The sequence below is a fragment of the Streptomyces sp. NPDC017993 genome (assembly GCF_044328065.1).
Lineage (GTDB): Bacteria > Actinomycetota > Actinomycetes > Streptomycetales > Streptomycetaceae > Streptomyces.
In genome coordinates this window covers 338992-516978 of the sequence record NZ_JBIRGO010000005.1, presented here as the reverse complement: position 1 = coordinate 516978, position 177987 = coordinate 338992, and the positions used below count along the sequence as shown (strand labels likewise).

General features: G+C 71.4%; 155 protein-coding genes and 1 pseudogene. 70 read left to right on the top strand and 86 right to left on the bottom strand.

Annotated features, from left to right (window positions below):
- Positions 1-334 precede the first annotated feature (334 nt).
- A complete protein-coding gene (locus tag ACH4FH_RS11895; RefSeq protein WP_398555625.1) occupies positions 335-613 on the top strand; it encodes a hypothetical protein in 279 nt (92 codons plus the stop codon).
- A 96-nt stretch (positions 614-709) separates the two neighbouring features.
- On the opposite strand, the gene ACH4FH_RS11890 is transcribed toward ACH4FH_RS11895, so the two are convergent.
- Positions 710-1447, bottom strand: coding sequence for a ferritin-like fold-containing protein (locus tag ACH4FH_RS11890; protein WP_398555624.1), 738 nt, complete (start codon positions 1445-1447; stop codon positions 710-712).
- 529 nt (positions 1448-1976) lie between these two features.
- Between ACH4FH_RS11890 and ACH4FH_RS11885 the strand changes: the two genes are divergently transcribed.
- The 3 genes from ACH4FH_RS11885 (at position 1977) to ACH4FH_RS11875 (ending at position 5800) form a co-directional block, all read left to right on the top strand.
- Complete coding sequence (locus ACH4FH_RS11885) at positions 1977-4130, top strand: DEAD/DEAH box helicase (protein ID WP_398555623.1); 2154 nt, start codon at positions 1977-1979, stop codon at positions 4128-4130.
- Positions 4131-4344: 214 nt separating this feature from the next.
- Positions 4345-5211: an alpha/beta fold hydrolase gene (locus ACH4FH_RS11880; protein ID WP_398555622.1), complete on the top strand. Its 867-nt coding sequence runs from the start codon at positions 4345-4347 to the stop codon at positions 5209-5211.
- 127 nt (positions 5212-5338) lie between these two features.
- Positions 5339-5800, top strand: a complete 462-nt coding sequence (locus ACH4FH_RS11875; protein WP_398555621.1) for an SRPBCC domain-containing protein — start codon at positions 5339-5341, stop codon at positions 5798-5800.
- A 34-nt stretch (positions 5801-5834) separates the two neighbouring features.
- On the opposite strand, the gene ACH4FH_RS11870 is transcribed toward ACH4FH_RS11875, so the two are convergent.
- On the bottom strand, positions 5835-6761 hold the full coding sequence (locus ACH4FH_RS11870; RefSeq protein WP_398555620.1) for an NYN domain-containing protein: 927 nt from the start codon (positions 6759-6761) through the stop codon (positions 5835-5837).
- A gap of 207 nt (positions 6762-6968) precedes the next feature.
- Between ACH4FH_RS11870 and ACH4FH_RS11865 the strand changes: the two genes are divergently transcribed.
- A complete protein-coding gene (locus ACH4FH_RS11865; protein ID WP_393896392.1) occupies positions 6969-7121 on the top strand; it encodes a hypothetical protein in 153 nt (50 codons plus the stop codon).
- Between the two features lie 105 nt (positions 7122-7226).
- On the opposite strand, the gene ACH4FH_RS11860 is transcribed toward ACH4FH_RS11865, so the two are convergent.
- From ACH4FH_RS11860 to ACH4FH_RS11850, 3 genes are all read right to left on the bottom strand, one after another.
- Complete coding sequence (locus ACH4FH_RS11860; RefSeq protein ID WP_398555619.1) at positions 7227-7832, bottom strand: MarC family protein; 606 nt, start codon at positions 7830-7832, stop codon at positions 7227-7229.
- Positions 7833-7987: 155 nt separating this feature from the next.
- Positions 7988-8842 (bottom strand): PHP domain-containing protein, encoded by an 855-nt coding sequence (locus tag ACH4FH_RS11855; RefSeq protein ID WP_398555618.1) that lies wholly within the window; start codon positions 8840-8842, stop codon positions 7988-7990.
- A 160-nt stretch (positions 8843-9002) separates the two neighbouring features.
- Positions 9003-9641 carry a DUF6758 family protein gene (locus ACH4FH_RS11850; RefSeq protein WP_398555617.1) on the bottom strand — a complete coding sequence of 213 codons (639 nt, stop codon included), beginning with the start codon at positions 9639-9641 and terminating at the stop codon, positions 9003-9005.
- A gap of 221 nt (positions 9642-9862) precedes the next feature.
- Here ACH4FH_RS11850 and ACH4FH_RS11845 point away from each other — a divergent pair, with 221 nt between their 5' ends.
- Entirely contained in the window at positions 9863-11116 is a 1254-nt protein-coding gene (locus ACH4FH_RS11845; RefSeq protein WP_398555616.1) for an MFS transporter, read from the top strand.
- A gap of 122 nt (positions 11117-11238) precedes the next feature.
- On the opposite strand, the gene ACH4FH_RS11840 is transcribed toward ACH4FH_RS11845, so the two are convergent.
- Positions 11239-11826 (bottom strand): suppressor of fused domain protein, encoded by a 588-nt coding sequence (locus tag ACH4FH_RS11840; RefSeq protein ID WP_398555615.1) that lies wholly within the window; start codon positions 11824-11826, stop codon positions 11239-11241.
- A gap of 446 nt (positions 11827-12272) precedes the next feature.
- On the opposite strand from ACH4FH_RS11840, the gene ACH4FH_RS11835 reads away from it, so the two are divergent.
- The 3 genes from ACH4FH_RS11835 (at position 12273) to ACH4FH_RS11825 (ending at position 14644) form a co-directional block, all read left to right on the top strand.
- A complete protein-coding gene (locus ACH4FH_RS11835; RefSeq protein WP_398555614.1) occupies positions 12273-13385 on the top strand; it encodes a magnesium and cobalt transport protein CorA in 1113 nt (370 codons plus the stop codon).
- A gap of 78 nt (positions 13386-13463) precedes the next feature.
- The gene (locus ACH4FH_RS11830; protein WP_398555613.1) at positions 13464-14042 is read left to right on the top strand and encodes a hypothetical protein; all 579 of its coding nucleotides are present in this window, start codon (positions 13464-13466) and stop codon (positions 14040-14042) included.
- 62 nt (positions 14043-14104) lie between these two features.
- Complete coding sequence (locus ACH4FH_RS11825; RefSeq protein ID WP_398555612.1) at positions 14105-14644, top strand: hypothetical protein; 540 nt, start codon at positions 14105-14107, stop codon at positions 14642-14644.
- 73 nt (positions 14645-14717) lie between these two features.
- Here ACH4FH_RS11825 and ACH4FH_RS11820 read toward each other — a convergent pair whose 3' ends face one another.
- Complete coding sequence (locus ACH4FH_RS11820) at positions 14718-15503, bottom strand: hypothetical protein (protein WP_398555611.1); 786 nt, start codon at positions 15501-15503, stop codon at positions 14718-14720.
- Between the two features lie 194 nt (positions 15504-15697).
- Here ACH4FH_RS11820 and ACH4FH_RS11815 point away from each other — a divergent pair, with 194 nt between their 5' ends.
- The 3 genes from ACH4FH_RS11815 to ACH4FH_RS11805 are packed head-to-tail and all read left to right on the top strand — an operon-like array spanning position 15698 to position 18782.
- A complete protein-coding gene (locus tag ACH4FH_RS11815) occupies positions 15698-16993 on the top strand; it encodes a magnesium transporter MgtE N-terminal domain-containing protein (protein ID WP_398555610.1) in 1296 nt (431 codons plus the stop codon).
- On the top strand, positions 16983-17564 hold the full coding sequence (locus ACH4FH_RS11810; RefSeq protein ID WP_393896382.1) for a DUF1003 domain-containing protein: 582 nt from the start codon (positions 16983-16985) through the stop codon (positions 17562-17564). The genes ACH4FH_RS11815 and ACH4FH_RS11810 overlap by 11 nt, the downstream gene beginning before the upstream one ends.
- A 42-nt stretch (positions 17565-17606) precedes the next feature.
- Complete coding sequence (locus ACH4FH_RS11805) at positions 17607-18782, top strand: Mrp/NBP35 family ATP-binding protein (RefSeq protein ID WP_398555609.1); 1176 nt, start codon at positions 17607-17609, stop codon at positions 18780-18782.
- Between the two features lie 113 nt (positions 18783-18895).
- Here the strand turns inward: ACH4FH_RS11805 and ACH4FH_RS11800 are convergent, their stop codons facing one another.
- The 5 genes from ACH4FH_RS11800 to sigE form a co-directional block, all read right to left on the bottom strand.
- Positions 18896-19543, bottom strand: coding sequence for a hypothetical protein (locus tag ACH4FH_RS11800; RefSeq protein WP_398555608.1), 648 nt, complete (start codon positions 19541-19543; stop codon positions 18896-18898).
- Positions 19544-19660: 117 nt separating this feature from the next.
- Complete coding sequence (locus ACH4FH_RS11795) at positions 19661-20146, bottom strand: sec-independent translocase (protein WP_398555607.1); 486 nt, start codon at positions 20144-20146, stop codon at positions 19661-19663.
- A 114-nt stretch (positions 20147-20260) separates the two neighbouring features.
- A complete protein-coding gene (locus tag ACH4FH_RS11790; RefSeq protein ID WP_398555606.1) occupies positions 20261-23110 on the bottom strand; it encodes a trypsin-like peptidase domain-containing protein in 2850 nt (949 codons plus the stop codon).
- Positions 23111-23236: 126 nt separating this feature from the next.
- Entirely contained in the window at positions 23237-24172 is a 936-nt protein-coding gene (locus ACH4FH_RS11785; RefSeq protein ID WP_398555605.1) for a zf-HC2 domain-containing protein, read from the bottom strand.
- Entirely contained in the window at positions 24169-24861 is a 693-nt protein-coding gene (gene sigE / locus ACH4FH_RS11780; RefSeq protein WP_398555604.1) for an RNA polymerase sigma factor SigE, read from the bottom strand. The genes ACH4FH_RS11785 and sigE overlap by 4 nt, the downstream gene beginning before the upstream one ends.
- Positions 24862-25137: 276 nt before the next feature.
- Here sigE and ACH4FH_RS11775 point away from each other — a divergent pair, with 276 nt between their 5' ends.
- Positions 25138-25821, top strand: coding sequence for an O-methyltransferase (locus tag ACH4FH_RS11775; protein ID WP_398555603.1), 684 nt, complete (start codon positions 25138-25140; stop codon positions 25819-25821).
- A 245-nt stretch (positions 25822-26066) separates the two neighbouring features.
- Here the strand turns inward: ACH4FH_RS11775 and ACH4FH_RS11770 are convergent, their stop codons facing one another.
- Complete coding sequence (locus tag ACH4FH_RS11770) at positions 26067-26234, bottom strand: DUF3117 domain-containing protein (RefSeq protein WP_003985072.1); 168 nt, start codon at positions 26232-26234, stop codon at positions 26067-26069.
- Positions 26235-26549: 315 nt separating this feature from the next.
- Here ACH4FH_RS11770 and ACH4FH_RS11765 point away from each other — a divergent pair, with 315 nt between their 5' ends.
- The gene (locus ACH4FH_RS11765) at positions 26550-27350 is read left to right on the top strand and encodes an enoyl-CoA hydratase-related protein (protein ID WP_398555602.1); all 801 of its coding nucleotides are present in this window, start codon (positions 26550-26552) and stop codon (positions 27348-27350) included.
- An 85-nt stretch (positions 27351-27435) separates the two neighbouring features.
- On the opposite strand, the gene ACH4FH_RS11760 is transcribed toward ACH4FH_RS11765, so the two are convergent.
- Complete coding sequence (locus ACH4FH_RS11760) at positions 27436-28050, bottom strand: DNA-3-methyladenine glycosylase I (RefSeq protein WP_398555601.1); 615 nt, start codon at positions 28048-28050, stop codon at positions 27436-27438.
- A complete protein-coding gene (locus tag ACH4FH_RS11755; RefSeq protein WP_398555600.1) occupies positions 28047-28544 on the bottom strand; it encodes a DivIVA domain-containing protein in 498 nt (165 codons plus the stop codon). The genes ACH4FH_RS11760 and ACH4FH_RS11755 overlap by 4 nt, the downstream gene beginning before the upstream one ends.
- Positions 28545-28636: 92 nt before the next feature.
- Between ACH4FH_RS11755 and folP the strand changes: the two genes are divergently transcribed.
- A complete protein-coding gene (gene folP / locus ACH4FH_RS11750; RefSeq protein WP_398555599.1) occupies positions 28637-29497 on the top strand; it encodes a dihydropteroate synthase in 861 nt (286 codons plus the stop codon).
- A gap of 53 nt (positions 29498-29550) precedes the next feature.
- Here folP and ACH4FH_RS11745 read toward each other — a convergent pair whose 3' ends face one another.
- Both ACH4FH_RS11745 and dapE read right to left on the bottom strand, forming a co-directional pair.
- Positions 29551-30300 (bottom strand): TIGR00730 family Rossman fold protein, encoded by a 750-nt coding sequence (locus ACH4FH_RS11745; RefSeq protein ID WP_398555598.1) that lies wholly within the window; start codon positions 30298-30300, stop codon positions 29551-29553.
- A gap of 122 nt (positions 30301-30422) precedes the next feature.
- Positions 30423-31514, bottom strand: coding sequence for a succinyl-diaminopimelate desuccinylase (dapE, locus tag ACH4FH_RS11740; protein ID WP_398555597.1), 1092 nt, complete (start codon positions 31512-31514; stop codon positions 30423-30425).
- 42 nt (positions 31515-31556) lie between these two features.
- Between dapE and ACH4FH_RS11735 the strand changes: the two genes are divergently transcribed.
- Together ACH4FH_RS11735 and ACH4FH_RS11730 are read left to right on the top strand one after the other, a co-directional pair.
- Positions 31557-32498 carry a heavy metal transporter gene (locus tag ACH4FH_RS11735; protein WP_398555596.1) on the top strand — a complete coding sequence of 314 codons (942 nt, stop codon included), beginning with the start codon at positions 31557-31559 and terminating at the stop codon, positions 32496-32498.
- A 302-nt stretch (positions 32499-32800) separates the two neighbouring features.
- Positions 32801-33232 (top strand): ATP-binding protein, encoded by a 432-nt coding sequence (locus ACH4FH_RS11730; RefSeq protein ID WP_398555595.1) that lies wholly within the window; start codon positions 32801-32803, stop codon positions 33230-33232.
- 92 nt (positions 33233-33324) lie between these two features.
- Here ACH4FH_RS11730 and dapC read toward each other — a convergent pair whose 3' ends face one another.
- Together dapC and fdxA are read right to left on the bottom strand one after the other, a co-directional pair.
- A complete protein-coding gene (dapC, locus tag ACH4FH_RS11725; protein ID WP_398555594.1) occupies positions 33325-34422 on the bottom strand; it encodes a succinyldiaminopimelate transaminase in 1098 nt (365 codons plus the stop codon).
- Between the two features lie 179 nt (positions 34423-34601).
- Positions 34602-34922: a ferredoxin gene (fdxA, locus tag ACH4FH_RS11720; RefSeq protein ID WP_030573070.1), complete on the bottom strand. Its 321-nt coding sequence runs from the start codon at positions 34920-34922 to the stop codon at positions 34602-34604.
- A gap of 140 nt (positions 34923-35062) precedes the next feature.
- On the opposite strand from fdxA, the gene ACH4FH_RS11715 reads away from it, so the two are divergent.
- Both ACH4FH_RS11715 and ACH4FH_RS11710 read left to right on the top strand, forming a co-directional pair.
- Entirely contained in the window at positions 35063-36073 is a 1011-nt protein-coding gene (locus ACH4FH_RS11715) for a GNAT family N-acetyltransferase (RefSeq protein ID WP_398555593.1), read from the top strand.
- Positions 36074-36090: 17 nt separating this feature from the next.
- A complete protein-coding gene (locus tag ACH4FH_RS11710) occupies positions 36091-36960 on the top strand; it encodes a tetratricopeptide repeat protein (protein ID WP_398555592.1) in 870 nt (289 codons plus the stop codon).
- On the opposite strand, the gene ACH4FH_RS11705 is transcribed toward ACH4FH_RS11710, so the two are convergent.
- The 5 genes from ACH4FH_RS11705 to ACH4FH_RS11685 form a co-directional block, all read right to left on the bottom strand.
- Positions 36953-38143 (bottom strand): PP2C family protein-serine/threonine phosphatase, encoded by a 1191-nt coding sequence (locus ACH4FH_RS11705; RefSeq protein ID WP_398555591.1) that lies wholly within the window; start codon positions 38141-38143, stop codon positions 36953-36955. The two genes, ACH4FH_RS11710 and ACH4FH_RS11705, sit on opposite strands and share 8 nt — an antisense overlap.
- A 241-nt stretch (positions 38144-38384) precedes the next feature.
- A complete protein-coding gene (locus ACH4FH_RS11700; protein ID WP_398555590.1) occupies positions 38385-40565 on the bottom strand; it encodes a hypothetical protein in 2181 nt (726 codons plus the stop codon).
- 215 nt (positions 40566-40780) lie between these two features.
- Positions 40781-41284, bottom strand: a complete 504-nt coding sequence (locus ACH4FH_RS11695; protein ID WP_398555589.1) for a DUF6113 family protein — start codon at positions 41282-41284, stop codon at positions 40781-40783.
- Positions 41281-42234 (bottom strand): N-acetyl-1-D-myo-inositol-2-amino-2-deoxy-alpha-D-glucopyranoside deacetylase, encoded by a 954-nt coding sequence (mshB, locus tag ACH4FH_RS11690; protein WP_398555588.1) that lies wholly within the window; start codon positions 42232-42234, stop codon positions 41281-41283. Before mshB ends, ACH4FH_RS11695 begins: the two co-directional genes overlap by 4 nt.
- A gap of 97 nt (positions 42235-42331) precedes the next feature.
- Positions 42332-42526 carry a hypothetical protein gene (locus ACH4FH_RS11685; RefSeq protein WP_393896359.1) on the bottom strand — a complete coding sequence of 65 codons (195 nt, stop codon included), beginning with the start codon at positions 42524-42526 and terminating at the stop codon, positions 42332-42334.
- Between the two features lie 229 nt (positions 42527-42755).
- On the opposite strand from ACH4FH_RS11685, the gene ACH4FH_RS11680 reads away from it, so the two are divergent.
- The gene (locus ACH4FH_RS11680) at positions 42756-44975 is read left to right on the top strand and encodes a prolyl oligopeptidase family serine peptidase (RefSeq protein WP_398555587.1); all 2220 of its coding nucleotides are present in this window, start codon (positions 42756-42758) and stop codon (positions 44973-44975) included.
- Positions 44976-45009: 34 nt separating this feature from the next.
- Here the strand turns inward: ACH4FH_RS11680 and ACH4FH_RS11675 are convergent, their stop codons facing one another.
- A complete protein-coding gene (locus tag ACH4FH_RS11675; RefSeq protein ID WP_398555586.1) occupies positions 45010-46125 on the bottom strand; it encodes a hypothetical protein in 1116 nt (371 codons plus the stop codon).
- A gap of 555 nt (positions 46126-46680) precedes the next feature.
- On the opposite strand from ACH4FH_RS11675, the gene ACH4FH_RS11670 reads away from it, so the two are divergent.
- The 5 genes from ACH4FH_RS11670 to ACH4FH_RS11650 all read left to right on the top strand — a co-directional run bounded on the left by ACH4FH_RS11670 (position 46681) and on the right by ACH4FH_RS11650 (position 52939).
- Positions 46681-47715, top strand: coding sequence for an ABC transporter permease (locus ACH4FH_RS11670; RefSeq protein ID WP_398555585.1), 1035 nt, complete (start codon positions 46681-46683; stop codon positions 47713-47715).
- A 104-nt stretch (positions 47716-47819) separates the two neighbouring features.
- Positions 47820-49619 (top strand): ABC transporter substrate-binding protein, encoded by a 1800-nt coding sequence (locus tag ACH4FH_RS11665; protein WP_398555584.1) that lies wholly within the window; start codon positions 47820-47822, stop codon positions 49617-49619.
- A gap of 114 nt (positions 49620-49733) precedes the next feature.
- Complete coding sequence (locus tag ACH4FH_RS11660) at positions 49734-50705, top strand: ABC transporter permease (RefSeq protein ID WP_398555583.1); 972 nt, start codon at positions 49734-49736, stop codon at positions 50703-50705.
- Between the two features lie 11 nt (positions 50706-50716).
- Entirely contained in the window at positions 50717-51778 is a 1062-nt protein-coding gene (locus ACH4FH_RS11655; RefSeq protein ID WP_398555582.1) for an ABC transporter ATP-binding protein, read from the top strand.
- 12 nt (positions 51779-51790) lie between these two features.
- On the top strand, positions 51791-52939 hold the full coding sequence (locus ACH4FH_RS11650) for an ABC transporter ATP-binding protein (RefSeq protein ID WP_398555581.1): 1149 nt from the start codon (positions 51791-51793) through the stop codon (positions 52937-52939).
- 102 nt (positions 52940-53041) lie between these two features.
- Here the strand turns inward: ACH4FH_RS11650 and ACH4FH_RS11645 are convergent, their stop codons facing one another.
- The 8 genes from ACH4FH_RS11645 to ACH4FH_RS11610 all read right to left on the bottom strand — a co-directional run bounded on the left by ACH4FH_RS11645 (position 53042) and on the right by ACH4FH_RS11610 (position 64072).
- Complete coding sequence (locus ACH4FH_RS11645; protein WP_398555580.1) at positions 53042-54235, bottom strand: ABC transporter ATP-binding protein; 1194 nt, start codon at positions 54233-54235, stop codon at positions 53042-53044.
- Positions 54222-55241 (bottom strand): ABC transporter ATP-binding protein, encoded by a 1020-nt coding sequence (locus ACH4FH_RS11640; RefSeq protein WP_398555579.1) that lies wholly within the window; start codon positions 55239-55241, stop codon positions 54222-54224. Before ACH4FH_RS11640 ends, ACH4FH_RS11645 begins: the two co-directional genes overlap by 14 nt.
- A gap of 11 nt (positions 55242-55252) precedes the next feature.
- Entirely contained in the window at positions 55253-56230 is a 978-nt protein-coding gene (locus ACH4FH_RS11635) for an ABC transporter permease (protein ID WP_398555578.1), read from the bottom strand.
- Positions 56223-57146: an ABC transporter permease gene (locus ACH4FH_RS11630; protein WP_398555577.1), complete on the bottom strand. Its 924-nt coding sequence runs from the start codon at positions 57144-57146 to the stop codon at positions 56223-56225. The genes ACH4FH_RS11635 and ACH4FH_RS11630 overlap by 8 nt, the downstream gene beginning before the upstream one ends.
- Before the next feature lie 96 nt (positions 57147-57242).
- Positions 57243-58862, bottom strand: a complete 1620-nt coding sequence (locus ACH4FH_RS11625; protein WP_398555576.1) for an ABC transporter substrate-binding protein — start codon at positions 58860-58862, stop codon at positions 57243-57245.
- Between the two features lie 161 nt (positions 58863-59023).
- Positions 59024-59356, bottom strand: a complete 333-nt coding sequence (locus tag ACH4FH_RS11620; RefSeq protein WP_398555575.1) for an antibiotic biosynthesis monooxygenase family protein — start codon at positions 59354-59356, stop codon at positions 59024-59026.
- 163 nt (positions 59357-59519) lie between these two features.
- Positions 59520-61391, bottom strand: coding sequence for a translational GTPase TypA (typA, locus tag ACH4FH_RS11615; protein WP_393896345.1), 1872 nt, complete (start codon positions 61389-61391; stop codon positions 59520-59522).
- A gap of 170 nt (positions 61392-61561) precedes the next feature.
- Positions 61562-64072, bottom strand: coding sequence for an ABC transporter substrate-binding protein (locus tag ACH4FH_RS11610; protein ID WP_398555574.1), 2511 nt, complete (start codon positions 64070-64072; stop codon positions 61562-61564).
- A gap of 378 nt (positions 64073-64450) precedes the next feature.
- Between ACH4FH_RS11610 and ACH4FH_RS11605 the strand changes: the two genes are divergently transcribed.
- The 5 genes from ACH4FH_RS11605 (at position 64451) to ACH4FH_RS11585 (ending at position 69950) form a co-directional block, all read left to right on the top strand.
- The gene (locus ACH4FH_RS11605; protein WP_398555573.1) at positions 64451-64759 is read left to right on the top strand and encodes a hypothetical protein; all 309 of its coding nucleotides are present in this window, start codon (positions 64451-64453) and stop codon (positions 64757-64759) included.
- A gap of 71 nt (positions 64760-64830) precedes the next feature.
- Positions 64831-65658, top strand: coding sequence for a hypothetical protein (locus ACH4FH_RS11600; RefSeq protein WP_398555572.1), 828 nt, complete (start codon positions 64831-64833; stop codon positions 65656-65658).
- Between the two features lie 34 nt (positions 65659-65692).
- The gene (locus ACH4FH_RS11595) at positions 65693-67645 is read left to right on the top strand and encodes a fumarate reductase/succinate dehydrogenase flavoprotein subunit (protein WP_398555571.1); all 1953 of its coding nucleotides are present in this window, start codon (positions 65693-65695) and stop codon (positions 67643-67645) included.
- The gene (locus ACH4FH_RS11590) at positions 67642-68439 is read left to right on the top strand and encodes a succinate dehydrogenase/fumarate reductase iron-sulfur subunit (protein WP_398555570.1); all 798 of its coding nucleotides are present in this window, start codon (positions 67642-67644) and stop codon (positions 68437-68439) included. Before ACH4FH_RS11595 ends, ACH4FH_RS11590 begins: the two co-directional genes overlap by 4 nt.
- Before the next feature lie 104 nt (positions 68440-68543).
- Positions 68544-69950: an amidohydrolase family protein gene (locus tag ACH4FH_RS11585; protein WP_398555569.1), complete on the top strand. Its 1407-nt coding sequence runs from the start codon at positions 68544-68546 to the stop codon at positions 69948-69950.
- A 49-nt stretch (positions 69951-69999) separates the two neighbouring features.
- Here ACH4FH_RS11585 and ACH4FH_RS11580 read toward each other — a convergent pair whose 3' ends face one another.
- The 6 genes from ACH4FH_RS11580 to ACH4FH_RS11555 form a co-directional block, all read right to left on the bottom strand.
- Positions 70000-72666 carry a SpoIIE family protein phosphatase gene (locus ACH4FH_RS11580; protein WP_398555655.1) on the bottom strand — a complete coding sequence of 889 codons (2667 nt, stop codon included), beginning with the start codon at positions 72664-72666 and terminating at the stop codon, positions 70000-70002.
- Between the two features lie 170 nt (positions 72667-72836).
- Positions 72837-73226, bottom strand: a complete 390-nt coding sequence (locus ACH4FH_RS11575) for an ATP-binding protein (protein WP_398555654.1) — start codon at positions 73224-73226, stop codon at positions 72837-72839.
- A gap of 296 nt (positions 73227-73522) precedes the next feature.
- Positions 73523-73945 (bottom strand): (deoxy)nucleoside triphosphate pyrophosphohydrolase, encoded by a 423-nt coding sequence (locus ACH4FH_RS11570; protein WP_398555568.1) that lies wholly within the window; start codon positions 73943-73945, stop codon positions 73523-73525.
- 51 nt (positions 73946-73996) lie between these two features.
- Entirely contained in the window at positions 73997-74176 is a 180-nt protein-coding gene (locus ACH4FH_RS11565; protein WP_398555567.1) for an SPOR domain-containing protein, read from the bottom strand.
- A gap of 250 nt (positions 74177-74426) precedes the next feature.
- The gene (locus ACH4FH_RS11560; protein WP_398555566.1) at positions 74427-76190 is read right to left on the bottom strand and encodes an APC family permease; all 1764 of its coding nucleotides are present in this window, start codon (positions 76188-76190) and stop codon (positions 74427-74429) included.
- Between the two features lie 1305 nt (positions 76191-77495).
- The gene (locus ACH4FH_RS11555) at positions 77496-78248 is read right to left on the bottom strand and encodes a GntR family transcriptional regulator (protein WP_398555565.1); all 753 of its coding nucleotides are present in this window, start codon (positions 78246-78248) and stop codon (positions 77496-77498) included.
- A gap of 385 nt (positions 78249-78633) precedes the next feature.
- Between ACH4FH_RS11555 and ACH4FH_RS11550 the strand changes: the two genes are divergently transcribed.
- Entirely contained in the window at positions 78634-79416 is a 783-nt protein-coding gene (locus tag ACH4FH_RS11550; protein ID WP_398555564.1) for a PIG-L deacetylase family protein, read from the top strand.
- Between the two features lie 216 nt (positions 79417-79632).
- Here ACH4FH_RS11550 and ychF read toward each other — a convergent pair whose 3' ends face one another.
- The gene (gene ychF, locus ACH4FH_RS11545; protein WP_398555563.1) at positions 79633-80721 is read right to left on the bottom strand and encodes a redox-regulated ATPase YchF; all 1089 of its coding nucleotides are present in this window, start codon (positions 80719-80721) and stop codon (positions 79633-79635) included.
- A gap of 549 nt (positions 80722-81270) precedes the next feature.
- Here ychF and ACH4FH_RS11540 point away from each other — a divergent pair.
- Positions 81271-81561: pseudogene (locus ACH4FH_RS11540) on the top strand (DUF6542 domain-containing protein); the annotation flags it as partial.
- A 61-nt stretch (positions 81562-81622) separates the two neighbouring features.
- Here the strand turns inward: ACH4FH_RS11540 and ppgK are convergent.
- Together ppgK and ACH4FH_RS11530 are read right to left on the bottom strand one after the other, a co-directional pair.
- Positions 81623-82471: a polyphosphate--glucose phosphotransferase gene (gene ppgK, locus ACH4FH_RS11535; protein ID WP_398555562.1), complete on the bottom strand. Its 849-nt coding sequence runs from the start codon at positions 82469-82471 to the stop codon at positions 81623-81625.
- A 115-nt stretch (positions 82472-82586) separates the two neighbouring features.
- On the bottom strand, positions 82587-83618 hold the full coding sequence (locus ACH4FH_RS11530; protein ID WP_398555561.1) for a 4-hydroxy-3-methylbut-2-enyl diphosphate reductase: 1032 nt from the start codon (positions 83616-83618) through the stop codon (positions 82587-82589).
- 121 nt (positions 83619-83739) lie between these two features.
- On the opposite strand from ACH4FH_RS11530, the gene ACH4FH_RS11525 reads away from it, so the two are divergent.
- From ACH4FH_RS11525 to ACH4FH_RS11510, 4 genes are all read left to right on the top strand, one after another.
- Positions 83740-85176: an APC family permease gene (locus tag ACH4FH_RS11525; RefSeq protein ID WP_398555560.1), complete on the top strand. Its 1437-nt coding sequence runs from the start codon at positions 83740-83742 to the stop codon at positions 85174-85176.
- Between the two features lie 115 nt (positions 85177-85291).
- Entirely contained in the window at positions 85292-86527 is a 1236-nt protein-coding gene (gene xseA / locus ACH4FH_RS11520) for an exodeoxyribonuclease VII large subunit (RefSeq protein ID WP_398555559.1), read from the top strand.
- Between the two features lie 10 nt (positions 86528-86537).
- Positions 86538-86834, top strand: coding sequence for an exodeoxyribonuclease VII small subunit (locus ACH4FH_RS11515; RefSeq protein WP_398555558.1), 297 nt, complete (start codon positions 86538-86540; stop codon positions 86832-86834).
- A 332-nt stretch (positions 86835-87166) separates the two neighbouring features.
- The gene (locus tag ACH4FH_RS11510) at positions 87167-87760 is read left to right on the top strand and encodes a malonic semialdehyde reductase (RefSeq protein WP_398555557.1); all 594 of its coding nucleotides are present in this window, start codon (positions 87167-87169) and stop codon (positions 87758-87760) included.
- A gap of 145 nt (positions 87761-87905) precedes the next feature.
- Here the strand turns inward: ACH4FH_RS11510 and ACH4FH_RS11505 are convergent, their stop codons facing one another.
- Positions 87906-88442, bottom strand: a complete 537-nt coding sequence (locus tag ACH4FH_RS11505) for a DUF4245 domain-containing protein (RefSeq protein WP_398555653.1) — start codon at positions 88440-88442, stop codon at positions 87906-87908.
- 250 nt (positions 88443-88692) lie between these two features.
- Between ACH4FH_RS11505 and glpX the strand changes: the two genes are divergently transcribed.
- On the top strand, positions 88693-89724 hold the full coding sequence (glpX, locus tag ACH4FH_RS11500) for a class II fructose-bisphosphatase (RefSeq protein WP_393896323.1): 1032 nt from the start codon (positions 88693-88695) through the stop codon (positions 89722-89724).
- Between the two features lie 99 nt (positions 89725-89823).
- Here glpX and ACH4FH_RS11495 read toward each other — a convergent pair whose 3' ends face one another.
- Both ACH4FH_RS11495 and ACH4FH_RS11490 read right to left on the bottom strand, forming a co-directional pair.
- Entirely contained in the window at positions 89824-90183 is a 360-nt protein-coding gene (locus ACH4FH_RS11495) for a WhiB family transcriptional regulator (RefSeq protein ID WP_398555556.1), read from the bottom strand.
- Between the two features lie 155 nt (positions 90184-90338).
- A complete protein-coding gene (locus ACH4FH_RS11490; protein ID WP_398555555.1) occupies positions 90339-91121 on the bottom strand; it encodes a DUF1707 domain-containing protein in 783 nt (260 codons plus the stop codon).
- A gap of 200 nt (positions 91122-91321) precedes the next feature.
- On the opposite strand from ACH4FH_RS11490, the gene ACH4FH_RS11485 reads away from it, so the two are divergent.
- A complete protein-coding gene (locus ACH4FH_RS11485) occupies positions 91322-92995 on the top strand; it encodes a fumarate hydratase (protein WP_398555554.1) in 1674 nt (557 codons plus the stop codon).
- Positions 92996-93099: 104 nt separating this feature from the next.
- Here ACH4FH_RS11485 and ACH4FH_RS11480 read toward each other — a convergent pair whose 3' ends face one another.
- Entirely contained in the window at positions 93100-93468 is a 369-nt protein-coding gene (locus ACH4FH_RS11480) for a hypothetical protein (protein ID WP_398555553.1), read from the bottom strand.
- Positions 93469-93803: 335 nt separating this feature from the next.
- On the opposite strand from ACH4FH_RS11480, the gene ACH4FH_RS11475 reads away from it, so the two are divergent.
- From ACH4FH_RS11475 to ACH4FH_RS11450, 6 genes are all read left to right on the top strand, one after another.
- Positions 93804-94298, top strand: coding sequence for a hypothetical protein (locus ACH4FH_RS11475; RefSeq protein WP_398555552.1), 495 nt, complete (start codon positions 93804-93806; stop codon positions 94296-94298).
- A gap of 446 nt (positions 94299-94744) precedes the next feature.
- Positions 94745-96148, top strand: coding sequence for a class II fumarate hydratase (locus ACH4FH_RS11470; protein WP_398555551.1), 1404 nt, complete (start codon positions 94745-94747; stop codon positions 96146-96148).
- A 56-nt stretch (positions 96149-96204) separates the two neighbouring features.
- Positions 96205-96927: a DUF402 domain-containing protein gene (locus tag ACH4FH_RS11465; protein WP_398555550.1), complete on the top strand. Its 723-nt coding sequence runs from the start codon at positions 96205-96207 to the stop codon at positions 96925-96927.
- A gap of 197 nt (positions 96928-97124) precedes the next feature.
- Positions 97125-97808, top strand: a complete 684-nt coding sequence (locus ACH4FH_RS11460; protein WP_398555549.1) for a class I SAM-dependent DNA methyltransferase — start codon at positions 97125-97127, stop codon at positions 97806-97808.
- Positions 97809-98548: 740 nt separating this feature from the next.
- Positions 98549-100543 (top strand): SpoIIE family protein phosphatase, encoded by a 1995-nt coding sequence (locus ACH4FH_RS11455; protein WP_398555652.1) that lies wholly within the window; start codon positions 98549-98551, stop codon positions 100541-100543.
- A gap of 156 nt (positions 100544-100699) precedes the next feature.
- Positions 100700-102163 carry a catalase gene (locus tag ACH4FH_RS11450; RefSeq protein ID WP_398555548.1) on the top strand — a complete coding sequence of 488 codons (1464 nt, stop codon included), beginning with the start codon at positions 100700-100702 and terminating at the stop codon, positions 102161-102163.
- Between the two features lie 90 nt (positions 102164-102253).
- Here ACH4FH_RS11450 and ACH4FH_RS11445 read toward each other — a convergent pair whose 3' ends face one another.
- Positions 102254-104524 (bottom strand): transglycosylase domain-containing protein, encoded by a 2271-nt coding sequence (locus ACH4FH_RS11445; RefSeq protein WP_398555547.1) that lies wholly within the window; start codon positions 104522-104524, stop codon positions 102254-102256.
- Between the two features lie 246 nt (positions 104525-104770).
- On the opposite strand from ACH4FH_RS11445, the gene ACH4FH_RS11440 reads away from it, so the two are divergent.
- The 5 genes from ACH4FH_RS11440 (at position 104771) to ACH4FH_RS11420 (ending at position 109798) form a co-directional block, all read left to right on the top strand.
- Positions 104771-105742, top strand: coding sequence for an SPFH domain-containing protein (locus ACH4FH_RS11440; protein ID WP_398555546.1), 972 nt, complete (start codon positions 104771-104773; stop codon positions 105740-105742).
- On the top strand, positions 105739-106023 hold the full coding sequence (locus ACH4FH_RS11435; RefSeq protein WP_398555545.1) for a hypothetical protein: 285 nt from the start codon (positions 105739-105741) through the stop codon (positions 106021-106023). Before ACH4FH_RS11440 ends, ACH4FH_RS11435 begins: the two co-directional genes overlap by 4 nt.
- Before the next feature lie 123 nt (positions 106024-106146).
- A complete protein-coding gene (locus tag ACH4FH_RS11430; protein ID WP_398555544.1) occupies positions 106147-106671 on the top strand; it encodes a PadR family transcriptional regulator in 525 nt (174 codons plus the stop codon).
- Positions 106668-107357: an ABC transporter ATP-binding protein gene (locus ACH4FH_RS11425; protein ID WP_398555543.1), complete on the top strand. Its 690-nt coding sequence runs from the start codon at positions 106668-106670 to the stop codon at positions 107355-107357. The genes ACH4FH_RS11430 and ACH4FH_RS11425 overlap by 4 nt, the downstream gene beginning before the upstream one ends.
- The gene (locus tag ACH4FH_RS11420; protein WP_398555542.1) at positions 107354-109798 is read left to right on the top strand and encodes an FtsX-like permease family protein; all 2445 of its coding nucleotides are present in this window, start codon (positions 107354-107356) and stop codon (positions 109796-109798) included. Before ACH4FH_RS11425 ends, ACH4FH_RS11420 begins: the two co-directional genes overlap by 4 nt.
- A gap of 29 nt (positions 109799-109827) precedes the next feature.
- On the opposite strand, the gene ACH4FH_RS11415 is transcribed toward ACH4FH_RS11420, so the two are convergent.
- A complete protein-coding gene (locus ACH4FH_RS11415; RefSeq protein WP_398555541.1) occupies positions 109828-110787 on the bottom strand; it encodes a LysR substrate-binding domain-containing protein in 960 nt (319 codons plus the stop codon).
- A gap of 261 nt (positions 110788-111048) precedes the next feature.
- On the opposite strand from ACH4FH_RS11415, the gene ACH4FH_RS11410 reads away from it, so the two are divergent.
- Positions 111049-111603 carry a peroxiredoxin gene (locus tag ACH4FH_RS11410; protein WP_398555540.1) on the top strand — a complete coding sequence of 185 codons (555 nt, stop codon included), beginning with the start codon at positions 111049-111051 and terminating at the stop codon, positions 111601-111603.
- Between the two features lie 33 nt (positions 111604-111636).
- Entirely contained in the window at positions 111637-112170 is a 534-nt protein-coding gene (locus tag ACH4FH_RS11405) for an alkyl hydroperoxide reductase (protein WP_398555539.1), read from the top strand.
- 170 nt (positions 112171-112340) lie between these two features.
- Here the strand turns inward: ACH4FH_RS11405 and ACH4FH_RS11400 are convergent, their stop codons facing one another.
- The 4 genes from ACH4FH_RS11400 to ACH4FH_RS11385 all read right to left on the bottom strand — a co-directional run bounded on the left by ACH4FH_RS11400 (position 112341) and on the right by ACH4FH_RS11385 (position 117658).
- Entirely contained in the window at positions 112341-113873 is a 1533-nt protein-coding gene (locus tag ACH4FH_RS11400; protein WP_398555538.1) for an AI-2E family transporter, read from the bottom strand.
- A 137-nt stretch (positions 113874-114010) separates the two neighbouring features.
- Complete coding sequence (locus ACH4FH_RS11395; RefSeq protein ID WP_398555537.1) at positions 114011-114709, bottom strand: transglycosylase SLT domain-containing protein; 699 nt, start codon at positions 114707-114709, stop codon at positions 114011-114013.
- A gap of 412 nt (positions 114710-115121) precedes the next feature.
- On the bottom strand, positions 115122-116444 hold the full coding sequence (locus ACH4FH_RS11390; protein ID WP_398555536.1) for a PhoH family protein: 1323 nt from the start codon (positions 116442-116444) through the stop codon (positions 115122-115124).
- A gap of 416 nt (positions 116445-116860) precedes the next feature.
- Positions 116861-117658 (bottom strand): isoprenyl transferase, encoded by a 798-nt coding sequence (locus ACH4FH_RS11385; protein WP_398555535.1) that lies wholly within the window; start codon positions 117656-117658, stop codon positions 116861-116863.
- A gap of 122 nt (positions 117659-117780) precedes the next feature.
- On the opposite strand from ACH4FH_RS11385, the gene mgrA reads away from it, so the two are divergent.
- The gene (gene mgrA / locus ACH4FH_RS11380; protein WP_398555534.1) at positions 117781-118818 is read left to right on the top strand and encodes an L-glyceraldehyde 3-phosphate reductase; all 1038 of its coding nucleotides are present in this window, start codon (positions 117781-117783) and stop codon (positions 118816-118818) included.
- Positions 118819-119121: 303 nt separating this feature from the next.
- On the opposite strand, the gene ACH4FH_RS11375 is transcribed toward mgrA, so the two are convergent.
- Positions 119122-119856, bottom strand: a complete 735-nt coding sequence (locus ACH4FH_RS11375; protein WP_398555533.1) for a prepilin peptidase — start codon at positions 119854-119856, stop codon at positions 119122-119124.
- Between the two features lie 39 nt (positions 119857-119895).
- Between ACH4FH_RS11375 and ACH4FH_RS11370 the strand changes: the two genes are divergently transcribed.
- Positions 119896-120255, top strand: a complete 360-nt coding sequence (locus tag ACH4FH_RS11370) for a DUF192 domain-containing protein (RefSeq protein ID WP_398555532.1) — start codon at positions 119896-119898, stop codon at positions 120253-120255.
- Positions 120256-120586: 331 nt separating this feature from the next.
- On the opposite strand, the gene ACH4FH_RS11365 is transcribed toward ACH4FH_RS11370, so the two are convergent.
- The 12 genes from ACH4FH_RS11365 to ACH4FH_RS11310 form a co-directional block, all read right to left on the bottom strand.
- A complete protein-coding gene (locus ACH4FH_RS11365; RefSeq protein ID WP_398555531.1) occupies positions 120587-121216 on the bottom strand; it encodes an OmpA family protein in 630 nt (209 codons plus the stop codon).
- Between the two features lie 8 nt (positions 121217-121224).
- A complete protein-coding gene (locus tag ACH4FH_RS11360; protein ID WP_398555530.1) occupies positions 121225-121809 on the bottom strand; it encodes a hypothetical protein in 585 nt (194 codons plus the stop codon).
- Between the two features lie 97 nt (positions 121810-121906).
- Positions 121907-122638, bottom strand: a complete 732-nt coding sequence (locus ACH4FH_RS11355) for a pilus assembly protein TadG-related protein (RefSeq protein WP_398555529.1) — start codon at positions 122636-122638, stop codon at positions 121907-121909.
- Between the two features lie 14 nt (positions 122639-122652).
- The gene (locus tag ACH4FH_RS11350; protein WP_033266190.1) at positions 122653-122817 is read right to left on the bottom strand and encodes a membrane protein; all 165 of its coding nucleotides are present in this window, start codon (positions 122815-122817) and stop codon (positions 122653-122655) included.
- A 606-nt stretch (positions 122818-123423) separates the two neighbouring features.
- Entirely contained in the window at positions 123424-124317 is an 894-nt protein-coding gene (locus ACH4FH_RS11345) for a DUF5936 domain-containing protein (RefSeq protein ID WP_398555528.1), read from the bottom strand.
- A 15-nt stretch (positions 124318-124332) separates the two neighbouring features.
- Positions 124333-125280 (bottom strand): type II secretion system F family protein, encoded by a 948-nt coding sequence (locus ACH4FH_RS11340; protein WP_398555527.1) that lies wholly within the window; start codon positions 125278-125280, stop codon positions 124333-124335.
- On the bottom strand, positions 125277-126617 hold the full coding sequence (locus ACH4FH_RS11335; protein WP_398555526.1) for a CpaF family protein: 1341 nt from the start codon (positions 126615-126617) through the stop codon (positions 125277-125279). Before ACH4FH_RS11335 ends, ACH4FH_RS11340 begins: the two co-directional genes overlap by 4 nt.
- The gene (locus ACH4FH_RS11330) at positions 126614-127024 is read right to left on the bottom strand and encodes a TadE/TadG family type IV pilus assembly protein (protein ID WP_398555525.1); all 411 of its coding nucleotides are present in this window, start codon (positions 127022-127024) and stop codon (positions 126614-126616) included. The genes ACH4FH_RS11335 and ACH4FH_RS11330 overlap by 4 nt, the downstream gene beginning before the upstream one ends.
- Positions 127025-127125: 101 nt before the next feature.
- A complete protein-coding gene (locus tag ACH4FH_RS11325) occupies positions 127126-127509 on the bottom strand; it encodes a TadE family protein (RefSeq protein WP_398555524.1) in 384 nt (127 codons plus the stop codon).
- A 3-nt stretch (positions 127510-127512) separates the two neighbouring features.
- Positions 127513-128940, bottom strand: coding sequence for a CpaE family protein (locus ACH4FH_RS11320; protein WP_398555523.1), 1428 nt, complete (start codon positions 128938-128940; stop codon positions 127513-127515).
- A gap of 13 nt (positions 128941-128953) precedes the next feature.
- Positions 128954-129670: a Flp pilus assembly protein CpaB gene (cpaB, locus tag ACH4FH_RS11315; protein ID WP_398555522.1), complete on the bottom strand. Its 717-nt coding sequence runs from the start codon at positions 129668-129670 to the stop codon at positions 128954-128956.
- Between the two features lie 107 nt (positions 129671-129777).
- A complete protein-coding gene (locus ACH4FH_RS11310) occupies positions 129778-131049 on the bottom strand; it encodes a hypothetical protein (protein WP_398555521.1) in 1272 nt (423 codons plus the stop codon).
- Positions 131050-131384: 335 nt separating this feature from the next.
- On the opposite strand from ACH4FH_RS11310, the gene ACH4FH_RS11305 reads away from it, so the two are divergent.
- A complete protein-coding gene (locus ACH4FH_RS11305) occupies positions 131385-132434 on the top strand; it encodes a chitinase (protein WP_398555520.1) in 1050 nt (349 codons plus the stop codon).
- A gap of 97 nt (positions 132435-132531) precedes the next feature.
- On the opposite strand, the gene ACH4FH_RS11300 is transcribed toward ACH4FH_RS11305, so the two are convergent.
- A complete protein-coding gene (locus tag ACH4FH_RS11300; protein ID WP_398555519.1) occupies positions 132532-133464 on the bottom strand; it encodes a trypsin-like peptidase domain-containing protein in 933 nt (310 codons plus the stop codon).
- Positions 133465-133734: 270 nt separating this feature from the next.
- Here ACH4FH_RS11300 and ACH4FH_RS11295 point away from each other — a divergent pair, with 270 nt between their 5' ends.
- Positions 133735-135126, top strand: a complete 1392-nt coding sequence (locus ACH4FH_RS11295; protein ID WP_398555518.1) for a M14 family metallopeptidase — start codon at positions 133735-133737, stop codon at positions 135124-135126.
- A gap of 71 nt (positions 135127-135197) precedes the next feature.
- Here the strand turns inward: ACH4FH_RS11295 and ACH4FH_RS11290 are convergent, their stop codons facing one another.
- From ACH4FH_RS11290 to ACH4FH_RS11275, 4 genes are all read right to left on the bottom strand, one after another.
- The gene (locus ACH4FH_RS11290; protein ID WP_398555517.1) at positions 135198-136673 is read right to left on the bottom strand and encodes a GntP family permease; all 1476 of its coding nucleotides are present in this window, start codon (positions 136671-136673) and stop codon (positions 135198-135200) included.
- Positions 136674-136816: 143 nt separating this feature from the next.
- Positions 136817-137227, bottom strand: coding sequence for a RidA family protein (locus ACH4FH_RS11285; RefSeq protein WP_398555516.1), 411 nt, complete (start codon positions 137225-137227; stop codon positions 136817-136819).
- A 5-nt stretch (positions 137228-137232) separates the two neighbouring features.
- On the bottom strand, positions 137233-138012 hold the full coding sequence (locus ACH4FH_RS11280) for an IclR family transcriptional regulator (protein WP_398555515.1): 780 nt from the start codon (positions 138010-138012) through the stop codon (positions 137233-137235).
- A 73-nt stretch (positions 138013-138085) separates the two neighbouring features.
- Positions 138086-139108 carry a sugar kinase gene (locus ACH4FH_RS11275; protein WP_398555651.1) on the bottom strand — a complete coding sequence of 341 codons (1023 nt, stop codon included), beginning with the start codon at positions 139106-139108 and terminating at the stop codon, positions 138086-138088.
- A gap of 302 nt (positions 139109-139410) precedes the next feature.
- Here ACH4FH_RS11275 and ACH4FH_RS11270 point away from each other — a divergent pair, with 302 nt between their 5' ends.
- Both ACH4FH_RS11270 and ACH4FH_RS11265 read left to right on the top strand, forming a co-directional pair.
- Complete coding sequence (locus ACH4FH_RS11270; protein ID WP_398555514.1) at positions 139411-140700, top strand: amino acid deaminase; 1290 nt, start codon at positions 139411-139413, stop codon at positions 140698-140700.
- A gap of 96 nt (positions 140701-140796) precedes the next feature.
- On the top strand, positions 140797-142419 hold the full coding sequence (locus ACH4FH_RS11265; protein WP_398555513.1) for an amidohydrolase family protein: 1623 nt from the start codon (positions 140797-140799) through the stop codon (positions 142417-142419).
- On the opposite strand, the gene ACH4FH_RS11260 is transcribed toward ACH4FH_RS11265, so the two are convergent.
- On the bottom strand, positions 142416-144677 hold the full coding sequence (locus ACH4FH_RS11260) for a P-loop NTPase fold protein (RefSeq protein ID WP_398555512.1): 2262 nt from the start codon (positions 144675-144677) through the stop codon (positions 142416-142418). The genes ACH4FH_RS11265 and ACH4FH_RS11260 overlap by 4 nt on opposite strands.
- 373 nt (positions 144678-145050) lie before the next feature.
- Here ACH4FH_RS11260 and ACH4FH_RS11255 point away from each other — a divergent pair, with 373 nt between their 5' ends.
- Both ACH4FH_RS11255 and ACH4FH_RS11250 read left to right on the top strand, forming a co-directional pair.
- A complete protein-coding gene (locus ACH4FH_RS11255; protein ID WP_398555511.1) occupies positions 145051-146262 on the top strand; it encodes a pyridoxal phosphate-dependent aminotransferase in 1212 nt (403 codons plus the stop codon).
- A gap of 86 nt (positions 146263-146348) precedes the next feature.
- Positions 146349-146777: a hypothetical protein gene (locus ACH4FH_RS11250; protein WP_398555510.1), complete on the top strand. Its 429-nt coding sequence runs from the start codon at positions 146349-146351 to the stop codon at positions 146775-146777.
- Positions 146778-146893: 116 nt separating this feature from the next.
- Here the strand turns inward: ACH4FH_RS11250 and ACH4FH_RS11245 are convergent, their stop codons facing one another.
- On the bottom strand, positions 146894-148759 hold the full coding sequence (locus ACH4FH_RS11245) for a phosphoenolpyruvate carboxykinase (GTP) (RefSeq protein WP_398555509.1): 1866 nt from the start codon (positions 148757-148759) through the stop codon (positions 146894-146896).
- A gap of 245 nt (positions 148760-149004) precedes the next feature.
- Here ACH4FH_RS11245 and ACH4FH_RS11240 point away from each other — a divergent pair, with 245 nt between their 5' ends.
- Positions 149005-149730, top strand: a complete 726-nt coding sequence (locus ACH4FH_RS11240) for a hemolysin III family protein (protein WP_398555508.1) — start codon at positions 149005-149007, stop codon at positions 149728-149730.
- A gap of 623 nt (positions 149731-150353) precedes the next feature.
- On the opposite strand, the gene ACH4FH_RS11235 is transcribed toward ACH4FH_RS11240, so the two are convergent.
- Entirely contained in the window at positions 150354-152402 is a 2049-nt protein-coding gene (locus ACH4FH_RS11235; protein ID WP_398555507.1) for a thioredoxin domain-containing protein, read from the bottom strand.
- Between the two features lie 254 nt (positions 152403-152656).
- On the opposite strand from ACH4FH_RS11235, the gene ACH4FH_RS11230 reads away from it, so the two are divergent.
- On the top strand, positions 152657-155977 hold the full coding sequence (locus tag ACH4FH_RS11230) for a tetratricopeptide repeat protein (protein ID WP_398555506.1): 3321 nt from the start codon (positions 152657-152659) through the stop codon (positions 155975-155977).
- Positions 155978-156049: 72 nt separating this feature from the next.
- Here the strand turns inward: ACH4FH_RS11230 and ACH4FH_RS11225 are convergent, their stop codons facing one another.
- Complete coding sequence (locus tag ACH4FH_RS11225) at positions 156050-156301, bottom strand: hypothetical protein (protein ID WP_398555505.1); 252 nt, start codon at positions 156299-156301, stop codon at positions 156050-156052.
- Between the two features lie 4 nt (positions 156302-156305).
- Positions 156306-157178, bottom strand: a complete 873-nt coding sequence (gene mca / locus ACH4FH_RS11220) for a mycothiol conjugate amidase Mca (RefSeq protein ID WP_398555504.1) — start codon at positions 157176-157178, stop codon at positions 156306-156308.
- A 131-nt stretch (positions 157179-157309) separates the two neighbouring features.
- Here mca and ACH4FH_RS11215 point away from each other — a divergent pair, with 131 nt between their 5' ends.
- Positions 157310-157720 carry a DUF4307 domain-containing protein gene (locus ACH4FH_RS11215; RefSeq protein ID WP_398555503.1) on the top strand — a complete coding sequence of 137 codons (411 nt, stop codon included), beginning with the start codon at positions 157310-157312 and terminating at the stop codon, positions 157718-157720.
- A gap of 287 nt (positions 157721-158007) precedes the next feature.
- A complete protein-coding gene (gene greA / locus ACH4FH_RS11210) occupies positions 158008-158505 on the top strand; it encodes a transcription elongation factor GreA (RefSeq protein WP_393896268.1) in 498 nt (165 codons plus the stop codon).
- Positions 158506-158676: 171 nt separating this feature from the next.
- On the opposite strand, the gene ACH4FH_RS11205 is transcribed toward greA, so the two are convergent.
- The 3 genes from ACH4FH_RS11205 to ilvA form a co-directional block, all read right to left on the bottom strand.
- Entirely contained in the window at positions 158677-159537 is an 861-nt protein-coding gene (locus tag ACH4FH_RS11205; protein ID WP_398555650.1) for an ABC transporter permease, read from the bottom strand.
- Positions 159538-159542: 5 nt separating this feature from the next.
- A complete protein-coding gene (locus tag ACH4FH_RS11200) occupies positions 159543-160652 on the bottom strand; it encodes an ATP-binding cassette domain-containing protein (RefSeq protein ID WP_398555502.1) in 1110 nt (369 codons plus the stop codon).
- 315 nt (positions 160653-160967) lie between these two features.
- Positions 160968-162206 (bottom strand): threonine ammonia-lyase, encoded by a 1239-nt coding sequence (gene ilvA, locus ACH4FH_RS11195; protein ID WP_398555649.1) that lies wholly within the window; start codon positions 162204-162206, stop codon positions 160968-160970.
- A gap of 386 nt (positions 162207-162592) precedes the next feature.
- Here ilvA and ACH4FH_RS11190 point away from each other — a divergent pair, with 386 nt between their 5' ends.
- The 3 genes from ACH4FH_RS11190 (at position 162593) to ACH4FH_RS11180 (ending at position 164141) form a co-directional block, all read left to right on the top strand.
- A complete protein-coding gene (locus ACH4FH_RS11190) occupies positions 162593-163093 on the top strand; it encodes a MarR family winged helix-turn-helix transcriptional regulator (protein WP_398555501.1) in 501 nt (166 codons plus the stop codon).
- A 251-nt stretch (positions 163094-163344) separates the two neighbouring features.
- Positions 163345-163896, top strand: coding sequence for a sigma factor-like helix-turn-helix DNA-binding protein (locus ACH4FH_RS11185; RefSeq protein ID WP_398555500.1), 552 nt, complete (start codon positions 163345-163347; stop codon positions 163894-163896).
- Positions 163893-164141: a hypothetical protein gene (locus ACH4FH_RS11180; RefSeq protein WP_398555499.1), complete on the top strand. Its 249-nt coding sequence runs from the start codon at positions 163893-163895 to the stop codon at positions 164139-164141. The genes ACH4FH_RS11185 and ACH4FH_RS11180 overlap by 4 nt, the downstream gene beginning before the upstream one ends.
- Before the next feature lie 141 nt (positions 164142-164282).
- Here ACH4FH_RS11180 and ACH4FH_RS11175 read toward each other — a convergent pair whose 3' ends face one another.
- Positions 164283-165443 carry a cystathionine gamma-synthase gene (locus tag ACH4FH_RS11175; protein WP_398555498.1) on the bottom strand — a complete coding sequence of 387 codons (1161 nt, stop codon included), beginning with the start codon at positions 165441-165443 and terminating at the stop codon, positions 164283-164285.
- A gap of 172 nt (positions 165444-165615) precedes the next feature.
- On the opposite strand from ACH4FH_RS11175, the gene ACH4FH_RS11170 reads away from it, so the two are divergent.
- The 3 genes from ACH4FH_RS11170 (at position 165616) to ACH4FH_RS11160 (ending at position 168130) form a co-directional block, all read left to right on the top strand.
- Positions 165616-166779, top strand: a complete 1164-nt coding sequence (locus ACH4FH_RS11170; protein ID WP_398555497.1) for a hypothetical protein — start codon at positions 165616-165618, stop codon at positions 166777-166779.
- Between the two features lie 95 nt (positions 166780-166874).
- Positions 166875-167540: a peptide-methionine (S)-S-oxide reductase MsrA gene (gene msrA, locus ACH4FH_RS11165; RefSeq protein WP_398555496.1), complete on the top strand. Its 666-nt coding sequence runs from the start codon at positions 166875-166877 to the stop codon at positions 167538-167540.
- Complete coding sequence (locus ACH4FH_RS11160) at positions 167537-168130, top strand: hypothetical protein (protein ID WP_398555495.1); 594 nt, start codon at positions 167537-167539, stop codon at positions 168128-168130. The genes msrA and ACH4FH_RS11160 overlap by 4 nt, the downstream gene beginning before the upstream one ends.
- A 48-nt stretch (positions 168131-168178) precedes the next feature.
- Here the strand turns inward: ACH4FH_RS11160 and ACH4FH_RS11155 are convergent, their stop codons facing one another.
- The 5 genes from ACH4FH_RS11155 to ACH4FH_RS11135 form a co-directional block, all read right to left on the bottom strand.
- Positions 168179-169426 (bottom strand): hypothetical protein, encoded by a 1248-nt coding sequence (locus ACH4FH_RS11155; protein ID WP_398555494.1) that lies wholly within the window; start codon positions 169424-169426, stop codon positions 168179-168181.
- Between the two features lie 181 nt (positions 169427-169607).
- A complete protein-coding gene (locus tag ACH4FH_RS11150) occupies positions 169608-170813 on the bottom strand; it encodes a DUF2786 domain-containing protein (RefSeq protein WP_398555648.1) in 1206 nt (401 codons plus the stop codon).
- A gap of 376 nt (positions 170814-171189) precedes the next feature.
- Positions 171190-172380, bottom strand: a complete 1191-nt coding sequence (locus ACH4FH_RS11145) for a GNAT family N-acetyltransferase (RefSeq protein ID WP_398555493.1) — start codon at positions 172378-172380, stop codon at positions 171190-171192.
- A gap of 119 nt (positions 172381-172499) precedes the next feature.
- Positions 172500-173774 (bottom strand): Ig-like domain-containing protein, encoded by a 1275-nt coding sequence (locus ACH4FH_RS11140; protein WP_398555492.1) that lies wholly within the window; start codon positions 173772-173774, stop codon positions 172500-172502.
- 307 nt (positions 173775-174081) lie between these two features.
- The gene (locus ACH4FH_RS11135; protein WP_398555491.1) at positions 174082-174420 is read right to left on the bottom strand and encodes a hypothetical protein; all 339 of its coding nucleotides are present in this window, start codon (positions 174418-174420) and stop codon (positions 174082-174084) included.
- Between the two features lie 108 nt (positions 174421-174528).
- On the opposite strand from ACH4FH_RS11135, the gene ACH4FH_RS11130 reads away from it, so the two are divergent.
- Complete coding sequence (locus ACH4FH_RS11130) at positions 174529-174894, top strand: hypothetical protein (protein WP_398555490.1); 366 nt, start codon at positions 174529-174531, stop codon at positions 174892-174894.
- A gap of 223 nt (positions 174895-175117) precedes the next feature.
- Here the strand turns inward: ACH4FH_RS11130 and hutH are convergent, their stop codons facing one another.
- Both hutH and ACH4FH_RS11120 read right to left on the bottom strand, forming a co-directional pair.
- Entirely contained in the window at positions 175118-176662 is a 1545-nt protein-coding gene (gene hutH / locus ACH4FH_RS11125) for a histidine ammonia-lyase (protein ID WP_398555489.1), read from the bottom strand.
- A 157-nt stretch (positions 176663-176819) separates the two neighbouring features.
- Entirely contained in the window at positions 176820-177908 is a 1089-nt protein-coding gene (locus ACH4FH_RS11120) for a diguanylate cyclase domain-containing protein (protein ID WP_398555647.1), read from the bottom strand.
- Positions 177909-177987 lie beyond the last annotated feature (79 nt).

Sequence of the window (177987 nt, the reverse complement as noted above, 5' to 3'; positions counted from 1 at the left end):
CCGCCGTGGGGGTGGTGGGCCGGGCTTTCAGCGGGGGCCGCCCCGGGGGGCCCCCCCGGGGGCGGGGGGGGGGGGTGCGGGCTTCGGCCCCCGTCCCCCGCCGCTCGCGTCGTTGCCCCTTCTTCCCCTCCCCTTCCCCCGGCCCTCCTCTCCCCGGCCGCATTCCGCTTTCGCCCGGCGCCGGACGACCCAGCTGCCGCCGTTCGTGCCACTCCGGCTGCTCTGATCAGGCAGGGCTTCCCGGTCGGGAGGGTTGCTTGCGACGCCCTCGGGGTACGACCGCCTACGACCGATTTGTTCAACCGATCGGCCTTGTCACGCGGGAGGGAACAGCATGATCTGGGAAGCGCTCGGCGCCGTGATCGTCGGATTCGTCATCGCCCTGTCCGCCACGCGATGGCTGTCCGACCGATTCCCCGCGCGCACCCTGACCCTGGCCACGGGCCCGGTCGCCGCGCTGTTCGGCGCGCTGCTGACCCGCTCGATCCTCGGGCCCGGATACCCCGCCCAGGTGCTGGTCGCCGCGCTCGCCATGAGCGCGGCCCTGCTCTCGGTGCTGCTCCGCCCGGGGCGGAGCGGTTCGACGGCGCTGAAGAGCCACCGCACCGCCTGAGGGCCGCCCTGCGGCCCGCGCCCCACCGGGGCTCCGCAGCGACGAAGGACCGGCGGCCCGCAGGCCGCCGGTCCCTGACGGACGTCGCGCTTGGCGTTACGCCGCGAGCCCGAGCGCCGCCATCCGCTTGGTGTGCGCCTCGGTGATCCGCGAGAACATCCGGCCGACCTCGGCCAGGTCGAAGCCGTCGGCCACCCCGCCGACCAGCATCGTGGAGAGCGAGTCGCGGTCCGCGACGACCCGCTGCGCCTGGGACAGCGCCTCGCCCATCAGCCGCCGCGCCCAGAGCGCGAGCCGCCCGCCGACCCGCGGCTCGGCCTCGATCGCTGCGCGGACCTTCTCGACGGCGAACGACGCGTGGCCGGTGTCGTCCAGGACGGCCAGCACCAGGCCGCGGGTGTCGGAGTCCAGCCGGGCCGCGACCTCGCGGTAGAAGTCACTGGCGATCGAGTCACCGACGTACGCCTTGACCAGGCCCTCCAGCCAGTCCGACGGCGCGGTCTGGCGGTGGAACTCGTCCAGCGCCGCGGCGAACGGCTCCATCGCCTCGTTGGGCTCCGCCTCGATCTGCGCGAGCCGCTCCCGCAGCCGCTCGAAGTGGTGGAACTCGGCCGATGCCATCTTGGCCAGTTCGGCCTTGTCGTCCATCGTCGGTGCGAGCTTGGCGTCCTCGGCCAGCCGCTCGAAGGCGGACAGCTCGCCGTACGCGAGCGCGCCGAGCAGGTCGATCACGGCCGCGCGGTAGTGCGGGTCGGCGGATGCCTGCGCCCAGTCCTGGGCGGCGATCCCGGTGTGTTCTTGCGCGTCAGCAGCGGCGTTGTCAGGCGTCTCCATGACGGGCACAATAGCCCGCTCGGCCGCCGGGGGAAGGCCCTGGTCAGCCACCCAGGCACACCGTACGGACGTCCGGCGTGCCGGGCGCCGCGGCGCCCGGCAGGACGTGAGGAATTCCTCACTCATACAAGCCTTCGGGTGCCGCGCTCCATCCGGGGTACAGTGGTATTGGACCCGCCGAGTATCGGTGGGTCGTTCCACGAATGCGGATGCCCGGTCGGTGGCCCGATCGGCTCCAAACCGACCGCCCTCCCCCGCGGCGCGTACGCCAGACGTACGGACCGCAAGAGGGACACCGCTCGCGGCTGGAGTGCCTGAGCGTTGGCAGTGGTCCCGCGCCATCCGGCTGTATCAAGCCGGCCCCCGTACGAACCCGTACGAAGGTGCGGTACGACCCCCTTCGCCGCCTCACGCCGCGTCTCACAGAAGAGGCAAGATTCTGTCTACGTTCCGAGACCTCGGGATTTTCCCCGAGACCGCCGAAGCCCTTGAGGCCGTCGGCATCGTTTCCCCCTTTCCCATCCAGGAGATGACGCTCCCCGTTGCCCTCTCCGGCAGCGACGTCATCGGCCAGGCCAAGACCGGCACCGGCAAGACCCTGGGCTTCGGCCTGCCGCTGCTGGAGCGCGTCACCGTCCCGGCGGATGTCGAGGTGGGCCGCGCCCGGCCCGAGCAGCTGACCGAGGCGCCCCAGGCCCTCGTCGTCGTACCGACCCGCGAGCTGTGCCAGCAGGTCACCAACGACCTCCTCACGGCGGGCAAGGTGCGTAACGTCCGGGTGCTCGCCATCTACGGCGGCCGTGCCTACGAGCCGCAGGTCGAGGCCCTGAAGAAGGGCGTCGATGTCGTCGTCGGCACCCCCGGCCGGCTGCTCGACCTCGCGGGCCAGAAGAAGCTCAACCTCTCCGAGGTCAAGAGCCTGGTCCTGGACGAGGCCGACGAGATGCTGGACCTGGGCTTCCTGCCCGACGTCGAGCGGATCATCCAGCTGCTGCCGGCCAAGCGGCAGACGATGCTGTTCTCCGCGACGATGCCCGGCCAGGTCATCTCGCTGGCCCGCCGCTACATGTCGCAGCCCACGCACATCCGCGCCGCCGCGCCGGACGACGAGGGCCAGACCGTCGCCAACACCACCCAGCACATCTTCCGCGCCCACTCCATGGACAAGCCGGAGATGGTCTCCCGCATCCTCCAGGCCGACGGCCGCGGACTGGCGATGGTGTTCTGCCGTACGAAGCGCACCGCCGCCGACATCGCCGACCAGCTCGCCAAGCGCGGCTTCGCGTCCGGCGCGGTGCACGGTGACCTCGGCCAGGGCGCCCGCGAGCAGGCGCTGCGCGCCTTCCGCAACGGCAAGGTCGACGTCCTGGTCTGCACCGACGTCGCCGCTCGCGGCATCGACGTCGAGGGTGTGACGCACGTCATCAACTACCAGTCCCCCGAGGACGAGAAGACCTACCTGCACCGCATCGGCCGTACGGGCCGCGCGGGCGCCAAGGGCACCGCCGTCACGCTCGTCGACTGGGACGACATCCCGCGCTGGAAGCTGATCAACAAGGCGCTGGACCTGCCGTTCGACGAGCCGGAGGAGACCTACTCGACCTCCCCGCACCTCTACGAGCTGCTGAAGATCCCGCAGGGCACCAAGGGCGTGCTGCCGCGTGCCGAGCGCACCCGCGCCGGCCTGGCCGCCGAAGAGGTCGAGGATCTGGGCGAGACGGGCGGCCGTGGCCGTGGCGGCCCGCGCAAGGCCGCCGCCGTCGCCGAGGTGGAGGAGCGCCCGGAGCGCACCCGCACCCCGCGCCAGCGCCGCCGCACCCGTGGCGGAACGGCGCTGGACGGCGCGTCCGCCGCCGAGGCCAAGGCCACCGGCTCGCTGGACGCCGCCGAGGGCTCCGAGGGTGCCACCGAGGCACGCCAGCCGCGGCGCCGCCGCCGGACCCGTGGTGCCGCGCAGGGTGGTGCCGGCGCGCCGGCCGCCGTGCAGGCGTCCGAGGTGGCAGGCCCCGTCGCCGACGCCGCCGACGCGGCGGAGGCCCCCGCCAAGCCGCGCCGTCGCCGGACCCGCGCCGCGCGCCCCGAGACGGGCGAGGCGGCCGCGGTCGCCACGGCCGAGGGCACTGCCGTGGCCCCCGAGGCGGTCGCCGCGACGGACGCCGTCGAGGCGCCCGCCAAGCCGCGCCGCCGCACCCGGGGCGCCGCCAACGCCGCCGCGGAGACCGTGGTGGAGAGCGTGCAGGCCGTGGTGGACACCGCTCCGGCCGAGGACGCCGCGCCGGTCAAGCCCAAGCGGACCCGCAAGAGCGCCGCCGCCAAGGCCGCCGAGGCCGCGGTGGACACCGCCGAGGGTGCCGCGCCGGTGAGTGACGAGGCCGCTCCGGCCAAGCCGAAGCGGACGCGTAAGGCCGCCGCGGCCAAGCCGGCCGCCGAGGCCACGGTCGACCCGGCCGAGGACGCCGCGCCGGTCAAGCCCAAGCGCACCCGCAAGAGCACGGCCGCCGCGAAGTCGACGGAGGCCGAGCCCGCCGCGGACGCCCCGGCCAAGCCCAAGCGGACCCGCAAGGCCGCCGCCAAGCCGGCGGCGGACGCGACGGACGCAGCCGCGGTCGAGGGCGAGGCCAAGCCGGTGCGCCGGCGCACCCGCGCCAAGGCGCCGGCCGCCGAGGCCACGCCCGAGAGCTGATCCGGATGCCCCGAACGGCCCGGCCCCGCCTGTTGCGGGGGCCGGGCCGTCGGCGTTTTCGGCTGCGGCGGCCCGTGGTATGAGGTGCGTGCAAGAGCCGCTCCCCCCGGACGGCAGCTCCGCGGACCGCCGGGCCACGGAGCCGCCCGGGGCCGTCTGCCGTAACTGCTGCGCCTGTGCCGCGGCCGCGGGTCCGTCCCGCTAACCTCACCTCATGAGCAGGCCGCCCACTCTCACGTTGCCCCCGTGCGCCCGCGCATACCGACTCGACACCGAGCGCGGTGAGTTCGCGGTCCACGACGCCCGGCCCGCCGGCGCCCCGGTCGGCACCGCCCTGCTGGTGCCCGGATTCACCGGCAGCAAGGAGGACTTCATCGTCCTCCTCGCTCCGCTCGCCGCCGCCGGATTCCGGGTGGTCGCGGTCGACGGGCGGGGACAGCACGAATCCCCCGGGCCGCGCACCGAATCGGCGTACGCCCAGAAGGAGTTGGCGCTGGACGTCCTCGCCCAGTCACGGGCGCTGGGTGCCGGCGAGGAGACGCCCCTGCATCTGCTGGGGCATTCACTGGGCGGGCTGATCACCCGGGCCGCGGTGCTGCTCGACCCGGCGCCGTTCCGCTCGCTGACCGCGCTCAGTTCGGGTCCGGGCGCCATCGACGGCCCGCAGCAGGGCCGGGTGCAGACGCTGATCGACGCACTCGGCCGGTGGGACATGGAGTCGGTCTGGCAGGCGATGCGGGCACTGGATCCGCCGGAGGCGGCGGATGCCGCGACGCCGCCGGAGATCGGCGAGTTCCTGCACCGCCGTTGGCTCAACACCGTGCCCGAGCAGCTGGTCGTGACCGGCCGGCAGATGATCGAGGAGCCCGACCGGGTGGCCGAGCTGGCGGAGCTGCCGACTGCCACGCACGTCGTCTCCGGCGCCGTGGACTACGCCTGGCCGGTGCCCTCGATGGACGCGATGGCCGAGCGGCTGTCCGCCCGCCGCACGGTGATCGAGGGGGCCGAGCACTCCCCGAACGTCGAGAACCCGCAGGCCACGGCCGAGGCGCTGGTCGGGTTCTGGCGGGAGAACGGGTAGCGGCGGCGGGTGGGCCGAGTGGCCGAGGGCGGCGGTGTCGGGAGGACAGCGGCGCCCGGCTCGGTGAGCATCGAGGGGAGCGGTCCTTCGGGCGGCCGCCCCCCGTTCCCGCATGGAGGGCATGAGCATGACCGAGAATCCGCAGCATGCGGCGCAGGGCATCGCGCTCACCTGCGTCTTCGACGCACGCCGCGACCTGGTGTTCCGGGCCTGGACCACTCCCGAGCACTTCGCCTACTGGTTCGGCGGGGGTCTGGAGGTGCCGGTGGACCGGATGACCATGGACGTCCGGCCGGGTGGCGCCTGGAGCCTGGTCATGCGGGCACCGGACGGCCGCGATCTGCCGTTCTCGGGGGTCTACCAGGAGATCGCGGCACCCGAGCGGCTGGAGTTCACGATCACGGACAGCGCGACGCCGACCGACCTCGAGGACGAGATCGTCCGCGTCACCCTCACCGACCTTCAGGGCCGCACCGAGATGGTGTTCCGCCAGGACGGCGGCAATCTCACCGCCGAGCAGTACAAGCAGGCGGAGGCGGGCTGGGCGGGCTTCTTCGACCGGCTCACCGAGCTGCTCGCCCGGGCCTGAGCCCGGTACGGGCCGCACGGCGGGCATCGCCCGGCTAGTACTGCCCCTGGACGTGCTCCCAGAAGCCGTCCCGCAGGACCCGCCGCAGGTCGGCGTGGCCGCGCAGCGAGTGCCGCAGCAGCGCCTCCGCGGCGGTCAGCAGTTCCTGGTCGACGATGCCGGGCAGATACGGGTGACCTGGCAGCAGCTCGGCGACCCACTCACGGCCGCGTTCGGCCAGCCACTGGGCGGCGATCCGGGCGCCGACGAAGCGCACCTCCTCGCGGGCGGGCGCCGGCCCCTCGCCCGCCGCCGGATCCACGCACTCGACGCCGGGCCGCCGCGTGACGTACGGCTTGCAGAAGTCCAGGTCGAAGGTGCGCTGACTGTCGACCTCCCACAGCAGCGGTTCGGCCTGGTTGCGGCCGCCGACGGCCTCGATGCCCCACAGGTGCACGCGCGCGCCGTAGCCCTGCGCCGCCTCCACCGCGGAGACCAGGTCCTCGTCGCCGCCGATGAGCACCGCGTCGCTGATCGCGCGGTGCCGGGCCAGCGACTCCAGGTCCGTACGGATGAGGGAGTCGACGCCCTTCTGCTGGTTGTTGGCGTTGAGGTTGCCGAGCCTGACCTTCACATCGGGCAGCTCGGCGATCCGCTGCTGCTCCTGGGTGTGGATGCGGCGGCGCGCGCCGTCGTACCAGTAGACCCGCAGCAGCCGGCTGTCGGGGAAGATCATCCGGGCTCGGTCGATGAACGCCTCGATGATGCCCTCGGCGTCCAGGTCGAACGCCCTGCGGTCCTCGGTACCGGTGACCAGCCGTCCGGCCGCGGCGTACACATAGCCCGCGTCCACGAAGGCGGCGTGGGTGGACGGGGTGGTCGCGACCTCGGCGAGGACCCGGGTGAGCAGCTCATTGGTGCGCTCGATGCCGGCCTGCAGCGCGGCGAGGTCTGGGGTGCCCGTGGGCTGGACGTCGTTCATACCGCGTCCATTGTCCGGGCGGTCACTCTGCGGGCACAACCGCTCTCGCTACCGGCGAGTACTTAGACCGTCGAAAATTTTCTTTAGCGTAGGGAATGATTCCTGGGGAACTCCTGTTGTAGCCCTACGGAAGGTCCGGCAGCGAAGCCGGGCAATCCAGATGAAAATAGTTCTCCTCAGGAGGATCACGGACGAAGGGAGAAGCCTGTGCGCTTCGAGATCATGCGTTTGGACGACGTCGATGGCACCGCCGTGGACAGCACCGTCGTGGACGCCGCCTCCGTCAATCGGATCGTGCAGCAGGCCGCATCGATCGGCCAGCGCATCTACATCCGCCCGGCAGAAACCGCCGCTCGCTAGCAACCGCACCGCCGCTCGATGAACAGCTGAGCACAGACGTCGCAGCGCCCCCGTACGAAACACGTCGTACGGGGGCGCTGCGCTGTCCGGGGCCGGGCGCGGACCTCAGGAGCCCTCGATCACCTGGGTGACGCCGTTGATGATCTGCTGCACGGCGAGCGCGGAGAGCATCATGCCCGCCAGCCGGGTCACCAGCACCACGCCGCCGTCCTTGATGACGCGGATGATCACCAGTGAGAACCGCATCACCAGATAGAGCACCACGTGGATCGCGACGATCGCCGTCCAGACCGAGACCTGCGCGGTCACTCCGTGCGCGTGCTGCACGGCCAGGATCACCGACACGATCGCGCCGGGCCCGGCCAGCAGCGGCATCCCCAGCGGCACCAGCGCGACATTGACGTCCTTGGTCTGGGTCGGCTCCTCCGACTTGCCGGTGAGCAGGTCCAGCGCGACCAGCAGGAGCAGCAGGCCACCCGCGATCATCAGCGCGGGTGTCGAGATGTGCAGCCGCCCCAGGATCTGCCGGCCGAAGACGCCGAAGACGGCGATGACGCAGAAGGCGACGGTGGCCGCCTGCCAGGCCATCCGGCGCTGTACCTTGGCCGGCCGGCCGGAGGTCAGGGCCAGGAAGATGGGGGTGATCCCCGGCGGGTCCATGATCACGAAAAGCGTGACGAAGAGAGTACTGAAGACGGCGACGTCGAACACGGTGATGGCCTTGCGAGAGGTGGTACGGGACGAACGGCACAGGGCGCGGCGAGCGCAGGGCCCTGGTGGGGGAAAGAGGACAGCGGGGCGGCGCAGGTCCGGGGCGGACCCCGGCGGGCGCCGGTACAGCCGCGGCGGGGGCTACCGGTCGGGGCTCAGCCGCCCGCGCCGGGGACGGGGAAGGCGCCGGTCGCGCGGCGCACGATCTCCCCGTAGATCTCGGGGTCGGTGGTGTGGTCACCCATGCTGCAGGTCTTGCGACTGCCGTGATAGTCGCTGGAGCCGGTGGTCAGCAGCCCGAGGTCGCCGGCGAGGGCGCGCAGTCGGGTGCGGGTGGGCTCGTCGTGGTCCATGTGGTCGACCTCGATGCCGTCGAGGCCGGCCGTGGCCAGTTCGGCCATCGCGCTCTCCGGTACGCAGACGCCGCGCTTGACGGCCATCGGGTGCGCGAGGACGGTGACCCCGCCCGCGGCCTTGACCAGCCGGATCGCGTCGAACGGATCGAGTTCGTGCTTTTCGACGTACGCCCGGCCGTCGTTGCCCAGCCACTGCGGCGTGAAGGCGTCGGAGACGGAGGCGACCACGCCCAGCTCGACGAGGGCGCTGGCGACGTGCGGGCGCCCCACGGCACCGTCGCCGGCGATCCGCGCCACCTGCTCCCAGGTGATGGGCACCCCCAGCTCGCGCAGCTTGGCGACCATGCCCTGAGCACGCGGGACGCGGTCGTCGCGGACCAGCTCCCGCTCACGGGCCAGCTCGGGCTCCTCGGGGTCGAAGAGGTAGGCGAGCATGTGCAGGCCCACGCCGTCGAGCCGGCAGGAGAGTTCGGCGCCGGTGACCAGGGTCAGCCCGGCGGGCAGCGCCGCGCGCGCCTCGGCGTGGCCGCCGACGGTGTCGTGGTCGGTCAGTGCGACGACGTCCAGGCCGCCGGCCGCGGCGTTGCGCACGAGTTCGGCGGGGGTGTCCGTACCGTCCGATGCCGTGGAGTGGGTGTGCAGATCGATGCGCACGACGCGAACTCCAGACCTGGTGCGGGACGGGCGGGCGACACGTGGCCTGAGGGCAGGGACGCCGTAGGGGGACGTCAGAAGGATACCGGCCGGGTGCGCGTGTCCTCGTCGGGCGGGAGGGCGGCCCCACCCCGGCGGATGCCCCGCGGGGGTACCGCGGTCAGTTCAGGATCCGCGGCGAGAGCGCCCCGCACGGCAGCAGGTCCACCTCGGCGCCCGCCTCCCGCAGATCGGTCAGCACCAGCTCGTCGTACATCAGCAGGGCGGACTGCTCCGGCCAGGCGATCGCCCACAGCCACAGGCCGCGCGCCTCGCCCGCGAAGACCGCCCGGTCCGGGGGCGCGCCGTCGACGTGCCACATCGCGGTCGGGCGTCCTGCGGCCAGCACCTTGGCGTGCGCCGGCTTGTCCACACACATGGCGGGGCCGGGGTCGGGTCCCTCGATGCCGGCGTAGCGCGCGCCGAGTCCGACGCCCAGCTCCTCGGCGATGAGCAGGAGTTCACCCGGCCCGCCGAGCGGCCCGGGGCCCGAGCAGGCCACCGCGGTCGCCCGTCCGCCGCTGCGCTCGTCACCGGCGCAGGCGACTCCTGTGAACAGCCAGCCGACCGGCAATGGCCATGGCATCCAGACGGGCACCTGGGCCCGGTGCACGACGACGCCGAGCGCCTCGACGCTCGGCGGAACGACCGGCTGGAGTGGGTGCACGGCGCCGTGCACAGCGCACTCCCACGTGTCGTGGAAAAGACCGGGCGCCCGTACCCGGCCACCGCACTTCGGGCAACTGGGTTCGCCCCTCATAGGGCCCAACGGTCCTCCAGCGCCGCCCTCGCGTCAAGGACGATCACCCGTCCGATGTGCCTGATATCACGCCCCGCGCAGATCAAGGCGGCATTTTCGGCCGTCATGTAGTTGTAACTTGCACTCTTTAGTCCAGCTAACTTATTGTGTGTATACATCAACGATCTCCGGGCCGCTCGCCCGGAGACACGAAGCCCGGCAACGGGAAGGGGACCCGCAGCATGACGAGCAGCAGCCGCGGCGGCACCGAGGACGATCCCTTCGGGGAGGGCGGAACATCCCTCCTGCGCCAGCCCAAGGCCGTCTGGGCCACGGCCGGCGCCTCGGTCGTCGCCTTCATGGGTATCGGCCTGGTCGACCCGATCCTGCCCTCGATCGCCCAGGGCCTCCACGCCTCGAACAGCCAGGTCTCCCTGCTGTTCACCTCCTACTTCCTGATCACCGCCGTGGCGATGCTGATCACCGGCTTCGTCTCCAGCCGCATCGGCGGCCGCAAGACCCTGCTGGCCGGCCTCGCGCTGGTCGTGGTCTTCGCGGCGCTCTCCGGGATGTCGGGGTCGGTCGGCGAACTGGTCGGCTTCCGCGCCGGCTGGGGCCTGGGCAACGCACTGTTCGTCTCCACCTCGCTCGCCGTGATCGTCGGCGCCGCGGCGGGCGGCAGCGCGGCAGCGATCCTGCTGTACGAGTCCGCGCTGGGCCTGGGCATGGCCTGCGGCCCCCTGCTGGGCGCGATCCTGGGGGACCTGAAGTGGCGCTACCCGTTCTTCGGGACCGCCGTCCTGATGGCCGTCGGCTTCCTCGCGATCACGGCCTTCCTCAAGGAGCAGCCCAAGCCGGCCCGCAAGACCTCACTGCTCGACCCGGTCAAGGCGCTCGGTCACGGCGGGCTGGCGTCCGCCGCCGTCTCGGCGTTCTTCTACAACTACGCGTTCTTCACGGTGCTGGCCTTCACGCCGTTCGTGCTGAACATGTCGCCCTACAAGTCGGGCGGCGTCTTCTTCGCCTGGGGTGTCCTGCTCGCGGTCTTCTCGGTGCTCGTCGCGCCCCGTCTCCAGCGCCGCTTCGGCTCGCTGAAGGTGCTGGGCGGCTCACTCGTCCTGCTCGCCGTCGACCTGCTGGTCCTGGGCTACGGCGACCACACCACCGCGATCGTCTGCACGGTCCTCTCGGGCGCCTTCATCGGCCTGAACAACACCGTCTTCACCGAGCTGGCGCTGGGCGTGTCGGACGCGCCGCGCCCGGTGGCGAGCGCGGGCTACAACTTCGTGCGGTGGTTCGCGGCGGCCGCCGCGCCGTTCCTCGCGCCGAAGATCGAGGAGTGGACCGACATCCACATCCCGTTCGTGGTCGCCGCCCTCGCGGCGGTGATCGGCGCGGCTATCGTCGCCGTCCGCCGCCGGGCGCTGACCCTGCGGGCCGAGGAACTGGAGCCCCGGCACGCCACGGAGGACGGCGTCACCGTCTTCGCCAACTGACACCCGCCGCCGCACGCACGGCCGTGCACCCCGCCCCGGCGCGGCCACGGCCGTCGCCTGCGAGCGGCGGCCTCCGAGGTGGGACGTGACATCGAGCACCCCGGCGCAGCCGTTGCGGGCACTCAGTCGTCGAGCGGCACGCCCTTGCGCAGCGGGTCGCGCAGGTCCGTGCCGTGCTTCAGCCAGCGCTCCTCCAGCGCCTCGGCACCGTGCACCCGCTTCCAGGCGGCTTCGTTGGGCGTCATCGGCAGCAGCGGCAGAAAGCGGACCGGCTCCAGCGGCTCGTCCAGATCGAGGTCCTCGACCAGTCCGCCGGGCGCGGTGACCAGCACCGAGGTGGAGGCGGCCCCCGGCCACAGCGGCTCACCCACGTCCAGCGAGGCGCCAGGCGCCACGATCAGCCCTTCGACCTGCGGAGACGCGGCGAGTACGGCGAGCGGCCGCAGCACCTTGTCGGTCTCCGCGTGGCCGGGTCGTACGGACAGCACGAGTTCGGCGCGGGGGCCGCGCAGCGGGTCCGCGAGGACGGCCGTGGGGTCGGCCATGGGGTGGGCCGACATCCCGAGTGTGGCGTAGCGGACGACCCCGTCGCCGACGAAGCGGAGCACCTCGATACGGTCGGTACCGAGGAACGTGACGGCGGCGCGCGCGTCCGGCTCACCCAGGGCCGTACGCAACCGGGCTTCGACCAGCTCAAGAACGTCAGACATGCCGCGAGCATAAGACGCGTCGAGAACAGGTAAAGCGGCACCGTAACGCTTCAGGCGGCTGATAGCCTTGCCGTCTGGCTCAGGGAATGACGTCGTCCCCCAACGGGGACCGGCCGGAGGAGGTGGGGCTGCGGTGGATCCGAGTCGACCGTGCAGTACCGATAGTTCTCCTGTCATCCCCCTCGCGCAGCGAATCTCCTGATCCGAGAGCTTCCGTACCCCGCCGCTCAGCGGCGAAACCCGTGAAGTGCCTTTGCGCCGGATGTAGATGACGGAAGAGCGCCTTCGACTCTTTGTTCTGTTTTCTGCGAACTGCCGTCAGCACCACCGCACGGAGCGCCGCCCGCTTTGCGGACGTACGGCCGATGACGCCTCGTACGTCCACGTTCCGGGCAGCGTTGCCTCCCCGCGCCCTGGCTGACGGCCGGCCCGTGAAGGAGCCTGCCATGTCGATGATCCGCGACCTGCGCGCCGCCGTCCGCCCGTCCCGGCGCCGCGACGACTCCCCGTACAGCTACCCCGCGACCACCTCCGCCTGCGCGAACAGCGCCATCGTGGACTGCGGCGTCTACCGCGAGGGCCGCCGGGTGCGCGAGCACCTCGCCCCGGCCGACGCGATGGCGAGCGTGCGCGCCGACGGCGGTTTCGCCTGGATCGGCCTGCACGAGCCGACCGAGGCCGAATTCGCCGGTATCGCCCAGGAGTTCGGCCTCCACCCGCTGGCCGTGGAGGACGCCGTCCACGCCCACCAGCGGCCCAAGCTGGAGCGCTACGACGACACCCTCTTCACCGTCTTCAAGACCGTCCACTACGTCGAGCACGCCGAGCTGACCGCGACCAGCGAGGTGGTGGAGACCGGCGAGGTGATGTGCTTCACCGGCCGGGACTTCATCGTGACGGTCCGGCACGGCGGTCAGGGCTCCCTGCGCGCACTGCGCCACCGCCTCCAGGACGACCCGGAACTGCTGGCCAAGGGCCCGTCGGCCGTACTGCACGCCATCGCCGACCAGGTGGTCGACGGCTACATCGCGGTGGCCGGAGCGGTCCAGGACGACATCGACGAGGTGGAGATCGACGTCTTCAGCTCGGGCACCAACGGCAAGGGCTCGGCCAAGGGCGGCGACGCCGGGCGGATCTACCAACTCAAGCGCGAGGTGCTGGAGTTCAAGCGTGCGGTGTCGCCGCTGCTGCGGCCGATGCAGCTGCTGAGCGAGCGTCCGATGCGGCTGGTCGACGCCGACATCCAGAAGTACTTCCGGGACGTCGCCGACCACCTGGCGCGGGTCAACGAACAGGTGCTGTCCTTCGACGACCTGCTCAACTCCATCCTCCAGGCCAACCTCGCGCAGGCGACCGTCGCGCAGAACGAGGACATGCGCAAGATCACGTCCTGGGCGGCGATCTTCGCGGTGCCGACGATGATCGCCGGCATCTACGGCATGAACTTCGAGTACATGCCGGAACTGCACTGGAAGTTCGGCTATCCGGCCGTCCTGCTGGCCACCGTCGCGATCTGCTTCGGCATCCACCGCGGCTTCAAGCGCAACGGTTGGCTCTGACCCCGTACAGCCGCTGCGCCACCGCCCCCTGAGGAGACGTCAGGGGGCGGTGCGCAGCCCGCGTGCCATCCTCCCCCCATGGACAGCACAGAGAGCCTCGACGGCCGGTACGACGACGCGGCTGCGCCCACGGCCGCGCCTGCCACGCCCGCCGAGTGGGACGCCTTGATCGGCGAGTGGGACGAGATCCACCACGGCTACCACCTCGGCGACGCCCCCGCGGCGGTCCTGGAATGCGCACGCCACCTCGAAGCGAGCGTCGCGACCGGCGGCCCGGAGACCGCCCTGTGGACGCTCGGGCTGCTGCTCATCGGCCCGTACGTGGTCTACGCCCGCCCTGACGCGACGGCCGAGGCCCGGGTGAGGGATGTGCTGGCCGGGGTCGGCCGCGCCCTGGGGGACGCCCCGTGCGACCACCCTGCTCATCCGTGCGACGACGGGCCGCCGGGCTCCGAGCTCGACGCCTTCCGCCGGGTGCTGGAGATGCTGGCCCACCCCGAGCGGGACCCCGCCCATGAGACGGAGGTGGCGGCGGAGAAGGCCGAGGAGGACCCGGACGACGAGTGGCTGGCCTCTTGGTACGAAGGCCGGCTCACCCGCGACGTATGGGCCTGCCCGCAGAACCTCGCCGGCCTCGCCCGCTCCTTCGCGTCCTGAGTATCCGGGAGCGCCAGGACCGCCCCCGGGGCGTCCCGGCCCCGCCCATTAGGCTGAGCCGTATGACGGAGACCGTGTCGCAGGCCCTGCAGGATCGGGCGCTCATCGAAGAGGCCACGAAGAAGTCCGGCCTCATCTGGGTGCGGGGGACGACGGGCCCGGCGCGTGCTCTGTGGCACGTGTGGGTCGACGGCGCCGCCTGCCTCATCGGCGACGGAGAGGGTGAGCAGCCCCTCGCCGACCTCGGCCTCACCGACGGGGGCACCGCCACCGTCACCGTGCGCAGCAAGGACAAGGGCGGCCGACTGGTCGCCTGGCAGGCCCGGGTCGTCGAACCGGCGCCGGAGAGCGAAACGTGGTCGGCCGCCGTCGGTGAACTGAAGGGCAAGCGGCTCAACGCACCGGACGCGGAGACCCTCACCCAGCGCTGGGCGCGCGAGTGCCGGGTGCTGCGGCTGGAGCCCACCGGAGAGACCGAGCAGCGCCCGGGGGCCATGCCGGACGACGCGCATACGGCCCCGCCGCTGCCGACGCCCGCCATCACCCGGCGCCCCGCCCCCGCCGCACTGCCGAAGCTGCTGCGCCGGGGCCGTAAGGGCTGATCGGGCGGACCCCACGGGGCGGCGGCCGATCGCCGACGCGAACCGTGCGCCCCTTGCCGTTCGCCCGCTGTCGTCAGCCGTCGCCGGAGATCCGGTGGCCGTAGTCGACGACCTGGTCCTTGGCCGGGGCCCGGAGCGGCACGCTCTTGCCCCAGTCGGCGAGCCGGACCACGCCCGCGCCGCCCGCCCGGTGGAGCCGCAGCGGATACGGCGTGCCCTCCAGGGAGACGTCCAGGGTGCCGCCGGAGCCCGCGGCGGCGGACAGCCGGATGGCGCGGACGCCGTCGATGTCGGTGTGCTCACCCGTCGTCAGCTTGCCCCGGAGTCCGAGCAGGCTGCTCAGCAGCATGTCCTTGTCCGTGAAGCCGCTGAAGCGCTTGTAGACGGGATCGGCGGCGGGCACCTTGACGTACTTGCCGCCGAGTTTGGCCGCCGCGGCGGCGTCGGGGGTGCCGGCCTTGGCGTTCTTCTCGCCGGCCCAGAAAGCGGCGTCCGCCTTCAGATAGAGCGCGTCGCCGACCCGCAGCAGCGAGAACGCCGCCGCCTTCGTCGTCAGTTCGCCCTTGGCGCCGTCCTTCGCGAGACGCATGTCGAGCTTGAAGGTGCGGCCCTGGCTCACGACGTTGCCGGACAGCCGGACCGTGTCGGCGCGCTCGGCGGCCGCCCGCGCCTTGGCCTCGACCTTCGCGGCGGGCAGCTTTCCCATCCCGTTGGTGCCGGCGTCCGGGTCCTCCTCGGCCCCGCAACCCGCCAGCGCCGCGGCCAGTCCCGCGCACACCGCCCCCACGAGCGCCGCCCGTCGGGTGCGACGGCGGCCGGCCAGGGGTCGGGGGCTCGTCCCCGAGGGGATTGCAGTCACGTCGGCTCTGCCTCCTGATGCGGTGACCTCGACAGCAGACGGCAGCGTACCTGGGCCGTCGGCGGTTTTCGGCGGCGTGCCCGGCCGGACGCCATACGGCCGTTCCCACCGGGGCGGCGCCGACCGGGGCGCGTTAGCCTGAACCCGGACCGAGGCCATATTCCAGACAGAACGGGAGAAAGGGAGGCCCCTGCATGGCGGTGGTCTTCGTCTCCCACCTCTCCGGCGTCGCCGTCTTCGACCCCAATGGCGACCAGGTCGGCCGCGTCCGCGACCTGGTCGCGATGCGCCGCGTCGGCAACCGCCCGCCGCGCCTGCTCGGCCTCGTCGTCGAGGTGATCAGCAGACGCCGGATCTTCCTGCCCATGACCCGGGTGACGGGCGTGGAGTCCGGCCAGGTCATCAGCACCGGCGTGATCAACATGCGGCGCTTCGAGCAGCGGGCCTCCGAGACCCTGGTGCTCGGCGAGCTGCTGGACCGCCGGGTGCGGCTGGTCGAGACCGGCGAGGAGGTCACCGTCCTCGACATCGGCATCAGCCAGCTGCCGGCCCGCCGTGACTGGGAGATCGACAAGGTGTTCGTCCGCAAGGGCAAGGGCGGGGCCCTGCGCCGCAAGGGCGAGACGCTGACCGTGGAGTGGTCGGCGGTGACCGGCTTCGCGCTGGAGGAACACGGGCAGGGCGCGGAGAACCTGCTCGCCACCTTCGAGCAGCTGCGGCCCGCCGACCTCGCCGGCGTACTGCACCACCTCTCCGCCAAGCGGCGCGCCGAGGTCGCCGCGGCGCTCGCCGACGACCGGCTCGCGGACGTCCTGGAGGAGCTGCCGGAGGACGACCAGATCGAGATCATCGGCAAGCTCCAGGACGAACGGGCCGCCGACGTCCTGGAGGCGATGGACCCCGACGACGCCGCCGACCTGCTCTCGGAGCTGCCCGAGGAGGAGAAGGAGCGGCTGCTGGCCCTCATGCGGCCCGAGGAGGCCGCCGACGTCCGCCGGCTGATGTCGTACGAGGAGCGCACCGCGGGCGGCCTGATGACCACCGAGCCGATCGTGCTGCGCCCGGACGCGACCGTCGCGGACGCGCTGGCCCGGGTCCGCGACCCGGACCTCTCCCCCGCGCTGGCCGCGCAGGTCTACGTCTGCCGGCCGCCCGACGAGACCCCCACCGGGAAGTACCTGGGTCTGGTGCACTTTCAGCGGCTGCTGCGGGACCCGCCGTTCACCCTCGTCAGCTCGATCGTCGACACCGATCTGCCGCCGCTGCCCCCGGACACCCCGCTGCCCGAACTGACCAGCTATCTGGCGACGTACAACATGGTCGCCGCGCCCGTCGTCGACGAGGGCGGCGCGCTGCTCGGCGCGGTCACCGTCGACGACGTGCTGGATCACCTGCTGCCGGACGACTGGCGCGAGACGGAGATGCACGGCGAGTCGGCGACCGGCGTGAGCGGCGAGGCGTATCTCAGGGAGGCCGGAGATGGGCGCTGAGGAGCGGGAGAGCGCCAAGGAGCGCTCACGGGTCCACGGGGCCTCCGCGGTCCGGCGGGGCGCCCCTGAGCGGCCCCGGGTGCGGCTGGACCAGCCGCGGGCGCCGCGCCGTACGTTCTGGCCGGAGTACGACCCGGAGGCCTTCGGGCGGCTGTCGGAGAAGATCGCCCGCTTCCTGGGGACCGGCCGGTTCATCGTCTGGATGACGGTCATCATCATCCTGTGGATCATCTGGAACGTGGGCGCGCCCAGCGGGTGGAGGTTCGACGAGTACCCCTTCATCTTCCTGACCCTGATGCTGTCGCTGCAGGCCTCCTACGCGGCGCCGCTGATCCTGCTGGCCCAGAACCGGCAGGACGACCGGGACCGGGTCACCCACGAACAGGACCGCAAGCAGAACGAGCGCTCCATCGCCGACACCGAGTACCTGACACGGGAGATCGCCGCGCTGCGGCTGGGCCTGGGCGAGGTCGCCACCCGCGACTGGATCCGCTCTGAGCTGGCCGACATCATGAAGGAACTGGAGCTGCGCCAGATGGTCGACGCGGAGAGTGACGAACGCGACCGCTGACGGCCTTTCCGGAGGCCCACTCCAGCGCCGTACCATCGGTGCATGGCTACCGACACGCCCACAGGCTCCGCGTCGAGTGCGTCCGCTCCCGGCGAAGACGCCGTCCGCGCCGCCCTCGCTACGGTCAACGACCCCGAGATCCACCGCCCCATCACCGACCTGGGGATGGTCAAATCGGTGGAGATCGCGGCGGACGGCGCGGTCACGGTCGCGGTTTATCTGACCGTCTCCGGATGCCCGATGCGCGAGACCATCACCACCAACGTGCGCGAGGCGGTCGAGGGCGTCGAGGGCGTTACCGGCGTCACCGTCGAGCTGGACGTGATGAGCGACGAGCAGCGGCGCGAGCTGGCGAGCTCGCTGCGCGGCGGTACCCCCGAGCGTGAGGTGCCGTTCGCCCAGCCCGGCTCGCTGACCCGGGTCTACGCCGTGGCCTCCGGCAAGGGCGGCGTCGGCAAGTCGTCGGTGACGGTCAACCTCGCCGCGGCGATGGCGGCGGACGGCCTCAAGGTCGGTGTCGTGGACGCCGACATCTACGGCCACTCCGTGCCCCGCATGCTGGGCGCCTACGGCAAGCCCACCCAGGTCGAGAACATGATCATGCCGCCGTCGGCGAACGGCGTGAAGGTCATCTCGATCGGCATGTTCACCCCCGGCAACGCCCCCGTCGTCTGGCGCGGCCCGATGCTGCACCGCGCGCTGCAGCAGTTCCTCGCCGACGTCTACTGGGGCGACCTGGACGTCCTCCTGCTGGACCTGCCCCCGGGCACCGGCGACATCGCCATCTCGGTGGCGCAGCTGGTGCCGAACGCCGAGATCCTCGTGGTCACCACGCCGCAGCAGGCCGCGGCCGAGGTCGCCGAGCGGGCCGGCTCGATCGCCGTGCAGACCCACCAGAAGATCGTCGGCGTGGTCGAGAACATGTCCGGGCTGCCCTGCCCGCACTGCGACGAGATGGTCGACGTCTTCGGCACCGGCGGCGGCGAGCGGGTCGCCGAGGGGCTGACGAAGACCACCGGCACCCAGGTCCCGGTGCTCGGCTCGATCCCGATCGACGTGCGGCTCCGCGAGGGCGGCGACGAGGGCAAGCCGGTCGTCCTGACCGACCCCGACTCCCCCGCGGGCGCCGCCATCCGCGCCATCGCCGGCAAGCTGGGCGGCCGTCAGCGCGGCCTGCAGGGCATGGCCCTGGGCATCACCCCGCGCAACAAGTTCTGAGCGGTCCGGCGGCGGGGCATGTGCTCCCGCCGCCGGGACGGTGAAGGGGCGGACCCGCTGCCGGGTCCGCCCCTTCACCGTGTGCGCGGGCTACCGGTGCCCGCCCGCGCCGCTCAGCCCTCGTATGCGGCGAGGTCCTGGATCACCGAGAAGGCCACGCCGTACGCGCTCATCCCGCGCCCGTAGGCACCGATGTGTACGCCGTCGGAACCTTCGCTCGCGGAGCCGGCCAGCACCCAGCCGTACTCGGACTCGCGGTAGCGGAACGGTGTCGGCACGCCGTCGACCGGCAGTATCAACTCGCTCCAGCTCTCGCCGTCGAGATCGTCCGCCAGCTCCCAGGCGATCATCGTCTGCTGGTCCAGCCAGTCGTCGCGCAGTGTGCGGTCCATCTGCGTCGGCCAGGTCTGCGCGAGCAGCCCGGACCCGGCGAGCCAGGCCGCCGTCGAGATCGAGGTGGCGTCCAGGACGCCGGTGCCGTCGGCACTGCGCCGTACCGGGCGGCTGGCGACGGTCACGACGACCGCGAACCGCTCGGTCTCCTTCGTCGTTTCCACCCTTATGGTGGGCGTCTCGCCGTGCCCGGTCGCACCGTGCTCCACGGTGCCGTCCGCGGCCACGCCGACCCGCATCAGCCAGCGTGGTCCGGTGAACGCCTCATCGAGGCCGTACCACGGGAACGCGGCCAGCAGATAGCCGTCGACCTTCCGGTCGACGTCGGCGGACACCGCTTGTCCCGCTGTCCGACTCGTCGTCTCCATCTGCGCGGAGCCTCCTTGTTGCCCTGCGTCGTGGGCGGCCCGCCCCCCTCAGGCGACCTCACCCCGGACACCGGGAGCATAGCCATACGGGTCAACACAGCCGGGCATACGGGAGTATCAGGTGGCGTCGGCGTCGAAAGGCGGACGCTCTCCCTGATCCACTCCAGTGCTCTTTTTGACCATGTCAGGGCCACCGGAGGCAGCGGCGGGGGCTTCCTTGGACAGATTCGGACCTGCGCCATTCGAGGGCGCGGCGGACGCGTCGCCGTCCCGGCTGTGCACGGCGTCGGTGACCTCGGCCATCTCCTTCTTCAGGTCGAAGCCGTTGCGGATCTCCTGAAGGTCCTTGAGGCCGTACTCGTCCTTCTCCAGGACGTGCTTGCGCACGAAGTTCTTGGGCTTGAGGTCGTCGAACTCGAAGTCCTTGAAATCCGGGCCGAGCTCGCTGCGGATGTCTTCCTTGGCGCTGTCGGAGAAGGCCCGCACCTTGCGGATGAAGCCCGTCACGTCCTGAATGACCTTGGGCAGTTTGTCCGGGCCGAAGACGAGCACCGCAAGGATCACGAGCGCTACCAGCTCGAGGGGTCCTATGTCGAAGAACACCTTGCAGCTCCTTGGGGTATCGCGGCCTCGGGGGCCCGGAGGCCAGGCCGTCTCTCACGGTACCTGGCCCGTCGCCCCGGGCGGGAGTCACCCGCACCAACACCCTGCAAACGATCAGCCCGTACTGGAGGAGCCCAGCGTGAGCCGGACGGACCGCTCCTCCCCGTCCCGCTCCAGGGTCAGCATCAGGCTGTCCCCCGGGCGGTGGCTGCGGATCTTGACGATCAGTTCCTCACCGCCGTGCACCGGAGCGCCGTCCACCTTCGTGATCACGTCACCCGGCCGGATCCCGGCCTTCGCGCCCGGACCGCCGGGGGTGACCGGTGCCTTCGCGTCCTTGCTGCGGGCGCTCACCCGCGCGCCGTCACCGGTGTAGTCCATCTCCAGGGTGACGCCGATCACCGGATGCGTGGCCCGCCCGGTGTTGATCAGCTCCTCGGCGACCCGCTTGGCCTGATTGATCGGTATCGCGAAGCCCAGCCCTATGCTGCCGCCCTGCGCGCCACCGTCCAGCCCGTTGCCGCTGTCGGCCGCACGGATCGCGCTGTTGATGCCGATCACCCGCGCCTTGGCGTCCACCAGCGGCCCGCCGGAGTTGCCCGGGTTGATGGGCGCGTCCGTCTGGAGGGCGTCGACGTACGACACATCGCTGCCGTCGCCCTTCTCACCGCCCGCGGTGATCGGCCGCTGCTTGGCGCTGATGATGCCGGCGGTGACGGTGTTGGCGAGGTCGTACGGTGCGCCGATCGCCACGACCGGGTCCCCGACCCGGACCGTGTCGGAGTTGCCGAGGGTCAGCGGCCGCAGCCCCGTGACGCCCTCGACCTGGACGACCGCGAGGTCGTAGCCGCCGTCCTGGCCGACGACCTTGGCCTTGGCGGTCTGGCCCCCGCTGAAGGTCACCGAGATCTCACCGCCCGTGCCTGCCGGTTCGACGACGTGGTTGTTGGTGAGGATGTGGCCCTGCCGGTCGAGGACGAAGCCGGTGCCGGTGCCCTGCTCGGCGCCGCCCCGGACATGCAGGGTCACCACGCCGGGCAGCGCCGTCTGCGCGATCCCGGCGACGCTCTCGGGGTTACGGCCGCTCTGCTCGCCGGCGGCCTGGGGCAGCTCGATGGCACTGAGGCCGCCGTTGCGCTCGATGTACGCGCCGATGCCGCCGCCGACCCCGCCCGCGAGGAGGGCCAGCACCACGGCACCGATGGCCAGCGGTGCGCGCCGGCTGCGCCGGGCACCGGTCGGAGGGCCGGCGGGACCGCCGTGTTGCGGGGCGCTCCAGGGGTCGTACTGCTTCCAGGCGCCGTGCGGGGCGGCGGCGGGGTTGCCGGGACCGGCTGCCTGCCCATGGCCCGGGAGGTCTGCGGACGGCTGCGGCTGCGGCTGCGGCTGCGGCTGCGGCTGCGGCTGCGGCTGCGCGGCGAACGGGCCGGTGGGGGCGTGCGGGGCTGCCCCGGCCTGCGGCTGGTGGGCCGCGGGGGGCTGGTGAGCCACGGGGGGATTCGGGTGTGACTGTTCCGGGGGCAGCGGCTGGTCGCCGCCGGCCCGCTCCGGCCCCGCCGACCGTGCGCCGGCGGCGCGGGGACCCCCGTCACCGGGTTGCGGCATGAACCCACTGTCCGCGCCATCGCGTGCGGTGTCCGCGGCCCCGTCCCGGCCGAGCGCGCTCTCCTGACCGGGGACCTGCTGGTCGGTGTTCTGCGGGCCGGAGGCATGCAGGCCGGAGGGCTGGGGGCCGACAGTCTGCGGGCCCGAGGGCCGGCCGGCGGCGGCGCCGTGCGGGAGGTGGTGGACTCCGGTGTGACCGTCCGACGCGGCGTGCGCCCCGTCGGACGGCCCCGCGCCGGCGCCTATGCCTGCGGATGCGGACGTGGCTGTGGATGTGCCTGTGGATGTGCCTGATGCGAGCTGCGGGCCGGAGGGCGCGGTTTGCGGCGGCACGCTCGGGTAGGCAGCACCCGCCTGCGGGGCTTGCGGGGCTTGCGGGGCCTGCGGGGGCATGGCCACGGAGGGGGGCGGCGCGGGCGCGCCGTACGCGGCCTGCGGCCCGGGCGGCTGCGGCATCCGCGTGCCGTGCGCGGGGGTGGGAACCGGCCGCTGCACGGGCGGCGCGGGCGCCCACGGACCGGGGCCACCGTACGGGGGCGTGCCGTACGGGTCCTCGGGATGCAGCGGCTGCCGGATCTGCGCATCGGCGCGCGACCCGTCGACCCCGAACTCACCAGACTCACCAACCGCACCACCCGGCACTTCAGCACCGTGACTCCCGGCCACCGGAGCGGCGAGCGGCGGGGCGGGGGAGGCCGTGGGCGCGCCGGGTGTCGCGGCGGAGGGCGTCGCAGCGGCCGGCATCGGTGCGGAAGGCGGCGAGGTGGAAGGCGACGAGGCGGAAGTGGCAGTGGACGTGGAAGTGGACGTGGACGCGGTGCCGGGACTCGCAGCAACGGGCTTCGGTTCCGGCAGTTGCGCGCGCGGGTCGGCAGGCGTCTCCTCCCCCGCGCCCTCGCCGACCTGACGGAGCGTCACGGTCGACGCGGCGCTGTGACCGCCGTCCGGCACTGACGCCCCCTCAGGGGCCGGTGTGCCCGCGTCCTGCTTCTCCAAGCGCACCGCGTACGCCTCGTCGCCCCGGGTCTCGTGCGCGGTCGTGGCGAGCCCGTCGGTCGCTTCCGGCGCCTGGGGGCCGCCCTGCGGCCCGGGCAACGCGCTCGCGTCCGGCTGCCCGCCGCGCTCCGGCGGACGAACGGTCCAGTCCTGGTCCTCCCGCGACGCGGAGGGGTCCGACGCGGTGCCGTACGCGACGGTGCCGTCCGGCACGCGGGAATCCGGCACGTGGGAATCCGACGCGGTGTCGGCAGGGGGCGTCGGGATGTGTGGACCGGTCTCGGCGGACGGTTGCCGGCTCGGGGTGTGTCCCGGGCGGCTCCACCACTTCAGCTTCGGCCCGGCGGCCTTACCGTCGTCCATGCTCTCCCCACCATTTCGCCCGCCCTGATACGCGAGCCACCGCCACCTCGCGGCCCACCCCCCGAACAGGGGTGCGCCGCCCAACAGCGATTCAACCAGTTCCGCGCGGGCCTGCGCAGGGTCCGGTCAGTGCTGGGCGGGGGTTGTGCCCTGGGCGGAGGCGGCGGGGGACGCCGCCGAGCCGGCCAGCGGCCGCTTGGGCTCCAGCGGCGGCTGCGGGTGGGAGCGCTTGGCGGTCGCAGGACTCTCGGCGGCCACCGGTGCGAGGTGGTAGGCCGAGCCGGGGCCCGTCGCGGCTATCAGCGGCGACAGACCGAACCGCCCCGCCGTCGGATTCGGGGTCAGCGACGAGCGGGAGGGCATGGCCGCGCCCGGGCCGTACAGCCCCAGCGAGCTGGGGGCGGGAGCCGTGGCCTGTCCACCGGCCTGCGGTGAGGAGACCGACCGGGCATTGCGGTTGACGAGGAGGTCCTCGCCGCGGACCGGCGAGCCACCGGCCGGCGGGGTCGCGCTGAGCGGGACGGCGGTGCCGGTGCCCTCGCCGCGCCCGCCGGGCGTATCGACGGCCGCTTCCAGTGGGAGCGCGCCGCCGAGCGCGAAGGCCGCGAGCGAGACCGCCCCGGCAGCCGCGAAGGCGAATCTGCGCCGCTGCGGAGCGGGCCGATCGGTGTCGTGGACGCGGAAGCCCTGTTGGCGGGGCCGCTGGGGAACCGCGGACATGGCGTGGCCCTCGGGGGGGAGGTAGCCGAAGGGGCCACCCGTCGCGAAGTCTCCGGGGCCCAGGCCGCCCGCGCCGAGCTTGCTGCCCGGACCGTTCTGGTCGCCGCCGGGCAGCCCCTGGAGGCGCGCCAGCAGTCCTTCGGACGGGCCGGGGGGCGCCGTCTCGGCGAAGACGCTCTTCAGCCGACGCTGTGCGTCCGCCTCGGCCTTGCACTTACCGCACGTGGCGAGATGGGCCAGCACCCGCTCGCGGGCGTCATGTCCCAACTCACCGTCGACCAGGGCTGCGAGGCGGTCGCCGAGGTGCTGTTCTGAAGGGGACGGACGGCCAGTACCGCTCACGCGATCCCGACCTCCCCGGTGGAGATCACGGCCAGCGACCGCTGCTGTTCACGCTCTTCTGCGCGCGCCGCCGGGGAACGGTGCTTGAGCGCCTTGCGCAGGTGGGAGCGGCCGCGGTGGATCCGGCTGCGGACCGTGCCGAGCTTGACGCCGAGGGTCGCGGCGATCTCCTCGTACGACAGGCCCTCGATGTCGCACAGCACGACGGCGGCGCGGAACTCCGGCGCGAGGGTGTCCAGCGCCTGCTGCACATCCGCGTCGAAGTGGGTGTCGTTGAAATGCTGCTGCGGGGAGGGCTCACGGCTGGGCAGGCGCTCGGCCGCGTCGTCGCCGAGCGCGTCGAAGCGGATGCGCTGACGGCGGCGGACCATGTCCAGGAAGAGGTTGGTCGTGATGCGGTGCAGCCAGCCCTCGAAGGTGCCGGGGGTGTACGTCGACAGCGATCGGAAGACGCGGACGAACACCTCCTGCGTGAGGTCCTCGGCGTCGTGCTGATTGCCGGTGAGGCGGTAGGCAAGGCGGTAGACCCGTGCACTGTGGGTGCTGACGATCTCCTCCCAGCTGGGGGGAGTCCACGCCTGCACATCCGCGTCCTCGGCGAAGGTCGCGGTGGGTGCGGGATCGGTGGTGGGGGCTCCTCCCATGCCCTTGGGGCCATGGGCGCGGAAACGGTCAGCGGTGTTTGTCACGGATTTCGGCTCGGCGGACGACCGGCGCAAGCGCCTCAGCACTCTGCGGTCACCCGCTGCAGCCGCACCTCCCCTGGTGGCTCTGGTGGTGTCCAGTAGAGCCCCTACCATATCCACCTCGCCCGTTAGCTCCGGATAAGCAGATTTGACCTGCATTTGGTCCTGCTTCTGGTCTTGCTGCGTGTCTCGCGCGGTCTTCACCGGTGCATCCCCCCTGCCTCTTGATAACGCCCGGTCCCATCTGCGGGTTCCCGCACGCAGCGGATACAGTCACGGTTGCGTCAACTACGGGGACAGGAGAGGGCCATTACCGGCAACCGGCAGACGAGCTTGGCTTTCGCCGAGGCGTACGGCGCCGGGACCATCGACGGCACCACCGAAGCCGCTCTGCGCTGGTCCCGGGACCGCGCGCGCGAGGCCGGCGTCCGTACGGTGACGACCGGCACCGGCGCGGCCCTGCGCATGCTCGCCGCCACCGCCGGCGCCAAGGCCGTCGCCGAGATCGGCACGGGCACGGGCGTGTCGGGCATCTACCTCCTCCACGGAATGCGCCCGGACGGGGTGCTGACCACGGTCGATCTCGAACCGGAGCGGCAGACGTTCGCCAAGCAGGCGTTCCGCGAGGCGGGCTTCGCCGGCAACCGCGCCCGCTTCATCCCCGGCCGCGCCCTGGACGTCCTGCCCCGCCTCGCGGACGGCGGATACGACCTCGTCTTCTGCGACGGGGACCTGATGGAGTACCTCGAGTACCTCGCTGAATCGTTGCGTCTGCTGCGCCCCGGCGGCCTGGTGTGCTTCGAGGGCGTCTTCGCGGACGGCCGTACGGTCGACTCCGCAGTGCAGCCCGCGGAGGTCCTGCGACTGCGCGAACTACTGCGGGCCGTCCGGGAGAGCACCACCCTGGCGCCTGCCCTGCTGCCGGTCGGCGACGGACTGCTCTGCGCCGTCAAGCGCGGCTGACCGCTCCGGCCCGCGCTCCCCTCGCCTGCTCGACCTCGGATCCTCACCTGCGGACGGCATGGAACGGAAAATCCATGACGGCCAAGTGGCAATGAAAGGCATGGCGGGCACGGCGGCGAAGGCGGCAACGAAACGGCCCCGGCACGCGGCGCGCATTTCTGCACGCCGCCTGCCGGGGCCGGGGTATTCGGCTGGGGGTACCGGGGGTCAGCCCCCGGGGAACCGCAGCAATCGAGCCGCCCTCGTCAGACGGTGACCTTCTCCAGTGCCTCACCCAGGGCCTTGGCTTCGTCGGGTGTCAGCTCGACGACGAGTCGCCCGCCGCCTTCGAGCGGAACGCGCATGACGATGCCCCGCCCCTCCTTGGTCACCTCGAGCGGGCCGTCGCCCGTCCGCGGCTTCATGGCCGCCATGCTCGTTCCCCTTCCTGAAACCAGCTCATCGCAGCCGACAACCCACGTGTCACCGGCATCGAACACATTGCTTCCCAGTCATTATCCCGCATCGAACGACCCGATGACCAACATCAGCCTGCATCCCTTTGGCAACGCGCTCTCTCAAAACCACTCAATTCGGGGAGGCGGCTGCGATACTGCGCCACTCGCACACGTCCGACGCGCCCGGATTCTTTGACGTACGTCACATGTCGGCAGTCGATGATCTCCGGCATCCTGAGCGCTGACTGCCATTACCGGGCAGTACGAGCCGCGACGGAGGGGACTCCCACTATGGCCGACACCGTGCTCTACGACGTGACCGACGGACTCGCGACGGTCACTCTCAATCGCCCCGACGCGATGAACGCGCTCAACATCGAGGCGAAGGTCCAGCTGCGGGACACCCTCCAGCAGGCCTCCGCGGACCCGGCCGTGCGGGCCGTACTCCTCACGGCCACCGGGCGCGCCTTCTGCGTCGGCCAGGACCTCAAGGAGCACATCGGGCTGCTGGCCGCGGACCGGGCCGACGGCTCGGGGAACACCATGAACACGGTGCGCGAGCACTACAACCCCATCGTCACCGCGCTCGCCGAGATGCCCAAGCCCGTGGTCGCGGGCGTCAACGGCGTCGCCGCGGGGGCCGGTGCGGGGTTCGCGCTGGCCGCCGACTACCGGGTCGTCGCCGACTCCGCCTCTTTCAACACCTCGTTCGCGGGCGTGGCGCTGACGGCGGACTCCGGGGTGTCCTGGACGCTGCCCCGTCTCATCGGCCACGGCCGGGCCGCCGATCTGCTGCTCTTCCCACGCAACATCAGCGCCCAGGAGGCCTACGACCTGGGCATGGTCAACAAGATCGTCCCCGCCGAGGAGCTGGCCGCCGAGGCCGCGGCCGTGGCCCGCCGGCTGGCCGAGGGGCCGACCGCCGCCTACGCCGCGCTCAAGGAGTCGCTGGCCTACGGGGCGGGCCACTCGCTCGCCGAGACCCTCGGCAAGGAGGACGAGCTGCAGGGACGGGCCGGCGCCTCGGAGGACCACGGGATCGCCGTCGAGGCGTTCGTGAAGAAGGAGAAGCCGCGCTTCCTGGGCCGGTGAGAAGGCCCGCCGAGCGCGGTGGGGCGGGCCCGGCCGCCGGACCCGCCCCACCGCCGGTGCGCCCGGCCGCGGCCCGGCGCACCGATCAACCCGCAGACCGCCCCGCCGCCTCGGTGGCCGCGCGGACATGGCAGTCCGCCAGATGGTCGTTGACCAGGCCGCAGGCCTGCATCATGGCGTACGCCGTCGTGGGGCCGACGAAGCGGAAGCCGCGCTTCTTGAGGTCCTTGGCGAGTGCCGTCGACTCCGCGGTGACCGGCTGGAGATCGGCGAGGGTGCGCGGCGCCGGGCGGTCGGCCCGGTCGGGGGCGTAGGACCAGATGAGGGCGTCGAGTTCGCCCGGGGGCAGCTCGGCGGCGACCTTGGCGTTGTTGATCGTCGCGGCGATCTTGGCGCGGTTGCGGATGATGCCGGGGTCGGCGAGCAGCCGCTCGGCGTCGGCGTCGGTGAACCGCGCCACCTCCGGGATGCGGAACCCGGCGAACGCGGCACGGAAGCCGGGGCGGCGGCGCAGGATCGTGATCCAGGACAGCCCGGACTGGAACGCCTCCAGGCTCATTCGTTCGAAGAGGGCATCGTCGCCGTGGACGGGCAGGCCCCATTCGGTGTCGTGGTACTCGCGGTAGTCGGCCATCCGCTCCGTTTCCATGCCCCACGGGCAGCGGGGAACGCCGTCCGGAGCCGTCACCACGCCGCTCACGACCGCTCCTCACCCTCCGGGCCGTCAGGGGCCTCGGAGGAGCCGGGGGGCTGCGGGACCCCACTGCCGGGCTGCGCGTCCGCCACGGGGCCGTCTGCGGGCCGTGTGTCCTCCACCGGGCCGGGCGGGACCTGGCCGGGCGCGGGGCCCGCCCGGTGCAGGCCGGTCGGGCCCGGTCCGCCGGTCTGCATGGCCGCGGCGTGCGCGCCGGCCAGCGCGGACTCCAGCTCGGCGATCCGGGCGTCGCGCTCCGCCAGCTCGGCGCCGAGGCGGTCGAGGACGTCGTCGACGTCCTGCATGCGGTAGCCGCGGACCGTCACGGGCAGGCGGACGGCCTCGATGTCGGCGCGCGCCACCGGGCGCTCCGCGGGCAGCGGGTCGTACAGCCGGTCCGGCGCGGCATCGCGCAGCCCGCCGCCGTCACCGCCACCCACGACGACGAGCGTGACCGCCGCCACGACCACGACCATCGCGATCAGCAAGAACCAGAACACGACCAACTCCCCGAACTGTGCGCCTGCACTGATCGTGCCATGCGGGTGTGACAGTTAGGGTCGCTGGCGGACCACGGAGAGGGAGTCAAGGAATGCTGCGGCTGGGGAATCGCGAGTTCGGCGCGCACGAGCCGGTGATCATGGCGATCGTGAACAGGACGCCGGACTCCTTTTACGACCAGGGCGCCACGTTCCGCGACGAGCCGGCGCTCGCCCGTGTCGAGCAGGCGGTGGCCGAGGGCGCCGCGATCATCGACATCGGTGGCGTCAAGGCCGGTCCGGGCGAGGAGGTGAGCGCCGAGGAGGAGGCCCGCCGCACGGTCGGGTTCGTGGCCGAGGTGCGCAGGCGCCACCCGGATGTGGTGATCAGCGTCGACACCTGGCGGCACGACGTCGGCGAGGCGGTCTGCGAGGCGGGCGCCGATCTGCTCAACGACGCCTGGGGCGGCGTCGATCCGAAGCTCGCCGAGGTCGCGGCGCGGTACGACGTCGGCCTGGTGTGCACGCACGCGGGCGGCGCCGAGCCGCGTACCCGCCCGCACCGGGTGACGTACGAGGACGTGATGGCCGACATCCTGCGGGTGACGCTCGGACTGGCCGAGCGGGCCGTGGAGTTGGGTGTCCGGCGGGACGCGGTCATGATCGACCCGGGGCACGACTTCGGGAAGAACACCCGGCACAGCCTGGAGGCGACCCGCCGGCTCGGCGAGATGGCGGACACCGGCTGGCCGGTGCTGGTCTCGCTGTCCAACAAGGACTTCGTGGGCGAGACGCTGGACAGGCCGGTCAAGGAACGGGTGCTCGGCACCCTGGCGACGACCGCGGTGTCGGCCTGGTTGGGCGCGCAGGTCTACCGCGTCCACGAGGTCGCGGAGACCCGGCAGGTGCTGGACATGGTGGCCTCGATCGCCGGTCACCGGCCCCCGGCGGTCGCCCGCCGGGGACTGGCCTGAGGCAGTTGCCGGGGCCGGGGGCGGCGCGCCTCCCCCCCCGCGGCGGCCGACTCTCAGCCGCCGACCTCCTTGGTCACCAGCGCGACCGCCTCGTCGACGTCGTCACTGAGGTGGAAGAGGTCCAGGTCGCGCATGGACGCCTTACCCTGGGCGATGAGGGTGTCGCGCAGCCAGTCGACCAGCCCGCTCCAGTAGGACGTGCCGAACAGCACGATCGGGAAGCGGGTGACCTTCTGGGTCTGGACGAGGGTGAGCGCCTCGAACAGCTCGTCCAGGGTGCCCATCCCGCCGGGCAGTACGACGAAGCCGCTGGCGTACTTCACGAAGCAGGTCTTGCGGACGAAGAAGTAGCGGAAGTCGACCCCGAGGTTCACATACTCGTTGAGGCCCTGCTCGAAGGGCAGCTCGATGCCGAGGCCGACGGAGACCCCGCCGGCCTCGTTGGCGCCCTTGTTGGCCGCCTTCATGGCGCCCGGACCGCCACCGGTGATCACCGCGAACCCGGCCTCGACCAGGGCCCGCCCGATCCGCACCCCGGCGTCCCACTCGGACGAGCCCGGCGCGGTACGGGCCGAGCCGAAGACGCTGATGGCCGGGCCCAGCTCGGCCAGCGCTCCGAAGCCCTCGACGAACTCCGCCTGGATGCGCATCACGCGCCACGGATCGGTGTGCACCCACTCGGAGGGGCCCGCGGTGTCCAGCAGCCGCTGGTCCGTGGTGCTGCCCTGCACCTGCCCGCGACGACGCAGTACGGGACCCAGCCGCTGCTCCTCCGGGGTCGGTTCACCCTCGAGGTCGGCCATGATGTGCTCCCTCCGCTGACAGATCGTTTGCCGCCTCAGCGTAGATCCACGAACGCGCCGCGCAGGGGAATTCGGCCGGTGGACAACCCGCAGGTGAGCGCGGGCCCGGTCGCGGGGCCCGCTCAGTCCGTGAGCCAGGCGCGCAGCCGCTCCTCGCAGTGCAGGATCCGGTCGACCTCGACCCGCTCGTCCTTCTTGTGCGCGAGAAGGGAGTAGCCGGGGCCGTAGTTGACGGCGGGGACGCCGAGCGAGCTGAAGCGGGAGACGTCGGTCCAGCCGAACTTCGGCATCGCGATGCCGCCGACGGACTCCATGAAGGCCTTCGCGGCCGGGTGGGACAGACCGGGGAGCGCGCCCGGGGAGTGATCGTCGACGATGAACTCGTCCACCGGGCAGTCCGCGAAGACCTCGCGGACGTGGGCCAGTGCCTCGTCGGGGGTGCGGTCGGGCGCGTAGCGGAAGTTGACGGTGACCGTGCAGGCGTCCGGGATGACGTTGTTGGCGACCCCGGCCTCGACGCGGACGGCGTTCAGCCCCTCGCGGTACTCCAGGCCGTCGATCACCGGGCGGCGCGGTTCGTAGGCGGCGAGCTTCGCCAGGATCGGGGCGGCGGCGTGGATGGCGTTGGCGCCCATCCAGCTGCGCGCGGAGTGGGCCCGCTCCCCGGTGGTGCGCAGCAGGACCCGCAGGGTGCCCTGGCAGCCGCCCTCCACCTGGCCGTCGGAGGGCTCCAGGAGGACGGCGAAGTCGCCGGTCAGCCAGTCCGGGTGCGCGTCCGCGACGTGGCCGAGGCCGTTGAGGTGCGCCGCGACCTCCTCGTTGTCGTAGAAGACGAAGGTCAGGTCGCGGTTGGGCGCGGGCACGGTGGCGGCCATGCGCAGCTGGACGGCGACCCCGGACTTCATGTCGCAGGTGCCGCAGCCCCACAGGACGCCGTCGTCGTCGAGCCGGGAGGGGACGTTGTCCGCGATCGGCACGGTGTCGAGGTGTCCGGCGAGCACCACGCGCTCGGCGCGGCCCAGGTGCGTGCGGGCCACGACGTTGTTGCCGTACCGGTCGACGGTCAGGTGCGGCAGCGCCCGCAGGGCGTGCTCGACGGCGTCGGCGAGGTCCTTCTCGTTCCCGCTCTCGGACGGGAAGTCGACGAGCTGCGCGGTGAGCGCGGCGGCGTCGAGCGACAGGTCGAGGGCGGCGTGGTGTGTGGAGCGCTCCATGGGGCCGACCCTATCCGGCGGCCCTCCAGTACGGTGGGCTGCGTGTCCGCCCAGCCCAAGGTCCCCGTCCGCCGCAAGCGCCTCTGGCGTGCCGGCGCCGCTTTCGCCGTGCTGATCGGGCTGGCGGTCTACCTCGTGGTGCAGTTCGTCACGGGCGGTCCGGGTGCGCCGCGCTGCACGGTGCGTGCCGAAGGGGACGCGAAGGGGTACGAGCTCTCCCCCGAGCAGGCCGCGAACGCCGCGACGATCTCGGCCGTGGCGTCCTCGCGCGGGCTGCCGGAGCGGGCGCGGACGATCGCGCTGGCGACGGCGATGCAGGAGTCGGGGCTGCGCAACATCGACTTCGGCGACCGGGACTCGGTGGGCCTGTTCCAGCAGCGGCCGTCGCAGGACTGGGGCACGGTGAAGCAGATCATGGACCCGGTGTACGCGGCCGGGGAGTTCTACACCCACCTGGCGAAGGTCCCGGGCTACTCCCGGCTGCCGCTGACCGTCGCCGCGCAGAAGGTGCAGCGCAGCGGCTACCCGCAGGCGTACGCCAAGCACGAGGTGAACGCCGCCCGGCTGACCGGGGCACTGACCGGCCGGGACGGGGCGGCGATGACGTGCACCCAGAGCCGTCCGGTGGACGGGCAGGCGGGCGACGCGGCGGCGGTCCGGGCGAAGCTGGCCCGCGATTTCGGTCCTGAGGTGCTGCCGCGGACGGACGGCGCGGGCGGACGCGTCGCGGGTGGCGAACGCAGCGTGACGGTGCCGGTGCGGCAGACCGGGGTGGGGACCGACGGCGGGGGTCCGCGGCGGGGCTGGGAATTGGCGACATGGGCGATGGCCCACTCCGCCGAGCTGCGTATCGAACAGATCTCTTACGCCGGTCGGACGTGGACCGCGGCCGATGCGGGGAAGGGCTGGCAGAAGAAGCCGGCCGGTTCCGAGGCGTCTCCGGGGCGCTCCACGGGTGACGTTCGTATCATCACCGCACAATAGTCCGCCGGGTCCCTCGAAAGGGGCGCCGGCAGCAATTCCCCTTTCCTGTACGGGAGTTCACCGCATCGGTGCGGGCATTTCCGTCAATTCCCTTGTCATACAAGGGGCGTGACGTTTCCTCATACGCGCTCGGCTTGTACATATTGCCCGCCTTCCTCCAGGGCCGATTATGTGACGCGTTACCAACTCTTTACCTGAGTTCACCGCAACCTTCGGGGGTCTGACGCGGTAGTCAGTGCGTCCGCCAGGCGGACATGGCACATCTGTCAGAAGTACGAGTCCCTCTCCGTAAAAGGAGCACCATGTCCCTCCCCGTTACGCGTCGGATCGCCCGAGCCGCCCTGATCGTCGCCGCAGGCGCTGCTCCCGTGGTCGCGGTGGCCGGTACCGCGAACGCCGCGGACCTGTCCAAGGCAGCCGACCTGGGCGGACTGACCAAGCTGGACTCCGCGAGCGCCAGTGAGACCCTCAACGACACCGTCAAGGACGGCGGTGGCCTGCTGAACTCGGTCGGCGAGACCGTCGCCGGGGAGCTCGCCCCCGCGGCCGTCAAGGCCACCGGCCCCCTGATCGGGGACGCAGCTCCCGCCGCGTACATGGGCGCCAAGACCGCGCAGGACGCCGTTGCCAAGCACGCCAAGGACGGTGCGGCGAACAAGTCGCTGCCGACCGACACCGGCCTGGTCTCCGTCCCGGTCCAGGGCCTGCTCGGCGGTCTCCCGATCGGCGGCTGAGCCACCGGTCGCCGCACGCGACGCGCAGGGGCCCGGGGAGTTCGCTCTCCCCGGGCCCCTGCGCGTGCGGTCCGCCGTCGGCGGTCAGCGGGTCATTCCGCGAGGCGCCGCACCGCGGCGTCCACCCGCTCGTCGGTGGCGGTGAAGGCGACCCGTACGAACCGCTCCCCCGCGCTTCCGTAGAAATCGCCGGGAGCGACCAGGATGCCGCGCTTGGCGAGATCGCCGACGGTGTCCCAGCAGGGCTCGTCGCGCGTCGCCCAGAGGTAGAGCGAGGCCTCGCTGTGCTCGATGCGGAAGCCGGCGGCCTCCAGGGCGGTGCGCAGCGCGGCACGGCGGCGGGCGTACCGCTCGCGCTGCTCCGCGACATGCGCGACATCGCCCAGCGCCGCGACCGTGGCGGCCTGGACGGGCGCCGCGACCATCATTCCGCCGTGCTTGCGGATCTGCAGCAGCTCGCCCAGGACGGCGGCGTCGCCCGCGAGGAAGGCGGCGCGGTAGCCGGCGAGGTTGGAGCGCTTGGAGAGCGAGTGGACGGCGACGATGCCGTCCAGGGAGCCGCCGCAGACGTCCGCGTGCAGCACCGAGACCGGGTCGGCCTCCCAGCCCAGTTCGAGGTAGCACTCGTCGCTGAAGAGCAGCACGCCGTGCTCGCGGGCCCAGTCCACGGTGCGGCGCAGCTCGTCCGCGCTCAGCACCCGGCCGGTGGGATTGGACGGCGAGTTCAGCCAGAGCAGCTTCAGACCTGCCGGGTCGAGGTCGGTGGGGTCGTCGTAGACGACCGGCTCGGCTCCGGCGAGCCGGGCCCCCACCTCGTACGTCGGGTAGGCAAGGCGCGGGTAGCCGACCTTGTCGCCGGGGCCCAGGCCGAGCTGGGTCGGCAGCCAGGCCACCAGCTCCTTGGAGCCGACGATCGGCAGCACGTTGGTGTGCTCCACGCCGTGGGCGCCCAGGCGGTCGGTGACCCAGCCGGTGAGTGCGTCGCGCAGGGCGGGCGTCCCCCACACCGTCGGATAGCCGGGGCTGTCCGCCGCGTCGGTCAGGGCCTGCCGGATCACCGCGGGCACGGGGTCGACCGGGGTACCGACGGACAGGTCGACGATGCCGTCGGCGTGTGCGGCGGCCGTGGTCTTGTACGGCTCCAGCCGGTCCCACGGGAAGACGGGGAGGCGGGATGAGACTGCGCCCACGATGCTCTCTTTCTCGGACGGGGCTGACGCGGGACGGCGGCGGGAAACGCCTCGGTCCCGTACGGGGAGCCGTACGGGACCGGGCGGCGCCGTGCGACCTGCCCCAGCACAGGCTGGGGTATCCCCAACGACCTCGGAGGCGAGAGGGAGCGGGCGGCTCCCTCTCGATCCTCTGATCGTTACTGGTTCTGCGGCGGCAGCGCTGCGATGAAGGCGTGGTCGCGCTCGATCAGGCCGAGCTTGCTGGCGCCACCGGGCGAGCCGAGCTCGTCGAAGAACTCCACGTTCGCCTTGTAGTAGTCCTTCCACTCCTCCGGGGTGTCGTCCTCGTAGAAGATCGCCTCAACCGGGCAGACCGGCTCACAGGCCCCACAGTCGACGCATTCGTCCGGGTGGATGTACAAGGACCGGGAGCCCTCGTAGATGCAGTCGACGGGGCACTCCTCGATGCATGCCTTGTCCTTGACGTCGACACAAGGCTGCGCGATGACGTAGGTCACGCTGTCGTTCCTCCTCGGTAGGGCCGGCGGACCGATTGGCAGTACCGCCGCAGGGCGCGCGGGAGCGCGGCGTCGTCGATGCCCGCCACCTAGTATCTCCGTTCCCGGGCGTGGGACGAACAAGAGGGGCGGGTAGAGCGATGGAATTCATGACCGGTGGTCGTGCGGAAGTCCGCATCACCCTTGCTGACGTGGGGAAAAGGGTATCCGTTCGCCGCCTGACCGGCGGTGGAGCGGGAGAGCCGGCGTTCACGGACGCGGTCGGCGTTCTCACATCCTGGGACGAGGGTGTGCTGAGCATCACACGCCGCTCAGGTGAGGCCGTCAGAATCGACGAATCGTCGCTGGTCGCCGCCAAGGTCGTACCCGCGGAGCCGGCGCGCAGACGCGGCCCGGCGGCCGGGGTCCGCGAGCTGCAGGAGGTCGCGGCCCGCGGATGGCCGGCAATTGAGACGGAGCGTCTCGGAGAATGGACACTTCGCGCCGCCGGGGGCTTCACCCGGCGGGCCAATTCGGCCCTTCCCCTCGGCGACCCCGGACTGCCGCTCGACGCCGCGCTGGAACACGTCCAGCAGTGGTACGGCGAGCGCGGGCTGCCGGCGGTCATCGTCGTCGCCACCGGACGTACGGACACCGACGAGGTGCTGGCGGCGGAGCTGGCGCGGCGCGGCTGGGCCGATGAGCGGCACACCACGGTCCGTATCGCCGCCCTGGCCCCGCTCGCCGACGCCTCCGCGGACACCGCCCGCGTCCTTCTCGCCCGGGAGCCGGACGCGGACTGGTTCGGCCTCTACAACCGGACCGACGAGCCCACCCCGGAGGCGCGGAAGGTGCTCACCGGCGGGCCCTCGGTGTGGTTCGCGAAGGTCCCCGACGCGGACGGCGGGACGGCGGCGATCGGCCGTCTGGTGGTCGACGGCCGCTGGGCGGGCTTCGCCGCAGTCGAGGTGGCCCCCGCGCAGCGTCGCCGTGGCCTCGCGACCCTGGTGATGGCTGCGCTCGCGGAGCGGGCCCTGCAGGAGGGCGCCTCGGCGGCGTATCTCCAGGTCGAGGCCGACAACGCCGGGGCGCGCGCGCTGTACGACCGGCTCGGCTTCACCGACCACCACGGCTACCACTACCGGCGCGCCCTCCCGGGCGACGCCCGCTGACCGAGGACCCCTCAGCTATGTCCGACATGTCCGATGGCCCCCGCCCGCAGCCGGACGGCGCCCGCGAGGAACGGCGGCGGCGGTTCGCCGAGGCCGCCCGGGAGGAACGGCCCGACCTCGCTCTGCTGTGCCTGCTGATCGGCGCCGAGGCGGATCCGGCGCTGGACGAGGCGGCCATGGACGCCGCACAGATCGAGCTGGACCGGCTGGCCGGCGAGCTGCCGTACGCGCCCACCGGCGGACCCGGGGCCTGGGCGCGCAATCTCGCCGAGCTGCTCGGCGGGCGCTGCGGATTCGGCGGCGCCGCCGCCGAATACCGGCGGCTGGAGTCGTCACTGCTGCACGAGGTGCTACGGCGCCGGCGCGGCCTGCCGATCCTGCTGTCGGTGGTGTGGATGGAGGTCGCGCGGCGGGCCGGGGCCCCGGTCTACGGCATGGGTCTGCCCGGCCACTTCGTCGTCGGCTTCGGCGACCCGTACGGCGGCCACGTGCTGGCCGATCCGTTCGACGGCGGGCACCTGCTCACCGAGGAGGACGCGGCGGTGCTGGTCGCGGGCGCGACCGGGGAGGCCCTGACCGGGCCGATGCCGGCGCCCGCCACCCCGCTGGACATCGTGCTGCGCATCCTCAACAACATCCGGGCCTGGGCACAGGCCCGGCCGGAGCACAGCGCGGTGCAGCTGTGGGCGCTGGAGCTGTCGCTGCTGCTGCCGAGCCATCCGGCGCGGCTGCGTCTCGAACGAGCCCAGCTGCTGGTGCAGCGCGGTGAGTTCCTCGCGGGGGCGGCGGAACTGGAGGAATACGCGCTGGTGGTGGAGGCGGTCGAGCCTGCCACCGCCCTCGCGGTACGCCGGCAGGCCGCCACGGCCCGCGCCATGCTCAATTGATCCGCGGGCCGGAGGGCGGGGGCGCCTGGTGGCGGTGGGCGGAGTGGGGAGCCCGGACGTCCGCGGTCCCGCCCGTCGGCCCGCCCTCCCCGGCCGTCCCGGCGACCGGGGAACGGCGGATGATCAGCGCGGTGGCGTCGTCCTTGAGGTCACCGCCGGTGAAGCGCTCCAGGTCGGCCCGGAGGGTGCGGGCCAATTCGGCCGGCTCCAGCCGGGTCCAGGCGGCCAGCCGGTCGCCCAGCGGGTAGAACTCCCCGTCCTGGCCGCGTGCCTCGGTCACCCCGTCCGTGCAGAGCACCACCCAGTCGTCGGGCCGGGGGTGTACCCGTACGCTCCGCCGCGGTTCGCCGCTCAGCGTGCCGAGGCCCAGCGGCAGGCCGCCCTCCCCGTCGCTGCGCTCGTGGACTTCGCCGTCACGCACCAGGTGGTAGGGGATGTGCCCGCAGGACAGCACCCGGCCGTCCTCCATTCCGCGCACCTCCATCAGGAGCGCGGTGACGAAGCGTTCGTCGGTGCCCTGCTCCGCCGAACGGGTGTTGTAGCGGGTCAGGGCGCTCTCCATTCGTTCGGCGACCGACTCCAGCGACTCCTGGTAGTGCGCGGCCTCCCGGAACGAGGCCAGTACCTCCAGGCCCGCGCCGATGGCCGGCATGCCCTTGCCCTGCACGTCGCCGATCATCAGACGCAACCCGTGCGGCGTCTCGACGGCCTCGTAGATGTCGCCGCCGACGCGGGCGCCCTCCTGGGCGGAGACGTAGAAGCCGAACGCCTCGACCTCTCCGGCGCTGAGCGGCAGCTCCCGCAGCATGGCGCGCTGCACCGTGTCGGCGACGAGGCGGGTACGGGCGTGCAGCGCCTCACGCTCCAGCCGGGTGCGGCACAGCACCACGGAGAAAAGGGCCACCAGGAACGCCCCGAAGATCCCCACGACCCGGCTGGCCGGAGCCCAGTCGGGCACCGTCAGGATGTCCACGTACGTCAGGCACACCGCGTAGATCGCCGCCACGACGAGCGTCCAGCGGTAGGAGCAGCGCAGCGCGGCGACCAGGGGGGCGACGCCCAGGAAGGCCGAGATGTGCAGTTCCGGCCCGGTCGTCGCGTCCACCACCGTCACGATGAGGACGGCGAGGATCAGCAGCAGGGCCGAATAGCGGCCGCTGTCCGGGGGACGGGTGGCAGGCATAACACTTCCAGCCTGCGGGACGTCGCCCGACACCGCAGCGGGGCGAAGATCCCGAGGCGGCGCGGGGCGGCGCCCGGCGGGTGCGCGGGGCGGTAACCGGCGCGCCCGCCGGGCGCCGCCGTCCGCACATCACCGCCGAGCCGCCCGCCCACGCGCACACGGCAGCGGGCCCCCGGTCCTCCCCGGCATGTGCCGAGGAACCCGAGGGTCCGCTGCCTGCGATGTCCGCCTGGTGCGGCGGTCAGTTGCCGTTCGTCTCGATGGTCTGGATCCGCTCGGCGGGGGAGGTGCCGAGCAGCGCCTTGCCCACCGCGCTCGCCACCTCTTCGACGCTGACCGGGTGCCGGGAGCCGTCGCCCTTGGTGACCATGATGCCGTTGAAGGTGTCGCCGTAGAGCTGCTTGAGCGCGGGCCGGTCGTAGTAGGGCACCAGGCCGCCGTCCACGATCTTGAAGGACAGGAACTTCGGGATCGACTTCTGCGGGCTGAAGGAGACCGTGTGTGCCGCGTCCGTGCGGACCGTCACCAGCCCGGACATCGCCGGTTCGGCAAACTGCTTCATCGCCCGGTCCACCGCGGCCTTGCCGACCTGCGGCTGCTGCATACCGGCGGCCAGCACCACCGGGGCGTCGGTGCCGGTCGTGGCGCGCTTGCGGTACGCCTCGGCGACCTTGGCCTTGGACGAATCGACGTCGATCGACTTGTACGGCGAGCCGTAGTGCGGCACCGCCTTGCCGTTCCGGAAGGTGATCCCGCCGTCCTTGGCGGCGCCCGCGGAGCCCGCCGCGCTCTGCAGCGCGATCTCCAGCTTCTCGTCGTCGACGATCATGGCGGGCTTGGCCGTGCGCGTACCGCCAAAGAGCGAGCTGATGACGGAGACCGGGTTGTAGTCCCGGCCTGCGGCGTTGCGGACCGTCGCCTGGGTGTCGACGTCCAGGCCCGCGCGGGCCGGCTGCAGCGTCGCGGACTTGCCGTCGACAGTGAGCTTCAGCGGCTCCTCACGGCGGTCCTCGATCGCCGCCTCCAGCCGCTTGACCGCGTCTTCCTTGGTGGTGCCGCCGATGTCCACCCCGAGCGCGGTGGTCCCGTTGGGCACGTCGGCGTGGTCCAGGAGCAGGCCCGCGCCGTAGGCGATGCCCGCGAGGACCACGACGCCGACGCCCACGAGGACGATCTTGTTGCGGCCCTTCTTGGGCGGGTTGATCGGCTCCGGGATCCTGGGACGCGGCGCCGGGGCGGCGCTCTCGCCCGGACCGGAGGGGCCGGCGGGGCCGGCGGGGAACACCGGGGAGGGGCCCGGGCCGTCCACCCCCGGGGTCTTCGGGATGCCGCTGACGAGGGTGTCGCCGGACACCCTGCCGTGCGATCCGGTGCCGCCACGCCCGCCGTCGCGGTCACCGGCGGCGCCGCCCTTCGGACCGACTGCCGGACCACCGGCGATGCCTCCGGTGACGCCGAGGCCGTTGCCCGGCCCGGTCAGTGACGCGGGGGGCTGCGGAGTGAGCTCGGCGGTGTCGTCGACGCGCGGGCGGCCGCCCGCGCCCGCCGCGGGGTCGCTGAAGCCGGGCGGGAGGTTGAGCGCGGAGTCGCCGCGCGCCGGACCCGTCGTCGGTCCGCTCGGGCCGGGTGCGTCGAACGGGCTGAGGTCACGCGTGGGGCCGCCGCCCCCGTCGAAGGGCGACCCGCCCCCCTGGGAGGCGCCGCTGTCGAACGGCGTACCGCCACCCGGCGTGCCACCGCCGTCGAAGGGCGAGCCACCGTCGAACGGCGAGCCGCCCTGGGATGCCCCACCGTCGAACGGCGAGCCGCCGCTCTGCGGTGCCTGGCTGTCCGAGAAGTACGGCAGGTCGGGGCGCTGCGGGGGCTTCGATCCGGACGGCCTGCGCGGCGGCGTCGTACCGGACGCGCCGAGCGGCCGCGGGGTCTGGCCGCCCGCGGGGGGCGGCGGCGGCGCCGCGTGCGACCCGGTGGTCGACGACGAGCCGGCGGGCCCGGCCTTGCGCGGCGCGAACCAGTCGCTGGGCTTCCCCTGCGGGCCGCCCGCGGGCGGCCCGTCCGACGCGGCGCCGGGCCGCGGGGTGTTGGCGGTACGTTCCGCGTTCCGCTCGGATCCGCCCGGGGGGCGGGGCGTTCTGCGGGACCCGGCGGCGCCGCCGGAACCAGCCGATGCGTTCATGCCGGACTCCTCACCGACGGGCTTGCGCACGACGACCGGCGGGATGGGGCGCGACCCCGGAATGTTGATCTTGATCCGCGTCGTCAGCGTGGTCTCGGTCTTGGGCTCCGCCGGTTGCGCCGCGGCACCGGCCGCAGCCTCGTCGGCTTCTCTCCTGGGCGAGCCGTAAGGCGGCGTCCCCGAGGGGTACGCGGCTCCGCCACGGCCCTGGGGGCCGGAGGACGAACTGTCAGATTCACGACTCAAAGCAGGTTCTCCCGGTTGGCTCCGCCGCTCGTCAGAGATGATCCCCGACCTCAGGCCGGGAGGTGCCCCCAGGGCGGCGCGGCGGCGCGCACCACCATACTGGCCGCCGCCGACGGACACCCGAAGAGCGTACGAACACCGACCGCACGGGCGAACCCCCGGCACCGGATTCGTTCGCGGCGACCCTCGGGCCGCAGGTCACGGTATGGGCCACGTCATCCGCCAACTCCGCCGTGGCGCACGCCCGTAGCCCTCATCCGGGCGGTGGTGGCACAGATCACAGCCATCAGAATTCCGCCCAGCAGAAAGACGTACGAGCCGAGTCCCGCGCCGAAGAGGAAGTCACCCTCCGGCCGCGCCTCACCGAGCAGCAGGAAGATCGTCACCAGCCACGCGGCACCCGGAACCAGGACACCCGCGGTGGTGCCGGTCGCCCTGGCGCCACCGTAGAAGAGACCACCCGTCCCGGCCAGCGTCAATACCAATCCGCCCGGGAGCCAGGCCGCTTGCAGGAGCGCCCCGGCGAGCGCGACGAGCACTCCCGAGACCAGCAGCAGGACGTACAGGCCCACCCGGCCCGGCGTCAGGGGGGCCGACAGCGCGGCGCTCGCGGTCGGCCGGACCGGACCACCGGTCCGCGCCCCGGACGCGCCGCCGGCTCCGGCCCGCGACCGCTGACCGCCCTTGCCCGCGGGCCCGCCACCCTTCGCCGCACTCATTCCGCCGCCTCCTCGATCCGGGCACGGCCATCCGTACCCGAATTACCTGTCATACCCGTCATGTCACCGATTCCCGCAAAGAGATCGTCCTCGCGCGTCCCGTCGGCCGCGCCCGAGTCCCCCCGCACCAGCTGGTAGTGCTCGGTGCGGATCATCGGCTGGCCCAGGTCGTTGGAGAGCGCGAAGAACGGTTCGGCGAGGGTGATCTGGGTGTGGTGCGCCCGCATCGCGGCACTCTTCGCCGCCGCTTGATCCGCGTCCCCGGCGATCGACGCCGTGATCTCGTCGTCCGGCACCACTCCCGGTACGTCGTCCGCCGAGGCGACACCGGGGAAGGCATGGCCTGCGGCGCGCAGCCGCTCCAGGCCCTCCTCGACCACCGAACGCGCGTTGCGGTTCCAATAGATCTTGCGGATCGCGTGCGCCGGGCCCAGATCGGGGCGGAAGCCCTCCTGCGCCGCCAGCTCGGCGCCGCGCATCGCCACGCGGTGCGCCTGGATGTGGTCGGGGTGGCCGTAGCCGCCATTCGGGTCATAGGTGACCAGCACCTGGGGCCTGACCTCGCGGATGACGGCCACCAGATGAGCGGCGGCCTCGTCCGGCTCGGCCCGCCAGAAGGCGTTCGGCCGGTCGTTCTGGGGCGCGCCCATCATGCCGGAGTCGCGATAGCGGCCCAGCCCGCCGAGGAAGCGGTGGTCGACGACGCCCAGGGCGGTCATCGCCGCGGCGAGTTCGCCGACGCGGTGCGGGCCGAGGGTGTCGTCCCGATCGGGGGTGAGATGGGCGAGTTCGGGCGGAATTACCTCCCCCTCCTCGCCCCGCGTGCAGGTCACGAGCGTGACGAGCGCGCCCTCGGCCGCGTACTTGGCCATGGTGACGCCGTTGTTGATCGACTCGTCGTCCGGGTGCGCGTGCACCAACAGCAGACGGCGGGCGGGAAGGTCGGTCATGGAGACAGCCTACGAGCCGCCCGGTCCGGATTCAGCACATGATCCCGGTCGGCGGCCGTACGCCCGAACGAAGTACGGGCGCCGGCCGGCGAACGGCTCAGAACTTGATGTTGCCGAGCATTCCGGCGACGTTCGTCGTCAGTTGCTTGATCGTCGGAGCGATGGACGAGCTGGACAAATAGAAGCCCAGCAGCATGCAGACGAATGCATGCCCGCCCTTCAACCCTGACTTCTTGACGAGCAAGAAGACGATGATCGCCAGCAGCACCACCGCCGAAATCGAGAGTGCCACGGCGGCTCACCTCCAAGTACGCATGGACCGGACAGAGTTGATGGTGCGTGACCGCCTCGACGGATCCCACACCGGGGTATGCCATGGGCTCTTTACCCCGTTCCCACGACGCGCAAGGGATCATAACTTTCCGTCCGCGCGCATATGTCGGAGCACAGGAGCAGAACAGGGGCGCACGCGATCCAAACGAGCGCGACCGTGTGAGCCCCAACACCCTTAGGCTCGCACCATGACCGGACAGCTTCCCTTCCCCCGGCAACACGCCCGTACACAGCGCTTCACGCTGGGCGCCCCGCGCGGCTACGCCATCTCCCCGGACGGCGCGCGCGTCGTCTTCCTCCGCTCCGCCACCGGTACCGACCGCACCCAGCAGCTGTGGGTCCTCGACCTGAACGAGGGACGCGAGTTCACGGCCGCCGATCCGCGAGCACTGCTCGCCGGCGCGGACGAGGAACTCTCCCCGGAGGAGCGTGCCCGCCGCGAGCGCACCCGCGAGGGGTCGGCGGGCATCGTCGGCTACGCGGTCGACTCCGCGGTCGAGTTGGCCGCCTTCCCCCTTTCCGGGCGACTGTTCGTCTCCGAGCTACGGGCCGGCACCACCCGCGAAATCCCCGTCCGGGGGCCGGTGGTGGACCCGCACCCGTCACCGGACGGCCGGCACGTCGCCTTCGTGGCGGACGGCGGGCTGCGGGTGGTCGCGGTCGACGGCAGCGCCACGGCGGACGACACCGACGGCGCGGGCGGGAGCGGCGAGGACGCGACCGGGGACGGGGCGGCCGAGCGGGCGGGCGCGGACCGCGTGCTGGCGGGGCCCGACGGCCCGGAGGTCACCTGGGGCCTGGCGGAGTTCATCGCGGCCGAGGAGATGGGCCGCTACCGGGGCTTTTGGTGGTCGCCGGAGAGCGACCGGCTGCTCGCCGCCCGGGTCGACGAGTCGCCGGTGCGGCGCTGGTGGATCTCCGACCCCGCCCATCCCGACCGCGAACCGGCCCGGATCCCCTACCCCGCCGCCGGCACCGCCAACGCCAAGGTCACGCTGGCGATTCTCGGCCTGGACGGCTCCCGCACGGACGTCACCTGGGACACCGAGCGCTACCCCTATCTGGCGCGTGTGCACTGGTCCGCGGCCGGGCCCCCGTTGCTGCTCGTCCAGTCCCGCGATCAGCGCGACCAGCGCTATCTGACCGTCGACACCACGACGGGCGCGACCCGCACGGTGCACGAGGACGAGGACGAGGTGTGGGTCGAGCCGTTCCCGGGGGCACCGGCCTGGACGCCGGACGGCCGGCTGGTACGGATCGCCGACGAGGGCGGCGCGCGCAAACTGTTCGTCGGTGACCGCCCGCTGACCGGGGCGCCGCTGCACGTCCGGGCCGTCCTGGACATCGGCGAGGACGAGGTGCTGTTCTCCGCGAGCGGCAGCGAGATGCACGACATCGGGGTCTACCGCGCCTGGTACCGCGGCAGCGGCGACCAGGGCGGCTGGGAACGCGTCGGCGCCCGCCCGTATCCCACCGTCTCCTCCGCGGTGCGCAGCGGATCGCTGGTGGTGCTGTCGCAGGCGTCGCTGGAACGGCCGGGCGCCCAGGTGGAGGTGGTGCGGCTGGACGCGGACGGCGGCGAGAAGACCCTCGCCGCGATCGGCTCGTACGCCGAGGAGCCGGCGCTCACCGCCCGCCCCCGCCTCGTCCTCGCCGGTGAGCGGCAGATCCCGTGCGCGGTGCTGCTGCCCGACGGCCATCGCGAGGGGGACGGCCCGCTGCCGGTGCTGCTCGACCCGTACGGCGGCCCGCACGGCCAGCGGGTGGTCGCCGCGCACAACGCCTATCTGACCTCCCAGTGGTTCGCCGACCAGGGCTTCGCGGTGATCGTCGCGGACGGCCGGGGTACGCCGGGCCGCTCCCCCTCCTGGGAGAAGGCGGTGTCGCGGAACCTCGCGGAGGTCACGCTGGAGGACCAGGTCGACGCCCTCCAGGCGCTGGCCGAATCCCTCCCGCTCGATCTGGAGCGGGTCGCCATCCGCGGCTGGTCCTTCGGCGGCTACCTCGCGGGGCTCGCCGCGCTGCGCCGGCCCGATGTCTTCCACGCGGCCGTGGTGGGCGCCCCGGTCACCGATCTGCGGCTGTACGACACCCATTACCAGGAGCGGTATCTCGGCCACCCGGACCAGGAGCCCGAGGTCTACGCGGCCAACTCCTTGCTCACCGACGAGGGGCTGTCGGGGGCCCGGGAGCCGCACCGTCCGATGCTGATCGTGCACGGTCTGGCCGACGACAACGTGGTCGTGGCGCATTCGCTGCGGTTGTCCTCGGCGCTGCTGGCGGCCGGCCGGCCGCACGAGGTGCTGCCGCTGTCCGGGGTGACGCATATGACGCCGCAGGAGCAGGTGGCCGAAAACCTGCTCCTGCTCCAGGTCGACTTCCTCAAGAGGTCATTGGGGATGGCCTGACCGGCAGCCCGCCCGCAGTCGCTGCCGCCGGCTCTCACCAGCCGGGCGGCAGCGTCGACGGCGGGGGCGGGGCGTGCCGGGGCCGCTCGGCGCCCGCGGCCGGCCCGTAGACCGCTGCGGCGCTGCCCGGTGCCGTCCGCCCCGCGGGCACACCCGACCGGGCCGCCGCGGTCAGCGCGACCAGCCCGGCGACCGCCACCAGGGCTCCGGTGCCCAACTCCAGCCGGGAGGCGGCGGGCAGCACCGCGAAGCGGGCCAGCTGCCCCGTGTGCGCGGCGAAGACGAGTGTCGCGGCGCCCTGAGAGGCCAGCAGGGCGCCGGTCACCATCGCGACCGGCCTGGCCCAGGGGGCCCGGCGGATCGCGCCGACCGCGGCCGGCACCGCCAGCAGGGCGAGCACCAGCGCCTGCCAGTGGACCGGAGGCTGCAGCAGGGCGCGGAAAACGGAGGCGTCGCCGATCAAGCCCTTGCGGTAGGTGTCCCAGCCGAGCCCGAGCCACCAGTGGACCTCCCACGCGGCGACCGCCGCCCCCGCGACACCCAGCGCCCACCCGGCGGCGACCGCGGGCCCCTTGCGCGGGCCTCCGGGCCTTTGGAGGGTCGGGCCGTGGGGGGTGCGGCCGACGACCCCGTAGGCCGCCTGCGCCCCCCTGGGGAGCCCTGGCGAGGCGTACTGCGGACGGTGCGCGGGCTTCCGCCCGGCGACGAGCACGACGAGCAGCACCGCCGACAGCGCGAGTTGGACGATGGCGGTGAGCCGGGCCTGCCCGGTGAGCCCGCTGTCCAGCCCTTGCAGCCAGCCCGCCCCGAGGACCCACAGCAGCGGCAGCCGCAGCAGGGCCGTGCCGACGGCCATCGCGAACAGTCCGCCGGCGGCCACCGCCGGGGCGACGGCGTCACGCACCGAGGCGACGGCGGCGGCGAGCGCGCCGAGCACCAGCAGCGGGTCGAGCGCACAGGTGGCCCAGGCGGTGAACTCGCGCGGCCGCCTCGGCTCGCCGAGCCAGGTCCACCAGACGTCCGCGGGCTGTTGGGCGACGGACAGATCCCTGATGATCCATCCCGTGCCGAGCAGTGCGAGCAGCAGGCAGACCAGGCCCCCGATGCCGCGCGCCCCACGGGTGAGAGCGCTTCCTTGCGGTGTGGACACGGCCTGTCCCCCCGTCCGTGTCGATGTGCTGGTCTCCTGGCGCCCGGTCTTCGCGCGGCGCCTACCGAAGGTCTACTCCTGTCCCGGCACCGGGACAACAGCCGGGGTGGCCGAGCGGCTCGGCAGCCGCCCCGCGCGGGTCGTGGAAGCGGATCCGGGAACGGACCGGGCCGCCGGCGGCAGCACCCGCCGAACCCGGACAAAACGATGACCGGTCGGGGCGCCGCCTGGCAGCCCCGACCGGTCTACGGCACCCGCACGGCCGTACGTTGTTCAGCATGCCGCGTCCGTATATCGGTGTTGCGACAGTGAAGTTGCCTTCATGTTAAAGCAGTTGGTGACGATATGTCCCCCATGCCGTACATTGCGGTCGCCTGTCAAGCACGCCCGTGCGTCAATCTGCGCAATCTTCGCTCAAGAAGCGGACGACCTGCGCATCAGCACACCGCATCCCCTTGACTCCGCCATAAATCACTTGCGAAAGTCCGCTCATCCAGCGGTGCGAATCGGCGCCGCCTCATGTTCCAAGAGAACTCTGCGCGGGGGCACTTCGCGATGACTAGTCCATCCCAGACCGCGGCTACCAAGTCCGACACCCCAGGACTTGGCCCCGAGGGTCTGAAGAAGGAGAAGGACCGTACGGGCAGTGAGCTCGTCGGCCGTTCTCCTGGCCAGCTGATGTGGATGCGCTTCAAGCGCGACCGCACCGGCATGGTCTGCGCGATCGTCGTGCTCGCCTTCTTCGTCGTCGCGGCTCTGGCTCCCGTCATCGCCTCGCTGTACGGCAAGAACCCGTACACGCTCTACGGCAACGACAACTTCGACCTGCTCGACGAGTTCGGCTACCCGGTCGGCCCCAACGGCGGCATGTCCGGCGAGTTCTGGTTCGGCATCGAGCCGTCGCTCGGCCGCGACCTGTTCACCCAGCTGCTCTACGGCATCCGCACCTCGCTGGGCATCTCGGTGGCGGTGACCATCCTGGTGGTCATCACCGGCACCATCCTCGGTGTCACCGCCGGCTACGTGGGCGGCAGGACCGACTACTGGCTCGGCCGCGTCATCGACTTCCTGCTCGCCTTCCCGAGCCAGCTCACGTTCGTGGCGTTCATGCCGGTCGTGGTGGCGATCTTCGTTCCGCCGTCCGACGAGACGCCCACCTACGTCCGCGTGGTGGCGCTGATCCTCGTGCAGTGGGGTCTGGGCTGGATGGGCCTGGCCCGCCTGCTGCGCGGCCAGGTGCTGTCCCTGCGTGAGCGCGAGTTCGTCGAGGCCGCGAAGATCACCGGCGCGTCCCCCTGGCGGATCATCCGCAAGGAGCTGCTGCCCAACGTGGTGACGCCGATCCTCGTACAGAGCACCTACATGCTCCCGCTGTTCGTCACGGCGGAGGCCGGCCTGTCCTACCTGGGCGTCGGCATCATGGAGCCGACCCCCGACTGGGGTCGGCTGTTCCACACGGCCGGCAATGTGTACGAGAACGACCCGACCTTCTTGCTGTTCCCCGGCGCCGCGATGGTGATCTTCGTGCTGTGCTTCAACCTGCTCGGGGACTCGGTCCGGGACGCCTTCGACCCCAAATCCGGGCGCTGATCGTCCACTTGAGGGGGGCGGCTGTCACCCCCGCGCCGGTCTCCCACCGGATGCCTTGGACAGCACATCTGGACACCAACTGACAGGCAGGTGCTTGGAACCTCATGAACGCTCTATCTACGCGCAGAGCACGCGCACTGGTCGTGGCCCTCGCGGCCGGCTCGCTGGCCCTCACCGGCTGCAGCAGCGGCAGCAGCTCCGGCAAGGACCAGTCGCAGACGGACAAGGACGCCGCGGGCCAGTCGAAGGCCGTGCCGCTCGGCAAGGCCGCGGAATCGGTCGGTCCGGCCGTCGCGGTCAAGGGCGCCAAGCCCGGCGGCACCATCCGCGTCTTCCAGCGTGACAGCTACAACCACCTGGACCCGGCGCAGATGTACGTCAGCGACATGAAGGTCCTGTCGCAGCTGATCTTCCGCGGTCTGACCACCTTCAAGCAGGACGACAAGGGCAACGCGACGGTGGTGGGCGACCTCGCCACCGACTCGGGCCAGATGTCCGACGGCGGCAAGACCTGGAAGTACACGCTCAAGGACGGCGTGAAGTTCGCCGACGGCAAGCCGATCACCTCGAAGGACATACGCCACACCTTCGAGCGCCAGTACGCGAAGTTCATCACCGACGGTCCGACCTACATCCAGCAGTGGCTGTCGGGCTCGGGCACCAGCTACCGCAAGGCGCTGCCGGACGGTCCGTACAAGGGCGACCACCTGCCCAAGAGCGTTCTGGACACCCCGGACGAGAAGACCATCGTCTTCCACTTCAAGCAGCCGCAGTCGCAGCTGCCGTACGCGCTGACCATGCCGGGCTACAGCGCGGTCCCGGAAGGCGCGAGGGACACGAAGGACAACTACGACGTCGCGCCGGTGTGCGCGGGCCCGTACAAGATCGCTTCGTTCAAGTCGGGCAAGTCCATGAAGCTGGTGAAGAACACCAACTGGGACCCGAAGACCGACCCGATGCGTCACCAGTACCCCGACGGGTACGACATCTCCTTCAACCACCAGGCCTCCGACTCCACCAAGCGCCTGATGGCCGACCAGGGCGAGGCCAAGACCGCGGTCAGCTTCACCAACTCGGTGGATCCGACGCTGACCAAGCAGGTGCTGGAGAACGCCAGCGCCAGCAAGCGCCTGGTGCAGGGCTACCAGCCCTACGTCTGGCAGATGAACTTCAACCTTGACCGCATCAAGGACAAGAAGATCCGCGACGCGATCACCTACGCCCTGCCGAACGGCCAGATCGTCCGCGTCAACGGCGGCAGCTACGGCGGTGAGATCGCCGGCGGTCTGCTCGCCCCGACCGTCGCGGGTTACCAGAAGGGCTACGACCCGTACGGCAAGATCAAGCACCCGAACGGTGAGCCGGAGAAGGCCAAGAAGCTCCTCAAGGAGGCCGGCAAGACGGGCATGAAGCTCGTCTACGCGTACTCCAACACCGAGGCGCGCCAGAAGGAAGCCGTCGTCATCGAGGACGCGCTGACCAAGGCCGGCTTCGACGTGCAGAAGAAGGAGGTCGACGCGGCCTCCTGGTACCAGCAGATGGGCAAGGTCGACAACGGCTTCGACATCTACATGACCGGCTGGGGCCAGGACTGGGCGGACGCCTCCACCGTCATCCCGCCGTCCTACGACGGCACCGCGATCCAGGACGGCGCCTCGAACTACTCGCACGTCAACGACAAGCACGTGAACGCCGAGATCGCCCGCATCTCCAAGATCGCGGACGCGGCCAAGGCGACCGAGGAGTGGGAGACGCTGCACAAGTACATCGTGGAGAAGGTCAACCCGGCCGCCCCGGTGTTCTACACCAAGGTGCTCCAGCTGCACGGCTCGAACATCGGCGGTGCCCGCTACAACGTGGACGCCAGCTACCTCGACCCGACCACGCTGTTCGTCAAGAAGTAGGCACCTCGAAGGTCACCCGGAGAGCGCGCGCACGGCGGAGCGCGCGTTCTCCGGGGCCTTCCCCTTCACCCCTCACACCCACTGCCGCCGCCGTCCTGAGAGCAGCGAATCGTCATGCTTCCCTTCCTATTTCGCCGGACGTTCGGCGCGGTCGTCACCCTCGTCCTGCTGAGCGCCTTCACCTTCTTCGTGTTCTTCGCCGTGGGCGACCCGGCCACGATGTCCTGCGGAAAGAACTGCACCGCTGACAACATCGCCCTCATTCACCAGAACCTCGGCCTCGACAAGCCCCTGCCGCAGCAGTACTGGGACTTCCTCTCGGGTGTCTTCACCGGCCGCGACTACACCGTCGGCCGCTGCGACGCCCCCTGCTTCGGCTACTCCTTCGCCACCAAGCAGGACGTCTGGGCGACGATGATGGACCGGCTGCCCACCACGGCGTCGCTGGCCATCGGCGGTGTCGTCGTCTTCCTGACCATCGGACTCGGTGCGGGCCTGCTCGCCGCATGGAAGCGCGGCACGGTGCTGGACAAGGCCGTCACCGGCGTGTCCATGGTCCTCAGCTCGGTGCAGATCTACATCCTCGGCCCGGTCGTGCTCGGCATCTTCGTCTACAGCGGCGTGATGGCCTCCCCGAAGTACGTGGAGATCACCAGCGACCCGGCCGGCTGGTTCATGGGCCTGCTGCTGCCGTGGCTGGTCATGTCGACGATCTTCACCGCGCAGTACACCCGTATGTCGCGCTCGACGATGATCGAGCAGCTCCAGGAGGAGCATGTCCGTACGGCCAAGGCCAAGGGCATGCCGGCGCGTTACGTCTTCATGCGCTACGCCTGGCGCGGTTCGCTGATCCCCATCGTCACCATCCTCGGCATGGACCTGGGGTCGCTCTTCGGCGGCGCCATGATCACCGAGTTCACGTTCTCGCTGGCGGGCATCGGCCGGCTGGCGATCAATTCCGTCGTCACACTTGATCTGCCCATGGTGCTGGGCGTGCTGATCTTCAGCGCCGCCCTGATCCTGGTGTTCAACATCATCGTGGATGCGACGTACGCCTTCATCGACCCGCGCGTGCGCCTGTCCTAGGAGAGCCTGAAGTGACCACACTCACCAAGACCGAGGGAAAGCCGGCCCCGACCGGATCGGACCCCTTCCTCTCCGTCCGCGACCTGTACGTGCGGTTCTCCACCGAGGACGGCATCGTCAAGGCGGTCGACGGCCTCTCCTTCGACCTCGAACGCGGCCAGACGCTCGGCATCGTCGGCGAGTCGGGATCCGGCAAGTCCGTCACCAACCTGGCCGTCCTGGGGCTGCACAACCCCAAGTCGACCGAGATCGCGGGCGAGATCACCCTGGAGGGCCAGGAGTTGACCGGAGCCAGGGAGAAGACCCTGGAAAAGCTCCGCGGCAACAAGATGGCCATGATCTTCCAGGACGCGCTGACCGCGCTGTCGCCGTACTACACGGTCGGCCGGCAGATCGCGGAGCCGTACATCAAGCACACCGGCGCCAGCAAGCGTGAGGGCCGGCAGCGCGCGATCGAGATGCTGACCAAGGTCGGCATCCCGCAGCCCACCCTCCGGGTGGACGACTACCCGCACCAGTTCTCCGGCGGTATGCGCCAGCGCGCCATGATCGCCATGGCGCTGGTCTGCAACCCCGAGCTGCTGATCGCTGACGAGCCGACCACCGCCCTGGACGTCACCGTCCAGGCGCAGATCCTGGACCTCCTCAAGGACCTCCAGCAGGAGTTCGGTTCCGCGATCATCCTGATCACGCACGACCTCGGGGTGGTCGCCAACACCGCGGACGACCTGCTGGTGATGTACGCCGGCCGGGCGGTGGAGCGAGGCTCCGTCAAGGAGATCCTCACCCAGCCCCAGCACCCGTACACCTGGGGCCTGTTGAGCTCCATGCCGCGGCTCTCCTCGGACGTCAGCGAGGCCCTGTACCCGATCCCCGGCACCCCGCCGAGCCTGCTCAACCCGCCGTCCGGCTGCGCCTTCAACCCACGCTGCGGATTCGTCCACGAGGTCGGCGGCAGCCGCTGCACCGACGAGCGGCCGCTGCTAGAGCTGGGACGCGCCTCCGCGTGCCACCTCGGCGCCGAGCAGAAGCAGACCCTCTTCACCGAGCAGATCAAGCCCCGGCTGGGCTAGGGAGCCACCACCATGACAGACCACGTCACCCTCCCCGCGCCCCGCGACGCCGCGCCCCCGCAGGGCGAGCCCCTCCTCACCGCCGAGGGGCTGACCAAGCACTTCCCGATCCACGGCGGTTTTCCGTTCAAGCGGAAGGTCGGCGCGGTCCAGGCGGTCGACGGCGTCGACCTGACCGTGCACGCGGGCGAGAGCTTCGGCCTGGTCGGTGAGTCGGGCTGCGGCAAGTCCACCACCGGGCGGCTGCTCACCCGGCTGATGGAGCCGACCTCCGGCAAGATCACCTACGCGGGCCAGGACATCACGCACGCCAACCGCAAGGCGCTGGCGCCGGTCCGCTCGCAGATCCAGATGATCTTCCAGGACCCGTACGCCTCGCTCAACCCGCGGCAGACGGTCGGCACCATCATCGGTGGCCCGATGGAGATCAACGGGATCAATCCGACCGGCGGCCGGGAGAAGCGGATCCGCGAGCTCCTGGAGACCGTCGGTCTCAACCCGGAGCACTACAACCGCTTCCCGCACGAGTTCTCCGGCGGCCAGCGGCAGCGCATCGGCGTGGCCCGCGCGCTCGCGCTGGAGCCGAAGCTGATCGTGGCCGACGAGCCGGTCTCCGCGCTGGACGTCTCGATCCAGGCCCAGGTCGTCAACCTGCTCCAGAAGCTCCAGCGCGAGCTGGGCATCGCGTTCCTGTTCATCGCCCACGACCTAGCGATCGTGCGGCACTTCAGCGAGCGCGTCGCGGTGATGTACCTCGGCAAGATCGTCGAGGTGGGCAGCCGCGAGGAGATCTACAACCGGCCGCGGCACCCGTACACCCACGCACTGCTCTCGGCCGTGCCCGAGGCCAAGCTGGTGGAGTCCGAGGAGGAGGACCGCGAGCGGATCCGCCTCGCCGGTGACGTTCCCTCGCCCGTCAACCCGCCCTCCGGCTGCCGGTTCCGTACGCGCTGCTGGAAGGCCCAGGACAAGTGCGCGAGGGAGGAGCCGCCGCTCGTGCAGATCGGCGGGAACCAGGCGGGGCACCTCACCGCCTGCCACTTCCCCGAGGAGCCCACGACCGCGGCCCGCGGCGAGGACATCATCCTCGACCCGGCACTGGCCGCGATCGAGGACGCCGCGTCCGCCGAGGGCACCGGAAAGACCGACAAGACGCTCTGACCCGGCCCTCGCCGCCTGCGCGACCAGCAGGAGCCCGCCCCCGCAGTACGACGGGAGGCGGGCTCCTGCGTTCCCGCACGGGCGCCCCGCGCGGACGGACGACTACTCGCCGGGCACCACGTGCCGCTCCTCCGCGAAGTGGCAGGCGGAGTCGTGCGCGGCCGGGGTGTCGCCGTCCCGGAACTCCTCCGGCACTTCGAGCGGCGGAACCACCCGCGCGCACAGGTCCTGCGCCTTCCAGCAGCGGGTGCGGAACCGGCAGCCGGAGGGCGGGTTGGCGGGCGAGGGGACGTCTCCGGTCAGCAGGATGCGCTCACGCTGCTCGCGGGCCTCGGGGTCGGGCACGGGGACGGCGGAGAGCAGGGCCTGGGTGTAGGGGTGGGTGGGGTGGTCGTAGATCTGCTCCTCGGTGCCGATCTCGGCGAGCCGGCCGAGGTACATCACCGCCACCCGGTCGGAGATGTGCCGCACCACGGACAGGTCGTGCGCGATGAACACGTACGACAGGTCGAATTCGGCCTGGAGCTGCTCCATCAGGTTGATGACCTGGGCCTGCACGGAGACGTCCAGTGCCGAGACCGGCTCGTCGCAGATGATGACCTCGGGGTTGAGGGCCAGCCCGCGGGCGATACCGATGCGCTGACGCTGGCCGCCGGAGAACTGGTGCGGATAGCGGTTGATGTACTCGGGGTTGAGGCCCACCACGTCGAGAAGGTCCTGGACCTTCTTGCGCCGGTCGCCCTTGGGAGCCACCTCGGGGTGGATCTCGTACGGCTCGCCGACGATGTCGCCGACCGTCATCCTGGGGTTCAGGGACGTGTAGGGGTCCTGGAAGACCATCTGGATGTTGCGGCGTACGGCCTTCAGCGCCCGGCCGGACAGCTTGCTGATGTCCTGGCCCTGGTAGCGGATCTGACCGGACGTCGGCCGCTCCAGGCCGACGAGCATCTTGGCGACGGTCGACTTGCCGCAGCCGGATTCGCCGACGATGCCCAGCGTCTCGCCCTTGCAGAGGTCGAAGGAGACGCCGTCGACGGCCTTGACCGCGCCGACCTGGCGCCGGATCACGATGCCCTGGGTCAGCGGGTAGTGCTTGACCAGGTCGCGGATCTCCAGGATCGGCTCGCCGACCGCCCCTACGGCCACACCGCCCGGCTTGCGGAGCCGGTCGGCCCGCCCCGTGGCGCCTTCCGGCGGACCCTGCGGCCCTGGCGGCCCCAGCGGCCCCGGCGGTCCCGGGGGCACCGTGCCCTGCCCGCCGCCGTTCGCGACCCGGCCGGTGTCACCGTGCTCCATCGAGGGTCTCCTTCCAGAAGTGGCAGGCGCTGGCGCGGCCGGGCCCCACGTCGAACAGCGGGGGCAGGTCGGTGTGGCAGATGTCCCGCGCCAGCGGGCAGCGCGGGTGGAACGGGCAACCCGGCGGGATGGCCGTCAGGTTGGGCGGCAGACCCTTGATCGCGTACAGCTCCCGGCCCTTGTGGTCCAGCCGCGGGATGGAGTCCAGCAGGCCGCGGGTGTAGGGGTGCGCGGGTGCCTTGTAGAGCTGGTGGACGGGGGCGGTCTCCACGATCCGCCCGGCGTACATCACCGCGATCGTGTCGGCGACGTCCGCGACCACCCCGAGGTCGTGGGTGATCAGGATCAGGCCCATGGTGAACTCGCGCTGCAACTCCGCCAGCAGATCCATCACCTGGGCCTGAACGGTGACGTCCAGCGCCGTCGTCGGCTCGTCCGCGATGATCAGGTCCGGCTCCAGGGCCAGCGCCATCGCGATCATGATGCGCTGCCGCATGCCCCCGGAGAACTGGTGCGGGTAGTCCCCCACCCGCTCCTTGGCCGCGGGGATGCCGACCCGCTCCATCAGCTCCACGGCCTTCGCCCGGGACCGCTTGCGCGAGACGCCCGCGTGGACCTCGTACATCTCCCCGAGCTGCGCGCCGACGCTGAGCACCGGATTCAGTGACGACAGCGCGTCCTGGAAGATCATCGCCATTTTCGCGCCGCGGACCTTGCGTCGCTCCTCGTTGCCGAGCTTGAGCAGATCGCGCCCCTGGAAGAAGATCTCGCCGCCGGTCACATAGCCCGGCGGCGAGTCGAGGATGCCCATCACGGCCTGCGCGGTGACGGACTTGCCGGATCCTGACTCGCCGAGCACCGCCAGCGTCTGCCCGGCCGCCACGCGGTAGGTGACGCCGTTGACGGCCTTGGCGACGCCGTCCCGGGTGCGGAACTCCACCCGCAGATCACGTACGTCGAGCAGCGGAGGTTGCGCGGTCGGCGGGGGCTGGTCGTGGTCGGTCATCTGCCGGCTCCTCAGCGCAGCTTGGGGTCGAGGGCGTCACGCACCGCGTCGCCGAGCATGATGAACGCCAGCACCGTGATGCTCAGGGCGCCGGCCGGCCACAGCAGCATGTGCGGGGCGTTGCGGATGAAGGTGGAGGCCGCGGAGATGTCGATGCCCCAGGAGACGGTGGGCGGCTTCAGGCCCGCGCCGAGGTAGGACAGCGTCGCCTCCAGGGAGATGTACGTACCGAGCGCGATGGTGGCGACGACGATCACCGGGGCCACGGCGTTCGGCGCGATGTGCCGCAGCAGCAGCCGCCCGTTGCCGGCGCCCAGGGCCCGCGCGGCCTGGACGTAGTCGTTCTGCTTGGCGGTGACCACGGAGCCGCGTGCGATGCGGGAGATCTGCGGCCAGCCCAGGAGCACGATGAAGCCGACCACCGGCCAGACGGTCGAGCTGACGACCACGGAGAGAAAGACCAGGCCGCCGAGGATCACCGGGATGCCGAAGAAGATGTCGGCGAGCCGGGAGAGCAGGGTGTCCCACCAGCCGCCGAAGAAGCCGGCCAGCCCGCCCAGCAGGCTGCCCAGCAGGGCGGCGCCTGCGGTGGCGCAGACGCCGACGGTGATGGACGCGCGGGCGCCGTAGACGACCCGGGTGTAGACGTCCCTGCCCTGGGTGTCGAAGCCGAAGGGGTGGCCCGGCTCGGCGCCCGCCTGCGCCTTCGCCAGGTCTCCCCGGTAGGGGTTGCCGTCGGCGATGAGCTGCGGCCAGATCGCGATGGTCACCAGGAAGAGGATGACCAGCGCGGAGATCACGAAGATCGGGTTGCGGCGCAGGTCGTGCCAGGCGTCGCTCCACAGGCTGCGTGGCTTGCCGGTGGGTGCGCCCCCGGGCGGTTGCGCCGAAGGCGGCCGCTCCAGCGACTCCGCCTCGCCGATGGCCAGCGCGGCGGCACCGCCGTCGCCGGGGGTGACGGCTTCCTTGGGTACGTACGGCTCAGGCATAGCGGATCCTCGGGTCGAGGACGGCGTACAACAGGTCGACGAGGAGATTGGCGGCGAGGAAGACCAGGACCAGAATCGTCACGAAGCCCACCACGGTCGGTGAGTTCTGCCGCAGAATTCCTTGGTAGAGCTGGAATCCGACGCCATGGATGTTGAAGATGCGCTCGGTGACGATCGCCCCGCCCATGAGGGCGCCGATGTCGGTGCCGATGAAGGTGACGACCGGGATCAGGGAGTTGCGCAGCAGGTGGCGGGTGATGACCCGGTGCCGGGGCAGCCCCTTCGCGACGGCTGTGCGCACGTAGTCGGCGCGGGCGTTCTCCGCGATGGAGGTACGCGTCAGCCGGGTCACGTACGCCAGCGAGACCAGGGCCAGCACCACCCCCGGCAGCAGGAGTTCGTTCAACGGCGCGTCGGAGGAGACGGTCGGCTTGACCCAGTTCCACTGCACCCCGAAGAGGAATTGCAGGAGGTATCCGCTGACGAAGGTCGGGATGGAGACCACGACCAGGGTGAGGACGAGGACGGAGGTGTCGATCGTCCGGCCGCGGCGCAGGCCGCTGAACACCCCGAGCACGATGCCGACCACCATCTCGATCACGATGGCGACGAGCGTGAGTCGCAGCGTGACGGGAAATGCCTCGGCCATCAGCTCGGTGACCGGCTGCCCGTTGAACGCGGTGCCGAAGTCGCCCTGGAAGATCTGCCCCATGTAGTGCAGGTACTGCTTCCACAGCGGCTGGTCGAGGTAGAGGTCGGCGCGGATCTGGGCGGCGGTGGCGGGGTCGGGTGCCCGGTCGCCGAACATCGCGGCCACCGGGTCACCCAGCGCGTACACCATGAAGAAGATCAGGAACGTGCTGCCGATGAACACCGGGATCATCTGCAGCAGCCGCCGGATCACATAGCGTCCCATGAGGGCTCCGGATTCTGGGGTACGAGCGGACCGGGCATGCGCGGGTGGCGGGGCGCCCGGCGCGGACCGGAAGTCCGCGCCGCGGCGCCGTCCCCGTCAGCCGACCTTGATCTGCTGGTAGACGGGAACGCTGAACGGGTTCAGGGCGACATCGCTGATCCGGTCCGAATAGCCGCCACTGCCGTTCTGGTACCACAGCGGAACGGCCGGCATCTGGTCGGCGAGGATCTTCTCGGCGTCCTGGAATTTCGACACCGCGTCACCGATGTCGGTCGAGGCATTCGCCTCGTTGACGAGCTTGTCGAATTCGGCGTTGCTGAACTTGCCGTCGTTGGAGGAGGCGTTGGTGTAGTACAGCGGCTGGAGGAAGTTCTGGATCAGCGGGTAATCCATCTGCCAGCCGGCGCGGAAAGGCCCGGTCATCCGCCGCACCGTGATCTTGTTGCGGAAGTCGGCGAACGTGCCGACCGGGGCGCCGACGCACGCGTTGTCGCTGTCCAGCGAATTGTTGATGCTGTTGCAGATCGCGTCGACCCAGTCCTTGTGCGACCCGGTGTCCGCGTTGTAGCTGATGGTCATTTTCCCGCCGGGGAGACCGCCCCCTTCCTTGATCAGCTTCTTGGCCTCGTCCGCGTTGAATTCACACGCGTCGCCGCACAGGCCCGCCTTGTATCCGCCCTCCTCCTTGAGCACCGGAGAGGTCCAGTCCGTGGCGGGTGTCCTGGTCTTCTGGAAGATCTCGTCGGTGATCTGCGCGCGGTCGATCGCCATCGAGATCCCGCGCCTGACCTTCTCCTTTCCCGGCCCGTTCCAGTTCTTGTCGTACATCGGGAAGGTGAGGGTCTGGATGATGCCGGCGGGCTGGTTGATGTAGCGGTCGCCGAGGTCGGCCTTGACGTTCTTCAGCTGCGCGGCGGGCACGTCGTCGACGAGGTCGAGGTTGCCGGCCTGGAGGTCGGTGTAGGCGGTGTTGTTGTCGGTGTAGACCCGCAGGTCGATGCCGCCGTTCTGGGCCGGGTCCGTGCCCGGGTACTTCTCCCACTTGCGCATCTTCAGCGCGGAGCCCTTGACGTAGGAATCCACGACGTACGGCCCGTTGCCGACCGGCTTCTTCACCCAGGCGTCGTGATCGGTGTAGAAGGTCTGCGGCAGCGGCATGAAGGCCGAGTAGCCGAGGGTGTCCGGCCAGCTGGAGAACTTCTGGTTGAGCTTCACGGTGAAGGTCTTGTCGTCCTTCACCGTCAGCCCCGACATCGTCTTGGCCGTCGGGGTGCCGCTCTCCGGGTGGACCTCGTCGAAGCCGTCGATGTACTGGAAGAACGGCGCGTTCTTCTGCTTGTTGGTGAGCAGCGCGCCGTAATTCCAGGCGTCCACGAAGGATTTCGCGGTGACCTTCTCCCCGTTGCTGAAGGTCCAGCCGTCCTTCAGCGTCACCGTGTAGTTCTGCGAGTCGGACGTCTCGATCTTCTCCGCGACGACGTCCTCCGCGGCGCCGGTCTTCGGGTTGTACCGCTTGAGCCCCCGGAACAGCATTTCCAGGACCTTGCCGCCCTGCACCTCGTTGGTGTTCGCCGGCTCCAGCGGGTTCTGCGGATCCCCCCAGGAGGCACTGACCACCCCGGCGCTGTCCGCACTGCTGCCGCCACCACAGGCCGTGGCCGCTAGGGCGAGGGCGACGGCGCCTACGGCCCACTGGGCGCGCGTGGCTCCACGCATGGGTGCCTCCTCAGGTCCTTGGTCGCACTTAGGCAACATAAGATCCCAAAAGAGGACGTACCGCACTCCAGCGATGTCCGCCACTGCTCCGAAAACCCTGGAAAACCCCCCGTATGACCGATCGCGGGCGGAACCCTGCCCCGCCCGCCGCCGGCAGCGCGCTACGCGTGGTGCACGGACTCCACGGTGAAGATCCGCGGCTCGAAACTCTCCGCGATGTCGGCGGCCTGCGTCATGTGCTCGCGCGCCACCGGATCGGCCAGCATCGCCCGGAAGTGCTCCTCGCTCTCCCACTGCGCGTAATTGACCACCCGTTCGCCATCCGTGCTGGCATGGATGTTCGCCGAGATGAATCCCGGCCTGTCCTTCATCGTCCGCTCGGTCGCCCGGCTCAGCAGCGCCACCAACTCCGCCTGCCGCTCCGGCGCGACAGTGAAGATGTTGATCAACGTGGCGATGTCCTGACCGGTCTCGATCTTCGTGTTCTCCGTCATGCCGCCATCCTGCCAAGGGCCACTGACACCGCGCCGCGCGATGCCTCAACCGACGCGGGCGTCACAGCGGTTCGGTCGGCGGCAGGAACGCCGAACGCCCCGCCGGACCAGGGTCCGACGGGGCGTTCTCCGCACCGGGCGTCAGCAGCGCCCGGCGACGGACTCAGCGCTTGGCGCGCGACGCGGTGCGGCCGCGCTCCTTCTGGTCCAGGACGACCTTGCGGATACGCACGGTCTCCGGGGTGACCTCGATGCACTCGTCGTCGCGGCAGAACTCCAGCGACTGCTCCAGGGAGAGCTTGCGCGGCGGGACCACGTTCTCGGTGGTGTCCGCGGAAGCCGCACGCATGTTGGTGAGCTTCTTCTCCTTGGTGATGTTCACGTCCATGTCGTCGGAGCGCGAGTTCTCACCGATGATCATGCCCTCGTACACCTCGGTGCCCGGCTCCGTGAAGATCACGCCGCGCTCCTGGAGGTTGATCATCGCGAACGGCGTGACCGAACCGGAGCGGTCGGCGACCAGCGAACCGTTGTGGCGGGTGCGCAGCTCGCCGAACCACGGCTCGTGGCCCTCGAACAGGGAGTGCGCGATGCCCGTACCGCGGGTCTGGGTCAGGAACTCCGTACGGAAGCCGATCAGGCCGCGCGACGGGACGATCCACTCCATACGGATCCAGCCGGAGCCGTGGTTGGTCATCGTCTCCATGCGGCCCTTGCGGGTCGCCATCAGCTGCGTGATCGCGCCGAGGTGCTCCTCGGGGGAGTCGATCGTCAGGCGCTCGATGGGCTCGTGCAGCTTGCCGTCGACCTCCTTGGTGACGACCTCGGGCTTGCCGACGGTGAGCTCGAAGCCCTCCCGGCGCATGGTCTCGACGAGGATGGCCAGCGCCAGCTCGCCACGGCCCTGGACCTCCCACGCGTCGGGGCGCTCGGTGTCCAGGACGCGGAGCGAGACGTTACCGATCAGCTCCTTGTCCAGGCGGTCCTTGACCTGGCGGGCGGTGACCTTGTGGCCCTTGCCGCCCTTGCCGACCAGCGGCGAGGTGTTGGTGCCGATGGTCATCGAGATGGCCGGCTCGTCGACCGTGATCAGCGGCAGCGCGATCGGGTTCTCCGGGTCGGCCAGCGTCTCGCCGATCATGATGTCCGGGATACCGGCGACGGCACAGATGTCGCCCGGGCCCGCCTTCTCGGCGGGCTTGCGGGTGAGCGCCTCGGTCATCATCAGCTCGGTGATGCGGACGTTGGACATCGTGCCGTCACGCTTGATCCACGCGACGGTCTGGCCCTTCTTCAGCTCGCCCTGCTCGACACGGAGCAGCGCGATACGGCCGAGGAAGTTGTCCGCGTCGAGGTTGGTGACGTGGGCCTGGAGCGGCAGCGAGTCGTCGTACTGCGGGGCCGGGACGTGCTCCAGCAGCGTGCTGAAGAACGGCAGCAGGTCCTCGCTGTCGGCCGGGACGGTGCCGTCCTCCGGCTTGGTCAGCGACGCGACGCCGTCACGGGCGCAGGCGTAGACGATCGGGAACTCGATCTGCTCCTCGTCCGCGTCCAGGTCGAGGAAGAGGTCGTACGTCTCGTTGACGACCTCGTCGATCCGGGAGTCGGGACGGTCGGTCTTGTTGATGCACAGGATGACCGGCATCCGCGCGGACAGTGCCTTGCGCAGCACGAAGCGGGTCTGGGGCAGCGGACCCTCGGAGGCGTCGACGAGGAGGACGACCGCGTCCACCATCGACAGACCGCGCTCGACCTCGCCACCGAAGTCGGCGTGACCGGGGGTGTCGATGATGTTGATCGTGACGGGGTCCCCGCCGTCCTTGGGGTGGTACTTCACGGCGGTGTTCTTCGCCAGGATCGTGATGCCCTTCTCACGCTCCAGGTCGTTCGAGTCCATCATGCGGTCGTCGAGATGCTCGGCGGCGTGGGCGGCGAAGGCACCTGCCTGCTTGAGCATGGCGTCGACGAGGGTCGTCTTGCCGTGGTCGACGTGGGCGACGATGGCTACGTTACGAATGTCGTGGCGGGTGGGCATACTGGCGGCGCTTCTCCCGGAATCGTGGGTGGCGACGCGTCCATCCGGTACGCGCGCCTGCCGGGCATGAAGACGCCACGGCCTCACCCCATCGTACGGGCCTGCGGCGGCGTTGGCCGCCCCAGCCCGTACGTACGCCCACTGACCTGCGGTTTCTTACCTATTGTTCGCTATCCCTTGGTGTAGCCGATGTCCTGGAAGCGGGGTGCGGCCAGGCCGAAGGCCCCGACGTTGGCGAGCGACTTCCTGGTGGCCACCAGCTCGGGCCGCTGGTACAGCGGGATCGATCCGGCGGCGGCCCAGATCCGGGCGTCGGCCTGCGCCACCAGACTGCGCGAGGTGCCTTCGTCCAGCTCGGAGGTGGCCTGCTCGAAGAGCTGGTCGATGTGGTCGGTGCCGACCCGGGTGTAGTTCTGCTCGACGGTCAGCGAGCCGTCGGCCGCCGGCTTCGGCTTGGCGTAGATCGGCCGGGCGTCGGTCGCCGGGTAGGCGGTGCCGGGCCAGGAGTACAGCGCCATGTCGTAGTCGCCGGAGGCGATGTGGTCCTGGAAGTAGCTGGTGTCGGCGACCCGCTGGATCGCGGTCTGCACGCCGATCTTGCCGAGCATCCTGGCGATCCGTTCGCCGACGGTGCGCAGCTGCTCGGAGCCCGCGCCGTCGGGAAGAACGAAGCGCAGGGTGAGCGGCTTGCCGTTCTTCTTCAGGACCGGGGCCTTGGCCGCCTTACGGCCGGGGTCCCGGTCGTCGGCGGGCTGCTTCGCCACCGGGTCCGCCTTGGCGTCGGAGGTGTCGGCGGCCCGCTCGGCGGCCGAGCGGTGGCCTTCGTAGCCCGCCGCCCGGCCGGCCGGCTCCTGATCGTCCCGGGCGTCGGAGGCGGCCAGCGACGCCGCGGCCGCGTCCCGCTTCGCGACTGCCTCCGCCTCGCGTGCCTGGGCCGCGGTCATCGGCCTGGCGGCCGCGATGGCGCCGGATCCCGGCAGATGCCGCCGCTGGCCCGTCTCGATCATCTCGGCGGCCCCGAGTGCCTTGGCCGCGCGCTTCCTGTACCGCTGGGCCTTGGTGTAGGCGCCGGACGTGGTGTCCCCGTCGGCCGACTCCTCCTGTGCGGCGGCCTCGGCCTTGTAGAAGGAGGCACTCTGCCGCAGCAGGGCGGCCTGCTGGACCTCGGAGCCCACCGCACCGGCGGAGGACAGCGGAGCCTCGGCGGCCGCCGGGCGGCCGTCCGCCTCCAGGTCGGTGCTCCCCACGTGGGCTTCCGCGGGGGCGCCGCCCAGCCGCGCGGAGTTGCGGCCGTCGTCGGCCTCGGCGGCGGAGGCGGCGGGCGCCGACGCGTCGCCCTGCTTGGCCGGCTGCGGGCTGACATCCGGCTCGGCGCCGGTGCCCGGCTTCCAGCCGGCCTCGGCGAGGAGCGCCGTGGCGGCGCCGGCGTCGCGGCCGCCGAGCGCGTCGCTGTGGTCCGCGTAGCCGGACTGCCCCGCCATCCGCAGATGGTTGCCGAGCGGCCTGGCGGGCAGCCCGAGCGGCTTGAGGACCGTGTCGGCCAGCGCCTGCCGGTCGATGGCACGGGCCACCGCGCGGCGCACCCGCTCGTCGGTGAGCGGTCCGGTGCTGCCGTTGAGCGCGAGCTGGGTGTACGCGGACCCCAGAGCCTTGCGGACCGTGTAGCCGCGCAGCGCGGCGTTCTCGGGTGCCGCCTTCGCGTCGTTCCGCTCGCCGCTCCGCTCACCGGCTGCCTGCGGACCCGCGTTGCCGGAGTCCTTGCCCTTGTGGGCGGCGGCCGCGGCCGCACGGCGGGCGGAGGCGACCTTCCTCGCGGCCACCGGGTCCAGCTCGGCGACGTCGACGGTCCCGGCGGCCAGCGCCGCGGACCGCTTGTCGCGGGGCAACGCCTCCAGCACGAGCTTGTCGAGCTTGGCGCGCTCGCCCCACCACCGCGAGTTGCGCACCAGGGTGACGCGCCCGCTCCCGGTGTCCTGGCTCTTGATCCGGAACGGTCCGGCCCCGACCTTGAGCTGCTTGCGCGCGGTGTCGTTGAAGGAGTTGGCCCGGCCCATCACGCTCTTGGGGTAGAGCGGCGTGAAGAGCGACCGCCAGTCGGCGTACGGCTTGCCGAAGGTGACCTTGACCTCACGGGAGTTGGCACCCTTGCGGACCTCGTCGATCCGGTCGTAGCCGGCGTTACGGGCGCTCCAGTAGGCGTTGTCCTTGCCGCGCAGCGCGTTCCACTGGGCGATGAAGTCCGCTGCGCCGATGGCCCGTCCGTCGCTCCACCGCGCCTTCGGGTTGATCTTGTACGTGACGACCTGCTTGGGCTCGCGGGCACTGATGTCCGCGGCCTGGAGGTAGTCGGCGTTGCGCTGCGGTCTGCCGCGCCCGTCGACGGTGAACAGGCTGGGCAGCACCGCGCCGGCGATCCGTGCGGTGCTCGCGTCGGCGTCGGCCTGGAACGCGTTGAGCGTGCCGGGCATCGAGTCGACCGCCCAGCGCACGGTGCCGCCGTCCTTCAGCTGGCCCCGCGCCACCCGGCCGATGTCCTGGGACGCGGCGGCGGACGCCTCCGAGTCGTCCCCGCTGCATCCGGTCAGTACGGGCAGCGGGAGCAGTACGCCCGCCGCGATGAGCGCGGCACAGCGGCGCCCGCGGCACGCCGCGCGGCCTGAAAGGCTGTCGTGGTCGGTCATGACTGTTACCTCCGGGCTCGCCCGTGCCGCGCCGCCGCCTGGGCCCTCTCCGGCGCAACACGTTCGGCCGACTTTGCGGCTCATCACATCTATGGCACCCCTACTGAAGGCGACCGATCCGCGCCGGGGCGCCCGACACGTCGACCGCAGCCCCAAGGCCACTCGCCCGGCCCAACGCCGGGTACGGGGCGCGTCGGCCGTCCGCTGCCCCACCGGACCGCCCGGTCCCGGGCCCCGCCCCGGCCCGGCGCGCGGCAGCCGAAACGCACCGGTTCGCCGCCGTAATCGCGACAGATCCCTTCCCAACCGCGACTGTGACGCGCGACACTCGCAGGCGCATGAGATCGCCCACCACACCTTCGGAGGTGAGGGCACGTCATGTCCCTTCACGATGAACTGACGGCGATTCAACGCAGCCTGGACGCCCTGGTCCGGTCTGTGGAACGACTGGAGGATCAGGTCGGGGCCGGGCTGGACATCCGCCGGGTGCGCAGCGACACCGACCATCTGCGCGAGAGCCTGACCCTGCTGAAGGAGAGCGCCGCGGGGGACGGTCCCGGCCCCGCGCCGGCCGCCGGACGCACGGCCCTCGCGATGGTCTCGATCCCCGACGCCCCCTACGACTCCACGCTGTGGGCCGGCGCCGAGGACGAGGGCCTGGGCGCGCACGACCGCCGGGCGCCCTAGAGGTCGTCCGACGCCCGCCCTCTGCCCCTTCCAGCCCCGCCCCGACGGAGCGCCCTTCACGGAGACCGACGTTGGCCACTGGCACCGAACCCTCACCGCACACGGGCGCGACGGGCGTACACGACGCCTCGCGTGCCGCCATCCGCGCCCGCCATCTGCGGACCGACCGCTGGTGGCTGGCCCCGGCCGTCACCGCCGCCGGGCTGCTCGCGTTCGTCGTCTACTCGACCTGGCGGGCCTTCGCGAACGCCGACTACTACAGCGCGCCGTACGTCTCGCCGTTCTACTCGCCCTGCCTGGCCGACAACTGCCGCACCATGCAGGGCGGGCCCAACTGGGATCTCTTCGGCAGCTGGTGGGGCCTGTCCCCCGCACTGCTGATCCTGATCTTCCCGCTGGGCTTCCGGCTGACGTGCTACTACTACCGCAAGGCGTATTACAGGGGTTTCTGGGCGTCGCCGCCGGCCTGTGCGGTCGCCGAGCCGCACAAGAAGTACACCGGCGAGACCCGCTTCCCGCTGATCCTGCAGAACCTCCACCGCTACTTCTTCTACTTCGCGGTGCTGGTCGCCTGCGTGCTGACCTACGACACGGTGCTGTCCTTCCGCGACGAGCACCACGCCTGGGGCCACATGGGTCTCGGCTCGCTGGTCTTCCTCGTCAACATCGCGCTGATCTGGGCGTACACCCTCTCCTGCCACTCCTGCCGGCACATCGTCGGCGGCCGGCTGCGGCACTTCTCCCGGCATCCGGTGCGCTACCGGCTGTGGGGCTGGGTCGGGAAGCTCAACGAGCGCCACATGCTGCTCGCCTGGTCCTCGCTGATCAGCGTGGGCGTCGCCGATTTCTATGTTTTCCTCCTGGCCACCGGGGCCTTCGACGATCCGCGGTTCTTCTGAGGACCGCTCCTTCCAGTGAAAGGTGTGCCCGCTGATGGCGCATGTGGACCGGCAGGCTTGGGACGTGGTCGTGGTCGGCGCCGGGGGAGCCGGACTCCGCGCCGCCATCGAGGCCCGCGAGGCGGGCATGCGAACGGCCGTGATCTGCAAGTCCCTGTTCGGCAAGGCCCATACGGTGATGGCCGAGGGCGGGATCGCGGCCAGCATGGGCAACGTCAACGACGGTGACAGCTGGCAGGTGCACTTCCGGGACACCATGCGCGGCGGGAAGTTCCTCAACCACTGGCGGATGGCCGAACTGCACGCCCGGGAGGCCCCGGACCGGGTGTGGGAGCTGGAGACCTGGGGCGCGCTCTTCGACCGCACCGCGGACGGCAGGATCTCGCAGCGCAACTTCGGCGGCCACGAATACCCGCGGCTGGCGCATGTCGGCGACCGTACGGGCCTGGAGCTGATCCGCACCCTCCAGCAGAAGATCGTCGCCCTGCAGCAGGAGGACGAGCGCGAACTCGGCTCCCACGACGCCCGGTTGAAGATCTTCCAGGAGTGCACCGTCACCCGGGTGCTCACCGAGCCGGGCGGCGGCGGGCGGGTGGCCGGCACGTTCTGCTACGCCCGCGAATCCGGCCGCTTCTTCGTGCTGGAGGCCCCGGCCGTGGTGCTGGCCACCGGGGGCATCGGCAAGTCCTTCAAGGTCACGTCGAACTCCTGGGAGTACACCGGGGACGGCCACGCGCTGGCGCTGCTGGCCGGGGCCCCGCTGATCAACATGGAGTTCGTGCAGTTCCACCCCACCGGCATGGTCTGGCCGCCGTCGGTGAAGGGCATCCTCGTCACCGAATCGGTGCGCGGCGACGGCGGGGTGCTGCGTAACAGCGAGGGCAAGCGCTTCATGTTCGACTACATCCCGGACGTCTTCAAGGAGAAGTACGCCCAGTCCGAGGAGGAGGGCGACCGCTGGTACGACGACCCGGACAACCACCGCAGGCCGCCCGAGCTGCTTCCCCGCGACGAGGTCGCCCGCGCCATCAACTCCGAGGTCAAGGCGGGCCGCGGCTCGCCGCACGGCGGCGTCTTCCTGGACGTCTCCACCCGGATGCCGGCCGAGGTCATCAGGCGCCGGCTGCCGTCCATGCACCACCAGTTCAAGGAGCTGGCGGATGTGGACATCACCGCCGAGCCGATGGAGGTCGGCCCGACCTGCCACTACGTCATGGGCGGGGTGGAGGTGGACCCGGACACCGCGGCGGCGACCGGCGTACCCGGCCTCTTCGCGGCCGGGGAGGTCGCGGGCGGCATGCACGGCTCCAACCGGCTGGGCGGCAACTCGCTGTCCGACCTGCTCGTCTTCGGCCGGCGGGCGGGTCTGCACGCGGCCGGGTACGCCGCGGCGGCAGCCGACCGGCCTGCCGTCGATCCGCTGCAGATCGACGCCGCGGAGGCCGAGGCGCTGCGCCCCTTCAGCGCCGAGGAAGCACAGCAGGAGGCCGGACGGGACGCGGGCCCGGCGGAGAACCCGTACACCCTGCACCAGGAACTCCAGCAGGCGATGAACGACCTGGTCGGCATCATCCGCAAGGGGGGCGAGATGGCCGAGGCGCTGGACCGGCTGGCGAACCTGCGGGTGCGGGCCCGGCGGGCGGGCGTCGAGGGGCACCGGCAGTACAACCCCGGCTGGCACCTCTCCCTCGACCTGCGCAACATGCTGCTGGTCAGCGAGTGTGTGGCGCGTGCGGCGCTGGAGCGCGAGGAGAGCCGGGGCGGACACACCCGTGACGATCATCCGGAGATGGACCGGCGCTGGCGCAACGTCAATCTGGTCTGCGGGCTCGCCGACCCGCTCGGCGACCGGGCGGACGCCGACCCGGCGCTGGGCCGGATCCGGCTCACCCGCCGGGAGACCCCGCCGATCCGCCCCGATCTCCTCGCGCTCTTCGAACGGGACGAGCTGGCCAAGTATCTGACGGACGAGGAGCTGAGCCGGTGAGCGGGCAGCAGCAAGCGGAGCGGTCCGACGCCTACACGGCGCACTTCAAGGTGTGGCGGGGCGACACGGAGGGCGGCGGCCTGGAAGACTTCCGGGTCGAGGTGAACGACGGCGAGGTGGTGCTGGACATCATCCACCGGCTGCAGGCGACCCAGGCGCCCGACCTCGCGGTCCGCTGGAACTGCAAGGCAGGCAAGTGCGGTTCGTGCAGCGCGGAGATCAACGGCCGGCCCCGGCTGCTGTGCATGACCCGGATGTCGGTCTTCGACCGGGCCGAGACGGTCACCGTCACCCCGATGCGGGCCTTCCCCGTCATCCGCGATCTGGTCACGGACGTGTCGTTCAACTACGACAAGGCCCGGGAGATCCCCGCGTTCGTGCCGCCGGCGGAGCTGGCGGCCGGCGAGTACCGCATGCGGCAGGAGGACGTGAACCGCTCACAGGAGTTCCGCAAGTGCATCGAGTGCTTCCTGTGCCAGGACACCTGCCATGTGGTGCGCGACCACGAAGAGAACAAGCCCGCCTTCGCCGGTCCGCGTTTCCTGATGCGGGTCGCCGAACTCGACATGCATCCGCTGGACGCCGCCGCCGACTCCGGCCTGGACCGCAGGCGCACCGCCCAGGACGAGCACGGCCTGGGCTATTGCAACATCACCAAGTGCTGTACGGAGGTCTGCCCCGAGCACATCAAGATCACCGACAATGCGTTGATCCCGCTCAAGGAGCGCGCCGCGGACGCCCGGTACGACCCGCTGGTGTGGCTCGGGAGCAAGATCCGACGGCGGCGCGAATGACTCTTTCGCGCCCGACGGGGGTCATTCCCACCTGACCTGACACTCCGTCACTTGGCTGGAAGTGGTCTCACGTCACGGCCTCGCCCCCGCGATATACAAACGGAATGAACTTTCCGAAAATGAGCCGGCGCAGGCTCCTCGCCGGCCTGGGCGGCGTCCCCGTCGCGGCCGGGCTGCCCGCCGCGCGCCACGATCGGGCCGTGGCGCCGGGAGAGGCGCCGGCGGAGAGACGGACCACGGTGCTCCGCGGCGCGGACCTCGCACTCACCATGGACCCCGAGGTCGGCGACGGCCCGCTGGGCCTGCTGGAGGACGGCGTCGATGTCGTCATGCGGGACGGCGCGATCGCGGCGGTGGGCCGGGGCCTCGATGTGCCGCCGGGGGCGCGGGTGGTCGACGCCGCGGGCACCTTCGTCCTGCCGGGGTTCGTGGACCTGCACAACCACCTGTGGCAGTCGAGCATCCGCGGCGGCTGCGCGACCCAGGACGTCCACGGCTGGCTGGCCGCCTGCAACCGCGGCACCCTGCCCAGGATCGACGCCCAGGACATGTACCGCTTCGTCCATCTCGCGGCCCTCGACGCCCTCCAGACCGGCGTCACCACCCTCGTCGACTGGGTGCACGCGATCCCGTACGACACCAGCGCCTCCTACATCCGCGCCCTGGACGACTCCGGGCTGCGGTTCGTCTACGCGATGGCGCAGAGCGCCGCCGACCGCGACCTCCTTCCGCGGGTCGCCAAGGAGCTGCTGGCCCCGCTGCCGCTGGCCTCGGCCCAGGTGTCGGCGCATGCCGGGATGTCACTCCTCAAGGAACTGCGCCTGCTGCACGAGACCGCCCGCGACATGGGAGTGATGTTCAACTGCCATGTCCTGGAGCACCGCGGCGACCGCGCCGAGGAACCGATCCGAGCCCTGCGCACCGCCGGTGCGTTCGGCCCCGACCTGCTGATGAACCACGCGATCCACCTCACCGACGACGAGATCGCGCTGACCGGCGCGCACGACGTACGGGTGGCCCACTGCCCGCTGAGCAACATGCGGCTGGCCTCGGGCATCATGCCGCTGCCCGCCATGCACCGGCACGGAGTGCGAGCCGGGCTCGGCCACGACGGCGGGACGAACGACACCTCGGACATGTTCGGCGTGATGAAGGCGGCCGTCGGCCTCCAGCGGGCGCGGCACGAGGACGCCGAGATCCATCCGACGATCCCGGCCGTCCTGCGCATGGCGACACTGGGCGGCGCGGAATGCATCGGGATGGCCGACCGGGTCGGGTCGCTGACCCCGGGCAAGCGCGCCGACGTCATCGTCCTGGACCCCGGCACGCTCAACTTCGCCCCGCGCTTCGACCGGGTGAGCCAGATCGTCCTCAACGGCCAGCCACCCAACATCCGTGACATCTTCGTCGACGGCCGGCTGCGGAAGTTCCGCGGCGAACTGGTGGGGGTGGACACCGCGCGGGTGGTCCGCGAGGCCGAGAAGGCCGCCGCGCATCTGCGTGCGTCCTGACCCGCGGCCCGGTGTGCGGCACCCCTGGTCGGGGCGCCGCACACGGGGCTCAGAACAGACTCAACAGCGCTTCCGTCGGATCCGGCGTCGCCGACTCGCCGTTGGGCAAGGCCAGTTCGAACCAGACGGTCTTACCGCGCGGGGTGCGGCGACTGCCCCAGCCGTCACTGAGCAGACCGACCAGCTGCAGCCCGCGGCCGCCCTCGTCGGTGTCCCGGGCGCGGCGGCGGCGCGGCTGTGCGAGGTCGGCGTCCCACACCTCGCAGACCAGGGTGCGATCCAGCAGCAGCCGAAGCCTGATCTCGCCGTGACCGTGCCGCAGCGCATTGGTGACCAGCTCACTGACCAGCAGCTCGGTGGTGTCCACCAGCGCTTCCAGGCCCCAGTCGGTGAGCTGGTCGCGGGCCAGCTCACGGGCGCGGGCGACCGAGCGGGCGTCGGGCGCCAGATTCCAGTCGCCCACCGCGTCCTTGGGCAGCCCGTGCACCCGGGCCATCAGCAGCGCGATGTCGTCCTCGCCGTGCGAGGTGTCCAAGACGCTCAGGACGTGGTCGCAGGCGTCCTCCAGCGGACGGTCGGCGTCCGAGAGCGCTGCCCGGAAGGCCCTCAGCCCCTCCTCCAGCGGATGCTCACGGGACTCCACCAGGCCGTCGGTGTAGAGGGCGAGCAGCGCGCCGTCCGGCAGATCGACCTCGATCTCCTCGAAGGGCTCCCCGCCGACGCCCAGCGGCATCCCCGGCGGTACGTCGAGCAGCAGGGCGTCCTCGCCCTCCTCGACGAGAACCGGCGGCAGGTGCCCGGCGTTGGCGAACGTGCAGCGCCGGGTCACCGGGTCGTAGACCGCGTAGACACAGGTGGCGAGATAGACCTCGGAGAGGTCCGCGGCACCGGCGGAGCGGGCCGTCTCGGCGGCGGAGCCCGACCGGCCGCGCGAGGACCGCGTACTCGTCCGGCCGTCACCCCCGCCGCCGAGCCCCCGCGCGATCTCGTCCAGCGCCGAGAGCACCTCGGCGGGCTCCAGGTCCAGCAGCGCCAAGGTCCTTACGGCGGTGCGCAGTTCACCCATCGCCACGGCTGCGCGCAGCCCGCGGCCCATGACGTCGCCGACGACCAGCGCGGTGCGGTGCCCCGGCAGCTCGATGACGTCGAACCAGTCGCCGCCGACCTCGGTGGCGGTGGTACCGGGCAGATAGCGGCAGGCGATGTCGAGGCCGGCGGCCTCCGGGTCGCCGGGCGGCAGCAGGCTGCGCTGCAATATGAGCGCGCGTTCGTGTTCGCGGCGGTAGAGACGGGCGTTGTCGATACAGACCGCGGCGCGCGCGGCCAGTTCGACGGCGAGTGCCGTATCGCGCTCGCCGAACGGTTCGCTGCCCTTCGTACGCGAGAACTGCACCAGCCCGACGACGGTGTCCCGGGCGACCATCGGCACCGCGAGGGTGGAGTGCACCACCGCGCCCAGCTCCTGCCGCTCGTCGCTCTCCCGGCCCGGGATGATCTGCGCCTGCGCGGTCCGAAGGGCGCCTGCGCACGGGGAGTTGAAGGGATAGCGGTGGATGGCGCCGACGGCGACCGGGTCCTGGCCGCCCTCGGGAACACAACAGGTGGTGGTGGCGAGCGGGGCGTCCGACACGGCGCTGGCGAACGCGACCCTGCGCAGTTCCGCGCTGCCGTCGCTCATGCCGGGCGGAGCCTCGTCGCCGGCCAGCAGACCTTGGTAGAGGTCCACCGACGCCAGGTCGCAGAACTGCGGGACGGCGACGTCGAGAAGCGTGCGTGCGGTGGTCTCCAGATCCAGGGAGTTGCCTATCCGGGCGCCGGCCTCGTTGAGCAGCGCGAGGTTGCGCCGGGCGTTGGCGGCGTCCCGTTCGGCACGCCGCCGCCCCGTCACATCGGCGGCGAGCGCCGCGACGCCTATGGGCCGGCCGCTGGCGCCGTGCAGCCGGTAGAGGGAGATCGACCAGCGGCGGCGCTCCTCCTCGCCTGGCACCAGACCGACCACCTGCATCTCGGCGACCGGCTCCCCGGTCTCCAGGACCCGGCGCAGTGCGGCGGTCAGCCGATCGGCCTCGCCGGGCGGCAGGAAGTCGTGCGGGCTGCCGCCGCGGTACTTGTGGGCGGGCCCGCCGAAAACCGTGGCGAACCGCTCGTTGACCCGCATCAGCCGCAGATCCGTGCCGAACAGGGTGAAACCCATGGGAGATTGACCGAAAACGGCCTGCGCGGCCGCGAGGTCGGTCTCGATGCCCCGCAGCGCCCGGACGTCGACGACGAGACAGACCGCGGCGCGCTCGCCGAGCTCCGTCTCAGACGGCATCACATAGATCTCCGCGAGGCCCTCGGCCTCGCCGCCCTCTTCCCTGCGGTAGGGCACCAGACCGGTCCACTCGCGGCCGTCGAGGATCTCGGACACCTTGCGGTGCCCGGTCTCGCGCAGCTCACCGGGCACGAACGCCTCGACGGGGTCCTTGCCGACGGCGTGCTGCGCGGGGATGCCGAGCATGTCCGCCGCGCGCTCGCTCCATCGGTCGATACGCCCGTCGGGCCCCAGCGAGAACGAGGCCACCCGGATGTAGTCGTAGATCGATCCGGGTTGGCTGCTCTGCCACAGCGGCAGCCCGTGCGGGTCCTGCGCATGCGGACGTGCACCTGGGCCACCGGGGCTGTCCGCACCGCCCTGACCATCGGCCTGCGCGGGTCCTGCCCCGCCAGATGACATCTCGCTCACGAGCCCCGTCCCCTCCAGCTCATCGTGCCCGGACCGGACCAGCCGAGTATCCAGCACCTCGGCTTTCCGGAACACGGTCTTCACGATCACAGCACAGTCTCGATCGCAGGCCATCGACGGGATGTCGATGAAATGGCAACGATCAGGACTTCATCTGTCTCCTAACCAGCCACCGACAGCTCGAACCACACTGTCTTGCCACTCTTTCCCCGCCGGGTGCCCCAGCGCCGCGAACTGCACGCGACCAGTTGCAGTCCACGGCCACCCTCGTCATCGGGGGACGCGGTGCGCTCCAGGGGCGGATCGGGCAGCGGATCGCTCACCTCGACGAGCAGCCCGCCGCTGCTGAGCAGGACCATGCGGACGCCGATGGGCCCGCTGGCGTAGCGCAAGGAGTTGGTGACGAGCTCACTGACGAGCAGCACGGCCACGTCCACGGCGCCGTCGACCCCCCAGTCGTCGAGCACGTTCCGCACCGCGCTGCGGGCAGTGCGCACCGCGCCGGGATCGGCCGGGAAACTCCACTCCGCGATCGGCGAACCGGAGACCATGCCGCGCCGGCGGGCGCCGGGAGAGGTCGCTCCAGGGACCCCTGCCGCTGCGCTGTCGCTCACGCCGATCACTTCCCAGCCCGATGGGATCCCCTGGGTTCGCCGTACCAAAAGGGGCTAATCACGGCATACCCGCATCAATGCCTAAATATCGCCTTCGCACGGCCTCACTGGCACCAATGGGGCATCGGGCCGTTGCAAGCCCCACGATGCCGCAGGGACCTTGCGACACCCGGGTGACAGCGCTGCGGCACGCAGGCCGTCACGGGGACGTCCCGGCACGCCGCATGCGACGCTCACGAGCGCGGGCGCCCCACCGACGCCGTCGCCGCCAGCCGCCGCATCGCCTCGTCGACCGCGGGCCGGTCCTGGTCCAGCCAGTCGACCTGCCCCTCCTCACCGGGCAGCAGCCAGCGCAGCTCGTCGTGATCCTGGAGCGGACGCGGCTCGCCGGACAGCAGCCGGGCCGTCCACACCCGCAGCACATAGCCGGGGCGCAGCACCCACTCCCCCGGAATGCGCTCCCCCACCACCACCTCGACACCCAGCTCCTCACGCAGCTCGCGTGCCAGCGCCTGCTCGGGTGTCTCGTCGTCCTCCACTTTGCCGCCGGGCAGCTCCCAGCGGCCGGCCAGGGCGGGCGGTGCGCTGCGCCGGGCGGCCAGCAGCCGCCCTCGGTCGCACACCGCTCCGCCCACCACCACGCGCAGTGTCGTCATGCGCGGCAGCCTACGTCCCCCGTCTCCGTCCCGCTCCTCGCTCCTCACCGCTCAGGTCGTCGCGTGGCCAACCCTCTCGACCACGTAAAGCCGCTGGTGGCCACGGGTATCGAGCCGGTCGGCCACCCGCTCCGCCTCCGCCCGGGTCGCATAACGACCGACCCGATAACGGTTGCCGCCTTCGTCCTGGCGGATGACGAGCCAGGGCAGCACGGCTCCACTGTCGGTCATTGCGCCCCTCCGTCCGCCGCGCAGCGCGCCGTCGCGCGCCCCTCCTGTGCTGATGCCGAAATCGCAATCCGCATATGCCCGAGCGTACGCCCGACCTTCACGCACCGGATACGGAATTACACAAAGAGGTACTGAACCGGCCACCCGGTCGGCTCCCGGGGCCGGGAAACCTGCGAGTGGCCGGTGAAAAACACGGAGACTCCGGGCCTCCTATGAGGCCCGGAGTCCCGGGAGAACGTGCGTGCGGTCGTCAGGCGCCGACGGACGCCTTGTCGTCGTCCGACCGCACCTCGGCCGCCTCGGCAGCTTCCGCCGCCTCGGCCGCCTCCGCCGCCCGGGTCTCCGCCTCGACCTGGACCAGCGACGGGTTGCGCCAGGAGCTGCGCACACCCCAGTAGTAGAAGGCGAGGGCGATCAGCGCGACGACGAGGATGTCCCAGCCCTCGGGCAGGTAGCCCTTGCCGCCGAAGTCCTTGCCGCCCGCGTACGAGACACCGGCCATGACCAGCAGATACGCCACCATCCAGGCACCGGCCTTGAGGTGTGGCAGCAGACCGGCCCACGGCTTGCGGCCCTGGGTGAGCGGCTTGCCGATCTCGTACCAGGCCCAGACCGGCAGACCCACGGCCATGATCAGGATGACCTTGCCGGTCAGCGGCCAGCGGCCCCAGTACAGGACCAGCGAACCGAAGATCATCGCGATCGGCGCGACGAACGGCATCGCGCGCAGCTTGACCGGGCGCTTGAGGTCGGGCGAGAGCCGGCGCAGCGACATCACCGCGACCGGACCGGTGATGTAGGAGATGACCGTCGCGACCGAGACGATCTCGGCGAGCGAGCCCCAGCCGCGGAAGACCGCGAGGAAGAGGAAGGCGATCGCGAGGTTGAGGATCAGCGCCGGACGCGGCACACCGGTCTTCTTGTCCACCCGGCCGAAGATGCCCGGCAGGTGACCGTTCTCCTGCACACCCTGGATCATGCGCGAGGTGGTGGCCGCGTAGATCATGCCGGTGCCGGACGGGGAGACGAATGCGTCGGCGTACAGCAGCAGCGCCAGCCAGTTCAGACCCCAGGCCACCGCGAGGTCGGCGAGCGGGGAGTTGAAGCCGAGCCCGGCCCACCCGCCGCCGGCGCTCAGCTTGTCACCGGGAACCGCCATCAGGAACGCGACCTGCAGGGCGACGTAGATGACCAGCGCGATCACGATCGACCAGACAACCGACTTCGGCAGCGACTTGCCCGGGTTGCGGGCCTCGGCGGCGAGGTTCAGCGGGGACTGGAAGCCGTTGTAGGCCCAGACGATGCCGGAGACGGCGACCGCGGTGAAGACCGAGCTCCAGCCGTTCGGCGTGAAGCCGCCGTGCGCCTGGATGTTGCCGGTGTCGAAGTGCGCCAGCATCAGCGCGCCCGCGGTCATCACCGGCACGACGACCTTGAACACGGTGATCGCGGTGTTCGTCTTCGCGAACAGCGTGATCGCGAACCAGTTCAGGAAGAAGTAGAAGATCAGCAGGATGCTGGCGAGCCCGACACCGGTGCCGGTCAGCTCCTTGCCGTCATAGAGGGCCTGCGTCCAGCCGAAGTCCCAGGAACTCATGTACTGGACGGAGGCGGTGGCCTCTCCGGGAATGACGGAGACGATCGCGATCCAGTTCGCCCAGGCCGCCAGGTACCCGGCGAGCGAGCCGTGCGAGTACTGGCCGTAGCGGACCATGCCGCCGGCCTTGGGGAACATCGAGCCGAGCTCGGTGTAGGTGAGCGCGATCGTGAGCGCGACCACCGCGCCGATGACCCAGGCGAGGATCGCGGCCGGTCCTGCGATGGCGGCCGCCCGTTCGGCTCCGAAGAGCCAGCCGGAGCCGATGATGGACCCGAGACCCGTGGCGGTCAGGGCAATGGTCCCGAGGGACCGGCGGTAATGCGAGTGCGAGCCCTGCTCCGCGCTCGCGGTCTTCGTCGTGCTCACGTGCTTGGTCTCCTGGTCTTCCCCCGTGCCGTGCACAAACTTCGCCATCGTAAGAGCGAATCGGAAGATCACCTTCCCCTGCTCCACCAAAACCCCCGCCCGGCTGAGGGGGTGTGAGGTTTCCAACATCAAGATCCATCTGCCATTACGTGCTGAAGGCGGACAAATGGGGCGACGGGGGGGAGGGGTGGATGTGGGCAGAGAGGGGAAGGGGGTGCGGCTGGCGGCGAGAGATGGCGCGGGGGCGGTGTTTGCCATCGGACCGGTGCGGGCGGAGAGGGCGGAGAAGGCGGCCTTGAGGAAACGGTCAGGTGCCGGGAGGCGGGTGCTGACGGATGGGTGCGGTGGGGCGGAGAGGAACAGGCGGGCGCGAGCAGGCGGGTGTGGGCAAGTGCCGACAGATAAGAGGGAGCAGGGGGGCACGGGCGGATGGGTACGGGCGGGCGGGTACGGGCGGATGGGCGCGGGCGGATGGGTGCGGACAGGGGCAGGGGCGGGCAGAGCGGAGCAGGCAAGCGCGAGGGCAGCCGGATGCCGGCAGACGGGATGAGAGGCCGGCGCCGGCAGGCGCGAGCAGAGGCAGATACAGACGGGCGCGAGCAGGCGCAGGCAGGCGGGGCGCGAACAGCCCAGCGGCGGGCAGGCGCGTGGAGACGAGCAGGCGGCGGGGAGCGCAGGTGCAGGCAGACACGAGCGGCGCAAGAGCCGACAGGCCGAGGGAAGTCGAGGGCAGCGGGTAAGTGAGGGCAGGTAGATGCCATCAGGCGAAGGGAAGCACGCAAGCCCGAGCAGCCGGGCGCGAGTACGCACGTGCAGACAGTCGGATGGAAGCAGGCGGTGCCGGCAGGCAGTGCTCGCGGGGCACATGCAGGCGGGCGGTGCTCGCGGGAGGGTCGTGCGGGCCGTTGGTAGACGGCGCCGGAGAAGACGGTGGCAGCAAGATGACCGGCCGGCCACGGGGCGAACGCACGCGGGCGGACGCACGCGGACCGCTGATCAGTCGGAGTCACTGAAGGAGCTGGCGGCGAGACGGCCGACCAGGCACCGGGCGCCAGGGCGAGCGGTACACCTGGGGCGGGTGCGCGCGGGCCGGTTGGCCAGCCGACGCCGGAGAGACGGTGGCAGCAAGACAGCCGATCGGGCGCGGGGCGATGGGGCAGGCGGGCGGACGCGGACGCAGGCACGGACGGCGGCAAACCGACGGTGCACGCGAACAGTTGATCAGTCGGAATCACAGAAGGAGTTGGTGGCGAGCCGTCCGCCCGAACACACGCCGACGGGGCACAGGCCGACGAGGTAACACGCCCGCGGTGTGGGCAGGCCGACGAGGTAACGCCCCGGCCGTGTGGGCAGCTACCTCACCGGCAGGTGGTACGCGACGCGGTGGCGGTCGGCGAGGGTGACGACGTCGGCCGTCTCCACCGGGCGGCCGCCCGCGAAATACGTGCGCGAGATGACCAGGACCGCGTGCCCCGGCACCCCGCCCAGCGTCATGGCCTCTTCCGCGAGGCCCGGCCGGGCGCCGATCTCCTCCACGACGTTGTCCACCACGAGGTCGATGGCCGCCATGCGCTCGACCACCCCGCGCCCCGCCAGCGGCCCCTCCTCCGGCAGCATCACGGGCGTCCGCCCGGTGACCTCCAGCGGCTCCCACGAGGTGGAGAGCATCGAGGGCTCACCCTCCGCACGGAAGAGATAGCGGGTCCGCATCACCTTCGCCCCGGACGGAATGCGCAGCCGCGCGGCCACCAACGAACTGGCGACCTCCTGACCACTGTTGGACTCCCACGTCCCCCGCACCCGGTCGTCCGTCTGCTCCTGCCGGAACGGCGTGCAGACACCGGCGGAGCGGTAGCCGGCGCGGGCGATGCGACGTGGGACGGGCTGCTCGCGCACATAGGTGCCCGACCCCGAGCGCCCTTCGACCAGCCCCTCGGCCATCAGCACCTTGCGTGCCTCCAGCGCGACGGTGTCCGAGACGCCGTACTCCTCGCGGATCCGGGCCTGGGAGGGAAGGCGGGTGTGCGGAGGCAGCACCCCTTCGACGATCTTCTGGCGCAGGTCGCCTGCGACACGGAGGTACGCGGGCTGCTCACCGAAAGGCACGTGCCCCTCCCAACAGCTTGACAGTCAGCAACAGAGTGGCAACCGCGTGTTGTTGACCGCAACCTCAGGCCAGGAAATCACTCGATGTGATGAAGCGCAGCTCAGCAGGCATACGAAGCGGTCCCGTGATCAAGCTTCGCGTGCGCCCGCGGCCCCACGTCCCGGCAAAGCGCGCTCCGCCTGCCTTTCACGCCCCCAACACGCCCCCACGCGCCCCCACCTCACGGCCCCTCAGCCTCGTCCCCCATTCCCTGCTTCGCCGGAGCGCGGCACCAGGGATGTCATGATCGTGGGCGGGACGCAAACCCCCGCCCCATCAGGTTCCCGCCCGACGGGAACCCGCCAGGGGGACGGGAACAGGAAGTGGAACAGGAAGAGGCTCCCCATGCCCGAAGACTCCAACGCCCCCACGTCCCCGGCCTCTCCGCCCGCCGGTCCGACCCTCTCCCCCATGCCCGAGGACTGGCAGCGCGCGCTCGCCATCGTCGCCCACCCCGACGACCTCGAGTACGGCGCCGCGGCCGCCATCGCCGAATGGACCGCCGCCGGGCGGGAGATCACCTACCTCCTGGTCACCCGTGGCGAGGCCGGCATCGACGGGCTCGCCCCTGGCGAGTCCGCGGTGATCCGCGAGGCGGAGCAGCGGGCCGGCGCCGCGCTCGTCGGGGTCGACACCGTGGAGTTCCTCGACCACCGCGACGGTGTGATCGAGGCCGGTACGCCGCTGCGCCGTGACCTGGCCGCCGCGATCCGCCGCCACCGCCCCGAACTCCTCATCACCCTCAACCACCACGACACCTGGGGCGGTCTCCACTGGAACACCCCCGACCACCGGGTCGTGGGCCGCGCCGTCATGGACGCGGCGGGTGACGCCGGCAACCGCTGGATCTTCCCCGACATCAGTGAGGGCGACGGCCCGGCCCCCTGGGGCGGCGTCCGCTGGGTCGCCGTGGCCGGCTCCCCGCACCCCACGCACGCGGTCGAGGTCGGGCCGGGCATCGACCGGGCGGTCGCCTCGCTCGCCTCTCACGGCGCGTACATCAGGGGGCTCGGGGCCGAACAGGACCCGGCCACCTACGCCCGCGGGTTCGTCGAGCAGATGGTGCGCTCCGGCGGCGAGCGGTACCGGGGACGCCCCGCCACCCTCTTCGAGCTCTTCCCGCGCTGACACGTCACCGCCCGAGTCACCCGCGCGCGGCAACAGCAGCAGACCAGTCTCTTTGCCCGGGACCGGATGGACGAGACCGCACTCGTCATCGATCCGCCCGACCGGATGCCCGAACACCCGCCGGCAGGACACGTCAGAAGGGGCCGGCTCCTTCAGGAGCCGACCCCTTCTGACGTGCGCAGTTGACGAACGCTCAGCCTGCGGAAAACCAACCGCTCACACGTTGAACCGGAACTCCACCACGTCCCCGTCCTGCATCACATATTCCTTGCCTTCCATACGCGCCTTGCCCGCCGACCGCGCCTCCGCGACCGAGCCCGTCTCGACGAGGTCGGCGAAGGAGATGACCTCGGCCTTGATGAAGCCCTTTTGGAAGTCGGTGTGGATCACGCCGGCGGCCTCGGGGGCGGTGGCGCCCTTCTTGATGGTCCAGGCGCGGGTTTCCTTGGGGCCTGCCGTCAGGTACGTCTGGAGGCCGAGGGTGTTGAAGCCGACGTGGGCGAGGGTGGCGAGGCCGGGCTCCTCGGCGCCGACGGACTGGAGGAGCTCCATGGCGTCCTCCTCGTCCAGCTCGGCGAGCTCGGCCTCCAGCTTGGCGTTGAGGAAGATGGCCTCGGCGGGAGCGACCAGGGCGCGCTGCTCGTTCTTGAAGTCCTCGTCGGTCAGCTCGTCCTCGTCGACGTTGAAGACGTAGAGGAAGGGCTTGGTGGTGAGCAGGTGCAGGTCGTGCAGGAGCTCCTCGTTGCCGGAGCCCTGGACGATGCCCGCGGAGAAGAGGGTGTCGCCCTTCTCCAGGATCGCCTTGGCCTCCTCGACCGCCTTGACCTTGGGAGCCACGTCCTTCTTGATCCGCGACTCTTTCTGGAGGCGCGGCAGGACCTTCTCGATGGTCTGGAGGTCGGCGAGGATCAGCTCGGTGTTGATCGTCTCGATGTCGTCCTTGGGCGAGACCTTGCCGTCGACGTGGACGACGTTCTCGTCCTTGAAGGCGCGGATGACCTGGCAGATCGCGTCGGACTCGCGAATGTTGGCGAGGAACTTGTTGCCCAGGCCCTCGCCCTCGGAGGCGCCGCGGACGATGCCCGCGATGTCGACGAAGTCGACGGTCGCCGGGAGCACCTTCTGCGAGCTGAAGATTTCGGCGAGGGTGGCCAGCCGGGGGTCCGGGACACCGACGACGCCGACGTTCGGCTCGATGGTGGCGAACGGGTAGTTGGCCGCCAGCACGTCGTTCTTGGTCAGGGCGTTGAACATGGTCGACTTGCCGACATTCGGCAGACCGACGATTCCGATCGTGAGCGACACGGTGGCGACTTCCCGGTGCGAGGCGGTGGAGGGCGGTGAGCGGCTCCCTGAGGGGCCGATCCACCAGTCTACGGGGCGGCCGGTCGGCCCCGCCCCGCCCGGGGCCGTACACCGCCGAGCCGGTGGCCGTGGATCGAACGGAGCGCCAAGCTCGGTGAAAGCGCGTGTCCCGCAGCCTAATTATCCCACTTAGCGGCCTACCGTTGGCGAGTGGAGCAACATGAAGCGCGCAGCCCTCAGCCCAGTCCGCAGCGGAGAGGCCGTCCGGCCACGGGCCAGGACGCCCGGCTTCCCCGCCCCACAGACGCCGTCTCGCCCCGCCCGGCCGGTTTCCGGCCCCCGGCGCGGACCGCGAGGCCGCCCGCCGTGCAGGCGTCGGCCCGAGGCCCCGCACAGGCCGGTGCCCGCGCGCCGACCCGCGGGGCCCCGGGCGGCCCCGCACAGCCGGACTCCCCCGGCCCGCAGATCGGGGGTGAGACCTCGACCGTCTACCGCGCCCGCCCGCGGCACCGCCCCCCGCTGGCTCCGGTGGCCGCCGCCCTGCGCCGGATGCCGGCGCCCAAGCTCACCGGCCTCGGCTGCTGGCTGCTGGCGACTCTCGCCCTGCTGGCGTTCGCGGCGGTGGACTGGCTCCTGTTCGGCGGCGCGCAGGCCGCTTACGGCGCGTTCTTCGTGCTGGTCAGCGCCTGTGCGGCACTGTGGGTGCGGCCCTACGACCTGATCACGGCGCCGATCGCCCTGCCCATCGCGTTCGCCGTGGGGGCGGTGCCGATCCAGCGTGGCACCCACGGTTTCGGCGGGCTGCTGATGGGCGTCTTCACCGTCCTCGCGCTGAACGCGGGCTGGCTCTACGCCGGCACCCTGCTCTGCGCGCTGCTGGCGCTCTTCCGTAAGGCCCTGATCATCGCCCGGCGTCGGCTCGGCCGGCCGGTGTCCCGACAGCAGGCCGGGGGCCCCGCAGATCCGCGGCAGCCGGCGGTGAGCCGTCGGCAGCGGGTGGCCCACCAGCCCGAGCGGCGTGCGCAGCCATGGCGGCCCCGACAATCCCCGCGTTGTTCTGAAGCTGCGCCGGTACGATCTCGGCCCTGATGTCCTCCAGCAGCGGCAGGAACTTCTCCGCCTTGCGGCTGACCCCGCCACCGATCACGAACAGCTCGGGCGAGAAGAGCATCTCCACATGGGCGAGGTACTTCCGGACGCGGCGTGCCCAGTGCTGCCAGGTGAGGTCCCCGTCCTCCTTGGCCTTGGTGGAGGCGCGCTTCTCGGCGTCGTGACCGTGTAGCTCCAGGTGGCCGAGCTCGGTGTTGGGGACGAGCCGGCCGCCGGTGAAGACGGCGCTGCCGATGCCGGTGCCGAGGGTGAGCACGATGACCGTGCCGATGCGGCCGCGGCCCGCGCCGTAGCGCATCTCGGCGAGACCGGCGGCGTCCGCGTCGTTGAGGAGGGTGACGGGGCGGCTGCCGAGCCGGCTGGTGAGCAGGGCGGCGGCGTCGACGCCGATCCAGTGTTTGTCGACATTGGCGGCGGTGCGGGTCGTCCCGTCGGTGACCACACCGGGGAACGTGGCGCCGACCGGGCCCTGCCACCCGAAGTGGTCGACGACTTCCCTGACGCTGTCCGCGACGGCCTCCGGGGTCGCCGGGTGCGGGGTCAGCACCTTGTGGCGCTCTTCCGCGAGGTCGCCGCGTTCCAGATCCACCGGGGCACCTTTGATGCCCGATCCACCGATGTCCACACCGAAGACCTTCATGGGGAAAGGCTAGGTCCTGCGGGGCGGATCCGCGTGGAGAAGCCCGCTACGGGCGGCGGCGGGCGGGAGGCCGGCGTGGACCCGGCGGGCCGGGTCCACGCGAGGCCCGCTGTGCTCAGCCCTCGACGGCCGACTTGGCCTCGGCGCGCAGATCGCGGCGGAGTTCCTTGGGCAGCGAGAAGGCGATGGACTCCTCGGCGGCCGTGATCGTCTCGACGTCCTCGTAGCCGCGCTGGGCGAGCCAGTCCAGGACGCCGTGGACGAGGATCTCCGGGACGGAGGCACCGGAGGTGACCCCGACCGTGCCCACGCCCTCCAGCCACGCCTCGTCGAGCTCCTCGGCGTAGTCGACGAGGTGGGCGTCGCGGGCGCCCGCCCCGAGTGCGACCTCGACCAGGCGGACGGAGTTCGAGGAGTTCTTGGAGCCGACGACGATGACGAGGTCGGCCTCGGCGCCCATCTGCTTGACCGCGACCTGGCGGTTCTGGGTGGCGTAGCAGATGTCGTCGCTGGGCGGCGAGAGGAGGTTGGGGTAGCGGCCCTTGAGAGCGCCGACCGTCTCCATGGTCTCGTCGACGGAGAGCGTGGTCTGGGAGAGCCAGACGACCTTCTCCGGGTCGCGGACCTCGACGTTCTGCACGTCGTCGGGGCCGTCGACGATGGTGATGTGCTCGGGGGCCTCGCCGCTGGTGCCGACGACCTCTTCGTGGCCCTCGTGACCGATCAGGAGGATGTCGTAGTCCTCGCTCGCGTACCGGACGGCTTCCTTGTGGACCTTGGTGACCAGCGGGCAGGTGGCGTCGATGGTGGCGAGCTTGCCGCGCTTGGCCTCGTCGTGGACGACGGGGGCGACGCCGTGGGCCGAGAAGATGACGATGTTGCCCTCGGGCACCTCTTCGGTCTCCTCGACGAAGATCGCGCCCTTCTTCTCCAGGGTCTTCACGACGTACTTGTTGTGCACGATCTCGTGGCGGACGTAGACGGGCGCGCCGTACTGCTCCAGGGCTTTCTCGACGGCGATCACCGCGCGGTCCACGCCCGCGCAATAGCCACGAGGGGCGGCGAGCAGGACCCGGCGGGTCTCCCCGCGACGCGAAGCGTCTCCGCTCGGGGTGGAGGCGGGCGGCGGGCTGGGCGTAGCAGTCATGCGTCCCATCGTACGGCCGTACCTCAACCCCCAAAGATCGCGCCGGTGACCGAGACTGAGGAACGTGCCCTGCCCGGCGTCGAACATCCGGGTGGGGCCCGGCGCACCAGAGGGAGGCACGATGCCGGGGACGTTCGGCGAGACGGGTGAGGGCGCGGCGGAGCACGGTGCCGGCGAGGGAGGGAGCAGCGCCGAGGCCGGATCGCTGCGCCGGACGCTGACGTTCCGGGATCTCATCGTCTACGGGCTGCTGTTCATCGCGCTCATGGCCCCGGTCGGTATTTTCGGCACGCTCCAGGCCAAGTCGCACGGCGCGATCGCGCTGGTCTACCTCGTCGCGACCGTCGCGATGGCCTTCACCGCCTACTCGTACGCACAGATGGTGCGGGTCGCCCCGCAGGCCGGATCGGTCTACACCTACGCCCGGGTGGGGCTGGGCCAGGGCCCGGGGTTCATCGCCGGGTGGATGGCGATGCTGGACTACCTCCTGATCCCGGCGGTGGCGTATCTGTTCTCCGGGATCGCCATGCACGCGCTGGTGCCGTCGGTGCACGAGTGGGTGTGGACGGCGATCGCGGTGGTGGTGACGACGCTGCTGAACCTGTGGGGGGTACGGACCGCAGCGAGGGTCGGGTTCGCGGTGCTCGCGATGGAGATCGTGGTGCTCACGGTGTTCGTGGTGGCGGCGGTCGCCGAGCTGATCACCCATGGCGCGCAGCGCGGCTGGGCGGCGCCGCTGTCGGGCGAGGGCGGCTTCTCGATGAGCGCGGTGCTCGCCGCGGTGTCGGTGGCGGTGCTGTCGTATCTGGGCTTCGACGCCATCGCCTCGTTCGCGGAGGAGGCGAAGGGCGCGCCGGGTTCCGGCCCGCGCGGGTCCGACAGGGTGGCGCGCGCGGTGCTCACCTGTCTCGCGGTGGCCGGTGTGCTGTTCGCGGTACAGACGTATCTGGCGGCGCTGCTGGCACCGATGAGCGCGGCGGAGCTGGCGGCCCACCCCGGGGAGCAGGGCGAAGCCTTCTACACCACGGTCGACTCGGCGGTGGGCGACTGGCTGCACGACCTGGTGGCCGTCAGCAAGGCGATCGGGGCGGCGTTCGCGGCGCTGGCGGGGCAGGCGGCGGCGGGCCGGCTGCTGTTCGCGATGGCCCGGGACCGACGGCTGCCGGGGGCGATGTCGAAGGTGGACGCGGGCAGCGGGGTGCCGCGCCGGGCCCTGCTGGGCGCCGCCCTGGTGACGCTGGTGGCGGCTGTCTGGGCGGCCCGCAGGGACGACGGGCTCGATCATCTGTCGTCGATCGTCAACGTCGGGGCGCTGACCGCGTTCGCGCTCCTGCACGCGTCCGTGGTCGGGTGGTTCTGGGTACGCAAACGGGCCGAGGTGCCGAGCGTGCTGCGGCATGTGGTGGTGCCGGTGCTGGGTCTCGCGGTGGTCGTCGCCGTGATCGTCGAGGCGTCCGCGACGGCGCAGATCGTGGGCGGCATCTGGTTGGCGGTGGGGCTGGTGGTGCTGGCGGCGCAGTACCGGGACAGCCGCCGGCCGACGAGCCCGCCGATGTGACGAAGGCCGGGCGTGGCCGGGCGAGGCCGGCGGGTGGGCCGGGAGGCCGGGTTCGGGCCGCTGCCGGGCCCGCGGACCCCTCCCGCTGTCGGTGGCCGCCGATACCCTCGCTCGTATGGCTGTCTCTACGTCCCCGGAAGCGCCGATCCCGGTCGGCGAGGTGTCCCGACTCATCGGCGGGTGGATCGACCGGCTCGGCGCGGTGTGGGTCGAGGGGCAGATCACCCAGCTCTCCCGCCGGCCCGGCGCGGGCGTCGTCTTCCTGACGCTGCGCGACCCGTCGTACGACATCTCGGTGAGCGTGACGTGCTACCGCCAGGTGTTCGACCGGGTCGCCGAGGTGGTGAGCGAGGGCGCCCGGGTGGTGGTGCACGCCAAGCCCGAGTGGTACGCCCCGCGCGGTCAGCTGTCGCTGCGGGCCGCCGAGATCAAGCCGGTCGGCGTCGGTGAACTGCTCGCCCGGCTGGAGCAGTTGAAGAAGTCGCTGGCCGCGGAGGGGCTGTTCGCGGCCGACCGCAAGACGTCGCTGCCGTTCCTGCCGCAGCTGATCGGGCTGGTCTGCGGCAGGGCCAGCGCCGCGGAGCGGGATGTCCTGGAGAACGCCAGGCACCGCTGGCCGGCCGTCCGCTTCGAGGTGCGCAATGTGCCGGTGCAGGGGGTGCACGCGGTGCCGCAGGTGATCGAGGCGGTCCAGGAGCTGGACGCCCATCCCGAAGTGGACGTGATCATCGTGGCGCGGGGCGGCGGCAGCGTGGAGGACCTGCTGCCGTTCTCCGACGAACAGCTCGTCCGGGCGGTGGCCGCGGCCCGGACTCCCGTCGTCTCCGCGATCGGCCACGAACCGGACAGCCCGCTGCTGGACCTGGTCGCCGACCTCCGGGCCTCCACGCCCACCGACGCGGCCAAGAAGGTCGTACCGGACGTGGGTGAGGAGCTGGCCCGGGTCACGCAGCTGCGCGAGCGGGCGCTGCGCGCGGTCCGCGGCTTCGTGGAGCGCGAGGAACGGGGGCTCACCGCGGCCCTGCACCGGCCGTCGATGCAACGGCCGCAGCGCATGGTCGAGGAGCGCGAGGAGCAGGTCACGGCGCTGCTGGAGCGGGGCCGGCGGACGCTCGGGCACCTGCTGGACCGCGCGGACTCGGAGCTGTCGCACACCCTGGCGAGGGTGGTCGCGCTCTCCCCGAAGGCGACCCTGGAGCGGGGGTACGCGGTGCTGCAGAAGCCGGACGGGGCGGCGGTGCGCTCCCCGGAGGAGGTCGGGGCGGACGAGGAGTTGCGGGCCCGGGTGGCCGAGGGCGAGTTCCGGGTGCGGGTGGACGGCGTTCCTGGCGCTGTCACACCCCCCGCATAGGGTGGGAGACATGGCGAAGGCGAAGACGGACGACATGGCGGACGCCGAGCGCGGGGTGGCGACCGGCGCGGAGACCGAGGTGGCCGCCGTGGACTCCACGCTCGGCTACGAACAGGCGCGGGACGAGCTCATCGAGGTGGTCCGCAGCCTGGAGGCGGGCGGCACGACCCTGGAGGAATCCCTCGCCCTGTGGGAGCGCGGCGAGGAGCTGGCAAAGGTCTGCCGCCGCTGGCTGGACGGCGCCCGGGCCCGGCTGGACGCGGCGCTGGCGGAGCCCGCGGAGGGGGCGGACGCGGAGCGCGGATAGCGCAGCGGGCGAGTTGGCACGGCGGGCGGTGCTGCCGGGAGACCGGCGGCCGGTGGTCGCCGGGGCGCGGATCCAAAACGCGCCGACGCACCGGCCGAGCTGCGGCGGCGCACTGCAGACGCCGAGCCCGAGGCCGCGGGCACCCCGAGCCCGCGGCCCGGAATGCACTCCTCGCCCGTCTCGCCCCCCGCGCCCCTATCGCCCCATGTGAACCGACTCACACTTCCCGGGTTTTAGTTGAATGTTCACACATCTTCGCTACAGTGGTTCACGTAGCCCCATCAGGCTCGTCGAAGAACCTGAAACCCAGCCGACTCACCGAGGTGCCCTTTATGTCTCTCGCCCTTGACGCCGCCGCTCAGGACCTCCTCTTCCGTGAGGCCCAGACCGCCAACACGTTCACGGACGAGCCGGTGACGGACGAGCAGGTCCAGGCGATCTACGACCTGGTGAAGTACGCCCCGACCGCCTTCAACCAGTCGCCGCTGCGGATCGCCCTGGTCCGTTCCGAGGACGCCCGCCGCCGCCTGGTCGAGCACGCCATGGGCGCCAACGGCCCCAAGACGCAGTCCGCGCCGCTGACCGCGATCCTCTCGGTGGACCTCGACTTCCACGAGCACCTGCCGCGCCTGTTCCCGGCCGCCCCCGGCGTCAAGGACGCGTTCTTCTCCGAGGCCGCCGCCCGTGAGGCCGCCGGCACCCAGAACGCCACCCTGCAGGCCGGCTACTTCATCCTCGGTGTGCGCGCCGCCGGCCTGGCCGCGGGCCCGATGACCGGCTTCGACTTCACCGGCGTCGACAAGGAGTTCTTCGGCGACGGCAAGCAGAAGTCCTTCCTGGTCATCAACATCGGCAAGCCGGGCACCGACGCCTTCTTCCCGCGCTCGCCGCGCCTGGAGTTCGACGAGGCCGTCAGCACCGTCTGAGCCCCCCGCCGCGCGAAGCCCGCACGGCTCCCCACGCGGCTCCCGCACGACGACGAGGCCGCCGCACCCCTCACGGGTGCGGCGGCCTCGTCGTATGCGTAGCTCCTGCCGGGGACGTCCGGATCCCGCCAGGGACCGTCGCCTCTCAGCCCTTCTTCGCCTCCAGGGAGGCGGCCAGCTCCGCGAGCCTGCCGTAGGGCGCGGTGCCGGTGACGACCGTGGTCACGCCCGGCTCGGTGCGGACCAGGGCGTTGTACTTCTCGCCCTTGTAGCGGTCCCACTTCGCGCTGCCGACGGCCTGCTTGCCCGCGGCCTTCGTCGCGCCCAGCGTGACGTCCTTGATGAATTCCTTGGCGGGTGCGTCGCTCTGCTCGATGGCGGCGTACTCCTGCTCGGGGTCGAGCATGCCCAGATGCCAGGCGCCGCCCTTGCCGTCATTGCTCGCCTTGTACGAGACGGAGGTGGCACGCCACGTCTTGGGGAGCCCCTTCGGCACGGCGACCGGGTACGGGGCCGCGCGCCGGGCCGTGATGGCCTCGACGCGGTAGTCGACGGTCCGGACCGCGTTCTTCTCGGCGGTCCGGCTGTCGTCGTGCGGGATGAACACATAGATCGCCCCGACGAGAACGCCGATCACCGCCAGCGACAGGACCATGTCCCGCACCGTTTGCCTACCTCGCATACCTGCCACGCCCCTATGGTCCCCCATGCCTCCGGCGCGTCGGACGGGCCCCCCGGAGACGGCCGTCACACGGCCGCGCCGGCCGCGCCACCGGTGGCCCGCGCACCGCCGCGACCAGCCCGTTCGGCCCGCCATGCGGGGCCTGCGGCGCCGCTCATGCGAAGGGCCCCCTGCTCATTTTCGTGACGTACCGATAAAGTCATGACCACCCTCACTTCCACGGCCGTCGCCGTACAGAAAGGTGCGCTCGATGACCGAGCATCATCTCCCGCCCCCCCTCGAGGTCAGCCCCGAGGCTCCGGATCGCAACCTCGCCCTGGAGCTGGTCCGGGTGACCGAGGCCGGCGCCATGGCGTCGGGCCGCTGGGTCGGCCGGGGTGACAAGAACGGCGCGGACGGCGCGGCGGTCAAGGCCATGCGTGCCCTGATCCACACCGTCTCGATGAACGGCGTCGTGGTCATCGGGGAGGGCGAGAAGGACAACGCCCCGATGCTCTACAACGGCGAGCGCGTGGGCGACGGAACCGGCGCGGAGTGCGACGTCGCCGTGGACCCCGTGGACGGCACGACGCTGACCGCCAAGGGCATGGCCAACGCCGTGTCCGTGATGGCGGTCGCCGAGCGCGGCACGATGTTCGACCCGTCCGCGGTCTTCTACATGGACAAGCTCGCCACCGGCCCCGAAGCGGCCGACTACGTCGACATCAACGCCCCGGTGGCGGTGAACATCCGCCGGATCGCCAAGGCCAAGCGGTCCGCCGTCGAGGACGTCACCGTCGTCATCCTGGACCGGCCCCGCCACGACGGGCTGGTCAAGGAGGTCCGGGAGGCCGGCGCCCGGATCAAGTTCATCTCCGACGGCGATGTCGCGGGCGCGATCATGGCGGCCCGCGAGGGCACCGGCGTGGACCTGCTGCTGGGCATCGGCGGCACCCCCGAGGGCATCATCGCGGCCTGCGCCCTCAAGTGTCTGGGCGGCACGCTCCAGGCCAAGCTGTGGCCGAAGGACGACGAGGAGCGCGGGCGCGCTCTCGACGCCGGTCACGACCTCGACAAGGTGCTGCAGATCGAGGACCTGGTCAGCGGCGACAACGTCTTCTTCGTCGCCACCGGCATCACCGACGGCGACCTGCTGCGCGGTGTCCGCTACCGCGCCGAGAACGCCTACACCCAGTCGCTGGTGATGCGCTCCAAGTCGGGCACCATCCGCCAGATCGACTCCCAGCACCGGCTGTCGAAGCTCCGCGCGTACAGCTCGGTGGACTTCGAGCGCCCCAGCTGACGCACCGGCGGGGCCACCACCCCGTCCGCACGCACACGTCGCCCCCGCCGGAGATCCGGCGGGGGCGACGTGTGCGTGAGCCGAAGCCGATCGGCGCTGTCAGCCCACCACGGGCATGTGGGCGGCGCGCTGGAGCTCACTCTCCCGGCGCCGCCGCCGGGCCAGCACCACCCGGCGCTCGGCGGCGGTCAGGCCGCCCCAGACGCCGTACGGCTCGGGCTGGAGCAGCGCGTGTTCCCGGCACTCGACCATCACCGGACAGCGGGCGCACACCCGCTTCGCGGCCTCTTCCCTGGCCAGTCGCGCGGCGGTCGGTTCCTTGGACGGGGCGAAGAACAGCCCGGCTTCGTCCCGACGGCACACCGCCTCCGAATGCCAGGGGCCGGCCTCGTCGCGCTCGGGAACTCGCTGGGACGGCACGACGGCGGCATCCTGCAGGGGCTGATGCGGTAGCAGCACGGTCTACTCCTGACGACGGCTTCGGCGAGAAAATCACCCTTGCCCGTCTCGCTGCGCACGGCTTTTCGCACCCCGCAGCCGTACGAGAGACGATGCACCAGCCCTACCCGCTGTACGCACGCTTATGCACACGGTGGCCGCCGGAGAAAGCCGTCTCAGTCGTCGCGGTCCTTACGGAAGCGGTCGCGGCGCCCGTGGAGGTCGTGGTGCAGGCGGGCGTGCCGGTCGAGGCGCTGCTCGCGGAGCCGGTCGCGCAGATCGCGCAGCAGGGCGCCACGCTTCGGCTTCGCCTCCACGCTGCCCAGCAAGGCGAAGCCGTTGACCTGCACCTGCGGGGCGTCACCCTCGGCCGCGTCGTGCGTCTCCACCTCGAAGGCGCCCAGCACGCCGGAGCCGCTGCTGCGCAGCGTGATGTTCTCCGGGACCCGGATCTCGACGCTGCCCAGGATGGCGGTGACGGTGATCTGGACCTGCTGCTGGGGGAAGACCGCCTCCGTGAGATCGATCTCCACACTGCCGAAGATCGCGACGGCGTTGATCCGCGCGGGAACCTGCCAACGGCCCTTGCGTACGGAGGCGCTGAAGACCGCGATCAGGTTCTGGTCCGGGACGGGGACACCGGACGCGTACGCCCCCGAGGCGGGACGCGGACCGCTGTCGGCCGCCGCCGGCAGGTCCCGGACGACGGGCTCCAGCTCGCCCATCGTCTTGGCGCGGTAGACCAAGTCGATCCGCTCGGCGTGCTCCTCGGCGTCCAGCCGGCCCTCGGCCAGCGCCTCGCGGAGGATGCCGGCGATCCGGTCGCGGTCCGCGTCCGACGCGCGGATCTCGGCCTCGGCCACGGGCCTGGCCGGCTGCGCCGGCTGCCGGTCGCGCTTTTCGAGCGGAACGGGCGGGGTCGCGGAGCCGGGCTCCGGTGTGTCGTCTGCAGCGTTCACGACAGCAGCCTAGCGAAACGCGATAGATCGCGACAGGGTGTGGCGCGACCGGGCCCCTCACCTCGGACATCCCGAGCCCGCCGGGGCCTTCGCCAACTGAGCCTTACCTCACAGCGGCGTCCGGGCGCCAGGGTTCTACCCTGGTCAGGCGCTGCCGTAGATGCCAGCCGAGCCCCCTCCAAGTAAGGAATGACTCCGAAATGCCGGAATTCGCCTACACCGACCTACTCCCCACCGGCGAGGACAACACCCCGTACCGCCTGGTCACTTCGGAGGGCGTGAGCACCTTCGAGGCCGACGGCCGCACGTTCCTCAAGGTCGACCCGGAGGCGCTGCGCAAGCTGGCGGCCGAGGCGATGCACGACATTTCGCACTACCTGCGCCCCACGCACCTCGCCCAGCTCCGCAAGATCCTGGACGACCCCGAGGCCAGCGCCAACGACCGCTTCGTCGCGCTCGACCTGCTGAAGAACGCCAACATCGCCGCCGCGGGTGTGCTGCCCATGTGCCAGGACACCGGCACCGCGATCGTGATGGGCAAGCGCGGCCAGCACGTGCTCACCGAGGGCGGCGACGAGGAAGCCCTCTCGCGCGGCATCTACGACGCCTACACCCAGCTCAACCTGCGCTACTCGCAGATGGCCCCGCTGACGATGTGGGACGAGAAGAACACCGGCTCCAACCTGCCGGCCCAGATCGAGCTGTACGCGACCGACGGCGGCGCCTACAAGTTCCTGTTCATGGCCAAGGGCGGCGGCTCGGCGAACAAGTCGTTCCTCTTCCAGGAGACCAAGGCGGTCCTCAACGAGGGCTCCATGATGAAGTTCCTGGAGCAGAAGATCCGCTCGCTCGGTACGGCCGCCTGCCCGCCGTACCACCTCGCCATCGTCGTCGGCGGCACGAGCGCCGAGTACGCGATGAAGACCGCCAAGTACGCCTCCGCCCACTACCTGGACGAGCTGCCGGCGGAGGGCTCCCCCACCGGCCACGGCTTCCGGGACAAGGAGCTGGAGGAGAAGGTCTTCGAGCTGACGCAGAAGATCGGCATCGGCGCCCAGTTCGGCGGCAAGTACTTCTGCCACGACGTCCGCGTCGTGCGGCTCCCGCGTCACGGCGCGTCCTGCCCCGTCGCCATCGCCGTCTCCTGCTCCGCCGACCGTCAGGCCGTCGCGAAGATCACCGCCGAGGGCGTCTTCCTGGAGCAGCTGGAGACCGACCCGGCGCGGTTCCTCCCGGAGACCACCGAGGAGGAGCTGACCGAGGGTGCGGGTCCCGACCTCAACGCGGTCTCCATCGACCTCAACCGCCCGATGGACGACGTACTCGCCGAGCTGACCAAGCACCCGGTCAAGACCCGCCTGTCCCTCACCGGCACCCTGGTCGTCGCCCGCGACATCGCGCACGCCAAGATCAAGGAACGCCTGGACGCCGGCGACGACATGCCGCAGTACCTCAAGGACCACCCGGTCTACTACGCGGGCCCGGCCAAGACCCCCGAGGGCTACGCCTCCGGCTCCTTCGGCCCGACCACCGCGGGCCGGATGGACGCGTACGTCGAGCAGTTCCAGGCTGCCGGCGGCTCCAAGGTCATGCTCGCCAAGGGCAACCGCTCCCAGCAGGTCACCGACGCCTGCGGTACGCACGGCGGCTTCTACCTGGGCTCCATCGGCGGCCCGGCCGCGCGACTGGCCCAGGACTGCATCAAGAAGGTCGAGGTCCTGGAGTACGAGGAGCTCGGCATGGAGGCCGTCTGGCGGATCGAGGTCGAGGACTTCCCCGCCTTCATCGTCGTCGACGACAAGGGCAACGACTTCTTCCAGGACCCGGCGCCCGCCCCGACGTTCACCAGCATCCCGGTGCGTCAGGGCAACTGACCGTCCGAGCGCCCGAGAGCCCCCGGCCTGCCGTCGGGGGCTCTCGCCGTTCCACCTCCCCGCGAACAGCCTCCGACGGCAGAGTCGGCGAGAGGTCGTGAGCGTCATTTCACCGGCTGCCGCGCCTCCGGGTCAGGGGCCACCGGCGGCTCCTTGCGGTCGCCGAAGAAGTAGTCGTACAGATCCTTCAGGTATGCGTACAGACGGTCGTCCTCCCAGAACGACACACCCGTCATCAGCGCCCACTCCGTCGAGCCGGCCGGCCGCTCGCGAAGCAGGTACTCCAGAGCACCCCGCAGGTGCCGAGCGTACGGCGTCTCTCGAACGACCTCCCCTTTCTTGTGGTGCACTCGGACGACATTCGACCTCTCCCGGTCAATGTCGTCGATGAATTCCACGTTGAGCACCACCCTGAAAAAGGCAGCGATATCCCGATTCTCCACGAAGTATGGAATATCTTCCGGGAATTGCATGCCCCTCCCCCCAACCAGCCGCGGAAACAACGCCGACAGCCCGGGTCGAGCATTATCATCCGGCCGACAGGCCTCAACTACCTTCAATCCTGGTGACGTTCGGCGTCTCTCGGCGCGAAGGTGCATGACCGTCAGCTGTGCACGCCACTGACCCGGGGGTGCCCGGAGGTGCCCGGAGCAGCCGTATCCGCCCCGTGCTCGGCGGGCACCCGTCATGTGTCGGAGAATCTCTTTCGACCACGAAGTCGAAGAGAACGGCATGCCCCATGGCGCACCCGAACCGGCCGAGGACTCCCCCACCGGACCGAACTGAACTGCCGTCAGGCGAAGGAGCCATGGTCGGGCTCTTCTGGGCCGACGCCGACGGGTGCTGGCTCGGCGCCCCTCCCGGCACCGGAGGGTCCGCGGTCCGGCTGACGGATGACGGCCTGCTGGCCGTCGGCGAGGTCCGCGACGCGTGGCGCTGGTCGCAGGTGAGCCAGGTGTCCGTGCCTGACGCGCCCTCCCGGTCGCACCTGAGGCGCCGCATGCGGAAGGCGGCCGATCTGGCGGCGACCATGTCCGGGCTCGGCGGGCCCGAGGCCGCGCCGCGGATGACGGTGCGCGTCACCCACGCCGAGGGCGCGAGCGAATGGCCCGTCTCCTGTGCCGCTGCCGCGGCCTACACCCACCGTGAGGTGGAACTCTCCCACCAACTCCTCGAAGCATTCGCCTCCGGAGCCCTGCGCCCGTCGCTCATCACCGACTGGTGGCGTACGGCCGACCTCTCCGCGGACCTGCGATCCCTTGCCCGTGAGTCACTCCTGGAAGAGTGGGCGAGCCGCGCTTAGCCCCTCCTGGCGCGCCTGGTGCCGAGGGCATCGGCAAGGGGGCCAGGCGTGGCTGAGGGCGTACACGTCGACCGGTTCACCCGCCACGACATCGACCCGCGCCCGCTCTTCCGTCACGGCGCCGTCGCGCCCCGCGGTGTAGACGCGCGGCGTCATCAACGAACGCCGCCTCTCCGAGAGCGACTTCCGGTCCGCGCCCACCAGGTCACCTCGACGAGTCCGCGCTGCCGCGCCTCGTGGGCGAGGTGGTAGGGGCGCACGATCGGGGTCGCGTCCCCGTCCGGCGACGGTTCCGTGGGTCCACGTCGAGGAGCCGTACGGATCCGGCGTGAAGACCGGCGGCGTCCTGGCGGCGCCGGAAAGCCAGGGGCCCTCCTCCGGGTGATATCCGGTGGCCGGGCGACCCGAGTGGGAACAGATCGCGGATTCCGGGCACTGAGATAGGTATGAGCGAGAACAGCAGCCCCGGCGAATTCAGGATCGAGCACGACTCCATGGGGGAGGTGCGGGTGCCCGCGCACGCGAAGTGGCGGGCGCAGACGCAGCGCGCGGTGGAGAACTTTCCGATCTCCGGGCAGCGGCTGGAGCGGGCGCACATCGAGGCGCTGGCGCGGATCAAGGCCGCGGCGGCCAAGGTCAACGCCGACCTCGGAGTGCTGGACAAGGACGTCGCGGAGGCGGTGGTGTCCGCGGCCGGCGAGGTCGCCGAGGGGAGCTGGGACGAGCACTTCCCCGTCGATGTCTTCCAGACCGGCTCCGGCACGTCGTCGAACATGAACGCCAACGAGGTCATCGCGACGCTCGCCACCGAGCGGCTGGGCCGCCCGGTTCACCCCAACGATCACGTCAACGCCAGCCAGTCCTCCAACGACGTCTTCCCGTCCTCGATCCACATCGCGGCGACGGCGGCGGTCACCCATGATCTGATTCCGGCGCTGGAGCACCTGGCGGCCTCCTTGGAGCGCAAGGCGGAGGAGTTCGCCGAGGTCGTGAAGTCGGGGCGTACGCACCTGATGGATGCCACGCCGGTGACCCTCGGCCAGGAGTTCGGCGGTTACGCGGCCCAGGTGCGGTACGGCGTCGAGCGGCTGCGGGCGTCGTTGCCGCGGCTGGCCGAACTCCCGCTGGGCGGTACGGCCGTGGGGACGGGCATCAACACCCCCCAGGGCTTCTCGGCCGCGGTGATCGCCGAGGCGGCGCGCGCCACCGGCCTGCCGCTGACCGAGGCCCGCAACCACTTCGAGGCGCAGGGTGCGCGCGACGGGATCGTGGAGACCAGCGGCCAGCTGCGGACGATCGCGGTCGGCCTGACGAAGATCTCCAACGACCTGCGCTGGATGGCCTCCGGGCCGCGTACGGGCCTCGCCGAGATCAGCCTGCCCGATCTGCAGCCCGGCTCGTCGATCATGCCGGGCAAGGTCAACCCGGTGATCCCGGAGGCCGTCCTGATGGTCGCGGCGCAGGTCACCGGCAACGACACGACGGTGGCCACGGCCGGCGCGGCGGGCAATTTCGAGCTGAACGTGATGCTCCCGGTGATCGCCAAGAACGTGCTGGAATCGGTGCGGCTGCTGGCCAATGCCTCGCGCCTGCTGGCGGACCGTACGGTCGACGGCATCACCGCGAACGTCGAACGTGCCCGTGAGTACGCCGAATCGTCCCCGTCGGTGGTCACCCCGCTCAACAAGTACCTCGGCTACGAGGAGGCCGCGAAGGTCGCCAAGCGGTCGCTGGCCGAGCGCAGGACGATCCGTCAAGTGGTCATCGCCAGCGGTTACGTCGAACGTGGCGTGCTCACCGAGGAGCAGCTCGACCAGGCGCTGGACGTGCTGCGTATGACGCACCCGTAACGCCTTGTGCGGCTCAGATCACGGCGCGCGTAACTCGGCGCGCCTAAGATCTGCTCATGACAGCGGACATGGTGGACACGACGGAAGGCGAGACGGCCGGCACCCGTGAGACGGCCGGTTCGGCAGGGCGAGGGCGCTGGGCGCCGGGCGATCACATCCTGTGGCGCTATCGCGACAACGCCGACGGCGACCGGTTCCACATCTGCCGTCCGATGACCGTTGTCCAGGACACCGAGAAGCTGCTCGCGGTGTGGATGGCGCCCGGCACCACCTGCGTCAAGCCGGTGATCGCCGATGGCACGCCGGTGCACCGCGAGCCGCTGACCACCCGCTACACCAAGCCCCGGCGCACCGCCCGCGATCACTGGTTCGGCACCGGTGTGCTGAAGCTGGCCCGCCCGGGCGACCCGTGGTCGGTGTGGCTGTTCTGGGAGCGCGACTGGCAGTTCAAGAACTGGTACGTCAATCTGGAGGAGCCGCGCCGCCGTTGGTCGCGCGGAATCGACTCCCAGGACCACTTCCTCGACATCTGTGTCTACCCCGACCGGCACTGGGAGTGGCGGGACGAGGACGAATTCGCGCAGGCGCAGCGGGACGGTCTGATGACGTCCGCGCAGGCCGCCGAGGTCCGGTCCGCCGGGCGCGCCGCGGTCGCGCACATCGCGGCCTGGGGCGGGCCGTTCGGGGAGGGCTGGGAGGACTGGCGGCCCGATCCGGCGTGGGAGGTGCCCCGGCTTCCGGAGGACTGGGACCGGGCGCCGGACCGTTCGCGGTCGTGAGGGCGGGTACGGGAGCGAAGAGAGGGAAGGGGCGAACCATGGAAAGGTGCGCCCATGGGCGATGCTGTTTCTCGCGGGCCGATCCCCCTTGCTGTGCCAGGGGTCTTCAAACGTAGGATCGTCCTCCGCAAGACTGCACAGGCGCAACTCCGGAACTGGACAACGAACTTGACTGCGGTCGCAGGAGGGGCGAGGTCGTGAGCGCTACGAGCTACGACGGATATGAGGGCCTGAACCGGTTAGCACTGGACCGGGCCGGCCAGGCCGAGGCGTTCGACGCGATCGGTGACCGGTACGACGAGGCCTTTCCGCACAAGGAGGGCCAGCTCGCGTCGGGCGCCTGGCTTGCCGACGCGCTGCCCGCCGGCTCGCGCATCCTGGACCTCGGATGCGGGACGGGCCTGCCGACCGCCCGTCAGCTGTCCGACGCAGGGCACCGCGTGGTGGGGGTCGACCTCTCCCCCGCGATGATCAAACTGGCCCGGGACAACGCCCCGGCCGTCGAATTCCACCGGCTGGACATCGCCGATCTGCGCAACGGCCGGCTCGGCGGCCCCGGCTCGTTCGACGGCATCGCCGCCTTTTTCTCCCTCCTGATGCTGCCGCGTGCGGAAATCCCTTACGCGCTGCGCATGGCGCATGATCTGCTACGACCGGGCGGCCTGCTGGCCCTGTCCATGGTCGAGGCGGATGTCGACGACTTCACGATTCCGTTCCTGGGCAACTCGATCCGGGTATCGGGTTATCTGCGGGACGACCTGCGCCGAGTCGTGCACGACGCAGGCTTCGAGGTCACCGGGGAGGACTCGTATGCGTACGCCCCGGCGAGTACGGACGTACCACCCGAGATCCAGCTCTTTCTGCACCTGCGACGCGCTTGAGACGCCGCGCGTCAGCCGCGCAGCCCCGGACGGATGGAACCCCACGCGTGACGGAGCACCCCACCTCCCACGAATCGCGGCAGTCGGCCCCGACCGCCGCGTCCTCGGCGTCCCCTTTGCGGGGGCCCACCGGTACGGCGCCGCTCGGCGCGGTCCCCGACCCCCGCAGCGCCCTCCAGCAGCCCGCAGCGCCGGGGTTCGCCCCGGTTCCCGGTACGGGCTTCGCCGTGCGCGGGGGTGACGACATCGGCATGCGTGGCGGCGCCGGGGACTCGGCGGGCACGTCCGCGCCCGGGTTCACGGGCGCGGCCGCGGCCTGTGCCGGTTCGGCGGGCGGCCCGGAGGACGAGCCGGTGGCCGATCACGGGGCGGCGGAGCGGGACGCGGCTGCGGACGCCGGCCGCGACGCCGTCGGGCACGCCACGGGGCGGGACCCGTTGAGCTCCTACGGCAATTCCTACAGCTCCCACAGCTCCTACAGCGACCCGTACGCGGAGGTGGCGATGCCGGTGTCCGGACGGCCGGCCGGAGTGCCGGACACGGATCGCAACGCGGCCCGTGGCGCCGCGGACCGGGGCCGGGACCAGGCGTCGCCGCCGCCCGCTCCGCATGCCGTCCAGGCGGCGGCCGACGAGGGCGCGGGCCGTACGGAATCCGAGCAGCCCGCCGTACGCCACGCCGCTGTCGGCCGTGCCGGGACGCCCGAGCCCGGCGAGGAGCCGCGGCCCGGCGGCAACGGCATCGGCCGCCCCCGCGAGGGCGGGAGCGCCGGCGGCAGGTCGGGCCGGTCCCGGCCGCGTGACACCGATCAGTCCGGCCCGCCGTCGGTGCCACCGCCCGCGTCCCGCGGCGGCGGACCCGATCCGGCCGGAGCGCGCGGCGGCGACGCGGCGCGGGCGCCGGCCGGTGGCAGCGGAGGGGCGGTGCCGCCGCAGCAGAGCGCGGAGGCGCCGTCGGCTCCCCCGGCCAGGTCCGGGCATCCCGGCGAGAGCGGGGAGGTGGCGGCGGCCCGGCAGGCGGGCGGTGACCGGCTGCGCTTCATCGGAGCGGCGACCCGGCGGATCGCCCGCGGCATAGACCTCGACGAGATCGTGCTCGGCCTGTGCCGGGCGACGGTGCCGACGTTCGCCGACGCGATCCTGGTGTACCTGCGGGACCCGCTACCGGTCGGCGACGAGCGGCCGACCGGTCCCGTGGTGCTGCGGCTGCGCCGTACCGACCGCATTCCGGAGGAGCCGGACACCAACGGCGCCCGACTCCCGGTACTGCCCGCCCAGCCGGACCTCGGGCCCGCGATGGGCGGCAGCGCTGCCGAACTGGCCGAGGTGCGGCCCGGTGGGCCGCTGGCCGAGGTGCTGCGCGGAGTGCGCCCGCTGTTCGGTGAGGCGCAGGCGGCGCGGACGGCACTGCCCGAGCTGCTGGGCCCCGACACCCGGCTGCCCGGCGGGCACCGGGTGATCCTGGCGCCGCTGCGCGGCCGCCGGCGGGTGATCGGTGCGGCGGTGTTCCTGCGCCGCCCGGACCGGCCGGCGTTCGAGCCGGACGATCTGCTGGTGGCGGCGCAGCTGGCGACGCACACCGCCCTGGGTGTGGACAAGGCGGTGCTCTACGGCCGCGAGGCGTACATCGCCGACGCGCTCCAGCGCACGATGCTGCCGGACTCGCTGCCGCAGCCGACCGGTGTGCGGCTCGCCAGCCGCTATCTGCCGGCCGCGGAGACCGCCCGGGTGGGCGGCGACTGGTACGACGCGATCCCGCTGCCGGGCAGCCGGGTGGCGCTGGTGGTCGGCGACGTCATGGGCCACTCGATGACCTCCGCCGCGATCATGGGGCAGCTGCGGACGACGGCGCAGACGCTGGCCGGTCTGGATCTGCCGCCGCAGGAGGTGCTGCACCATCTCGACGAGCAGGCGCAGCGGCTGGGCTCGGACCGGATGGCGACCTGCCTGTACGCGGTCTACGACCCGGTGGCGCACCGGATCATCATCGCGAACGCGGGGCATCCGCCGCCCGTGATGCTGCATCGCGGCGGCCGCGCGGAGGTGCTGCGGGTGCCGCCGGGCGCGCCGATCGGTGTCGGCGGGGTCGATTTCGAGGCGGTGGAGCTGGACGCCCCGGCGGGCGCCACGCTCGTGCTGTACACGGACGGCCTGGTCGAGTCGCGGATCCGGGACGTGTGGACCGGCATCGAGCAGCTGCGGGAGCGTCTGACGGAGACGGCCCGGCTGACGGGCCCCAATCCGCCGCCGCTGGAGCCGCTGTGCGACGAGGTGCTGGACATGCTGGGTCCCGGCGACCGCGATGACGACATCGCGCTGCTCGCGGCCCGGTTCGACGGGATCGCGCCGAGCGATGTCGCGTACTGGTATCTGGATCCCAAGGCCCAGACCGCAGGTCAGGCGCGTCGGCTGGCCCGGCGGGCGCTGGCGCGCTGGGGCCTGGACGAGCTGACCGACCAGCTGGAGCTGCTGGTCAGCGAGGTGGTGACGAACGCGGTGCGGTATGCGGAGCGGCCGATCACGCTGCGGTTGCTGCGCACGGACGTGCTGCGCTGCGAGGTGGGCGACGATGTGCCGCAGCTGCCGCGGCTGCGGCAGGCCAGGCCGTCCGACGAGGGTGGCCGGGGGTTGTACCTGGTCAACCGGATGGCGCGACGCTGGGGCGCGACCCGGCTGAGCATGGGCAAGGTCGTCTGGTTCGAGCTGTCGATGCCGCCGGGTGCCGCACGCGGCTAAGTCGCCGCCCGGCGCCCCGTTTCACATGCTGGACCCCGTCCGAGACCGGACGGGGTCCAGTTCTTGCCGACATGCCGTCGGAGGCGTTGACTGCTTGTGTGGGTACAAGGGACTGACCGACCCCCATCCCAGTCGTCGAACGGGAGGCGTTCCTCCATGACCAGCTCGGCATCACGCGTACCACGCACCACGAACAACGCCGGCATCCCGGTGGAGAGCGACGAGCACTCGCTGACTGTGAGCCCGGATGGCCCCATCCTGCTCCAGGACCACTACACGATCGAGAAGATGGCCCAGTTCAACCGCGAACGGGTCCCCGAGCGCGTGGTGCACGCCAAGGGCAGCGGCGCGTACGGCACCTTCCAGGTCACCAACGATGTCAGCCAGTTCACCAAGGCGGACCTCTTCCAGCCGGGCAAGAGCACCGAGATGCTGGCCCGCTTCTCGACCGTCGCCGGTGAGCAGGGCTCCCCCGACACCTGGCGCGACCCACGCGGCTTCGCGCTCAAGTTCTATACCGAGCACGGCAATTACGACCTGGTGGGCAACAACACCCCGGTCTTCTTCGTCCGGGACACGATCAAGTTCCAGGACTTCATCCGCTCGCAGAAGCGGCGCCCGGACAACGGGCTGCGGGACAACGACATGCAGTGGGACTTCTGGACGCTGTCGCCGGAGTCCGCCCACCAGGTCACCTGGCTGATGGGCGACCGCGGCATCCCCAAGAGCTATCGCCACATGAACGGCTACGGCTCGCACACCTACATGTGGGTCAACGACGGCGGCGAGAAGTTCTGGATCAAGTACCACTTCAAGACGGACCAGGGCATCGACTTCCTCACCCAGGAGGAGGCGGACCGGATCGCCGGCGAGGACGCGGACCTGCACCGCCGCGATCTGTTCGACGCCATCGACAGCGGCAACGCGCCGTCCTGGACGCTGTATGTGCAGGTCATGCCGTTCGCGGACGCCCCGGACTACCGCTTCAACCCGTTCGATCTGACCAAGGTGTGGCCGCACGGCGACTACCCGCTGATCGAGGTCGGGCGCATGACGCTCAACAGGAACCCGGAAGACTTCTTCATCCACATCGAGCAGGCGGCCTTCGAGCCGTCCAACATGGTGCCGGGCATCGGCCCGTCCCCGGACAAGATGCTGCTGGGCCGGCTGTTCTCCTACCCGGACACCCACCGCTACCGCATCGGCCCGAACTACGCGCAGCTGCCGCCCAACCGGCCGCACGTACCCGCCCACTCGTACGCCAAGGACGGCCCGATGCGCTTCGACCCGGCGCGGGTGGCCCGGCCGTACGCGCCGAACTCGTACGGCGGTCCGGCGGCCGATGTCGCGAACTACGGCGAGCCGGCGGGCTGGGAGACCGGCGGTGAGATGGTCCGCGAGGCGTACACGCTGCGCCCCGAGGACGACGACTTCGGGCAGCCGGGCACGATGGTCCGTGAGGTCCTCGACGACGCGGCCCGCGACCGGCTGGTCGGCAATGTCGCGGGCCACCTCCTGAACGGGGTGAGCCGTCCGGTGCAGGAGCGCGCGTTCCAGTACTGGCGCAACATCGACAAGGGCATCGGCGACCGGATCGCCAAGGCGGTCAACGGCGGCTGACCGGCGCCCGTAGAACGCACACACCGCGGCCCCCGCATCGATGCGGGGGCCGCGGTGTGTGGGAGCGGGCGGATGGCCGGTGGCCTGCCGTCAGTCGAAGCCGGGCAGGCCGTTGGCTCCGTTGCCTCCGGTCTCTTCGCCGCCGGCGTCGCCGCCTTCGGTGCCGCCGTTCGGCGGCGCGGGGCCGGACGGCGTCGTGGTGGGCGGGGTGGGCGGCGTGCCGCTCGGTGTCTGCGACGGCGTCTGGCTCGGCGTCGAGGGAGTCTGCGAGGGGCTGTTGCTCGGCGTCTCGGGCGCCGAGGGCGTCTGCGACGGCGTCTTGGTCGGCGTCGGGGTGCTGGTCGGGGGTACCCCGGCGCCGAGGTTCGTGTCGAGGTCGAAGTCGGCGCCCGTGTTGTCCCCGAGTGCGCCCGCGGTGTAGTCGGCCCACACCCTGGCGGGGTAGCCGCCACCGTTGACGCGGCCGCCGCCCCCGACGCCCTTGAGCGTGACCTGAGCGCCCTGGCGGACCTTGTCGTCCGATGCCGCGGCCTCGCCGAACATGCCGACCGCGGTGACCAGCTTCGGCGTGTAGCCCACGAACCAGGCCGACTTGTTGTCGTCGGAGGTGCCGGTCTTGCCCGCGGCCTCGTAGTCGGTGTTCTTCACGGCGTCCGAGGCGGTGCCGTCGTTGACCACGCCCGTCAGGACGGAGGTGAGGGTGTCGGCGGTCTTGCGGGACAGGACCTGTTCGCCGATCGGGTCCGGCAGCGGGTGCTCCGCGTCGGTGCCGTGCACGGCCTTGGTGACCAGCGCCGGGGTGACCTTCTTGCCGTGGTTGTCGAGCGTCGCGTAGGCCCCGGCCATCTGGAGCGGGCTGGCTCCCATGGTGCCCAGGGTCATGGCGGGCTTGACGTCCATCTTGCTGCCGTCCATGCCCAGGCTGACCGCGGTCTTCTTGACCTGGTCAAGTCCGGCGTCCTCGCCCATCTGCGCGAAGACGGCGTTGACGGAGTTGTTCGTCGCCGTCTGGACGCTGATCTTCCCGTACTCGCGCTCGTCCTCGTTGGGCGGTGCGAAGGGGATCGTGCCACCCACGACCGGGCGGCGGTTGCTGCCGTCGTAGACCGTGTCCGGGTTGATCGGCAAGCCGTTCTGGGTGGTGGCGTTGTGCTCCATGGCCGAGGCGAGGATCAGCGGCTTGAAGGTGGACGCCGGCTGGTAGTCGGAGCGCAGCGCGTTGTTGGTGTAGTGCTTGGTGTAGCCATCGCCGCCGTACATCGCCACGATGTGGCCGGTCCCGGGGTCCACCGAGGTGGCGCCGAGCTGGGCGTCGGCGTCGACCTTGCGCTTCTTGGGGTCGATCTCGTCGGTGAGCTTGCGCTTGACGGACTTCTCCAGCTGCTGCTGCTTGTCCTTGTCGATGCCGAGGGTGACGGTCCAGCCGCCGGCCTCGAACTCCTTCTCGTCGACGCCCTTGGCGAAGAGTTCCTTCTTGGCCGCCGTGATGAGGTAGCCGGTCTGGCCGTCGAGTCCGGGCAGCGGCTTGGGTTCGTCCGGCTTGGCGAACTCCTGCTTCCTGCGGTCCGCCGCGGGGAGCCATCCCATCTCGACCATGTTGTCGAGGGTGTAGGCCCAGCGTTCCTTGACCCGGGTCTGGCCGGCTTTGCTCGCCGTGGACCAGTCGTACTGGCTGGGGGCCTGGAGCAGCGAGGCGAGGTAGGCGCCCTGGGAGACGGTGAGCTTGTCGACGTCGACGCCGTAGTAGGCCTGCGCGGCGGCCTGGATGCCGTATGCGCCGCGGCCGTAGTAACTGGTGTTGATGTAGCCCGCGAGGATGTCGTCCTTGCTGAACTTGTTGTCCACCTTGAGGGAGATGACGATCTCCTGGAGCTTGCGGCTGACCGTCTGCTCCTGGCTCAGGTAGTAGTTCTTGACGTACTGCTGGGTGATCGTCGAGCCGCCCTGCTTGCCCTGCCCCCGCAGGGTGTTCAGGATGCCGCGGGCGGTGCCCTTGAGGTCGACGCCGGAGTCCTGGTAGAAGGTCTTGTTCTCGGCGGCGACGAAGGTGCGCTGGACGGCCCTCGGTATTCGGCTGAGCGGCACGCTCTCGCGGTTGACCGCGCCGACCCGGGCCATGACCTTGCCGTCGGCGTACTTGTAGACGTTGCTCTGCGCGGTGGCCTGCTTGTTGCCGTCCGTGGGGACGTCCACGTAGAGGTACAGGCCGATGAAGCCGAGGATGCCGAGCAGGCATGCCCCGAGGAAGGTTCCGAGGATCTTCTTCCAGGTGAAGAAGCGGCGTATGCCGCCCCTCTTCTGTTTCCGTTTGGCCCGGCGGGCGCTCCCCTGCTGCGCCCTTCTCACATCCGCTCGGCCCATCGCTCCCGCAACTCCAGTCGTTCCGCCCCCGGATAAGTCAGCTGTCGAAGCTAACACCGCATCTGTCAACAAATACTCATCGATCAAGGCTTTTCCCTACGTGACAATCAGCACCCGATGCGGGGGAACCGGGACAGGGGTGTCATCCCTCGCCCTGGACCCGCAGGGGCGGGAAGGGGTAAAGTGCTATCACTTTGCTAGGCCCGCGGCATCAGTGACGCCGTACCTGAAGAAACGGGGACCCCTATGTCCGACCAGACACCCGCCACTCCGGCCTCCGACCCCGGCGGCGACCTCGCCGTCGACGCTCCCGAGATGCCTCAGCCGCAGGTCCGCGAGACCGCCGCGCACAGCATCCCGGGCGGCGTCGCCCTGCTGCTGACCGTGCTCGGGGTCTTCCTCGGCATCGCGATCATCATCGTCGGCGGCATACTCGGCTCCGGCGGCAACAACGGGGCCGGTGTGCCGATGGTCATCGTCGGCATCCTGTTGCTGCTCACCTCCTTCTTCTGCATGACCGGCGTGAAGATGGTCGCGCCCGGCGAGGCCCGGGTCATCCAGCTCTTCGGCCGGTACGCCGGCACGATCCGCACCGACGGCCTGCGCTGGGTGAACCCGCTCACCACCGCCCGCAAGATCTCCACCCGTGTCCGCAACCACGAGACCGCGGTGCTGAAGGTCAACGACGCCTACGGCAACCCGATCGAGCTCGCCTCGATCGTCGTGTGGAAGGTCGAGGACACCGCCCAGGCGCTCTTCGAGGTCGACGACTTCCTGGAGTTCGTCGCCACCCAGACCGAGGCCGCCGTCCGGCACATCGCGATCGAGTACCCCTACGACGCCCACGACGAGGACGGCCTGTCGCTGCGCGGCAACGCCGAGGAGATCACCGAGAAGCTCGCCGCCGAACTGACCGCTCGGGTCCAGGCCGCCGGCGTACGGATCATCGAGTCCCGCTTCAGCCACCTCGCCTACGCCCCCGAGATCGCCTCCGCGATGCTCCAGCGGCAGCAGGCCGGCGCGGTCGTGGCGGCCCGCCAGCAGATCGTCGAGGGCGCGGTCGGCATGGTCGAGCAGGCACTGGCGCGGATCAACGAGCAGGGCATCGTCGAACTGGACGAGGAGCGCAAGGCGGCCATGGTGAGCAATCTGATGGTCGTGCTGTGCGGGGACCGGGCCGCCCAGCCGGTACTCAACACGGGCTCGCTCTACCAGTGAGCGACGACACCCCCGAGGAGCCCGCCGCCGAGGACGGCCGGTCACCCGTGCGACGGCCGCAGCAGCGAAAGCAGGTGCTGCTGCGGCTCGACCCGCTGATCCATGACGCGCTGGCGCGGTGGGCGGGCGACGAACTGCGCAGCACCAACGCGCAGATCGAGTTCCTGCTGCGCAAGGCGCTCGGGGACGCCGGGCGGCTGCCGAAGGGGGCGGGAGCGATTCCGCGGCGCGGCCGGCCACCGAAGGGGGAGCCGCCCCCGGCCCCCTCGGACAACGGCTGAGGACGAACGACAGCGGCGTCGGCAGCGGCGTCAGCGATGGCATCGGCGTCGGCGTCGGGGGCCCGGATCGCTATGCGCTTCGCGTATACACTCCGGCTACACTCGCCGCGTATGGTGGTCGGCATGTCAATCGGTCATACGCTGCTCGGCCTCCTGGAGTCCGGTCCCCGCCACGGCTACGACCTCAAGCGGGCCTTCGACGAGCACTTCGGTCAGGACCGCCCGCTGCACTACGGTCAGGTCTACTCCACGATGTCCCGGCTGCTGAAGAACGGCCTGGTCGAGGTGGACGCCGTGGAGGCCGGGGCGGGTCCTGAGCGCAAGCGGTACGCCATCACCGACACCGGCGTCACCGACGTCGCGCAGTGGCTCGCCCGCCCCGAGAAGCCCGAGCCCTACCTCCAGTCGACGCTCTACACAAAGATCGTGCTGGCCCTGATGACCGGCCGCGACGCCGCGGAACTGCTCGACACCCAGCGCGCCGAGCATCTGCGGCTGATGCGCGGGCTGACCGAGCGCAAGCGCACCGGCGACCTCGCCGACCAGCTGATCTGCGACCACGCGCTGTTCCACCTCGAAGCCGATCTGCGCTGGCTGGAGCTGACCGCCGCCCGACTGGACCGGCTGGCGGAGACGGTGCGCGCATGACGCCGGAGGGATCCCTGCTCTCGGCGGAAGACCTGCACAAGTCCTACGGCGCCACCGCCGCATTGGCCGGCGCGGATTTCTCCGTCCACCCCGGCGAGGTCGTCGCCGTGATGGGCCCCTCCGGCTCCGGCAAGTCCACGCTGCTGCACTGCCTCGCCGGGATCGTCCCGCCGGACTCCGGCACCGTCCGCTACGGCCCGCACACCCTCACCGGCCTGAGCGACGCCCGGCGCAGCGCCCTGCGCCGTACCGACTTCGGCTTCGTCTTCCAATTCGGCCAACTGGTACCGGAATTGACCTGTCTGGAGAACGTCGCACTGCCGCTGCGGCTGAACGGCACCAAGCGCAAGGAGGCCGAGGCGCGGGCCCGCGAGTGGCTGGAGCGCCTGGAGGTCGACACCGCGCAGGCCCGGCGGCCCGGTGAGATATCCGGCGGTCAGAGCCAGCGCGTCGCGGTCGCCCGCGCCCTGGCCGTCCGGCCCCGGGTGATCTTCGCGGACGAGCCGACCGGCGCCCTGGACTCCCTCAACGGCGAGCGGGTGATGGCCCTCCTGACCGACGCCGCCCGCGACACCCACGCCGCCGTCGTCCTGGTCACCCACGAAACGCGGGTCGCCGCCTACTCCGACCGCGAGATCGTCGTCCGCGACGGCCGGGTGAAGGACATGCCGGCGGCCTTGCGATGAGCCCGCTGCGCTCACGCCCCGGCACCGAACGCGGGCACGCCGGCACCGAAGACGGCCCCGCCGCCCGCCCGGCCCCGACCACCCTCCCCCGCACCGGGCCCGCCACCTGGGCCCGCGACCTCGCGATGGGCATGCGGTTCGCGGCCGGCGGCGGCCGCGAGGGCTGGATCCGTACGGCCCTGACCGCCGCGGGCGTCGCCCTGGGGGTGAGCGTCCTGCTGCTGGGCGCGTCCGTGCCGTCCCTGCTGGAGTCCTGGCACGGCAGGGAGCAGGCGCGCGAGAACCTCGGGCAGGAGCACGACCCCCGGCCGGCCGACGACACCATGCTCTACACCTCGGCGGACACCACCTTCCACGGCGCGCAGATCCGCGGCCGGCTGGTGCGCCCGGACGGTGCGCACCCGCCTGTGCCGCCCGGCGTCGACCGCCTTCCCGACCCCGGCCGGATGCTGGTCTCGCCCGCCCTCGCCCGGCTGTTGGACTCCCCCGACGGGGCGCTGCTGCGCGACCGGCTGCACTACGAGGTGGCCGGACACATCGGCGACGAGGGCCTGCGCGGACCGAAGGAACTGACCTACCTCGCACAGCCCGCTGCCCTCCACGAAGCCGACGGCTATCGCATCGACCACTTCGGCAAGAGCTGGCAGCCGCCCCCGCTGCGGGCACCGGTCGCGCTGCTGGTGATCATGTCGTGTGTGGCGCTGATGATGCCCGTCGTGGTCTTCATCGGCACCTCCGTACGGTTCGGCAACGAACGCCGCGAGCGCAGACTGGCCGCGCTCCGGCTGGTCGGCGCCGATGTCCCCACCACCCGCCGGATCGCGTCCGGCGAGTCGCTGTTCGGTTCGCTGCTGGGGCTGGCCGCGGGGGCCCTGCTCTTCCTGGGCGCACGACAGCTCGCGTCCGTGATCACGCTGTGGGACGTCAACGTCTTCCCCTCGGACGTGAGCCCCGGACCGCTGGCCACGCCGCTGATCGTGCTCCTCGTGCCGATCGCGTCGGTCCTGGTGACGCTGTTCGCACAGCGCGGCGTCACCGTCGAACCGCTGGGTGTGGTCCGCGACCGCCCCGCCGTCCGCCGCCGGCTGTGGTGGCGGGTGGCACTGCCCGCCGTGGGCGCCCTGCTGCTGCTCCCGCTCGCCCGGGACCGGCCGTGGACCGACACCCCGCTGAACACCGTCCGGCTGGCGGCCGGTGCGATGCTCCTGCTGCTCGGGGTCACCGCGCTGCTGCCCTGGCTGGTCGACGCGGTGGTGCGCCGGCTGCACGGCGGCCCGGTGACCTGGCAACTCGCCACCCGGCGGCTTCAGTTGAGCAGTGGCTCGGCCACCCGCGCGGTCAGCGGGATCACCGTCGCGGTGGCCGGTGCGATCGCGGTCCACATGCTCATGACCGGCATGCAGACCGGCTACGCCCAGGCGTACGCCCGGTCCGGCAAACTGCCGCAGATCGGCCTGTGGGGCGGCGGCAGCAGCTGGCCGCAGACCGAGCGCGCGCTGACCGCGCTGCGGGCCACCCCCGGGGTGACCGCGGTCCGCGGCACCGTCGACGCGAACATCGGCGGGCTGCCCGTCGCGGGCGGGGACCCGGACCGCACCTCGATGGCGACGGTCGCCATCGGCAGCTGCGCCGAGCTGCGCAGGCTGGCCCGGATCGGCTCCTGCCGGGACGGCGATACCTTCGTCACCGACGCCCGGGAGAAGGACTCCCCCGTCGCGCCCGGTGCCACGGTCGACCTCAACCCTGCGTCCTCCCATCCCGCGTTGTCCCAGGAGGGCCCCACAACTCCCCGCCCCTGGACGGTTCCCCGCACGGCCCGCGCCACCCGGCTCCTCGCCCCTGGCCACGGGCCCGGCCTCTTCTCGTACGACCTCCTGGCCACCCCGTCGGCGCTCGACACCGCCAAGCTCCCCTCCCCCGACATGGAGCTGAAGGTCGACTTCGACCGGGGAACGAAGGACGCGGTGGAGCACATCCGCAACACCGCCGCGCGCATCGACCCGACGATGAATGAGTTCTCCACCCTCCACAATCCGCATGACGCGCAGTACTCCAGCGTCCGCGACGGCCTGTTCACCGCCGCCATCGTCACGCTGCTGCTGATCGGCGCGGGACTGATCATCTCCACCGTCGAACAGCTCCAGGAGCGCCGCCGACTGCTGTCCGCCCTGGACGCGTTCGGCACCCGCCGCGCCACACTCGCGTGGTCGATCCTGTGGCAGACCGCCCTCCCCGTCACGCTCGGCCTCGGCCTCGCGCTCGGCTGCGGGCTCACCTTGGGGACACTGCTGCTGACGATGATCGACAACCCGGTGACGGTGGACTGGCCGGTGGTGGCGGCGATGACCGGCATCGGCGCCGGGGTGATCCTTTTCGTGACCGTACTGAGCCTGCCTGCGCTGTGGCGCCTGATGCGGCCCGACGGTCTGCGCACGGAGTAGCCCCACCCCGGCGGGACCACTGGGGGCCGCTAGTCCTTCACGATCCGGACCGGCAGTCCTCGCAGCGCCACCCGCAGCGCGTCCGCGAACTCCTCGAACTCGCGATGCCGCGCCGAGCCGCTGCGCATCGCCAGCGCGATCCGCCGGACGGGTGCCGGGTCCGCGAAGTACCCGGTCGTCAGCTGGTCGTTGCGACCGGTCTCGACCCGCAGCGCGGTGCGCGGCAGCAGGGTCACGCCCAGCCCGCCTGCCACCAGCTGGACCAGCGTCGACAGCCCCGCCGCGCTGGTCGTCACCGGGGCACCTTCGTCCCGGCCGGCCTCGCGGCAGATGTCCAGCGCCTGGTCACGCAGGCAGTGGCCCTCGTCAAGGAGCAGCAGGTCGAGTTCCTTCAGCGCCTGCCGCGGGATGTCACCACGGCCGCCCAGCCAGTGCTCCTTGGGCGCGACCAGCACGAAGTCCTCTTCGAACAGCGGCAGTTCGGTGACCTGCGGGACTCCGAGGGGCACCGCGAGCAGGAGCAGGTCGAGCCGCCCGTGGGCGAGCCCGTCCAGCAGCGAGGCGGTCTGCTCCTCGTGCACCTGGAGGTCCAGGTCTGGATACGTCTCGTGGACCAGCCGCAGGACGGTCGGCAGCAGATACGGCGCGACGGTCGGGATGACCCCCAGCCGCAGCACTCCGGTGAACGGCGCACGCGCCGCCTCCGCCTCGTCCATCAGATCGCCGACCGCCTCCAGGACGGTACGGGCGCGTGCCGCCACCCGCTCCCCCGCAGGCGACAGCAGCACCTTGCGCGTCGTACGCTCCAGGAGCTGCACCCCGAGTGCCTCCTCCAGGGAGGAGACCGCTCCGGAGAGTGCGGGCTGGCTCATACCGATCTCGGCCGCCGCCTCGCGGAAGTGCAGATATTCGGCCACCGCGGCGAACGCCCGCAGCTGGGACAGGCTGGGCTGGCGGGGCCTGCCGGCCTGGCTCGCGGGTGAAGCCACTGATAACCACCTCCGATCAACATTGACCAGTCTAGTCGGCCCTCTGATCAATGCCGACGGTTGTCCCCCAGGTGACGGGCGTATGGCAGGCGCGTGACGGACGCCACTGATAGCCGGACCCGATCAACGCATCACGATGTGGCTATTTCCCTGATCAATAGCGCCTGTGGCACTGTGTAACCCGTCCAAGCCCCAAGGAAAGCCCCCGAATCCCCAATAAGGGATTCTGCATGGGCTGTTACTCCCCCACAAGGAGAGCGCGTGCTCACTGTCGGTGACAAGTTCCCTGAGTTCGATCTGACCGCCTGCGTCTCGCTGGAGACCGGCAACGAATTCGAGCAGATCAACCACAAGACCTACGAAGGCAAGTGGAAGATCGTCTTCGCGTGGCCCAAGGACTTCACCTTCGTGTGCCCGACGGAGATCGCCGCGTTCGGCAAGCTGAACGAGGACTTCGCCGACCGCGACGCCCAGATCCTCGGCTTCTCCGGTGACTCCGAGTTCGTGCACCACGCCTGGCGCAAGGACCACCCGGACCTGACCGACCTGCCCTTCCCGATGCTCGCCGACTCCAAGCACGAGCTGATGCGCGACCTGGGCATCGAGGGCGAGGACGGCTTCGCGCAGCGCGCCGTCTTCATCGTCGACCAGAACAACGAGATCCAGTTCACCATGGTGACCGCCGGCTCCGTCGGCCGTAACCCCAAGGAGGTCCTGCGGGTCCTCGACGCCCTGCAGACCGACGAGCTGTGCCCCTGCAACTGGTCCAAGGGCGACGAGACCCTCGACCCGGTCGCGCTCCTCTCGGGCGAGTGAACAGCGTAGAAACGAACAGGAGGCTGAGCTGACATGGCTCTCGACGAACTCAAGTCCGCCGTACCGGACTACGCCAAGGACCTGAAGCTGAACCTCGGCTCGGTCATCGGCAACAGCGACCTTCCGCAGCAGCAGCTGTGGGGCACGGTCCTGGCCTGCGCGATCGCCTCGCGCTCACCGAAGGTCCTGCGCGAGCTGGAGCCGGAGGCCAAGGCCAACCTCTCCGCCGAGGCGTACACCGCCGCCAAGTCGGCCGCCGCCATCATGGCGATGAACAACGTGTTCTACCGGACCCGGCACCTGCTGTCGGACCCGGAGTACGGCACGCTGCGCGCCGGCCTGCGGATGAACGTCATCGGCAACCCCGGTGTCGAGAAGGTCGACTTCGAGCTGTGGTCGCTGGCCGTCTCCGCCATCAACGGCTGCGGCCAGTGCCTGGACTCGCACGAGCAGGTGCTCCGCAAGGCCGGTGTGGACCGCGAGACGATCCAGGAGGCCGTCAAGATCGCCTCCGTCCTGCAGGCCGTCGGCGCCACCCTCGACGCCGAGGCCGCGCTCGCCGAGTGACGCACCACCGCATGCGGTGAGTGAAAGCGGCGCTGCCGCCGCACCTCACACACACCACAGAACCCCGCAGACGACTCGTCTGCGGGGTTCTGTGCGTCAGTTGGGTCTGCGGGGGGGGGCCGGGGCGCCCCCGGGTACTGCGAGCCGCGCGGCACCCGGTGGCCCCGTGGCTACTCCTGCGGCTGTTCGACCGGCACCCGGACGGGCGTCGCCGTCGGCGCCACGCCGATCGCGGTCGCCCCGCGCGGCGGCGGTGTCATCCGCAGCGCCTGCTCCCTGGAGTAGGAGCGCAGATAGCCGACGACGGCATTGGTGACCGCCACCAGCGGGACCGCGACGACCGCGCCGCCGATCCCCGCGATCAGACCGCCCGCGGCGACCGACAGGATCACCGCGAGGGGATGGACCCGGACCGCCCGGCCCAGGATGAAGGGCTGCAGGATGTGCCCCTCGATCTGCTGCACGGCCAGGACGACCGCCAGCACCATCAGGGCCGTGAACACGCCCTGGGTGACCAGCGCGACCACACATGCCAGCGCGCCCGAGACCACCGCGCCGACCAGCGGGATGAAGGCGAACAGGAAGATGAAGACGGCGAGCGGTACGGCCAGCGGCACATCGAGGAACCACAGCCCGATGCCGATGAAGATGGCGTCGATCAGCGCGACCACCACCGTGCCGCGCACATAGGCGGTCAGCGTGCGCCAGGCCCGCGGCCCCGCGCCCGCCATGCCCGCCCGTGCCACGCCCGGGACCAGCTTGAGCAGCCAGGTCCAGATCCGGCGGCCGTCGTAGAGCAGGAAGAGGGTGGTGAACATCGCGAGCAGGATGCCCGTGAGGACCTCAAGGACGACGGTGACGCCCTCCAGGCCCGCCGAGGTGATCGCCTCGGTGTTCGCGCCGACCGCGTCCTGCAGGTTCTTCGCGATGTGGTTGATCTGACCCTCGGTCACATGGAACGGGCTCTTCAGCAGCCAGCCCTTGAGCTCGGTGATGCCCTCCTGGATACGGCTGGACACCGAGTCGATGTTGTCCTGGACCTGCCACACCACGAACCATCCGACCAACCCCATCACGACGAACCCGCCGATGAAGGTGAGCGCGGTCGCCAGCCCCCGCGCCAGTCCGCGGTTGCGCAGCCACCCCACCGTCGGCTGGAGCAGAGCGGTGATCAGCAGCGCCGCGATGAAGGCCAGGACGACCAGTTCGATCGTGGTGATGACGCGTGCGAGCACCCACAGGGTCCCGGCCAGGACCAGCAGACGCCAGCCCACCTCGGCGGAGACCCGCACCCCCCACGGCACCGCGTCCACCGGGTCCGGGCGGGGCGCCACAGCCGGTGCGTACGCCGGCGGCGCGGGCACCGAGTCCGGCGTGCGGGCGGCGGTCGGTGCCGCGTCCTCCGTGCCGGGGTGCGGCACACCGTCCACGGCGTCCGGCAGCTGCTTGCGGGCGGGGCGCGGTCCTGCCGCGCCGCCCGGTGCCGGGGACCCATTGGCCACCGGTCGCGCGCCGCCCGGCGCCCCGGAGTCTCCGGCGCCGCCGTGGACGTCCGTGTACGCGGCGCTCGTCAGCTCGTCGGAGTCGTCGGAGTCAGCGGCCACCGCCGCTGCTTCCGCGCGGCGGCGCTGGTCCTCCAGCCGCTGCGACAGCCGCGTCAGACCGGCGCCGAGCTCGCCGATCCACTGAGGCAATCTGGACATGTCGCTTCCTCTTCCCCTCCCGTCCCCCATCACTGACGGCACGACGTTACCCGGCACGGACGCACGAAACCCCCGACGCTCGCGCGGTCGGGGGTTTCGGAAGCGCTGTGATGCTGCCGGTACGGCTCCCGGAGGGCCTAGTACCAGTTGTTGGCCTGCCAGAACGACCAGGCACCGCAGGGGCTGCCGTAGCGGTCGTTCATGTAGTTCAGGCCCCACTTTATCTGCGTGGCCGGGTTGGTCTGCCAGTCCGAGCCGGCCGACGACATCTTCGAGCCGGGCAGGGCCTGCACGAGTCCGTACGCGCCGGAGGACGCGTTGCTGGCCTGGTAGTTCCAGCTCGACTCGTGGTCCACGATGTTGCTGAAGCACTGGAACTGCTCGCCGGGGATCATCTGGCGCGCGATGGCCTGAGTCTCGGCGACGGTGTAAGAGCCCTTGACCGTGAAGTCAGCGGCGTCGCGCGCGGACGAGCGGGACGCTGCCAGCTTCTCCTCGCGCTCCTTGGCGGCCTTCTCCGCCTTTGCCTTCTCGGCAGCTTCCTTCTTCTCCTGCGCGGTCTGTGCGGCGGCCTTGCGTGCCGACTCCTGCGCGGACTTGAGGGAGGCCGCATCGGCCTGGGTGGACTGCTCGTCCGCCTGCTGCGTCAGGGACGCCGTCTGCACCTGGGCCTGCTGGCCCGCGGGGATGTCGGCGATCGTCGCGTCGGCCGCGGTGGCCTCGGTGTTGCCGACCGAGCCCTGGTCGCTGCCTGCAGCGACGCCGACTACGGCGCCGACGGTGGTGACCGCGGTGGCGGAGGCCACGGCGAATCCCCGGACCGAGATCCGGCTCACACGTTTTCCTTCCAGCATCGCCCGCATAGGTGACCTCGCGGGCGCAATCGTGCCCCTGGCGCTGGTCTCCCCTTGTTCCGGCCGCTGTTGAGCGGTAGCGGCCGACTGGTCACGGGAGGCACTGGCCCGGTACGTCCCCCTCGGGGGTCCGCGTGGTGCTTCGGGCGGCATACGACGACTCGCTATGAAGTTCGGATGGTGCTTACCTCCCCCGAGGGAGGCCGCTGTGTCGCATGCGGGGCCTGACAGGACCCAGACTCTGCCCGAACGAGATGCCGCGAATCAATTCTCCGTTGCGTGTGAAAGCTCACACCTCGTTTACACCTGGGGATTTTCGGATATCCCCGCGCGACAGAACGCCGCCCGGCTAAGCTCCTTCGCTTCTCCGGGCGGCGCCATGGTTCACAAACGGTCAGATCCTGCCGTCCTCCAGCATTTCGGTCACCAGTGCCGCGATCGGCGACCGCTCCGAGCGGTTGAGGGTGACGTGTGCGAACAGCGGATGGCCCTTCAGCTTCTCGACCACCGCGACCACACCGTCATACCTGCCCACCCGGAGATTGTCCCGTTGTGCGACGTCATGGGTCAATACGACCCGGGAGTTGGCGCCGATACGGGACAGAACAGTCAAAAGGACGTTGCGCTCCAGCGACTGGGCCTCGTCGACGATGACGAACGCGTCATGCAGCGACCGCCCGCGGATGTGGGTGAGCGGCAGCACCTCCAACATGCCGCGCCCCACCACCTCTTCGATGACGTCCTTGCTGGTCACCGCGGACAGCGTGTCGAAGACGGCCTGAGCCCAGGGGCTCATCTTCTCCGCCTCGCTGCCCGGCAGATAGCCCAGCTCCTGACCGCCCACGGCGTACAGCGGCCGGAAGACCATCACCTTGCGGTGCTGCTGACGCTCCAGCACGGCCTCCAGACCCGCGCACAGCGCCAGCGCCGACTTGCCCGTACCGGCCCGGCCGCCCATCGAGACGATCCCGACCTCCGGGTCGAGCAGCAGATCCAGCGCGATCCGCTGCTCGGCGCTGCGGCCGTGGATGCCGAACGCCTCCCGATCGCCCCGCACCAGCCGGACCGCTCCCTCCGCGGTGACCCGGCCGAGCGCCTTGCCGCGCTCGGACTGCAGCACGAGTCCGGTGTGCACCGGAAGTTCGGCCGCGTCCGGCAGATACGCGGATTCGGCGGCGAACAGATCGTCCACCTGCTCGGCGGGGACGGTCAGCTCGGCCATCCCCGTCCAGCCGGAGTCGGTGATCGCCAGCTCGGCGCGGTACTCCTCGGCCAGCAGGCCGACCGAGGAGGCCTTGATGCGCAGCGGCAGGTCCTTGGAGACGACCGTGACGTCGTACCCCTCGGCCTGGAGATTGCGCGCCACCGCCAGGATGCGCGAGTCGTTGTCGCCGAGCCGGAAGCCGGCGGGCAGGATGCCCGGATCTGAGTGGTTCAGCTCGACCCTGAGAGTGCCGCCGAGCTCCCCGATGGGGATGGGCGCATCGAGTCGGCCGAATTGCACCCGGTACCCATCCAGCAGGCGGAGCGCCTGCCGCGCGAAATAGCCGAGCTCGGGATGGTGCCTCTTCGCCTCCAACTCCGTGACCACGACGACCGGCAGCACGACTTCGTGCTCGTCGAAGCGGGACATGGCGCCTGGATCCGCCAGCAGGACGCTGGTGTCGACGACGTAAGTGCGCCGGCCGTTGTCACGGCGCTTTTTGCTGTTCACCACGGGTGGACGAACCCCCTCGGATGAGGTCGGGGTGCGACGGCGTCGCGGGGGACAGGACCGGGTTCTGGCCACGATGCGCGGGCCGAACGCCGGCCCTCCGCGTCGTCCGTGCGGTGCGCACGAGCGTCCGTGATGTGCAAAGGGCCTCCCGGGCGGACGGCCCCATGCCGCCCGCTGAGATGCGACGCCCGATGTCTGGTTCCGGACGCCGACCTGGAAGGGATATGCCCTGTCAGCCCCTCACCCATGCCACGGCATATGACGCCCGGCCGGTGAACCTTTGGTGACACGCGATCGCTGAGCGGCGGAGAGGCGGGAGGGACGGATGTGCCGCGAAGGGTGACGCGGGGGCCGTTTGGGCTAACGGCGGCCCCGAACAAGAACGGGCCCCGGAGGACTCTCCGGGGCCCGTGCGGCTAGAAGCCGTAACGGCGGTGGCGGGCGGCGTAGTCGCGCAAGGCCCGCAGGAAGTCGACCTTCCGGAACGCCGGCCAGAAGACCTCGCAGAAGTAGTACTCCGAATGGGCGCTCTGCCAGAGCATGAAGCCCGACAGCCGCTGCTCGCCGCTCGTACGGATCACCAGGTCCGGGTCCGGCTGGCCGCGCGTGTAGAGGTGCTCGGAGATGTGTTCGACGTCGACGATCTCGGCCAGCTCCTCGAAGGAGGTGCCGCGCTCGGCGTGTTCCAGCAGCAGCGAGCGCACCGCGTCCGCGATCTCCTGCCGGCCGCCGTAGCCGACCGCGACGTTCACCAGGATGCCGCTGTTGTCGACGGTCTCCTGCTCGGCTTCCTTGAGCACCTGCTGCGTACGGGAGGGGAGCAGATCGCGGTTGCCGACGTGGTGCACCCGCCAGCGGCCGCCGGCGGCCAGGTCGCGCACGGTGTTCTCAATGATGCCCAGCAGCGGGGTCAGCTCGTTCTCGGGCCGGTCGAGGTTGTCCGTGGAGAGCATCCACAGCGTGACGACCTCGACGTCGGTTTCCTCACACCAGCCCAGCAGCTCACTGATCTTGGCCGCGCCCGCTTGGTGGCCCTGCTCGGTCGTGCGTCCGTCGGCCCGCGCCCAGCGGCGGTTGCCGTCCAGGATGACGCCGATGTGCTTGGGCACCTGGGTGTGGTCCAGGCGGCCCTCCACCCGGCGCGCGTACAGCCGGTAGACCAGATTGCGCAGTGCAGGCGGATACGGGATGCGCACCCCGGAAGATCGCAGCATGTGTGGTCCAGCCCCTCCGTGCCGATGGCGGTCGCCCCGTCGCCTCAAGTGGGCAACTTTACTTCTCGGGTGTATCGACAGCCCAATCAGGTGTGTCACAAGTACGTGATAGGGAGATGAGCATGACTGGCACATCTGACTACCGCGCCGTGGATTCGCGCTATGACTCCATGGAGTACCGGCGCACGGGCCACAGCGGCCTCAAACTCCCCGCTATCTCCCTTGGACTCTGGCACAACTTCGGGGACGATCGCACCCTGAGCTCCCAGCGCGCCATCCTGCGCCGTGCCTTCGACCTGGGCATCACCCACTTCGACCTGGCCAACAACTACGGTCCGCCCCCCGGTTCCGCCGAGCTGAACTTCGGCAAGATCTTCGCGCAGGACTTCCGTCCCTACCGTGACGAGATCATTCTCTCGACGAAGGCCGGATATCGGATGCACGCCGGTCCGTACGGCGAATGGGGTTCGCGGAAATATCTCCTCTCGTCGTTGGATGCGTCACTGAAGCGGATGGGTGTCGATTACGTCGATATCTTCTACTCGCACCGCTTCGACCCGGACACTCCGCTGGAGGAGACCATGGGCGCCCTGGCGTCCGCGGTCCAGCAGGGCAAGGCGCTGTACGCCGGTGTCTCGTCCTACAACGCCGAGCAGACCCGCGAGGCCGCCCGGATCCTGCGCGGTATGGGTGTCAGGCCCCTCATCCACCAGCCCTCGTACTCGATGATCAACCGTTGGACCGAGGACGACGGGCTGCTGGACACGCTCGAGGCCGAGGGGATGGGCTGCATTTCCTTCGCCCCACTGGCGCAGGGCCTACTGACGGACAAGTACCTGCACGGCGTCCCCGAGGGCTCCCGCGCCTCGCAGGGCAAGTCCCTGGACCCTGGTCTGCTCTCCGACGACGTCGTACGCCGGCTCCGCGGCCTGCACGACATCGCCGCCCGCCGCGGCCAGTCGCTGGCGCAGCTGGCCCTGGGCTGGGTGCTGCGTGACGAGCGGATGACCTCCGCGCTGATCGGTGCGAGCAGCGTGGCGCAGCTGGAGGCCAATATCGCGGCCCTCGACGCGCCCAAGATCACGCCGGAGGAGCTGGTCGAGATCGATGAGTTCGCCAAGACCACGGACGGCGTGAACATCTGGGCCCGACGGGGCTGACCGCGGCCGGGCGCCGGGGTCCGGGCACCGGCCACCGGGCGCGCGCCCATCCGCCGGTCCCGGGCCTCGGGCACAAAAAACGGGCCGGTCCGTGGGGGGGGATACGGACCGGCCCGAGGGGGGGATCCCACCATAACCCCGCTGGAGGAGTGCTCCGTGCACCCCGGGAATCGCGGCGTGGCTCCGGCTCAGCGGGGTGGGGCAATCGTGGGGCAATCGGCACTCCCCGGGGCCCGTGCCGGTCTCTCGCCGAGCGGTGCGGAGCCCGTACCGGTCTCGTACGGAGCGGCCGCGCCCGCCGGATCAGGTGGCCGCGGACGCGCCCAGCAGCAGGCCGCAGAAGGCGCCGGCGATCATGAACGGCCCGAGGGGCATGGCGGCCTGCCGGCCGTCGCGCCGGAACAGCAGCAGCCCTGCGCCGTAGAGGGCCCCGATCAGGATCCCCGCCGCACCGCCCGTGACGACGGTCCGCCAGCCGTACCACCCGAGGGCGACCCCGAGCCCGACAGCCAGCTTGACGTCCCCCAGGCCCATTCCGGCCGGTCTGACGACGAACAGCAGCAGGTAGAACCCCCCGAGGACCAGCCCGCCGAGCAGGGCCCGACGCCACGATCCGGTCTCCCCCGTCAGCCATCCGACCAGCCCCAGGGCCCCCGCGACCGCGGCGGCGAGCGGCAGGGTCAGCTCGTCGGGGAGGCGTCGCACCCGCCAGTCGACGGCCACCAGCAGCACCGCGACCGGCGCGGCCAGCAGCCAGGCGGCCAGCTCGGGCCGCGGTCCGGTGGCCGCCGCCAGGGCCGCGCAGACCAGCGCGGTGACCGTGGCCGTCGGCAGCACGCCCGGCCCGTAGGTCCCGCAGTGCGGGCAGTGCCCCCGCCCCACCCAGCCTCGCGCCCTCCCGGTGATCGCGTGCCCTTCCGGACAGGTCGCCCGCCACTCCTCCTCGGGCTCGACGCTCAGCCGGTGGGCCGGTCGCGGTATGAGCAGCCCGGCCGCGGCCCCGTAGGCGGCGGCGAGAACCATCAGCATCACTGACACGCGTCGACCCTAGAACGGGGAGCTGATAGAACGTCGCCCATGGCGCGTTGGGAGAACGGCCCGGGAATCCTGCACGGCGCGGACACCGACATTCCGGTGGAGATCGCGGCGTCCTATCGCGCCCGCAGCCGTGGACTGCTGGGCCGCGACGGCATCGAGGGGGCACTGCTGCTGACGCCGGCGAGCGGCGTCCACACCTTCCGGATGCGGTTCGCGCTCGATATCGCGTATCTGAAGCGGGATTTCACCGTGCTGGCCGTACACACCATGCCGCCGGGGCGGCTGGGACTGCCCCGGCCGCGGGCGCGGCACGTCCTGGAGGCGGAGGCGGGGGCGATGGCACGCTGGGGCCTGCGCCCGGGACTGCGCCTTTCGGTGACCCCCGCCAACCCGCGCTGACCGTACGGGCGTTCCCATGGGCCGCGGGCGCCCGCGCCGCCGGCACGCGGAATCAGCTGGTGGCTCGTCTCCCTGCCGCGAGCCCCTGTCTCCCAGGGCAGGAGCAGGCAGGTGGGGCCGCGCGATGCACTTCCAGCTGATCGCGTGCGTGCGGTGCGTAAGTGACCTTAGGGCAGATGTCCTCACAGGGCACTTATCCCCATATGTACTATCTGCCGGGTTAACTTCCTCTACTTCGCCGCGCGGTGGCCCGCCGTTCACCCTTTCCGGTCGGCAACCGGCGCCGCGGCCCCGGGGGCTGGCCCCAGGGCGGCCCCCGCACTGCGGCCGCTCACGACCCGTCGCGCGGGAAGCTCACCTCGACACGCCGATTCTTCTTACGGCCGGCTTCCGTGGTGTTGTCGGCGATCGGGTACTGCTCGCCGTAGCCCCGGATCTGGAAGGTGACCGAGGAATCGAGCTTCTTGGCCAGCTCCCGCTGGACGGCGTTGGCGCGGTCCTTGGAGAGCACCAGGCCGTGCCCGGCGGAGCCGAGATTGTCGGTGAACCCGAACACCCGCAAGCCGGTGGCGTTCTGCTTCTCGATCTCCGTGGCGATGGTGCCGATACGGGAGAGCGCCTCCGGCGTCAGCTTCGCGCTGTCCTTGCCGAAGAGGACCTCCGCCTGCAGCGCGAAGGTCACATTGTCGTTGGTGTCCTGCCGGCGCTCGGAGCCGTCGTCCGTCTCGACGATCGACTTGATGTTGAGCACCTTGGAGGGCGCCAGCTCGGCACCCTGGACCATCTTGAGGTCGGGGTCGTGGGCGTCGATCCGCACCGGAGGGTGGGAATCCTCGGTCACGCCGGGCGGGTCGGCCTGGGCCGTCGGCACTGTCAGCGCCGCGGTCAGCAGCAGCGCGAGGGCGGCCGTCACGGCCGTACGGGTGGCGCGGGGCGCACGCGGGGTCCGGGTCGGGGTCATCGGCCCGCTCAGTCCGTGATCTGCACGCTGGCCGGCGGCATCGTCGGCAGCTGGAAGTCGACTTCGGTCACCTTGGCGGGCGGTGCGGGGAACTGCGCGAAGACCGGGCGGCTGGAGCCCGGCAGCAGACCGCTGAGCCCGGTGGTGCACAGGCATTCGCCGTTGGTGTCGCGCAGCACCAAGTACCTCTTCTTGCCTGCCTTGTCCACGAGCGTGGCCCCCGAGATGGAGGAACGGGAGCGCATCTCCGTCTCGTTGGAGCGCCAGTCGATGGCGTTGAAGGCGCGGGTGCCGCGGTTGGTCACCGTGCCGTTGACCGTCACGAAGCCGCCCGAGTCACGGACGACGGAGTGGAGGGTGACGACCACGCCGTCCGGCCCCTTCATCTCGCCGATCACCTTGTCGGAGTCGGCCGCGGGCGCGCCGGGACCGCTCTCCTTCGGCCCGGAGCTGTGGGCGGCCGGCTTCTTGTCGTCCGTCGCCTGCGACCCGCCGCCGTCGCCACCGCAGCCGGCCACGACGAGAGCCAGGCCGACAGCGCTCGCCATGGCGACCGCTCCCCTGACGGCCTTCGTGGTGCGCCGAATGCTCATGGATCGATTCCTTTGATCGTCGATTGCTCGGTTCGGTCGGGCGGTCGGACGGTCCGGTCGGGCGGTTCGGTGCGACCGGGGAACGAGGTGGAGCCGGTCAGCGGGCGAGACGTACGGAGAACAGGTCGGAGGCGTCGGGGAGATCCTGTGGCTTGTCCGGGTCGAGCGTCCAGCTCCTGCCGTCGCAGAGGAGCGTGACCGGCGGCGGCTTGTCGCCCTTGCCCTCGCCGCCCTCGTCCTCCGTGTCGCCCTCACCCCCCTTGCCGCCCTCGCCGCCGGCGCCGTCCTTTCCGGCCGTGCCGCCGGTGGGCCCGCCGTCGTCCGACGGCGGTGTGTCGATGGTGCAGCGGGGCCCGACGACGGATTGCGCCTTTGCCGACGCATGCCTGTTCTCGGTCCCCGGGATGACCGAATCCCCGACGGTGTTGCGGGTCTTGACCGTCACCGCGAACGACGTGGGCCAGGAGTCCGGGGTGCAGGTGGAGACGGCCGCGTCGTTCTGGCCGGCGAACCAGTCCGCGGCGGCGCAGGCCGCCGCGGAGGGGACGCCGCGGCCGTTCACCAGGTCTTCCCAGGCCGACGCGTCATCGTCGCCACCCCCGGCGCGGATCGCGTCGAGAAGGGCGGTGCTCAGCTGATCGCGGTACTTCTGTCCGGCGGCGAGCGCGGCCGCGTCGGCGGCGGTCTGCGCCCCGTTGCGGGTGGCCGCGGCCTGGCCGACGGCGAAGAACGCGAGCGCGAGAAAGAGCAGGCCCCCCACCGCCACGATGTAGAGCGGAAAGGCCTGCCCTGCGTCACGCCGTCGGCGGCGCGCGATGTGGGCCGTCACGGCCGTGGCGGCAGCTAGATGCCGACGACGTCGGAGATCTTGTTCGCGATGGCGTTCGCGATCTGACTGCCGAAGTCCGTGGTCGACAGGACCAGGACGATCGCCACGACCACCGCGATGATCCCCAGGTACTCGATCGAGGTCTGTCCCCGGTCGTTCCCCAAAACCCGCTTCGCCATCGTCTTCCCCTCCATGGGCGGCCGTCCCGCTCTGGTCCGGCCGGTCTGTCCCCGTGGTGTCGGCGCGCTTGGGCGCGCTCTTGACACGAAGAAAGTACGCCGGAACAGGGTTCCCGGAACAGGGATTCCGAACCCCGTCCTCGTTCAGGAAGGCGTGCGGGAGCCACAATGGCGCGTTTTGGCCACTCAGTCGCACCTCGACCACCCCCGTCCCCCCTCCGGGACCATCCGGCGCTCCGGCGCCTTGGCGGACCGGCCGGCCCGCCTGCACCACGGTGCGAGGGGAGCCGCCAGGGGACCCACTGTGGCACAACTCGTTGCTCCTGCGAAGGCGTTGGCGAGAAGCTGTGGGTACATCGGTGTCATCCGGCCGGGTGGTGCGCCGCGGTGGCGGACGGGTGCCGGGCTCGGGCCGTGACGGCCCCCGGAGGGGCGGGGCGGCCGGGCGGCCGCGGGGTCGGGGAGCGGTGGCCGCACGCCGAGGTGCGCGCATGCCGGGGCGGCCGCGGAGGCCGCAGGCGCGGGTGGCGCGAGAGGGGACCCGACTTGCGGATGCACATCGCGTCCACGGCGCCGGGCCGTGGCGGGCACGGGCGCGGCCATCGGTCAGTCGCCCATCAGGGAACCGAAGTTGGTGCCGGAACCCAGGAAGAAGCCGGCGATCAGCAGGATCATCGTGGCCGGGACCATGAAGGTGGTGATGATCATCGTGGCCTTGGGGACCGCCCGGGCGGCCCGTCGACGGGCGTTCTGGGCGTCGGTGCGCCGCATGTCGTTGGCGATCTGGATGAGGGTGTCGACGATCGGCGAGCCCAGCTCCTCGCCCTGCTGAAGGGCCGTGACGAATTGGGCGACCTGTTCGGAGTCGTTGCGTTTGCGTAGTTCTTCGAATGCCTCGCGACGGCTGACGCCCATGTCCATCTGGCGGAGGGTGATGCGCAGTTCGTCGGCCCAGGGGCCCTCGTACTTCTCCGCGACCCGGTCCAGTGCCTGACGGAAGCTCAGGCCCGCGCTGACGACGACGGCGAGCACGTCCAGGAAGTCCGGAAGGGTGCGCTCGATGGTGTCCTTGCGCTGGCGGATGGCGGCCCAGATGCCGACCTCGGTCCAGAAGAGGCCGAAGAGCACCATCAGAACGCCGAGAAGCGGCTGACCGCGCAGGAACATCACCAGCGCGCCGACGAAGCCGAGGGCTCCGTAGACGGCGCGGCGGGCGGCGTAGCGGTCGACGGTCAGGCCACCGGGGTTGCCCGCCAGGTCGATGCGGCGCCGGACCCGGGCGACGCGCTTGTCGCCCATCAGCCGCAGCACGAGCGGCGCGTAGCGCATGCCCGTGCGGTCCAGCGCGGAGCCGACGGCCGTGGTCCTGGTGGAGCCGACCTCCAGGGCCAGTGCGAGGTCGGGCGGGAGCCTGGCCTCGCGGCGGTAGAGGGCGATACCGCAGCAGATGCCGACGACCGACAGGGCGAAGGCGGCGGCCAGCAGTATTCCGATTCCCATGGCGATACCCGATACCTAGATGTCGATCTTGGAGAAGCGGCGGATGAAGAAGAAGCCGAGCGCGTAGAGGGCGAACGCCGCGATCACCGCGAACTGCCCGAGGAAGGAGGACGTCATCCGGTCGATGGCGCCCGGTGCGATGCGGTTCATCAGCAGCAGCGTGCCGATGCCGAGCAGCGGGACGACGTAGGCCGTGACGACGACCTGGGAGAGCTGCGTGCGGACCTCGCGACGGGTCTCCTTGCGCTCCTCCAGGGTGGTGGTGAGGTTGCGCAGGGAGCCGACGACGGTGCCGCCGGCGCGGTGCGAGAGCACCAAGGTCGTGACCAGGACGACGAGTTCGCGCGAGGGCAGCCGTTCGGTGAGTTCGCCGAGGGCCTCGTCGATGGAGTGGCCGACGGCGAGCTTGGCGGAGACCTTGGCCAGTTCCTCGCCGGCCGGGGCCTCCAGCTCCTCGGCCGCCATGCCCAGCGCGGTGCGCAGGGCCAGCCCCGCCTGAGTGGCGTTGGCGAGGATCCGGGACAGCTCGGGGAGCTGGTTGATGAACTTCTCGATCCGCTTCTGGCGCTGCCAGTTGAGGAACGCGAACGCGGCCCACACGGCGGTGAGCGCGGCGATCGGGCCGAAGAACGCGGCGAGGGTGGCCTGCGCGATCAGCCAGAGCGCGACGACCGTGCCGAGCATGGCGACGAAGAACTCACCGGGGGTGATGTCCAGACCGGTGGCGGCCAGCCGCAGCGCGAGGCGGCGGCCGAAGCGGGTATCGCGCAGGACGCGGTCCACGGACGGGAAGCGGCGCCGCCGCCCGGTCTGCGGGAGCCGGCGCTCGTCGGCGAGACGGTCGACGACCGCCTGCCGCTGGGCGCGCCCGGCCGCGTAGGTCCGCACTCCGGCGATCGCGAGGACCACGCACAGCAGGGTGGCCCCGACGGTGAGCAGGGCCGGGTCGTTCAGGCCGGTCATGAGGTGGCCCTCCGGGTGTTGAGCTGGTCGCCGCTGGTGGCGACGCCGAAGGCGGGCGGGGTGGGTTCGCTCGCCATGAAGAGGCGTTCGGCGACCCGCCGCGGCAACGGGTAGTAGCGGAACCGGCCGTGCACGGTGCGGTCGGCGCCCATCGGCTCGGCGTCGAAGCGGCAGACCGTGGCGATCCGGTAGTCCTCGTGGCCGCGGGAGTCCAGGAGGGCGACCTCGGTGATCCGGCGGGAGCCGTCGGCGTGCCGGCCGAGCTGCACGATGCAGTCGACGGCGCTGTTGATCTGGTCCCGCAGCGCCTCGAACGGGATCTTGACGTCCGACATGGAGGCCAGCGTCTGCAAGCGCATCAGGGCGTCCTCGGCGCTGTTGGCGTGGACGGTGGCGAGCGAGCCGTCGTGTCCGGTCGACATCGCCTGGAGCATGTCGAGTGTCTCGCCGCCGCGCACCTCGCCGACGATGATGCGATCGGGGCGCATGCGCAGGGAGTTGCGCACCAGATCGCGGATGGTGATGCGGCCCTTGCCCTCCACGTTGGGCGGCCGCGACTCCAACCTGATGACGTGGCTCTGCTGGAGCTGGAGTTCGGCGGCGTCCTCGACGGTGATGATGCGCTCGCCGTCGGGGATCAGGCCGGAGAGCGCGTTGAGCAGGGTCGTCTTGCCCGCGCCGGTGGCGCCGGAGACGACGATGTTGAACTTGGCCCGCACCAGCCCGGCGAGCAGCATCAGCATCTGCTCGTCGAGCGTGCCCATGCCGATGAGTTCGGCGAGGGTGTAGGCGCGGGGGAAGCGGCGGATGGTGAGGGTGGCGCCGTTCAGCGCGAGCGGCGGGATGATGACGTTGACGCGCTCGCCGGAGGGCAGCCGCGCGTCGACCATCGGATTGGACTCGTCGACCCGCCGGTTGACGGTCGAGACGATCCGCTCGATGGTCTGCATCAGCTGCTCGTGCGAGGCGAAGCGGACGGGCAGCAGCTCGACCCGGCCGGCCCGCTCGACGTACACCTGGTCGGGTCCGTTGACCATGATCTCGGTGATCGAGGCGTCCTCCAGGAGCGGTTCGAGCACGCCGAGACCGAGCGCCTCGTCGACCACCCGGCGGATCAGCTGGGAGCGCTCCGCGGTGGACAGCACCGGGCCCTCGCGGCTGATGATGTGGCCCAGTACGCGCTCCAGCCGGGAGCGGCGTTCGGCTGCGGCCAGCGAGGACATCTCGGCCAGGTCGATCTCTTCGAGCAGCTTGGCGCGGTAGACGGCGACCAGATGACTGTCCTGGCGGGCCTCCGAAGGCGCTTCGGGTGCGACGATCCGGGCTTTCAGACTCATCGCGGGGCTGCTCCTTCATCACGGATCACGGGCGCCGGCCCGGCGCCGGGGAGCGGTCCCAGAGCGCGGGGTGCGGCGGGGCGGGGCATGGTGGCGCTGCGGCTGGCGGAGCCGAAGTCGACGCCGGGGACGAGGGACGGGATCTGCACGGTCGCGGTGGCGCGCACCGCACCGCCGGAGCCGCCGACCGAGATCGTCGTGCCGTCGCCGAGCCAGCCGCTCATCGCGGCCCGGCCGGCGGCCTGCGGAGTGGCCTCGCGGTCGGCCTCGTCCAGGGACGCCGTGCGGGCGGCAGCGCGTGCGGCCGTACCGGCCTGCTGGACGGTGTACGCGCCCAGGCCGAGCTGGATGACGCCCAGGGCGACGGCGAGCAGGATCGGCAGGAAGCCGAGGAACTCGATGGACACCTGGCCGCGGTCCCGCCCGCGCCCGCGAAGCCGCGCGGTCCCGCGTCCGGCGCCCGCGGGACGCCGCACGCCGTCCGCCCGCCTGCCTGTCGGCACCGCCCTCATCGTCCGCTCTCCTTCACCGCGCCGGCCGTGCCGGTGACCGTCCAGGGGAAGTCGGCCGCACCGGGGAACAGCACCGGGACCTTGATACGGACCGTCGCCTTCCACAGCCCGGCCTCGGTGTGGCAGGCGGTCGCGGCGCCGCTGCGCCAGGAGGAGGGCAGATCGTCCTCGGCGGCGGCGCGGCAGGCGCCGGCGCCGCCGGTCTCGGTGGCGGTCGCGGCGCGCGCACCGCGGTCGGCGGAGTTGGCGGCGAGCGAGTAGGTGTAACCGACGAGCACGAACTGCCAGAGCAGCGCCAGCACCACCGCGATCAGCGGGAGCATCCCGAGGAACTCCACCGACACCTGTCCCCGGTCGCTGCCGCCCAGCGGGCGCCGCACCGCTCAGCCCTCCTCGTACGGACCGGCCGGGTCGAACGGCCCGGCGCTCCGGGCCGCCGACGGGCCGCGCCGCGCGCCGAACCGCGCACGGGGCCCGGCCGCCGGCCCCGGGACGGCGCCGCCGGCCGGCTGCGCCCCCGCCGGCGCCCCCGCCGTTATGGCCTTGCGCTTGCCGCGCCCGGTCAGCGACGTCCGCGCCCGGTGGCTGCCGCGCCCCTGCCGCACCGCAGGCGACTCGACCAGGCCCAGCTCGCCGGCGAGCGCCCACAGCGCCTGCTTGACCGTGGACCGGCTGTCGAGGTCCTGCATCCGGCCCGCGTCGACGCAGGGCTGTAGCTCCTTGAAGGCGGCCGGGACGGCGGTCCTGGCCACCTGGGTGCCGGTGGCCCTGGCGACCAGCGGCGGCTGGATCTCGGTATTGCGGGTGAGGCGGTTGACGACGGTCGTGGTGTCCTCCGCCTTGCGGATCTGGAGCCGGTCCCACAGCCGCACCTGCCGTTTCGCGGCCCGTACGGACACCACGTCCGGTGTGGTCACCAGCAGCGCCACATCGGCGAGTTCGACCGCCGCGGCGCTGGCGGACTGCATCTGGGCGCCGCAGTCGACGACCACCACTTCATAGCGGGAGCGCAGCGCCGTGACGATCTGGCGGGCGGCCCGGTCGTCGACCTCCTCGCCGCGTTCGCCCTCCTCCGGGGCGAGGAGCAGCCCCAGCCCGGTGTGGTGGTCGTGCACCGCGTCCTGGAGGACCCGCACGGAGATGTCCTCGATGCCCGCCAGGTCGACGACGGACCGGCGGAACTGGACATCCAGATAGGAGGCGACATCGCCGGACTGGAGGTCCATGTCCACCAGCGCGACGCTGCGGCCCGCGGCACGCGCGGCCAGCGCCAGTTGGACGGCGGTGACGGTGGTGCCGACGCCGCCCTTGGCGCCGGTCACGGTCACCAGCGTGCCGCTCGGCCCGGCGGGCGCCTCCTGGCTGCTCCCGAGGTGCACCCGTACGCCCGCCGACCACTGGGCGGCGGCCTGCACCCGGCCCGCCAACTCCTCGTAGGAGAGCGGCAGTCCGACGATGCCGCGGGCACCGGCGTCCATCGCCGCGGAGAAGAGGGCCGGGCCGGCGTCGGTGGTGATCAGGACGACGCCGACGGACGGGAAGCGCAGGGCCACCTCGCGGATCAGCTCCAGGGCCGGTACCGGCCCGGTCCGTTCGTGGACGAGGACGACTTCGGGAAGCCCCTCGACGGCGGCCGGGGATCCGGCGGGCTGCGGCGGGCCCGCGGGCGCCGCGCCGGCCAGCGCGGCGAGCAGGGCGGTGGAGTCGCCGACGGTGGGAAGGGGCTCGGCGTCCGGCAGCCGGCCGAGCAGAGCGGTCACGGCTCGCGCGGCGTCGGGGTCGCCGACCGCCGGGAGGATACGGATGGTCACCTGTGCCTCCGGGTCACTTGTCGCCGTCGAGGGTGTAGGTGCGCTCGCCGGGTGGGATGGTGGCCTCGCTGTCGGGTGCGAGGAGCGCGAGGCGTACGTGGGAGGCGAAGGACTCGGCGTACGCGACGCGTTGGGCGTCCCGGGTGTCCAGGGCGAAGGTGATCGGGACGGCCTCGCCGGCCTGGCGGGTGCCGGAGGTCGCGCCCGGGTCGGTGGCCTCCAGGGGCGTCAGCTTGCCGACGTCGATGACCTGGGCGCCGGCGACGATGACCTTGGAGACCGGCTTGTCCTCGGGGCGCTTGCCCTCGAAGGTGGCGTAGATGTTCACCCGCGCACCGGGGTTGATCTTTCCGGCCACACCGGTGGCCGCGTCGATCATGATGGCGATCTCCTGCTGCCCGGCCTTCAGCGCCGGGCGCTCGACGACCATGTCGTCCTGAAGCAGCGATCCCTTCCTCAGCGGGGTCACCGCTATCTTGCCGCTGACCTGGTCGAGGTCGGTCACGGCGGTGGACGGCAGCCACCGCTTCGGCATGCTCACCTTCTCGAACTGCCCCGGATCCAGCGGTTTATAGGCCGCGACGTCCGACTTCAGCCGGTACGCCGTCGTCTCGGGCCCGACCTTGGACTCCACGTCCTTGATCACCGACAGCACGCCGAGAAACGCGCCGATCGCACAGAGGACCGACACGAGTAGCAGGATCACTCCGCGGCGCTGGCGAGAGTTCATGGGGAAGGGACCTCGATCGGGACGGGCGGCAGGGACGGCGGGGTCGGTCGGCGGACGTCACGGGACCGGATGGCCGGTCGGATGGGCGGGCGGCGGCCCGGCGGGGGTCAGCGCACGCGGGCCACCGTCCGGGGGCTCACGGCGGGGTCCGGGCCCTCGGGGAAACCCGGACCGCCGGGCGCGCCGGGGCCGGTGGCGAAACCGGGGGCTCCGGTGGCGTAGGGCACGCCGGAGCCCGGCTGATACGGGCCACCCGTCACCGCCGGCCCCCGTACGTCCAGCCGTCCGGGCTCGCCGCCCACTCCGCGCCCGCCCGGCACCCCGGCGGGCGCTACGGGTGACAGGCCGCGCTGCCGCAGCGGGGAGGGAGGTGTGGCGGCCGGGGGCTCCGGAGCGGGCGGTACGGCGGAAGGCGGCGCCACTGCCGACGGGGGCGGTGCGGCGCAAGAGGACGGTGTGGCGGAAGGGGGCGCGGCGGAAGTGCCCGCCGCCGGGCCCGTTATGGCCGCCGGGCCCCCGGCGCTCCGCTGCCGCGCCCCGCCCGCGGACCCGTCGCCCCTCAGCGGTGCCGAGCAGAACGCGCAGCGGTCGCCGATCAGTTCCAGACCGCACCATCGGCAGGGCTCGCGGCGTACGGACGCCACCAGTTGGTAGAGGACCGACAGGTCGGGGATGGCCGCGGCGAATTCGATCAGCTTTTGGGTGCCCCACCAGCGCGCGGACTCGGCGGGCAGCCGGTCCTCGTGGACGCCCTGCACCTGCCAGGCGGGGGCGAGCACCCCGCCCACCCACTCCGCGGCGAGCTGGCCCCGGGCGACGGTGAGCCGGGTGGGGTAGGCCGGTGCGGGCAGTCCCGCCTCGGTGCTGTGCCGGTCGACGTGCAGCAGTTGCGGCTCGGGGTGGGCGAGCACCGCGAAGTGGGAGCCCGGCAGCCAGGACTTCATGTGTGAGCGGAGGTCCACCTCGACGCGGTCCAGGCCGCCGACGCTCCCCAGCAGGGCGCCGGCGTGGACGTAGTGGGACAACAGCCGTGCCGCGCAGGCCAGAACTCCGGGGCTGAGGTCGGAGAGGGACAACTGCCGCAGCTGACGGGCGAGTACGGCCACGCCCAGCGGCGGCAGGGGCAGCGGCAGGATGGCGATCCGGTCGCTCTCCAGGACGGCACGCAGGGTGTGCAGACGGCGGATGTGTTCCGGCGGGCAGGCCGAGGAGTAGAGAGCGATGAGGTGACCGTGGTGCTCCAGCACGGCGCTGGTCTCCGTCAGGGCGTCATCCAGCGGCTGGAGTTGGGGTCCTTGGAGGACGACGGCGGCCGGGGTCTGCCGGTCGATGGCGGTCAGCGCGAGGTCAGGGCTGGTGACTGCAATCGCGGTCGGCACGTCGCTCCCCCACTCCTTCCGGCCTCCGGGGGCCCCGGGACCGCGGATCGGCACAGCTCTGCGCCATCGGCGCCATACGCTCAGCACTTTATCCACGAGATACGCCCCAAGAGAACACGTTCTGGGCTACTCGTCGCGGCTGTTCCCCCGCCGGGAATGGGCGTATACCCCCGGGGGAAACCGTGCATACCGCTCGGGTGTCCGCCCCGGGAACGTCAGGTTCCGCCAAGAGCCTTGACATGAACAATGGTCTGGACCACGTTGTACGGCAGCACAGGGGCCCCTGAGCGCGTATCCGCACCACTCGCCCAACTCCCCCCCACACGGAGGCAGTCGTGGTTCGCGCACGATCAGGAAAAGTGAAGAGAGGGCTGCTCGCGGGGCTCGCCGCCGCGGCGCTCACGTCGGCCGGCCTGGTGGCCGCCGGCACCGCCCAGGCGTCCGAGGAACACCGGGCCGCCCCCACCTCGGACAGCGCCGTGGACACCCGCGCGGACACCTCCACGGTGCCGAAGCACGCGGTCACCGGCTACTGGCAGAACTTCGACAACGGCGCCACCGTGCAGAAGCTCAAGGACGTCGACGACGCGTACGACATCATCGCGGTCTCCTTCGCCGAGGCCACCGCCGAGCCCGGCGCCCTCACCTTCACCCTCGACCCGGCCGTCGGCTACGGCTCCGTCGACGACTTCAAGGCGGACATCAAGGCCAAGCAGGCGGCCGGCAAGTCGGTCGTCCTCTCCGTCGGCGGCGAGAAGGGCGCGGTGTCCGTCAACGACGACGCCTCCGCCAAGAACTTCGCGGACTCCCTCAACGGCCTGATGGACACCTACGGCTTCGACGGCGTCGACATCGACCTGGAGAACGGCCTCAACGCGACGTACATGACGCAGGCGCTGAAGGCGGTGCACGCCGCGCACAGCGACGTCGTGGTGACCATGGCCCCGCAGACCATCGATATGCAGTCACCGCAGACCGAGTACTTCAAGACGGCGCTCGGCATCAAGGATTTCCTGACCGTCGTCAACATGCAGTACTACAACAGCGGTTCGATGCTCGGCTGCGACGGCAAGGTCTACGCGCAGGGCTCGGTGGACTTCCTGACCGCGCTCGCCTGCATCCAGCTGGAGGGCGGCCTCGACCCGTCCCAGGTCGGCATCGGCGTGCCGGCTTCGTCCAGCGCGGCCGGCGGTGGCTATGTCGCCCCCTCCGTGGTCAACGCGGCGTTGGACTGCCTCACCCAGGGCAGCAACTGCGGCTCGTTCAAGCCATCCAAGACCTACCCGGGTCTGCGGGGCGCGATGACCTGGTCGACGAACTGGGACGCCGCGAACGGCAACGCCTTCGCCGCCCAGGTCGGCGCGCACGTGCACGGCCTCCCGTAGCGCCCGCCCGCCGGATGGCCCCCATCGCCACCCCCCACTGCCAGGTCCCGTGCACGGCATGCACGGGACCTGGCGTCATGTCAGGGTGCGGGCCGGATCAGCGGCGGGCCGCCGACGGCTTGGGCAGGGCGCAGCCTTCCTTGCTCAGGTCCAGCTTGTTGCCGACACCGAAGCACTTCGGTATGCCATAGGTCTGCTGCGCGTAGTTGGTGCCCTGGTGGACCGTCACCTGGCCGTTCTCGTCCACCTCACAGGGGTTGTTGACGGTGCACTCCTCGCCGTCCTCATTGCCCGTGTTGTTGATGGCCGCGACCTTGCCGCTGGCGTGGTCGATCACCGGTGAGCCGGACGTCCCGCCGATCGTTTTGCACTCCGGGGTGTACCGGACCGAGTCCTTCCAGGTCCACTCGCCTTCCTTGAGGGTATGGGCGAACCCGTCGACGGAGCAGGAGTAGATCTTCTTCCAGTAGCCGGAGACCACGCTGATCGCGGCACCCTGAGTGGGGTGCTCGGTGGCCAGTTCCAGCGGCTTGATGCCGTACCGCTGCTCGATCTGTGCGTAGGTCGAGCCGGTTTCGTACAGCGACACGTCGGTGTCGGTCATCGTGGCGTACGCGACCTTGGTGGCCTTGATCGTGCCCACCGCGCTCGCCGACGCGCTGAGCAGGGTGAAGCTGCGGGTGGACGGCTGGTCGACGATGACCTCGCCCGCCCCTGGCATCCCGCTCTCCAGGCAGTGGCCGTTGGACATCACCAGTGCCGGGTCGTCGGCCTGGGATTCGGGCATCCGCACCACGGAGCCCGAGCAGTTGCTCAGCGCGACGGTGCCGGCGAAGTTCACGGCCTTGGTCCTGGGCTTCTGCCGTGCCTCGGCCGGGGCCGACCGCAGGTCCGCCGTGACCGTCAGATTCGCGCCGGGCTGCGCCGCCTTGCCGGGGTGGGGGGCCGCGCCGGCGCTTCCGGCGGTGCCCACCAGGACTGCGGCTCCCAGAACGGCCGTGGCCAGGGTGCCGACGAGAGGTCGATTCATGTGGGGTCCTCTCAGCATTCGTCACCGAGGGACACCACACCTCACGCCTCGGGTGGCCCTCGGTTTGTCGTGCGCATTGTCGTGCCGGGGACGACATCAGGCAATGAACATGCCGGAATCCACGGCAAGTTGAGGCAACGCGGACGCATCACGCCCCCGGACATCGGCGCACGCCGCCCGGCCATATCTGGCCGCCGAACACCTTGACCAGACCATGCCAAGCACCAACACTGGCGCCGTCGCTTCGCCTCACACCCCACAGGAGACCGCATGCGACCACGCCTCCGCGGCGGACGTATCACCGTCCTCGCCGCACTCCTCTCCCTCGCCCTCGCCGCACCGATAGCGGACCGGGCCCAGGACTCCCCGCGCACCGGGCCCGCGGCCGCCGGCATCCCCCTCGGTGCGGCACAGGAGGAAATCCCGCACCAGTACGAGGTGACCGCCCCCGCTGCCGGGGAGCGCCCGCAAGCGCCCGGCAAGCGGGACGCCCGGGGCATCGCCAACGCGCTCGCCACGACGGGCGCAGCCGTGGACGAGGTGCACGCACACACCGTCGTCATCACCGCGGACCGCGCCCAGGCCGCCGCAGTGCGCCAACTCGGCTACCGGCTGAAGAAGTTGCCCGACCCGCCGGGCGTCACCGCGGGCCCGTCCGCCGGCCGCGTCAAGGACTTCCCCTCCGGCTACGCGAACTACCACAACTACGCCGAGGCGACGAAGGAGATCGACGGGCTCGTCGCCAAGTACCCGGACCTGCTGAGCAAGCAGGTCATCGGCACCTCCCACGAGGGCCGCGACCTCCTCGCGCTCAAGCTCAGCCGCAACGTCAGCGAGGACGAGGACGAGCCGGAGGTGCTCTTCACCGCGCACCAGCACGCCCGCGAGCACCTCACCGTCGAGATGGCGCTGTACCTGCTGGGCGAGTTCACGTCCAAGTACGGCAACGACCCCCGGATCACCAAGGTCCTCGACTCCCGCGAGATCTGGATCGTCCCGGACCTCAACCCGGACGGCGGGGAGTACGACATCGCCACCGGCTCGTTCCGCAGCTGGCGCAAGAACCGCCAGCCCAACGCCGGTGCCGGCAGCGTCGGTACGGACCTCAACCGCAACTGGGACTTCAAGTGGGGCTGCTGCGGCGGCTCGTCCGGAAGCCCGTCCTCCGAGACCTACCGGGGCCCGTCCGCCGCGTCGGCCCCCGAGGTCAAGGTCGTCGCGGACTTCGTCCGCAGCCGCAACGTCGGCGGCGCCCAGCAGATCAAGGCCGCCATCGACTTCCACACCTACAGCGAACTGGTCCTGTGGCCCTTCGGCTACACCGACGACGACACCGGCCCCGGTATGACGCAGGACGACCACGACGCGTACGCAGCCATCGGCACAGGCATGGCCGAGAGCAACGGCTACACGCCCGAGCAGTCCAGCGATCTCTACATCACCGACGGCTCGATCGACGACTGGCTGTGGGGCGACCAGAAGATCTTCGCCTACACCTTCGAGATGTACCCGGCCTCCGGCAACGGCGGGTTCTATCCGCGGGACTCGGTGATCCCGAAGGAGACCGCCCGCAACCGTGAGGCGGTGCTGCAACTGCTGGAGACCGCGGACTGCGTGTACCGCGCGATCGGCAAGGAAGAGCAGTACTGCAAGAAGAGCTGACCCGCAGCCGAGCGCCCCGGCCCCCGCTGCGGGGACCGGGGCGCCGGTGTGCGACTCGGGCCGTCCGTGCGCTAGACGACCAGGCTGACCAGAGCCGCCACCACGAACCCGGCGACCGAGAGCACCGACTCCAGCACGGTCCAGGACTTCAGGGTGTCGCGCTCGGAGATGCCGAAGTACTTCGACACCATCCAGAACCCGCCGTCGTTCACGTGCGAGGCGAAGATCGAACCGGCCGAGATCGCCATGATGACCAGCGCCAGGTGGGGCTGCGACATGCCCTGGCCCTCGACGAGCGGGAGCACGATTCCGGCCGTGGTGACGATGGCGACCGTCGCCGAGCCCTGGGCGACCCGCAGCACGAGCGAGAGCAGGTACGCCAGAACGATCACCGGCAGACCGACGTCGTGGAAGGTGTCGGACAGCGCGGTGGCGACACCGCTGCCCTTCAGCACGGCGCCGAAGATACCGCCGGCGCCGACCACCAGCAGGATGTTGCCGACCGGCTTGAGGGAGGCGGTGGAGACCCGCTCCAGGGACTGCCGGGACCAGCCGCGCCGGGTGCCCAGCAGGTAGTACGACATCAGCAGGGCGATCGTCAGGGCGACGAAGGGGTGCCCGAAGAATTCGATGACCGAGCGGAGGGTGGAGGGCTCCAGGGCGATGGAGGAGAAGGTCGCCAGGAGGATGAGGAGCAGCGGGGTACCGATGATCGTCAGCACGGTGCCGAGCGGCGCCGGCTTCTCGTGGGGCACGACGCCGGACGCCTCCTGCTCCGCGGCGACGGCCGCGCGGGCCTCGTCGGCCGCCTCGACCATGTCCTGCGGGACCTCGACGAAGATGCGCTTGCCGATCCAGGCGGCGTACGCCCAGGCCGCGAGCACGGCGGGGATACCGCAGATGATGCCCATCAGGATGACCCAGCCCAGGTCGACCTTGAAGAGCCCGGCGGCGGCGACAGGACCGGGGTGCGGCGGCAGGAAGGCGTGCGTCATCGACAGGCCCGCCAGCAGCGGCATGCAGTAGAGCAGGATCGACTTGCCCGAGCGCTTGGCGGCGGCGTAGACGATCGGCGCGAGGACGAAGATGCCGACGTCGAAGAAGACCGGGATGCCGAAGATCAGGCCGGTCAGGCCCATCGCGAGCGGGGCGCGCTTCTCACCGAACAGCCGCAGGAGCCGGCCCGAGAGCATCTCCGCGCCCCCGGAGACCTCCAGGATCGCGCCGAGCATGGTGCCCAGACCGATGATGATGGCGACGTGGCCGAGGATGCCGCCCATACCGGTCTCGAGCATCGAGACGACGTCGGACTTCTGGACGGTGCCGAAGAGTTCGGTGACCGACAGGCCGGCGCTCAGACCGACCGCGATGGAGACGCTCAGCAGAGCCACGAACGGCTGCAGCCGGACCTTGATGATGAGGAACAGCAGCAGAACGATGCCGAGAGCGGCGACCGTCAGCAGTCCCGCGGTGCCCGGTATCAAGGCGAGCAGGCCACCGGTGTGCGGGGGTGGCGGCGCGGCGGGGGCCGCGGCAGCAAGGTACATGGGGTGACTCCGTTGTCAGGCAGGGGGTTTCCAGGCAGGGGGGACCGCGGCAGGGCGCCCCGTCGGTACGGGGCGCCGTGCCGTGCGGCGGTTGACGCGGGTGCGGTGGTGCTAACGGCAGGCCGAGCAAGGGGTTCGGTGCCTCAGCTCAGGACCGCGAGGGCGTCGATCTCGATGAGCAGCCCCTTGGGCAGCCCGACGTACACGGTGGTGCGCGCCGAGGCGGGGGCCTTGAGGCCCTGCTCCTCGAAGTACGCGTTGTAGATCTCGTTCATCTCGGCGAAGTGGTCCACGTCCGTGAGGTAGACGCGCATCATCATCACGTCGTCCCAGGTGGCGCCGCCCTCTTCGAGGATCGCCTTGACGTTGGCGAAGGTCTGGAGGGTCTGCTCGCGCAGGGTCGGGCCCGCGGGGGTGGGGGCCTTGCCCTCCTCGGCGGGGAGGAACCCGACCTGGCCCGCGACCTGAAGGATGTTGCCCTTCTTGACGCCGTGCGAGAACTTCGCCGGCGGGGTCGTGTGGGTGGCCGGGGTGAGCGCGGTCTTGTCGGTCATGTGGTTCAGGCTTCCTTTACGGGGCCGGCTGTGGGCTGCGGGATTGCGGTTCCGGAGTACTCCCGGCTGATGGTGTCGGCGGTGCGCCGTACCAGCGGGAGCAGGGTGAGGAGTTCATCGGCGGTGACGACGACATTCGGCGCGGAGACCGACATGGCGGCGACCAGGCGTCCGTCCGCACCGCGGATCGGGGCCCCGATGCAGTTGATGGACTCCTCGTGGCCACCGAGGTCGGTGGCCCATCCCTGTTCGCGGACCTTGGCCAGTTCGGCCAGGAAGGCCGTGGCGTGGGGCGTCGAACGGGACGTGTAGAGGGGGTAGTCGAGCTTTTCCGCGAGGGCGCGGCGCTCGGCTTCCGGCAGGTCGGCGAGGAGCAGTTTGGCCACCGCGGCGACGGTTATCGCCACCGGCTTGCCGATCCGTGAGTACATCCGGACCGGGTAGCGGCTCTCGACCTTGTCGATGTAGAGGACTTCGTTCTCCTCGTAGACCGCGAGGTGGACGGTGTGTCCGCATTTCTCGTTGAGGGCGACGAGGTGGGGGTGGGCGATCTCGCGGACGTCGAGGTTCTCGACGGCCTCCTGGGCCAGGGCGAAGAGCCGCGCGCCCAGACGGTAGCGCTGGTCGGGCTGACGGTAGACCATGCCGTGCTCGTGGAGCGTACGCAAGAGGCGCAGTGCGGTGGATTTGTGGACGCCGAGCCGGACCGAGACCTGTTCGAGGTTGGCCGGGCCCTCCGCGAGCAGCGGAAGGATGCTCAGCGCGCGATCGACTGTCTGACTCATGCTCGAACCTCGCTCCGCGCGCCCCGCTGTGCCTCCGGGGCGTGCTGTGTGATGGCTCTCTCGCTGCGTACGTTCACTGTGCCGGTACCTCCACCCGTGCGGTGCGCAACCCCTCTGTCGTCCAACCGGGGCCGAGTCGCAGTGTGCCCCAGTCGGCGGGCGGGAGGTCGGCGAGACGGTCGGCGAGGGCCCGGGTGGGCGGCGTGCCGAGGTCGCCGGGGACGGTGAGGGAGGCGGCGGCCATGAGGTGGCCGTGCCGGATCCGGGCGAAGACGGGCAGCTCCCGGAGGGTGGCGGAGAGGAATCCGGCGGCGAAGGCATCGCCCGCGCCGACCGGGGCGACGACGTCCACGGCCAGGGCGGGGGCGAAGGTGACGGTGTCCGTTCCGTCCGGCTGCCGGGTGTGGACGGTGGCGCCCTGGGAGCCCTGCTTGACGACGAGCGTCGCGGGCTCGGGGAGGGCCGCGCGGATCGCGTCGGGGCCGTGCAGGTCCCAGGCCGCCTCGGCCTCGTCCTCGCCGACGAAGACGAGGTCACAGCCCCGGGCGAGGTCGAGCAGGATCTCCGGGCCCTGGGCGGGGTCGCGCCAGAGTCCGACGCGGTAGTTGACGTCGAAGGAGACGAGGGGGCGGCCCGGGGTACGCCGGGTGAGGGTGCGCAGCACGTCGAGGCAGCTGTCGGAGAGGGCGGCGGTGATGCCGGTGAGGTGCAGGATGCGCGTGTCGTGCAGGGCGCTGCCGTCGAGCAGGCCGGGGCTCATGGCGGAGGCGGCGGACCCGGCGCGGTAGTAGAGGACTTCGGCGCGGTCGGGCGTCTCGCCGTCGACGCCGGTGGCGCGCTCGCCGGCGGTGCGGAAGTAGATGCCGGTGGGGCGCAGCGGGTCGCGCTGGACGGCGGAGACATCGACGCCGCAGTCGGCGATGGCCCCGACGAGGTGGTCGCCGAAGCCGTCGTCGCCGACGCGGGAGATCCAGCGGGCGGTGTGGCCAGTGCGGGCCAGCGCGCAGGCGACGTTGGACTCGGCACCGCCGATGGCGCGGTCGAAGGCCGGTACGTCGGCGAGCCGCCCCGGGAGAGTGGGCAGGAAGGTGACCATGGACTCGCCGAGACAGACGACGTCGACGCCCGGGCAGACGGTGTCGCCGGCATTCGAGGACCTGGTCACGATCGGTTGCGCTCCTTCGGTGTGCCTGGGGCGGGCCGGCGGACGGAACCGGTCCGTCGCCTTGCCCGAGGGGCCTGCGGGCGGGCCCGCCGTTCCGGTCCATCGGCGTTGCGCCCCCTGCTGCTTCGCAGGTTTCTCACCATTGACCCGGTGATGGCTCGGATGTTAGACAGCTGTAAGCGATATGCGCAATGGGTGTTGCAGAGGATGCAACAAGATCTTGAGGAGGCCCCATGGCCGGCGAGCGGCTCGCGAAGGGACTCAAGCAACTCGCGGAGGAACGCGTCGACCACCGCTTCAAGGCACTTCCCCCGGATGCCGAGGGCCTGGCCGTCGGCGAGCTGGCCGCCGAGCGCAGGAATCTCTTCCGCGACGGCTTCACCACGCCGGTCCTCGCCCTCTCCGCCGAGTCGGTCGAGCACAACCTGGCCCTCATGGAGACGTACGCCACCCGGCACGGACTGGCCTTCGCCCCGCACGGCAAGACCTGCATGGCGCCGCAGCTCTTCGCCCGCCAGCTGGAGCACGGCGCCTGGGGCATCACCGCCGCCGTCCCCACCCAGGTCCGGGTCTACCGCGCCTACGGCATCCAGCGGATCTTCCTGGCCAACGAGATCGTCGACGCCGCCGCGCTGCGCTGGCTCTCCCGCGAGCTGGACGCCGATCCGGACTTCCGCTTCATCGCCTACGTCGACTCACTGCGCGGCATCGAGCTGATGGACACCGCCCTGCGCGAGGCCGGCGCCTCCCGTCCCGTGGACGTCGTCATCGAGCTGGGCGCCGGTGAGGGCGCCAGGACCGGTGTGCGCACCGAGACCGAATGCTTCGAACTCGCCGACGCCATCGCCGGCGTGGACACCCTGCGCCTGGTCGGCGTCGCCGGCTACGAAGGCGAGGTGCCGGAGGCCACACCCGAGCGGGTCACCGCCTGGCTGCGCCGGCTGGTCGCCCTGGCCGTGGACTTCGACAAGGCCGGCCGGTTCGCCGACCTCGACCAGATCGTCGTCAGCGCGGGTGGCAGCGCCTGGTTCGACGCGGTCGCCGAGGTCTTCGCCGAGATCCCCGAACTGTCCGCCCCGGCACTGAAGCTGCTGCGTTCGGGCGCGTACGTCTCGCACGACGACGGCCACTACGAGCACGTGACGCCCTTCAACCGCGTCCCGGAGGAGGGCACCCTGCAGCCCGCCTTCCGCCTGTGGGCACAGGTCGTCTCCCGCCCCACCCCCCAGCAGGCGTTCCTCAACGCCGGCAAGCGCGACGCGGCGTACGACCTGCACCTGCCCAAGGCCCAGGTCGTACGGTCCGGCCGGGACGGCACGCTGCGGGCGGCGGACGGCGTCACCGTCACCGGCCTGTCCGACCAGCACGCGTGGGTCGCCACCGAACACGCCGGCGACCTGGAGGTCGGCGACTGGGTCGGGCTGGGCCTCTCGCACCCCTGCACCTCCTTCGACAAGTGGCAGCTGATCCCGCTGGTCGAGCAGGACGGCACGGTCACCGACTTCGTGCGCACCTTCTTCTGACACCGGCTCCGGTCCTCGCCCGGCGGCCCGCCACGGGCCGCCGGGCGAGGGAGTGACCCGAGAACACCCCAGCAAGCCCGAGAAAGGCCCCCACCCATGGACACCGTGCTCCGCGACGTACGCGTCATCGACGGGTCCGGCGGTCCGTCCTACCGCGCCGATGTGGCCCTGGCCGACGGCCGGATCGCCGAGATCCACCGCGAGACGGACAGCGGCCCGCGCCCCACCGCGGCCCGCACGGTGGAGGGCCACGGCCTCGCCCTCTCCCCCGGCTTCATCGACATGCACGCGCACAGCGACCTCGCGCTGCTCCGCGACCCGGGCCACGAGGCGAAGGCCGCCCAAGGCGTCACCCTCGAAGTCATCGGCCAGGACGGCCTGTCGTACGCGCCGGTCGACGACCGCACGCTCGCCGAGGTCCGCGCCCAGATCACCGGCTGGAACGGCGGCGGGCCCGGCAGCACCGACATCGACTTCAGCTGGCGCACCGTCGGGGAGTACCTCGACCGCCTCGACCACGGCTTCGACGGCAACGGCATCGCCGTCAACGCCGCCTACCTCATCCCGCAGGGCACCGTCAGGATGCTCACCCTCGGCTGGGACGACCGCGAGGCGACCGCCGAGGAGGTCGCGCGGATGAAGCAGTTGGTCGCCGAGGGGCTGGAGCAGGGCGCCGTGGGCCTCTCCTCGGGCCTGACGTACACCCCGGGCATGTACGCGTCGGATGCCGAACTGACCGAACTGTGCCGGGTGGTGGCCCGCTACGAGGGCTACTACTGCCCGCACCACCGCTCCTACGGCGCGGGCGCCCTCCAGGCGTACGAGGAAATGGTCGACCTCACGCGGGAGGCCGGCTGCGCACTGCATCTGGCGCACGCCACCATGAACTTCGGCGTCAACGAGGGCCGCGCCCCGGAGCTGCTGACCCTGCTGGACCGGGCGCTGGACGGCGGCGCGGACATCACCCTGGACACCTACCCCTACACCCCCGGCTGCACGACGCTGGTCGCCATGCTGCCGAGCTGGGCGAGCGAGGGCGGCCCGGGGGCGATCCTGGCCCGCCTCCGGGACGACGCCACCGCCGAACGCCTCCGGCACGTCATGGAGGTGGAGGGCGCGGACGGCTGCCACGGTGTCCCGATCGAGTGGGACAAGATCGAGATCTCCGGCGTCAGCGACCCGGCCCTGGCCGGCTACGTCGGCCGGACCGTGGCCCGCAGCGCCGCCGAACGTGGCGAGGAGCCCTGGGTCACCGCCCGCCGGATCATGATCGAGGACCGGCTCGGCTCGACCATCCTCCAGCACGTCGGCCACGAGGAGAACGTCCGGCAGATCATGCGGCACCGCGTGCACACCGGCGGCAGCGACGGCATCCTCCAGGGCGACAAGCCGCACCCGCGCGCCTACGGCACGTTCCCCCAGTACCTCGGCAAGTACGTCCGCGAGGAGGGCGTGCTCGCCCTGGAGGAGTGCGTCGCGCACCTCACCTCGCGCCCCGCGGCCCGCCTGCGGCTGCCCGACCGCGGCCTGGTCCGCGAGGGCTACCGCGCCGACCTGGTCCTCTTCGACCCGGACACGGTCGCCGCCGAGTCGACCTTCGAGGTCCCGCGCACCCTGCCGACCGGCATCCCGCACGTCCTGATCGACGGCCGTTTCGTGATGGCGGACGGCAAGCGGACGGACGTGCTCGCGGGGCGGTCGGTGCGGCGGACGGCCTAGGTTGTGTCGGCGGTCGGCGGGGACACCGGGTCGGAGGTCGGCTCGGGCGTCCGGGCCGCCGGCGGTGGCGGCGCGCCGGCAGGAACGGTGGGGACGCGGGCGTGCTCCTGGAGGACGGCCAGCACCAGGTCGTGCAGCGTCTGCTCGTTATTGGTGAGCCCGGCCCCGAGCGCCGCCGCCCGCTCCTCCCGCTCCGGACTCTGCCGGATGGTGTAGAAGATCACTGGCCCGTCGTAGGTGCCCTCTTCCTTCAGCCGTTCCACCATCGCGAAGCCCGCGGACCGGTCCCGGCCCCTGCTGATGTCCGAGATCAGCAGGTCGGGCCTGCGGTGTCGAACGGCCGTGGCGGCGGCGCTGCTCTTCGCCTCGTGCCGCACCTGCACCCCGAGTGCCTCCAGCACCTCCCGCGCCGCGGCCTTGCGCTCCGGCTGGTCGTCGACCCACAGGACGTCCAACGACGGCCTGGCGTACGCGGGCTGCGCCCCGTACCCGAGCTGCTGGGCGTACCCGGGCGGGGTGTCGTATCCGGGCTGCTGGGTGTACCACCCCTGCGACGCGTAGCCGTCCTGCGGCTCGTAGGACTGCGGGCGCCGCTCCCGCAGGGGCGTGGGCACCTGCCGGTAGGAGGCCGGCTGGGGGTTCTGCTGCGCGGGCGGCGTCCCGTACCCCGCCGGAGCCTGCTGCCCGGCCGGTTGCGGCTGGGCCGGCTGCGTCACCGGCGCCTGGGTCACCCCCGACGGGCCGTCCCAGGGCCAGGCGAGCGGCGGGCCGGACCCCATGCCGGCGCCGTCCGGGTGCGGCAGCGGCAGACCGCGCCACAGCGGCTCCCACTCCCGCGACATACGGGTGGGCTCGGCGGCGGAGCCCAGCGGGCCCTCGCGCAGCCTGGTCAGCAGCACTACCGCGTCGGGGCGTGCGGTCAGCTCGTCGACGAGTGAGGTGAACGCCGGGTTGATCACCAAGTCGGGGAACTCATTGGGCAGTTGACGCTCCAGCGCCGCCAGCACCACCTCTCCGGTGGTGTCGAGCAGTTCCGGCAGCCCCATGTCGTAGGAGGCGAGGAAGTCCCGCGCCTCCGCCAGCTCCTCGGCGGACAGCGCGCCCGCGGGCGCGAGCAGCGTCCGCCGGACCTCGCGGTAGCGACGGAACTCCTTCACCACATCGCCGTCGATGGTGCCGGACGGCCCGGTCATCATCCGGTAGAAGTCGGGATAGAAGTACTGGAGCAGCAGGGTCCTGATCACCGCGCCGGGCCCGAAGTCCCGCCAGACCGGGTTCAGGGTGGCCTCCAGCACGAAGCCGTTCATCAGGCGCTTGATGCGCCGGGGGTTGCGGCCCGAGCGCTGGGCCAGCAGGTCCACCAGCGCGTCGTCGAGCAGCGGTTCCACGCCCGCGGTCCGCGCGCACCAGCGGATGTAGTCCTTGACGCCCTGGCCGTCGGCGGCCGGAATCCGGTAGCTGGTCTGGAAGATCTTCTCCATGAACGCGGAACCGGCGGGCGAGAGGTCCCGCAGCAGCCCGTTCGGCCCCAGCGCCGACCGGTCGCAGCCCACGACGAACGCCAGGCCCGGCACGTCCAGATAGACCTTCACCGCTTCGCAGACCGCCAGGACCGTCTCCTCCGAGCAGCGGTCGAGGTCGTCGATGAAGACCACCAGCAGCCGGCGCGGCCGGAAGTCGTCGGTCTCGGCCCACTCCTGCACCAGGTCACCGATCGCGCCGCGCATCTCGTTGCGGGCCTGGGAGTTGACCGACAGGCTCTTCCACAGCTCGTCGACCAGGCCGGCCACGCCGAGCGGGCCGGCCGCGACGGTCATCAGGGCGCGCAGCACCCGCAGCAGGGCCCGCCGCTCGGAGACCCGCTGGAGGCCGCGCCGCAGCACCCGCCGGTCGAACCGCATCAGGACGGACTTGATCAGCCCTTCCAGCGCGTCGGCGCCGGTCGAGGTCCAGGCGTTGTACCAGACGGTGTGCACCTCGGGCGCGTGCGCCAGCTCGGCGTCGACCAGCCGCATCAGGCTGCTCTTGCCCATGCCCCAGCCGGCGTCGACGGCGAGGGTGAAGGGGGTCGAGGCGCGGGAGGCGACCAGCAGACCGGCGAGTTGGCGGGCGGCCCGGCCGGCGCCGAGCAGGTCCGCGCCGGGTTCGGCCACCGGCTCGTCGTTGAGCAGGGCGAACGGCCCGTGCGGGGAGGCAGGTGGCGCGGGCCGGGGTAAGCCGGTCGGCTCGAAACCGCCGGTCACATCCGGTGTCGGCATCGGCGTCCGCACACCGCCCGGCTCGGGTCCGGGCCCCGAGGGAGGAGTGGCCATCGTGTGCCCCCGATGTGGTCAGGTCGTCGGTGGTGTCAGGGCGCGGTCCCGGGCTCCGGCTCCGGCTCCGGCTCCGGCTCCGGCTCCGGCTCCGGCTCCGGCTGGATCTTGATCGCCCGGTCGCCCGGAGCGTACCGCCGCGTCGCTCCCGCCCGCCCGGCTCCCACGAAATCAGCGCCCCGGACGGGACACCCCCCGGGCTCTCGCACCCCCCGACGCACCCTCCCGTCACGCGGCGTGAGGAACCGCACACCGTGCGCCGACCAGGGTGGGGAAAAACACCGAGCGGCCTCCGATACGCGGCCGTAAGGTGGCGGACATGCAGGTGATCCAGTCAACGAAGCTCGCCAACGTCTGCTACGAAATCCGTGGCCCGGTGCTTGAGGAGGCCATGCGGCTGGAGGCGGCGGGTCATCGCATCCTCAAGCTGAACACCGGCAATCCGGCGGCGTTCGGCTTCGAGTGCCCGCCCGAGATCCTGGAGGACGTCCTCCGCTCGGTCGGCACCGCCCACGGCTACGGCGACGCCAAGGGGCTGCTCTCGGCCCGCCGCGCGGTGATGCAGCACTACCAGACCAGGGGCATCGAGCTCTCGGTCGACGACATCTATCTCGGCAACGGCGTCTCCGAGCTGATCCAGATGTCGATGCAGGCACTGCTGGACGACGGCGACGAGGTACTCGTACCGGCCCCGGACTACCCGCTGTGGACGGCCTCGGTGTCGCTCTCCGGCGGTACGGCCGTGCACTACCGCTGCGACGAGCAGGCGGACTGGATGCCGGACCTCGCCGACATCGAGCGCAAGGTCACCGACCGCACCAAGGCCATCGTCGTCATCAACCCGAACAACCCCACGGGCGCCGTATACGACGACACCCTGCTGCAGGGCATCGCGGAGATCGCCCGCCGCCACAACCTGATCGTCTGCGCCGACGAGATCTACGACAAGATCCTCTACGACGGCGTCACGCACACCCCGTTCGCCTCGCTCGCCCCGGATCTGCTGACCCTGACCTTCAACGGGCTGTCCAAGTCCTACCGGGTCGCCGGCTACCGCAGCGGCTGGCTGGCGGTCTGCGGCCCGAAGGCGCACGCCACCTCGTACATCGAGGGCCTGACGATCCTCGCCAACATGCGGCTGTGCGCCAACATGCCGGCCCAGCACGCCGTCGCCACCGCACTCGGCGGCCGGCAGTCGATCAACGATCTGGTGCTGCCCGGTGGGCGGCTGCTGGAGCAGCGCGACGCCGCCTACGAGCTGCTCACCCAGATCCCCGGGATCACCTGCGTCAAGCCCAAGGGCGCGCTGTACGCCTTCCCGCGGCTCGACCCCAAGGTCTACAAGGTCAAGGACGACCGGCAGATGGTCCTGGACCTGCTGCGGGCCGAGAAGATCATGATCGTGCACGGCACCGGCTTCAACTGGCCGGAGCCCGATCACTTCCGCCTGGTCACCCTCCCCAACAAGGACGATCTGACCGACGCCGTCACCCGGATCGGCTCCTTCCTCGACGGTTACGGACAGTACTGACGCGGAGCAAGTTCTTGTACGACCCACAACTTTAGACAGAGTCTAAGCTAGGATGGTCTCCTAGACTTTCTTCAGGAGGCCGTCCCATGTACGAACCGATCCGCAACAAGTCGGTCCACAGCATGGCCGGTGACCCGGACTTCCCGCACCGCTCCCGCGAGGAGGAGCTGGACATCCGGCTGGCCGGACATCTGACCGCGCTGCTCACCGTCACCGACGAACTGCACGCGCTGGCCCCGCGCGCCGGCGGCGCGCTCGACGCCGCCGAGCTGACCGCGGCCGCCGACCGTATCGTCGAGCAGGTCGCCCGTCTCAGCGGCGGGCACCACCCGCTGCGCGCCGAACCTTCCGGCGGCGATCCGTCCCGCATCCCGGCGCTGCACCAGCGCGCCCGCATGCTCGCGGGGAACGCCCTGTCGGTGGCCACCTCCCGGCACGACACCGCGGCGATGGCCCTGACGAACGAGCGCCTGGAGGCGCACACCACGGCGCTCCCGGATCTCGCCACCGCCTGACAGCGGCGGTCCGGCGCACCGCGCCGACCGGTCCGGTACGCGATCCGCGCCCACCACACGCGCCGGGGCCCCGCACCAAGTGCGGGGCCCCGGACGGATGTTGAGCGGAGCGATGACTAGCCGAGGCGCTGGACCAGCGCGCGGTACTCGTCCCACAGCTCCTTCGGCGTGTGGTCACCGAAGGTGTTGAGGTGCTCGGGGATCAGCGCCGCCTCCTCGCGCCACACGTCCTTGTCGACGGTGAGCAGGAAGTCCAGGTCGGCCTCGTCCAGGTCCAGGCCGTCGGTGTCCAGCGAGCCCTTCGCCGGGAGCACGCCGATGGGCGTCTCGACACCCTCGGCCGTGCCCTCCAGCCGCTCGACGATCCACTTGAGCACCCGGCTGTTCTCGCCGAAGCCCGGCCACACGAAGCGGCCCTTGTCGTCCTTGCGGAACCAGTTGACGTAGTAGATCTTCGGCAGCCGGTCCTCGGCCCCCGCGCGCGCGGCGTCCTGCCCGACCTTGACCCAGTGGCCCATGTAGTCGCCCATGTTGTAGCCGCAGAACGGCAGCATGGCGAACGGGTCGCGGCGCAGCTCGCCGACCTTGCCCTCGGCCGCGGCGGTCTTCTCGCTGGCGACGTTGGCGCCGAGGAAGACGCCGTGCTGCCAGGTGAGCGACTCGGTCACCAGCGGCACCGCGCTGGCGCGGCGGCCGCCGAAGAGGATCGCCGAGATCGGCACGCCCTTGGGGTCCTCCCACTCGGGCGCGATGATCGGGCACTGGCCGGCCGGGACGGTGAAGCGGGCGTTGGGGTGGGCCGCCGGCGTCTTCGATGCCGGGGTCCAGTCGTTGCCCTTCCAGTCCGTGAGATGGGCGGGCAGTTCCTCGGTCATGCCCTCCCACCAGACGTCGCCGTCGTCGGTGAGCGCGACGTTGGTGAAGACGGAGTTGCCCCACAGCGTCTTCATGGCGTTGGCGTTGGTGTGCTCGCCGGTGCCGGGCGCGACGCCGAAGAAGCCGGCCTCGGGGTTGATGGCGTAGAGGCGGCCGTCCTCACCGAAGCGCATCCAGGCGATGTCGTCGCCGATGGTCTCGACCGTCCAGCCGGAGATCGTGGGCTCCAACATCGCGAGGTTGGTCTTGCCACAGGCGCTCGGGAAGGCGGCGGCGACGTACTTGGCCTCACCCTGCGGCGGGGTGAGCTTGAGGATCAGCATGTGCTCGGCGAGCCAGCCCTCGTCACGCGCCATGACGGAGGCGATGCGCAGCGCGTAGCACTTCTTGCCGAGCAGGGCGTTGCCGCCGTAGCCGGAGCCGAAGGACCAGATCTCGCGGGCCTCGGGGAAGTGCGAGATGTACTTGGTGGAGTTGCACGGCCACGGCACGTCGGCCTCGCCCTCGGCCAGTGGCGCACCGAGGGTGTGCACGGCCTTGACGAAGAAGCCGTCCTCGCCGAGCTCGTCGAGGACCGGCTGCCCCATGCGCGTCATGGTGCGCATCGAGACGGCGACGTACGCGGAGTCGGTGATCTCCACGCCGATGGCGGAGAGGTCGGAGCCCAGGGGGCCCATACAGAACGGGACGACATACATCGTCCGGCCGCGCATCGAGCCGCGGAAGACGCCCTGCTCACCGGTGAAGATCTCCCGCATCTCGGCGGGGGCCTTCCAGTGGTTCGTCGGGCCGGCGTCCTCCTCCTTCTCGGAGCAGATGAAGGTGCGGTCCTCGACCCGCGCGACGTCCGTGGGGTCGGAGGCGGCGTAGTACGAGTTGGGTCGCTTGATCGGGTCGAGCTTCTGGAACGTGCCCTTGTCGACGAGCTCCTCGGCCAGCCGCTCGTACTCCGCCTCCGAGCCGTCGCACCAGACGACCCGGTCGGGCCGGGTGATCGCTGCGATCTCGTCGACCCAGGCGATGAGGCCCTGGTGACGGGTCGGGAGGGCGCCCCCGGCGGGTTTGTCGGAGGGCTGGGCTGAGGGAGCCGCGTTGTCGCGCGCCACGATCGCTCCTAGATGAGGGGTATGGACGGATAGCTGCCCGGTTTGACGCGGGATGGATCCGCTTATCTGGAAATGTCTGCCCCTTGGGGGCCGCGACCCGGATGCTTCGTGACCGCTCATCCGGTGCCGACCGCACTCATTTGATCATCCGACCCTGAGCGAGTTCTGTCCAGAGGGCGCTTTCGTGACCGTCACCACTTCAGGACGAATCCGTAACTTACGGTGGCGTAGATAGCATTGCCGCCATGACTTCCGCGCCCGACGCCACCGAGAGCGACTCTTCCCGCGTGCCTCACACGGCAGAAGCGGTCGCCGCGGTCACCGCGGCCGCCGCGCCGCTCAAACCGAAACTGCGCGGCTGGCTGCACGCCGGAATGTTCCCCGCGGTGCTGCTCGCCGGCATCGCCCTCACCGCACTCGCCGACAGCACCCGCGGCCGCCTGGCCTGCGCCATCTTCGCGCTCACCGCGTGCCTGCTGTTCGGCACCAGCGCCCTCTACCACCGGGGCAATTGGGGCCCGCGGGCCGACGGCGTGCTGCGCCGCCTCGACCACGCCAACATCTTCCTGATCATCGCGGGCACCTACACGCCGCTCACGGTGCTCCTCGTGCCCGGCACCAGTGGCCAGACGCTGCTGTGGTCGGTCTGGGGGGCCGCACTGGGCGGCATCATCTTCCGCGTCTTCTGGGTCGGCGCACCGCGGTGGCTCTACACCCCCTGCTACATCGCCATGGGCTGGGCCGCCGTCTTCTTCCTCCCCGACTTCCTGCACGCGGGCGGAGTCGCCGTACTGGTACTCGTCATCGTCGGCGGACTGCTCTACAGCGCGGGCGGCGTGATCTACGGACTCAAGCGCCCCAACCCCTCACCGCAGTGGTTCGGCTTCCACGAGGTCTTCCACTCCCTGACGCTCGCGGCCTTCGCGGTCCACTACATCGGCATCTCCCTGGTGGCGTATTCGCGCGGCTGAGCCCGCCCGGCCCCGGGCCGGTTCCCCTCTCGCGCGCCACCGTGGCCGCGGCCACGTGGCCGCGGCCACGCGCCGTATCAAGGCCACCGAGAGGGCCGACGCCACGGCGAAAACCAGACCCACGGCGCCGAACGCGAAACCGTCGCCACGCCACGCGACAGCGAGCACGAAAACCACGAGAACCCCAGGTCGCATAGCCTGCCCCACCTCCCCGATCACCCTGTGTCACGGGCAACTCGTCGCAGCGTGACACACGCCACTGACAAGCCGGGTTTTGTGGGCCGGCGCGATGCGGGCAGCCGCCTACGGGAGCGCAACACCAGGCACGGCAGGAGAGTTGTGGGCCGAGGGCGGCTGGACCACCCGCCTCGACGACCTCCCCCCACCGGGCGAGGGAGGCCCCGGCGCGTGGACTCACCGTGTGAGGCGCGCGGCGGGCCGGGCTCCGGGCGCCTCCGGAGGCGCTTCCGGCCGCGGCGGCCCACGGACACGCGCCGTGGAGAGGGCCGAGGCGGCTGCCCTGGAGCGGCGCGCCCGGCCGGCCACCACGCACGGCGGCGGACGCGCACGAACCGCGCGCCACCCAGGTGGCCCCCTCTCTCAGGGCCTCAGGCGCCCCGCTCTCAGGGCCGCAGGCGCTCCGCCAGTTCCGCCGGGTCGGTCGTGGGCCGCTCGCAGGTGAAGTGGCGGCACACGTACGCGGCCGGCCGGCCATCCACCAAGGGGCGGTCCATCAGCAGCGGTACCTGGCCGGCGTCGTCCGAGCCTGGTTCGCCGAGGGCGACGACCGCACCGGGTGCGGTACCCAGCAGGGCGGCGCGGTGCAGCGCGCCGGTGGCCGGGTCGTCCGGGGCCCCGACGACGGCGACCTCCCACGGTCCGTCCAGCGCCGCCTCGGCGACGGCCAGTCCCCAGCCGATGAAGCGGGGGGCCCGGCCGCTGAGCGCCGTGACGATGCCCAGGGCCTTCTCCGCGGCGTCCCGGTGGAGGGCGCTGCCGGTCAGGGCGGCGTACGACAGAAGGGCGCCGGCCGCCGCCGTCCAGCCCGAGGGCGTGGCGTTGTCGGTCGGGTCCTGGGGACGGCGGATCAGGGCCTCGGCGTCGGCGGCGGTGTCGTAGAGCGCACCGTCCTCGGCGGTGAACTGGACGAGCACGGTGTCAAGGAAGAAGCCCGCGAAGTCCACCCAGACGCCCTCCCCGGTGACCGAGGCCAGCGCCAGGAAGCCTTCGGCGACGTTCGCGTAGTCCTCCAGGACTCCGGAGTTGGCGCCGGGCGCGCCGTCGCGGGAGGTGCGGTGCAGCCGGGCCTGCCAGTCCATGTGGACCCGGACCAGGAGGTCGGCCGCGTCGGTGGCCGCCTGGATCAGGTCCGGGCGGCCGAAGTAGGCGCCGGTCTCGGCGAGGGCTGCGATGGCCAGCCCGTTCCAGGAAGCGACGATCTTGTCGTCGCGGCCCGGGCGCTCCCGCTCCTCCCGCGCCTTCAGCAGCCGGCGCTTGACGGACAGCAGCCGTTCGTCGTCCACCGGGCCATCGGTTTCGGGGAGTTGGAGGACGGAGGCGCCCTCCTCGAAGGTGCCCTCCTCGGTGACGCCGAACGCTTCGGCGGCGAATTCCGCGTCCTTGTCACCGAGCACCGCGCGCAGCTGCTCCGGCGTCCAGACGTAGTACGCGCCCTCGACGTGCTTGCCCGTGCCGTCGTCGCTGTCCGCGTCCAGCGCGGAGGCGAAGCCGCCCTGCTCGGTGCGCAGCTCGCGGACCATGAATTCGGCGGTCTCGATCGCGACGCGGCGGGCCAGGTCGGAGCCGTCGGCCCGCCAGAGGTGGGCGTAGGTCCGGCACAGCAGGGCGTTGTCGTAGAGCATCTTCTCGAAGTGCGGCACGGTCCACGTCGCGTCCACGGCGTAGCGGGCGAAGCCCCCGCCGAGCTGGTCGTAGATGCCGCCACGCGCCATCGCCCCGCCGGTGGCCTGCACCATCTCCAGGGCCGCTTCGGAGCCGGTCCGCGCATGGTGGCGGAGCAGGAATTCCAGCGCCATGGACGGCGGGAACTTGGGCGCGCCGCCGAATCCGCCGCGCGCCGCGTCGAATTCGCGGGTCAGGCCCATCAGGGCGGCGTGCAGGTCCTGCGGGGCGGGCAGCCGCTGGTCGCCCGCGGGCAGCGTCGCCGACAGCGAGCGCCCCGCCAGGTCGGCCACGATCCGGGCGGCGACCTCACCGACCTCTTCGCGACGGTCCGCCCAGGCGCTGCGCACACCCTCCAGGACCTGCCCGAAGGAGGGCATGCCGTGGCGGGGCTCGGGCGGGAAGTACGTACCGAAGTAGAAGGGCTCGGCATCGGGGGTGAGGAAGACGGTCATGGGCCAGCCGCCCTGCCCGGTCGCGGCCTGAACGGCCTCCATGTAGACGGCGTCGACGTCCGGCCGCTCCTCGCGGTCGACCTTGACGGACACGAAGTGGTCGTTGAGCAGGGCGGCGGTGGCCGGGTCCTCGAAGCTCTCGTGGGCCATGACATGACACCAGTGGCAGGAGCTGTAGCCGACGCTGAGCAGCACCGGCACGCCGCGCCGCCGCGCCTCTTCGAACGCGTCGGTGGACCACGGCCACCAGTCGACCGGGTTGTCGGCGTGCTGGAGCAGATACGGGGACGTCTCATGGGCCAGGCGGTTCGGCATACGGCCATCCTCTCCCAACCGGGGTCCCGGAGTCGGGAGCGGAGGGAGTTATCCACAGGCCTGCCGTAATTCGCGCGGACGGGGAACACTGTGCGTACGGCGACGATCACCGCCGGGGCGTGCCGCGGGCCCGCGGCCCCCTTCCGGAGCGGGTCGGGCCGTGTGCATGACCACCGGGGGTCAGCGGGAGCACGCTGAGGTCCGGAGACCGCCAAGACTGCTGGAACTGCTGGAACTGCAGGAGGGGGACACACATGCCGGGCTCACTGGCTGTGCTGCGCGACGGCCACCGGGCGGAAGCGGACGGGCTGTTGGCACGGGCCGTCGAGGAAGAGGTGCGGCGTTCGGGCGGCCGGCTCGACGGCGGCACGCTGCTCAGCAGAGCGCGGGCGGCACTGGAGGATCTGGCCGCCACCGCGTCCGAGGAGTACTCCGAGTACGTCCGGGCGCTGGACGAGGCCGCGGCCGGCCACCGGCCGCTGAGCGAGCGGCTCTCGCGCAAGGAGCTGGCCACCCCGGCGGTGGCGACGGCCGTGGCGGCGCTGGCCGCCTTCGGCACGGACCTGGCGTGCGGCACCGGCGCCGGCGCCGCACTGGGCGCGGGCTCCGCCGTGGTGGTGGCAGGGGCCGCCGCCACGGTCGTGAAGCTGACGGCCGGACACTGGCCTGCGGCCCACCGGCAGGCGGGCATGCGGGGGCAGCCCGGCGGCCCGGAGCAGCTGCGGCTCCAGTGGCTGACGGCCTTCGAGGTGCGTGGCGTCCGGCCGTTCCTGGACCAGCAGCGGATGCTGACGGCGGCGACCCGTGGCAGCGGCTCGGCGGCCGCCGGGGGCTCCCCGGGCGGGAAGAAGTCGAGCGCGTGGGGGACGGTCGCCGCGAACGCGGGCCGGGTGGTGCCGCAGTTGCGCGGAACGGACCGTAGCGCGGCGGCCCGCCAGCGGTCCGTACTGGAGCAGTCGTTCTCCCAACTGCCGCGGGCCGACGCCCCGTTCGCCGGGCGTCGGGCCCAGCTGACGCAGATCGCCCAGTGGGTGCACGCGGCCCGTGCGAGCACGGAGACCAGGCCGACGGTGGTGGTGCTGCACGGCGAGCCGGGCTCGGGACGTACGGCGCTGGCCGTGCGGGCCGCCCACCAGCTGCGGGATCAGTTCCGCGGGGCGTGTGTGGTGGATCTGCGCGGCGATACGCCCGGCGAGGTGCCGCTGCCGACGCGGGACGCGCTGTTGCATCTGCTCAACCGGCTGGGCGCGCCGCGCGAGCAACTGCTGTTCCGCGAACGCCCCTCCCAGGAACAGCACGTCAAGCGGCTGACCGACCTCTATCACCAGCATCTGACCGGCCTTCCGGTGACGGTGTTGCTGGACGACGCCTCGGACCCGGAGCAGGTACGGACGCTGGTGCCGGACCGCTCCGACGGCCTGGTGCTCGTCACCTCCCGGACGCAGCTGGAGCTGCCCGAGGACCTCCAGGCATGGGTGCATCACCTGCCGGTGGGCCCGCTGGACGCGGCCGGCACCGAAGAGCTGCTGCGGGCCGCCACCCCGCCGGACGAGGCGGCGGGCGAGGCCGGCCCGTACGACTCACGGGCGATCGACGAGATCTCCGAGCTGTGCGCGGGCCTGCCGCTCGCCCTGCGGGTGGCGGGCTCCTCGCTGGGATCGCGCAGCCCCGCCGCACTGGCCGCGGACCTCGCGGCCCACGGGTCGGTCGCACCGGTCGAACGGGCCCTGGGGCTGCGCTACGCCGACCAGTCGGAGGCGGCCAGGCGGCTGCTGCGACGGCTGGCACTGGTGGGGCATGCCTCGCTGGGCGCCGCGGCCGCGGCGGCGCTGCTGGGCGTCGAGGTCCCGGAGGCGGAGCGGCATCTGTCCACCCTCGCGAAGGCGGGTCTGGTCGAGCATGTGCGCGGCGAGCGCTACCGCCTGCATGCGCTGGTGCACCGCTTCGCGCACGCCCGCCTGGTGGACGAGGAGGAGCCGGGTGAGCGCGGTGCGGCACAGGAGCGGCTGATCCGCGGCTATGCGGAACTGGCCGACTCGGTCATCCGCCTCGTCGACGGCCGTACGTCCACGCGCGCCGACCGCTTCGGTTCGCACGGCTTCACCTCCCTGGACGCCGCCCTGCAGTGGCTGGACGACGAGTCCAGCTTCATCACGGCCGCGCTGCGGCACGCCGACCAGGACGTCGACCAGGCGGCGGTCTCGCATCTGCTCGGCGCCCTGGCCGACTACTGCCTGCTGCGTGGGGATCTGTACCGCCTGGGCGAGCTGAGCGAGCTGACCCGGGCCGTCGGGCAGGGTCTGCTGGTCCGCTCGGTGCAGTGGCGTACGGGCGTCGCGGCCCGCCAGCTGGGCGAGCTGGACACGGCGCGGACGACGCTCTCGTCGGTGGTGGACCTGTATTTCGAGGCGCAGCACCCGGCGGGCGCCGCCCGCGCACTGCGCGACCTGGGGATCACCCTCCAACAGCAGGGCAATCTGACCGAGGCCGCGGCAAAGCTCCGGGAGGCGCTGGACATGCAGTCCGGCGCCGACATGCACGGCGACCGGGCCTGGACGCTGCACGCGCTCGCGGCGGTCGAGCGGGACCGGGCGCGGATCGCCGAGGCGCTGGAGCTGCTGCGCGAGTCGCTGGCGCTGCACGAGGAGAGCGAGAGCGTGCACGGCCAGGCGTGGGCACACTTCCAGCTCGGCCAGGTGTATCTGCGGATGGGCGACGTGCCACGGGCGGAGGCCGCGCTGCACTCCGCGATGGAGCTGTACGGCCGCACCCACGACGAGCGCGGTGAGGCCTGGGCGATGACGCAGCTGGCGCGCGGCCGGCTGGTGGACGGCGATCCGGGGCCGGCCGTCGATCAGCTCCGCCAGGCGCTCCCGCTGCACCACCAGCACGAGGACGCCCGGGGCGAGGCGTGGACGATGTACTACCTCGGCCAGGCCCTGGAGGAGCGCGGCGAGCACGACGCCGCGCTGCGCCAGCTGGAGCGCTCGCGCACGATGTTCAGCCGGATGCAGGACGGCTACGGCCTGGCCTGCGCACGGCACCATTCGGGGCGGGTGACCCGCGATCTGCGCGCGGCGCAGACCGGCTCGCTGCGCAACAGCGGCTTCGCCCGGCAGTTGCTGCAGGACGCCCGCAAGGACTTCCAGCGGATCGGCGTGCCGCACGGCGAGGCATGGTCATGCCTGGAGCTGGTGATCATCGACGCGGGCAACGGCCGCGCGGCCCAGGCTCTGGAGCTGGCCGACGAGGCCGCGCAGATATTCGCCGGCTACGGCGACCGGCGCGGCGAGGACTGGGCGCGCTTCCTGCGCTGCACGCTGCTGCCGTTCGCCTCACCGGGCGGTTCCGTGGTGGGCACGGCCGTCGCGCAGGAGGAGCTGGCGCAGCTGGTGCGGGAGGGGCACCCGGCGCGGGATTCCAAGCTGGAGGACTGTGCGGAGACCTTCGCGCTGCTGCTGGACCGCGGCATGGAGCCGGAAACGGGGTGGCAGGCCTGGCAGCTCGGCATGGTGCCGAACCGCCACGCGCGAGAGGTGATGGGAGTGCCTGTCGCGCCGACCCCCGCCGAGTGACGTACCCGCCGGGCGGGGCCGCGGTGCTCCGCCCGGCTCGCTGACCGCGGAGTCAGCGAGCCGCCGGAGACGTCAGCCGGTCTTCGGCTTCGGAGCGTTCGGGGCGGCGGAGGCGGTCGCGGCCGTCTCCGCCTCCTCGGGCTGCTCCTCGAAGTCCACCTTCTTCATCTGCTTGTTCATGGACTTCATCAGCAGCCACACGGCGCCGCCGATGATCGCGAAGACGATGAAGCCGAGGACGCCGGGAGTCACCTTGTTCTTGTCGAAGCTGTCGGCAAGGGTGACGAAGTGCGTCATGGCGAGGGTGCTTGTCGCGCTCATCATGGGCTCAATTGTTGCGGATGCCCGCGAAGAGGTCGTCCTCGGGGAGGGAAGTGTCCACGCGTGACTTCGCCAGCTCGTACTCCTCGGTCGGCCAGACCTCGCGCTGGATGTCCATCGGGACGCGGAACCAGCCGCCGTCGGGGTCGATCTGCGTGGCGTGCGCGATCAGCGCCTTGTCGCGGATCTCGAAGTAGTCCGCGCAGGGCACGTACGTGGTCAGCGTGCGCTCGCGCTGCTCGAACTGCTTCCAGCGCTCCAGCCACTCGCCGTAGGGCGACTCCATGCCGCGCTCCAGCAGCGCCTCGTGCAGCGCGACGGTGCGCGGCCGGTTGAAGCCCTGGTTGTAGTAGAGCTTCTGGGGCTGCCAGGGCTCGCCGGCCTGCGAGTACTTCTCCGGGTCGCCGGCCGCCTCGAAGGCCACCATCGTGATCTTGTGGGTCATGATGTGGTCCGGGTGCGGGTAGCCGCCGTTCTCGTCGTAGGTCGTGATGACCTGCGGCTTGAACTCCCGGATCAGCTTCACCAGCGGCTCGGCCGCGGCCTCGACGTCCTGCAGCGCGAAGCAACCCTCGGGCAGCGGCGGCAGCGGGTCGCCCTCGGGCAGGCCGGAGTCGACGAAGCCGAGCCACTCCTGCTTGACGCCCAGGATCTCCCGGGCCTCGTCCATCTCCTTCTTCCGTACCTCGTGGATGTTCTCCTCGATGTACGGGTCGCCCTGGAGCTTGGGGTTGAGGATGGAACCTCGCTCACCGCCTGTGCAGGTGGCGACCAGCACGTCCACCCCCTCGGACACGTACTTGGCCATGGTCGCCGCACCCTTGCTCGACTCGTCGTCGGGGTGGGCGTGGACGGCCATCAATCGCAGCTGCTCAGTCAAGACTCGATCCTCAGTGAAAGGCCGGAGAAGATGCCTCCTATAGTGACCGAAGCGAGGGGGCACTGTATTCCCCGGGCAGGGGACCTCCCCGGGTTCTGACCGCCCGGGCCCCCGTACCAGGAGGAATGATCATGACGGCGGCGCGCGAAAAGCTCCCGGACGGACGCTACGGCCGCTCCGCGGACGCGCGCGCGGACCGCAAGCTCAAGATCATCGGAGCGGTGCTCGGTGTCGCGCTGCTCGGCGTGCTCGGTTGGATCGGCACCTCGTACATCGCCGGCCAGGACCTCAGCGCACGGGTGATCGGCTGGGACGCGGTGTCCGACCACTCCATCAAGGTGCACCTCGAAGTGATCAAGGGTGAGGGCGACACGGGAGTGTGCACGCTCCGCTCGCAGGCCGAGGACGGCTCCGAGGTGGGCCGCAAGGACGTCACCATCGACCAGCGCGCCCAGCAGGTCGACTCCGAGATCACGCTGCGCACGACGAAGCGTGCGACGAACGCGGTACTCGTCGGCTGTACGGCGTCCGGCGACAGCTGACCGGGCCCCGGAACGCCCCCCGGGACGGCCTGTGAGGAGCGCGCAGACCTCCGCCAGGCCCCCCGGACTCCCGCGTCACCTGTCCGGCATGCCCGACGCACGGGGCCGGGCGAGGCGGCGTCCGACCGCCTCTGAGCAGCGAAGATGCGTTCCTGTGCGTTCCCTGTAAATTTCCTCTTCCCCGTTTTGTGCCGGAATTGTTAGGCTCGTGGTTTCGCCCACCCGTGAAGGCGCAAGTCTTCCTGGTAGGGCGTTTGATTTATCCCCAGTACCGACGAGGAGCACCTGTGACCCAGACCAGCGAGAACGTCACCTGGCTGACCCAGGAGGCGTATGACCAGCTCAAGGCCGAGCTGGAGCACCTGTCTGGTCCCGCACGCGCCGAGATCACCGAAAAGATCGCGGCGGCCCGCGAGGAAGGTGACCTGAAGGAGAACGCCGGGTACCACGCGGCCAAGGAGGAGCAGGGCAAGCAGGAGCTTCGGGTTCGCCAGCTCACGCAGCTGCTGCAGACCGCGAAGGTCGGCGAGGCTCCGGCCACCAGCGGCGTGGTGGCCCCCGGCGCGGTCGTCACCATCGCGTTCGACGGAGACCCGGACGACACCCTTACCTTCCTGCTGGCCTCGCGGGAGTATGCGAGCTCGGACATCGAGACCTACTCCCCGCAGTCGCCGCTGGGCGAGGGTGTGAACGGCAAGAAGGTCGGCGCCAACGCGGAGTACGAGCTCCCGAACGGCAAGAAGGCGGCCGTGAAGATCCTCGACGCCAAGCCGTACACGGGCTGAGCCCTCCCCCGGCGTCCCACAGACGAAGCGGCGGCCCGGAGCCTTCAAGGCTCCGGGCCGCCGCTTCGTTCCGTCTTCCGCCCGCGCACGCTCAGGGCCTCGCGGGCCCGGCCGTACGAGGCTTCACGCCCCGCCGCACAGGGCCTGATACCCCTGGTGCGGCTGCGTGCGTCAGCCCGTCGCCGACCGGTACTTGCGCACCGCCAGTGTCCGGAACACCAAGATGATCACAACGGACCAGATCACCGAGGCCACGATCGGGTGGTCCATCGGCCAGGCACCGGTCACCGACTTCGGCACCCCCGCGATGGTGTTGCCGAACAGCTCCCGGGCCGCGGCCACGGTCGCGCTGAACGGATTCCACTCCGCGACATACTGAAGGAACGTCGGCATGCCGTTGACCGGCACGAACGCGTTGGAGATGAAGGTCAGCGGGAACAGCCAGATCAGCCCGCCGGACGTGGCCGCCTCCGGCGTCCGCACCGTGAGGCCGATCAGCGCGCCGATCCAGGAGAAGGCGTAGCCGAGCAGGAGCAGCAGCGCGAAGCCCGCCAGCACCTCGGCGATGTTCTCGTGGGTGCGCCAGCCGATGAGCAGCGCGACGACGGCCAGGACGACCAGCGTCAGCGCGGTCTGCACGAGGTCGGCGAGGGTGCGCCCGGTGAGCACCGCGCCCCGGGACATCGGCAGCGACCTGAACCGGTCGATCAGGCCCTTGTGCATGTCGTCGGCGATTCCCGCGCCGGCGCCCGCGGTGGCGAAGGTGACGGTCTGCGCGAAGATGCCGGCCATCAGGAACTCGCGGTACGCCTGGGCGTCTCCCACCGGCGCCCCGGGGATGTTGATGGAGCCGCCGAAGACGTACGTGAACAGCACCACGAACATGATCGGCTGGATCAGCCCGAAGATCACCACTTCGGGGATGCGCACCATCCGGATCAGGTTCCGCTTGGCGACCACCAGCGAGTCGCGTACGGAGCGGCCGATGCTGCCGCGTGGCTGCGGCGCCCGGAGGGAGCCGGCTTCGGACACCGTCGTCACTTCACGTCCTCCTTCGTGGCCGGCCCGCTCGCCGCGGCCGGCTCGGCCGCCTCGGCGCCCTTCCTGCCCTTGTGCTTCCGGCCGGCCGCGCTCGCGCCACCGCCGGCGTCCCCGCCACCGGCCCTGCTCCGACCGTTCTCACCGTTCTGGCCGTTCTCTTCCTCGATCTCGGCCGCGTGCCCAGTCAGCGAGATGAACACGTCGTCGAGGGTCGGGCGGCGCAGCCCGATGTCATCGATCTCCACACCCCGGGTGTCCAGTTCGCGGATGACCTCGGCGAGCAGCTTGGCGCCGCCCGTCACCGGGACGGTCAGCTTGCGGGTGTGCGTCTCGACCGTGCTCTCGCCCTTGCCGAAGCCGCGCAGGACCTCGTCGGCGATGGCGAGGTGTTCCGGCGCGTGCACCACGACCTCGACGCGTTCGCCGCCGGTGCGCGCCTTGAGCTGGTCGGAGGTGCCCCGGGCGATGACCTTGCCGTGGTCGACGACGCAGATGTCGTGCGCGAGGCGGTCGGCCTCTTCCAGGTACTGCGTGGTGAGCAGCAGGGTCGTGCCGCCGGCGACGAGTTCCTGGATGACGTCCCACAGCCCCTGGCGATTGCGCGGGTCCAGGCCGGTGGTCGGCTCGTCCATGAACATCACGGGCGGGCTGACGACCAGCGCGGCGGCGAGGTCAAGGCGGCGGCGCATACCGCCCGAGTAGGTCTTGGCGGTGCGCTCCGCGGCGTCGGCGAGATGGAAGCGCTCCAGCAGTTCGCCGGCCCGCCGCTTCGCGTCGCGCGCACTCATCTGGTAGAGCTGACCGACCATCATCAGGTTCTCGCGGCCGGTCAAGTACTCGTCGACGGCGGCGAATTGGCCCGAGAGGCCGATGGAGCGGCGCACCCGGTCGGGGTGCGCGAGGACGTCGATCCCCGCGACCTGTGCCGTGCCGCGGTCGGGCTTGAGCAGGGTCGTCAGCACGCGTACGGCAGTGGTCTTGCCGGCACCGTTGGGGCCGAGCATTCCGAGGACGGTTCCTTCGGGAACGTCGAGATCGACGCCGTCCAGTGCCCTGACTTCGCCGAAGGTCTTCACCAGACCTTCGGCATAAATGGCACCTGGCATGTGGGTACTCCCATGGCTTGGGTCAGTTCCAGGTCGAATATTACGTTTGGCAACCAAAGACCGCCTTGCGGCATTTGATCGCCTCAGGCTGCCATGACGCGCCGGCAACCCGGAAGCGCGATGGTAGTGCAACGCGATACATCGCGAGTAGTGGTTTTTCGCGATACACGTGTCAAGGGTCCCGTGGGGGCCGAGCGGCCGGAGGCGCCGGCAGTCACCGGTGCGGCGGCAGCCGCCGGATCGGTGGCGGGCAAACGAAAGGCGCCGCGGTGCTCCCGCGGCGCCTCCACCTCGTTGTTTCCCTCGTGCCCACCCTCACCCGGTGACGATGTACCCCGCGTGCCGCAACGCCGTACTCACCTCGGTGCAGTGCTCAGGCCCCTTCGTCTCCAGGTGCAACTCCACTTCCACCTCGGTCAGGCCGAGCCGCGGATCGGTCCGCACATGGCCCACATCGAGCACATTGGCGTCGACCACCGACAGCACACCCAGCAGCGTCGCCAGCGCGCCCGGCCGGTCGGTCAGCCGCAGCCGCAGCGACAGATAGCGGCCCGCGGCCGCCATGCCGTGCCGCAGGATGCGCTGCATCAGCAGCGGATCGACATTGCCCCCGGACAGCACCGCGACCACCGGTCCCTCGAAGGACCCCGGGTCGGAGAGCAGCGCCGCCACCGAACTCGCCCCGGCCGGCTCCACCACCAGCTTCGCCCGCTCCAGGCACAGCAGCAGCGCGCTGGAGAGCTCGTCCTCGGAGACCGTACGGACCTCGTCCACCAGCTCGTCGACGATCCCGAACGGCACATCGCCGGGCCGCCCGACCTTGATGCCGTCCGCCATCGTCGACAGCCCCTCGACCGCCACGGGATGCCCGGCCGCCAGCGACGGCGGGTAGCAGGCCGCGCCCGCGGCCTGCACACCGACGACCTTCACGTCCGGCCGCAGGGCCTTGACCGCCAACGCGACACCCGCCGCCAGCCCGCCACCGCCGACTCCGACGACGATCGTGCGCACCTCCGGGCACTGTTCGAGGATCTCCAGACCCACGGTGCCCTGGCCCGCGATGATGTCGCGGTGGTCGAAGGGATGGATGAAGACCGCACCGGTCTCCTGGGCATACTCCTGGGCGGCCGCCAGCGTCTCGTCCACCACCTGACCCTGCATCCGCACCTCGGCGCCGTACTCACGCGTCGCGGCGACCTTCGGCAGCGGGGCGCCGACCGGCATGAAGACGGTCGACCGCACGCCCAGCAGCGACGCGGCGAGCGCCACCCCCTGCGCGTGGTTGCCCGCGCTCGCCGCGACGACACCGGCCGCCCGCTCCTGCGCGGAGAGCCCGGCGATCCGTACGTAGGCGCCGCGGATCTTGAAGGACCCGGTGCGCTGGAGGTTCTCGCACTTGAGGTGTACCGGCGCGCCGACCAGTCCGGTCAGATAGCGGCTGCCTTCCATGGCGGTGGCCCGGGAGACACCGGAGAGCATCTTGTGCGCCTCGCGGACGTCCTCGACCGTGATCGCGGCGGCCGCCCCGCCGGACGTCATCCCACCGGACGCCATCCCGTCGGCGATCGGCCCGTCGGCCGGTGCGGCGCCGGCGGGTCGCGGGGAGTCGGCGGGCTCGTGCGGTGTGCGCGACGTGTGATCGGCCATGCCGCCAGTCTCGCAGTTCGTCCCGATCCCGGCCTTTCCGACCGGATGGCGGACCCCTCGGCGAAACGCCGTGGCGAAACCCCCTCGGACCTGCGGCGGAGCGGGAAGCGGAGCAAGAGCAGGCAGGGGCCAGGTCGACGGAACGGACGGTTCCGCCATCCCGGGCGAATACGGTGGCGGTCTCGGGCACCTCACGGTGCGTTATCGGATTCGACAGCGTCGGTACGGTCCGCGCCGGGTCCGCGTACTCTGTCCTCCAATCCGTACGCATCCCATGAAGCGAGCTCCCGGCCATGCCCACCTCTTCGGACATGACGACCCACACCGACCCCGCTCTTCTCGACGCGCTGCAGCACCAAGTCGCCGTCTTCGCCCGCCGCGCGGAACAGAGCCGGCTCGGCGGTGTCGGCCAGGCGCGCAATTCCATGGACCGCGCCGCCTACCTGCTGCTCAACCGCCTGGACCAGGAAGGCCCGATGGGCGTCAAGGCTCTGGCCGCCGGCATGGGCATCGACTCCTCTACGGTCACCCGGCAGGTCGCCCCGCTGGTCGACTCCGGGCTGGTCAGCCGCGCCACGCACCCCGAGGACGGCCGGGCCGTGGTGCTCCAGCTGTCCGACCGCGGCCGCTCCCGCCTCGAAGAAGTACGTGCCTCGCGCCGCGCGCTCATGGCGCTGGTGACGGAGGAATGGTCCGAGGAGGAACGCGACGCGTTCTGCACCCTCCTGACCCGCTTCAACTCCTCCCTCGCCACGATCACCACGCCACTGACACCGGCCGGCCCGAACTCCTGACCCCGGGCGGAGACAGGGATTGCGGCTGAAGCCCCGGCCGCCCCGGTCCCTCGGAGCCGCACGCCGGCCCTCGGGCCCCACGCGGACAACCTCCCCCGCGCACCCCGGCCCCGGCCAACTGACGCCCGCCCGCACGAGCCCCCCTTAAGCCCCCTCCCCGCCCTCCTCCCCTTCCTGTCGCGCCCCTTGACCGGGTGGCCGCGCTGCCGTGCTATTGGAGCCAGGGGCGGTCCGTGAGCCGGGGAGGCAGGGTGCGAGAGCGGCGGTGGGCTCAGGAGCAGCGGCGGGCTCAGGAGCGCCGCCGCGCCCGGGAGTTCGAGTCGTTCGTGGCGGGCGCCGGCGGCCGCCTGCTGCACGCCGCCACGCTGCTGACCGGAGAGCCGGATTCCCGTCCGGCACCGGCCGCCGAGGAATTGCTCATCTGCGCGCTGTCGCGGACGTACGCCGACTGGGACCAGCTGCGCGGCGAGGATCCCTACGAGCGCGCCCGCCGGGAGTTGGCCACCCATTTCGCGCGCACCGCCTGGCGGCACCGCAGACCTCGCGGCGGTCTGCTGGACCGGCTGCCGCCACGGGAACGGCTGGTCCTTGTCCTGCGCCTCTACGAGGACGTGCCCGAGGAGCAGACCGCGGCCCAACTCGGCCTGCCCGCAGAGCGGGTCCACACCCTCTGCCTGCACGCCGTCGCCGAGATGCGCAGCCGCCGCCCGAAGACGGCACCGGCCGACGACGCCACCTCCGCCGGACCCGGGGCCCGCCCCACGACCCCCTCGACCGGCCCCGCACAATCCACGGCCCCATGAGCCTGCCGGACCGCAAGGAGACCGAGGTACGGCGGATGCTGGCAGGGCCACATCCGCTCGTACCGCCCGACCTGGCCGCACGGGCCCTCACCCGCGGCGGCCGTCTGCTTGCGCACCGCAAGCTGCTGCGCCGCGCCTGCTGGCTGCTCGGGCTCCTCGCCCTGGCGGCCGTACTGGTCTGGGCCGTCAACCAGCCGTGGCTGCCGCCGCCCACCCGCACCACCCCTCCTGTGGACGGATGGTGAACCCTGAACCAGCCCCCGAGGCGGGTGATTCCTGCCCCGCGCCGGGGATGAACCGGGGCCGGCCCCTACCCCCGAGAGGGTGAACCGAGGCCGGCCCCTGCTCCGGAGGCGGCGGGAGAAGGGCCCGCCGCCCCGGGCCCGTCAGCCCAACGCCTGCTTGAGGTCGGCCAGCAGGTCGTCCACGGACTCGATGCCGACGGAGAGGCGCACCAGGTCGGCGGGGACCTCCAGCGCGGAGCCGGCCGTCGAGGCGTGCGTCATCCGCCCCGGGTGCTCGATGAGCGATTCGACGCCGCCCAGCGACTCACCGAGGGTGAACAGCTGCGCCCGGTTGCAGACATCCACGGCCGCCTGCTCACCACCCTCGACCTGGAACGACACCATGCCGCCGAAGGAACGCATCTGCTTGGCGGCGGTCTCGTGGCCCGGGTGTTCGGCGAGCCCGGGGTAGTAGACGCGGGTCACCTTCCCGTGCGAGGTCAGCAGCTCGGCGACGCGGGCCGCGTTGGCGCTGTGCCGGTCCATGCGGACGGCCAGCGTCTTGAGGCCGCGCATCACCAGCCAGGCGTCGAACGGCCCGGCGATCGCACCCATCGCGTTCTGGTGGTAGGCGAGTTCGTCACCGAGGGTTTCGTCGTTGACGACCAGGGCACCGCCGACCACGTCCGAGTGGCCGCCCATGTACTTGGTCGTGGAGTAGACCACCACGTCCGCGCCGAGGGCGAGCGGCTGCTGGAGGTAGGGGCTGGCGAAGGTGTTGTCGACGACGAGACGCGCGCCGGCGTCCCGGGCGACCGCGGCCAGCGCGGCGATGTCGCTGATGCCGAGCAGCGGGTTGCTGGGAGTCTCCACCCAGATCGCCTTCGTCCGGGGCCGGAGCGCCGCGCGTACGGCCTCCGGGTCGGCGGTGTCGGCCACCGACCACTCCACGCCCCACCGCTCGACGACCTTCGCGAACAGGCGGAACGTTCCGCCATAGGCGTCATTGGGGATGACGACATGGTCACCCGGGGTCAGCAGGGTCCGCAGCAAGCAGTCCTCCGCGGCGAGGCCGGAGGCGAAGGCGAGACCGCGCCGGCCGCCGTCCAGGGCGGCGAGGTTCTCCTCCAGGGCGGTACGGGTGGGGTTGGCGCTGCGGCTGTACTCGTATCCGCCGCGCAGCCCGCCGACACCGTCCTGCTTGTAGGTAGAGACCTGGTAGATGGGCGGCACCACCGCGCCGGTGGCCTCGTCGGGCTCCTGGCCTGCGTGGATGGCGAGGGTTTCGAAGTGTTGGTGGCGCTGCTCGCGCTGATTGCTCATGCCTGCCGAGGGTAGTCGGCCGCACAGCCGAACTTTCCGGAACTTTCTGGTTCGCTGGATAGTGGATACATACGGGGGAACCGCACACCGGTTCGCGCCACCCCCGACCACGAAAACCACCCGCTCCATCGCACCACCAACACCACCGCCCCCTCCGACCGGGACACACCACATGGACGCTCTGCTCGTTCTCTTCGCCGCCCTCGCGATCGGCGGTGTCGTCTTCCTCCCCTGGATGCGACGCCGACGGGCGGTCCAGCACGTCCGGCAGGGCATGGTGGTGGCCTCCGACCCGATGGCGGCCTACGGCTTCGTGCCGCTCGACGAGCTGGACGTACGCCTGCCGGGACCCGACCAGGAGCTCGACGACGCTTTGGCCGAAATGCGCCGTACGCACGACTGGCGCCCCGCGGCCGAGCTGCTGAAGTCCACCGGCGACGACTGGGAGCGCCGCTGGCAGCGGGTCCAGACGCTCGCCGGTGCCGCCGCGTTCGAACTCGCCCAGGAGGCGGCGGGGCAGGAGCGGCACGGCGGCCCCGGGGCGACGGCCGAGGGCGGCCGCGTGGGCGGCATCTGGCTGCGGACCTGGCGCTCGGAGGCACCCAAGGACCCCGGCGGCGCCCAGACGCACGCACAGTTCCTCGTCGTCCAGGCACTGCGGGACCCCGGCTCCCAGGACTTCCGCATGATCCTGGAGGAGGCCCGTACGGTCTGCCGGGAGGCGGCGCTGCTCGCGCCCGGAAGCCCGATCCCGTACATCACGGAGCTGGCCGTCGCCCGTGGCCTGGGCGACCGCCGTGCCGACTACGAAGAGCTGTGGTCCAAGGTCGTCCAGCGCGCCCCGCACCACATGGGCGCGCATCTCGCCGCCCTCCCCTACTGGTCGGAGAAGTGGCACGGCTCCCGCAAGGAGGCCGACGCCTTCACCGAGCGGGCGGCCGCCGGGGCCCCGGCCAGGAGCCTGCTGCCGGCGCTGCCGCTCTTCGCGGTCTACGACCATCTCCCCGAGGCCAACATGGTCCGCAGCCTCTACCAGAGCGCGGTGGTCGAGCGCGCCATAGAAGGCGCCCACTACGCGCTGCGCGAGGCCCCCGCCGACCACCCGATGACGCCCCACGTGCGCCACCTGCTCGTCTGGTTCCTGGTCCGCGCCGAGCGCTACCCCGAGGCCATGGAGCAGCTTCGCCTGGTCGACGGCCACGTCGGCGCCGTCCCGTGGTCCTACGGCCGCAGCCCCGCCGCGGAGTACGCCGCCTACCGCGCCCTGGCCATCGCCGGCTGGGAGCAGCTGGGCGGCACGTCCGCGGACTTCCCGCCCCCCGGCCACACCTCCTAGGGGCCGGTCGGCGGCCCCTGCCGGAATGCGGCACCCGGCACGGGCGTTGACCGGGTAGCCCGGCTTCCCTCTCGTCCTCCTGGAGCCTGATCCTGATGCTGTTCTCCCGCTTCAAGACCCACCTCCCCACCCCCGAGGAAGCGCTGAAGGGCCGCGCGGAACGCGACTTCACCGTCCCCGACCGGCACACCGTCCTCGGCAACCCGCTGCTCGGCCCGTATCCGGAGGGCCTGGAGATCGCCGACTTCGGCCTGGGCTGCTTCTGGGGCGCGGAGCGGAAGTTCTGGCAGACCGACGGCGTCTGGACCACCCTCGTCGGCTACCAGGGCGGCCACACCCCGAACCCCTCCTACGAAGAGGTCTGCAGCGGCCACACCGGCCACACCGAGGCCGTCCGCGTCGTCTTCGACCCCGCCGTCGTCCCGTACACCGCACTCCTGAAGCTCTTCTGGGAGTCGCACGACCCGACCCAGGGCTTCCGCCAGGGCAACGACGTCGGCACCCAGTACCGCTCGGCGATCTACACCCACTCCCCCACCCAGCAGCAGGCCGCCGAAGCCTCCCGCGACGCCTACCGCACCGTCCTGCACTCCTCCGGCTACGCCGACATCACCACCGAAATCCTCCCCACCGACCCCCGCCCCTTCTACCCGGCCGAGGGCTACCACCAGCAGTACCTCGACAAGAACCCGGCGGGGTACTGCGGGATCGGAGGGACGGGGGTGAGCTGCCCGGTGGGGGTGGCTCCGGCTGACGGATGAGCCTCCATCTCGACCGCGAGCATCTCTCCACACTGTGGCAGCGTCAGTGGCCCATGGGACCGCCCATCGCCCATGAGCTACGCGCTGCCTACAGCGATCGCTGGGTGGGCTTCCACAACCTCCCCGGCTCGAAGCGCTACCCGGAGACCGAGGACGAGTTCGCCGTGGCCCTGGACCGGAACAACACGGTCCTGGAAGAGCTTTTCGCCGGCACCGACGTGTACGTGGTGACCACGGCCTGGTCCAGTGAACCAAACGGCCCGCAGCGCCCCACGCGACGACGCGAGGTGCACGCTGACGGCTCCCTCTGGATGACCATCGCCAACGAAGCCGATCCCGACCCCGAGTTCCACACGTACACACACCTCTACGCCGACCGCCGCCCCTGGCAACGAGGCAGCGTCGACGAAATCCTCCGGGAAGTCGCACACGACGTACTCAGCGGCGTGATCATCACCGACGCCGAGCTCCAACGCATCCACCACCCTTATGACGGCGGAGCGGACGTCATTGTGACGACTCCCGATGAGCGCGACGGAGTCCGGACCCGTCATACGAACTGGCTCTCGCCCTATCCGACCGGCCTGTGAGCCTGGCGTGCCGTCGTAGTGCCGCTCCGTGCCGTCGTCGATCCGTCGTCAGTACGCCCAAGTCTTCGGGCGGCCGCCCTTGGTGAGGCCGGACTGTTCGGCGAGGGTGTCGAGGGCGTCGTTCGCCGGTGTGGTGCGGCGGTTCTTGGCGGCCTTCTTCGCGGCGGCCTTTTTGGGGTGGGTGTGGACGACTCGTGTCGGCCGGTTGCCGCCGGCCTCCGAGACCGCTCCGCCGTACCGCAGGTCTCCGGCGAACCAGTATCGGTCCGCGTTCGGGAACGCCTTCCGCAGCGGGAGGGATTTGAGGCGGACCTCGTGGCCTTTCGCCGGGCGGAGGATGACGAGGCTCAGGCGGTTGTCGGGCTCGCCGGCGCACTCCTGCCAGGGGTATGTCCGCAGGGTCTGCCCCAGGCGCCGGGCGCCTCCCACGGCGACGGCCGCGCTCAGGACGGTGAACGGTGAGAGGACCATGAGCATGCCCGCGGCGGGGACCAGTGGATCGGGGTCGTCCACCAGGCCGATCGCTGAGAAAAAGACCGCGAGCGCGCCGAGTTGGCCGTACAGGGCACAGCGGCGGCGCAGCAGGGTGCGCCGGAAGCCGACTGCCGTCTCGGGGTGATGCATGGCCACTTTTTCCCCGCCGTGTACGGGGAGCGGCCCGCGCTCCAGGGTGTCGTCCGGGACGCGTACCCGGGCGCCCACGGCGAGGGCACGTCGACGTGCTTCCTCACTCAGTGGGCCGCTGTAGGCGGGGATCCCGCGGTCCAGCGCTGCGGGCGGCAGCACAGTGGCCATCCGGCGGGGGCCGGGAAGGGCGACGACGCCCATGTAGCGCGGGTCGCCCGCGAACCACACCTCGTCCGGAGATGCGTCCGGAATGGCGTCAGGAAGCGCGCTGGGGAGCAGGAGTTGGATCTCCTTGCCGGGGGCATCGGGGTGGGGAAGCGCCAGCTTGTGCGGACCCGCGGCATCGCGTTGCACCGCAGCGGACATCTGCTGCCACGGGTACGTCCGCAGGATCCTTCGCCGGAGCAGGGCGGAGCGTGTCGACACGGCGGCCCGGGCGAAGCACAGTGACAGAGCCATCGACACCATCCACAGGGCGGGGAACCCCCAGCTAAGGATCGAGCCGGGGAGCGCGCCGAGGCCGCAGAACGCTGCCACAGCGAGGAGCGACAGCACGCCGCTGAGAGCGGAGTTGACGAGGACGTCGCGTCTGCTCGTACGGTGAGTGGCCGGATGTTCGTGGGCAGTCGCATACGTCGCGGCGGCGGCATCCATCCGGCATGTACTCACGAAGTCCCCCTCATTTCAGCCGACTCGGGCGCCCACGGCGAGCGCTCACCCCAGCATCCTGTCTCACGCCCTTGCACCGCCGCGACCTGCGCCGGACGGCCGCATCCGGTCGACTGACGAGTCGCAGCCGACGTGTACACGTGGAGGGGCTCGCCACACCCCACACAGGCGTTGCCGTCGCTCAGGCCCTGCCGTCGTTCAGCCGGGCCCGGTCCGCGGCCGCTGTGCCCTGGTGCCAGCCGTCCGCGTCGCGTACGCCGCGTAGTCGGACCGGGGCGGTGTCGGGGAAGAGGGCGCCGGTGGTCTCCTCGACGGCCAGTTCGCGGGCGGCGAGGACCGGGAGAAGGTCGGGTGCGGTGGTGGCCGACTCGGCGGTGGCGGCTGCCGTGGCGGCGGCGGTGGCCGCCGACAGACGCTCGCGGATGCGGTCGGCGTACGCGACGAGGAAAGTCTGGCGGAAGTCGCGGGTACGGCGGGAGCGCCCGCGGGCGTGGTGGTCGTCGCCCGCGCGGTTCATCGCGGCGGTGGCCTGGAGCAGCAGCGAGGTGTAGAGCAGTTCGGCCGAGTCCAGGTCGGGCGCGAAGCCGATGACGGTGGAGAAGCCGACGTCGGCGGCCCAGACGGCCTGGCAGCGGTTGGCGGCGGCGACGGCGTCCAGCAGCAGGGCCTTGGCCTGTTCGTACGGGCCCTCGATGCCGATACGGACCGCCGAAGGGCCGCCGGCCGCGCCCCCGGGGGAGGCTGCGCTGTCGAGGAGGGCCTCGTCGATGCTGTGCCGGGCCATCAGCTCCTGGGCCTTGGCGGACAGCGCCTCGGCCTCCTCCGCGAAGGTGGTCGCCTCCGCCTTGGCGAGCAGCCCGCGGATCCGTCCGAGGGCGCGCGACGCGGCCGCGCCACCGCTCTCCCTGACCTGCGTCGGAGCCGGGGCCGGTAGCGGGGTGATCCTGGGCAGCCTGGCCAGGAGGCGGAGCGCCGCCAGGACGTCGTACGCGGTCTCGAAGCGGGATTTCTTGCGGCGGCGGGCCAACGCGTCGAGGTAGTCGTGGTCGGAGCCCCACCAGACGACCGCGTCGAGCCTGCTCAGCTGTTCGCGGCGGCGGGTGCCCGGTGAGGGCCCGGCAGGCGCGCGGGCCGCCTCGGCCCCGATGGCGTCCACGACGAGCGCCACGAGCGTCACGTCGGACGCCTCACGCCGCACGATGCGCTCCAGGTCGGCGGGCTCCCAGCCACCCGCCCAGCACTGCGCCACACCCGCCACGGCGGCCGACACCACCGCGGCGCTCACCGCCTCCCAGCCGGCCGGGGCCGCGGCCAGCATCGAGGCGCCCGCCTCGATGGCGTCCTCGGCGGACTCGCCGTCCGGCGCGTAGCGGACACTGCCGAGCACGTTGGCGACCAGTTCCTCGACTGCCGTCGGCTGCCCGCCCCGGCCCTTCTTCCCGCGCTCCGTCACCCGTTCACTGTACGGAGGCGGAGGCGGAGGCGGCCGGCCGGTGGGAGGCCCGGGGCGGCGGATGGGAGGGCTCGGGGTGGGGCGGGGTGCGGCGGGGTGGTCGCCGGTGCGGGCGGGCCGGGCACGGGCGGACCGAGGCGGCGCGGGCGGACCGGCAGGGTCGGACCGGCCCGGGCGGCCCCGCGCCGGCACAAACCACACACCGCACCCCGCGCCCCGCGCCCCGGAGCAACGAGGGCCCCGACCCGCCCGACCGCCAACCGATCCCAACCGCCGCCAACCACCCCCCACCGCCGCCCGGCAACCCGCCTCAAAGCCGGACTTGGTAGACCCCCATCCGGTCCTCCGGCCGGTAGCCGAGTGCCGCGTTGACCGCCCGCATCGGCCGGTTCTCGTCCGCGACCGTCGTCATGATCTCCCGTACGCCGGGCCATTGCCCGCGGAGGTATTCCAGCATCCGGAGCTTGACCGCCCGCCCCAGGCCGTGCCCGCGGTGGCCAGGGATGACAACGGTGTCGTACTGCAGCGCGCGGACGGACTGCGGTGTGGGCAGGACGAGTTCGGTGTACCCGGCGACGGCGCCGTCCGCCTCGGCGACCGCCGCGACGGTCAGCATCACACCGCCGCGGTCCAGGACGACCCGAGCCGCGGCCCGCACCCGTTCGGCGTCCCATGGATCGTGCTGCTCGTCGAGATCACCGGTCGGCGCGTCCTCCATGGCGTCGTGGGCGCGGGCGTGCGCGACGGCGTGGACGTCGGGGACCACACCGCTCCACACCGCGAAGCGATAGCCGTCAGGAGCCGTCACGGGCTCCCGCGGTTCGCCCGCGCGGGCAGCAGGCGTCGCTGGAGCCGTTGGAACGGCAGGAGCCGCAGGAACCGCATGCCCAGCAGGCCCAGCACCCCCCACCGCACCGGCCCGACCCTCCTCCACAGCGACCTCACCCACCTCGGATGCCCCCGCCACCTCCTGCACGTACGCCACCAACGGCAGGGCGCACTCCGCCCCCTGCGCGACGGCGAACTTCTCGCCCGCGCCGCCCCGTTGGACCAGTGTGCCCACCGACGTCCGGCCCTCCGCGGCGAGGACGGCGCACACCTCCGCCCACAGCGCACGGCCCACCCCGCGGCCGCGGTGGGCGGGGTGGACCGTAAGGGTGTCGAGGAAGGCGTTGCCGGCGTTCTCCTCCGTGTCGAAGAGGCGGAGGAGGGCGACTCCCGCGTGGTCCCCGGAGTCGCCGGGGGCCGGCAGGGCGAAGGCGACGGTGCGGCTGCGCGGGGAGGGGACCCGCAGCCGGCCGGCCTCGGTGGCCCGTTCGGGGGCGGGGGTGCTCGGCCGGTCATGCCGGTGGGCGGCGGCGAGCACCGCATGCCAGGCGTCGACGTCCATCTCCGCCGCAGCTATGGGGCCCACGAGATCGCCGCGAGCGCCGCGATCTCCGAGGCCGCCGAGGGCACCGGGGCCCGCTCCGGCCGGTTGATCTCCGGGAAGCTTGTTCATGCGGCGCACCGTACGCAGCGACGACGCCTGGTGCGCCGCATTTATCGGCATCACCAGGCGTCGGTCACTGTGCGTCATGCTTTTCGGCTCTTACCGGCCAACCGGCCGGCCGGGTTCCGTCAGTTGGTGCCCTGCGACTGCACCGCGCTGCCGGCGACCCACTGCGACCAGTCCATGTTCCAGCCGTTGAGGCCGTTGTCCGGCTTGATGGTCTTGTCCGGGGAGTTGACGACGTTGACGATGTCACCGAGCTGCGAGTGGTTGAAGAACCATCCGCCGTCCGTGGCGGAGTCATCCGCGCCCTTGACGTCCTCCATGCCGATGCAGCCGTGGCTGGTGTTGGCCTTGCCGAAGATGCCCTTGCCCCAGTAATTGCCGTGGATGAAGGTGCCGGACGCCGACAGGCGCATGGCGTGCGGGACATCGGGGATGTCGTACTCGCCCTTGCCGTCCTTCTTCTTGAAGCCGACCGTGGAGCCGTCCATCCGGGTCTGCTTGAACATCTCCGAGATGACCATCTGACCGTTGTAGGTCGCGTTCTCATCGCCGCCGGCCGATATCGGGATGGTCTTGATGGTCTCGCCGTCGCGGACCACGGTCATCTCGTGCGCCTTGGTGTCGACGGTGCTGACCTGCGAGTGGCCGACGTCGAAGCTGACGGTCTTGTTCTGGATGCCCTTGACGCCGGGCGACGCCTCTACGTCGTCCAGGTCGAGGTCCATGGTGACCTTGGAGTTCGCCTTCCAGTACTCCTGGGGGCGGAAGTCCAGGCGGGTGTCGTCGAACCAGTGCCCGACGACCTTCTGGTTGCTGCTCGACGCGACCTTGATCGCGGACTCGACGGCCTTCTTGTTCTTCACCGGTTTGTCGAAGTTGAGCGACACCGGCATGCCGACGCCGACGGTCGAGCCGTCCTCCGGGGTGAAGTTCCCGATGAAGCTGTTGCCCGAGGAGACCGTGGCGAAGGTGGAGTTCTCCACCGCCTTGCGCTTCTTGGAGTCCACCGCGTGCGCCGTGACCTTGTACTTCGTCGCACGGGACAGCGGGGCGTCGGGCTTCCAGGAGGAACCGTCGGCGGACATGGTGCCCTCGACGGTCTTGTCGGATTCGACGGCGGTCATGGTGACGTCGGTGAGCTTTCCGCCACTGGCGGTCACCTTGGCGTCACCGTTGATGCCGGCGTTGGCCGTGCCGTCCTCCGGCGAAATCTTGATCTTGGCCTTCGAGGCGTCCTTCGCGGCCGCCGCATCCACCTGCTGGGACGTGTCGTGCCGGGCTTCGCCGCCACCGCTCCCCCCACTGCCCCCGCCGTCACCACACGCCGAGAGCGTGAGAGCGCCCCCGACCAGCACGGCGGTGGCTATGAGGCCTTTGCGGCGCTTACTGTCCGTCATTACACACATCTCCATCGTTACGATCCTCAACTCCCCCGAGTTGACGACTGGACGCAGGCATTCCGGCCGACGTCTTATGAACGTCTTTTCCGTTTCGCCCGTTCCATGCATGTGAGAGGTGTGGGGAAGGACACCCTGCCGCGAACGTGGGCGACCCCCGCACGGCGGGGAGCCGCACAGGGGTCGTGAACAGGGATTTTGTCGCTCTCAGCGGGGTTGTCGGGCACCGGGGAGTGCGCGAGAAGCGGGCTCCGGGGGACGTGGGCTGCGGAATTTCCGGGCCCGCGGTCCCGGATCGCCGGGTCGGTCAGGCCCCCTCTGCCGCGTCATCGGCGAGATCCCACTCCGCCGCGTCCCACTCGGCATCCGGGTCGTAGTCGGTCAGTTCCTCGCTGCTCCAGGACGCCTGCGCGAGTTCGGTGCCCGGTACGGCGTTGACCAGGTCGAACGGGTCGACGAGATGTGCCAGCGCCTCCGCCGGGTCCCCCTTGACCGTCTCCAGGGCCTGCCCGCGCTCCTCCTCCGGCAGGGCGGGATCGCCGCCGATGTGGTCGATGGCCGCGCCGGTCAGCTCGCCGGCGTCGGTGATCTCCAGGACCAGCTCGACATGAAGCCGTACAAAACGTGATGCCTCACCATTGCTCATACCACGGAGCGTAAGCATGTCCGGGTCCCGACTTCCCCGCGACCCGCGGCGGTCACTAACATCTGCGGTCACCGGCCAATTCGCCGAACCCACAAGGGGGATCGCTCCGTGACCGCACGTCGACCACTACTGACCGCCGCTGCCGCGGGATCGGTGTTGTTCGCCCTGTGGTTCGTACCGTCCGCGAACGCGATAGTCGGCGAGGACGGGGTGACGCATTCCCGCCTGCGAGCGGCGGAGGAGCGGGCGGCGTCCGAGGGCGCTGACCTCGCCGGCGCCGCCGCGCAGCAGGCCGGCAGCCGGTCCGTGACGACGCGGTCGGCCGCGGCCGACGCGGCCGCCGCACCCCAGCACCTGCTGGCCGACACGGGCAGCCCGGACACCACGCCCTACGTGATCGGCGGCGTCGCCTGCCTCGCCCTCGGCGCCGGCCTGGTCAGCTACTCCGTCCACCGCACCCGCGGACTCGCCTGAGCGAGCGGGCCCACCACCGTCCGCGCAGCGGCGGCAGCGGCGGCAGCGGCGGCAGCGGCGGCAGCGGCAGCGGCAGCGGCAGCGGCAGCGGACGGAAACGTCGCACAGCACCGCCGACCGGCAGCCGCGCCTCCATAAGACCGCGGGCCGAGCGCACCGCACCCGGCCCGCATCAGGCCCGCGCCCGCCGGACAGAGCCCGCCCCGTCAGGCCCCAGGCCCTGTCAGGCCAGTTCGCCCGTGACCGTCTCCACGGCCTCGACCAGCTTCCCGGCCCGCACGAACGCGTACGCGCCCTCCAGGTCCGGCGCCAGGAAGCGGTCCTCACCCGGCCCCTGGATGCCCGCGGCGCGGACGGCGTCCAGCACCGCACGGGTGGCGGGGGCCGGCGTCAGCCCCGCACGCATCTCGACGGCGCGCGTCGCCGCGTAGAGCTCGACGGCGATGATCCGGGTCAGGTTGTCGACCGCGGTGCGCAGCTTGCGGGCGGCCGACCAGCCCATCGAGACATGGTCCTCCTGCATGGCGGAGGACGGAATGGAGTCCACCGACGCGGGCGCGGCGAGCCGCTTCAGCTCGCTGACCAGCGCGGCCTGCGTGTACTGGGCGATCATCAGGCCCGAGTCGACGCCCGGGTCGCCGGCCAGGAAGGCGGGCAGCCCGTGCGAACGGTTCTTGTCCAGCAGGCGGTCCGTACGGCGCTCCGCGATGGAGCCGAGGTCGGCCGCCGCGATGGCGAGGAAGTCCAGGACGTAGGCGACCGGCGCGCCGTGGAAGTTGCCGTTGGACTCGACGCGGCCGTCCGGCAGCACCACCGGGTTGTCGACGGCGGCGGCCAGCTCGCGGTCGGCGACGAGCCGGGCGTGGTCGAGGGTGTCCCGGCCGGCGCCCGCGACCTGCGGTGCGCAGCGGATGGAGTAGGCGTCCTGGACGCGCGGCGCGTCGTCCTGGTGGTGGCCGGTGAAGCCCGAACCGGCCAGCACCTTCAGCATGTTGGCGGCCGAGGTGGCCTGGCCGGGATGCGGGCGGATGGCGTGCAGCTCGGGCGCGAGGACCTTGTCCGTGCCCAGCAGCGCCTCCAGCGAGAGGGCCGCGGTGATGTCCGCGGAGGTGAAGAGCCGGGCGAGGTCGGCGCAGGCCATCACGAGCATGCCGAGCATGCCGTCGGTGCCGTTGAGGAGCGCCAGGCCCTCCTTCTCGCGCAGCTCGACGGGCTCGATGCCGTGGGCGGCCAGCAGCTCACCGGCCGGCCGTACGACGCCGTCGGGGCCCTCGGCGTCGCCCTCGCCCATCAGCGCCAGCGCGCAGTGCGACAGCGGCGCGAGGTCTCCGGAGCAGCCCAGCGAGCCGTATTCGTGCACCACCGGGGTGATGCCGGCGTTGAGCATGGCCGTCATCGTCTCGACGACGAGCGGGCGGACGCCGGTCCGCCCGGAGGCCAGGGTCTTCAGACGCAGGAACATCAGCGCGCGCACGACCTCGCGCTCCACCCGGGGGCCCATACCGGCCGCGTGCGAGCGGACGATGTTGCGCTGGAGCTGGGCGCGCAGTTCGGGGCTGATGTGCCGTACGGCCAGCGCGCCGAAGCCGGTGGAGACGCCGTAGACGGGGTCCGGCTTGGCGGCGAGGTCGTCGATGAAGGCGCGGGAGGTGGCGACGGCCGCGAGGGTCTCCTCGGACAGCTCGATCCGGGCGGCGCCGCGGGCCACCGCGATGACGTCCTGTGCGGTCGTGCCGGACGTCCCGAGCACCACAGTGTGCATATCCATATTCAGGCACCCTAGAGACTGAATCGCCGGATGTCACCACCGGATTTGGGGATCACCCCTTACCCGCCCGGTGACCTGCGAAAATCCCGCGCCGACGGAACCGGGAACGGCCCCCCACAAGCAAACACCCCACGAACAACCCATCCCATCGGGCACCTCACCTCCGAAATCGTCGGCGCTCCGTACCCTGGCGCCGCTCCGGGGTGTCCGCCAGCCGTACGACCGGGTCGTCCTCGCCGCCGTGCCGCCCGGCGATCACCGGTTCGCCCGACCGCGCCGCCTTGGCCCGGTACTGCGCGGCGTCCGCCAGCCGGAAGAGCCGGCGTGCGCTGCGCACCGGGCCGATCGGATCGCCGGTCGAGGCGACGCCCACCGCGACCCCTTCGCCGAGATCCAACTCCCCTGCGCGTTCGCACAGTTCACCGGCCACCTTGACCACCTCGTCGGACGGCGGACCGACCGCGAGCAGGCAGAACTCATCGCCGCCGAGCCGCGCCGCGAGCATTCCGGGGAGCATCGCCCCGCACAGCGAGAGCACCGAGCCGAAACGTTCCAGCAGACGGTCCCCGACCGCGTGGCCCCGCGAGTCGTTCACCCGCTTCAGCCCGTTGAGGTCGCACACCACCAGGCTGACCACCGCACCGTCCCTGCGGTGCAGCTCCAGCGCCTCGTCCAGCCGCATATCGACGGCGCGCCGATTGGCGAGGCCGGTCAGCGCGTCGGTGAAGGCGAGCCTGCGCGCCTCCGCGAGCCGTTCCGTCTGCGCGATGCCGGCGGCCGTCACCGCGGCCAGCACGGTGGCGAAATCGGCGTCCGCCCGGTTGAAGACCGTCTCCCCGTCGGGCCGCGCCACATACAGCTCGCCCCAGGCCCGGCCGTGCAGCACGATCGGCGCGACCACACAGCACCCGCGGCCGCGGCGGCGCAGCGCGGCCACCCGCTGGTGGTTGTGGAAGTCGTCGTCGCACGGCCCGTTCGCGGTCTCCACCCAGGCGTTGGGCTCGCCGCCACCGGCCCACCGCTCGTGCAGAAAATTGACGATCTCCGGGAACTCGTGCACCGGATACGACTCGTTGTCCGGGAACTCCCGCTCGTCATCGGCGAGTTCGCCGACATTGACCAGCACCCGCAGCTTGCCCCGCTCGCGCTCCCACTTCGAGATCGCCGCGAAGGAGCCCCCCAGGGCCAGTCGCACCCCCTGGGCCGCGGCGTGCGCCGATTCGCGGGGAGTATGCGCGGCCGCCATCGCCTGCGCCAGCTCCACCACGGCCCGCAGCCTCGTATCGCCCGCACCCTCGCCCGCCACCGGACCCTCACATTCCGTC

Bases quoted from the DNA above. Each gene is read 5' to 3' on its own strand.
- ACH4FH_RS11895 (WP_398555625.1), top strand. From the start codon at position 335: ATGATCTGGGAAGCGCTCGGCGCCGTGATCGTCGGATTCGTCATCGCC.
- ACH4FH_RS11890 (WP_398555624.1), bottom strand. From the start codon at position 1,447: ATGGAGACGCCTGACAACGCCGCTGCTGACGCGCAAGAACACACCGGG.
- ACH4FH_RS11885 (WP_398555623.1), top strand. From the start codon at position 1,977: ATGACGCTCCCCGTTGCCCTCTCCGGCAGCGACGTCATCGGCCAGGCC.
- ACH4FH_RS11880 (WP_398555622.1), top strand. From the start codon at position 4,345: ATGAGCAGGCCGCCCACTCTCACGTTGCCCCCGTGCGCCCGCGCATAC.
- ACH4FH_RS11875 (WP_398555621.1), top strand. From the start codon at position 5,339: ATGACCGAGAATCCGCAGCATGCGGCGCAGGGCATCGCGCTCACCTGC.
- ACH4FH_RS11870 (WP_398555620.1), bottom strand. From the start codon at position 6,761: ATGAACGACGTCCAGCCCACGGGCACCCCAGACCTCGCCGCGCTGCAG.
- ACH4FH_RS11850 (WP_398555617.1), bottom strand. From the start codon at position 9,641: ATGAGGGGCGAACCCAGTTGCCCGAAGTGCGGTGGCCGGGTACGGGCG.
- ACH4FH_RS11845 (WP_398555616.1), top strand. From the start codon at position 9,863: ATGACGAGCAGCAGCCGCGGCGGCACCGAGGACGATCCCTTCGGGGAG.
- ACH4FH_RS11840 (WP_398555615.1), bottom strand. From the start codon at position 11,826: ATGTCTGACGTTCTTGAGCTGGTCGAAGCCCGGTTGCGTACGGCCCTG.
- ACH4FH_RS11835 (WP_398555614.1), top strand. From the start codon at position 12,273: ATGTCGATGATCCGCGACCTGCGCGCCGCCGTCCGCCCGTCCCGGCGC.
- ACH4FH_RS11830 (WP_398555613.1), top strand. From the start codon at position 13,464: ATGGACAGCACAGAGAGCCTCGACGGCCGGTACGACGACGCGGCTGCG.
- ACH4FH_RS11825 (WP_398555612.1), top strand. From the start codon at position 14,105: ATGACGGAGACCGTGTCGCAGGCCCTGCAGGATCGGGCGCTCATCGAA.
- ACH4FH_RS11815 (WP_398555610.1), top strand. From the start codon at position 15,698: ATGGCGGTGGTCTTCGTCTCCCACCTCTCCGGCGTCGCCGTCTTCGAC.
- ACH4FH_RS11810 (WP_393896382.1), top strand. From the start codon at position 16,983: ATGGGCGCTGAGGAGCGGGAGAGCGCCAAGGAGCGCTCACGGGTCCAC.
- ACH4FH_RS11805 (WP_398555609.1), top strand. From the start codon at position 17,607: ATGGCTACCGACACGCCCACAGGCTCCGCGTCGAGTGCGTCCGCTCCC.
- ACH4FH_RS11800 (WP_398555608.1), bottom strand. From the start codon at position 19,543: ATGGAGACGACGAGTCGGACAGCGGGACAAGCGGTGTCCGCCGACGTC.
- ACH4FH_RS11790 (WP_398555606.1), bottom strand. From the start codon at position 23,110: ATGGACGACGGTAAGGCCGCCGGGCCGAAGCTGAAGTGGTGGAGCCGC.
- ACH4FH_RS11770 (WP_003985072.1), bottom strand. From the start codon at position 26,234: ATGGCGGCCATGAAGCCGCGGACGGGCGACGGCCCGCTCGAGGTGACC.
- ACH4FH_RS11765 (WP_398555602.1), top strand. From the start codon at position 26,550: ATGGCCGACACCGTGCTCTACGACGTGACCGACGGACTCGCGACGGTC.
- folP (WP_398555599.1), top strand. From the start codon at position 28,637: ATGCTGCGGCTGGGGAATCGCGAGTTCGGCGCGCACGAGCCGGTGATC.
- ACH4FH_RS11745 (WP_398555598.1), bottom strand. From the start codon at position 30,300: ATGGCCGACCTCGAGGGTGAACCGACCCCGGAGGAGCAGCGGCTGGGT.
- dapE (WP_398555597.1), bottom strand. From the start codon at position 31,514: ATGGAGCGCTCCACACACCACGCCGCCCTCGACCTGTCGCTCGACGCC.
- ACH4FH_RS11730 (WP_398555595.1), top strand. From the start codon at position 32,801: ATGTCCCTCCCCGTTACGCGTCGGATCGCCCGAGCCGCCCTGATCGTC.
- ACH4FH_RS11715 (WP_398555593.1), top strand. From the start codon at position 35,063: ATGGAATTCATGACCGGTGGTCGTGCGGAAGTCCGCATCACCCTTGCT.
- ACH4FH_RS11710 (WP_398555592.1), top strand. From the start codon at position 36,091: ATGTCCGACATGTCCGATGGCCCCCGCCCGCAGCCGGACGGCGCCCGC.
- ACH4FH_RS11705 (WP_398555591.1), bottom strand. From the start codon at position 38,143: ATGCCTGCCACCCGTCCCCCGGACAGCGGCCGCTATTCGGCCCTGCTG.
- ACH4FH_RS11695 (WP_398555589.1), bottom strand. From the start codon at position 41,284: ATGAGTGCGGCGAAGGGTGGCGGGCCCGCGGGCAAGGGCGGTCAGCGG.
- mshB (WP_398555588.1), bottom strand. From the start codon at position 42,234: ATGACCGACCTTCCCGCCCGCCGTCTGCTGTTGGTGCACGCGCACCCG.
- ACH4FH_RS11680 (WP_398555587.1), top strand. From the start codon at position 42,756: ATGACCGGACAGCTTCCCTTCCCCCGGCAACACGCCCGTACACAGCGC.
- ACH4FH_RS11670 (WP_398555585.1), top strand. From the start codon at position 46,681: ATGACTAGTCCATCCCAGACCGCGGCTACCAAGTCCGACACCCCAGGA.
- ACH4FH_RS11665 (WP_398555584.1), top strand. From the start codon at position 47,820: ATGAACGCTCTATCTACGCGCAGAGCACGCGCACTGGTCGTGGCCCTC.
- ACH4FH_RS11660 (WP_398555583.1), top strand. From the start codon at position 49,734: ATGCTTCCCTTCCTATTTCGCCGGACGTTCGGCGCGGTCGTCACCCTC.
- ACH4FH_RS11650 (WP_398555581.1), top strand. From the start codon at position 51,791: ATGACAGACCACGTCACCCTCCCCGCGCCCCGCGACGCCGCGCCCCCG.
- ACH4FH_RS11645 (WP_398555580.1), bottom strand. From the start codon at position 54,235: ATGGAGCACGGTGACACCGGCCGGGTCGCGAACGGCGGCGGGCAGGGC.
- ACH4FH_RS11640 (WP_398555579.1), bottom strand. From the start codon at position 55,241: ATGACCGACCACGACCAGCCCCCGCCGACCGCGCAACCTCCGCTGCTC.
- ACH4FH_RS11635 (WP_398555578.1), bottom strand. From the start codon at position 56,230: ATGCCTGAGCCGTACGTACCCAAGGAAGCCGTCACCCCCGGCGACGGC.
- ACH4FH_RS11630 (WP_398555577.1), bottom strand. From the start codon at position 57,146: ATGGGACGCTATGTGATCCGGCGGCTGCTGCAGATGATCCCGGTGTTC.
- ACH4FH_RS11625 (WP_398555576.1), bottom strand. From the start codon at position 58,862: ATGCGTGGAGCCACGCGCGCCCAGTGGGCCGTAGGCGCCGTCGCCCTC.
- ACH4FH_RS11620 (WP_398555575.1), bottom strand. From the start codon at position 59,356: ATGACGGAGAACACGAAGATCGAGACCGGTCAGGACATCGCCACGTTG.
- typA (WP_393896345.1), bottom strand. From the start codon at position 61,391: ATGCCCACCCGCCACGACATTCGTAACGTAGCCATCGTCGCCCACGTC.
- ACH4FH_RS11610 (WP_398555574.1), bottom strand. From the start codon at position 64,072: ATGACCGACCACGACAGCCTTTCAGGCCGCGCGGCGTGCCGCGGGCGC.
- ACH4FH_RS11605 (WP_398555573.1), top strand. From the start codon at position 64,451: ATGTCCCTTCACGATGAACTGACGGCGATTCAACGCAGCCTGGACGCC.
- ACH4FH_RS11595 (WP_398555571.1), top strand. From the start codon at position 65,693: ATGGCGCATGTGGACCGGCAGGCTTGGGACGTGGTCGTGGTCGGCGCC.
- ACH4FH_RS11585 (WP_398555569.1), top strand. From the start codon at position 68,544: ATGAACTTTCCGAAAATGAGCCGGCGCAGGCTCCTCGCCGGCCTGGGC.
- ACH4FH_RS11580 (WP_398555655.1), bottom strand. From the start codon at position 72,666: ATGTCATCTGGCGGGGCAGGACCCGCGCAGGCCGATGGTCAGGGCGGT.
- ACH4FH_RS11575 (WP_398555654.1), bottom strand. From the start codon at position 73,226: ATGGTCTCCGGTTCGCCGATCGCGGAGTGGAGTTTCCCGGCCGATCCC.
- ACH4FH_RS11570 (WP_398555568.1), bottom strand. From the start codon at position 73,945: ATGACGACACTGCGCGTGGTGGTGGGCGGAGCGGTGTGCGACCGAGGG.
- ACH4FH_RS11565 (WP_398555567.1), bottom strand. From the start codon at position 74,176: ATGACCGACAGTGGAGCCGTGCTGCCCTGGCTCGTCATCCGCCAGGAC.
- ACH4FH_RS11560 (WP_398555566.1), bottom strand. From the start codon at position 76,190: ATGGCGAAGTTTGTGCACGGCACGGGGGAAGACCAGGAGACCAAGCAC.
- ACH4FH_RS11550 (WP_398555564.1), top strand. From the start codon at position 78,634: ATGCCCGAAGACTCCAACGCCCCCACGTCCCCGGCCTCTCCGCCCGCC.
- ppgK (WP_398555562.1), bottom strand. From the start codon at position 82,471: ATGAAGGTCTTCGGTGTGGACATCGGTGGATCGGGCATCAAAGGTGCC.
- ACH4FH_RS11530 (WP_398555561.1), bottom strand. From the start codon at position 83,618: ATGACTGCTACGCCCAGCCCGCCGCCCGCCTCCACCCCGAGCGGAGAC.
- ACH4FH_RS11525 (WP_398555560.1), top strand. From the start codon at position 83,740: ATGCCGGGGACGTTCGGCGAGACGGGTGAGGGCGCGGCGGAGCACGGT.
- xseA (WP_398555559.1), top strand. From the start codon at position 85,292: ATGGCTGTCTCTACGTCCCCGGAAGCGCCGATCCCGGTCGGCGAGGTG.
- ACH4FH_RS11515 (WP_398555558.1), top strand. From the start codon at position 86,538: ATGGCGAAGGCGAAGACGGACGACATGGCGGACGCCGAGCGCGGGGTG.
- ACH4FH_RS11510 (WP_398555557.1), top strand. From the start codon at position 87,167: ATGTCTCTCGCCCTTGACGCCGCCGCTCAGGACCTCCTCTTCCGTGAG.
- ACH4FH_RS11505 (WP_398555653.1), bottom strand. From the start codon at position 88,442: ATGCGAGGTAGGCAAACGGTGCGGGACATGGTCCTGTCGCTGGCGGTG.
- glpX (WP_393896323.1), top strand. From the start codon at position 88,693: ATGACCGAGCATCATCTCCCGCCCCCCCTCGAGGTCAGCCCCGAGGCT.
- ACH4FH_RS11485 (WP_398555554.1), top strand. From the start codon at position 91,322: ATGCCGGAATTCGCCTACACCGACCTACTCCCCACCGGCGAGGACAAC.
- ACH4FH_RS11480 (WP_398555553.1), bottom strand. From the start codon at position 93,468: ATGCAATTCCCGGAAGATATTCCATACTTCGTGGAGAATCGGGATATC.
- ACH4FH_RS11475 (WP_398555552.1), top strand. From the start codon at position 93,804: ATGGTCGGGCTCTTCTGGGCCGACGCCGACGGGTGCTGGCTCGGCGCC.
- ACH4FH_RS11470 (WP_398555551.1), top strand. From the start codon at position 94,745: ATGAGCGAGAACAGCAGCCCCGGCGAATTCAGGATCGAGCACGACTCC.
- ACH4FH_RS11465 (WP_398555550.1), top strand. From the start codon at position 96,205: ATGACAGCGGACATGGTGGACACGACGGAAGGCGAGACGGCCGGCACC.
- ACH4FH_RS11450 (WP_398555548.1), top strand. From the start codon at position 100,700: ATGACCAGCTCGGCATCACGCGTACCACGCACCACGAACAACGCCGGC.
- ACH4FH_RS11445 (WP_398555547.1), bottom strand. From the start codon at position 104,524: ATGGGCCGAGCGGATGTGAGAAGGGCGCAGCAGGGGAGCGCCCGCCGG.
- ACH4FH_RS11440 (WP_398555546.1), top strand. From the start codon at position 104,771: ATGTCCGACCAGACACCCGCCACTCCGGCCTCCGACCCCGGCGGCGAC.
- ACH4FH_RS11430 (WP_398555544.1), top strand. From the start codon at position 106,147: ATGTCAATCGGTCATACGCTGCTCGGCCTCCTGGAGTCCGGTCCCCGC.
- ACH4FH_RS11425 (WP_398555543.1), top strand. From the start codon at position 106,668: ATGACGCCGGAGGGATCCCTGCTCTCGGCGGAAGACCTGCACAAGTCC.
- ACH4FH_RS11420 (WP_398555542.1), top strand. From the start codon at position 107,354: ATGAGCCCGCTGCGCTCACGCCCCGGCACCGAACGCGGGCACGCCGGC.
- ACH4FH_RS11405 (WP_398555539.1), top strand. From the start codon at position 111,637: ATGGCTCTCGACGAACTCAAGTCCGCCGTACCGGACTACGCCAAGGAC.
- ACH4FH_RS11400 (WP_398555538.1), bottom strand. From the start codon at position 113,873: ATGTCCAGATTGCCTCAGTGGATCGGCGAGCTCGGCGCCGGTCTGACG.
- ACH4FH_RS11385 (WP_398555535.1), bottom strand. From the start codon at position 117,658: ATGCTGCGATCTTCCGGGGTGCGCATCCCGTATCCGCCTGCACTGCGC.
- mgrA (WP_398555534.1), top strand. From the start codon at position 117,781: ATGACTGGCACATCTGACTACCGCGCCGTGGATTCGCGCTATGACTCC.
- ACH4FH_RS11370 (WP_398555532.1), top strand. From the start codon at position 119,896: ATGGCGCGTTGGGAGAACGGCCCGGGAATCCTGCACGGCGCGGACACC.
- ACH4FH_RS11365 (WP_398555531.1), bottom strand. From the start codon at position 121,216: ATGACCCCGACCCGGACCCCGCGTGCGCCCCGCGCCACCCGTACGGCC.
- ACH4FH_RS11360 (WP_398555530.1), bottom strand. From the start codon at position 121,809: ATGAGCATTCGGCGCACCACGAAGGCCGTCAGGGGAGCGGTCGCCATG.
- ACH4FH_RS11350 (WP_033266190.1), bottom strand. From the start codon at position 122,817: ATGGCGAAGCGGGTTTTGGGGAACGACCGGGGACAGACCTCGATCGAG.
- ACH4FH_RS11345 (WP_398555528.1), bottom strand. From the start codon at position 124,317: ATGGGAATCGGAATACTGCTGGCCGCCGCCTTCGCCCTGTCGGTCGTC.
- ACH4FH_RS11340 (WP_398555527.1), bottom strand. From the start codon at position 125,280: ATGACCGGCCTGAACGACCCGGCCCTGCTCACCGTCGGGGCCACCCTG.
- ACH4FH_RS11335 (WP_398555526.1), bottom strand. From the start codon at position 126,617: ATGAGTCTGAAAGCCCGGATCGTCGCACCCGAAGCGCCTTCGGAGGCC.
- cpaB (WP_398555522.1), bottom strand. From the start codon at position 129,670: ATGAACTCTCGCCAGCGCCGCGGAGTGATCCTGCTACTCGTGTCGGTC.
- ACH4FH_RS11300 (WP_398555519.1), bottom strand. From the start codon at position 133,464: ATGAATCGACCTCTCGTCGGCACCCTGGCCACGGCCGTTCTGGGAGCC.
- ACH4FH_RS11295 (WP_398555518.1), top strand. From the start codon at position 133,735: ATGCGACCACGCCTCCGCGGCGGACGTATCACCGTCCTCGCCGCACTC.
- ACH4FH_RS11290 (WP_398555517.1), bottom strand. From the start codon at position 136,673: ATGTACCTTGCTGCCGCGGCCCCCGCCGCGCCGCCACCCCCGCACACC.
- ACH4FH_RS11285 (WP_398555516.1), bottom strand. From the start codon at position 137,227: ATGACCGACAAGACCGCGCTCACCCCGGCCACCCACACGACCCCGCCG.
- ACH4FH_RS11280 (WP_398555515.1), bottom strand. From the start codon at position 138,012: ATGAGTCAGACAGTCGATCGCGCGCTGAGCATCCTTCCGCTGCTCGCG.
- ACH4FH_RS11275 (WP_398555651.1), bottom strand. From the start codon at position 139,108: ATGGTCACCTTCCTGCCCACTCTCCCGGGGCGGCTCGCCGACGTACCG.
- ACH4FH_RS11270 (WP_398555514.1), top strand. From the start codon at position 139,411: ATGGCCGGCGAGCGGCTCGCGAAGGGACTCAAGCAACTCGCGGAGGAA.
- ACH4FH_RS11265 (WP_398555513.1), top strand. From the start codon at position 140,797: ATGGACACCGTGCTCCGCGACGTACGCGTCATCGACGGGTCCGGCGGT.
- ACH4FH_RS11260 (WP_398555512.1), bottom strand. From the start codon at position 144,677: ATGCCGACACCGGATGTGACCGGCGGTTTCGAGCCGACCGGCTTACCC.
- ACH4FH_RS11255 (WP_398555511.1), top strand. From the start codon at position 145,051: ATGCAGGTGATCCAGTCAACGAAGCTCGCCAACGTCTGCTACGAAATC.
- ACH4FH_RS11250 (WP_398555510.1), top strand. From the start codon at position 146,349: ATGTACGAACCGATCCGCAACAAGTCGGTCCACAGCATGGCCGGTGAC.
- ACH4FH_RS11240 (WP_398555508.1), top strand. From the start codon at position 149,005: ATGACTTCCGCGCCCGACGCCACCGAGAGCGACTCTTCCCGCGTGCCT.
- ACH4FH_RS11235 (WP_398555507.1), bottom strand. From the start codon at position 152,402: ATGCCGAACCGCCTGGCCCATGAGACGTCCCCGTATCTGCTCCAGCAC.
- ACH4FH_RS11230 (WP_398555506.1), top strand. From the start codon at position 152,657: ATGCCGGGCTCACTGGCTGTGCTGCGCGACGGCCACCGGGCGGAAGCG.
- ACH4FH_RS11225 (WP_398555505.1), bottom strand. From the start codon at position 156,301: ATGATGAGCGCGACAAGCACCCTCGCCATGACGCACTTCGTCACCCTT.
- ACH4FH_RS11215 (WP_398555503.1), top strand. From the start codon at position 157,310: ATGACGGCGGCGCGCGAAAAGCTCCCGGACGGACGCTACGGCCGCTCC.
- ACH4FH_RS11200 (WP_398555502.1), bottom strand. From the start codon at position 160,652: ATGCCAGGTGCCATTTATGCCGAAGGTCTGGTGAAGACCTTCGGCGAA.
- ilvA (WP_398555649.1), bottom strand. From the start codon at position 162,206: ATGGCGTCCGGTGGGATGACGTCCGGCGGGGCGGCCGCCGCGATCACG.
- ACH4FH_RS11190 (WP_398555501.1), top strand. From the start codon at position 162,593: ATGCCCACCTCTTCGGACATGACGACCCACACCGACCCCGCTCTTCTC.
- ACH4FH_RS11180 (WP_398555499.1), top strand. From the start codon at position 163,893: ATGAGCCTGCCGGACCGCAAGGAGACCGAGGTACGGCGGATGCTGGCA.
- ACH4FH_RS11175 (WP_398555498.1), bottom strand. From the start codon at position 165,443: ATGAGCAATCAGCGCGAGCAGCGCCACCAACACTTCGAAACCCTCGCC.
- ACH4FH_RS11170 (WP_398555497.1), top strand. From the start codon at position 165,616: ATGGACGCTCTGCTCGTTCTCTTCGCCGCCCTCGCGATCGGCGGTGTC.
- msrA (WP_398555496.1), top strand. From the start codon at position 166,875: ATGCTGTTCTCCCGCTTCAAGACCCACCTCCCCACCCCCGAGGAAGCG.
- ACH4FH_RS11160 (WP_398555495.1), top strand. From the start codon at position 167,537: ATGAGCCTCCATCTCGACCGCGAGCATCTCTCCACACTGTGGCAGCGT.
- ACH4FH_RS11145 (WP_398555493.1), bottom strand. From the start codon at position 172,380: ATGAACAAGCTTCCCGGAGATCAACCGGCCGGAGCGGGCCCCGGTGCC.
- ACH4FH_RS11140 (WP_398555492.1), bottom strand. From the start codon at position 173,774: ATGACGGACAGTAAGCGCCGCAAAGGCCTCATAGCCACCGCCGTGCTG.
- ACH4FH_RS11135 (WP_398555491.1), bottom strand. From the start codon at position 174,420: ATGAGCAATGGTGAGGCATCACGTTTTGTACGGCTTCATGTCGAGCTG.
- hutH (WP_398555489.1), bottom strand. From the start codon at position 176,662: ATGGATATGCACACTGTGGTGCTCGGGACGTCCGGCACGACCGCACAG.
- ACH4FH_RS11120 (WP_398555647.1), bottom strand. From the start codon at position 177,908: ATGGCGGCCGCGCATACTCCCCGCGAATCGGCGCACGCCGCGGCCCAG.